Genomic DNA, 227,948 nt, shown 5'->3' on the forward strand with positions numbered 1-227,948 from the left:
CAGCCGTATCACCCGCCCCAGGCGTACCCGGTACAGCCGGCGCCCTCCGGCGCCGTCCGCAGGCCGCGCACCGGGGCGCGTACGACGCCGCGCACGCGCAAGGCGCGCCTGCGGGTGGCCAAGGCCGACCCCTGGTCGGTGATGAAGGTCAGCTTCCTGCTCTCCATCGCGCTCGGCATCTGCACGATCGTCGCGGCCGCGGTGCTGTGGATGGTCATGGACGCCATGGGCGTCTTCTCCACGGTGGGCGGCACGATCTCCGAGGCCACCGGCTCGAACGAGTCCAACGGCTTCGACCTGCAGTCCTTCCTGTCGCTGCCGCGTGTGCTCATCTTCACGTCGATCATCGCGGTCATCGACGTCGTCCTCGCCACCGCGCTCGCCACCCTCGGCGCGTTCATCTACAACCTCTCCGCGGGCTTCGTCGGCGGTATCGAGTTGACGCTCGCGGAGGATGAGTAAAACGTTGTCGTAACCGCTTCACGGTGAGAGCTCGTCCCTGTCGGGGATGAGCTCTCACGCTGTCGGAGCGGGCGGGAGCGGGGCCCGGATACCGATTTTGGGACTGACCCCGTCGTGCGCTAATCTTCAGAGGTCAGCGCGCGGGACATACACCGCAGAGCGCGGCGGGGCTATAGCTCAGTTGGTTAGAGCGCATCCCTGATAAGGATGAGGCCACAGGTTCAAATCCTGTTAGCCCCACATCTAGAAGCAGTGTCGAGAAGGCGTTTCCCCTGGTGGGAGGCGCCTTCTTTGTGTTTGGAGACTGGGGCGGGGTGCTTGGGGTGCGCTGGTCCGGGAGGGGCTGGATCGGGGCTGCGGAGGACGATCGTCTTTCGGGATTCACTCAACTCCTCCCAGCCTTGCGGGGCTTATGACCTACGGGTGCTCCGGCTGAGAGCGGACCGTCCCAACCCCGTTTCCTCCGAGCGGTGTCCTATGGCGTTGGAACGGCCGTGAGCAGGTCTGGGCGGGTGTTTCGGGAGAGCGCCGCGAGAGCGCGAGGAGAGCGCCGGGATAGGTGGGCTCGGAGCCCTCAGCTGTCCTCCTGTGTCTTCCTGCACCTCGCGGGCCGGCGGAAGCAGGAGATCCTGCCCCGGGGTGCTTCTCGCCGGTGACGCTCCCTCGGATTCCGAGGTCCTCGCGGGCGGCTTCGTGGAAGGCGTCGCGGATGCGTCGACGCCAGTCGTCCAGGGCGCCTGTGATCTTCCCCGTCGCCTGTCAGCCGATCTCGGAGGAGGACGTTCAGTTCGTGGCCGGCCTCGGCCGAGATCCGGCGCAACGCGGCCTGTGGGGTGCGTGCGGTGACGTTCAGCGAGATCCCGACGTCTGGGGCTGGCGTCGATCCACATCGGTTACTGGGACCCGATTCCTTGCCTGGGACCCGTTCTTCGCCGTCTGCCAGGAGACTGGGACTCCGGTGAACCTGCGCATCGGGTCGAGCAGCCAGATGCCGGCGGCGTCTCCGGACGCGCCGCCCACCGTCCAGTCAGCGCTCAGCTTCATCCACGCCGTGGCGTGGATGAAGGACTTCCTGTTCACCGGGGTCCTGGTGAAGTTTCCTCGGCTCGAACTCGCCTATAGCGAGGGGTAGATGGGGTGGATTCCGTACGCCCTGGAGCGAGCCGACGACGTGTGGGAGGGGCGCCGGGCTTCGGGCGGGGGTGCGGGATCTGATCCCGGATCCGCCGTCGTCGTGCTGATACCGGCAGATCTTCTGCTGCTTCTACCGCGGCAAACACGGCATCGAGGCGATCGAGACCGTGGGCGTGAACAACACGACCCTCGAGACGGACTACCCGCACGTCGACTCGACGTGGCCGGAGGCAAAGAAGGGGGCGGCGGAGCGTGTGAGTGGGCTGCCGGATGACGTGGCGTACAAGCTGTTGCGAGGGAATGCGATTCGGATGTTGGAGCTGTCTTTTGATGATGGTGAAGCCTGAGTCGGTAGTTCGGCCGTGCTCCTCTTCGCGATGGTCACGCGCCGTTGTGTGGCGGAGCGGGAAGCGACTGGGTGCGCGCAGCCGTGGCGCAGCGAACGATATGAGACCGGACGTGATCGGCGACGCGCTGCACGAGCTGTGGAGTTACGACCCGACGCGGTTCACGTACATCAAGGCGCACTGGCGCGACTACGTGTTCCACGTGAATGAGAAGGCGCAGGGGTGACAGGGGGCGGAGAGGTGATTGGAGTGCCGTTATCGGCGGGGAGGCGAGGAGACGCGCCTCCGCGTCGTCCTGGAGATGACCGACCTCGGCTGCACCAGAGGTCGGTCCGGGCGGGCTTTCACCCCAGGTCGCAGATTCAAATCCCATTGGCCTCACGCAACAAGACCCCCCAACCAGTCCTGGTTGGGGGTCTTCGCAGTGTGCCCGGTGTGTACGCAAGTTCGCCCCGGACGTGAGGTGCGTGAGAGGTGATCAAGAGAGGTGATCAAGAGACGTAATCGAGGTCTACGTAGAGGCCGAGTTACGCGGAAGAGGGTCTACGTAGGGGCCTGTTTGTCGGCGCTCGGTCTACGTCCGGTCCGTGCAGTGGGCGGCGGAGTCCGTCGCGGGCTCCTCCTCGTCGGAGGTCTCGCCCGTGTCCGTCGGCGCGCGGTGGCGGCAGCTCGGTGAGGAGCCGTGGGCCTCGGCGCGGATGCGTTGCTTCATAGTGGGGGGCAGGGAGCGGGCGAAGGCCCACGCCCAGGCGGCCGTCGGCGGGAGCGTCACGGCCGCGGTGCTGTTGCGCGGGCTCTCCGGCTGCTGTACCGGTGTGGCCGCGCGGGCCGTGGCGACGAGTCCGAGCGTCGTGCACAGTGCGATGAACGCGGTGATGACCGCGGTCCACAGCTTCATGACCCTGTTCTTGGCCATGGCCCCTCACTTTCGGGTTGGGCGATTTGCGTACTTTCCTCATGATGTGTATGGAGGTCGCGAAGTGGTGGATCCGCGCCCGTGGCGCGTCGATCTTCAGATCAACACCACCCAGATGGACCCAAGAAGACCGAAAAGCAGGGAAAAGTAGAGAAAGTCACAGTGTGTGGTGACTGTTCACGCTCCGCAGGGAGCGCTGCCGTCCGGTTCTACTGCTGTGTGCCGGGCGGGAGTTGGCGACCGGCGCAGGTCACCGATCGGTATCGGCCGGTGTGTATAGTCGGGCGGCAGAAGTCCCCTACGTCAAGGAAAGACGAGGTCGCGCGGTGAAGAAGCTTCTCCTGGTCGCACTGGCCGCCATCGGCGGGCTCCTCGTGTACCGCCAGATCCAGGCGGATCGCGCCGAGCAGGATCTGTGGACGGAGGCGACCGACTCCGTGCCCACGGGTTCGTGAGTATCGACGACAGTCTCAGTACAGACCCCGGCCGCCTCGCGGTCGGGGTTTTGTGTTGCCAGGGTGCCAGGGGGCGTAGGTCACGACAGAGCGTCGTGGACGTCACAGGAAGCGCTTGAGTAGCTGAAGAAGGGATGACGCGGCGGCCGGAGGGGCAGGATGGTCGAGGCTTCGCGGCGTCCGGGACGGCTTCGGGACAGTGATGGTGCCGGTCCGCGGATGCCCGGTGAGTGACGATCCGGTGCTACGGCGAGGGGTGGCGCGTGATGGGGCGGCGCACGGGACGGTGGCGCGGCCGTACGGTCCTGGCCGGGGCGGCGGCGCTGTTCTCGGTCGTGGCGTCGGTGGGGCAGGCGACGGCGGCCGGTACTCCCCCTCCGTACCGCTTCGCCGCCGACGCCGAACGGGTCGAGGGCACGACGACGGCCACGGACGCCGTACGGCTGACCCCCGGCACGACCTACCGGAGCTCCATCCGAAACAAGGGGAAGCTCTATTACGGGCTGCGGCTCGACGCCGTGTCCACCGCGTACGTGTCGGCCACCGCCGTCCCCAAGGCGGGAACGAAGGTCGTGTACGCGGACGGCATCAAGGTGTCCATCCAGGACCCCAACGGCCACAAGTGCTTCTCCGGAGACGCCGCCGAAGCACGCTTCGGCCCCACCGAGACCCCGCGACCGCTCACCGCCTGGGCCTCGCGCAGGACCGGCCCCGGCACGTATTCGTGCAAGGGCGCGGGGACGTACTCCGTGCTCGTCGAGCGCATCAGCGGGGCCGAGTCCTCGCCGGACGACTGGGAGCTGGAGCTTCGGTACGTGTCGGAGCCCGCGCTGAAGAAGGCCGCTTCGACGACCGCCCCCGAGGTCTGGAACTCCGCTTCCCCGCAAGTGATCGACGGCCCCGCCAGGCCCCGTAAGGGCGGTACGAGCTTCAACGAGGCGCGTGCCCTGGAACAGGGCGTCTGGAAAGACCTGGTGCAGGCCGGGCAGACGCTCTTCTACCGCGTTCCCGTCGACTGGGGGCAACAGTTCTACGCCACCGCCGAACTGGGTCCCGCGAGCGGCGACGGATTCCTGGGCAACGCCCTCGGCCTGTCGCTCTACAACCCGGTGCGCGCCCTGGTGGACGACGCCGGCGCCGGATACGACGGCACGCAGAAGTCGGCCACGCTGGAGCCGCTGCCCCCCGTCGCCTACGAGAACCGGTACGACATCGACGATCAGGTGAGCGGCATGCGGTTCGCGGGCTGGTACTACCTGGCCGTGCACCTCGGCGAGGAGATGGCCGACAAGTTCGGCGACGGGCCGTTGGATCTGACGCTGCGCGTGCGGGTGAGCGGTGTGGCCGGGGCGCCGGTTGCGTACGACGGAGCCGTCGTGCCGCGTGACGTGTTCGACGTCACCGCGGGGGACAAGGACGCGGCGTCGATCGGCGCCGTGGCGCCTGGCGGGGACGGGGACGGGGACGCGGGACCGGACGGGAACACCGCGATGAAGGCGGTGGCCGCGGGCGGGATCGGCGCGGGGACCGTACTGGTCCTGGGGCTCGGTGTGTGGACCGTGGTCGCGAGACGGCGGGCGGCGGCGGCGGCCGGAGCGGCGGCACCCGCAGCGGGGAGTCCCGGAGCAGGGAGTCCCGGAGCGGGGGCGGTGGCCGTGCCGTTCGCCGACCGGCCGGACGCGCGGTCGCGGGAGTACGGGCCTCCGCGAACCTGGTAGTCCACGGGCCAGGGCTGCCACAGTCCCCGGGCCCCGGGAGCCTGTCCTGAAGTCCATGGGCTCCCCGTGGACTACAGGCTGCAGGCTCAGATCTGTGTCAGCGCCCAGAATCCGACCGCGAAACAGGCCAGCGCGAGCAGGAGCACCGGAACCGCCACGTTCGCGGGCGGCCCGGGCCGCCGCGGCGCCCGCCTGGCGCGATGCCGCGCAACTGGCTGCGGCTGAGGCGGAACCCGAACGTCTTGAGCGGTGTATGAAGCAGTAGAGGCGAATTCGCGCGGCTGCGGCGGCGACACGGGGGTCGGAGCCGAGACGTGCGGAGCCTGGGGGGAGGGCGTGTGAGTGGGTTCGTACGGCAGCGACGGGGAGTACGCGGGGTTCGGGATCGTCGGCGACGTGGGGGGAGTGGGAGGCTGCTCGGGCTGTGGTTGCGCCTGTGGGTGGGGCTGCGGCTGGTGCCGCTGTATGTGAGAGGTGCTGGTCCGGGGTGGGGGCGGCTGAGGGAAGCTGCCGCTGTCCGACACGGCGGGGGACTGCGGGGGGACGGGTGCGGTCGTCGGCGGTGGCGGTACGTCTCCGGGGGTGAGGGGAGACGGTACGGCGCCGGCGTGGGGATGCTGAGGAGCAATGTCCGCGGGAGGCGTCGGTGGGACAGCACCCGTGCGGGTCCGGGGCCAGGCCGTGTCGGTGTGGGCGTCGGGGGACACGGCACCGTGACGTGCCTCAGGAGACGTGGTCGCCTGGGGGGATACGGCTCCCGCGTGGGCCTCGGGCCAAGCGGTGCTCCGCGCTCGCGCCTCACGCCCCTCCGTGTCCGTCCGAGCGCTCGGAGACGCGGGACCCGACTGCTGCGACGGGGTCGAGGTGCTCGGGCCGTGGTGTTGAGGCGCCGTGTCGTGAGGCTGGGCACCACCGGACGCGGCGGTGGTCGTGAGGGGGCCCTGCGGGCCGAACTCCGCCGGAAGCGGGCCTAGTTGGTCGAAGATCTCGATCAGCTCGTCGTCAGGACCGGGCTCCGGGAGGAGCTCCCTGGCCGCGGCGAGCGCCTTGCGCGCCCCTGTGGCGGTGCGGAACCGCGCCTGCGGGTCCGGCTGGAGCAGAGAGGCCACGATCTGCCACAGCGGCTCGGGAACCCCCTTCGGGGCGCCCGGGGTGCCGTGGGCCGTGAAGTGGTCGACCAATGCCTTGGCATCGGGCTTGGCGCCCTCCAGGAGATAGAGGGCGACCAGGCCCACGGCGAAGAGGTCGGCGGGGAAGTCCGGCTCCGCTCCGATCAGCTGCTCGGGCGCGAAGTAACCGGGCGTCCCCACCACGTAGTTGGTCTCCGTCAGCCGGGGCTCACCCAGCCGCATCGAGATGCCGAAGTCGGACAGCCGCAGCCGCGGACGGCCCGTTCCGGTCGCCTCCAGGAGGATGTTGGCGGGCTTGATGTCACGGTGCACGACCCCCTCCGCGTGCACCGCGGCAAGCCCCGCCAGCAGCTGGTCGAGGAGAGTGCAGACGAACACCGGCGGCAGGGGGCCGTAGTCCCCGATCAAGTGGACCAGCGAACCGCCTCCGACGAGGTCCATGGTGAACAGGACCTTGTCGTCGTCGGCGGCCCAGCTGGCGGGTGCGAGCACATGGGGGTGGTCGATCCGTAGTGCCTGCTCCCGCACGAAGCGCAGCAGCGAGTGCGCGTCGCTCTGCTGGAGCACCTTGGCGGCCACATACCGGCGCCGCCTGTGGTCCCAGGCGCGCCAGACGGCACCGACTCCCCCGCGTCCGATCGGGTCGACCAGTTCGTACCGGCCGGCGAAGACCTCACCCATGGTCGTGCGTCGCTCCCCCTTCGGCGGTCGGTACAGCGGCCCTTCCGAGGTGCCCGGCTGCCTGGCTTCCAGTGTCCGGCAGGCCCAACAGGCCTTCGGCTACCGGGTGTTCGGCGGCCGGGCGGTGTGCTCAGCTCTGGTGGGACTGGTAATGGGCCACCGCGTCCGAGGTGCGGCCGGCTCCGTACACCCGGAGGAACTCTGCCAGTTCCGGGTGGGTCGGGGCGAGGGTGTCCGCCGCCTCGATGATGTCCCCCGCGGCAGCGACCGAACGCAGCAGTGACTGGATCTCGCGCACCACACGCTTCACCGTGGGCGCACCCCCCGAACTGGTCGTCGACTGCGTGGTGTTGCTGAGCACCGAGCCCCCTTGCGACTTCTTGATCTCGTCCATCCGCTCGGTGGCCTCGGCAGCGCTCACACTGCCGTCCGCCACCTGCCCCGCAAGATCCTGCAGTAGCTGTACGCGCTGGACCACCGCAGGGTTCCCGATTTTGGCGCGTTGGCCGCTCATCAGCTGCGACAGCATGGGCGCTGACAGGCCGAGCACTCCCGCGAGGCGCGCCTGATTGAGCCCCAGATCGTCTATGAGCCTACGGAAGAGCGCCCCCAACGGCTCTCCGTACCAGTTCCGCTGCAGCTCCCGGGCTCTTGCGGTTGCTTCCTGCTGTGCGGCGTCCATTCGCGTCTCCCCATCGCTTCCCCAAGTACCGCGGTTCGCTGTCGCGAACCACGTCGAGCATCTTACGGAGAGTGGTCGTGCGCGGGGAGCCCCAATCTTTTTGCGGGATACCGGGGGTGACCCGGTACTCTGGTCTGCGGCGCTGTTCAAGAAGGACATCCTTCTGGCAGATGCCTCCCTTCCGGGGCCTTAGCTCAGTTGGTAGAGCGCTGTCTTTGCATGGCAGATGTCAGGGGTTCGACTCCCCTAGGCTCCACGGAACGAACCCCCTCTGATCGGCTTAGCCGCAGGTCAGAGGGGGTTTTCTTATGTAGTGAGCAGTGCAGGCGGGAGGTGTGGAGCCCGCCTTTTGGGGGACTCCTGAGGTGTCCTGGCCGCACTGTGGCGGCGTCCATGAGCGGCTGCCCGCCCTGCCCGTCGAAGCTTTTGATCTCGTGTGCCTCAGGGATGGTTCCACGCCGTGATGGGCTGATCAACGGGCCTGAGATGGCCGGGAATTGACCGTCCGTTCTGGCGTGACGTGGCCTCGTCAATCTTCATGGTCCCGCTCCCCTCGGGCGCCGGGGCCCCGCGGGGCGGGTGCGAGCGGTGAGGTGCATCACAGAATCGGGGCAATGTAATTTGCAATTGTTTGCGCAAAGTGACGCCTGGTGACAGGTCCGCGGGGTCCTCGCGCAGGTGACTGAGGTGGCGTGGCCGTAGTGGGTGGGAGTAGTGAAGGGTTGCGTGAGCTGCTGTGAACGGAGATGTGTAACCAGAACACTGCGCTCCGTTAAGAAAGTGTGTGCGGGTGTTGCACGCCTGGCCCGTTGCAAACGTCATCGTGAACGGAGGGCGTAAAGCAGGCGCTCTCCCGAGGCCGCCAGAAGCGCACACGAGGCCTCGCCTTCCGCGAGGAGAGGCAAAACCGCACGTGAATCTGGACGTTGCATGCGATGTGATCCTGGCGGTGCTCGCACTGCGGGTGTTCGGCCGTGACGCGCTCGGTCTGCTGCGCCGCGTGGCCGCGGCCGGAGTCCGGGCGGGCATCACCGAGATGCGGCGCGAGGGCGGTACGGAGGGGCGGACATGAGCCAGGACCTTCCCCGATACGCGACTGGTGCCCGGCCGATGAGGACACTGCCGCTGGATTTCGAGGCCTTCCACCGGATGTACCGGCCGATCTATGTCCACTGGGCGGAGATCCGGCTGGGCAGCAGGGCCGATGCCGAAGAGGCCGTAGACGCGGCCTTCGAGAAGTTACTGAGGGCCTGGCCCACCGTCCTGACCAAGGAGAACCCGACCGCGTACGCCTGGCGCGTGCTCAGGCACACCACGATCGACTTCGCCAGGGCCCGAGACCGTCGTCCCGCACTCATGGGCGAGGCCGCCTTCGAGACGGTGGCGCTCCGTCAGACGGTCGACCCCATCGGCCAGTTCGAGGAAAGCCTCAGCCTCTACGAGGCGATCGGGCAGCTGCCGCCACGTCAGATGGACGTCATGCTCCTGCAGTTCGGCCAGGGCTTCACGGTGGAGGAGGTGGCGGCCGCACTCGGGATCACCCCGGCGGGCGTACGCTCCACGGTCCGCCATGCCAGGCGACGGCTGGAGCACGCTTACGGGGTCAAGCGGCGGCTGGAGGCCACGCGGAACGAGAGCGACCCACAGGGCGAGAGCGCCCTGCGCAGCGAGGGTGCCGCGCGGAGCGAGAGCGAGGAAGGGCATGCCGATGACATCGCACATTGACGAACTGCTCGCCCGCGCCAGGCTGCGACGCGAGCCCTACTCCGCGGCCGCCATCGACGCTGGCGCGGCCCGCCTGGCGGCCCGAGCGGCGGTGCGGTGGGACGAAACCGAAGTGCGACCCTGTCCTACGCTCCACGCCCGCAAGGCCGCCGAGCCGACCGGCGAGGACTGGGTCAGGGAGAGTGCCCTCGGCAAGAACCCGGGCAGGAACGCGGGCGAGAGCGGCTCGTGCGACGAGACCCAGACCGAGGAACGCTCCACAGACAGAAGCCCGACCGGCGAGGGATCAGTGGAGGAGAGTTCCGCCGCCGACGATCTCCAGACCCTCTGCGAGACCGTGATCACCTACACCGGAGCCCTCGCCGACCTCCGGGACTTTCTCGCCCGGGCCCTGCCCGAACCGTCCGGGGCGCGCGTCCTGGGGTGCATGCTGCAGCTCTCCGAGCGCGAGGAGTCCGCCCGCTTCTGGTGGCAGTACGCCGCAGGGGCCGGCGACCCCACCGCCAGCTACTGCCTCTATCTGCACCACCGGGCCCTGGGCGAGCACGGAGCAGCCGATTGGTGGCACACCCAGCACACTCAGCACGCACAACAGGCCCAGCACATCCAGCACACCCAGACCGACGCCGTGGCCGCCGGGAAGACCGGATCCGAGGTCGCGATCACCACCACGCTGCGCATCCTCCGCGCGCTGAAGCCGGACGACTCGCCCGTGCCCGAACCGGTCAACGCCGTCCTGCACTACGTGCCCGCGGCCGTCGCCTACGTGGACGACGACCTGGATCTTCCCCTGCCGGACCCCGACTTCACCGACCGCATAAGGGCCCTCACCGCCACACCTTCCGCTTCTTCGACTCCGACCGCACCGGTCGGCGGCGCGGCGGAAGCCCCCTGCCGCTCCTGTAAGCGCAAGCCCCTGCCGGAGCGCAGGCGTTCACGCCGCACCGCGACCGGTTTCACGTAGAGCCGGTTTCACGTGAAACCGCAACGCGGTTGGTTCCGCGTGAGGGGCTGGTTCCACGTGAAACATCGTGGGGGGCAGGAGGCCCCAGGCCTCCTGCCCCCCACGATGGTGATGTCCTACGGCCGCGTCAGTCGCGGTCCTCGCGCTCCGCCGCCTCGGCCTCGGCCTGCTTGGCCTGGACCTCGGGGTCGAGCTCGTCCTGACCGCTGTCGTCGACCGAGGTCAGGTGGCCGCCCTCCGGGACCTCCGTGGCGGCCGGCGGTTCGACCAGCCAGTCGGGGTTGGCCTGCTTGTCCCACCACTTCCAGGCGGCGAAGGCGCCACCGGCCAGGATGCCCAGAACGGCCAGGCCCTTGGCGAGGCGGCCGGCCCTGGCCCGCCGCTCGTGCTTACGGGCCAGCTTCTCGATCTCCTTGGCCGAGACCTGACCGCGCAGCGCCGCCATCGCCGCCGCACTGCGGGACGCGGCCTCGTCACGGACGGGACCGGCCGCGGCCCTGGCCTGCTCGATCCTCGGCCGGGAGTAGTCCGCCGCCTGCTGGGCAGCCTTGCGCGTGCGGACAGCTGCCTCGTGGGCGGCCAGGTCGACTTTCGGCGGTACATGGGTGCGCGCCTGCTCAAGACGCGGGGCGAGATGGGCGTCGTACTGCGTGCGTGCCTGTTCAGCGGCCAGGAGAGCGGCGGCCGACACCTTCGGCGCGAGCTTGACGCGTGCTTCCTGCGCGTAGTGCGTGGCTCGGTCCCTGGTCGTGTCGGCGTAGGGCGCCACCACTTCCGCGGCGTGCCGCACGCTGTCCCTCGCCGACTCGGCCGCTGCGCGCACGCTGTCCTTGCGGGTCACGGGATCCTCCTCCTCGGTGGCGTACATGGGGGCTTGGGGCCATCCCCCAGGAAGTCACAGTTCACCTTTCCACCCTTATCCGGATCATGCCTGCCGGAGCGCTCCGGGGCATGCGAGGGCGGGCATCCGGGTCATGAGAGACGACTCCGGGTCTACTCGGGGCAATAACCGATCAATGCGGTGCAACAGGAGCTTGCGACGACAATGTCACGGATCCCCGAACTGTGCGTCGCTTTGGTACGAAGCGGTTGAAGCGGTCCTGAACGGTGGTGACGGAAGACTGGCGGCGCGGTCCGTGCGAGGATCGGGGAGTCACAAAGGACAACGGAAGGCAGATCGTGGCTGAGCAGCTTTACGCCACCCTGAAGACCAATCACGGCGACATCGAAGTGCGGCTCCTGCCGAACCACGCGCCCAAGACGGTCCGGAACTTCGTCGAGCTCGCCAAGGGCGAGCGTGAGTGGACCAACCCGGCCACGGGTGCGAAGTCCACGGACAAGCTCTACGACGGCACGGTCTTCCACCGGGTGATCAGCGGATTCATGATCCAGGGCGGTGACCCGCTGGGCAACGGCACCGGCGGTCCCGGTTACGAGTTCGAGGACGAGTTCCACCCGGACCTCGCCTTCGACAAGCCGTACCTGCTGGCCATGGCGAACGCCGGCCCGGGCACCAACGGCTCCCAGTTCTTCATCACCGTCTCCCCGACGGCGTGGCTGACCCGCAAGCACACCATCTTCGGTGAGGTCAGCGACGGGGCGAGCCAGAAGATCGTGGACGCCATCGCCTCCGCGCAGACGAACCCGCGCACCGACCGCCCGGTCAACGACGTGGTCATCGAGTCGGTCGTCATCGAGACCCGCTGAACCGAGGCCTCCCGGGGGGAACCGAGAGAGGTCGCCCGCAGGGAACCAAACGCCCCGCCCATCCGTAAGGATGAGCGGGGCGGTGCGTTGCGTACCAAATGCGTACAGAGGATGAGGGGATCCCCATGGACCAGGCGCCAGGCAGCCCGCAGGAACCACAGGGTGCCGCGAGCCTGCCCACCTGTTACCGGCACCCGGACCGGGAGACCGGCGTCCACTGCACCCGCTGCGAGCGCCCCATCTGCCCCGAGTGCATGATCAGCGCCTCGGTCGGCTTCCAGTGCCCGGAATGCGTGCGGAACGGTTCCGGTACGGGCCACGCCCCCGACGCCGCCCAGCCGCGCACCCTCGCGGGCGGCACGGTCACCGCGGATCCCCGGCTGATCACCAAGATCCTCGTCGGGCTCAACCTCGCGATCTTCCTGGTCCAGCTCTCCGTGGGCGACCGCTTCACCGACAGCTTTTACCTCATCGGCCGGGTGTTCTTGCCGATCCTCGGAAACGACCTCCAGGGCGTCGCGGAGGGGCAGTGGTACCGGCTGGTCACGTCGATGTTCCTGCACGCCAGCTATATCCACATCGCCTTCAACATGTTCAGCCTGTGGTGGATCGGCGGCCCCCTGGAGGCGGCCCTCGGCCGTGCCCGCTACCTCGCCTTGTATGCGGTGTCCGGTCTCGCCGGCAGTGCGCTCACGTATCTGCTCGCCGAGCCGAACCAGCCGTCGCTGGGCGCCTCCGGCGCGATCTTCGGTCTGTTCGGCGCGACGGCTGTCCTCATGCGGCGGCTCAACTACGACATGCGTCCGGTGATCATCCTGCTGGTGATCAACCTGCTCTTCACCTTCAACCCAGGGTTCAACATCGCCTGGCAAGCCCATATCGGCGGCCTCGTCGGCGGTGTCCTGACCGGCTACGCCATGGTGCACGCGCCCCGTGAACGCCGGGCCCTGATCCAGTACGGCGCGTGCGCGCTCGTGTTGATCGCGGTTGTGGTCATGACAGTGGTGAGGACCGGCCAGCTCACCTGAGCCGAACAGCCCGCCCGCCTGAGCCGCGCTGCCCCGGCCATCCGGGCCGAGTTGCCCGGAGCCGCCCGAAAGTCAAGCTCGACCCGCCTGAGAGGCCGGCCCAACCCACCCGGGAGTCCCGCGGGAGCCCACGTTGTCCACAGACCGTGGCGGATCTTGTGCATGCTGTGTGGGAACAAGCGTGCCCCCTGTCCCTGACCTGGATTTCCCCAGGCGGGGCAGGGGGCGAACGCACTTCCGGATACCGGTAGGTCAGTCACACCGGCGTCAACGCCCGGTGGGTTATCCACAGATCTTCAGACCTATCCACACTGTGGAAACCCTTGTGGATAACTCAGTGGACAACTTGGGCCACGGCTTGCGGTCACAGGTGGGGAGAAGCCCTGGTGCAGGCTCCGGACACCTTACGGCCGCGTCACTTCCACTGCGTGGAAACGCCGAATCCCGCCGCGATGAAGCCGAAGCCCACCACGATGTTCCAGTTGCCCAGTGCGTCGATCGGCAGGGAACCGTCCGTCACGTAGAACACGACGATCCAGGCGAGGCCGATGAGGAACATGGCCAGCATGACCGGGGCGACCCAGGCACGGCTGTTCAGCTTGATGTTGGTCGCCTGCTTCGCCGGGGGCGGCGTGTAGTCGGCCTTCTTGCGGATACGTGACTTCGGCACGAGGGTCTCTCCTGTCGATGCGCTGCGTGGCCGCGCAGGGAACGTGGGCGGGCTCCGGGGCAGCGTACAAGGGGACTCTTAGCACTCCCCCGGGCGTCCGTTAGCGTAGTGCTTCCGCGGCGCCGAAGGAGATAAGGGTACGTTGAGCAATTCTGCCGACTCCTCCCAGTCGGGTTCCAGCACGGTCACAGTCCGGCGTTTCCGGCCGGTGCGGGTGCTGACCGTGGCCGTGTTCGCTCTGGCCGGGCTGATCTTCTTCACCAGCTTCAACACGGCCAAGGGCACCAATATCCGTACGGACGCCTCGCTGCTGAAGCTCTCCGACCTGATCCAGGAGCGCAGCCACAAGAACGGGCAGCTCGACGAGAGCAACGGCTCGTTGCGCGAAGACGTCGAGTCGCTCGCGGAGCGGGACAACGGCAGTACGAAGGCGGAGGCGGCCAGGCTCGCCGCCCTGGAGGAGAACGCGGGCACCCAGAAGCTCAAGGGCGAGGCCCTCACGGTCACCCTCGACGACGCGCCTCCGAACGCCACCGCGAAGCTCCCCGGCTACCCCGAGCCGCAGCCCGACTACCTGGTCATCCACCAGCAGGACCTCCAGGCCGTGGTGAACGCCCTGTGGCAGGGAGGCGCCAAGGGCATCAAGGTCATGGACCAGCGGCTGATCTCCACCTCCGCCGTCCGTTGTGTGGGCAACACCCTGATCCTCCAGGGCCGCGTCTACTCACCCCCGTACAAGGTCCAGGCGGTCGGCGACCCGGAGAAGCTCCAGAAGGCCCTCTCGGCCTCCAAGGCGATCCAGAACTACATGGTGTACGTCAACGTCTACGGGCTCGGCTGGAAAGTCGACGAGGACGGGACGGTGACTCTTCCCGGCTACTCGGGCACGGTGGATCTCCACTACGCGAAGCCTGTGGAGTAGCAGCCCATGAGGTGAGAGCCCATGGGGTATGAACCCGTGGGGTATGAGCGCATGGAGTAGTGGAGCCGCTGCCGCTGGGGGACCTTGTGTCGGTGCGAGTGGTCGTCAGGACGTTCAGCGAGCTGTGCGTCACCGTCGGCACCGTGATCGTGCTCTTCGTGGTCTACGTGCTGTTCTGGACGGGTGTGAAGGCCGACACCGCGATGGACGACCAGATCGCCCTGCTCCAGGAGCAGTGGGCGAAGGGCTCCGTGACCGCCGGGCCCGAGGAACCGAGGCCCACGCCCACGGCGACGGAGGGCCCCGGTGCGAGTCCCCGGGCGCCGGCCCCGTACAAGCCGGTCCCGTACAAGGACGGCAGGCCCTTCGCTGTGATGTACATCCCGCGGCTTGGTTTCACGTGGAACAAGCCCGTGCTCGAAGGCACGAAGACGGGCACCCTCAAGAAGGGCCTCGGCCACTACGCGAGCACCGCCCGGCTCGGGCAGCGGGGGAACTTCTCCGTCGCCGGCCATCGGCGTACGTACGGTGACCCGTTCAAGGATTTCCCCAGGTTGCGGCCGGGTGACGCGGTGGTGCTGACCGACGGCACGGCCTGGTTCACGTACCGCATCGATACGAAGCCCTACAAAACGCTTCCCAGTGACATGGCGGTCATTGACCCCGTACCGAAGAAGTCGGGGTACACGCGTGCGGGCCGCTATCTGACGCTGACGACCTGTGAGCCGGAATGGGGCCACAGCCACCGGCTGATTATCTGGGCACATCTTGACTCGACCCAGCCTGTAGAGGCTGGGAAACCGGAGGCCCTACGCCGTTAGTCTGGTCTGGTACGGCGTGAGTCTGGTGCCGTGGCGCGACGGAAGGGACGGCATGTACGGCTTTATCTGGCGGCATCTGCCGGGGAACACGTGGATCAAGGCACTGATCTCCATGGTGCTGATCCTCGCGGCGGTCTACGTGCTCTTCCAATACGTCTTCCCGTGGGCCGAACCGCTGCTGCCCTTCAACGATGTGACGGTGGACAACCAGTGAGCGCGCGGATTCTCGTCGTTGACAACTACGACAGCTTCGTCTTCAACCTGGTCCAGTACCTCTACCAGCTGGGCGCCGAGTGCGAGGTGCTGCGCAACGACGAGGTGTCGGCGCTGCACGCGCAGGACGGTTTCGACGGCGTGCTGCTGTCGCCCGGTCCCGGCACCCCCGAAGAGGCCGGTGTCTGCGTCGACATGGTGCGGCACTGCGCCGAGACCGGCATCCCCGTCTTCGGGGTCTGCCTCGGAATGCAGTCGATGCAGGTGGCGTACGGCGGGGTCGTGGACCGTGCGCCCGAGCTGCTGCACGGCAAGACGTCGCTCGTCGAGCACGAGGGCACGGGGGTGTTCGCGGGGCTGCCGTCGCCCTTCACCGCCACCCGCTACCACTCGTTGGCCGCCGAGCCGAAGACCGTGCCCGTCGAACTGGAGGTCACGGCCCGTACGCACGACGGGATCATCATGGGGCTCAGGCACCGTGAACTCCTGGTCGAGGGCGTGCAGTTCCACCCCGAGTCCGTCCTGACCGAGCACGGTCACCGCATGCTGGCCAACTGGCTGACCGAATGCGGCGACCAGGGTGCCGTGGCCAGATCGGTGGGGCTCGCTCCGGTGGTGGGCAGGGCCACGGCGTGACCGCGCTGCGCCCTGAGCGCGACAGTGCCGCCCCGTACGGCGAGGACGCCGGGTACGGGGGCGCTGAGGCGTTTGCGGCGCCGGGCGCTTTCGACGGGGCAACGGCCTTCGAGCCGTCCCGTGATGGTCTGACGTCCCTTGATTTCGCGGCGCCGAATGATGGTCTCGGGGCACTGAACGGTGCTGCCCGGCCGAACGGTGCGATGCGGGCCGCCGTCGACGGGCTCGCCGACCCGCTCAGCGACCCGCTGCCGGGCCAGCAGCAGCCCGCGGCCCCCACGCCCCCGGCAGCTCCCGCGGCTCCCGAGCAGGAGTGGTACGACCCTCAGGCGTACGCGCAGGACTGGAGCGCCGGGCAGACGGCCTCGTCGTACGCGGAGCCGGTGCGTCGGGCACACGCGGAGCCCGCGCACGGGTACGCCGAGCCGCAGCCGCAGCCGCAGCCGCAGCCGCAGCCGTCGTACGCCGAGCCGCAGCAACCGCTGCCGTATGCCGAGCCGCAACGCTCGTACGAGGAGCAGCAACCGTCCTATGGAGCGGCGCCTGGAGTGACTCCCGGCGTGGCTCCTGGCGCGGCGCCGCAGACGCCGTACGAGCCGCCTCCCGCCGACGACGAGACGGTAGGGCTGCGCATAGCCGACGTCGAGTCCATAACGGGAACCACGAGGACCGCCGCCGCGACCCCTGGGTCCGCCGCAACGCCCGCAGGGGGCGTCGGAGGCGCGGGAGCCCCGGGCGGTGGCCGTGCGGCCCGTCGCAAGGCCGCCAGGCGTCACGGCCACGGTCACGGGCGGCACAGCGGGGCCGGTGGGTCCGGCGGGGCACACGAGGGGCAGGAGGGGCAGGAGAGCCGGGACGAGTCCGGAGCGCCCCTCTCCCGTATGGAGGCGAGACGCGCGGCGCGGGCACGGAAGCCGGGCGCGGCCGTGCTGGCCAGCCGCGCGATCGGCGAGGTGTTCATCACCACCGGCGTACTGATGCTGCTGTTCGTGACGTACCAGCTGTGGTGGACGAACGTCCGGGCGCACGCGCAGGCGGGCAACGCGGCGAGCAGCCTCCAGGACGACTGGGCCAGCGGCAAGGGGAACCCGGGGACGTTCGAGCCGGGGCAGGGTTTCGCCCTTCTGCACATCCCGAAGCTGGACGTGATCGTGCCGATAGCCGAGGGCACCGACAAGAAGCGGGTGCTGGACCGCGGCATGGTCGGCCACTATGCCGAGGACGGCGTGAAGACGGCGATGCCGGACGCCAAGACGGGCAACTTCGGTCTTGCCGGTCACCGCAACACCCATGGCGAACCGTTCCGCTACATCAACCGTCTCAAGCCGGGCGACCCGATCGTGGTGGAGACGCAGGACAAGTACTTCGTCTACAAGATGGCGTCGATCCTGCCGGTGACACCGCCGAGCAACACGTCCGTGCTGGACGCGATCCCCAAGGCGGGGGGCTTCACCAAGGCGGGCCGCTACATCACTCTCACCACCTGCACCCCAGAATTCACCAGCAAGTACCGGATGATCGTCTGGGGCACGATGGTCGAGGAACGGCCGCGCGACCAGGGCAAACCGGACGAGCTCGTCAGCTGAGAGTATCCCTGGCGACCAGACGTTCCTAGCGCCATGGAAGTTCAGACGTCATGGCATCCCATGCTTCACGACATCCCAAGATTCCTGAGAGACCAGACGGGGCAACGCAGTGGCAGCGACGACCGACCACGAAGAGCACACGGACGCCCGGGCGTCCTCGCCCGCGCCGCGGCGCCGCGGCGGCCGGATCGCGGCGGCGGTCAGCGTCTTCGGTGAACTCCTCATCACGGCGGGGCTGATCCTCGGCCTGTTCGTCGCCTACTCGCTGTGGTGGACGAACGTCGTCGCGGACCGGGCGGCCGACAAGCAGGGCGACAAGGTGCGCGACCACTGGGCGGAGGACCGCGGCCCGGTCGGTCTGGACACCAAGGACGGCATCGGCTTCCTGCACGTCCCGGCGATGAACAGCGGCGAGGTGCTGGTCAAGAAGGGCACCTCCACCAAGTCCCTCAACAACGGCATCGCCGGCTACTACACCGACCCCGTCAAGTCCGCCCTCCCGCAGGACAAGAAGGGCAACTTCTCGCTGGCCGCCCACCGCGACGGCCACGGCGCCAAGTTCCACAACATCGACAAGCTCAAGAAGGGCGACGCGATCGTCTTCGAGACCAAGGACGACTGGTACGTCTACAAGGTCTACGCGACCCTCCCCGAGACGTCGAAGTTCAACGTCAAGGTCCTCGCGCCCGTCCCCAAGGAATCGGGCAAGAAGAAGGCGGGCCGCTACATCACGCTCACGACCTGCACGCCCGTCTACACGTCCCGCTACCGGTACGTCGTGTGGGGCGAGCTGGATCGTGTGGAGAAGGTCAACGACGAGCGCACGCCGCCGCCGGAGCTGCGCTAGCGGGACAGCGGGAGCGGGAGCGGGAGCGGGCGGGGAGCAGCGGGGAGCAGCGGGGAGCAGCGGGGAGCAGCAAGTGGGGGCGTGTGCGGCTCTGTCGAGCTGCACACGCCCCCATCCTTGTGTGGCGGGTCTTGATCCCGGGTCAGTCGTCTTCGCTGCGGACTACCCCGCTGGTGCCTCCGAACAGGCCGCCGTTGCCGTTGCCGCCGTTGTTCTGTTGACCGGCATCGACCGTGCCGAGGGTGACCTTGTCGCCGGCCTTCACCTGCTGGCCCTCCTGCGGGTTGCTGGCGAGGACGATGGAGTTGTCGTCCTGCGACCCCTGGATGTTGCCAAGCTGGAGCTGGTTCTGCGCGAGAACCTGCTTGGCCTGGGCGAGGGTCAGCTGGGTCACCTTCGGCATGGCGAACTTCTGCTCCTCCGCCGCCTTGCCGATCTGGATCGTCACCGTGTCGCCGGGGTCGGCCTGCGAGTTGGCTGCGGGCACCGTCGCGATGACCTTGCCGACCAGGTTCTGGTCGTCGGTCTCCACATCGTTGCAGGTGCCCTTGAGGTCGTTCTGCTCCATCCGCGCCTTGGCGTCGTCACAGCTCAGGCCGCTGACGTCCGGAACGGTGACCTGCTCCTTCTCCTTGGCGATGGTGAGGGTGACCACGGTCCCCTTCTCCACCTCCTTACCCGCCGTCGGGTCCTGTTCGAGGACCGTGCCGGGCTCCTCGCTGGACTCCTTGGTCTCCGTCTCGACCTTGAAGCCGTACTTGTCGTCCTCAAGCTTCTCGGTGGCCTCGTCGACCGGGTCGTCGATGACGTTCGGGACGGCGACCTTCGGCGCCCCCGTCGACACCGTCAGCGTGATCGTGTCGTTCTTCTTGACCTGGGTCTCCGCCTTCGGGTTCTGGGCGCAGATACTGTTCTTCGGGGTGTTCTCGCAGGGCTTGGACTCGGTCGTCAGGTTCAGCTCACGGTTGACGGCCATCTTCTTGGCCTCGTCCAGAGTCCGGCCGACGAAGTTCGGCGCCGGGAACGCCTCGTCGTCCGACCCGCCGTCCCCAGTGAACGCCCACTTGCCGATGAGGATCGCGCCGACCAGGACGAGCGCGCCCGCGACGACCAGCAGGATCGTCGAGGTGTTGCTCTTCTTCGGCTGGCGTCGGCGCCCGGCGCGGTCGTCGTAGCCGAAGCCGCCGTCGTCCGGGCTCATCGGGGGCAGCATGGACGTGGCCTGCGCGTCCGTGGAGCGCAGCGCGGTGGTGGGCCGGTCGTCGGGGTAGCCGCCGTAGCCCACGGAGCCCATGGCCGCCGTCGCCGCGACGGGCTGGCCGTCGAGGCAGGCCTCGATGTCGATGCGCATCTCGTCGGCGGACTGGTACCGGTAGTCCGGGTCCTTGGTGAGCGCCTTCAGGACGATGGCATCCATCTCGGGCGTGATCTCGGGGTCGAAGACGCTCGGCGGCTGCGGCTCCTCGCGCACGTGCTGGTACGCCACGGCGACCGGGGAGTCCCCGATGAACGGCGGGCGGACCGTCAGGAGCTCGTACAGCAGACATCCCGCCGAGTACAGGTCGGAGCGGGCGTCGACCTGCTCGCCCTTGGCCTGCTCCGGCGAGAGGTACTGCGCCGTCCCTATGACCGCCGAGGTCTGCGTCATCGTCATGCCGGAGTCGCCCATGGCGCGGGCGATGCCGAAGTCCATGACCTTGACCTGGCCGTTGCGCGTCAGCATGACGTTCGCCGGCTTGATGTCGCGGTGGACGATGCCCGCGCGGTGCGAGTACTCGAGTGCCTGGAGGATGCCGATGGTCATCTCCATGGCCCGCTCGGGCAGCAGTTTGCGCCCGGAGTGCAGCAGCTCTCTCAGCGTGGACCCGTCGACGTACTCCATCACGATGTACGGGATGGAGATGCCCTCGATGTAGTCCTCACCCGTGTCGTACACGGCGACGATCGCGGGATGGTTGAGCGAGGCGGCCGACTGGGCCTCCCGGCGGAACCGGGCCTGGAACGACGGGTCACGTGCGAGGTCGGCTCGCAGCGTCTTCACCGCCACCGTGCGGCCGAGCCGGGTGTCATGGGCGAGGTGTACCTCCGCCATGCCACCACGGCCGAGCACGTGGCCCAGCTCGTACCGGCCGCCGAGGCGACGCGGCTCTTCCATAGCTACCTACCAGCCCTCTCCGACGGTCCCGATCACACCACGTGTGGTCGGGCGGTGTGCTGTCCGGGCATACCGTACCCGGCTCGCCTTGACTGACCTGGCTATAACCGTCACCCGATACAGGACCGGTATCGCAACGTGCACCGATGTGAAGGGGACGTGAGCGGGGTCACTTCTTGCTGTCGATGACTGCCTTCATCACGTCCCTCGCAATCGGTGCCGCGAGACCGCCGCCGGTGATGTTCTGACGGTTGCCGGCGTCCTCGTCCTCGACGACCACGGCGACGGCGACCGGTGAGCTGCCGTCTTCGAGCTTTGCGTACGAGATGAACCAGGCGTACGGGTTCCCGCTGTTGTCGATGCCGCGCTGGGCGGTACCGGTCTTGCCGCCGACGGTGACGCCGTCCTCGTTGATCGCACCCTTCTTGCCGGTGCCGTCCGTGACGACCGTCTCCATCATCGACTGAAGGATCTGGGCGTTCTTCTCGGACAGCGGCTCACTCATCTGCTCCGGGTCGGTCTGCTCGATGACGTCGAGGTTCGGCGCCTGGAGCTTGTCGACCATGTACGGCTTCATCAGCTTGCCGTCGTTGGCGATGGCCGCGGTCACCATGGCCATCTGCAGCGGCGTCGTGGCGGTCTCGAACTGGCCGATCGAGCTGAGCGCGGTCTGCGGCCTGTCCATCTTCTCGGGGAAGTTGGAGGCGCTGGAGCGGACCGGGATGAACTGCTCGGCGTTGAAGCCGAACTTCTTGGCCTCCTCCAGCATGTCCTCCCTGCCGACGTCGACGCCCAGCTTGCCGAAGACGGTGTTGCAGGACACGCGCAGCGCCTCGCGCAGGGTCGCGTTCTTGCAGGGGATGGTCCCCTCGTTCTTCAGCTCGGTGGTGGTGTCCGGCAGGGTGTACGGCAGGGGCGAGTCGGTCTTCTCGTCCGCGGACGAGTAGAGGCCCTTCTCCAGGGCCGCGGCCGTGGTGACCACCTTGAAGGTGGAGCCGGGCGGGTAGATCTCGCGCAGCGCCCGGTTGAGCATCGGGTTGTCCGGGTCGTTCTTCTTCTGGAGCTTCTCCCAGGCCGCGCCGTCGCCCTTGGTGGTGTTCCCGGCGAACGACGACGGGTCGTAGGAGGGCGTGGAGGCCAGCGCCAGGATCGCGCCGGTCTCGGGGTCGATCGCGGCGACGGCGCCCTTGCCCTGCTTGACCAGACCGTTGTACGCGGCCTTCTGCGCGGCGGCGTTGAGCGTGGTGACGACGTTGCCGCCCTCCTGCTTCTTGCCGGTGATCATGTCGAGGGTGCGGCGGAAGAAGAGCCGGTCGTCGTTGCCGGTGAGGATGCCGTCATCGATGCTCTCCAGCTGGGTGGCGCCGAAGGCCTGCGAGGCGTAGCCCGTGACGGGGGCCCACATCGGGCCGTCCTTGTAGGTGCGCTTGTACTCGAAGTCGTTGTAGCCGTCGCCGCTCGTCTTGGTCGATCCGGTGATGGGATTGCCGTCGACGATGATGTCCCCGCGTGGGGAGGCGTAGCGGGCGATGGAGACGCGGCGGTTCTTGGGATCGTTCTTGAGGTCTTCGGCCATGACGTACTGGAGCCAGTTGTCACGGACGAGCAGGGCGAGGACGAGTAGCCCGCAGAAGAGTGCGATCCGGCGCAGGGGCTTGTTCATGACGGGCGGACCACCTGGGTCATCTCGGCGTCGGGGTTCGGGGCAGGAGCGGGGGCCGGGCGGCGCGCGGTGTCGCTGATGCGGATCAGGATGCCGATGAGGGCCCAGTTGGCGAGGACGGAGGAACCGCCTGACGCCAGGAACGGCATAGTCATACCGGTCAGCGGGATGAGGCCCATCACGCCGCCGGAGACGACGAACACCTGGAGTGCGAAAGCGCCGGACAGTCCGATGGCGAGGAGCTTTCCGAAGGGGTCACGGGCGGCGAGGGCGGTGCGCACGCCGCGCTCCACGATCAGTCCGTAGATGAGCAGGATCGCCATGACGCCGGCCAGGCCGAGCTCCTCGCCGAACGTGGCGAGGATGAAGTCGGAGTTGGTGGCGAACCGGATGAGGTCGGAGTGACCCTGGCCGAGTCCGGTGCCGAGGGTGCCGCCGGAGCCGAAGGCCCACAGGGCCTGCATGGACTGCTCGGAGTGGACGCCGGGGGCACCGGACTGGCTCAGTGTGTACTCGCGCATGGGGTCGAGCCAGGCCTGGACACGCTGCTGGACGTGCGGTTCGAAGGAAGCCACACCGACCGCGCCGGCGCCGGACATCAGCAGACCGAACACGATCCAGCTGGTGCGCTCGGTGGCGACGTACAGCATGATGATGAACATTCCGAAGAACAGCAGCGACGTACCGAGGTCGGTCTCGAATACCAGGATGAGGATCGAGATGAACCACACGACGAGGATCGGCCCGAGGTCGCGTCCGCGTGGCAGGTACAGGCCCATGAAGCGGCGGCTGGCGAGCGCGAGCGCGTCCCTCTTCACCATGAGGTAGCCGGCGAAGAAGACCGCGAGGACGATCTTCGCGAACTCGCCGGGCTGGACGGTTCCCAGACCCGGGATCTTGATCCAGATCTTGGCGCCGAAGACGCTGGCTCCGAGGCCCGGCACCAGTGGCAGCACGAGCAGTACGAGGGCCACCGCCATGGAGATGTACGTGTAGCGCTGCAGGACGCGGTGGTCCTTGAGGAAGATCAGCACGACGACGAACAGGCTGATGCCGAGCGCGGTGTACAACAACTGACGGGGTGCGGCACTGCCCGCCTGGTTGATCGACTGGAGCAGCTTGGACTGGTCGAGCCGCCAGATGGCGACCAGACCGAGCCCGTTGAGCAGCGTCGCCAGCGGCAGCAGCAGCGGGTCCGCGTAGGGCGCGAACTTTCGTACGACGAGATGGCCGACGCCCGCGAGCAGGCCGAGACCGAGGCCGTAGCTCAGCAGGCCGGGCGGCACCGAGTCGTTGATGGCCAGGCCGACGTTGGCGTAGGCGAACACCGGGATGAGCACGGCGAACACCAGCAGCGCGAGCTCGGTGTTACGTCGGCTCGGTGTTCCGATCGAGCCGATCGTGGACGTGTGGTGCGTCGACGGGTTGGAAGTGCTGCTCATCGTGTGACAGGGCCCCTCACGGCTGCTTACTGCTTACCGCACAGCGAGACCAGCTTCTGCTCTTCGTCGGAGAGGCTGGGGCCGGGTGTGGGAGTGGGTGCGGTCGTGGACTTGGGAGGGTTGGGCGATGTGGTACCGGATCCCGACGGGGTCGGCGTCGGTGTCGCCTTGGACGCGGCCGAGGTCCGTGTGGTTCCCGTGACGCCGCCCGCCTCCCCCTCACCGGTCTTCGAGTTCTGCTTGCTCTCGGCCTCGCGGCGATCGGCGTCCTTCTTGCACGCCGACGCCTGGGTGGCCAGCTCCTCGATCTTCGAGCGGGCGTCGGTCAGACCGCCTTCGGCGATCGTGGCCTTGACCTGCTTCTGCTGGTAGGGCGGCAGGTACTTGAGTTCGATCTCGGGGTGGTCCTTCTCCACCTTCGAGAGCGAGACCCAGGCCAGGTCCTGGCTGATGCCCTGGTACAGCGCGACGTGCTCGTCGTTGCTGCCGACGTAGTACTGCGTCTGCGTCCAGCGGTAGCCGCCGTACAGCCCGCCGCCGATGACACCGAGCGCGAGTGCGGTGTAGAGAGATCTCTTCAGCCACTTCCGCCTGGAGCGCGGTTTGACGAAGTCGTCGTCCGAGTAGCCGCCGAAGCCGCCGGTGGGTACGTAGCCGGTGGTGTCGCCGCTGCCGGGCGGGCCGAACTCGCCGCCGCCGCCCTGTCCGGGCACCTGCCGGCCGAGGCTGGAAGCGCGGCCCGCGGGCGTCTGCATGGCGCCGTCGTCGTGCATCTGGTGCTGCTGCTGGTTCTCGGCGACCGCGCCCACGACGACCGGGGTGTCGGAGAGCTGCCCCGCGAGGGTGTCCCCGCCGTCGATGTCGAGGACGTCGGCCACGATGACCGTGATGTTGTCGGGGCCGCCGCCGCGCAGCGCGAGCTCGATGAGCTGCTGCACCGTCTCCTGCGGGCCCTGGTAGCTGGCGAGGGTGTCCTCCATCGTCTGATGGGAGACGACCCCGGACAGCCCGTCGGAGCAGATCAGGTACCGGTCGCCGGCGCGGACCTCGCGGATGGAGAGGTCGGGTTCGACGTGGTCGCCACTGCCCAGCGCGCGCATCAGCAGGGAGCGCTGCGGGTGGGTGGTGGCCTCCTCCTCCGTGATGCGGCCCTCGTCGACGAGGCGCTGCACCCACGTGTGGTCCTGCGTGATCTGCGTCAGCACGCCGTCCCGCAGCAGGTACGCGCGGGAGTCGCCGACGTGTACGAGGCCGAGCCGCTGCCCGGTCCACAGGAGCGCGGTGAGGGTGGTCCCCATGCCTTCGAGCTGGGGGTCCTCCTCGACCATCATCCTGAGCTGGTCGTTGGCGCGCTGCACCGCCGTACCGAGCGAGGTGAGGATGTCGGATCCGGGTACGTCGTCGTCGAGCGCGACGATGGTGGAGATCACCTCGGAGGAGGCGACCTCGCCGGCGGCCTGGCCGCCCATTCCGTCGGCGATCGCGAGCAGGCGCGGACCGGCGTAGCCGGAGTCCTCATTGCCCTCGCGGATCATGCCTTTGTGCGATCCGGCGGCGAAGCGCAGTGACAGACTCATGCGCACCTCGCCCGTCGGCTCCGGGTACATCCGCACGGTGCCCACCCTCCGGTCGGGAGCGTGCCGGGGCCCGTCGTGGGGGCCGCCGCTGCTCGCTCGCTCCGCTCGCTCATTGTCGTACTACTTCCGCAGCTCGATGACGGTCTTGCCGATGCGGATCGGCGCGCCCAGCGGAATCGGCGTGGGAGTCGTCAGTCGGGTCCGGTCGAGATACGTGCCGTTGGTGGACCCGAGATCCTCGACGATCCACTGGCCGTCTCGGTCGGGGTAGATCCTGGCATGCCTGCTGGACGCGTAGTCGTCATCCAGCACGATGGTGCTGTCGTGCGCGCGGCCCAGCGAGATGGTCTGGCCCTGCAGCGCGACCGTCGTGCCCGTGAGGATTCCCTCGGAGACGACCAGTTTGGTGGGGGCGCCGCGGCGCTGACGGCCACCGCTGCTCGGTGCCGCCTGCTGGCGCTGCGGCGGCGGCGCGGCCTGGCGCGCGGCCGGCTGCGGCCGGTTGGCGTCCCGGCGCGAGCCGCGCTGTGTGACACGCGTTCCGAACAGGTCGCTGCGGATGACCTGCACGGCCACGATCACGAACAGCCACAGTACGGCCAGGAAACCCAGCCGCATGACCGTGAGGGTCAGCTCTGACATTGCCCCCGCTTCACCCTTCGGCTTGCCGGTAAATGATGGTGGTGCTGCCCACGACGATCCGCGAGCCGTCGCGGAGCGTAGCGCGGGTGGTGTGCTGCCCGTCCACCACGATGCCGTTGGTGGACCCGAGATCCTGGATCGTCGAGGGCGTTCCGGTCCGGATCTCACAGTGCCGGCGGGATACGCCGGGGTCGTCGATCCGCACGTCGGCTTCGGTGCTGCGGCCCAGCACCAGCGTCGGGCGGGAGATCTGATGGCGGGTGCCGTTGATCTCGATCCAGTGCCGCGTACGTCCACCCGGCTGCGGGGCCGCGGCGGGCCGTTGGCCCGCGGGTGCGGCGCCCGGACGGCCGCCGGGCGGCGGCGCGGCAGGCATGGGAGGAGCGGCCGCGGGCGGGTAGCCGTAGCCGCCCGGCTGGCCGCCGCGGGCTGCCGCGGGTGGCGGTCCCGCGGGTGCGCGCTCTGGAGTGGCCTGCTGGTTGGCGGAGGAGGCGAGCGTACGGCTGCGGACCCGGTACAGACCGGTGTCGAGGTCGTCCGCCTTCTCCAGGTGGACCTTGATGGGGCCCATGAACGTGTAGCGCTGCTGCTTGGCGTAGTCGCGCACCATGCCGGCCAGCTCGTCGCCGAGCTGGCCCGAGTACGGGCTGAGCCGCTCGAAGTCCGGCGTGCTCAGCTCCACGATGAAGTCGTTCGGGACGACGGTCCGCTCGCGGTTCCAGATCGTGGCGTTGTTGTCGCACTCGCGCTGGAGTGCTCCCGCGATCTCCACGGGCTGGACCTCGGACTTGAACACCTTGGCGAAGGTGCCGTTGACCAGACCTTCGAGACGTTGCTCGAACTTCTTCAGGACTCCCATGGGGCACCTCCTCCTTCGTCGTTGCCCTGGTACTGCTTACTGATCGTATCCACGCGTCGGGAAATCGGCTGGTTCCCCCTGTCGGCATGGTCGACAGGTGTCGACGTCCGCTGAAGTCCCCTCCCGAGGTTCCCTCCGAAGCCCCACTTCGAACTCTCCCCGGGCACTCCGTATGAGAAGGATCGTAGAGGTGGCTTCACCACAGTGTCCCGCACCTGACTGTGGACCTTGGCCGCCTCCTGTGGAGATGGCCTGGACCGGTACGAGGTTGATACGTGAACCGGTTCTTGTTGAAACGTGGGGGGTGGGGACGGAGGGATCCGGGACGCCGCCCGAGGCGGTCCCGCAGGTGACGAGGGGGTGGTGCGGGGGTGGTGCTGGGGTGACGCGTGCCTGATGAGTGGCTGATGGGGGCCTGATCGGGGGCTGGTGGAGGGCCGGCGCGGAGGTCGGCTGCCCCGTCGCGGCCCTCGGAAACGGATGTGAATCCACCGCATCCACCGTGCTAATCTTCTGCATGTCGGCAGGCGCTCACCCACTCGGTGGGAGACGGACGACACACCCAATGCGCGGGTGGCGGAATAGGCAGACGCGCTGGATTCAGGTTCCAGTGCCCGCAAGGGCGTGGGGGTTCAACTCCCCCCTCGCGCACCAGGAGAAACCGACGAAACGGGTCTCCACCAGTGACGAAAGTCCTGGTGGGGCCCGTTTCTCGTTGTCGTTGGGTGGGCTGGTGCCCGGTCGGTGTCGTGGACAGGGGCCCGGCGGTGAGGTTTCTCACGGTCCCGGGCATGATCCGGATGCCGGTCAAGCGGGATGGTGGGGGCGGCTGGTGCTTGGCGGGTCAGTCGCCCAGCACCCTGCGGAGGTACGTGTTGGTGAAGCGTCGGTCGGGGTCGAGGCGGTTGCGCAGTGCCGTGAACTCGTCGAAGCGGGGGTAGGCGTCCGCGAAGCAGGCGGCGTTCCGGGTGTGGAGCTTGCCCCAGTGCGGGCGTCCCTCGTGCGCGACGAAGATGCGCTCCGCTTCCGCGAAGTACTGCTTGTACGGCATGCCCCGGTAGACGTGGACGGCGATGTAGGCGCTGTCGCGTCCGCTTGCCGTGGAGAGGGTGATGTCGTCGGCGGGTGTGGTGCGGACCTCGACCGGGAAGCTGATGCGCAGATCCGAGCGCTCGATCATGGCCTTGAGTTCGCGGAGGACGTCGAGGACGGCCTCGCGCGGGACGGCGTACTCCATCTCGATCATCCGGACGCGGCGCGGGCTGGTGAAGACCTTGAAAGGGATGTCCGTGTACGTCCTGGCCGAGAGGCCGCGGCTGGTGATCCGCGCGATCGCCGGGACGGTGGCGGGGATGGTTCGGCATACGGAATTGAGTGCCTGGAAGACGTTGTTGGAGAGGAATTCGTCCTCGAACCATGTCTTGAGTCGGCCCAGTGGGGCGTGGGGGCCGACGGTCCGGTTGTTGCGCAGGGTGTTGCAGTTGTCCGTGTGCGGGAACCAGTAGAACTCGAAGTGGTCGTTGTGCGCGTGGAGTTCGTCGAAGGCCGCGGTGACCGTGTCGAACGTCATCGGTTCCTCGTGGGAGGCGAGGAGGAAGAGTGGTTCGACGGCGAAGGTGAGGGCGCTGACGACGCCCAGGGCGCCGAGTCCGACGCGCGCCGCGGCGAAGACCTCCGGGTTCTCCGTCGTAGAGCACTTCAGCAGCGATCCGTCCGCCGTCACCAGCTCCAGGCCACGGATCTGCGCCGCGATCCCACCCGATGCGCGCCCTGTGCCGTGGGTGCCCGTGCTGGTGGCGCCGGCCGCTGTCTGTTCCATGATGTCGCCCATGTTCGTGAGCGACAGGCCCTGTTGGGCCAGAGCCGTGTTCATCGTCTTGAGCCGCGTACCCGCCTCGACGGTGACGGTGCCGGCCTTCGGGTCGATCGTACGAATGCCGCTGAGTCGGTCGGGGCGAATCAGTACGCCGTCGGTCGCGGCGGCCGTGCTGAAGGAGTGGCCGCTGCCCACCGCTTTCACGGGCAGGCCGTCCTCGGCCGCCCGGCGAACGACGGCGCGCAGCTCCTCCACCGAGGCGGGGGAGACGACTCGGGCCGGGCGAGCGGTGACGTTCCCGGCCCAGTTCCGCCAGGTGTCCGGCTTCGGGGTCGGGTTCGGCGTCGGGTTCGGATTCGCTCTGCGCCGGGGCGCGTTGGAGGAGAGTGTGTCCACGGCTTTCCTTTCTTCTCGGGGCGGAGGGCGGGTGAGGGGTGGCTCAGCGTCTCTATCTGACGGACCGAACGCGGTACACGAGCAGCACCCCCACGGTCGCGGCCACGCCCACGCACGAGAACAGGAGCGGATAGCCGCGGTCGGAGGTGATGAGGAAGCTGGCGATCAGAGGGGCCAGCGAGGGCGGGACGACCGCGGCGATGTTCATGACGCCGAGGTCCTGGGCCCGGCTCTCGGCATCGGGCAGGACCTGGGTGATCAGCGCCTGGTCGACGGCCATGTACGCACCGAAACCCGCGCCCATGACGGCTGACGCCACCAGCGTGATGCCGAGGTTGGGAAAGCTCGCCAGGAGGAAACCCGAGGCCGCCTGGAGCAGCGCTGCCAGCGCGACGAAGATCCGTCGTCTGCCGAGGCGGTCGGACAGCACGCCGGCGACGGAGCTCGCCAGGACCCCGGCCACGAGGTAGAGGGCCGTGCAGGCGAGAAGGCTGCCGGCCGGATCGGGGACCAACAGGTCGTCGGTCAGGAAGTAGAGCGTGTAGCAGACGCCCAGGGAGTTCGCCAGGTTGACCAGGAGCCGCCCGCCGAACGCCCAGGCGAAGTCGCGGTTCCTGAGCGAGCGGCCCATGGCGGTGAGCAGCGTACGCAGACTCAGCGCGGGCTCGGCGTCGTACTCGTACGAGGTGTCACGGAAGCGCGTGAGGAACGGTACGGCACAGACGATCAGCAGGGCCGCGATGACGAGGTAGCCGCTCGCAGGGGACAGCGCGAGTACGGAGACGAGGGCGATGCCGGTCACCACGCCGAGCGCCTGGGGGCCGTAGATCGCGCTGGACACCAGACCGCGCTGGCCGACGGGGACGCGGTCGGCGATCATGGCGGTCAGCCCGGCAGTTGCGGCGCTGAGACCGAGCATGCTCGCCGACCACGCGAGGGTCATGCCCGTCACGGTCGTCTGCTCCCCGGTGATCGCCAGCCCCGCCGCGAACCACAGCGCGCCGCCCGCGAGCCAGAGCCTTCTGCGTCCGAAACGGCTTCGGGAGCGGTCGCACAGCGCCCCGCAGACCGGGAGGGCGAGCAGCGAGACCAGTCCGGCGAGGGCGTTGACGACGGCGAAACTGTGGACCTTGGACGCCGGATCGATGATCTCCAACTGCTGGGGCAGCAGCAGCTGAAGGGGGACGAGACTCGCCATCTAGAACCCGAACCAGACCAGGCCGAACAAGGTGATCCAGCCACGGGAGACGGGTTCGGTCGGCGCGTGGCCGGCGTCTGGCGCTTTCGCGTCTGTCGCGGCGGCGTCTGCTGCGGCGGCGGCTGCCGGCAACGGGGCCGGAGCGTGGAATTCGGTGGACATACGGCCTCCGGGGACGGAAACGGGCCTGTTCGGGAGCGGGCCTGTTCGGGACGTTGCCCGTTCGGGAACTGGCCTGTTCGGGGGCTGGCCTGTTCAGGAACGGGCTACAGGAAGGCGTGTCCCTCGCCCCGGTAGGTCGCGACCTCGTCGACGATCTCCGTGCCGGACACCAGGTGGAGTGTGTTGACGCGTTCGCACAGTTCGCCGGCCTTGGCGTGCCGGAACCACACGTGGTCGCCGAGCCGCAGTCCGTGCGCGGCGGTGCCCAGGACCGGTGTCTGGACTTCGCCGGCCCCCTCGCGTGGGTTCGTACGCAGGCCGTGCGGCCAGGTCAGGGTGGGCTGGCGGTCGAGGCCGGTCGCGCCGGAGGCGATCCAGCCGCCGCCGAGCACGGTGGCGATCCTGGGGCTCGGGCGGCGTACGACGGACATGACGAAGAAGGCCGCGGGCCGAGGGCGGAAGCGCCGGTAGAAGTCGAAGAGTCCGGGCCCGTAGAGCCCCGATCCGGCACCGATCTCGGTGATGACGTGTTCGGCGGAGGTCTGCTCGATGGAGCCCGTACCGCCGCCGTTGACGAATTCCAGCGGGGCCACGGCTTCGACGGCGGCTATGACCGCCGCGCGCCGGTCGGCCAGTTCGGCGGCGGAGAGGCGCTGCATGGCGCGGATCGCGGCCCGCCTGAGCAGCGAGCCGGGTTGGTTGTCGCCCAGACCGGCGATCTGGCCTTCGTAGGACATGAGCCCGGCCAGCCGGAATCCGGGTCGGTCCTGGATGGCGCGGGCGAGCGCGGCGGCCTGGCGGGGGGAGTGCACGGGCGAGCGGTACGGGCCCAGGTGGATGCGGCCTCCGGCCAGTTCCAGCGAGGCGTCCAGATCGATGCAGACGCGGATGTCGGGGCGGGAGGCGCCCACCACCTCGTCGACGAAGTCCAACTGGCCGATCGAGTCGATCATGAGGGTGATGCGCGAGGCCGCGCGCTCGTCCGAGGCGAGCCGCTTCAGCGCGGTGCGGTCCGTCGTCGGATAGCCGATCACCACGTCCTCGTGGTCCTCGGCCAGCCACAGGGCCTCGGGCAGGGTGAAGGCGAGGATTCCCCGATATCCCTCACGGCGGGCGGCACGCCCGATCAGCTCGCGGCTGCGGACCGACTTGCTGGCCAGGCGGATGGTCGCCCGGCCCGCCGCCCGGTGGGCCAGCTCCGCGGCGTTGGCGTCGAAGGCGTCCAGGTCCACCACGGCGAACGGCGGGTCCAGGTGCTCGGTCGCCCTGTTCAGCTGGATCATCCGGGCTTCGTTCGGCCCGGCGGCAGCGGATACGGCCCTTTTCACGTCCGGGTTTCTCCCGTCCGGGTTTCTCATGTCCGGTCGGGACGTCGCGTGCGTACTCATATCCGCACCCTTTCTGGGAGGTTCGTCGTCGTCGGCCGGGCACTTGGTGCCGGGCATGGCTTTGGGTTGTCGAGAGCGGGCTGGGAAATGTCCCTCAGTTCCCGGATGCCGGGATCTCCTGAGCGGAGCGCAGCTTCTCGCGTCGGCGTCGGCCTTGGGCCTCGACGATGGGGATGACGCGGCGCATCAGCCGGGGGAAGACTCCGACGACCCGCTGCAAGCGGCCGGCGAGCGGCGGGAACACCACTTCGACCGGCTTGGCGGTCATGGCGTCCACGACGACCTTGGCGATCTGCTCCGGGGCGTAGGACTTCTCCGCGAAGGCGATGGCGGCGGAGGGGTCGGCCATCTCCTGGTCGAGCATGCCGGTCCGGGTGGACGGCGGATGGACGATCGTGAAGTCCAGCGGTCCGTCGCGCTCTTCGATCGCGACGCTGTGGTGAAAGGCCCGGAGGCCGTGCTTCGTGGCGCCGTAGGTGGCGTATCCGGGCAGCGGCAGGAACGACGTCATGCTGCAGACGTTGATGAGGTGACCGTGGCCCTGCGCGGTCATGCGCTCCAGCGCCGTGCAGACCCCGGTGATGGTGCCGAGCAGGTTGATCTCGACGATGTCGCGGTGCTGCTGGGGGCGGAGATCGCGGGCGAGTCCGGTGTGGGTGATGCCGGCGTTGTTGACCAGCACGTCGACGACCCCGAAGCGTGCCTGAGCCGCGTCGAACGCCGTGCTCCAGTCCGCGGGACTGCGAATGTCCAGGGCGTGGGCGGCGGCTCGCTCGCCCAGGGCGTGGGCTCGGGCCAGGACTGCGTCCTCGTCCACGTCGGTCAGCAGGACGCGGTGGCCGCGCGTGATCGCCAGTTCCGCGATGGCGGCTCCGATGCCACCGGCGGCGCCGGTCACGAGGATGACCTTGCTCGTTTCGAATGTTTCGAATGTTTCGAATGTTTGGGATTTTTGGGATGCTTGGGGTTTTTGTGGCTCTTGTGGTGGTTCGGATGGTTGGGGCATGGCCACAGATTCTCCTGGTCAACTGTCCAAGTCAATTGTTCAAGAAAAATTCCCCTGGATTGTTACCCGGGGACTCGCAGCCGCGCCATGGGGCTTACAGCCGCACCATCTCGATGCGGCCACCGTTGAGCTCGGCGGCGCGGACGGGGTCGTCCGTCGGGACAGTGGCGGCGAAGAGGGTGCGGCCGTCGTGTCCGGCCATCAGGCAGCTCAGGGTGTTCTGGCTCGTGGCGACCCGGTCGAGGAGGCGGCCGCCGCGGGCCACGCGCACGCATTCGCCTCGGAGGGCGTTCGCGACCCAGATGGACGTGCCGTCGGCGTCCCATGCGATGCCGTCCGGTGCGATCGGGGACGAGGAGCGCTTCGACACGGCCGGGTGGTCCAGGAGCGCCGAGATCCTGCGGGTGATGCGGCCGGCCGTCCCCGGGTGGTTCACGAGGCGCCACAGGAGCGGTGAGATCAGGGGCGCCCACGGTTCCGGGCGCGTGAGGGAGCCGTCGGGGTTCCTGGAGAAGGCGGTGAGCCGCATGGCCAGGGTCTCGGCCACGATCAGGCTCCTGCCGTCCGCGCTGAGCAGGGTCCCGTTCGGGAAGAGCAGCGGTTCCGTCAGCCCGAGCAGGCTTCCGTCCGGCGCCAGGCAGGCGATCGGAGCTCTCGGGGGGCCGGGGGGCGCGTAGAGCATGGAGTTCGGGTGCTCGCGGGAGTGGGCGTGGTAGTCGAACCCGAAGTTGCCGACGTAGGCGCGCCCCTCGGGGTCGACGAGCATGTCGTTGACCGGGCCGCCGACGATGTGGCGCAGATCGGCGTGTTCGACCAGTTCACCCCCGGCCTCCAGGCGGTGGACGCGGCCCCCGTCCATGGACACGACGAGCAGGCGGCCGTCGGGAAGCCAGCCGAGCCCGCCGGCCCGGCCGGGGACCTCGATCACCGTCTCCGGCTCCTCGGTGCCGTCCCATCGGTGCACCGTGCCGTGCGCGAGATCAGAGAACCACAAGGCGCCTAGGTGCCAGCGCAGGGACTCGGGAACGCCCAGACCGCTCAGTGCGACCGACGCCGTCCTTTTCGTCCGACCGTTCATCCGACCGCTCCTCCGCGTCTACTTGGACGCTTGTACAAGACGCTTGACTTGTACGGCTGACCGTCTCATTCTGAGTGAAGAGAAGTCAACGTTCCGGTGGGGAGTTTCCGTGGCTCAGAATCAAGCCCTCATGACAGGCGGCCCCCCGACGGCCGCACGTATCGCGGTGGACAACCCCGCCACCGGAGCGGTGGTCGGCGAGGTGTCCGACACGTCCGCGGAAGAGGTGGCGCAGGCGGTGGAGCGCGCCCGGCGGGCGCAGAAGGACTGGGCCGAGTTGGACACCCGTGCCCGCGCCGAGTTCTTCGCGCGTGGCCGCCGCTGGCTCCTGGCCCACCGGCAGGAGATCGCCGACCTCATCGTCGAGGAGAACGGCAAGGCGGAAGAGGACGCGATCGTCGAGATCGTCTACTGCGCCAGTGCCTTCGCCTACTGGGCGAAGCAGGCCCGCGGCCTTCTCGCCACCACGAAAATCCGCTCCCTCTCGCCGTTCGTCCTCGGCCGCGGCATGTACACGCGCCGGGTGCCGCGAGGTGTCGTCGGGGTCATCGGCCCGTGGAACAACCCGTTGCTCAACTCCTTCGGCGACGCCATCCCCGCTCTCGCCGCGGGCAACGCGGTCGTCCTGAAGCCTTCCGAACAGACGCCGTTGACCGCGCTGCTCATGGCGCGGATGGCCCATGAGTGCGGCTGGCCCGAGGACGTCTTCCAGGTCGTCACCGGCGCGGGGGCCACCGGCAGCGCGGTCGTGGACACCGTGGACTTCGTGATGTTCACCGGATCGACCAGGACCGGCCGCCTGGTCGCGGCCCGCGCGGGCGAGCGTCTCATCCCCTGCTCACTGGAGCTCGGCGGCAAGGACGCCCTGGTCGTCCTCGCCGACGCCTCCCTGGAGCGGGCCGTCAGCGTCACGATCCAGGGGGCCCTGTCCAACGGAGGTCAGATGTGCACCTCGGTGGAGCGGGTCTACGTCGAGGAGCCGGTGTACGACGCGTACATCAGCCTGCTGCGTGAACGGTTCCAGCAGGTCACCTCGGGCAGGCCGGCCGGACTCGGCAGTGTCGACGTGGGTGCCGTCACCTTCCCTCCCCAGCTGGCGGTCATCGAGGACCACGTCGGCGACGCCGTGCGCAAGGGCGCCCGCGTACTTGTCGGAGGGCAGGCGGCCGAAGGACCCGGCCGGTTCTTCGCACCCACGCTGCTCGTCGACGTCGACCACAGCATGAAGTGCATGCGCGAGGAGACCTTCGGCCCCACGCTGCCCGTGATGAAGGTCGCCGATGCCGAGGAAGCGCTCCGGCTGGTCAATGACAGTGAGTACGGGCTTCAGGCCTCGATCATCGGGTCGGACCTGAAGCGCGCCCGCCGCCTCGCCGAACGGTTCGAGGCCGGCTGCGTCACCATCAACGACGCCCAGACCAACTACATGGCCCTCGGTCTGCCGATGGGCGGCTGGAAGGAATCGGGCCTCGGAGTCCGCCACGGAGCCGAGGGATTCCTCAAGTACACGAGGCTCCAGGCCATCAGCGCCAACCGGTTCCCGATGCGCCGCGACATGCACATGATCCCGTACGAGCCCTCGGCCTACCGGTTCATCCTCCGCCTGGTGGACGTCATGTACGGGGCCGGCCTGCGCGGGCCGCGTGGCCGGGCCAAGTAGCGGTTCGCGCCGCGCTGTTCACGTCCCGTAGTTCGCGCCGCGCTGCTCACGTCCTGTAGCTCACGCATCCGCCGTCCACGAAACCGTGGATCACGTATCCGCAGTTCACGAACCCGCCGTTCACGAACCCGCCGTTCACGAACCCGCAGATTTCGAGAGGCCAGACCATGACCACGACCCCCGAGATGTCAACGACCTCCGAGGTGCCCGCGCATGCTTCCGTCGCCACCCTGCCCGAAGGCGTCTACCTGCCGCTTCCCCAGCAGAACCTGAGCTTCGAGCAGGAGCGCGAGGTCCGGAAGCAGGAACTCGCCGCCGCCTTCCGGCTGTTCGCCCGCTTCGGCTTCTCCGAAGGAGTGGCCGGACACATCACGGCCCGTGACTCCGAGAACCCGTCGGCCTTCTGGGTCAACCCGTTCGGCATGTCGTTCAGCCAGATCAGCGTCTCCGACCTGATCCTCGTCGACCACGACGGCACGCTCCTGGAAGGCAGGCGCCCGGTGAACAACGCCGCGTTCTGCATCCACTCCGAGGTGCACCGGGCCAGGCCCGACGCGGTCGCGGCGGCGCACACCCACTCCGTGCACGGCAAGGCCTTCTCCAGCCTCGGCGTCCCGCTGCAGCCGATCACCCAGGACGCCTGCGCCTTCTACGAGGACCACGGCATCTACGCGGACTACCGGGGCGTGGTGAACGACACCGAGGAGGGCCGGCGCATCGGCGCGGCCCTGGGTGACGGCAAGGCCGTCGTCCTGCGGAACCACGGACTGCTCACGGTCGGGTCGTCCGTCGCCGAGGCCGCCTGGTACTTCATCACGATGGAGCGTTCCTGCCAGGCGCAGCTGCTGGCCATGGCCGCCGGAGAGCCGCACCTCATCGACCCCGAGACGGCACGGATGGTCCGTGACCAGATCTCCGGTGCGCTGCCGGGCTGGTTCCAGTTCCGTCCGCTCTGGGATCAGATCACGGCGGAAGAGCCCGATCTGTTCCAGTAGGCGACGTAAGCGGCGCGGCGTCGGCCGCTTTTCCCGACCAGCGGCGACTACGACGGCGACTACGACAGCGACTACGACGCCGGGCTCGGCTCCGCTGTCGCAGGGTTCGGCTCTGCCGTCGGCCGGGTCCGCTCGCGGGCCAGCGTCAAGAGGTGGTCGCCCGTCAGCCGCAGGACCTCGCGACTGTGCTCGCTGTCGCGGTCGACCAGCCAGTTCAGGGTGACGCCGTCGAGCACCGCGTTGAGATAGCGGGCCAGCACCGGAACGGGCACGGCCCACTCGATGTCCGCGGCCTTGGCGGCCTCCTCCAGGAGCTCTTGGTGGACTTCCCGGTAGTGCTGGTACTGACGTCGGGCCAGATCCTCGAACCCGGCCTGGCGCAGGGCGTAGTGCGTCAGTTCATAGCTGACCTGGTGCTCTCCCGGACTGAGCTCGACAGTGCCCCAGAAGGCGCTCAGGCTCTTGGTGATACGCGATCCGAGGTCGCCCTCCCCCTCGAACGTCTTCCGCGCGGCGGCCACCGTGTTGTCGGTAAAGCGGGTGAGGACTTCCTGAAGCAGCTCTTCACGCGACTTGAAGCAGTAGTGGAAGACGCCCAGCGGCATTTTGGCCTCGTTGACGATCGCGCGCGTGGTCGCCTTCGTGACTCCGTCGCGGATCATCACCCGAAACCCCGCCGCGATCAGCTCTTCGCGCCGGTCCTTCGCTGCCATACGAGACATCTGGCTCGCTTTCTGCTTCGAGTACGGAGTGCGTGTCCCACTCAGCGTATCGCAGCGTCTTGGACGGTCGACCAACATCTTCGTCGGGGCAGATCGTCCTGGGGTGCCGGTCCGATGATGTGGTGAGGTGGGTCTTTATGAAGGTGATTCTTTTCGGGGCGACCGGAATGGTCGGGCAAGGGGTTCTGCGGGAGTGCCTGCGGGACGCGGCGGTCGAGAGCGTGCTGGTGGTCGGGCGGACACCCGTCGGGGTCTCGCATCCGAAGCTGAGTGAGGTCGTACGGGCGGACCTCATGGAACTCGGCGAGGTCGAGGGCGAACTCTCCGGATACGACGCCTGCTTCTTCTGCCTCGGGGTTTCGTCGGTGGGTATGAAGGAGGACGCTTACCGGAGGATCACGTACGACCTCACGCTTGAGGTGGCACGTTCCCTGGGCCGCTGGAATCCGGGGCTGACCTTCTGTTACGTGTCCGGGCAGGGGACCGACGCCTCCGGGCGGGGGCGTGTGATGTGGGCGCGGGTCAAGGGGGAGACGGAGAACGCGCTGCTCGCGTTGGACGGTGTGGACGCGTACATGTTCCGGCCGGGGCTCATCCAGCCGCTGCACGGAGTCCGGTCGAAGACCCGGTTGTACCAGGCGATCTACTCGGTGACCGGGTTCCTGCTGCCCGTCCTGCGGAAGCTGGCGCCCCGGCGGATCACCACGACCGAACAGGTGGGCCTGGCGATGATCGTGGTGGCCCGGGACGGAGCGGCGGAGCGGGTGCTGGAGACGGACGGGATCAACCAGACAGCGGCGGCCGGGTAGGGCGCTTCCTAGGGATGCCCATCGGCGAAAGTGCCCTCTCCGGAGAGGGCGAAAAACGGTCGTGCGGCGCTGCTTTGGCCATCCAGGCCATCCAGGCCATCCAGGCCATCCAGGGTGTCCAGGGTGTCCAGGCCATTCAGGGTGTCCTGGGTGTCCTGGGCCCTTTGCGCGCCGCACGACCGTGATGCGGGCCCGCGTGGTGAAACGTCAGGCCGCGGCCTTGGACGTGAGCTGTTCGGCGAGGGCCCTGGCCTTGTCGGCCGCGTCCTGCAGGGCTTTGGAGCGGGAGGCCTCGAAGAGCGGGACCAGCTCGGACATCGCCGGGTTGTGCGGAGCCATCGTGAGCTCCGGGACGATGAAGTCGAGGTCCAGGGCGAGGGCGTCCTTGAGGACGGCCTCCAGGTAGTTCTGTACGTACTCGTAGCCCTCGCGTGGTGTTCCCGGTGCGTAGGAGCCGCCGCGGCTGGCGACGACGGTGACCGGGGTGCCCTTGGCTGACGGGGTCTCGCCCGCGGTACGGCCGAAGAGGATCACGTTGTCCAGCCATGCCTTGAGGGTCGACGGGATCGCGTAGTTGTACATGGGCGCGCCGATCAGCACGGCGTCCGCCTGCTCCAGTCCTCGATGAGCTGCACGCGCGCGGTGAAGGCGGCGGCCTGCTCGGGGGTGTGCTCGGACGGGGCTGCGAAGCCGGCGCTGTGGGCGTCGGCGGTGATGTGCGGCACGGGGCTGGCGGCGAGGTCGCGGTAGATCACCGTGCCGTGCGGGTGCTGTGCCTCCCAGGTCTTGCGGAAGGTGTCCGTCACGGCGCGGGACGCCGAGGCGGGACCTGGGAAGACGGATGAGTCCAGGTGCAACAGGGTGGCCATGGGTTTCTCCAGGGGGTCGGCTCGGCCGAGCGCCGCTCGAGCGAACGCATGCTCTCCGACCCGCTCACGGAGCTGGCGACGGTCGGGCTGCTGGTGCGCGAGGTCGACGACGGGCCGCCACTGCGGGTCTCCTACCGGCTGACGGAGGCGGGGGCGGCGCTGGAGCCCCCGCTTCACGCGCTGGGCGCGTGGGCGAAGACGTATCTGTCGGAGGACGGCCGTTGCCCCGAGAAGTTCCGGCGCTGAGCTCCGGAGCGGTTCCGGCACTGAGCTGGGGTGTTGTCCACAGGTGCGGAGTTGTCCACAGGGGCTCACACGGATCGACGCCCGACGGTACGGTCGTCACGAATTGATGTTCGTGCTTGATGTTCGTGCGCGGGGGAAGGCGGTTCAGGTGAGCGAGACCGATGGTGCGGTGGCCGAGGCGGCAAGGGTTCGGGCAGTGCGCGGGTTCGCGCGGTGGCCCGGTGAGGGCTCGCCCAAGGAGGACGGGAAGGCACTGCGAGGGCGCGTCCCGCGCGGCGCGCACGCCTCCTTCGACACGAACGGCGACCGACCGGACGCGGTGACCGCGGTCGATGCGTCCAACCACGGCCGCATCCCCGGGCTCACGCCGATACGGGTCGGCCGGATGGCGGCCACCCCCTTCGCCTTCCTGCGCGGTTCGGCCGGACTCATGGCGTACGACCTGGCGCGCACCCCCCTGACCGGCATCGGCGCCCAGATCTGCGGCGACGCGCACGCGGCGAACTTCGGTCTGTACGGGGACGCGCGCGGCGGCCTCGTCATCGACTTGAACGACTTCGACGAAACGGTGCACGGGCCGTGGGAGTGGGACCTCAAGCGCCTCACGACCTCGCTGGTGCTCGCCGCCCGGGAGGCGGGTGCGGACGAGGACACCTGCCGCAAGGCGGCGTACTTCGCGACCGGTTCGTACCGGCGCACCATGCGGCTGCTCGCCAAGCTCCCGGTCCTGGACGCGTGGAACGCGATCGCGGACGAGGAGTTGGTCTCGCACACCGACGCCCACGACCTGCTCGGCACGCTGGAGCGGGTCTCGGAGAAGGCGCGGGGCAACACCAGCGGGCGATTCGCGGCCAAGTCGACGGAGGTCGTGGAGGGCGGCGGGCGCCGGTTCGTCGATGCCCCGCCGGTGCTGCGGCGCGTTCCGGACGAGGAGGCCGTCGCGGTCGCGCTGTCGCTGGAGGACTATCTGGCCACGCTCTCCGAGGACCGCCTCCCACTCCTCGCGCGGTACGCGGTGCACGACGTGGCGTTCCGCGTGGTCGGCACGGGCAGTGTGGGCACGCGCTCGTATGTGGTGCTGCTTCTCGACCACCGCGGTGAGGCCCTCGTCCTCCAGGTGAAGGAGGCCCGTGCGTCCGTCCTGGTGCCGCATCTGGAGACGGCCGGCCTCGCGGTGCCGGAGGTCGCGCACGAGGGCCGCCGGGTCGTCCTCGGCCAGAAGCGCATGCAGGTCGTCAGCGACATCCTCCTCGGCTGGACGACGGTCGAGGGGCGCCCCTTCCAGGTGCGGCAGTTCCGCAACCGCAAGGGCAGCGTCGATCCCGCGGCGCTGGCCGCGGACCAGATCGACGACTACGCCCGGATGACGGGGGCCCTGCTGGCACGGGCGCACGCGCACAGCGCCGATCCACGGCTCATCGCGGGGTACTGCGGCAAGAGCGAGGAACTGGACGAGGCGGTCGCCGCCTTCTCGGTGGCGTACGCGGACCGGACCGAGGCGGACCACACGGCGCTGGTGGCGGCCGTGCGAGCGGGACGGATCGTGGCGGAGCTGGGGGTTTGACGGGTTGGCGAAAGCCCGGGGACGCGTCCGGGAAAGGTGTCGGAAGACGTCGGAAGGCGTCTGGGAACGCGTCCGGGGAAGGCCCCTGTTCAGGCGGTTCGAATGGGTGGTTGGGCCGTGGCCTAGGCTGGGCGGGTGACGACCCCGGAAGCTGAGCAGCCCCCGTCCGAGCCCGCCGTGGAACCGGGCTCCGATGAGCGGCGTGACGAGAACGTGCCGTCTGCCGAGTCGGGCCCCGAGCCGTCCCATGAGGCATCCGCCGGGTCGGGGGCCGGTTCGGGTTCCCGGTCCGGTGCCGACGCGCCGCTGTCGGACGCGGCCGGAGGTGAGGCGTCCGCGGACGGTTCGGCGGCGAGCGTCGGGACGGCGGACGGCCCAGAGGTGGGTGACGAGGCGGCGGTCGACGGGACGGTGGGCGGACCGGCCGCAGGTGACCAGACGGCGGACGGCCCCGCGACGGACGGCCCCGCGGTGGGTGACACGTCCGTGGGTGACACGTCCGCGGGTGACGCGTCCGCGGGTGGTGCCGGCGGTGAAGGGCAGGAGCAGGAGCAGGCGCGGCCCGAGGAGCGGCTGGAGCGGGCCGTGCGGGCGGCCGAGCAGGCGTTGATCGAGTTCGAGATCGCGGTGGAGACCTTCCGGGTCGAGGTGGAGAACTTCTCCCGGCTGCACCACCAGAAACTCGGGCCGATGTACTCGCGGCTCGACGAGTTGGAGGCGCAGATCGCCGAGGCGCGGGCCGCGAGCACCGGCGACCCGGAGGACGTGCTCAAGGCACAGGAGGCGCGTGCCCGTGTCATGCCGATGCCGGGGATCGAGGAGTTGTTCCACGACTGGCTCGACTCGGACGGGCTGTCCCCGGAGGCGGCGGCCATGCTGACCGAGCAGCCGGTACGGCCGCCGCAGCGGGTCCGGCCGAGCGACGAGGCCCGCAAGCTCTACCGGGAGCTGGTCCGCAAGGCGCACCCCGACCTGGCGCAGGACGACACGGAGCGCGCGCGGCGCGACGAGTTCATCTCCCGGGTCAACGCGGCGTACGGCCGTGGGGACGAGGCCCTGCTCCGGGAGCTGTCCGAGGAGTGGGCCGCCGGTCCCGTGTCCGAGGAGTGGCGCCCGAGCCGCAGCGAGGAGCTCTACGCACGCCTCGAATGGCTCGCCCAGCGCAAGGAATTGCTTGCCCTCGTGGCCCGCGACCTGGAGGAGAGCGCGATCGGCGCGATGCTCAAGATCGCGCCGGACGATCCCGACCGGCTGCTGGAGGAGATCGCCGAGCAGCTGCTGACGCAGGTGAGCGAGCGGGAGGCCGAGCTGGCGGGCCTGCTCGGCAGCGGCGCCTGAGAGCAGGCTTCCGGTGGCGTCCGCCCTGGACCGGTGGCGTCCGTCCGCGTACACCGGGCCGAGTTGCGGAGCGGCCCGGTCGGGTAGCGTCGGGGTATGAGTTTCGGAGCTGGTGTGCCCACGGTCGAGGTCGTGGATCTCGCGGACGGTGACTTCCTGCTGGACGTCCGGGAGGACGACGAGTGGCAGGCGGGTCACGCCGAAGGGGCACTGCACATCCCCATCAGTGATTTCGTCGCACGCTACGGCGAGCTGACCGAGGCGGCGCCGCAGGACGGCAGGGTCCATGTGATCTGCCGCTCCGGTGGCCGTTCGGCACAGGTCGCGATGTACCTGGTCCAGCAGGGCGTCGACGCGGTGAACGTCGACGGCGGCATGCAGGTCTGGGCGGCCGCGGGCCGTCCTGTGGTGAACGCGGAGGGGCAGTCGGGGTTCGTGCTTTAGCCGACCCGGGGCGGCCGGGTTTCCTGGCCGCCCGCCTGTCTCAAGGCCCCCTCGCTCATCCCGGTGCTTTGGTTCGTCTCAAGGCCCCTCGCTCATCCCGGTGCTTTGGTTCGTCACGATGCCGCGCGCTCATCCCGGAGCCTTGGTTCGTCACAATGCCGCGCGCTCATCCCGGAGCCTCGGGTTCGTCCCAGAGCCGTGCTCATCCCAAGGGATGCGCCGCCAGCAGGTCGCCCAGCGCCTCCTCATGTGCCGCGGCCGGGCCGAGCGAGAGTTCCAGGTGTTTGGCCCAGGCGTGGTACCGGTGCAGGGGATAGTCGGTGTCCGCGCCGAAGCCGCCGTGCAGGTGCTGCGCGGTCTGCACGACACGGCGTACGCCCTCGGAGGCCCAGATCTTGGCGACGGCGATGTCACCGGACGCGGGCAGCGCCCCGCACGCCCCCGCGCTGATCCGCCAGGCCGCTTGCCAGAGGGTCGCCTCCATCGCGCGCAAGTCGATGTAACGGTCGGCGGCCTGCACGGCCACGGCCTGGAACGTGGCGACCGGGAACCCGAACTGCTCCCGCTTGCTGGTGTATTCACTCGTCATCCCGAGTACTCCCTCACCCAGTCCGAGCGCCAGCGCGCAGGTTCCGGTGGCAAGCAGGCCACGCAGCCACTCCCAGGCTCCGTCGGCGTCGATGACGTCACGGGCGGGAACGCGTACGGAATCCAGCCGGAGTTCGCCGAGCCGCTCGCCCGTCGTCGAGAACTGCTCGGCGAGCAGCGTGCCTTCGTGGACGCGGGGGACAAGAGCGAGCACGGAGCGGCCCGAGTCGGTGCTCAGCGCGGGTACGAGGACGAAGTCGGCGTTCTGAGCCCAGGGGACGGCCGTCTGTACCCCGTCCAGCACCCACACGTCGCCCTCCGGCCGTGCGGTCACGGCGAGTTCGGCGCCGTCGTGGCCGGTGCGGCCGTTCGCGGCGACCGTCAGGACCAGCTCACCGCGGCCGGCTCGGTCGAGCAGATCCGCCTTCAGCTCCTCGCCGCCGTACGTCTGTACGGCCACCGCGGCCGCGGTGCTCTCCAGCAAGGGCACCCGCGCGAGCACCTTCGCGGACTCGCGCAGCACCAGGCAGAGCGCGATGGCGTCCAGGCCCGCGCCGCCGTGGCGGGTGTCGAGCAGCAGGCTCAGCAGGTCCGCGTCGGCGAGCCTCGCCCACAGTGCACGGTCGAAGTCGTCTGCGACGGCGCCGGTGGTGAGCGCGGGACTCGGCACACCGTCCGGCGCGACCCCGGCGAACACCGCCCTCGCCGCCTCCACGGCCGCCTGCTGCTCCTCGGTGAAGGTGAAGTCCACGGCCTTGTCCTTCCGGCGGGTCCGCTGATCTGACGGAGCGTCAAGATAGAACAGGTTCTACAAGAAGGGAACGGTGCGGGCCGCCGGTCCCGGAGGAGTGAGGTGGGCAGGCCGGTCCACCTCACTCCTCCGGGATCGTTGACGCCGGTCGGGATGTTCGATTCGAGGGTGGGCGAGGGTCGTAAGGTGGCAATCGCTGCGGATAACCTCGTGGCCGCTGTGACCCATGGGGCTGTGCTGGGCGGGTGGGCCTGAGTACCGTTCCGGAACGACCGCCGCGGGGCGGGCGACGGGAATCGGACAGACTTCGGGAACGGGGCGGAATGGACGCGTACGACAAGGGCTCGAACGCCCGGCCCGCGCCGGGCGAGCCCGCAGCCTCCACACCCGCCGCAGCCCCCACACCCACCGCACCTGCCTCTGACAACCCTCCGCCGGACGGTCACGAGGCCTCAGGCGGTCATGAGGCCTCAGGCGGTCATGAGGCTTCAGGCGGTCACGACACCTCAGAGGGGCACGAGACCTCAGGCGGTCACGGAACCCAGGGCGGTTTTGTGGTCCCCGAGCAGTACGCGGGCCCCGCGCAGTACTACGACGACACAGCTCCCGCCGGGCCCACTCCTCCCACCGGCATCGCCGCTCTCTCCGTCCCCTACCAGGTCGCCGCGGCGCTCGCGCTCGCGGTCGTCGCGGTCGCCGCCTGTGTGCACGTCGGCATGGTGTTCCTGCACGTCGCGCCCTCGAACACGGCCTCCAAGCAGCACGGGCAGGTGATCGACGAGTGGGTCTACCCCGAGTTCGAGCAGAACTGGAAGCTCTTCGCCCCCAACCCGCTGCAGCAGAACATCGCGGTCCAGGTGCGCGCCGAGGTGCGGGATTCGGAGGGCGAGATCAGGACGACCCGCTGGTACGACCTCTCCGCGCGGGACGGTGCCGCCATCGACGGCAATCTGCTGCCCAGCCACACCCAGCAGAACGAGCTGCGCCGGGCCTGGGACTTCTTCGTGGCCACGCACGACAACGCCAACAGTCCGAACGGCCTGCGCGGTGCCCTCTCCGAGCGCTATCTGCGCCGCATCGTGGTCCTGCGCCTCGACCGTGAGCAGGCGGGCGGCCGGGGCGCGGTCGTGCAACAGGTCCAGGTCCGCTCCCGTACGACCAATGTGCCGCCGCCGAAGTGGAGCCAGGAGCAGGTGTCCGACAAACCCATCGTCCGCCAGTTGCCCTGGTGGCCGGTCACGGAGACCGACCGAGCGGCCGGGACACGGCCCGCGCGGTCCACGGGGACGGAGGCGAGCGCCCGATGAGCGGCCTCGACCACAACCCGACGGACAACCACGACCCCCAGCCCAATCCGAACCCCCGGTCCAACCCCAACCCGAGCCCCACTCCTAGCCCCAGGCCCAACCCGCCGGGCAGTCCCGGTGGTGGGCGACCGCCGGGCGGTCCCGGCGGTGAGCGGCTCGCCGGACGGATAAGCCGGTTCGACCGGAAGTACCGCGTCGACCGGACCCTCACGCACGCCATCACGCGCGTCACCGGCGAGGCCCTCGGCCCCTACCAGAGCGCCGTGATCCGCATCGGCTTCGCCGGGACCTGGCTGCTGTTCCTGCTGCGGGAGTTCCCGCACCGCGAGGAGATGTACGGGCCCGACGGCCCCTGGAGCTGGGACCTCGCCCAGCAGCTCATCGGGAGCAACCACGCCTTCACGGCCCTGATGTGGGCCGACGGCCAGGTCTGGTTCGGGATCGTCTACGCGCTCGCCCTGCTGTCCAGTGCCCTGCTGATGCTCGGCTGGCGCACCCGCACCATGTCCGTGCTGTTCATGATCGGCGTGCTCTCCCTGCAGAACCGCAGCGTCTTCATGGGGGACGGCGGCGACAACGTCATCCACCTCATGGCGATCTACCTCGTGCTCACGCGCTGCGGCCAGGTCTGGTCGCTGGACGAGCGGCGGGAGCGGCGGCAGCGCCGGGAACGCCGAGCCAGGGACGCACGCGCGCGTGGAGCACGATTGGGCTCGGACACGGTCGGCGTAGTGGCCCCGGGCACGGTCGGTGCAATGGCCCCGGACAGGGTCGGTGCGACGGGCCCGGACAGGGTTGGTGCGGCGGGCCCGGACAGGGTTGGTGCGGCGGGCCCGGACAGGGTTGGTGCGATAGGCCCGGACAGGGTCGGTCCCGCCCTCTGGACGGTGCTCGGCCTCGCCCTGGCCGCCGCCACGCTCGCGGGGAAGATCGACGGCGGCTTCCTCGGCGGCTGGCGGGCGGTCTACTGGGGGCTCTGGGCCATACAGGGCCTGTGGTGGCTGGCCGGCCGGTACGCCCGGAGTGTCCAGCCCCGCATCTTCCTCGACGTCGTCGCCAATCTCGTCCACAACGCGGCCCTCTTCGTGATCATGGCCGAGGCGTGTCTGATCTACGCGACCGCGGGCTGGTACAAGATCCAGGGCTCGCGCTGGCAGGACGGCACCGCCGTCTACTACCCGCTCCACCTGGACTACTTCTCCCCCTGGCCCGCCCTGTCCGACCTGCTGTCCGCGAGCGGCACGATGGTGATGCTGGTGACGTACGGGACGGTGATCGTGCAGGTCGCCTTCCCCTTCACGCTGTTCAACCGGCGGGCGAAGAACGTCCTGCTGGCCGCGATGATGACCGAGCACGCCGTGATCGCCGTCGTCCTGGGCCTGCCGTTCTTCTCGCTCGCGATGATCGCCGCCGACGCCGTGTTCCTCCCGACGTCCTTCCTGCGCCGCGTGGGCGGACGGGCGGCACGCGCGCGTGAGGGCCTGTTTTCGCGCATAGGCCCTACGCGTACGATCCCGCGGCCCCGCAAGGAGCCCCCGCGCACCCCGGAGACGGCCGACCACCCGCCCGTAGGCTTCACCGCATGACGGACGGCTCCCGCGACCTCGACCCCGTCGACCCCCGCGACCTCGATCCTGTCGGCTCCCGCGACCCGGACCCCGTGAGCGCCTGGCGTCGGCTCGCCGGCACCGCCGTGCTGCTCGACGGCTTCCACGCCCTCAAGCACGCCGTGCGCTTCGGGGCCGAGATCCCGGTGGCGGTCACCGCCGACCGGCGGGCCGCGCTCGCCCTCGCCGACGACCTGGCCCCGGACGTACGGGACACGCTGGACGCCCTCCTGACCGAGGTCCCGCAGGCCGCGTACGAAGCCCTCGTGCCGCGCCCGCACCCCACCACCGTGGCCGCCCTGGCGGTACGTCCCGGGCGCGACGCGAACCTGCGGGCGCTGGCCCGCACACCCCGCACCGCGCCCGTGGTCGTCCTCGACCAGCCGCGCAACCTCGGCAACGCGGGCGCCGTGATCCGGCTCGCGGCCGGCTTCGGCGCCACGGGGGTCGTCACGACCGGCACACTCGATCCGTGGCATCCCACGGTGGTACGCGCCGGGGCGGGCCTGCACTTCGCCACGGCCGTCGAGCGACTGACCGTGGACGAGTTGCCCGCCGACCCGGTGTTCGCCCTCGACCCGGAGGGCGAGGACATCCGGTCGCTGAAGCTCCCGGACGACGCGGTTCTCGCCTTCGGCTCCGAGCGCAGCGGGTTGTCCGGCGAACTGCGCGCCCGCACGGACCACTTGGTCTCGCTGCCGATGCGACCCCAGGTGTCCAGCTACAACCTCGCCACCAGCGTGGCGATGGCGCTGTTCCACTGGAGTGCCTCGTAGTCGTATCACTGCGGGTCGGCTGTGGCTGGTCGCGCAGTTCCCCGCGCCCCTTTGGGGGCTGCCTACGCCTCCCGGCGTACCTCCACCACCCGGAACCGGTTGGCCACGAACGCCCCGTCGCACAGCGCGGCGTTCGCCGCCGGGTTGCCGCCCGAGCCGTGGAAGTCCGAGAAGGCGGCGGTCTGGTTGACGTAGACCCCGCCGGTCAGGTTGAGCGAGAGCTGGGCGCACTCCTCCAGGCAGGCCTCCTGGACGGCCTCTTCGACCTCCTCCGAGGTCGTGTACGCGCCCACCGTCATCGCGCCCTTGCCGGCGATGGTCCGCCGCAGCAGTGCCACGGCGTCGGCCGCCGAGTCGACCGCGACGGCGAAGGAGACGGGGCCGAAACACTCGTTCATGAACGCGGCCTGGTCGTCCGGCTTGGCGCCGTCGAGCTTCACGATCACCGGGGTGCGCACGACCGCGTCCGGGAACTCGGGGTTGGCGATCTCCCGTGAGGCCAGGGCGACCTCGCCGAGCCCGGCGGCCGCCTCCAGACGGGCCTTCACGTCGGGGTTCACGATCGCGCCCAGCAGGCCGTTCGCCCGGGCGTCGTCCCCGAGGAGTCCGCCGACCGACCTGGCGAGGTCGGCGACCACCTCGTCGTACGACCGGGGGCCCTCCTCCGTACGGATGCCGTCGCGGGGGATGAGGAGGTTCTGCGGCGTCGTGCACATCTGGCCGCTGTAGAGGGACAAGGAGAAGGCGAGGTTCGACAGCATCCCCTTGTAGTTGTCGGTCGAGTCCACGATCACCGTGTTGACGCCGGCCTTCTCCGTGTAGACCTGCGCCTGGCGGGCGTTGGCCTCCAGCCAGTCGCCGAACGCCGTCGATCCCGTGTAGTCGATGATCCGGATCTCCGGGCGTGTCGCCAGGGTCTTGGCGATGCCCTCGCCGGGACGCTCGGCGGCCAGCGCCACCAGGTTCGGGTCGAAGCCGGCCTCGGAGAGCACCTCGCGGGCCACCTGGACGGTGAGCGCGAGCGGCAGCACCGCGCGCGGGTGGGGCTTCACGAGGACCGCGTTGCCGGTGGCGAGGGACGCGAACAGGCCCGGATAGCCGTTCCACGTCGGGAAGGTGTTGCAGCCGATCAGCAGCGCGATGCCACGCGGCACCGGCGTGAACCGCTTGGTCAGCGCGAGCGGGTCGCGCTTGCCCTGGGGCTTCGTCCACTCCGCGTTGTCGGGGGTGCGGACCTGCTCCACGTACGCGTACGCCACCGCTTCCAGGCCGCGGTCCTGCGCGTGCGGTCCGCCCGCCTGGAACGCCATCATGAAGGCCTGGCCGCTGGTGTGCATGACCGCGTGCGCGAACTCGTGCGTGCGGTCGCTGATCCGCTTGAGGATCTCCAGGCACACCACCGCGCGCATCTCCGCGCCGGCGTCGCGCCACGCGCGCTGCCCCGCGCGCATGGCGGGCAGCAGGGTGTCGACGTCCGCGTGCGGGTAGGTCACCCCCAACTCGATTCCGTACGGAGAGACCTCGCCGCCCACCCAGTCGTCGGTGCCGGGCTGCCCGAGGTCGAGGCGGCCGCCCAGGAGGGCGTCGAAGGCGGCCTTGCCCGCTGGCGCTCCCAGGCTGCCGTTCTCCCCGTACGCCTTGGGGTGCTCGGGGTGGGGCGACCAGTACGCGCGCGTGCGGATCGCTTCCAGCGCCTGGTCGAGGGTGGGCCGGTGCTGGGCGATCAGCTGGTGCGCGGTGAGTTCGGCGGCCATGAGGGACCAACTCCTCGTCTCATGAGCTCTGCGTCGAGCTCGCGACCTGGGCAGGATGGAATCAAGAGGTGTGGCGCGAAGCGCCTCGGTCAGGGTGGTGGTGGGCGACGGGTGGGCGGACAGAGTTAGAGTAACCGAACGATCGGTCGGGACAAGGGGGTCCGCTGAACCTGTGGACAACCCCGTGCGGGAGGATCGCGAGCATGACAGCACTCGACCTCGCCGGCCCTGTGGCCGTCGTCGGTACCGGCACCATGGGCCAGGGCATCGCTCAGGTCGCGCTCGTCGCGGGCCACCTCGTGCGGCTGTACGACGCCGTGCCGGGCCGTGCCCCGGCCGCGGCCGAAGCGATCGCCGCCCGCCTCGACCGGCTCGTCGAGAAGGACCGGCTGACCGGCGCCGAGCGGGACGCCGCACGCGCCCGTCTGCGCCCCGCTGAGAGCCTCTCCGACCTCGCCGACTCGGGCCTGGTCGTCGAGGCCGTCCTGGAGCGCCTGGACGTCAAACAGCAGCTGCTGCGCGAGCTGGAGGACATCGTCGACGACGACTGCCTGCTCGCCACCAACACCTCCTCCCTGTCGGTGACCGCGATCGGTGGCGCCCTGCGCAACCCCGGCCGCTTCGTGGGGCTGCACTTCTTCAACCCTGCGCCGCTGCTGCCCCTGGTGGAGGTCGTCTCCGGGTTCGCGACCGACGTCACGTCGGCCACGCGCGCGTACGAGATGGCCCGCGCCTGGGGGAAGACCCCGGTCGCCTGCGCCGACACCCCGGGCTTCATCGTCAACCGCATCGCGCGGCCCTTCTACGCCGAGGCCTTCGCGGTCTACGAGGCCCAGGCCGCCGATCCCGCCACGATCGACGCGGTCCTGCGCGAGTCGGGCGGCTTCAAGATGGGCGCCTTCGAACTGACCGACCTCATCGGCCAGGACGTCAACGAGTCCGTCACGCGCTCCGTGTGGGAGGCCTTCTTTCAGGACGTGCGGTTCACCCCCTCGCTGGCCCAGCGCAGACTCGTCGAGTCGGGCCGGCACGGCCGCAAGTCGGGGCACGGCTGGTTCGACTACGGGGACGAGGGCGAGCGGCCCGAGCCGCACACCGCGGAGAAGGTCCAGCCGCCCGCGTACGTCGTCGCCGAGGGCGATCTGGGCCCCGCGTCCGAGCTGCTCGCGCTGATCCGCGAGGCGGGCATCCAGGTCCGTGAGGACGAGGAGGACCACGGCACCCGGCTGGTGCTGCCGAGCGGCGGCCAGCTGGCCCTCGCGGACGGCCAGACCGCCGTCGAGTTCCGTGACGTCGTCTACTTCGACCTGGCGCTCGACTACCGCCGGGCGACCCGGATCGCCCTGTCCCACTCGCAGGACACGCAGACCCAGACCCTCGCCGAGGCCACCGGGCTCTTCCAGGCGCTCGGCAAGGACGTCAGCGTCATCGGGGACGTGCCCGGTCTGATCGTCGCCCGCACGGTGGCCCGCATCGTCGACCTGGCGCACGACGCCGTCGCCAAGGGCGTGGCCACCGAGGAGGACATCGACACGGCGATGCGCCTGGGCGTCAACTACCCCCTGGGCCCCTTCGAGTGGAGCCGTCGGCTGGGCAGGAGCTGGGCCTACGACGTCCTGGACGACCTGCACATGCGCGACCCCTCGGGGCGTTACGCGCCGTCCCTCGCGCTCTACCGCCACGCGTACGCCTCCGAGAAGCGGGAGGGCACCCCATGACCACCGCCAAGCGCGACACCTACACCCCCGAGACGCTGCTCTCCGTGGCCGTGCGGGTCTTCAACGAGCGCGGCTACGACGGCACCTCCATGGAGCACCTCTCCAAGGCGGCCGGCATCTCCAAGTCGTCGATATACCACCACGTCACCGGCAAGGAGGAGCTGCTGCGCCGGGCCGTCAGCCGGGCGCTCGACGGCCTCTTCGGGATCCTCGACGAGGAGCACGCGCGCGTGGGGCGTGCCGTGGAGCGCCTGGAGTACGTCACCCGGCGCATGGTCGAGGTCCTCACCTCCGAGCTGCCGTACGTGACGCTGCTGCTGCGTGTGCGCGGCAACACCGACGCCGAGCGGTGGGCCCTGGAGCGGCGCCGGGACTTCGACCACCGGGTGGCCGAGCTCCTGAGGGCGGCCGCCGCCGACGGGGACGTACGCGGCGACGTGGAGTTCCGGCTCGCGACGCGGCTGGTCTTCGGGATGATCAACTCGATCGTCGAGTGGTACCGCCCCGACGGGCGGGGCATGGGCGAGCGCGAGGTCGCCGACGCGGTGGTGCGGCTGGTCTTCGGGGGACTCCGGCAGGAGGACTGAGGCGCGGGAAGAGCCCGAAGCCGCCAAAGGCGCAGGTCACGCCTGCGGCTCCAGGTCCTCCTCCTCGAACACCAGCAGGGTGCGCGTGCTGAGCACCTCGGGGATGGCCTGGAGCCGGGTGAGCACCAGTTCGCGCAGTGCCCTGTTGTCGGGCGAGTGCACCAGGAGCAGGACGTCGAAGTCCCCGCCCACCAGCGCGATGTGGGAGGCCCCCGGAAGCGCCGTCAGCTGCTCGCGCACGGTGCGCCAGGAGTTCTGCACGATCTTGAGAGTGATGTACGCCGATGTGCCGTGCCCCGCGCGCTCGTGGTTGACGCGGGCCCCGAAGCCGCGGATCACGCCGTCCTCGATGAGGCGGTTGATGCGCGCGTAGGCGTTCGCGCGCGAGACATGGACGCGCTCGGCCACGGACCGTATCGAGGCGCGGCCGTCCGCCTGGAGCATCTTGAGGATGTCCTGATCGATGGCGTCGAGCGGGCGCGGGGGCGGCAGCGAGGATCCGGCATCCGGCCCTTCGGCCATTTGTTCAGGTGCCATGTCCCCCCGCCTCCCTACCATGGACGTACTGCGTCCATCTCAGGCTGTGGAGAACCGTTTGTCCACAGCCTGGAGGTGCCTGTAGCCAAAATGTGCCGACGACCGAACAATCGGTAGGTGAGGCGCGTCACTCTCGGCACGCCTCTCGAAGCCGCCCCGACGAGGAGGTGCCGACATGACGGTCATGGAGCAGCGAGGCGCATACCGGCCGACCCCGCCGCCCGCCTGGCAGCCCCGCACCGACCCCGCGCCGCTGCTGCCCGACGCGCTGCCCCACCGCGTCCTCGGCACCGACGCGGCCGAGCGGGTCGACCCGGAGCTCCTGCGCCGGCTGTACGCGGAGCTGGTGCGCGGCCGCCGTTACAACGCGCAGGCCACGGCCCTCACCAAGCAGGGCCGCCTCGCCGTCTACCCCTCCTCCACCGGCCAGGAGGCCTGCCAGGTCGCCGCCGCGCTCGTCCTGCGAGAGCGCGACTGGCTCTTCCCCAGCTACCGCGACACGCTCGCCGCCGTCGCCCGCGGCCTCGACCCCGTCCAGGCCCTGACCCTCCTGCGCGGCGACTGGCACACCGGCTACGACCCCCACGAGCACCGGATCGCGCCCCTGTGCACGCCGCTCGCGACCCAGCTCCCGCACGCCGTGGGCCTCGCGCACGCCGCCCGCCTCAAGGGCGACGACGTGGTCGCGCTCGCCCTGGTCGGCGACGGCGGCACCAGCGAGGGCGACTTCCACGAAGCGCTGAACTTCGCCGCCGTCTGGCAGGCCCCGGTCGTCTTCCTCGTACAGAACAACGGCTTCGCGATCTCCGTCCCGCTCGCCAAGCAGACCGCCGCCCCGTCACTGGCCCACAAGGCCGTCGGCTACGGGATGCCCGGCCGCCTGGTCGACGGCAACGACGCCGCCGCCGTGTACGAGGTCCTCGGCGACGCCATCGCCCACGCGCGCGCGGGTGGCGGTCCGACGCTCGTGGAGGCGGTCACGTACCGCATGGAGGCGCACACGAACGCCGACGACGACAAGCGCTACCGCGGCGACTCCGAGGTCGAGGCCTGGCGCGCGCACGACCCGATCGCCCTCCTGGAGCACGAGCTGACCGAGCGCGGACTGCTCGACGAGGCCGGGACGCGCGCCGCGCGCGAGGACGCCGAGGCGATGGCCGCGGACCTGCGCGAGCGCATGAACCAGGACCCGGCGCTCGACCCCATGGACCTCTTCGCGCACGTCTACACCCAGCCCACGACACAACTCCTGGAACAGGAGGCGCAGTTGCGGGCCGAGCTGGACGCCGAGGCACGCCACCACGAGAGCGGGACCGAGGACGAGTCGGAAGGGGCGGCGCGATGACCACCGTCGCGGTGAAGCCGGCCACCATGGCGCAGGCCCTCGGGCGCGCCCTGCGGGACGCGATGGCCGACGACCCGACCGTGCACGTCATGGGCGAGGACGTCGGTGCCCTCGGCGGCGTCTTCCGCGTCACCGACGGGCTCGCCAAGGAGTTCGGCGAGGGCCGTGTCACGGACACGCCGCTCGCCGAGGCGGGCATCCTCGGCACGGCCGTCGGCATGGCCATGTACGGGCTCAGGCCGGTCGTGGAGATGCAGTTCGACGCCTTCGCCTACCCGGCCTTCGAGCAGTTGATCTCGCACGTGGCACGCATGCGCAACCGCACGCGTGGGGCGATGCCGCTGCCCATCACCGTGCGTGTGCCCTACGGGGGCGGCATCGGCGGCGTCGAGCACCACAGCGACTCCTCCGAGGCCTACTACATGGCGACTCCGGGGCTCCACGTCGTCACTCCCGCGACGGTCGCCGACGCGTACGGGCTGCTGCGCGCGGCCATCGCCTCCGACGACCCGGTGGTCTTCCTCGAACCCAAGCGCCTGTACTGGTCGAAGGACACCTGGAACCCCGACGAGCCGCAGGCCGTGGACCCGATCGGCCGCGCGGTCGTGCGGCGCCACGGCCACAGCGCCACGCTCATCACGTACGGGCCGTCGGTGCCCGTCTGCCTGGAGGCCGCCGAGGCGGCACGGGACGAGGGCTGGGACCTCGAAGTCGTCGACCTGCGCTCCCTGGTGCCGTTCGACGACGAGACGGTCTCCGCGTCCGTACGACGCACCGGCCGGGCCGTCGTCGTACACGAGTCGGGCAGTTTCGGCGGGCCCGGCGGGGAGATCGCCGCGCGGGTCACCGAGCGGTGCTTCCACTATCTGGAGGCGCCGGTGCTGCGCGTGGCCGGGTTCGACATCCCGTATCCGCCGCCGATGCTGGAGCGCCACCATCTGCCCGGCGTCGACCGGATCCTGGACGCGGTGGCGCGGCTGCAGTGGGAGGCACAGAGCTGATGGCCCAGGTCCTGGAATTCAAGCTGCCCGACCTCGGTGAGGGGCTCACCGAGGCCGAGATCGTCCGCTGGCTCGTCCAGGTCGGCGATGTCGTCGCCGTCGACCAACCGGTCGTCGAGGTCGAGACGGCCAAGGCGATGGTCGAGGTCCCCTGCCCGTACGGCGGCGTGGTCACGGCCCGCTACGGCGAAGAGGGCACCGAACTGCCCGTCGGCTCCCCGCTGCTGACGGTCGCGGTGGGAACACCCGCCTCCGGAGCACTGGCTTCCGGCGCACCGGCCTCCGGAGCGCATGCTTCCGGTACGCCGGCTTCCGGCGGCGAGGACGAGGGCTCCGGGAACGTGCTCGTGGGCTACGGCACGCAGGCGCCTCCGGCACGGCGCGGGAGGCTGCGTCCGCCCGCGGCCGGGGCCGCTCCGGGACGTCGGTCACCGCGTGGGTCCGACGGCGGGCGGCCGGGCTCGGGACGGCTCGGCGGCGCGGATGCTGCCGGAGGCGGCTCCGGCTCCGGTTCCGGCTCTGGAGCGAGGGCAGGTGCCGGATCGGCTGGAGACCGTCGAGCCGGGCTCCCGGACGCCGACCTGGCCGTCACGGCAGTGCCCGCCGGGTCCGGCACGGTCACCCCTCACCCCGTACGGGACGAGGGGCGGGTCGAGGCCACGGTCGGTACTGACGCTGCGCGCCGGACCGACGGCCCTGTGCCGGTGATCTCCCCGCTCGTGCGTCGGCTGGCCCGGGAGCACGGGCTCGACCTGCGGGAGCTGGCGGGCTCGGGTCCCGACGGGCTGATCACGCGCGCGGACGTCGAGCACGCCGTGCGGGCCGCCGCGTCCGCCTCGACCGTCGCGCGGCCACCACAGGCCGCGGCGGCCGCGGCCGAACCCGTCCCGACGTCTGCGCCCACGCGCGCGCGTGGCACCCGCATCCCCCTCAAGGGCGTCCGCGGTGCCGTCGCCGACAAGCTCTCCCGGAGTCGGCGCGAGATCCCCGACGCGACCTGCTGGGTGGACGCCGACGCCACGGAACTGCTGCACGCGCGCGTGCGGATGAACGAGGCCGGTGGGCCGAAGATCTCCCTCCTCGCCCTCCTCGCCCGCATCTGCACCGCCGCGCTGGCCCGCTTCCCCGAGCTCAACTCCACCGTCGACATGGACGCCCGGGAGGTCGTACGGCTCGACGCGGTGCACCTCGGGTTCGCGGCGCAGACCGAGCGGGGGCTCGTCGTGCCGGTGGTGAAGGACGCGCACACGCGGGACGCGGAGTCGCTGAGCGCGGAGTTCGCCCGGCTCACCGAGGCGGCCCGGACCGGGACGCTCACCCCGGCGGAACTCACCGGCGGGACCTTCACGTTGAACAACTACGGAGTGTTCGGCGTCGACGGCTCCACGCCGATCATCAACCACCCCGAGGCGGCCATGCTCGGCGTCGGCCGGATCGTCCCCAAGCCCTGGGTGCACGAGGGCGAGCTGGCGGTGCGGCAGGTCGTGCAGCTCTCGTTCACCTTCGACCACCGGGTGTGCGACGGCGGCACGGCGGGTGGTTTCCTCAGGTATGTGGCGGACTGCGTGGAGCATCCTGCGGTGCTGCTGCGGACCCTGTAGCCCCCATGGTCTGTACGGCCTCGTCACCACCCCCGTCCACATGCTGTGCGCGGGGGTGGAAATGATCCATCGGGCGCTCATACTCGGGGGGTGACCGCGTACGAGCCTCCCAGCGCACTCGGGTCCCCCTGCGCACCCGGTACGGGCGGTCGCGACACGGACGGCCATGACGCCGTCGTGCTCGCCGGTGGCGCCGCCCGTCGCCTCGGCGGAGCGGACAAGCCCGGCGTACGCGTGGGCGGCCGCGCGCTGCTCGACCGTGTCCTGGCCGCCTGTTCCGGCGCGGCCACCACCGTCGTCGTCGCGGAGCCCCGGCCCACCGCGCGCCCGGTGGAGTGGGCGCGTGAGGACCCGCCCGGCGGGGGCCCGCTGGCCGCGCTGGACGCCGGGCTCCGGCGCACCACCGCCGCGTATGTCGTGGTGCTCTCCGCCGACCTGCCGTTCCTGGACGAGGGAACGGTTCAGCGGCTGCCGGCCGCTCTGCGGGAGGCGGGCACCGAGGGCGTGTTGCTCACCGACTCCGACGGCCGGGACCAGCCGCTCGTGGCCGCGTACCGGAGTTCGGCGCTGCGCCGCGAGCTGGCGGCCCTCAGCGCCGAGCACGGCGGACTCACCGGGCTGCCGCTGCGCCGGCTCACCGGTGCGCTGGATCTCACCCGCATCACCGACCCCGTCGCGTCCTTCGACTGCGACACCTGGGACGACATCGCCGCCGCTCGGGCACGCATCAGGGAGCATGAGCACGTGTTGGATGAATGGATTACCGCAGTCAAGGACGAGTTGGGCATCGACCTGGATGTCGACATCGGCATCCTGCTCGACCTCGCCCGCGACGCCGCGCACGGCGTGGCCCGCCCGGCGGCGCCGCTGACCACGTTCCTCGTGGGGTACGCGGCGGCGCGGGCCGAGGGCGGCCCGGAGGCGGTCGCGGAGGCCGCCCGCAAGGCGACGGCCCTGGCGCTGCGCTGGGCGGCGGAGGCAGAGGCAGAGGCAGAGGCGGACGGCGGCACCCCGGCACCCCCGACGGCGGCACCCGGCGACGCCACCGGGACCGGCACTGGCACCAGCAGCGGCACCGGGACTGGGACAGGGACCGGCAGCGGAACCGCCGCTCCCGAAGCCCCTCGCCCGGACGCCGGATGACCGCCCCGAGGCAGTACGGGGAGGTCGACCTCGACGACCTCCACGTAGAGGAGGCCCTCGCCCTGGCCAAGCAAGGCGGTGCCAGGGAAGGCCGTGCCAACGAAGGCGGGATGCGGGAAGGCGGTGCTCAGGTGCCCGACGGCTCCGGAGCCACGGGAGGTCCTCCCGCCGTGCCCCAGCCGACACCGCGGGGTGGGAGCAGCGCGCCAGGGGAACACACGGCCGACGGAACCTCCCGGGCCCACGGGGAACACCCCACCCACGGAACCTCCCAGGCCCACGCGGACAAGCGCGGCCACCACAGAGCGACCCCCTGGCCCGAGGCGCGTACCCTCGCCGGGCGAGCCCCCCGTCGGCCGGACATCCCCGTCTCCGTCCCCCTCGACGCCGCACTGGGCCTCGTCCTCGCCGCTCCCCTTACCGCCCTCACGGACCTCCCGTCGTTCGACACGTCCGCGATGGACGGCTGGGCGGTCGCCGGACCGGGACCCTGGGACGTCCGGGCCGAGGGAGTCCTCGCGGGCCACGCCGAGCCCGAGCCGCTCACTGACGGCGAGGCCGTCCGCATCGCGACCGGCGCGCGGATCCCGCAGGACGCCACCGCGGTGATCCGCAGTGAACACGGCCGCACCGACGAGAAAGAACGGCTGCACGCGACCCGGGAGGTTGTCCCCGGGCAGGACATCCGTCCCCGGGGCCAGGAGTGCCGCTCCGGCGATCCCCTGCTCCAGCGCGGCACAGTGGTCACCCCGGCCGTACTCGGGCTGGCCGCGGCCGCCGGATACGACACCGTCGCGGCCCTCCCCCGGCCCCGGGCCGAAGTCGTCGTCCTGGGCGACGAGTTGCTCACCGAGGGCCTGCCCCACGACGGGCTGATCCGGGACGCGCTCGGCCCGATGCTGCCCTCCTGGCTGCGCGCGCTCGGCGCGGACGTCATCGCGGTGCGCAGGCTCGGTGACGACGCCGAAGCACTCCACCAGGTCCTGAAGAACTCCGACGCCGACCTCGTCGTGACGACCGGCGGCACCGCCGCGGGCCCCGTCGACCATGTGCACCCCACCCTGCGCCGCATCGGCGCCGAACTCCTGGTGGACGGCGTCAAGGTGCGCCCCGGTCACCCCATGCTCCTGGCCCGCACCAAGGAGAACCAGCACCTCGTCGGCCTCCCGGGCAACCCCCTCGCCGCCGTCTCCGGCCTGCTCACGCTCGCCGAACCCCTGCTGCGGACCCTCGCGGGACGTGCGGCCCCGGAGACGTACACGCTGCCCCTGAAGGAGACCGTGCACGGGCACCCGTACGACACCCGGCTGATCCCTGTCGTCCTGCGCGAGGACCGGGCTGTGCCGCTGCACTACAACGGACCGGCCATGCTGCGGGGTATCGCCGTGGCCGACGCGCTCGCGGTCGTGCCACCCGGCGGGGCGCGCCCCGGCCAGGAGCTGGAGATTCTCGACCTGCCCTGGGCCACGGCCGGAATCGGGGTGTGTTTCACGTGAAACTTCCGGGCCAGGACGCGATCGCCCGACAGGCGGGCGAACGCCTCGTCACCCGTCGAGTGTCCCTGCCTCGCCGACGGGTGGAGCATCCGTTGCGGCAGGTCGCCAAACGGGTCGCCATCGCGTTGCTCGTGCTGATCGGGACCGCCCTCATCGTCTACGCCGACCACGACGGCTACAACGACAACTCCGACGGCTCGGTCGATCTGCTCGACGCCTTCTACTACGCGACCGTCACGCTCTCCACCACCGGATACGGCGACATCACGCCCGTCAGCGACGCCGCCCGGTTCACCAATATCTTCGTGATCACGCCACTGCGCGTGCTCTTTCTGATCATCCTGGTCGGCACCACTCTCGAGGTCCTCACGGAACGCACCCGGGAGGAGTGGCGACTGAACCGCTGGAGGACCACTTTGAGGGAGCACACCGTTGTCATCGGGTTCGGCACGAAAGGCCGCTCGGCGATTCAGACCGTGTGTGCGACGGGGCTGAAGACGGAGCAGGTCGTAGTCGTCGACCCCAGCTCGAAGGTGATCGAGACGGCGACGGCGGACGGGTACGCGGGCGTGATCGGCGACGCCACCCGCAGTGACGTACTGATTCGCGCCGAGGTCCAGCGGGCCCGGCAGATCATCATCGCGACCCAGCGCGACGACACGGCCGTGCTCGTCACGCTGACGGCCCGGCAGCTCAACCGCGGGGCGAAGATCGTGGCCGCCGTGCGCGAGGAGGAGAACGCGCCACTGCTGAAGCAGTCCGGCGCCGACGCCGTCATCACCAGCGCCAGCGCGGCCGGCCGCCTCCTCGGTCTCTCCGTGCTCAGCCCCAGCGCGGGCATGGTCATGGAGGACCTCATCCAGCAGGGCAGCGGCCTCGACATCGTCGAACGGCCCGTCATAAAAGCCGAGGTGGGCCTGGGCGTCCGGGAGACCGAGGACCTCGTGGTGAGCGTCGTACGAGGGCACCGGGTGCTCGGATACGACGATCCCGCGGTAGGAAAGCTCCAGTTGACGGACCGTCTGATCACCATCGTCCGCGTCACCCCGCACACCCAGGTCGCCCCGGACATCAGGCCACTGAGGCAGGACTAGGGGGCTTCTGATGGATCTCCGCGGCGTCGCGACGCCCGGCACGTCCTCTCGCCGCACCGGGCACAGACCCAAGTACGTCCAGTACGCGGGTCTGTGCCCGGCACGCCGAGAGAACGCACCGAACGCCGCTCCTTCCCCACGGAGATCCATCAGAAGCCCCCTAGTGCGTTGGCCACGAACGTTCGCCGGGTTTGATCAGGCGGCTTTGGGTCGTGGTCGGCCCCAGCGTTGCTGGCGTTCGCTGCGGACCTTGGCGCGTTCGCGGCGCTGGGCGGCCAGGACGTCGGGGTGACGGGCGTTGGCGTTGCGCCAGCGCAGGTAGTCCTGAAGCTTCCAGGACAGGACGGTGTGGTTGGGGTGGTTGGAGTTGCCCATGACGAAGTTGCGCAGGGGCCCGAACTGAGCCTCGATCGGGTTGGCCCACGACGCGCTCGTCGGCGTCAGGCACAACTCGACCTTGTTCTTCCTGGCCCAGGTCCGGATGGCCGGGGTCTTGTTCGCCGACAAATTGTCCATGATCACGTAGACGGGGGCGCCGTCGGGGCGGGCGGCCCGGATCGACTTCAGCGCCGAGAGGCTGTGGTCACCGCCTTTGCGGCGGCGGGTCACGCCCCACAACTGGTCATCGCCGAGGGAATAGCAGCCGTGGAAGTACCGGATACCGTGAGTGCGGTGATAGGTGGCCGGCAGCCGGTCCGGTTTCTTCTCCCCGGCCCAGCCGGAGCCGTGGCAGGGCCGGATCGACAGCGGACCGAACTGGTCGAACGCGAAGCACCGGTCCAGGAAACGGCTGGTCACGTGCTCGATGCGGTCGAGTTTGGCGTCCTTGTCGGGATCCCTGGACTCCTTCCAGGTGCGGGTCCGCTGAAACGAGATCCCGTGCTCGCGCAGGATCTGCCGCAGTCGTTCCCGGCCGACCTTCACCGTCCGGACCCGGTTGCGGGCCAGGTACTCGGTGAGCTTGCGAAGGCTCCAGTGCGTGAACGGGCGTCCCAGCGTGACTGGGCGGGTCCTGGCCGTCGCGATGATGAACTCGCGTTCGTCATCGCTGATCAGGCGGGGACGGCCTCCCGCCCACCGAGGGTCCAGCGCGGCCAGGCCCTTCTCGTTGAACGCATGGATCACGTCCCGGACGGTGTCCTCGTGCGCGGCGGCCAGCCGTGCGATCGCCGCCACGGGAGTGCCCGACGCCGACGCCATGATGATCAGTGCCCGACGGACCCGTACGGACTCATGGCGGCCCCGCCGGACGATCTGCTGCAGTCTCTGGCCCTCTTGATCAGTCAACCGCCGTGCTCTGACCGGCTCTGCCATGCATGACCTCACTCCCCACGACAACCACGTCGCTATCGAGAGTGAGACTGACAGACCCAGGCACCCCGGACATCGACCGGCGTATCACCAGACCCGGCGAACGTTCGTGGCCAACGCACTAGCGGCAGAATCGAGGCAGGGCCATCGGTAGGACCGAGGTGGGCCGGTGGCAGGACCGGACCTCCGGAGTAGCCTCGCCCGCATGCGAGCGATCACGATTCCTGAACCTGGTGGGCCCGAGGCGCTGGTGTGGGACGAGGTCCCGGATCCGGTGGCCGGAGAGGGCGAAGTGCTGGTCGAGGTGGCGGCCGGCGCGGTGAACCGTGCCGATCTGCTTCAGCGGCAGGGCTTCTACGACCCGCCGCCCGGCGCGTCCCCGTACCCCGGCCTGGAGTGCTCCGGGCGGATCGCGGCGGTCGGTCCCGGTGTCTCGGGCTGGGACGTCGGGGACGAGGTGTGCGCGCTGCTTTCCGGCGGCGGGTACGCCGAGAAGGTGGCGGTGCCGGCCGGGCAACTGCTGCCCGTGCCCGAGGGGGTCGGACTCGACACGGCGGCCGCGCTGCCCGAGGTGACCTGCACGGTCTGGTCCAACGTCTTCATGATCGCCCACCTCCGCCCCGGCGAGACGCTGCTGGTGCACGGCGGAGCGAGCGGCATCGGCACCATGGCGATCCAGCTGGCCAAGGCCGTCGGCGCGAAGGTCGCCGTCACCGCGGGCAGCAAGGAGAAGCTGGAGTACTGCGCCGGGCTCGGCGCGGACGTGCTGATCAACTACCGCGAGCAGGACTTCGTCGAGGAGATCAAGGCCGCCACCGACGGGGCGGGCGCCGACGTCATCCTCGACAACATGGGTGCCAAGTATCTGGACCGCAACGTCCAGGCCCTCGCGGTCAACGGACGGCTCGCGATCATCGGCATGCAGGGCGGCATCAAGGGCGAGCTGAACATCGCGATGCTTCTGGGCAAGCGCGGCGCCGTCACCGCGACCTCGCTGCGCGCCCGCCCCGCCGAGGAGAAGGCGGCGATCGTCGCGGCCGTACGGGAGCACGTCTGGCCGTTGATCTCCGCCGGTCACGTACGTCCGGTGGTCGACCGCGAGCTGCCGATGAGCGACGCGGCCGCGGCGCACCGGGTACTGGAGGAGAGCGGGAACATCGGGAAGGTGCTGCTCACGGTCCCGTAGGGCTCAGCCCCGTCGTACGCGCAGTGCGAGGAACGCGAGGCCGAGGCCCAGGCCGATGAGGACCAGCCCGCTGCCGAGGGGCAGGACCCGGAGGACGGGTTCCGAGGCGCGTACGGGGCGGTTCGTGGCCTGTCCGGCGTCGGCGGGCGGGTGGGACCGCGGTGCGGTGTCCCCGGGCGTCTCGGGGGCGACGGCGTCCTCCGAGCGCTCCCGGCCCGCTGAGCTGTCCGGGTGACCCACCCCCTCCCCGAAGTCTTCTTGCGGCGCTTCCTCTGCCTGCGTCTCCTCCGCTTCCTCTGCCTCGTCCGTCTCCGTCGGCGCGGGCGGTCGGCCCGGCCGCTCCCGTCCCTCCCCGGCCCGGCTGCCCGCCCGTGACTCGCCGGGCGCGGGTTCGTACGAGGAGACGCGCGGGACGGCGTACGACGCCGGGGCGGGGCCCGCCAGCAGGAGCAGCAGCAGGCCGGCCGCGCGCAGGGAGCGGAGCCATGGAGCCACGTCGGTGACCCCTTCCTGGTGCGAAGGAACCAAGATCGACGGCACCAGCGTCACATGGTGCGCGCGCACCGGCATCTCGATGGCTGGGTTGACGACGGTTCGGTCGCCCGGTCGCCAGCCGCTCTGATCTCGTCACCCTCGGTCATGCCCTTGGTTCACACACATGCACGGGGTAGATACCGGTTATGTCGATACGACACGGTCTGCTGGCGCTCCTGGAGCGCGGCCCCCGCTACGGTTCGCGGCTGCGCAGCGAGTTCGAGGCGCGCACCGGCTCCGTCTGGCCGTTGAACATCGGCCAGGTCTACACGACGCTCGGCCGGCTGGAGCGGGACGGCCTGGTCGTACAGCAGGGCCCGGACGAGGCCGGACACGTGCTGTACGCGCTGACGGACGCGGGCCGGGCCGAGCTGCGGGCCTGGTTCACGCGTCCCGTGGAGCGCACGGACCTGCCGCGCGACGAGCTGGCGATCAAGCTGGCCATGGCGGTCGGGGTGCCAGGGGCCGACGTACGGGCGGTCGTGGAGACACAGCGGCGGTATCTGTCGGAGGCGATGCACACGTACACCCGGCGGCGGGCCCAGGTGCTCGCGGAGGGTCCCGGGCACCGCGACGGTGTGGCCCGGCTGCTCGTCCTGGAGCACCTCGTCTTCCGCGCGGAGGCCGAAACGCGGTGGCTCGACCACTGCGAGGTCCGGCTGCTGCGGCTCGCGAACGCCGTGGCCACGGACCCGCCGCAGCCGCCGACGCCGTCAGCCTGACGTGAAGCGCCGGTGCGGACATGGTGGATCACGCACGGGAGGGGGCACCAGGGTGATGAAGTGTGCGGGTGCGAGAGAATGGCGGCATGGAGATGCCGAGGAGCGAAAGGTCGCCGGAGAACCCCCAGATCCTGGTCGTTGGCCAGGACGGGATGGCTCTTGGCGGCGGAGGAGACGAGGACTCCCGTGAGGTCCCGGTGACGGAGATGGTGGAGCAGCCCGCCAAGGTCATGCGCATCGGGAGCATGATCAAGCAACTGCTGGAGGAGGTGCGTGCGGCGCCTCTGGACGAGGCGAGCCGGGTCCGGCTCAAGGAGATCCACGCGAGCTCGGTCAAGGAGCTGGAGGACGGTCTCGCTCCCGATCTCGTCGATGAGCTGGAGCGGCTCTCCCTGCCGTTCACGGACGACGGAATCCCTTCCGACGCCGAGCTGCGGATCGCGCAGGCCCAGTTGGTCGGCTGGCTGGAGGGGCTCTTCCACGGGATCCAGACCACCCTGTTCGCCCAGCAGATGGCGGCTCGCGCCCAGTTGGAGTCGATGCGCCGGGCGCTCCCGCCGGGTGTGGGCGGCGGCGAGGACGACGACGACCCGCGTGCGGGCGGCCGAGCGGGCGGTCCCTACCTGTAACTCCGACCCGTACGCCGACTCCGGCCCGTACGCCTACCTGTAACTCCGAACAGAGCGCAGCGGAAAGGGGCCCGGCAGGAATGCCGGGCCCCTTCGTGTGTCCGAAAGCCCGCGTCCGAAGCCCGCTTCTGTATGCGTGCGTCCCAAGGACCGGGCGTCAGGCGGGGTTGCCCGTCGACACGTAGAGCTGGATCTTGGGCATGTCCTTGGGGTCGACGTCCGAGTCGGCCTCGGGGATCTGGGTCATGACCGTGTCCTCGCCGTAGGCGTTCTCGTCGACCGGCTTGCTCTCGTACTGCCAGCCCGCGGCCTGCAGGCACGCCTTCACCGAGTCCATGTTCTTGAACTTGAAGTCCGGGACCTTGATCTTGTCGGCGTCGTTGTACGACTCGTCGGGCTCCGTGCAGACCGTCGTCTCGATCTTCTTCGTCGTGTCCGGCCCCTTGTGCCCGGCGACCGCGGACGCCGAGGCGCTGGGGCTGCTGTCGCCTCCCGCGTCGTCGCCCTTGTCCCCGCCGTTCAGTGACAACGCGGCGATCAGCCCGCCGATGGCGGCGAGCGCGACGACGATCGAGCCCACGATCACCGGCATGTTGCTCTTGCGGCCGCCACCGGGCGCGGGGGCCGAGGGCTGCGGAGTGATCGTGTACGGCGGCGGGGTCGAGTAGCCCTGTTGTGGCTGCTGGTGCTGCGGCTGCTGAGGGGAGTACGCGGCGGTCTGGGGCGGCGTCTGGTAGCCGCCCTGCTGCGGATAGCCGTACGACGGGGCGGGCGTGGACGCGGGCGTCGGGGTCGGCGGGCCGTAGGCACCCGGCTGGTACGGCGTCTGCACGTTGCCCTGCGGAGCCTGGGCCGACTGGTCGACCGGCGGGAACACGGCGGAGCCGACGCCCGCGCCGCTCGACGTCTGGGCACCCGGCACGATGCTCGGCGGCGTGGCCTGGAACGACTGGGCGACGCGCAGGCACTCGTCGCGCATCGACTCGGCGTTCACGAAACGCTCGTTCGGGTTCTTCTTCAGTGCGCGGGTGACCAGCGCGTCCACGGCCGGAGGCAGCGAGCGGTTGATCGAGGAGGGCACGACGGGCTCCTCCTGGACGTGCGCGTACGCGATCGCCAGCGGCGAGTCCGCCTCGAACGGCAGCCGCCCGGTGACCAGTTGGAACAGCATGATGCCGACCGAGTACAGGTCCGAGCGGGCGTCCACGCCGCGGCCGAGGGCCTGCTCCGGGGAGAGGTACTGCGGGGTGCCGACGACCATGCCGGTCTGCGTCATCGACGTGACACCGGACTGCATGGCGCGGGCGATGCCGAAGTCCATCACCTTGACGACGCCGCGCTTCGTCATCATCACGTTGCCCGGCTTGATGTCGCGGTGGACCAGGCCCATCTCGTGGCTGATCTCCAGGGCCGCCAGCACGTCCGCGGTGATCTTCAGGGCCTTGTCGGCGGGCATGGCGCCGTACTGCGCGATGTCCTGGTCGAGGACCGAACCGAGCGGGCGGCCCTCGACGTACTCCATGACGATGTACGGGGTCGGCGCTCCGGCGCCCGCGGTGGAGCCGCCGTCGAGCAGCGTGTCCTCGCCGGTGTCGAAGACCGAGACGATGTTCGTGTGCGTGAGCTTGGCCACCGCCTGGGCCTCGCGCCGGAAGCGCTCGCGGAAGGCCTGCTCACGGCCGAGCTCGGTGTGCAGTGTCTTGATCGCGACCTGTCGGTCGAGCACCGAGTCGTACGCAAGATGGACCGAGGCCATGCCGCCTTCGCCGAGCAGGTCACGCAGTTGGTAGCGGCCGCCGGCGACCGAACGCCCCGCATACCGGTCATGTGCGCCGTCCTGGCTCATGTCTCTGCGTCCCCCATCGGCGTGCGCCGTCACGCGGGCCGAACTGCTGCTGTGGCTCCCGCGGCGGTGATCCTTAGTGTGATTCCCGGCCAAGTCTGCCGGAGGCCACTGACACGTCAAGCTCGGTGCCCGATCCGTGACCGTACGCGAAAGAAGAGTCGCGGAAGCGTTACAGGTGCCGTCCGGCAGGTACACAGAATTTGCACCCGCGGACCGGCTGCGGGTTTCATGGCCGGTCCATCTCGGGTCGGCCTCGCGCACGGAGGCTGTAGCGTGGCCCGACGGAGACCGTAACAACCACCGCGCGTACTTCGACCGGTGCGGACAGAAACGACGGCGAGGACTGATGGCACAGCAGCAGCGCGCTCAGGGCCCGTCCGACCCCGAGGCGACTGGCGGCGGTATGTCAGATGCGCCGGAGTTGTGGGGTAACGGCGGGCTGGTCGGGGACGGCCGATATCGGCTGACCCACAGACTGGGCCGGGGTGGTATGGCCGAGGTCTTCGGGGCCGAGGACGTCCGTCTGGGGCGGACGGTCGCGGTCAAGCTGCTCCGCTCCGACCTGGCCGAGGACCCCGTCTCCAAGGCTCGCTTCACGCGTGAGGCACAGTCGGTGGCCGGCCTCAACCACCACGCGGTGGTGGCGGTCTACGACTCCGGCGAGGACGTGGTCGGACACCAGACCGTCCCGTACATCGTGATGGAGCTCGTCGAGGGCCACACGATCCGTGACCTGCTGCTCAACGCCGAGGCGCCCGGGCCCGAGCAGGCGCTCATCATCGTCTCCGGGGTGCTGGAAGCGCTTGCGTATTCGCACCAGCACGGCATCGTGCACCGCGACATCAAGCCCGCGAACGTGATCATCACCAACACCGGTGCGGTCAAGGTGATGGACTTCGGCATCGCGCGCGCCCTGCACGGCGCCCAGTCCACGATGACTCAAACCGGCATGGTCATGGGCACGCCCCAGTACCTCTCGCCGGAGCAGGCGCTCGGCAAGGCGGTCGACCACCGCAGCGACCTGTACGCGACGGGCTGCCTCCTCTATGAACTCCTCGCGCTGCGGCCGCCGTTCACCGGTGAGACGCCGCTGTCGGTGGTCTACCAGCATGTCCAGGACATTCCGGTGCCCCCTTCCGAGGTCTCGGACGCGGCGCCGCCGGAGCTGGACGGCCTGGTCATGCGCTCGCTCGCGAAGGAGCCGGACGACCGGTTCCAGACCGCGGAGGAGATGCGCGGGCTCACCCAGTACGGGCTGCAGATGCTGTACGACCAGGGTGGCCACACCGGGACCTGGAACACCGGTCCCGTGGAGATGTACGAGTCCGTGAACACCCCGGCGATGGGCTTCGCGGGCACCGCCGGGATGCCGCACCCCAGCGACTCGGGCACCACCCAGATCCCGTCACCGATACTGCCGCCCGGCCGTGGTGGCGGAGGCGACGACGGGGGCTTCGAGGGACACGGCAACCGGGGCAGCGGCCGCGGCAAGCTGTGGATCCTGGCGGTCTTCGCGGTGGTCGCGATCGCGGCGGGGGTCGCGCTGGCGCTGCAGAACGGCGCCGGGAACGGCGGCGGGAACGGCACGACGCAGTCGCCGACCGCCTCGCAGACCGAGAAGGAAGCGACTCCGAGCGAGGACCCGTCCGAGGAGCCGTCGGACGAGAACACCGAGAAGGACACCAGCACGGGCGGCAACTCGGACTTCACGCCGTCGTTCACACCATCGCCGAGCAAGTCCCCCACGCCCTCGGAGACCGAGCCGTCGGACCCGGAGGTGACGCCTTCGGACGAACCGACCGAGCCGACGGACCCGGAGGTGACGCCTTCGGAAGAACCGTCCGAGCCGGTGGAGACGGGCAACGACGGTGGCCAGACCGGCGCGGATGCCGGCGGCGTGGGCTGACCCGGCTTCCTTCTTCACGACCATCACGCGCGCGCGTGGGACCCGGAATCGGGCTCCACGCGCGCGTGGCTTTTCCCGTTCACGAGTTCCTGGGCCGAGCCGACGGACACGGGTGAGCGTCACCCGACGAACGCCTCGCACACCGCGTCGTACTCGCGCGTCCACCACACCGCCAGCGCGGAGACCGCGGGGAACTGCGGGTCGGCGCGGGTGTCCCCGCGCTCGTAGTGCCAGCGCAGTATCCAGAAGTCGTTGAGCCGCTCCCACCACACGCGGTGCACGGCGGCCGAGAGCTCGGACGGGGTGGCCCGCGCGGATCGCCGGTACGCGCGCGCGTACGCCCGTACCTTCGTCAGGTCGAGCGTGCCGGCGGGACGTACGAAGAAGATCACCGCGGCGCGTACCGCCTCCTCGGCCTGCGGCTGGACGCCGAGCCGGTCCCAGTCGACGATCGCGGCGGGGGTGTCTCCCCGGTAGAGCACGTTGAAGGGGTGGAAGTCCCCGTGCACCCAGCCCACGGAGCCGCCCTGCGGGGGCCGTCGGTCCGCGTGCCGCTCCAGGAGGGCGCGCCGCTCCAGGAGGCGGTGGCGGGCCAGTTCGTCGAAGGCGTCCGCCGGGTGGTGGCGGCGTACCCGGGCGAGCAGGTCGTCGATGAGCGCGAAGGTGTCGGCGGGGTCCGCGCTCTCCGCGCGCTCCTCGGACTGCCGCGGCGGCATCACCCGCTCCAGGGACGCGTGTACGACGCCCAGGAGGGCCCCCAGGCGCCGGCACTGCACCTCGGTGAGCTGGGCGCCGCTGCGGTGGCGTCCGTCGATCCAGGGGTGCAGCGCGTACGCGTGGCCGCCGATGACGGCGACCGTGCGGCCGTCGGTGCCGGTCAGCGGCGGGGCCACCGGGACGCCGAGGTCGGCCAGGCGCTGGGTCGCGCAGTGCTGGCGGGCGATCGCGGCGGGGTCGGCGGTCTCGGGGTCGAAATGGTGCTTGAGGAAGTACCGGCCCTGAGTGGTGGCGAGCCGGTAGCCGCGGTTCAGCAGCCCTTGGTCGACGGGTTCGCAGGCCAGCGGGACCCCGGCGGCGTACCGCCGCAGCAGGGCGCCCAGCGGGGGTGCGGGGGAGAGGGTGGGCGAAACAGATGAGCGCGGCACGCGCCAGATGTTAGGGCACCCGAGAGGCCCTTGACCTCGGGCTTGTCACGGACGGTACGTGTGTGGCAGCAGCGGGCCATGGCCGGTGGAGTGCACGGTGGTGTGCGGCACCACGGAGGGGTCGGCCTCTACGGAGTGCGCGGACAAGAGCGGCCTCTACGGAGTGCGCGGAAAACGCGGAAGGCTCAGCGCTGCTTCTCCGCCTGCATCCGGGCCACGTACGCGGCCGCCTGCGCACGCCACTCCCTACCGAGTTTGGAAAGCAGACTAACCCGAGGTGCCCGCCATGATCGCGTCGAACAGCGCCTCGTCGTCGGCGTAGGACGTCAGCGTGAGGCATTTGATGCTTTCGTCCCGCGAGCGGATCTCGCGGCACACCTCGACTCCGCTGCCGTCCGGCAGCCGTACGTCGAGGACGGCGACGTCCGGGTGCGTGGCCGGAATTCGCGCCAGAGCGTCGGCCGCCGTACCGGCCTCGCCGACCACCACGATGTCGTCCTCCACCGAGAACAGTTCGTGAACACCGCGGCGGACCACCTCGTGGTCATCGAGAAGAAATACAGTGATTTTTCCCTCTTCGTGCACGGAGTCAGTGCCACACACGATCTTTCCGACCGCCCCGGTCGAGCTCTTCCCGTCCCCGGGGTGACCGGGATAACGTGCCGGTGTTCCGGCCCCCTGCAAGGCTGTAACCAGTGCTGTGACCAGCGGCTGTTCCCGACCCGCGCGAAGTGATCGGATTTTCGAGTCGAAGGTACTCGGAAATCCGATCAAATCGCAGGTCAGGATGGGTCTCGCAAAATGTGGAGCACTGGGTAACGTGGTGGTTGCAGGGCGCTCGCCGGGGCACCTGTTACGCCTGTTCCCGGCCGAGGGCACCCACCCCGTGCGCGGGTACGGAGATCAGGCGAGCCGCACTGGCCACCCGGCAACCCCGGGGGCCGGACCGACGGAGGAGCACACGTGACCGTGGAGAGTACTGCCGCGCGCAAGCCGCGACGCGGCGCGGGTACCAAGCGCACCGCTGCGAAGAAGCCGCCGGGCGCCCAGCCCGACCTCGTACAGCTGCTGACCCCCGAGGGCAAGCGCGTCAAGAATGGCGAATATGACGCGTACGTAGCCGACATCACCCCCGAAGAGCTCCGCGGCCTCTACCGCGACATGGTGCTCACCCGCCGCTTCGACGCGGAGGCCACCTCTCTCCAGCGCCAGGGCGAGCTGGGCCTGTGGGCCTCGCTGCTCGGCCAGGAGGCCGCCCAGATCGGCTCCGGACGGGCCACCCGCGAGGACGACTACGTCTTCCCGACCTACCGCGAGCACGGCGTGGCCTGGTGCCGCGGGGTCGACCCGACCAACCTCCTCGGCATGTTCCGCGGTGTGAACAACGGCGGCTGGGACCCGAACAGCAACAACTTCCACCTCTACACGATCGTCATCGGCTCGCAGACGCTGCACGCCACCGGCTACGCCATGGGCGTCGCCAAGGACGGCGCCGACTCGGCCGTGATCGCGTACTTCGGAGACGGCGCCTCCAGCCAGGGCGACGTCGCTGAATCGTTCACCTTCTCCGCGGTCTACAACGCTCCCGTCGTGTTCTTCTGCCAGAACAACCAGTGGGCCATCTCCGAGCCCACCGAGCGCCAGACCCGCGTCCCGCTCTACCAGCGCGCGCAGGGCTACGGCTTCCCGGGCGTCCGCGTCGACGGCAACGACGTCCTCGCCTGCCTGGCCGTCACCAAGTGGGCCCTGGAGCGGGCCCGCCGGGGCGAGGGGCCCACGCTCGTCGAGGCGTACACGTACCGCATGGGCGCCCACACCACCTCGGACGACCCGACCAAGTACCGGGCTGACGAGGAGCGCGAGGCGTGGGCGGCGAAGGACCCGATCCAGCGCCTGCGCACGTACCTGGAGGCTTCAAACCACGCGGACGAGGGATTCTTCGCGGAACTCGAAGCCGAGAGCGAGGCGTTGGGAAGGCGAGTGCGCGAAGTGGTCCGTGCCATGCCGGACCCGGACCACTTCGCCATCTTCGAGAACGTGTACGCGGACGGACACGCGCTCGTCGACGAGGAACGGGCCCAGTTCGCGGCCTACCAGGCGTCGTTCGCCGATGAAGGGGAGGGCAAGTAGCGATGACCGCGGAAAAGATGGCGCTGGCCAAGGCGCTCAACGAATCGCTGCGCACGGCCCTCGACGCCGACCCCAAGGTCCTGATCATGGGTGAGGACGTCGGCAAGCTCGGCGGTGTGTTCCGGGTGACCGACGGCCTGCAGAAGGACTTCGGCGAGGAGCGGGTCATCGACACCCCGCTCGCCGAGTCGGGCATCATCGGCACGGCGATCGGCCTCGCGCTGCGCGGCTACCGCCCGGTGGCGGAGATCCAGTTCGACGGCTTCGTCTTCCCGGCGTACGACCAGATCGTCACGCAGCTCGCGAAGATGCACGCACGGGCGCTGGGCAAGATCAAGCTCCCCGTCGTGATCCGCATTCCGTACGGGGGCGGCATCGGCGCGGTCGAGCACCACTCCGAGTCCCCGGAAGCGCTCTTCGCGCACGTCGCGGGCCTCAAGGTGGTCTCCCCGTCGAACGCCTCCGACGCGTACTGGATGATGCAGCAGGCCATCCAGAGCGACGACCCGGTGATCTTCTTCGAGCCCAAGCGGCGCTACTGGGACAAGTCCGAGGTGAACCGCGAGGCGATCCCCGGCCCGCTCCACAAGGCACGCGTGGTGCGCGAGGGCAGCGACCTGACACTGGCCGCGTACGGGCCGATGGTGAAGGTCTGCCAGGAGGCCGCGGCCGCCGCCCAGGAGGAGGGCAAGTCCCTCGAAGTGCTGGACCTGCGGTCCATGTCCCCGATCGACTTCGACTCCCTCCAGACCTCGGTCGAGAAGACCCGCCGCCTGGTCGTGGTCCACGAGGCACCGGTGTTCCTGGGGACGGGCGCGGAGATCGCGGCCCGGATCACGGAGCGGTGCTTCTACCACCTGGAGGCGCCCGTGCTGCGGGTGGGCGGCTATCACGCGCCCTACCCGCCGGCACGGCTGGAGGATGAGTACCTGCCGGGTCTGGACCGGGTGCTCGACGCCGTCGACCGCTCGCTGGCGTACTGAGGAGAGGGTCGTGACGACGATGACTGAGACTGCCTCGGGACTTCGCGAGTTCAAGATGCCCGACGTGGGCGAGGGTCTGACCGAGGCGGAGATCCTCAAGTGGTACGTCCAGCCCGGTGACACGGTCACCGACGGCCAGGTGGTGTGCGAGGTCGAAACCGCCAAGGCCGCGGTCGAGCTGCCGATTCCCTTCGACGGGGTGGTGCACGAGCTGCGCTTCCCCGAGGGGACGACGGTGGACGTCGGCCAGGTGATCATCGCGGTGGATGTGGCGGGTGGCGGGGCCGCTCCGGTCGCGACACCGGTCGCGGCCCCGACCGAGGCGGGGGCTCCGGCCGGCTCGGCTCCGGCGACTCCCTCCGCTCCATCCACCCCATCGACCCCGTCCTCTCCCACTGCTCCGCTCGCTCCGGTGGCTCCGGTGGCTCCGGTGGCTCCGGTGGCTCCGGTGGCTCCGGTGGAGCAGACCGGGGCTCTTCCTGAGAAGCCCTCGGCTTCTGAAGCCTCGGATGCCTCCGAGGCTTCAGAGCGGAAGCCCAAGTCCGAGGGACGTAAGCCGGTTCTCGTCGGGTACGGCGTCGCGGAGTCCTCCACGAAGCGCCGCCCCCGCAGGGTGGTTCCGGCCCGGCAGCCCGAGGCGGCAGCGGCGGTCGCGGCCGTCCAGAGCGAGCTGAACGGGCATGCGGCTCCGGCGGCCCGCCCGCTCGCCAAGCCTCCGGTGCGCAAGCTGGCCAAGGATCTCGGCGTCGACCTGGCGACGGTCACGCCGTCCGGTCCCGACGGGGTCATCACGCGCGAGGACGTGCACGCGGCGGTGGCCCCGGCCGCTCCCGCCCAGGCGCCCCCGGTCACGGCGGCGCCCCCGCAGGCGCCCGCTCCCGTCCGGGCTCCGGCTCCCGCTCCGGCATCGGCGTCGGCCCCGGTCGTCACGTACGACGGTGTCCGGGAGACCCGTATCCCGGTCAAGGGCGTCCGTAAGGTCACGGCTCAGGCCGTGGTCAGTTCGGCGTTCACCGCGCCGCATGTCACCGAGTTCGTCACGGTGGACGTGACGCGCACGATGAAGCTGGTCGAGGAGCTCAAGCAGGACAAGGAGATGCAGGGGCTGCGGGTCAACCCGCTGCTGCTGATCGCCAAGGCGCTGCTGGTCGCGGTCAAGCGCCACCCGGACATCAACGCCTCGTGGGACGAGGCCAACCAGGAGATCGTCCAGAAGCACTACGTGAACCTGGGTATCGCCGCCGCCACCCCCCGCGGCCTGATCGTCCCGAACATCAAGGACGCCCACACCAAGACCCTGCCCCAGCTCGCCGAGGCCCTCGGGAAGCTGGTCGCCACCGCGCGCGAGGGGAAGACGTCGCCGGCGGCCATGCAGGGCGGCACGGTGACGATCACGAATGTGGGTGTGTTCGGCGTCGACACCGGTACGCCGATTCTCAACCCCGGTGAGTCCGCGATCCTCGCGGTCGGATCGATCAAGCTCCAGCCGTGGGTCCACAAGGGCAAGGTCAAGCCTCGTCAGGTGACCACGTTGGCGTTGTCCTTCGATCACCGGCTGGTGGACGGGGAGCTGGGCTCCAAGGTGCTTGCCGATGTGGCGGCGATCCTGGAGCAGCCCAAGCGGTTGATTACTTGGGGGTAGCGGCTCGGCTGCGGGGTGGTGGGGGCTGGTCGCGCCCATGCGGCGGAGCCGCAGAATGTGACAGCCCCCCCGCCCCCGCCCCCCCCAAAAAAGCTGCGCAGTTCCCCGCGCCCCCATTTTTTGGGGGCGCGGGGAACTGCGCGACCAGCCACACACGGCCCGCGGGCGAACACCCTCGCGGAGCGACTCGCCTACCGCCTGAAGGCGTAGTCCATCAGCTTCTTCGCGTCCGACTCGCGGGCCGCGATGGAGGACGAGGTAAGCACGGTGCCGATCACCGTCTTCCCGTTGCGGGTGGCGGCGAAGACCAGGCAGTACTTGGCCTGGGCGCCGGAGCCGGTCTTCACGCCGATGGCGCCGCTGTAGCTGCTGAGCAGGCCGTTGGTGTTGTTCCAGGCAGCCATGGTGCGGATGCTGCCGGTCCTCGTCACGGTCCTCGCCGTGTACTTCTTCGTCTTCACGATCGCGCGGAAGCTGGCGCTCTTCATCGCGCTGCTGGCGATCTTCGTCAGGTCGCGCGGCGTCGAGTAGTTCGAGCCGCTGCTGATGCCGTCGAACGAGTCGAACTTCGTGTTCGTCAGGCCGAGGTCCCTGGCCTGCCTGTTCATCTTGCCGATGAACGACTTCACGCGGGCGGCACGCGTCGAGCCGGCGCCGAACTTGTCGGCGAGCGCGTACGCGGCGTCGCTGCCCGACGGCAGCATCAGCCCGTACAGCAGCTGGCGGACGGTGACCTTGTCGCCGACGATCAGCCGGGCCGACGAGGCGGTGTTGGCGACGATGTAGTCGCTGTACGCCTTCTGGATGGTGACCTTGGCGTCCAGGTTGAGGTTCGTCTGCGACAGCACGACCTTCGCGGTCATGATCTTCGTCGTGGAGCCGGTGGAGCGGCGGGTGTCCGCGGCCTTGGTGTAGAGCGTCCTGGCCGTGCCGTTGTTCATCACGTAGCCGCCCTTGGCGGCGATCGTGGGCGCGGCGACGGCCTGCGCGGGTGCGGCTGTGAGGGCACCGCTCGCGAGCACGGCTCCGGTGGTGACGACCACTGCGGCAGCTCTGCGAACTCGTGCGCCCTTTATTCCGGTTTTCAAGTCGTTTACCCCGATTAGGTTGAAGGCACCGAGAGGTGCCAAATGCCCCAAGATGGCGGCCACTTGAGAGCACCGCCTTCTCGTGTGACACGTAAGTAGCACAAAAGGATGTGCGTTTGCTGAACAGAAGCTCCTCTTTTTTTGCCCGGCCTCTTGCTGAGTCTGCTGCGTCCGCATCCTGGACGGCCCACGACGATGCGTACGTGTTGTATCTATGCTGTCGCCATGTCCTTGGCAGTGAAGCAACCCCCCGCCGCCGAACGCGTCTACGCGCACGTCAAGCAGGGCGTGCTGGAGCGCCGTTACGAGGGCGGGACCCTGCTCACCGAGGGCGAGTTGGCCGAGGCGGTCGGGGTTTCCCGGACGCCCGTGCGCGAGGCGCTGCTCAAACTGGAGGTCGAGGGCCTGATCCGGCTCTACCCGAAGAAGGGCGCCCTCGTCCTGCCCGTCTCCGCGCAGGAGATCGCGGACGTGGTGGAGACCCGGCAGCTCGTAGAGGAGCACGCGATCCGCAAGGCGGTCCCGGCCTCCCCCGCGTTGATCGAGCGCCTCACCGAACTCCTCGCGAAGCAGAAGGAGCAGGCCGCCGCCGGAGACCTGGCCGGAGCCGCCGTCACCGACCGCTGCTTCCACGCCGAGATCGTCCGCAGCGGCGGCAACCAGATCCTCTCCCGCCTCTACGACCAGCTGCGCGACCGCCAGTTGAGGATGGGCGTCGCCGTGATGCACGCCCACCCGGACCGGATCACCAAGACGCTCGTCGAACACCAGGAGATCCTCGACGCGCTCCGCTCCGGCGACGCCGAGGCGGCCGTCGCCCTGGTCCACCGCCACGTCAGCTGGTTCTCCAACCTGGCGCGTGGGGACGTCCGATGAGCTCGTCCTCCTCCTCGGCGCTCACCCTCCCCGGCGATCCGCCCGGCGGCCGACGCGCGATCACTGTCTGGTCGGTCGGCGTCTCCGTCTACTTCGTCGCGGTCATCTTCCGTACGTCGCTGGGGGTGGCCGGCCTCGACGCCGCCGACCGTTTCCAAGTCAACGCCTCCGCGCTCTCGACCTTCTCGATCCTGCAGCTCCTCGTCTACGCGGGCATGCAGATACCCGTCGGCCTGCTGGTCGACCGGGTCGGCACCAAGAAGATGCTGACCCTCGGCGCCGTCCTGTTCACGATCGGGCAGCTGGGCTTCGCGTTCTCACCCTCGTACGGGATGGCGCTGGCCTCGCGCGCGCTGCTCGGGTGCGGTGACGCCATGACGTTCATCAGCGTGCTGCGCCTCGGCACGCGCTGGTTCCCGGCCCGGCGCGGGCCGCTGGTCGCGCAGCTCGCCGGCCTGGTCGGCATGGCGGGCAACCTCGTCTCGACGCTCGTCATCGCCCGGTTGCTGCACGGCGTCGGCTGGACGACCGCCTTCGCGGGCAGCGCGGTCGCCGGCGTGGTCGTCCTCGTCCTGATGCTGCTGTTCCTGAAGGACCACCCCGAGGGACACGCACCGGAGCCCTTCCCGCACCACGGAGCGGCGTACGTGCGCCGCCAGGTCGCGGCGTCCTGGCGGGAACCCGGCACCCGGCTCGGGCTGTGGGTGCACTTCACGACCCAGTTCCCGGCGATGGTGTTCCTGCTGCTGTGGGGCCTGCCGTTCCTCGTCGAGGCCCAGGGCCTGTCGCGAGCGGCCGCCGGCGAACTCCTCACCCTGATCGTGCTCTCCAACATGCTCGTCGGCCTGGTGTACGGGCAGATCGTCGCCCGGCACCACGCGGCGCGGCTGCCGCTGACGCTCGGTACGGTGCTGTCGACGGCCGCCGTATGGGGCGCCACGCTCGCCTATCCCGCCGACCATGCGCCGATGTGGCTGCTGATCGTGCTGTGCGTCGTCCTCGGCGCCTGTGGACCCGCGTCGATGCTCGGCTTCGACTTCGCGCGGCCCGCGAACCCGCCCGAGCGTCAGGGCACCGCCTCCGGCATCACCAACATGGGCGGTTTCGTCGCCTCCATGACGACGCTGTTCGCGATCGGGGTGCTTCTGGACGCCACCGGGGGCGACTACGCGGCCGCGTTCTCCGTGGTGTACGTGCTCCAGGCGGTCGGCCTCAGCCAGATACTGCGGCTGAGGAAGCAGGCGGCTCGGCGGGAGCGGGAGCGGCTGGTTGCCAGCCGGGTGGAGACGGTGCACGTCCCCGCGTGAGCCTGGGGGCTGCCGCCCCCAGACCCCCGCTTGTCGGCCTGAACGGCCTCGTCCTCAAACTCCCCCACTCTCGGCTTCGCTCGAGCGGGGGGACCCCCACGACGGGCTGAAGTCAGCGCCGGACGAGCCAATAAGTCAGGGTGTGACCGCGAAGTTCCGCAGGATCGCCGCTGTCAGTTCCGGGTCGCCCTCGGTCTTCAGGCGGTCCGCCACAGCTTCCGGGGTGACGCGGCCGCAGGCCAGGCGGAAGTACGTTTCCCAGTCGAGGGTGAGGGTGGCGGCCGGGCCGAGGGACGGGGCACCGTCTATCGAACCGACGCCCTCGGCGTCGACCCGTACCGTGCGCAGGAACTCGACGGGCCCGTGGACGTCGAAGACGACCGCCGAGTTCGCCGGTGCGCCCGCGTCCTTGGCGACGACCTTGGGGAGCCTGCTGAGCAGTACGTCCCGGGCGATGTGCGCGCCCGGCGAGTCGAGGTTGCCCGGCCGGCCGAGGGCGGTGCGCAGGTCCTGCTCGTGCACCCAGAGGTCGAACGCCCGGTTGCGCATGGACTCTTCGAGGGTGACCTCGGTGCTGAGCGGGGCGCGCACGAGTGCGTCGGGCTGCCGCGACTCGTTCCGCAGCTGACGGTTGCGGCGGATGATCGTGTACTCCAGCTCGGAGGTCATCTCCGGAGCGGTGTGGTGACGGCGTACGTCGACCTGCATCTCCATGTACCGCTGGTGTTCGTTCGTCACGTGGTACAGGTCGCGGGGGAGTGTGTGGATCGGCCGGGGGTCGCCCAGCATCTCGCAGTCGAGGCCGATGACATGCGAGACCAGGTCGCGCACCGACCAGCCTGGGCAGGGAGTCCGCCGGTTCCACTCCCCTTCCACCAACGGCGACACCAACTCGGATATCGCGTCGATGGAGTGGGTCCAGGCGTCGGCGTAGGACTGAAGGCTGGGATGCAGACTCACGGAACGGGACCCCTCGGGCGGTTGGACGCGGGCAGTGCTCAGTCAGCGGGTGTCTTGGGACGCTAAGTTACGCTGCTGAGAGGCACCCCGGCAGTGCTTTCGTGTGACGATCGTAGGCCCGTATCAAAGGCTCGAATGCCAGGACGGTGGTACTGTGCGCGCCTCTCTGCTCCAGATCGCGGTGGACGAGGGCGAATCGGTCGACGCCCGCAGACGGCGTGCCGCCTCGCTCGTACGGGAACAAGCCGGTGCTGATCTGGTCGTTCTGCCCGAACTGTGGACGACGGGGGCCTTCTCGTTCGAGTCGTTCGGCGCCGAGGCCGAGCCGCTCGAAGGGCCCACGTACGAGGTGATGGCCAAGGCGGCGAGCGACGCGGGCGTGTGGCTGCACGCGGGTTCGATTCCCGAGCGGGATCCTGACGGGCCGCTCTACAACACCTCCCTCGTCTTCTCCCCCGACGGTGAACTGGCCGCCGCGTATCGGAAGATCCACCGGTTCGGCTTCGACAAGGGCGAGGCCGTGCTGATGGGGGCCGGGTCGGAGCTGGTCACCGTTCGGCTGCCGGAGATCACGATCGGCCTCGCCACGTGCTACGACCTTCGTTTTCCCGAGCTGTTCCGTGGGCTTGTGGACGCCGGGGCCGAGGCGGTTGTCCTGCCGGCCGGGTGGCCCGAGCGGCGGCGGTCGCACTGGACGCTGCTCGCTCGGGCGCGGGCGGTTGAGGACCAGATGTTCGTGCTCGCGTGTGGGACCGCTGGGACGCATGCGGGGGTGGCGCAGGCCGGGTACTCGGTCGTGGTCGATCCTTGGGGTGAGGTTCTCGCGGAGGCGGGGGGCGGTGAGGAGGTCCTCACCGTGGAGTTCGACCCCGCGAAGGTCGGCACGACGCGGGGGCAGTTCCCGGTGCTGAAGGACCGGGTGCTGGGGGTTGAGCGACCTCGTCGGTGACGTGGGTCGTTCGTCCGATCACCCAAGTTCCGTCAGCTCAGTCCCGCCCGTGTTCCTCCTCCGCCAGATGGATGACACACACCGCCACGGCGATCAGCAGTCCCGGATCGGCGTCGTCGCGTACGACCTCGACGCCGTACGTCTCCCGCACGCGGAGCCAGCGGCGCGAGATGTGGGCGAGGAGTTCGCCGTCGTACTCGACGACGAACTCCCGGTCGAGGATCTTGCCGCTGACGTCGAGCTCGGTACCGTCGGCGAGGGCCACGCGGTAGTGGTTGCGGAGGAGCGAGAGCCGTTTGCGGCGGATGGTTGCCAGGGGCTCGCCGCCCCGCTCGATGACCATCGTGTCCCGCAGGGAGAGCATCTTCTTGTGGATGTCGATCAGCACCCGCCCCTGCGGATCCTTCAGCTCGAAGGTGTCCCGCAGCCGCATCGCCTTGCCGTCGACGAGAAAGGCCCTCCGGCCGTGCTCGTCCTCGATCCAGTAGTCGTCACCGAAGCCCATAAGCCGGTCGCGTACGAGGAATTTCATGCTCATAGCGCTTCCCCGGCAGCCGGTCCGAAACGCCGTCGGTAGGCCGACGGGCTGAGTCCGGTCTCGCGGCGCAGCCGCGCCCGCAGGTTGGCGGCGGTGCCGAGGCCGCTGCGCTCGGCCACCACGTCGAGCCGTTCCTCGCCGCGTTCGATGAGCCGGCAGGCCAGCGCCACCCGCTCACCCGTCAGCCACGCCAGCGGAGTCGTGCCCAGCTGGGCACGGAAGCGGCGGTGGAGCGTGGCGGGTGACACTGCCGCACGCGTCGCGAGGCCCGCGACCGTCAGCGGTTCGCCGATCCGGGCCTGCGCCCAGGCCAGCAGCGGCGCCAGCGACTCGTCCGGTACGTCGGGCACGGGGCGCTCGACGAACTGCCGCTGTCCGCCGTCGCGATGTGCGGCGAAGACGAGCCGCCGGGACACGGCGTTCGCGATCTCGGCGCCGTGGTCGCGGCGCACGATGTGCAGCCCCAGGTCGAGCGCGGCGGCGCTGCCGGCCGCGGTCAGCACGTCTCCCTCGTCGACGAAGAGGACGTCCGGCTCCAGGAGGACCTTCGGGTGGAGCTCCCGGAAGAGGTCGGCCCAGCGCCAGTGGGTGGTGGCCCGGCGCCCGTCCAGGATTCCGGTCTCGGCGAGCGCAAAGCTCCCGGTGCACAGGCTCACGACGCGGGCACCGCGGGCGTGGGTCCGCCGGACGGCGTCGAGTACGGCCTCGCCGCGAGGCACGGCGTTGTCGGGGCGGCCGGGGACGACGAGGGTGTCCGCGCCGTCCACCGCGTCGAGCCCGGGCACCCCGCTCAGCGTGAAGAAGCCGTGGTTCATCCGCACCCCGGGCGTGGGTGTGCACAAAGTCAGCTCGTACAGCGGCTCCGGCAGGCCGAGTTCCGGCCGGGGCAGCCCGAACAGCTCCGTCGCGACGCCGACTTCGAAGGGGTTGGTGCCCTCGTCGACGATCACCACGACGCGGTGGGGCCTCTTTCCGGAGGACGAGCCGGGAGGCGAAGGGTGCTGCGAGGATCCTTGCGGCATGTGCGATTCCTAGCACTCGTCCGGCCGTGCGCCATCGCCGACGATGACCGGTATGAGCGCACCCACGGAACCTGTCTCCCTGTCCGCCGCCCTGGCCTCGTTCTCCCAGCGGTGGAGCCCCCGCATCGTCACCGCCGTCAACGACTACGACGTCCGCGTGGCCAAGGTCGAGGGTGAACACCTCTGGCACGTCCACGACCACACCGACGAGTTCTTCCTGGTCCTGGACGGCGAACTGCACATCGCGCTGCGCGAGGCGGCCGGCGAGCGTACGGTCGTCCTGCCCACGGGCAGCGTCTTCACGGTCCCGCGCGGCACCGAGCACAAGCCGTACGCCCCGGTTCCCACCGAGATCCTCCTTCTGGAACCGACCGGCACGTCCACGGTCGGTGACCGCCACGAGGAGGTACCGGACCACGTGGACGCGACGACGGGGCAAGCGTTGCGGTGAGCCGTCACCGACGGGATGTCGCCGTGGGCCCCGGGTTCCCTCAGGATGCTGCTGGCGAATCCCGTCAGTTCCCGGTAAGTGGGCGCTGAGTCCCAGCGACACGCCGTACACCCGGCGTGTCGCTGGGACTCTCGCGACACTTGCGTTGCCTGACGGATTCGCCAACGCATCCCCTCACGAGGAGGGGCCGGGCGCCGCCGTGTTTTTCATGGCCGTGAGCAGGGCGTTCAGGGCGGTGGGGGCGGGCGAGAGGATGGTGGCCGGGGTGTCGCTCTCGCGGAGGTGGAGAGTGGTGGGGGTGGCGGCTATCTCCAGGCAGTCCTCATCGCCGCCGCCCCCGGAGAACGACGACTTCTGCCAGTGGAGAATGGGGGACATGAGAGGCCTTTCACAGTTCCTGGGCGATACGGCGGATTAGGTCAAGGGAAGCGTCCTGTGTGGCGGCGGCACTGTCAACGCGTTCCCAGCGGGCTCGGTAGCGGTGCAGCTGGGCGGGGGCGTCGATGAAAACGGCTCCGTGTGTGGAGTCGAGTTGCGCGGTGTCCAGTTGAGGGACAGATCCGCCGACGTACTGCATGGCATGCCCCGCGCCTGCGAAACCGTCGACCGTGAACGGGATGACGCGGATCGAGACGTTGTCCCTTCTGGCCACCTGGAGGATGTGCTCAAGCTGAGTTCGGGCGACGTTTTCACCACCGACACGCATACGTAGCGCCGCTTCGTGGATGATCACGTCATATGGGGTCCCGGTGCTGAGCACCTGCTGGCGCTGCATCCGGAACGTGACGCGAGCCTCTCGATCATCCTCTGGAAGGTCGGGTTCCACGAAGATCGAAGCAGCGCGCACGTGTTCCTCGGTCTGCAGGACGCCAGGGATGTGCACAACCTGGAACGTGCGCACGTACGACGCGTGATGTTCCAGCTCGGCAAGGTCGAGGGCCGCAGGAGGCAGGGTGCCACGGTGCTCCTCCCACCAGCCTTGTCCCTGTGTGTTCGCCATCTGAGCCAGCGCGTTGACAAGTTGGGCATCGACACAGGCGTAGATACGAGTGAGCCTGCGCAGCCGCGCTTCGCTAATGCCGTTCTTCCCGGCCTCGATGTTGCTGATCTGCGCCTGGCTCGTGCCGAGAAACCCGGCCGCGTCGCGGGACACGACGCCTGCGGCCTCGCGCAATCTGCGCAGCTCAGCACCAATACGCAGCTGCCGCGCGGTGGGAGTGGTTCTCGGTGGCATGGCGTCTTCCCTATCACGGGGTTGAGTGCAGTTCGTCCGACGAGGTTGCGTGGGTGTAATTATCACCGCTACTGTCGTCATCGTACTCACGGAGAGTGTCCTCACGGTCACTATTCCGCAACTCCCGCACGCCCTCCTCTCGTTGGAAGCGCCACCCCGGCCGGTCGACCCCGGGGCGAAGGACACCGACGTGGCTGGGCTGGCGCAAACCCCCCTCACCCCACCGGAGTTGATGGTCCATGCCCTCGTACACCCTCATCTGCCCGCCCCTCGACACCTCCCCTCACATCGCCCGCGACTTCGTCGCCACCGTCCTGCGCACACTGGAACTGGACCGTGCCCTCGTCGACGACGCGATCCTCTGTACCTCCGAACTCGTCACCAACGCCTGCGTGCATGCGAAGGGCGGTGACGGGACCGTGCTGTGGCTGGCGGTGGAGGAGGGACGGCTGCGGGTGGTGGTGTACGACGGGGATGACAATCCGCCGGTGATAAGGGAACTCACGGCCCAGGCGTGGGAGGACTGCGGAGGCCGGGGCCTGTACCTCGTGGACGCCATCACTCAGGGGCGGTGGGGGCATGCCCCTGACATCCCGTACGGCGGACAGTCGCACCCGGAGGGCAAGGCCGTCTGGTTCGACCTGCCCGCACGGCGACCGGCGTCGCCTTGGCCGGCGGCGCCTTGAGCGCGCCTTGAGCGGTCGGCCGCGCACCGCCGCACCTCGACCCGGCACCTTGACCCAGCACCTCGACCCGGCACCTCGACCCAGCACCTTGACCCAGCCCGGCCCTACCCCTCCAGGAACGCCACCAGCGAGTTCGCCAGCAGGAACGGGTCGGCCGCGCCGCACAGTTCGCGGGCGCTGTGCATCGACAGGATGGCCACGCCGATGTCGACCGTCTTGATGCCGTGGCGGGCCGCGGTGATGGGGCCGATGGTGGTGCCGCAGGGCATGGAGTTGTTGGAGACGAAGGTCTGGAAGGGCACGTCGGCCTTCTCGCAGGCGGCGGCCCACACGGCACGGCCCGAACCGTCCGTCGCGTAGCGGTTGTTGACGTTCACCTTGAGGATCGGGCCGTCGCCCGCGCGCGGGTGGTGCGTCGGGTCGTGCCGCTCGGCGTAGTTCGGGTGCACGGCGTGACCCGTGTCGGAGGAGAGACAGACCGTACCGGCGAACGCGCGGGCCCTGTCCTCGTACGATCCGCCGCGCGCGAACACCGAACGCTCCAGCACGCCGCCCAGCAGCGGTCCGTCCGCTCCCGTGTCCGACTGCGAACCGTTCTCCTCGTGGTCGAACGCCACAAGGACCGGGATGTGCGAGAGGGCGTCGTCGGTGGTGGTCGCCACGGCCGCCAGCGCCGCCGTACCGGCGTGCACGGACAGCAGGTTGTCCATGCGCGGGCCCGCGAGCAGTTCCTTGTCGCGGCCCAGGTAAGCGGGCGGCTCGATGGAGTGCACCATCAGGTCCCAGCCGGTGGTCTCGCCCTCGGCCAGCCCGGACTCCTCCTCCAGGAACCGGATCAGGTCGCCGTCGCGGACGTCGTCGCCCAGGCCCCAGATGGGCTGCAGATGCCGCTGTTTGTCGAGCTTGAGGCCGTCCGAGGTGACGGAACGGTCCAGGTGGATGGCGAGTTGGGGCACGCGCAGCAACGGCCGGTCGATGTTCACCAGACGCGTCGAACCGTTCCGCAGCGACAGCCGCCCGGCGAGGCCCAGGTCCCGGTCGAGCCAGGAGTTGAGCAGCGGGCCGCCGTAGACCTCGACCGCGACCTGACGCCAGCCGTGCGCACCGCTGTCCGGACGCGGTTTCACCCGCAGGTTGGGGGAGTCGGTGTGCGCCCCGACGATCCGGAAGGGGGTGTGCGGCTCGGCGCCCTCCGGCACGTACCAGGCCACGATCGCGCCCCCGCGCAGTACGTACTTTCCGCCGCTCGTGCCGTCCCACGCGTCGGTCTCCGCGACCTGCCGGAAGCCTGCCTTCTCCAGCCGCTCGGCGGCATTCGCCACCGCGTGGTACGGGGACGGGCTCGCCGCCAGGAAGGACATGAGGTCGTCGGTGTGTCCGCGGTCGAAGCGGGGCGGTGTGCGCATGGGTTCACCTTAACGACGTACGAGGGCCCGTTCCCGGGGATGGGAACGGGCCCTGGTGAGGGGTCTGTACAGACGGCGGGGACGCGTGGGGATGGGACGGGATGGGTCGGGGCGGGTGGGGATGATCCGCCGCGAAGGCGGCGGATGACGCTTCCGCGGAGGGTGCCGGCCGCAGGCTCCCGCGGCTGCCGGCCGCAGGCTCCCGTGGGTGCCGGATGCACGCTCCCACGGGCATCGGCTGCACGCTCCCACGGGCGTCGGCTGCACGCTCCCACGGGCGTCGGCCGGACGCTCGCGCTCGCGGGCGTCGGCCGGACGCTCGCCGGTGACCGGTCGACTGCCTCGAAGGCCGCGGTCCGCTGCGGTCCGCCGCGGCAGTCGAGGCCACCCGGCCACCCGCCTGCGCCTGCGCCTGCGCCTGTGCCTAGAAGGCCGCCTCGTCCAGTTCCATCAGGTCCAGCTCGACGGCCTCGGCGAGCTTGCGCGCGCCGGTGACGCCCGGCAGGACGTTGGCCGCGAAGAACTTCGCCGCGGCGATCTTGCCGGTGTAGAACGACACGTCTTTGGAGGACAGAGCCTTCGTGGAGGCCGTCTCCAGCTTCTCGGCGGCGACGGCGGCGCCCTTGAGGAGCAGGTAGCCGACGACGACGTCACCGGAGGCCATCAGCAGGCGGGTGGTGTTGAGGCCCACCTTGTAGATGTTCTTGACGTCCTGCTCGGTCGCCGCGAGGTCGGTGAGCATCAGGCCCACGATGGCCTCCAGGTCGACGGCCGCCTTGGCGAGGTACTCGCGGGCGCCGGACAGCTCCTCGCCGCCGGTGCCGAGCGCCAGGAACTTCTTGATGTCCTCGGCGAGGGAGTTGAGGGCCGCGCCCTGGTTACGGACGATCTTCCGGAAGAAGAAGTCCTGGCCCTGGATCGCGGTCGTGCCCTCGTACAGGGTGTCGATCTTGGCGTCGCGGATGTACTGCTCGATCGGGTACTCCTGCAGGAAGCCGGAGCCGCCGAACGTCTGCAGGGACTGGGCGAGCTGCTCGTAGCCCTGCTCGGAGCCGTAGCCCTTCACGATCGGCAGGAGCAGGTCGTTCATCGCCTCCAGAGCGGTGGCGTCCTCGCCCTCGGCCTCCTTTATCTGGATCTCGTCCTGGAGCGCGGCGGTGTGCAGCACCAGGGCGCGCATGCCCTCCGCGTACGCCTTCTGCGTCATCAGCGAGCGGCGCACGTCCGGGTGGTGCGTGATGGTGACCTTGGGCGCGGTCTTGTCCATGAACTGCGCGAGGTCGGGGCCCTGGACGCGCTCCTTGGCGTACTCCAGTGCGTTCAGGTAGCCGGTCGACAGCGTCGAGATGGCCTTCGTGCCGACCATCATGCGGGCGAACTCGATGATGCGGAACATCTGGCGGATGCCGTCGTGCTTGTCGCCGATCAGCCAGCCCTTGGCCGGGTGGCGGTCGCCGAACGTCATCTCGCAGGTGTTGGAGGCCTTGAGGCCCATCTTGTGCTCGACGTTCGTCGCGTAGGCGCCGTTGCGCTCGCCCAGCTCGCCGGTCTCGAAGTCGAACTCGTACTTCGGCACGAGGAAGAGGGACAGGCCCTTGGTACCGGGGCCGGCACCCTCGGGGCGGGCGAGGACGTAGTGGAGGATGTTCTCCGACATGTCGTGCTCACCGGACGTGATGAAACGCTTGACGCCCTCGATGTGCCAGGAGCCGTCCGCCTGCTCGACCGCCTTCGTCCGCCCCGCGCCCACGTCCGAGCCTGCGTCCGGCTCGGTGAGCACCATGGTGGAGCCCCACTGCTTGTCCACGGCGATCTTCGCGATGTGCTTCTGGACCTCGTTGCCCTCGTCGAAGAGGATGCCCGCGAAGGCCGGGCCGGAGGAGTACATCCACACGGCGGGGTTGGCGCCGAGCACCAGCTCCGCGTACGCCCAGATCAGGGAGCGGGGGGCGGTGGTGCCGCCGATCTCCTCGGGCAGGCCGAGCCGCCAGTACTCGGAGTCCATGAAGGCCTGGTAGGACTTCTTGAACGATGCCGGTACGGGGGCGGTGTTGGTCTCCGGGTCGAAGACCGGGGGGTTGCGGTCGGCGTCCGCGAAGGACTCCGCCAGCTCGTTCTCCGAGAGGCGGGTCAGCTCTTCGAGGATGCTCTTGGCGGTCTCGGTGTCCATCTCCGCGAACGGGCCGGTGCCGTACAGCTTGTCGCGCCCGAGCACCTCGAAGAGGTTGAACTCGATGTCGCGGAGATTCGACTTGTAGTGCCCCATGGCGACGGCTCCGTAAGTGATCGGGGAGGTGGTGAGTCCTCGGTGACGAGTCCTCGACCTGGTTCGAGTCTGGGCTGGTGCGCATCCGGTTCACGTACCAGCTAGTAGCTACGATGATGCTACCCGCCGGTAATAAGGTGCAACCCCTGACTGCCCAAAGTGTGAGCAGCGTCTACATTTCGGAGTCCACCCTCGGGTGCGGGCGGACGGCTCCGCCACCTGTTCGAAGAAATCCACAGCGGGCGGCCAGGTGGCCCGCCTCGCCAGTACGCTTGCCCCCATGTACGGCTACGACCAGAACGTGGGACCGGGGCAGCAGCAGTACGCGCAGTCCCAGCCGCCGCCGCAGCAGCAGATGCCCGGTGGTGTCGGCGGGGTCGGCGGATACGGCCGGCAGCCACCGCTCTACCCCGAACCGTCGCCGCCGTCGCTCGCGGACGCGGTGCGCGCGTTCACTACGGGGTCGCTGACGCCCGAGGACTTCCAGCAGGCCTTCGCGACCTCCAAGGTCTACTGCCCGCGCGGTGACAACCCCGGCTTCCTGGCGCTGCACAACACCCAGCAGCCCGTGATCCCGATGTTCACCTCGCTCAAGGAGCTGCGCCGGTACGCCGGCAAGGAGTCCAAGTACTTCGTGATCACCGGCGCCGAGGTGATCGACCTGCTCCCCACCGGCTACGGCTTCGTCCTCGACATGGAGGGTGAGCACCGCATCGTCTTCGACGCGAAGGCGGTCGAGCAGATGGTCGATTTCGCGATGCGCCGGATGTACGGCTGACCGCGTCCGCTCCACGGGCGGCCCGCGGGCGCCGCTTCGCGCGGAGGGCAAGCGCGTACCGCTCCGTACGACCGGCCCGTACGACCGGCCCGTGCAGGCAGCCCGTACGACCGTCCCGCACGTCCCGCACGTCCCGCACGTCCCGCACGTCCCGCACGTCCCGCACGTCCCGCACGTCCCGCTCCACGAATGACGCCCGGAGGGAATGCCCTCCGGGCGTTCTGCGTTGTGGGTGGCAGAAAGTTCGAGATTCAACTAAACTTCGAGCACAAGGAGGTACCGACATGCCTGCAGTGACCGTCGAGAACCCGCTGACCCTGCCCCGTGTGGCGGCGTCGGCCGAGGCCGTGTCCCGTCCCGTGCTCGCCGTGACCACCGCGCCGAGCGGTTTCGAGGGTGAGGGTTTCCCGGTCCGCCGCGCGTTCGCCGGGATCAACTACCGCCATCTCGACCCGTTCATCATGATGGACCAGATGGGTGAGGTGGAGTACGCGCCGGGCGAGCCGAAGGGCACCCCGTGGCACCCCCACCGCGGTTTCGAGACCGTGACCTACATCATCGACGGCGTCTTCGACCACCAGGACTCGAACGGTGGCGGCGGCACCATCACCAACGGCGACACCCAGTGGATGACGGCGGGCTCGGGCCTCTTGCACATCGAGGCTCCGCCGGAGTCGCTCGTCCTGTCGGGCGGGCTGTTCCACGGGCTCCAGCTGTGGGTGAACCTGCCTGCCAAGGACAAGATGATGCCCCCGCGCTATCAGGACATCCGCGGTGGCCAGGTGCAGCTCCTGACCACTCCGGACGGCGGCGCGCTCCTGCGCGTCATCGCCGGTGAGCTGGACGGCCACGAGGGTCCCGGCATCACGCACACGCCGATCACCATGATCCACGCGACCGTGGCGCCCGGTGCCGAACTCACGCTCCCGTGGCGCGAGGACTTCAACGCCCTCGCATACGTGTTGGCCGGTCGTGGATCGGTCGGTGCGGATCGTCGTCAGTTGCACATGGGACAGACGGCTGTCTTCGGCGCGGGTTCCTCGCTGACCGTCCGCGCGGACGAGAAGCAGGACTCGAACACCCCGGACCTGGAGGTCGTCATCCTGGGCGGCCAGCCGATCCGGGAGCCGATGGCGCACTACGGGCCGTTCGTCATGAACTCCCGCGAGGAACTCCAGCAGGCGTTCGACGACTTCCAGAAGGGCCGCCTGGGGACCATTCCGGCGGTGCACGGAATGTCCGAGGGTGGGCTGTAGTCGCCTTTGGACGCCGGGTCTTCCGGTACGGTGCGACAAGGCCCGAAGCCGCAACTTGGTTTTGCGGCTTCGGGCCTGTTTCGCTGTGTCCCTGCTACGGCACTACGGGACTACGGCAACACGTAGACCGGGGCTCCGTCGGGCGCGCAGCCCGTCTGCCGCACACACCCCCGCTTGAGCAGCATCCGCACGCAGTCGTGGACGCGCTCCTGCGGCAGACCCGTACGAGTGGCGATCTCCTCCAGCGGGTAGCGGGCCCCGCCGCGCAGGAGCGCCGGGGCCAGATAGGCCGCCACGGCGTGAACGTCTCCGGTGACGACGAGATTCTTCGCCTTCCAGGTGGCAAGGAGTTGCTGGGGCGTCAGCTCGGGCTCCGGTGCCGCGGCGGGTCGAGAACGGCCATGTGAAGGTTTGAGCGCCTCGGCGATCTGCTGCAGTGCCTCGGCCATCACGTTCTGGCTGCGGCTGATCTGCCGCAGCAGGTCGCCGCGCTCCTCCTGGAAGGCGAGCAGCAGCTCGTCCGCCCGGATGTTCCGCTCTTCGAGCCGCACGATGGCATCGGCGACCTGCTGGGGCATGACGTATGCGGTGGCGGCGTCGGGCGTGGGTTGGACGGGGGCCGGTTCCAGGGAGTAGGAACCGGTGCGTTGGATGGTGGCGACGACCTCGGAGACCCACGCCTTGAAAGGGGCGCACTCGGGCTTCGTGCACCCGTTGACGAGTGCGATGAGACCGCGCAGGTTCACCATCTTCATCGACTTCTTGAGCCCGTGACCTGCAATTTTGCTCGAAGCGTCTACTCCATAGACGCTTCGAGCAAGATCCTCAAGGCTCTGCTGGCAATCTGCTGCAACATGCCAGAGAAGCGCTTGCCTCGTGTTTGCATAGCCGAGGTCCGCGGCGACATCCGTCGCCGGAAACCAGCGCTCCTCACTCGGCAGCGTCAGCCTTCGTACCCGCGCCCCCGTGGCCGCGAACACGAAGTCGTTGATGTCGATCGCGTCCTGTCGCGGTGCCGCCGCACTGTTCGGCGGCATGTTGTTCTGCTCGTGCATCGAGCGTCACCTCCGCCCCGGAACGTAGGCATGCGGAGGCGCAACTCATGTCCACAGCAAGGATGTTCACCCGATAGGGGGCAGGGGTATCGATTCTGCCGCGCATGGCCCGGACCAGGCGGCCGGTCCCTGACGTTACGTGCGGGCCCGCACCCGTACCCTCATCGGTCCCGTCGCCTGGAGGGTGATGCCCGCTGCCAGGGGGATTTCCGTGTCCAGGGTCTCCAGTTCGTACGAGCGGAGCAGGGTTGCCAGGGCGAGTACGGACTCCAGCATTGAGAAGTGCTGGCCTATGCAGGCGCGGGGGCCGCCGCCGAAGGGGAACCAGGCGTAGCGGTGGCGGGTCGCCTCGCGTTCGGGGGTGAAACGGTCGGGGTCGAAGCGGTCCGGGTCGTCCCACAGGTCCGGGTGGCGGTGGGTGACCCAGGGCAGGATCAGGACGTCCGCGTCTGCCGGGATCACGTGTCCGTCGATCTCGGCGGCCTCGACGGACCGGCGGCCGACCACCGGAGCCGCCGGGTACAGCCGCATGGTCTCCTTCAGCACCCTTGTCAGGTACGGGAGTTCCTCCAGGTCTGCGGCCGAGGGCGTACGCCCGGGCGGCAGTCGGTCGGCCTCCTCGTGGGCCCGCTTCTGGGCCTCCGGGTGGCGGGAGAGGAGATGGAGCGCGAAGGCCATGGACGTTGCGGTCGTCTCGTGGCCCGCGACGAGGAAGACCAGGACCTGATCGCGCAGCTCGGTCGCGTCGAGGCTGCCGTCCTCCTCGCTGTTCGCCCGGGAGAGGAGGGAGAGCAGGTCGTCGGCCCCGGGGGAGGCGGACGTTGGCGTGGAGGCGGACGTCCCGTCGGCTGCTCTGCGTTCCGCGATTATTCGGTCGCAGACCGCGTACACCGCCTGTGTCGCCTCCTCCGCCCGGCGGTTGGACGGAAGCGGCCAGGAACGCGGCGGGTTGACGGGGGAGAAGCCGCGCCGCGTCACGTACTCGCTGACCACGGGGAAGGTGTTGTGGATGACGTCGACCGCGGCCTCGACGTCCGCGCCGAACAGGATGCGGGAGACCGCGCGTAGCGCGAGTCGGTCCATCTCCCGCCTCACGTCGACCACCCTGTCGGCTGCTCCTTCGGCCGCGTCCCGCCAGCGTTCCACCGTGCCGTCGGCCTCCAGTGTTACCGCCGTGGCATAGGTGTTCACCTGCCGCTTCGTGAACAGCGGCTGGATCAGGCGGCGTTGGCGCAGGTAGTCGGCGTCCTGGGCGGTGAGCAGGCCGTTGCCTGCGGACAGCCGCAGTTCCTCGTAGAACTGGTTGTCCTTGCGGAAGTTGGCCGCCTGCGAGCCCAGCACCTGCTGCACGCCCTCCGCGGAGAAGACGCAGTGCAGCACCGTACGGAGTCCCGGTGGGCCCGCGGAGAAACGCACCACGTCGCCGTGGTCCCGGCGGGCGCGGAGGAAGACGTTCAGCGAGTCGCGCCGCAGATCGAGTGCCGAGCCGAGCAGGGGGAGGCCTTTGGGCCCTGGTATCTCAGTGATGGCGGCCATGGTTCGCATCATTCCGCACGGTCCCCCGACACTTCCCCCTTTCAGCCCTTCCGGAGCGCCGCCCCGTCTGACGCATGATCAGGTGGAGCCGTGCAGACCCTGCTTCCCGATTCCGCCCGGCTCCTGCCCGAGCCCGTACGGCGCGTGGCCGCCTGGTGCGTCGTCGTGCTGCTGGTCACCGGGGTCGTGGCGGTCGGGGTGCGGCTGTGCGTGGAGTTCAAGACGGCGGTGGTGCCGGTGCTGCTCGCCCTCCTCGGGACGGCGCTGCTCGGGCCGTTGTACCGGCGGCTGGTGCGGGCGAAGGTGAGCCGGTCGATCGCGGCCGGCGTGACGTGCGTCGCCGTGCTCGGCGTCGTCGGCGGGGCCACGTACATCGTGGTGGCCGCGTTGATCGACACCGGTGACGAGATCACCGCCTCGCTCAAGCAGGCCGCCAGGTCGCTGTCCGAGCACTTCGGGGCGGCCGGCACCTCGCTCGACGACCTCGCCTCCAACGCCAAGGAGCTGCTGGGCAAGTTCGGCGGGACGGCGGCGTCCGGGGTGATCAGCGGGATCAGCGTCGTGGGCCAGGCCATCGCCATGGCCGTCCTCGCGCTGCTGCTCGTCTTCTTCTTCCTGCGGGACTCCCACCGGGCGGCCGGGACCCTGCGCTCGCTGGTACCCCGGAACTCGGGGGACACGGTCGAGGCGATGGCGCGGCGGGCCTACCAGGCCGTCGAGGGTTTCATGCGCGGGACGACGCTCATCGCGCTCATCGACGCGATCTGCATCACCGTGGGTCTGTTCGTGCTGCGGGTGCCGGGGGCCGTCGGGCTCGGCGCGCTCGTGTTCGTCGGCGCGTACATCCCGTACCTGGGCGCTTTCCTCTCCGGTGCGGTGGCGATTCTGGTGGCCCTCGCGGACCGCGGTTTCGTGATCGCGCTGTGGGCGCTCGGGGTCGTGCTGGCCGTGCAGGTCCTGGAGGGACATGTGCTCCAGCCGATGATCCAGAGCCGGACCGTGCAGATGCATCCAGCTGTCGTCATGCTGGCCATCACCGCGGGCGCGTCGGTGGCGGGCATCCTCGGGATGCTGCTGGCGGTGCCCCTGACGGCGGCGGCGTTCGGTGTGATCGCGGAACTGCGGGGGCGTTACGCGTCCTCGGAGACCTCGGAGACCTCGGAGACCTCGGAGACCTCGGAGACCTCCGGGACCTCGGGGACTCCAGAGGCGTCGGCGGCTCCGGGCAGTCCGGAAGCCCCAGGTTCGTCCTCCCCGTCCGACCCCTCCTCATAGAGCTCGAACCAGATGCTCTTGCCCTCGCCCCGCGGGTCCACCCCCCACGCGTCCGCGAGCAGTTCCATCAGGACCAAGCCCCGCCCGGAGGACGCCAGTTCGCCGGGATGGCGCTTGTGGGGCAGGTCGTCGCTCCCGTCCGACACCTGGATCCGTATCCGACGGGACCCGGCCCCGCCCGTCATCTCGGCGACGAGCAGCGCGTCCGCGTCCGTGTGGACGAGGACGTTCGTGACCATCTCGGAGACCAGCAGGACCGCCGAGTCGACCTGGTCGGCGGAGGCCCAGTCGTGCAGGAACTCCCGCAGCTGCTGCCGGGCCCCGGCGACCCGCTGGTGATCGGCCTGCGCGACGGTCACCATGGTGCGGCGCACGGAGGGCCGCTCGGTCACGGTGTCGCCGCGGCCCTCCCCCGACCTGCTCAGCAGCAGGACCGCTATGTCGTCCTCGCGCCGGTCCGCCAGCGGCCCGGTCGTGTGGTGCGAGGAGGGCCCGTGTACGGCCTGGACCAGCGCGTCGGCGAGCTCCTCCATATCGCCGTCGTGGCTCTCCAGGATCTTGCGGATCCGTCGCCAGCCGGTGTCCAGGTCGTGCCCGCCGGTCTCGATGAGCCCGTCCGTGCAGATCAGCATGGTCTCGCCGGGCTCCAGGACGAGCCGCGTCGTCGGATAGTCGGCGTCCGGATCGATGCCGAGCGGCAGCCCGCCCGCGGTCGTCCGGGTCAGCACGGTCCCGTCGGCCATACGGAAAGCCGGGTCCGGATGCCCGGCCCTGGCTATCTCGAGGACCCCGCTCTCCGGATCGACCTCCACGTACAGGCAGGTCGCGAAGCGCAGGTCCGCGATCTCCTCGTCGTATGTGATCCCGTACAGGAAGCGCGAGGCGCGCGAGAGGACCGCGTCCGGGCGGTGTCCCTCGGAGGCGTACGCCCGCAGGGCTATCCGGAGCTGGCCCATCAGCCCGGCGGCGCGTACGTCATGTCCCTGGACGTCGCCGATGACAAGCGCGAAGCGGCCTGTGCCGGGGCTCGTCCGGGAGGTGCCGCCGGGCAGCGGGATCATGTCGTACCAGTCGCCGCCCACCTGGAGTCCGCCGCCCGTGGGTACGTACCGGGCCGCGACGCTCATCCCCGGGATCTGCGGTCCCAGGGTGGGCAGCATCGAGCGCTGGAGGCCGTCCGTGAGCTCCCGCTCGGACTCGGCGACTCCGGCCCGCGAGAGCGCCTGCGCCAGCATCCGCGCCACCGTCGTCAGCACGGAGCGCTCGTCGGGCGTGAAGGTGACGGGGTACGTGAAGGCCGCCATCCAGGCGCCCATCGTGCGCCCCGCGAACGTGAGCGGCAGGAAGGCCCAGGACTGGCGGTCGAAGTGCCGGGCGAGGGGCCAGGAGGCCGGATATCGGTCGCGGTAGTGGTCGGGTGAGGAGAGATAGACGGCCCGGCCGGTGCGGACGACCTCCGCGGCCGGATAGTCCGTGTCCAGCTGCATCTGGGTGAAGGGTTCCTCGTCCCCCGGCTTGTGCCCGTGATGGCCGATGACCGTCAGACGGTCGCCCTCCGCGCCGAAGACCGCGAGCCCGTCCGGCGAGAAGCCCGGCATCGACAGGCCGGCCGCGACCCGCAGCACTTCCGCCGTGGAGCGCGCCTCGGCCAGCGCCCGCCCCGCGTCCAGCAGGAACGCCTCGCGCGAGCGTCTCCAGTCGCCCGTGACAGGCGTACGCGCGGCGGCACCCGGCTGCGGCTCGGTGACCTCCTGCATGGTGCCGATCAGCTGGTACGACCTGTTGCGCGGGTCGATCGACGGCTTGGAGCGGCTGCGTACGGTACGGATGACGTGGCCCTGGTCGTCCATGACGCGCAGCCGCATCTCGGCGAGCGTGCCCTCGGCGGCGGCGAGCTGGACGACCCCGTTGACCTCGTTCCAGTCGACAGGGTGGAAACGGGCCCGTACGCCCGCCTCCGTCAGGACGGTCGGCTCCGCGGGCAGGCCGAGGAGCCGGGAGGCCTCGGCGTCGAGGGTGACCTTCCCGGCGGCGTCGTCCCACCTCCACACGCCGGTGGCGAGGGTGGCGAGGACGTCCCCAATAGAGGGAAGGGGATCACCGATGCGCATTGACCCACTGTATGAAGAGGTGAACGAAGGGTGCCACCGAGGCAGGCGAGGGGTGGGTGAGCGCTGAGCGACAGCGGGGGCGGAAGTATTGCGAACAGCGATCTTGGGGCGGCCGGTAGGCTTGCCATGTTTCACGTGAAACACGGTCCGTGTTCCACGTGAAACAGCCCGCGAGCTTCATGCCGCGAGTTTCCCGTGAAACAGCCCCCGATCTGCGAAGACTGGATGAACGACGATGCATCGGTACAGGTCCCACACCTGCGGCGAGCTCCGCGCCTCTGACGTCGGCAGCGACGTCCGGCTGAGCGGCTGGCTGCACAATCGCCGAGACCTGGGCGGCATCCTCTTCATCGATCTGCGCGACCACTACGGCATCACGCAGCTCGTCGCCCGCCCCGGCACCCCCGCGTACGAGGCCCTGGACAAGCTCTCCAAGGAGTCCACGGTCCGCATCGACGGCAAGGTCGTCTCACGCGGCACGGAGAACGTGAACGCGGAGCTGCCGACCGGTGAGATCGAGGTCGAGGTGAGCGAGGTCGAGCTGCTCGGTGCGGCCGCCCCCCTCCCCTTCACGATCAACACCGAGGACGGGGTCAACGAGGAGCGGCGCCTGGAGTACCGCTTCCTGGACCTGCGCCGCGAGCGCATGCACCGCAACATCCTGCTGCGTACGTCGGTCATCTCGGCCATCCGTCACAAGATGACGGCGCTGGGCTTCAACGAGATGGCGACGCCGATCCTGAGCGCCACCTCCCCGGAGGGCGCGCGTGACTTCGTCGTCCCGTCCCGCCTGAACCCGGGCAGGTTCTACGCCCTCCCCCAGGCACCGCAGCAGTTCAAGCAGCTGCTGATGATCTCCGGCTTCGACCGGTACTTCCAGATCGCGCCCTGCTTCCGTGACGAGGACGCGCGCGCGGACCGTTCGCCGGGCGAGTTCTACCAGCTCGACGTGGAGATGTCCTTCGTCGAGCAGGAGGACGTGTTCCAGCCCATCGAGAAGCTCATGACCGAGCTGTTCGAGGAGTTCGGCAAGGGCCGTCATGTGACGTCCCCGTTCCCGCGCATCCCGTTCCGCGAGGCGATGCTGAAGTACGGCTCCGACAAGCCGGACCTGCGGGCCCAGCTGGAGCTCGTCGACATCACGGACGTCTTCGAGGGCTCGGAGTTCAAGGCATTCGCGGGCAAGCACGTACGCGCCCTCGCGGTGCCGGACGTGTCCGCGCAGCCGCGGAAGTTCTTCGACCAGCTCGGTGACTACGCGGTCTCGCAGGGTGCGAAGGGCCTGGCCTGGGTGCGGGTGGCCGAGGACGGTTCGCTGACGGGCCCGATCGCCAAGTTCCTGACCGAGGAGAACGTCGCCGAGCTGACCAAGCGCCTGTCGCTGGCCGCCGGTCACGCCGTCTTCTTCGGCGCGGGCGAGTTCGACGAGGTCTCGAAGATCATGGGCGCGGTGCGGGTCGAGACCGCCAAGCGTGCCGGGCACTTCGAGGAGAACGTCTTCCGCTTCTGCTGGATCATCGACTTCCCGATGTACGAGAAGGACGAGGACACCGGGAAGATCGACTTCTCGCACAACCCGTTCTCGATGCCGCAGGGCGGTCTGGAGGCCCTGGAGACCCAGGACCCGCTGGACATCCTCGGCTGGCAGTACGACATCGTCTGCAACGGCGTCGAGCTGTCCTCCGGCGCCATCCGGAACCACGAGCCGGACATCATGCTCAAGGCTTTCGAGATCGCTGGCTACGACCGCGAGACCGTCGAGGAGCAGTTCGCGGGCATGCTCCGCGCTTTCCGCTTCGGCGCCCCGCCGCACGGCGGTATCGCCCCGGGCGTCGACCGCATCGTCATGCTCCTCGCCGACGAGCCGAACATCCGGGAGACCATCGCGTTCCCGCTGAACGGCAACGCGCAGGACCTGATGATGGGCGCGCCGACGGAGCTGGACGAGACGCGGCTGCGTGAGCTGCACCTTTCGGTGCGCAAGCCGCAGCCGAAGTAGGGCCCTGCGGGCCCCGCTCTCAGGTCTGGCTCTCGGGTCCGGTTCTTGGGTCCGGTTCTTGGGTCCGGTATGCGGGTCCGGCTTGTGGGTCCGGCTCTCGGGTCGGGCCCGCCAAGCGCTCCGCTGAAGGGCCGTGCTTCGTCTGCGGGAGCGTTGTGGCTGGGCGCGCCCACGCGGCGGAGCCGCAAATGTCACAGCCCCGCGCCCCTAAAGGGGCGCGGGTCCGACCTTGCCTTCTCAGCTTGGGTCGTCAACGTCCTCGCGGTCCGGCAGGGGTGGGAGTCGCAGGTCGCCCGGTACCGGGCCCTTGTCGTCCTGGCCTCGGGCGTAGCGGTGTATGCGTACCTGGAGGTTCATGCGCCGGGACTCCTTGCTGAGTCGGCGGCGCTCGCGTCGGCCGGCTTCGTCGTCATCGTCCAGTTCGTTGTACTGTCGGCGGGCCTCCCAGAAGGAACGCTCCTGGGCGGCTGCCGCCTCCCCGGGCGTGACGTCCTCCGGGTCGTCCCGGCTCCCGCCGGATTCGTCTGTCATGGGTCACAGAGTGGCACGAACCGGAGAGCACGGAGAGTGAATATCCTGGCGCCGCCATGTGGGTGACGCCGGTTCTTCGTGCGCCGTAGAGATCCGGACAGCGCGTGTGTGCCGTGCCTGTGGCCTGCCCGGGCGTGTCGGGCTGCGTCCCTGGTGGGTGCCGCCGTGCGCGGCTTGCCCTGGCAGAAAACGCGCCCTGTTTCACGCTCCTCAACTCTCCCTTGTGCGACGTCACTTACCGGCCATTTGCCTGTTTGACGACGAAGCGTTCCGCCCCACACGCTCCTTGGGCACGCGGTCTCCCTGTTGCTCAGGGTGACTCCGGATGGGCCCCAGGCTGCCCGGGGCCGGACGAGAGGAAGACCAACGATGGCCCGTAGCGCGGAAAAGCAGCAGAGGCCGGTCCGCAAGTCGCTGACCGAGCGCACCCAGGACGAGCTGGAGATCGCAGGGTTCGACGAGGTCGAGACCCCCGAGGCGGACATCGTCAGCCTCGGCGGCGCCAGCTACACCAAGATGCTCGGCAAGATCTACGCCTGACCGCTCCCCTCGGGGCTCCGGCGTCTGAGGCGCCGGGCCCCGAGATCCGTCGCGCCGGACCTCGGAGAGCCCGTCGATGCTGCGCATCACCTCGGAACTGCCCTACTTGGACCAGGCAGGTCACGTCTACGTGCCGCTCGTCGGACCGGCACGGTCCTGTCTGAAGCTCAACCGTCACGCGTCAGACGTCTGGCGCGAAGCGCTGCGCCGCCCCGTGGACCTCGACACGCTGCCCGAGCCGGACCGGGACTTCCTGCTCGGCTTCACCCGACGCGGCGTCCTGCACACCGAGCCCGCGTCCGAGCCACAGCCTGAGGCCGAGCCCGCGTCAGCCTCAGGGCATGCGTCCGCGTCGGAGGGAGCGGTCGGATGGACACGCTGACACGGCCGGCCATCGCCTTCGTCAACCCCTCGGTCGGCTTCGCCGACCGTCGAAAGTCCAAGCCCATCGGGCTGGCCTACATCATGGCCTACCTGGAGAAATCCGGATTCCCCAGCTTGGGCTTCGACTTCGGGGACTCCGAGGACGACGCCGTCGAACTCGCCGCGCTCTACGGGCTCGACCGCTTCGACGTCGTCGGTTTCTCCGTCTACAACGAGTCGTTCCGCGCGGCGATCGCCATGGCCGAGTGGATCAAGAGCCGTCGACCGGAGTGCCTGATCGTCCTCGGCGGCCCGCACGCCACCGCCGTGCACGAACACATCCTGCGCCGCTACTCCTGCGTCGACGTCGTGGTCCGACGCGAGGGAGAGGAGGCCATGCTCGATCTCGTCCGAGGCCTGACCCTGAGCTCGGGCTCGGGCTCGGGCTCGGACGTGGACGTAGAGGTGGACGTAGAGGTGGACGTGGACGTGGACGTAGAGGTGGACGACCGCGCCAAGCTGACCGGGATCAAGGGCACCACCTGGCGCGCTCCCGACGGCAGCGGCCTCCTGGTCAACGAGGACCGGGACTTCGTGCCCGACCTCGACCAGATCCCGTTCCCCGACGCCGAGTTCATCTCGCACTCCGGCTACCCCGACCTCACGTACTACGACGAGGTGCAGGGCCGGCTGAAGGCCGCGCTGACGATCTGCAGCAGCCGCAGCTGTCCGTACAACTGCTCCTTCTGCGGTGTGCTCACCATCGGCCGCAAGTACCGCTCGCGCGAGGCGGAGCGGGTCGTCGCCGAGCTGCTCCACTTCCGCGAGCGGCACGGCGTCAACTACGAGCACGTGTACTTCAGCGACGCCAACTTCTTCGTCTCGCCGACCCGTGCCCTGGAGGTCGCCGAGGCGCTGTACGAGGCCGATCCGCAGGTCACCTTCAGTTTCGGCACCCGGGTCAACCAGATCCTCAAGGCCGCCGAGGTACTGCCCCGGCTCAAGGAACGCGGGCTGCGGTTCATCGAGCTCGGCATCGAGTCCGCCTCGGAACCGGTCCTCGAACGGCTCGCCAAGCATGTGAAGCCCGAGGTCAACGTCGCGGCCGTACGCCTGCTGAAGCGCCTGGGCATCGAGATCTCCCTCGACTTCATCATGCTGGACCCGGCCACCACTCTGCCCGACATCCGCGCCAACCTGGAGTTCCTGCGCGAGGCAGGGTTCTACGACTACGTGCCGCACGACCACCTCTACACCGCGCTCGTCCTCTACGAGGGCACGCCGATCCGTGACTTCTACGCCCAGCGGTTCGGCGTCGTCTTCGACCCCGACGATCTGCCCAGCCCCTTCACGCTCTTCGAACTGCCCGAGGTGCAGCGGTTCAGCGACACGCTGCGGGCCTTCCGCAAGCGGTGGCAGGACCGGATCGACGGCGCCCTGGCCCAGGGGGAACTCGCGCTCGCCTCCATGGCCGACGGTTCGGACGACTGGGACTTCCCCCGTGAGCCGCACGCCCGGCTGCAACTCGACGTCGTGTCGCTGCGGCACGCGCCCAACCTCTTCATGGAACGGCTGCTGGAGGACGCCGAAGCCGGATTCCCACGGCTGAACGAGGGCGGAGACGAGGGCGGAGACAAGAGAGAAGAGGGCGGACTCGAAGCGCTGCTGCCCCGCCTGGGACACGACCACGTCCATCTGCACGACCTGATCGAACGCACCGAGGCCGTCGCGCGGGAGGCAGGCTTCGTGCAGGCCCCGGGCGCCGCCGCTCCGCACGGGAGGGACTAGCGCATGGCAGGCACTGGCCATATGACCACAGCAGTCAGTACAGGGTCCCCGATCCCCGAACCGGGTCCGCCCGGTGTCCACGGGATCTGCTTCAGCTGTGACTCGATCAAGGACATGGACATCGCCGAGGAGACGGCGACCAGGCTCGGTTCCACCGCCACCTGGTACAGCGTCGGTGTCCTCGCCACGGACCAGGAACTCGCCCTGCGCTGTGCGGAGTTCTGCCGTCGGCACGGGCTGCACGCGCTGTTCCACCCGCTGGACCTGGACGTGTGCGGCACCGACCCGCTCGACGACCGGCTGCTGCGCCTGCTCGGCGAGCGCGCCGACGAACTCAACTCGCCCTGGCTCAACATCGACCTCGCGATGTGGGTCCGCGAGGGGGAGACCCTGCTGGAGTCGCTGGTGCCCATGCCGCTCGTCGACGAGGCCGTCGACTGGGCGGTGGACCGGATCAAGCACGCCCAGGACGTCATCGGCCGCCCCCTGACCATCGAGAACGCGCCCTATCCGTTCGTCGTCGGCGACCGGGACATCCTCACCCTGATGACGCGGATCGCGGAACGGGCCGACTGCCTGATGACCATCGACGTCGGCCACCTCTACGGACTGCGGGTCCAGCGCGGGCTGCCCCCGGTGCTGCCGAGCGACGACGACATCGCCTGGGACCGGGTCGTCGAGGCGCATATGAGCGGCACGTTCGTCCGGCGCTTCGAGGGCGGCGTACGCCTTGTCGACGACAAGCACGACTGGCCGGTCAGCGACGAGGTGTGGGAACTGGCCGACGCGCTGCTCCCCCGCGCTCCCCACCTGCGGTCGGTGATGGCCGAGGCGGAGGGCATGACCGCCGACGAACTGACCGACAGCGTACGGCGATTCGCCCGCCGGGCCGGCCACTGGTGGAGCGCCTCATGACCCGCGAAGCGACCCTCGATACCTCCGATACCTCCGATACCCCCGATACCTTCGATGTCGGTTCAGTAGCCGCTCTCGACTACGTCCGGGTGACCGACACGACCTGGCGCATCCTCAACGCCACCCCCGGACGGCGGGCCGAACTCCTCGACGCGCTGCCCCCGGCCGAGCGGGCGGTCGTCGCCGAGGGCACCAGCGGGCCGGGCTTCGACATGGAGCAGGCCCGGCGCCGCAAGACCGTCGCCAACGTGCTGAACGTCAGCTTCCCGGTCACCTTCTTCGCGTACTACGGCCGGACCGGCGCGGACGGCCTGCACACCTTCCTGGACAGTGAGTTCTGGCAGCGGCGGCCTGCCCAGCCGGGGTCCGTGTTCCCGCCCGCGGCCACCGCGTCGGCCGCCTTCGCCGGTTTCCTGCGCGCCACCGACTGGATCGCCCGGCAGGAGGACTGGGTCGGCGAGGCTTTCGCCTTCGAGGACGCCTACCTCTTCGGCGGCATCACGGCCGACGCCCGCCCGTCCCGCGCGGGCTCCCCCGACCGCCCCCGTCTGGTGCCCGGCGCCTGGACCGCCGAGGCCGCGTTCGACGTCCCCGCGTACGGCAGGCTGCTGCGGGAGCGGGGCACGGTGGATCCGTGGACCGAGGCGCTGCTGCTGGTCAAACGCCGTCCCGCGCCGCTCGCCGTCATCTCGGTCCCGGTCTCGGCACCGGCCGGGGAACGCGTCCGCCGGGTCCGGCTCACGGGTGACACCGTCGCCGCGCTGCGCTGGCTGTGGGACACCGACGTACCGCTCCCCGAGGACGTCGCCACGACGCCCACCTACGCCAAGGCGCTCGGCGCCGGACTGGTGGACGGGGCGGGACTGGTGGACGGGGCGGCCGGAGTGGTGGACGGGGCCGAGCGCCAGTGACCTCTGGGACCTCTCGCGGCCCGGAACACGAGAGCACGAGCCCCGGTCCGCCGCGCCCCGCCGACCAGGACCCAACCGACCGCGCCGACCGCGCCGACCGCGTCAACCGCGTCCGCCGCGGCTATCTGCTGGTCTCCGGTCTCGACTACTTCGCCGACATGCTCCTCACCGTCACGTCGGTCCTGCTGCTGCAGTCGCTGGGTATGGGTTCGGGCGCGGTGTTCGCCCTCATCGCCGCGGTGTGGATCGTCGAAGGGGTCTCCGAGATCCCCACCGGCGTCCTGGCCGACCTGCTGGGCCGACGCACCTCGGTCGCGATCAGCTTCGTCCTGCGGGCGGTCGGCTACAGCGCCCTGTTCTTCAGCGGCAGCGTGTACGTCGCTGCCGCCGGAGTCCTGCTCTCCGCGCTGGGCGGCACCTTCGCGTCCGGCGCCCTGGAGGCCTGGGCCGTGGACGAGACCGGGGCCAAGGACCCGCGCGGCCTGGACCGGCTCTTCGCCCAGGGAAAGATCGCCGAGAACGCGGGCCTGGTCCTGGGCACGCTGACCGGCGCCGCACTGGGCACGCTGGACCTGGCGCTGCCCCAGATCGTCGCGGGCCTGAGCTGCGCAGTGGCGGCCGTACTGTCCCTGCGGCTCATGCCCGGGCGCCCGGACCCGGACCGCCCCCCGGCCCCGGGGGATGCTGGTGGCGAATCCGCCGGGCGAAGTAATTGTCGCGTGAGTCCCAGCGACACGCCGGGTTTACGGCGTGTCGCTGGGACTCAGGGCCCACTTGCTGGAGGTCTGACGGGATTCGCCAACAGCATCCGGGGGCACCGGGAAGCCTTCGCGCCACGGCTGCGCGAATCGTTCGGCGAGGTCATGACCGGGACCCGGCTCACTCTGCGGGGCGACAAGGTGCTGATCGCCCTGATCGTCGCCGCCGCACTCCTGTGGCTGTTCCGGGGCATCCCCGGCGTCCAGTGGACGGTGGTGTACGAGGGACTCGTCGGCGGCAATCTCCTGGTGCTCGGCGCGATGCGCAGCGTCGGCTCCCTGCTGGAGATCCCGTTGCTCGGCTGGACCCTGAGCCTGCAGAAGCGCCGGGCGTCCGCGCGCCGTACGGTCATCGTCACCGCTTCGACGGTCGGCGCCCTCGCACTCGTCTGCGCCGCCGTGGTGAAGGAACCGGCCGTCTCGGTCGTCTGCTACGTGTGCTTCTCCACGGCGTTCGGCCTGTGCATGCCCGGGGTGCGGGCGGCCATGAACGAACGGATCGAGAGCCGGCACCGCGCCACCGTTCTGTCCGTGGCCTCACTGTTCAACAGCGTGTTCACCGGTGGCGGCCTGATCCTGACCGGGCTGGCCGTCGGCGACCTCGGCAGCGCCGCCCTCGCCTGGCCGCTCGCCGCCGCCGGTTTCGGCGCCGCGGGACTGTGGGTGGCCGCCCTGGCCGTACGCCCCGGGACCGCACCGCCCACCGCCCCGCCCGCCGGACCGACCCGGCCCACGACGTCGACGACCGGGCCCCAGGAGGTGCCCACGCCATGACCGCCGCCGCGCCCGCGCCCGCGCCCGTACCTGTGCCTGTGCCTGTGCCCTGGTCCGTACCCGTGCCAGTGTCCGAACCCGTACGTGTGCCCGTACCCGTACCCGCACCCGTCGTATACGTCGAGGACCTGCTCGCGGATCTCCAGTTGGCGCGTGCCGGGCTCCCCGGCCGCGACCCGGTGCCGGCGGCACGGCGTGCCCGGGAGGCTGCCGGTGAGTTGGCCGAGATGGGCCTTACCCGGTTCGTCGCCGAGCTGCTGGGCGAGACGGAGCCCGTGCCCGCCCCCGTAGCCGTACTCGACCTGGAGGCAGACGAGGACGGCCGACGCGCCTCGTACGGGATCTGGTGCGCCGAGGCCCGCGAGCTGACCGATGAGGTCTGGCGGTGGCTGATCGAGCGGCGCCGCGCCGCCGCCGAACTCCCTTGGTGGTGCGGCGAGTCGGCGCTCCCGCTGCCCCACGACTCCGTACGGCGGCTCGCCGAGGTGACGGCCCCGGTGCGGGACCTCTCGGAGCTCGCCGCCGCCTGGGCCCGGCCGACCGGGCTGCGCGGCAGCGCCACCGCGGAGTACAACTGGCGCTGGCTGCTGCTCGGCAAGGGGCTGCTCGGGCCGTCCGACGAAGCGCCCGGCGAAGCGTCCGGCGAAGCGTCCGACGGGGTCTCAGGTGAGGCGCTGCCTCCGTTGCCCCCGCTGAACGAGCTCATCACCCTGCTCGTCGGGGCGGCGCGGCGGTGCGGGCTGCTGCCGCTCGCCCACCAGGTGAAGGTGTTGCGGCGCCCGAACACCCCGTCCATGGTCATGCCCGTACGGCTGCCCGGGGTCTCGTTGCTGTCCCTGCCGACCGCGGTCACTCCGGTGACGGTCCAGTACGTGCAGCACGAGCTGGCCCATCTCGCCGAGCACGCGCTGCGTCCGGCCGACGCCCCGCTCGTCGAACGGTGGACGTTCGATCCGCTGCGGTCGGAGGGCTGGGCCCTGCTGCTGGAGCACCTGGCGGGATCGACCGCGTTTCTCGCCCGGCTGGGAATCGACGAGGAGACCGCGGCAGCCCTCGCCCGCTTCTACGCCGAGGAGGAGCGCTTCAGCCGCGGGCTGATGGCGGCCGACCTGGCACTCGACGCGGACCTCGCGGGCTGTCGTACGTCGGCCGAGGCGCTGGACGCGGCGTCGGCCGTGGCCGTCGGCACCGGACTGCGCTGGGCTCCGGAACTCCTCCTGCTGCGGCAGACCCGCGTCCTGCACTGGCGCTCCTACCTCGCGGGTTACGCCTGGCGAGATGCCGTCCGCGCCGAACTCGACGCCCGTTTCGGCGACGGCGATGACAACAACTGTGCTGAGGGCGACGGCAACAGCTGTGGTGAGGGCGACGGCAACAGCTGTGGTGAGGGCGATGGCTGGGCGGACCGGGAGGAGGCCTGGGCGCTGTTGCGGAGCGCGCTGGCCCGAACCGGGGCGGCAGGGTCCGCCGCGGGATTCCTGGACGCACTACGGGTTCCCGAGCCGACGACGCCGTACGCACCCGATCCCACGAGGAGGCCTGATGACGACGGCTGAGACCAAGACTGAGACCAAGACTGAGACCAAGACTGAGACCAAGACTGAGACCAAGACTGAGACCAAGACTGAGAGGGTGCCCGAGAAGGCGACCGAGCCCGTGGGCACGGAGACCGCCGGGCAGCGGAACGGGCAGCAGAACGGGCAGCGGAACGGCCAGCGGAACGGCCAGCAGGACGGCCAGCAGGACGGGCGGCAAGACGGCCAGCAGGACGGACTGCGACTGCTCTGCCGCGAGCCCCGTATCGCCGACGACCTGCCCTGGGGCGAGGCGCACGCCGTCTTCGACGCCGCGCCGGATGTCGCCGGGATCGTGTCCCGGCAGGACCTGGAGGACTGGCTGGACTGCAGCCTGCTCCACTACCCGGTGCTGAACGCGATGCGCGGCGGCACTCCGGTGCCGCCCGAGGCGCTGACCCGGGTCATGTACGTGTCCGGCGACCCCCGAGGCGGCTACGTGGACGGGGCGAAGGTCCGCTTCCAGTTGGCCGCCGGGGCCACCGTGGTCGTACAGAACCTGCACGAGTGGCACCGCCCCGCGCAACACCTGTGCCGTCGCCTGGCACGGCTGTTCTCGGCCAAAGCGGGGGCCGTGGCGTTCTGGACACGGGCGGGGGAGGACGGTCTGCGTGTCCACCGCGACGACGGCCACCTGTTCGTCGTGCAGATCTCCGGGACCAAGCGCTGGTATCTGTACGACACGCCGCGCGAGCCGGACGGCTGGAGCCCCGGTTACGTCGAGGACCTGGAGAGCGCCGAGACCGTGGACCTGCGGCCCGGCCAGGTGCTGTATCTGCCTGAGGGCATCGCCCACCACACACGCACCCTCGACACGGAGTCCGTGCACGTCACCGTCGCGATCCGGGAACCCCGGCTGCGGGACACGGCCGAGCTGGCCGTACGCGCCTGCCTCGCGCGCATCGCGGACCACGCGACCCTGTCCGGGACCGGCGCCGAGCGGGAGCAGACCGCCGACGAGCTGCTCACCCGGCTCGCCGACGCGCTCGGGCGCGTGGACCGCGCCGCCCTGGTCCGCGATCTGTCGCGCCGCGCCGCTCAGACGCGCGGCAGCCGTTGAGATCCGGGGCCTGCGAACGATTCGCGCCACGTTCCCCATGTGCACAGCAACCCACAGTCCCTGCCCACGCCCCTGACAGTCTCCTTCCCTAGCTTCCCTGTCCATGACGGGAAACCAGGAAAACCAAGAAGGCCAGGGAAACCAAACGACCCAAGGGCCGAAACACAAGCGGAACGTGACGCGCCGCAAGGTCGTCATGGCGGGTGGCGCGGCGGTTGCCGCGGTGGGCGTGGGCGCCACGGTCGCCGCGACCGCGAACGCGGGCCAGACGAGCACGACCAAGGGCAAGTCGCCGACCGCCTCCCCCACCTCCACCTCCTCGGAGACGTGCTACAAGCTCACGTCGGAGACCACCGAGGGCCCGTATTACATCGACGCGGACAAGATCCGCCAGGACATCACCGAGGACAGAGAGGGCATCCCGCTGACCCTCCGCCTCAAGGTGATCGACAACGAGACCTGCAAGCCCATCAGAAACGCGGCCGTCGACATCTGGCACTGTGACGCGCTGGGCCTCTACTCCGGCTACGAGGACTCCTCCACCGGCGGCGGTGGCGGCACTCCGCCCACCGGAACGCCCACGGATGTTCCGACCGGTACGCCGACCGGCTCCCCGCCGGAGGGTGGCGGCGGCGGTGCGGGCCACCAGGAGCCCACCGACGACAAGCGCTACCTGCGCGGCACGTGGCGGACGGACAAGCAGGGCTTCGTCACGTTCAAGACGGTCTTCCCCGGCTGGTACCGGGGCCGTTGCGTCCACATCCACACCAAGGTGCACGTCAGCGGCACCTGGACGGACGCCGGCTACGAGGGTGGCAACACCTGCCACACAGGCCAGTTCTTCTTCGACGAGGAGTCGGTGCTCGCGTCCGCGGAGGTCGAGCCGTACTCCACGTCGACGACCGAGCGCACGACGCTCACCGAGGACACCATCTACGACCAGTCCGGCACGGCCGGCGGTCTCCTCAAGCTCAAGTACAAGAAGAACGGCATCGCGAAGGGTGTCACCGGCACCATCACGATGGGCGTCGACCCGGAGGCGACCCACGACGGCACGGACGACGCGGTACAGCCGGGCGCTTCGGCGTCGGCTTCCGCGTCGGCTTCGGCCGGCTGATGACGGGGCGGGCCCGGTTCGGTGGGATCCGGGTCCGCCCACCTCTGTGCGGGTGGCGTTTGTGCAGGTGGCGGCGGTCGAGGCGCGTCGCCGCCTGCCGCGCTCGGACTCGCAGCCGGCGCACAGGCTTCTCGTCGGTAGCGCACAGTGGCGGGGCGTGTGATGGGAACTGTGGCGGGGTGTGATGGCCCCGCCCGGTACCGAAAGCGCCGGAGGAAGCCATGGGGTTCACGCTGCTCGCACTGTTCCTGATCGCCGGGGCGGTGGTCGCGGCCATCGTGCGGCGGCGGTCGAAGGGCGCGGCCACCATGTCCGACCTGGACGCGGAGGCCGAGGCAAACCGCTGGGTGGTACGGCTCGGCGGCAGCCTGTCCGCCTCCGATGTGAGGGCGCGGGCAGGGGCAGACAGGACCGCGGCCCGGGAGCTGTCGGCCGCCGCCGAGCGCCACCGCACCGCCCGGCACCAACTCGCCACGGCCCGCACCCCCGCCGAGTACGCGGTGGTGACGCGCACGGCCCTGGAGGGCATGCACCACATCCACGCGGCCCGCACGGCCTTCGACCTCGACGTTCGCTCCGCCGCCTTGCCGGACCTGCACACGAGCGCGAGCACAGCCGGGGGCGGCCGCCCGCACGAGGTCTCGCCCCGGTAGGGCGTCGCGATGGGGAGTCTATGTAGATTGAATCTACGTAGATTCAATCTACATAGTGCCCGCCACGGGCGTCCGGGCCGAGGTTCACGCCGCCGGAGCCAGTTCGCATCAGACGCTCTTTCGTAAGGTGGAGTCGGTATCCCTCGGCACCGTGAAGTCCCGGGATTTCATCCACCGTTTGGCGAAGGACCTGTGAGGCATCCCATGGCGCAGTCCCTCCACTGGCAGAAGTCCTCGTTCTCCGGCGGCGCCGACGGCAACGAATGCGTGGAACTTGCCGCTGCCCTCCACACCTTGCTGATCCGTGAGAGCGACCAGCCCACCCACGTGATAGCCGTCGACCAGCTCGGCCTCGTCGCCCTCCTCCATCACGTCCGCGCTCGGGGCGCGGACACAACCGGCTGAGTTCACCCGTCGTTTGGGTTTTCTACTTCTCAAGTTCCCTTAAGGGGTGGCAAAGGCGGCTCACAGGGAGACCCTCGATCGTCGTCGGCATGAGCCCATTCATCGCAGTCGACGGTAGATCCGAGGGAGACGCCTGACATGGACCGGTTGCTTCTCGTGGTCGCCGATCTGGTCGCCATCTCCGTCCTGACCTTCGTGGTCTACTTCCCCCGCCACCACCGCAGAGACCTGGTCGCCGCGTTCCTCGGCGTCAACGTCGGCGTGCTCGCCGTGGCGATGGTGCTCGGCTCGACATCGGTCGGGATCGGCATGGGGATGGGGCTCTTCGGGGTCCTGTCGATCATCAGGCTCCGGTCGTACGAGATCGCGCAGCACGAGATCGCGTACTACTTCTCCGCGCTGGCCCTCGGCCTGCTGACCGGGCTGTCCGAGTCCCTCGACCTCCTCCACACCGGGCTGATGCTGCTCGTCGTGGCCACGCTCTACGCCGGCGACCACCCCCGCCTCTACCCCCGCCACCGGCAGCGGGAACTGCGCCTGGACTCCGCGTACACCGACGAGCAGGCCCTGCGCGCCCACCTCGAAGTGCTGCTGGGCGGACGGGTGCTGAACCTGTCGGTCAAGGGCATCGACCTCGTCAACGACACGACACTCGTCGAGGTCCGGTACGTAACATCCGCGTCCGCGCCCAAATCGACGTCCGCATCCGTGTCCGGGGTGGCCGCCAAGCCCGAACACGCAGGGTCCCGTACCGACGACGACCCCCGTACGGACGACTCCCGCAGCGGGCGCGGAGTGCGGGCATGACAGCCCCCGACCCCGTCGCACGCGTGCTCGGCGTGCTGCCGACCATCGGGCTCGACGAACTCGTCGCGCAGGCCGGGCTGTTGACCCGGCTGGACCGCAAGTACATGTTGCCGGTCGCCGAGTTGCCCCACGTCCTGGGCGGCCTCGACGAGGACACGCGAGTCCTGGACGTGGACGGCACACGGGAGTTCGCATACCGGTCCGTCTACTTCGACACCCCGGAGATGGACGGGTACCTGGGCGCCGCCCGCCACCGCCGACGGCGGTTCAAGCTGCGGATCCGTACGTATCTCGACTCCGGGCGGCACTACTTCGAGGTCAAGACGCGGGGCCCGCGCGGCACCACCGTCAAACAGCGCATCCCGTACGAGGGAGACGTCCGGCGGCTCGGACCCGACGCCCGCGCGTACGCGGACACCGTGCTCGCCGAGGCCGGGATCAACTCCGGGCGCCTCCGTTTCGTACCCGCGCTGACCACGTACTACCGGCGTACGACGCTCTTCCTCCCGGCCACCGGGAGCCGGTTGACCGTCGACACGGATCTGGTGTGGACGCTGCCCGACGGGACCGCGCTGCGGACGCCGGACCGCGCCATCGTCGAGACGAAGGCGGGCCGGGCGGGCTCGGGTGCCGACCGGCTGCTCTGGTCGCTGAAGCACCGGCCCTGTCCCGTGTCGAAGTACGGCACGGGGCTCGCCGCCCTCCGTCCCGACCTGCCCTCCAACCGCTGGCTGCCCGTACTGCGGCGCCACTTTCCGACCGCGCTCGACGGGAGTCCCGCATGAACACCTACCTGAGCAAGTCCTCGCGGACGGCACGACGGTTTCGTACGAAGGCGGCCGGTGCCCTCGCCTCGCTGGTGCTCGCCACGGCGGCGCTGGCCGGGTGTTCGTCGGGGAGCGACGCGGATTCCGACTCCGGCTCCTCGTCGGGCTCTTCCGGTACGAGTGGGGCTGCGGCCGCCGTGGACGGGGGTCAGGACGCCGCCGCCGTGCTCGCCGCCAACAAGGAGTCGCACGCGAAGGACTCCGACGCCGAGTGGGACGAGTCGGACGCCGTCGCGATCGAGCTCGACGGCGACTCGGCTTCGGCCGACGGTGACGGGGTGACGGTGAAGGGGGCCACCGTGACCATCACCGGTGGCGGCACCTATCGGATCAGCGGCACCCTCTCCGACGGGCAGATCGTCGTCAACGCCCCTGACCAGAAAGTGAAGTTGGTGCTCGACGGGGCGAAGATATCCCACTCCTCCGGTGCGGCGATCGACGTCACCGAGGCGGACGAGGCCGTCGTGATCCTCGCCGACGGCAGCGAGAACACCCTCGGCGACGCCGACTCGTACGCCGATGACGCCGAGGCGAACGCCGCGTTGTACAGCGCCGCCGACCTCACCGTCACGGGCGAGGGGAAGCTCACCGTGCGCGGCAACGGAAACGACGGGATCGCCGGCACGGACGGTCTGGTGATCGCCTCCGGCACGGTCGTGGTCGACGCCGTCGACGACGGTATCCGGGGCAAGGACTACCTGATCGTCGAGGGCGGCGCGGTGACCGTCACGGCCGGTGGCGACGGGCTCAAGGCCGACAACTCCGAGGACAAGGACTCCGGTTACGTCGCGGTCGGCGGCGGCACGGTGAAGGTGACCGCCAAGGGCGACGGGGTCGACGCGGCCACCGACCTGGTCGCCACCGGCGGCTCGCTGACCGTCGAGAGCGGCGGCGGAAGCGGTACGCAGCCCTCGGACGACGCGTCCACGAAGGGGCTGAAGGCGGGCGTGATCAACGTCCTGGAGGGCGGTACCGTCTCGGTCGACGCCTCCGACGACGCCGTCCACAGCGACGGCGCGGTGCACGTCAACGGCGCGAAGGTGACGGCCGCGAGCGGTGACGACGGGACGCACGCGGAGGGCGATCTGACCGTCGACAAGGGGACGTTGAAGATCACGTCGGCGGTCGAGGGCGTGGAGGGCGCCGACATCTCCGTGAACGGCGGCACGGTGGAGATCCGTTCCAGCGACGACGGGATCAACGCGGCCGGTGGTACCGGGACTTCGGATGCCGGGGGTGGCGGTGGCGGCGGTGGCTTCGGCGGCGGCCCGGGTGGCGGAGGTGGCGGCGAGGACGTCGGCGACTTCAAGCTGACCGTCAGCGGCGGCACCCTGGTGGTCGACTCCGAGGGAGACGGCCTCGACTCCAACGGCACCGCCGAGATCACCGGCGGCACGGTCGTCGTCAACGGCCCGCAGCAGGGCGGCAACGGCGCCCTCGACGTCAACGGCGACTTCGGCATCAGCGGCGGATTGCTGCTGGCCGCCGGCAGCGCGGGCATGGCCGTCGCCCCGTCCGCCGACTCAGAACAGGGCTGGCTCTCCGCGACCCTCGACGCGGCGGTCCCGGCGGGCACGACCCTCCACGTCGTCGACTCCGACGGCAAGGTCGTCGCCACGTACGTCACCTCGAAGTCGATCCAGAACGTCGTCCATTCCTCCTCCGCGGTGAAGAAGGGCGAGGAGTACGCGATCTACTCGGGCGGCACGAAGTCCGGTACCAGCACCGGGGGTTTGGCGTCCTCGGGCTCCCTGGGCTCGGCCGAACGGATCGCCACGGTAACGGCGGGCGAGGCCCCGGAGGGAGGGTTCGGGGGCGGCGGCCGGCGCCCATAGGGGTCGTACCGGGGGCCCACCGGGGTCCTACAGCCTCGGGATCAGGTCTCGTACAGGCCGTCCCAGGGCGGGCCGAAGCCCAGGCGGTCCGGGTAGAGCTCGGCCCATGGCCCCCCTTCGTCCTCGCCGGTCGACAGGCCGAACAGCACGCCGTCGACGGTGAGCCCGAAGGGGCGGATGGCGATGTCCGTGTAGCGGCGCCGGGGGAGGCTTCTGAGGAGTTTGGCCAGGTGGGCCTGGGCTCGGGCGAGGACCGAGTCCGGGCCGTGCGGGGCGCGCTGCTGTTCGGCCCAGGTACCGGCGCACCAGATGTCCGAGTCGCGGTAGCGGCCGTCGGCGTCGAAGGTGTGGAGCACCGTGTAGAGCCGTTTGTGCTCTTCCCAGCCGTCGTCGGGCCGGTACCCCTCGGGGAAGGCGTACGTGACCGACCCCAGGAACTGCCCCTCCGCGTAGTGACCGATGGCCTCGGTGCGGTGGCGCGGCTCGTAGGCGATCGGGATGACCTCGGGGACTGCCATGGCGAAACCATACGGATGAATAGTGGACATGCCACAGGCGGGGCCACCGTAAGCGCACCGTAAGTGTCCGCGGGCTCCGGACAGCCGCGAGGCATAGTTCGAAGAGGTCCGCCTCGCTTGCCTCGTTCCCGGCGATCGTGCGGAGGCAGATCGACGGCCGCACGGCAACACCACTCCCGGCGGCTCGGCCCGGGAGACCGTACCCACCCGACCGCGTCCGCCTTGGTGTCGCTTGCCGCGTGCCCGTTTTCCATTCGCTTTCGCGCAGGAATCCATTGGGGTATCGGGTGTCGGCCGATGTGTTGATCGTACGGAGGAGGCCTTCAGTCGTTGCGTCCGCGATCCGATGTTTGCTAAGGAAGCTCGAACTCGCTTCCGGAGTATTCGTATATATGTACATCTGTACATTCGGATCAAAAGGAGCACTGTATGAGTCCTGAACCCAGGACCAGGTACCTTCTCGGCCCCCTCCCCGCCCGCGCCGCGTGGCTGGCCGGCGGGGCCGTCGCCTCGCTCGCCCTCGTGCTTGCCGGAATCGCGAATCCGGCGGCGGCCACACAGGGAACCGGTACGTCGGTCACCGGCGCGTCGGCCAGTGACGAGTGCAGGAAGCCGCGGGAGCAGAACGGCTCGCAACAGAACGGCTCGCAGCAGAACGGCTCGCAGCAGAACGGCTCGCAGCAGAACGGCTCGCAGCGTCCGCAGGACTCTCAGCGTCCGCAGGACTCGCAGCGTCCGAACGCGGAGGGGCGGGCCCCGTCGCTCGACGACGCCGCGCGTCACGACTCGTGTGGCGACGGCCGTCAGGGCCGTCAGGGCAATCGGGACGAGTGCTCCGACATCGACTCGGTCCTGCCGGGCGACAACGAGGAGTTCAGTGCCGTGCTGACCGGCGGGACCGCGTTCGCCGGGCGGCGGAGCGTCCCCCCGGTGAGCCCCTACGAGTGGCAGGACCTCACCGACTCCGACAATCCGCACTTCCCCAGGAATGCCTGCGCCATCTCCATCTCGGCCCTGGAGGGCGACGTGGGGAGCGACGTCTGGATCAAGGTGGTGACCACGACCGGCCGGGTCTGGGAGACGCACGGTGACGCGAACGGAACCTCGTTCATCTGGGACGAGGGGTGGACGCGACTGACCACACCGGAGCCGGAGCCGGTTGCCCACAAGACCAGTTGATGCCTGCCCGGTCCGCCGCGCGCCGCGCCACGGCGGCACGCGGTGTACCGGGGTACGGCGGCACGCGGTGTACCGGGGTACGGCGGCACGCGGTGTACCGGGGTGCGGCGGCATGCGGTGTACCGGGCCGGTCGTGTCGCGGGGCGATCGCGCAGCCCGAACGACTGATCGAGCGTTATCTTTTCGTTATCGCGTGGGCGATATCCCACCACATGCCGTACTCACTCTTGCTGGGCATGAACTCAACTGCCCGCCGCGCGAAACCGTCCTCGACCGGGCGGTCCTCACCCGTGCTCGGCGGCCTGGCCGCGCTGGTCGTGTTGGTGATCGCCGCCATGGCCGCGACCTGCGATGAGTCTTCGTCCTCCTCGTCCTCCTCGGGATCCACGGCGGAGTCGGGTCCCGGTACGTTCACCACGGCCGGTGGCGAGAGCGGGACCGTGGGCCAGGGCGACCGGGTCATGAGCTACAAGGTCCTCGTCGAGGACGGCCTCAAGCAGTCGCCCGCCGATGTCGCCCGTCAGGTGGAGGGCATACTCGCCGACCCGCGCGGCTGGACGGCCGACGGCGAGTCGGCGTTCCGGCGCGTCTCCAGCGGTACGGCCGACTTCGTCGTACGGCTCGCCACCCCGGGAACGGTGGACAGGATCTGCGGCGCGTCCGGCCTGGACACCGGCGGCGAGGTCAACTGCAGTGTGGGCAAGGACGTCATGGTCAACCTCAAGCGGTGGACGCTGGCGACGCCGGTCTACGCCGACGACGTGAACGCCTACCGGGCGCTGATCATCAACCACGAGGTCGGCCACTTCCTCGGCCACGGCCATGTGACCTGCCCCGGGAAGGGCCAACCGGCCCCGGCGATGATGCAGCAGATCAAGGGCATGCACGGCTGCAGGCCGAACGTCTGGCCGTACGACACCGAGGGCCGGTTCATCACGGGCCCCGCCGTGCCCTGACGGACGCCCGAAGACTCTCATGGCCACAACTCATGGCCACAACTCATGGCAACCTTTCCGGATCCCGCGACCACAGATGAGTCGGAAGCCCTGTTCACGGGGGCTCCACGCAACGCACGAGCCCCACCAGAACCACGTAAGGACTCATCCGTGGCATCCCCGGCATCCCCCTCCCACCGCAGGTCCCTCCGCAAGCGGCGCACCGCTCTCCTCTCCGCCGCTGCCGTGGCGGCCGCGGGTCTCGGCGCCGTCCCCTTCGTGATGAACGCGAACGCCGGTGCCGTCGACCTGGCTCACCAGGCGCTGCCCGCCAAGGACGGCTGGGCGGCCTCCGGTTCGGGCACGACCGGCGGTTCGACGGCCGACGCCGCGCACACCCTCACCGTCAGCACCCGCGCCGAGCTGGTGAAGGCGCTAGGCGCGGCGACCAACTCCACCCCGAAGATCATCAAGATCAAGGGCACGATCGACGCGAACACGGACAACGCGGGCAAGAAGCTGACCTGCGCCGACTACGCCTCCGGCACGGGGTACTCGCTGTCCGCGTATCTGAAGGCGTTCGACCCGGCCACGTACGGCAAGAAGGCTCCCTCGGGCACGCAGGAGAAGGCCCGCGCGGCCGCCCAGACCAAGCAGAAGAAGAACATCGTCTTCAGGGTGCCTGCCAACACCACCATCGTCGGCGTCCCGGGCACCAAGGCGGGGATCACCGGCGGCAGTCTGCAGGTGCAGGACGTCGACAACGTCATCATCCGCAACCTCGCCCTCACCGCCACCGAGGACTGCTTCCCGCAGTGGGACCCGACGGACGGTTCCCTGGGCGAGTGGAACTCGAACTACGACTCGGTGTCGCTGCGCGGTGCGACGCATGTGTGGGCGGACCACAACACGTTCAGCGACGCGCCGTTCTTCGACAAGTCCGAGCAGACGTACTTCGGCCGCAAGTACCAGATCCACGACGGCGCCCTCGACATCACCAACGGCTCGGACCTGGTGACCGTCGAGCGCAACCAGTTCACCAACCACGACAAGACGATGCTGATCGGCAGCAGCGACACCGACAGCGTCGGCAAGCTGCGCGTCTCCATCCACCACAACGTGTGGAAGGGCATCACCCAGCGCGCCCCGCTGGCCCGCATCGGCCAGATCCACCTCTACAACAACGTGTACGACACGACGACCCTCAACGGGTACGCCCCCAAGTACAGCCTCGACTCCCGCGCCAAGGCCCAGGTGGTCGCGGAGCACAACTCCTGGACGCTCCCGTCCGGCGCGAAGGTCGCGAAGCTCCTGAGCGGCGACGGAACCGGCTCGGTCGCCGGCACGGGCAACCTCGTCAACGGCACGTCGACGGACCTCGTCGCCGCATACAACGCGGCGAACTCGAAGAAGATCAAGACGACCGTGAACTGGACGCCGACCCTGACGGCGGGCCTCCAGACCTCGGCGAAGACCCTGTCGGCGGAGCTGCTGGGCACGACGGGGGCTGGGGTTCTCTCCTGACCCCGCCCCACTGAAGGCGTGCGAGTGGCCCGGGACTTGGCGGATGCTGTTGGCGAATCCCGTCAGACCTCCGGCAAGTGGGCCGTGAGTCCCAGCGACACGCCGTAAACCCGGCGTGTCGCTGGGACTCCCGCGACAATTACTGCGCCCGGCGGATTCGCCAACAGCATCCTTGGCGTCCCGGGCCACTTTCATACGCCGCCGAGGCTGCCGGAGCGTATGCCGTGGAGGAGGTGGGCGAGGGGGGTGGGGGTGGTGACGAGCTGTATGGAGGGGGCGTCGCTCTCGCGGAGGTGGATGGTGTGGGGGGTGGAGGCGAGTTCGACGCAGTTGTTGCCGTCGGCGCCGCCTGAGAAGGACGACTTCTGCCAGTTGCCGGGGGTGGTCACGGCGCGCCTCACAGTTCCTTGGTCAGTCTGCGGATGAAGTCACGAGACCGTTCGGGTTCGAGTGACACTGCCTCCACTTTACGGAAGAGCGTTCGAAAGGCGCCGAGTTGTGCTTCGGAATCAATGAAGGCCGTGCCGTGGGCTGTATCGCGAAGCGCCGTATCCAGTTTGGGTACGGCGCCACCCGCGTACGTCATTGAGCTCCAGGCTCCGCCGAAGTCGTCCAGGTCAAAAGGGATGACGCGCACGGTGATGTGATCCGCTTCGGAGAGTTCCAGGATGCGGGTGAGCTGAGTTCGTGCGGCGGTTCGGTTGCCGACTCTGATGCGGAGAGCGGCCTCGTGGATCACTGCTTCGTAGGGGATGGGCGTGGGGCCAGTGATGATCACCTTGCGATCCATGCGGTGGGTCACGCGCAACCCCAGGTCGTTGTGGGGGAGTTCGGGAACGCGGTACGAGAAGAGGCCGCGAGCGTAATCCTCCGTCTGGAAGAGGCCGGGGACGTGCAGGAACTCGACATCGAACCGGTAGGTGGCGTGGTGCTCCAACTCGGCGATGTCCAGGAATGAAACCGGCAATATGCCCTGGTACTTCTCCCACCAGCCGCGCGTCCGGTCGGTTGCCATCGCTACCAGCGCCTCGATCAACTCCTCGTCGGTGCAGGCGTAGTTGGCGGCAAGCCGACGAACAGTGTTCTCGCTCATGCCCACGACCCCGGACTCGATCTGACTCAACCGTGCCGAGTCCGTTCCCAGAGCCGCGGCGGCCTCGCGTCCCTTGAGCCCTGCGGCCTCACGCAGCCTCTGCAATTCGGCGCCGAGACGCATCTGGCGCGCGGTGGGTTGCCGCCTCCGAGCCATGGGTTTCTCCTCGTCTCAACGGCCTTGGAAGGGTGCCTCGTTCGGGGGCAGATTACGACAGCAGGTTGCGTGAGACCAATTTTGGTCTCTACTGTCGGTGATGCGACGCACACGTTGCGGAACTTCGGGACCTCCGGAAGCGCACCACTCCGTCCTGCCATGACGGCCGTGACACAGCCACCGCCCGCCACCCGCAGCAGACCTCCAACTCCCCACACCTGAACCGGAGTTCACGCATGCCGCAAAACGCCACCGAACCCTGGGAATACACGCTCGACATCCCCCACGACCCCCGCGCGGTGACGGTCTGCCGCCGAACCCTCCGCCTCATCCTCACGATCCACGGCCTGATCCGCCTCACGGACGTCGCCGAACTCCTCGCAACAGAGCTGATCTCCAACGCCGTACGCCACACAAAGGGCCCCGCCGCCCTACGCCTCCGCTGGCGCGACGGAGTCCTCCGTATCGGAGCGTGGGACGCGAACCCCGAACCCCCCGACCCCGCACCGGCGTTGGACCAGACCTCCCTGGACTCGGAAACGGGCCGAGGCCTGACCCTCGTCCAGGCCTGCGCCGACGTCTGGGGCTGGCACCCGCTGGCCAGAGGCACTGACAGGGGCAAGTACGTGTGGTGTGACCTTGGCGCCGCGTAGCGCGTTGATCACGCCGACAAAGAAAGGAGACCCGATGGTCAGCTCGTCGCACGAGGCCCTGCACCGGATCTTCCAGAAGGATCCCGCGCTGCTCACCCGCACACTTCAACGCGTACTGCACATCCCGTTCCCCGAACCCAGGGATATCGCGATCCTGAACGCGGACCTCACGGAGATCGAGCCCGTCGAACGGCGGGTGGACACCCTGTTACGGGTGGAGACGGACGTGGGGACATACCTCCTGGTCGTCGAGGCACAGGGGAAGGTGGACGAGGGAAAGCGAGGCAGCTGGGCCTACTACCTCTCGTACCTGTACGCGAAGTACCGCTGCGAGCCGATCCTGATCGTGCTGACCCAGACCAGTGCCACAGCTCGCTGGGCGGCTCGGCCCATCCGGTTCGGGCTGCCCGTCTGGAACTCGCTCACCCTGCGGCCGTTGGTTCTGGGCCCGGACAATGTGCCGCTGATCACGGACGAACGCGAGGCCGCACAGGACGTGCCGCTCGCCGCGTTCTCGGCGATGACACATGGCAGGGGCCCGCAGTCCGCAGCCATACTGGAGAGCCTGGCAGCCGCTCTGCGGACCATCGACCCCGACACCGCGGCGGTCCTCGCGCAGTTCACCGAGTCATGCCTGGTCGACCCCCAGGCGCAGCAGATCTGGAGGGACCTGATGACGGCGATCAACTACTTCTTCCGGCACGAGGTTGCCGAGAAGGTGCGGGAGGAAGGACGTGAGGAAGGGCGCGAAGAGGGACGCATCGAGGACCGCGCCGAGATGACCTTGAACATCCTTCAGTGGCGAGGCATCGAGGTCCCGGACTCGGTACGCGTGCGCGTTCGCACGTGCACGGACCTCGACGAACTCGAACTCTGGGCGCAGCGAGCGGTGCACGCGACCGAGGCGGCGCAGCTCTTCACTGAGAGCTGACGGCAACGTCGGCCTGTGTGGGTCCGTAGCGGACCCGGTCGCCCGGTCCGTTCGGCGGGCGGGCGGGCGGGCGAGGGCGTTCTGGCGTCGGCTCGGGAACACCCGGTCCGTTCTGGTCGTTCTTGTGTACGAGTCGGCCCCGGCCTCCATGCGTGGTGGCCGGTCCCGAGACACGGCTGTCGATCCTGGGTGCCATGTCCCGTTCCCGAGTAGTTTCCGGCGCGCTCGCAGGCGCTGTCGTCGTGCTGCTCCTGGTGCTGCCGGGCTGTTCCAGCGAGACCGTGTCCACGGACACCTCTGTCAAGCCTCCGCGGGACTCCTCCGGGACGGCCCAGGTACCGACGGCTCCCGTCACTCCGGCCCCGGACACGTCCTCCGCCAGCCCGGCTCCATCGGAGAGCGACAGCCGGACCAGGACCGCCCTGCTCGCCATTCCGGCGATCGGGCTCAAGGAGCTGCGCGTCGTGCCGTACGAGGGGACGACCGACGACTGGCCGGGCACGCGGATACAGAACCGTGGCGTCGGGGCCAGCCCGTACGGGAGTCGTGGTGGGGTCGGGCCCGGTGAGGTCGGGAACTATCTCGTCACGGCCCACCGTCTGTCCGCCGACGGCCCGCTGCGCGACCTTCCGGCCCTCGACGAGGGCGACTCGGTCGTCGTCACGTCCGGCGGCACGGTGTACGAGTACGAGATCACCGGCACCAGGGAGACCTCCTTCCGCTCCGAGCGCTCACTCGCCGAGCAGCGGGCGGCGGTTCCGGGCTTCCCGGGCAGGACCCCCACCCAGGCCATGATCACCATCTCCACGTGCGCGACCCCCGAGGACAACGCGGCCGGAAACTTCTGGCGCGACGACCGGGGCAACCCCGAACACCGCATCGACAAGATCGGCGTACTGACGTCGACGACGTAGGAGGCGGTTACTCCGGGGCGCTGCCGAAGCGCTCCTTGTACGACTCCACGTCCTCGTCCGTGATCTTGGCGAAGAGGACCGGGGGGACCGTGAAGGGGGTGCCCGCGGGGAGGAAGGTCAGGGACTTGGCCCCGTCCGCCGTCACCCAGGTCGCCGTGTCGTTCGGCAGGGTGAAGGCTGCGCGCATCGCCTTGGACGAGGCCGGGATGAAGGGCTCCGAGACCACCGCGTAGAGGTGGATGAGGTTCATCGCCGTGCGGAGGGTGAGGGCCGCGCCGTCCGGGTTGGTCTTGATCTCCAGCCAGGGGGCCTTCTCCTCCAGGTAGGAGTTGCCGGCCGACCACAGGGCGCGCAGGGCGGTCGCCGCCTTGCGGAACTGGAGGGCCTCCATCTGGGTCTCGTACTCCGAGAGAAGGGCGGCGATCTCCTCGCCCAGCTTCGTCTCGGGGCCGCCCGCCTCCGCGCCCGCCGGGACCTCCTCGCCGAAGCGCTTCTTCGAGAAGGAGAGGACTCGGTTGACGAAGTTCCCGAGGGTGTCCGCCAGGTCCTTGTTCACCGTGGCCGTGAAGTGCTCCCAGGTGAAGGACGAGTCGTCGGACTCCGGGGCGTTGGCGATCAGGAAGTAGCGCCAGTAGTCGGCGGGGAGGATCTCCAGGGCGTGGTCGGTGAAGACGCCGCGCTTCTGGGACGTGGAGAACTTTCCGCCGTAGTACGTCAGCCAGTTGAAGGCCTTGACGTAGTCGACCTTCTTCCACGGTTCGCGGACGCCCAGCTCCGTGGCGGGGAACATCACCGTGTGGAAGGGGACGTTGTCCTTCGCCATGAACTCCGTGTAGCGGACCGGGTTCTCGCCGGCGTCCGCCTCGTACCACCAGGACTTCCAGTCGCGGTTCTCCGGGTCCTTGTCCGACCACTCCTTCGTCGCGCCGATGTACTCGATCGGGGCGTCGAACCAGACGTAGAAGACCTTGCCCTCGGCCGCCAGCTCCGGCCACGTGTCCGCCGGGACCGGGACGCCCCAGTCGAGGTCACGGGTGATCGCGCGGTCGTGCAGGCCTTCGTTCAGCCACTTGCGGGCGATGGAGGAGGCCAGCTGCGGCCACTCCGGAGCCTGTTCGGAGGTACGCGCCACCCACTCCTCCACCTCGTGCTGGAGCTTCGACTGGAGGAGGAAGAGGTGCTTCGTCTCCCGGACCTCCAGCTCCGTCGAACCGGAGATCGCCGAGCGGGGGTTGATCAGGTCGGTCGGGTCCAGGACGCGGGTGCAGTTCTCGCACTGGTCGCCGCGGGCCTTGTCGTAGCCGCAGTGGGGGCAGGTGCCCTCGACGTAGCGGTCCGGGAGGAAGCGGCCGTCCACCGGGGAGTACACCTGGCGGATCGCCCGCTCTTCGATGAAGCCGTTCTCGTTCAGACGGCGGGCGAAGTGCTGGGTGATCTCGCGGTTCTGGGGGGACGAGCTGCGGCCGAAGTAGTCGAAGGCCAGCTCGAAGCCGTCGTAGACCGCCTTCTGGGCGTCGTGCGCCTGGGCGCAGAACTCGTCGACCGGGAGGCCCTGCTCCTTCGCCGCCAGTTCGGCCGGGGTGCCGTGCTCGTCCGTCGCGCAGATGTAGAGCACGTCGTGGCCGCGCTGGCGGAGGTACCTGGCGTACACGTCCGCCGGGAGCATGGACCCCACCATGTTGCCCAGGTGCTTGATCCCGTTGATGTACGGAAGGGCGCTGGTGATGAGGTGTCGAGCCATTGCGGGCTGCTCCCGGGTCGTTACATGGGGTGACGGTTTTCGGTGGGTGGTGCTTCGATCGTCGACCGTCTTACGAACCTTGAAATCGTAGCCGACACGGGTGGGCCGCCCGCTCCCCCTTTTATGGGGTGGAAGCGGGCGGCCCGGTGGGTCGTGGCTGAGGGTTGTTCCCGTGGGTTGTTCCTGCGGGTTGTTTCTGTGGGTTGTTTCTGTGGGTTGCTTCTGTGGGGCTACGTGGGTCTACGGGCGCCAGTTCGCCAGTACGCCCTCGTAGATCTCCGTGTCCGTGAGCTCGCGCGGGGTCGGGCCCGCGTGGAAGAAGGCGGTGTTGTCCGTCTTGAGCTTGCGGAGGTAGTCGAAGGCCTTGTTGTCGTGCTCGCCGAACGCGATGAACGAGAAGAAGACGCCGGGGTGGTTCTTCGCCGCGTCGGCGAGGGACTGGGTGGCGGGGGTCTTGGCGTCGGGGGCGCCGTCCGTCTGGAAGATCACGAGGGCTGGGGACGTGGGGGCGTCCGACTTCTCGTGGTGGGTGAGGACTTCCTGTACGGCGGCGTGGTAGCTCGTACGTCCCATGCGGCCGAGGCCGGCGTGGAGTTCGTCGATCTTGTTCTCGTGGTCGGCGAGGGCGAGTTCGCCGGTGCCGTCCAGTTCGGTGGAGAAGAAGACGACGTGGACCGTGGTGTCGGGGTCCAGGTGGGCCGCGAGGGCGAGGGTCTGCTCGCCGAGGGCCTGGGCGGAGCCGTCCTTGTAGTACGGGCGCATGGAGGCGGAGCGGTCCAGGACGAGGTAGACCTTGGCTCGGGTGCCGGTGAGGTTGTGCTTTTCGAGGGTGGAGGTGGCGGCCTTGTAGGCGGTGAGGAGGCCGGGGGCGTGGGCCTTGACCTTGGCGAGGGTGGTGGCGGGGGCCGTTTCCTCGGACTCGGCTCCGCCGATGGGCTCCGCCGGGAGGGGGGCCGGGGTGGGCTCGGCCGCGGGCTCGTCCGCCTCCGCCTGCGCCTGCGCCTGTGCCTGTGCCTGTGCCTGTGCGGTAACGAGCTCGGGCTCGGGCGTGACCTCGGCGACGACCGGCTCGGGCTCCGGTGCGACCTCGGCCACGACGGGCTCAGGCTCGGGCTCGACCACAGGCTCTGGCGTCGGCTCCGGCTCCGGCTCCGGTGTCACGTCAGCGGCAACAGGCTCGGGCTCGGCTTCGGCGACGGGCTCAGGCTCGACCACCGGCTCGGCCTCGACGACCGGCTCGGACTCGGCCTCGGGCGCGGTCTCGGCCTTCGGCTCGGCTTCGACCAGGGGCTCGGCCTTGGCCTTGGCCTCCGGCTCTGCCTCCGCGACGGGCTCGGGCTTCACCTCGGGCTCGGGCTCGACGACCGGCTCGGCTTCGACCACGGGCTCGGCCTTGGCTTCCACGACCGGCTCGGCTTCGACGACCGGCTCAGCCTTGGTCTCGACGACCGGCTCAGCCTTGGTCTCGACCACCGGCTCAGCCTTGGTCTCGACGACCGGCTCAGCCTCGATCACCGGCTCAGCCTTCGCCTCCACCACAGGCTCGGCCTCCACGACCGGCTCAGCCTTGGCCACCGGCTCGGCCACCGGCTCGGCCGTCGCCTCGGCAACCGGCTCGGCCTCGATTTCCCGTTCGGCCGTCGGCGACGACTGCTTGGGGACCGTCACATTGTCGAAGGCCGCCGACACCAGGTCTTCCACCGCTGATGCCTTTGACGCCGTTGACGTTGGTGACGCCTTTGACGTTGTTGATGCCTTGGGCTCGGTGGTGGGGGCCGGTACCGAGACCTCCGGCTGGGTCGGCCGAGTCGGCTGAGCCGGTTCGGTCGACGGGCTCGGCTCAGTTGCCGTAGGCACCGGCTCGGGAGCCGTCTCCTGTCGGGCCGCCGGCACGCTCGGCTCGGCGGCAGGGGTGGCGGCAGCAGCGGCAGCGTCCCCCTTGCGTGACTTTCCGAACGCATTCCGCAGGCGGGTGAGAATGCCCATGTGCGCAACCCTTCGCATGAGTTGGTTCCGTCAATCCCTGGCCAGGACGGACACGTAAGGTTAGCCGCCGGATTTGGAGATCTTGGGCAGGGTCGATTAAGCCCGTCAACTTAGGTTTCCCTTACCTCCCCTTTGCCTCGACTCCCCTGCGGACGTCCCGGGTTCACTCATCGTTCACCTCGCGGCTGCGCCCTCGCACGCGCGTCCGCCTAGCGTCACGCCCGACACAGACATAGGGGAGGGAACGTGCGCAACCTGCTGCCTCTGATCGGCTCGACCGGCTCACACCCGGGCGGTCGTTCCGAGATGACCTGCCGGTACCGCTGTGGTGACGCCTGCTTTCACCCGGCACCCAACACCAGCGCCAACGAATACGTCGGCGACGTCATCGCCGGAGCGCTCAGCCGCCGTTCCATGATGCGCGCCGCGGCCGCGGTGACCGTGACCGCGGCGGCCGGAGGCGCGGTCGTCGGCGCCGGCGCGACCCCCGCCGCCGCCCAGCCCGCTGCCCAGCCCGCCGAAGGCGCTGCCGCCGCGTTCTCGAAGGGCAAGGCCGCGCGCGGCCTCCGCTTCACCCCCGTCGCGCCGAACACCGCCGACGTCGTGACCGTCCCCGAGGGCTACGGCCAGAACGTGGTCGTCCGCTGGGGCGAGCCCATCCTCCGTGGTGCCCCGGCCTTCGACCCGGACAAGCAGACCGCCAAGGCGCAGGAGGGTCAGTTCGGGTACAACTGCGACTTCCTCGCGCTGCTCCCGCTGCCGGGCGAGCGCGGTCGCCAGGTGCTCGTGGCGAACCACGAGTACACGGACGAAGTCCTGATGTTCAAGGGATACGACCCCGCCAACCCCACCCGCGAGCAGGCCGAGATCGCCTGGGCCGCCCACGGTCTGGGCGTCGTCGTGGTCGAGGAGGACCGCGGGAGCGGCAAGCTCACCGTCGTCCCCCGCCACCACCTCAACCGCCGCGTCACCGCGACCACCGAGTTCAAGGTAACCGGTCCGGCGGCCGGCTCCAGCCTCCTCAAGACCTCCGTCGACCCGACCGGCAAGAAGGTCCTCGGCACGCTCAACAACTGCGCCGGCGGCGAGACCCCCTGGGGCACCACGCTGCACGGCGAGGAGAACTTCAACCAGTACTTCGCCAACGCCGGCCGTCCCACGGACGCGCGCTACGGCATCGGCACCGGCGCCTCCGAGCGCAAGTGGGAGCGTTTCGACAAGCGCTTCGACGTCGCCCAGGAGCCGAACGAGGTGCACCGCTTCGGCTACATCGTCGAGCTGGACCCCTACGACCCCACCTCGACGCCCCGCAAGCGCACCGCGCTCGGCCGGTTCAAGCACGAGGGCGCGACCATCCGACTCACGGAGGACGGCCGCCCGGTCGCCTACACGGGTGACGACGAGCGCTTCGACTACATGTACAAGTTCGTCGGCAGCAAGCGGATGCGCCACGGCAACAGCCGCGCCGCCCGCGAGCACAACCTGACCCTCCTCGACGAGGGCACGCTGTACGTCGCCAAGCTCACCGGCGACTCCCCGGCGATCGAGATCGACGGCACCGGCAAGCTCCCCGCGGACGGCGAGTTCGACGGCAGCGGTACGTGGATCCCGCTGGCCACCGCCACCGCCAAGGGCGCCGTGTCGCACGTCGAGGGCATGACCGCCGAGGAGGTGTACGTCTTCACGCGCCTCGCCGGTGACAAGGTCGGCGCCACGAAGATGGACCGCCCCGAGGACATCCAGCCCTCCCCGTACACCGGCAAGGTGTACGTCGCCCTGACGAACAACACCAACCGCGGTGTCGGCTCCAACGCCAAGGTGGACGAGGCCAACCCGCGCAACGCCAACAAGCACGGGCACATCCTGGAGCTCACCGAGCGCCGCAACCGCGCCGACTCCACGACCTTCGCCTGGTCGCTGTTCCTCGTCGCGGGCGACCCGAAGGACCCTGCCACGTACTTCGCGGGCTACCCGAAGGACAAGGTCAGCCAGATCTCCTGCCCGGACAACGTGGCCTTCGACCCGCACGGCAACCTGTGGATCTCCACCGACGGTGCCCAGCTCGGGTCCCACGACGGCCTGTTCGGCGTGGCGACCAAGGGCGAACGGCGCGGTGAGCTGAAGCAGTTCCTCACCGTGCCGAAGGGCGCCGAGACCTGCGGCCCGCTCGTCCAGGACCGCCGCGTCCTCGTGTCGGTCCAGCACCCGGGCGAGATCACCGGCGCGACCGTCGAAAACCCGGCAAGCACCTGGCCCGACGGCCCCGGCAAGATCGTCCGCCCGTCGGTGGTGGCGGTCTGGCGCAAGGACGGCTGCGACATCGGCGTGTGATGTGAGTTGAGTGAGGACGGGGGCGCCTTCTTCGGAAGGGGGCGCCCCTTCGTCCTTTGTCTTTGGTCTTTCAGGGGCGGTCCTATCTGAGACGGGGCACCCCCAGGCTTTTAGGGGCGCGGGGCTGTGACATTGTGCGGCTCCGCCGCGTGGGCGCGCCCAGCCCCATGTCTTTAGGGGCGCGGGGAACTGCGCGACCAGCCCCCACGGCGCCGCACCCGACACACAACCCGGCGGCAGCCAACCCGCACATCACCCACAAGCCGGCGGCAGCCATCACGCCCCCACCCGATCCAGCCACTCCCGATACCCCGGCGCCTCCAGCGCAACCTCCGCGTACGCCTCCCACAGCTCGGGAAACACCGGCTCCAACTCCTCCTCCGTACGCGCCGCGAGCAACAGCCGTACGCCGAGAGGGTCCCCATGGATCCGCCGTACGGCCATCTCCGGCCGGGGCTGACACGTCGGCTGGCACACCGTGACGACCTCACCGGTCGCGACCAGCGACGCAGCCGTGTGGTAATCCCCGTGCAGCACACGGGGGTTGAGCCCCGCCGCCCGCAGCATGCGATGCACGGCGTCCCACTCGCCGTCGACCGTCGGATCGATCATCCACCGGTCTTCGGCCAGATCGGAGAGCTGGACCTCCGAGTGCGCGGCCGCCGGATGGTCGGCGGGCAGGGAGACGAACTGCGGCTCGCGTTCGACCAGGACGCGCACCGCCAGCCCGTCCGGCACGCGCAGCGGACAGCCTTCCACCTCGTGTACGAAGGCGACGTCGAGCCGGCCGTCCGCGAGCGTGCGGAGCAGGGCGTTCGCGGATACGTCCATCTGGAGCACCGGCTCCAGGCGGTGCCGCGAACGCAGCCGGCGCAGCCAGCCCGCGAGGGCGCGGCTCGCGGTGGAGCCGATCCGCAGCTGGGGACCGTCGTCGTCCGTCGCGGCGGCCCGTGCCTCCGCGACCAGCGAACGCATTTCGGCCACCAGCGGGCGGGCGCGGCCGAGGACGATACGGCCGAGCGGAGTCGGCCGGCAGCCGGTGCGTTCACGGCGGAAGAGGGGGCCGCCGAGTTCCTGCTCGATGCGCTTGAGCTGAGTGCTCAACGAGGGCTGGGCGACGCCGAGTTGACGGGCCGCCCGGTGCAGGCTGCCGGTGTCGGCGATGGCGCACAGCGCGCGGAGGTGCCTCACCTCGAGCTCCATGCGGTGAGCCTAGGACGGTCACACGGGCCGCACCAGACGCACAAACCGCAACCGATGGGGGCGAGTTGCGTGGGAAACTGAGCGCTAGTGGGCTTTTGATGATCGTTCTTGACCGGGTGATAGCTGCGTCCTATCTCCGATTGCCATCATCACAGCTGCCCCACAGGCGCCGAGACTCACCGATGACGACTTCACCCCCCACTCAAGGAGTCATCGATGCGACTGTCCATCGGTCTGTCCTCTCCCGCTCTCTCGGCCGCGATCGGCCTCGGTCTCACGGCCGCCCTGTTCGGGGCGGTCCCGGCCTCCGCGGCGCCCGCCCCGCTGTCCGACGCCCCCGTCGCCGGCTACAGCAGCTACAGCGGTTCCGGCGAAGAGGCCAAGGCCAACCAGGCGTTCTTCGACGCCGTCCTGACGTCCGTGGCCGAGAAGCGGGCCGCGAACCCGAGAGCTGCCGCCGTCACGGTCATCTACAACGCCTCGGCCGCGCCCTCGTTCAGCGCCGAGATAGCCCGCAGCACGCAGATCTGGAACAGCTCGGTCACGAACGTGAAGCTCCAGGCCGGCTCCAACGCCGACTTCACGTACCGCGAGGGGAACGACCCCCGCGGTTCGTACGCCTCCTCGAACGGGCACGGCCGGGGGTACATCTTCCTCGACTACGCGCAGAACGAGATCTACGACTCCGTGCGCGTGACCGCCCACGAGACCGGGCACGTGCTCGGGCTGCCCGACCACTACCAGGGGCCGTGCTCCGAGCTGATGTCGGGCGGCGGACCCGGCGCTTCCTGCACGAACCCGAACCCGGACGCGAACGAGCGGGCCCGGGTGAACGCACTGTGGGCCAACGGTCTCGCGAAGGCCCTGGCCAAGGTGAACCAGGACCGCTAGGTCCTCCCAGCTGTAACACCCCACCCCCCACTGGCGTGGGCCGTCCCTCCTGCACAGGGGCGGCTCACGTCGTTTTGTGCTCCAGGGCATGATCCGCCGGACAGGCCTAGGCGCTCTTGAACAGGGTCAGGTCCACTACCAGCGTCCGGTGGTCCGTGTTGTCGAGGTCCAGGAAGCGGGTTCTGTTCGCCGAGAAGTCCCGGGACACGAGAACGTGGTCGATCTGGGCGCCGAGCGGCGGGGCCGTTCTGGCCGGCCAGCTCGGGGTGCGGGCGTCGCCGGTGAGGCGGGCGGCGTCCTGGAAACCGGCGTCCAGGATGCGGCGGAAGGCCGCGTGGTCCTGGGAGGCGTTGAAGTCGCCCGCGAGGATGGCGGGGCGGGCGCGGTTCGCCGCCGCGTAGTCGCGGAGGTCGGACAACTCCTCGCGCCAGGTGGACAGGTGGGCCGGGAGCGGCGGCATGGGATGGGCCAGCTGGAGACGGATCTCGTGTCCTTTCACGTCCGCGGTGGCACCGGGCATACCCATGGTGGCGGGAAGGCCGGCGGCCGGCTTGAGCGGATGCCGACTGAGGATGACGGAACCGTCGGAACCCAAGCCTGCGACGCTCTGCTGGTAGGGGTAGGAGCCCTTGCCGCCGCCGACACCGACCTCCCTCTCTCCTGCCCCTTCTCCTTCTCCTGCTCCTTCCTCTCCTTCCTTGCCGAAGGTCTGCGCCAGCTTCGCCACGCACGTGTACTCGCATTCCTGGACGAAGACGAGGTCCGGGCGCTGGTCCCGGATCGCGTCGATCAGCTCGTCCGTGGCCTGGCCGAACTCGACGTTCGAGGTGAGGACGCGGAGTTCGACGACCGGCGTGCCCTTCGGCGCCGTCGTCCTGCCGTACGGCTCGATGTACCAGGCCAGCGCGCCGAGCGCGGCCACGCCCCAGACGAGGCCGAGGCGCCAGCGGGTGAGGGCGGCGAGGAGGAGGGCGAGGGCGGTGGCGGCGAGGAGCCAGGGCAGGAACGCGAGCAGCTGGGGTACGGGGGTGATGGCGTCGGTGTCCGCGATGCGGCACCCGACGACCGCGCTCACGCCGAGGAGCAGCAGCCCGGCGAACCAGGCGCCGGCCCGTGTGCCCCCGCGCCGTGACACCGGGACGTCGTCCGTCCACTCGTCCACCTCAGCAGTTGCGCCGCGCAAGTTTGCCCCCGTTCCGTTTGCTGGATCCTCCCTCATAGACGGGGGACGCAGGGGGACGGTTGAGGGCTGCTGCCGGGTGCGGGCGCGTCGTGGCTGGTCGCGCAGCCCCGCTTTCAGGGGCGCGGGGAACTGCGCGACCAGCCCCCACCGGGCCCGCACTCAGAGGCGACGCAGAAGCGCGGCCACGGCCGCATTGAACGCCTCCGGCTGTTCAAGGTTCGGCATGTGGGCCGCTCGCGGGATGACGTGCAGGGCGGAGCCGGGGATCGCCGCGTGCATCGCCCGCGCGTCCGCGACCGGCGTGTACTCGTCGTCCTCGCCCACCACCACGAGCGTCGGAACCGTGACGCGGGTCAGCAGTTCGCGATAGTCGGGGCGTTCCGCCCGCCCCCGCAGGGCCGCCGCCGCTCCTTCCGGGGACGTGCCCGTCATCATGCGGTGCACATGGGCCGCCACGTCCGGGTCGGCGTACGGGGCGACCATCTTGTGCAGGACCTCGTCGGCGTACGGGCGCATTCCCTCCCGTAGCAGACGGTCGGCCATGTCGTTGCGGGACTTCCTGCCGACCGCGCTCTCGGCCGCCGGGAACGTGTCCGCCAGCACCAGCGCCCGGACGCGCTCGGGAAACCGCCGGTAGCACTCCATGACGATCTGGCCACCCATGGACAGCCCCGCCAGCGCGAACTCCCGTACGCCCAGGTCGTCGAGGAGTTCCGCGATGTCCTCCGCGAAGGTGGCGAGCGGCGTGACCCCGGGTACCACCGGGGACCTGCCATAGCCGCGCAGGTCAGGGGCGATCACCCGGCGGTCCGGGGAGAAGGCGGCCACCTGCGGGGCCCACATCGTGTGGTCGAACGGGTGGCCGTGGATCAGGACAAGGGGCGGGGAAGTTGAGGCATGCGTGCCTTTGTCCTCGTACAGGAGGAAGGGAACCATGTGCTGGACCTTAGATTCCGGGAACTCCTCGGTGCAATAAGATCTTTGCCCTCGGTGCAATCCTGGGAGGGGTGGGTGTGGAGGACTATCGGCAGATCGCCGACCGGCTGGCCGAGGAGATCCTCTCGGGGCGGCTCAAGGCCGGTGAACAACTGCCGCCGCAGCGCGTGTTCGCCCGGCGGCGGCGCATCGCGGGGTCCACCGCGGGGCGCGTGTACGGGGAGTTGGTACGGCGGGGCCTGGTCGTCGGGGAGGTCGGGCGCGGCACCTTCGTACGGGCGGCGCCGGTCCCGTCGGGGCGGGCCCTCACCGAGGGCGAGTCGGAAGCGGAGACGGAGATCGAGACGGGGATCGGGACCGGGACCGCGACGAGGGGGACGTCCACGGCGACGGCGAGGGTCAATCTGGAGCTCAACTACCCGTCCGTGGAGGGGCAGTCGGAGCTGTTGGCCGGCGCACTCGTGCCGTTGCTGCGGGCCGATGTGCTGGCGGGGGCGACCCGTACCGTTCCCGCCACCGGGACCGCCGCCGCCCGCGAGGCCGTCGCCGGGCTGCTGGCCGGGGCCGGGTGGCGGCCCCACCCGGAGCAGCTCCTCTTCGCCGGGAACGCGCGGCAGGCCATCGCGGGCGCGCTCGCCTCGCTGGTACGGCCCGGCGGGCGCGTCGGCGTCGAGGAGCTGACGTATCCGCTGGTCAAGGAGATCGCGGCGCGGATCGGGTGCGTGCTCGTGCCGCTGGAGACGGACGGTGAAGGGCTGCTGCCCGGCGCCGTCACGGCCGCCCATCGCGCGGCGCCGCTCTCCGCCCTGTACGTCCAGCCGACCCTGCACAATCCCACCTCGGTGACGATGGGGGACACACGCAAGCGTGAACTCGCCGATGTGGTGCGGGAGTTGGGGCTGCCCGTCGTGGAGGACCGGATCTGGTCCTTCCTCCACGAGGAGGGCGTGCCGTTCGCCGCGTACGCCCCCGAGCGCGTCCATGTCGTCGACGGGCTGTCCAAGCGCGTCGCGCCAGGGCTGACCGTCGGCTTTCTCGTCGTGCCCGAGGGGCGCGTCGCGGTGGTGGCGGGGGCGCTGCGGTCGGGCGGGTGGACAGCGGGACGGTTCGCGCTGGAGGCGGGGACGCGGTGGATCCAGGGCGGGGTCGTGGACCGGCTCGTCGCCGACCGGCGTGCGGACGCCGCCCGGCGGCAGCGGGTCGTCGCCGAACTGCTGGCCGGGTTCGCCGTATGCGCCGACCCGTCCGCGTACTACGCCTGGTGGGAGCTGCCATCCCCCTGGCGTGCGGACACCTTCACGGCCGCCGCGGCGGCGCGCGGGATCGCGGTCACGCCGGGGCCCGCCTTCGCGGTGGGGGCGCGGGCGGCGCCGGACGCCGTCAGGCTCGGGCTCGCGTCGGTTCCGGTGCCTGTGCTGGGGAAGGCGCTGCGGACGCTGCGCGACGTCGCGCGCGGTGGTCCATGAGCCAGGTCGCGGCGGCGACGGTGAGGCCGAGGGCCAGGATGAACCAGGTGGCCGTGCGAAGCGTCGAGGTCAGGGCGTCGTAGATCGCGCCCGCCGCCGCGCGCGAGACGTGCGACGGGAGATCGGCGAGCGTCAGGACCCGGCCGATGACCGTGGCGAGGGCGAGGAGGGCGGCGCCCAGGGCCATGCCGAGCGCGGTGGCCGTGACGGCACGGCGGCGGCGTACGGCGAGGAGAATACCGCCGACGGCCAGGCCGACCGCCGCGAGAGGGAGCCAGAAACCGGCGATCTCCAGCATGTGGAACCCCTTTCGGAGCGTGCTCAGCTCCTGGGCCTGAAGCACCGTGACCCTGGTGTGCTCGACGGGGATGCGGTTCGCCAACGGCACCCGGTCATAGGCGAGTTGGGACTTCAGCTGCCGGGTGACGGGCGCCAGGTCGAGCGTGACGGCGCCCTCGCGGTCGCTGCGCAGGGCCCGCAGGACGGCGTCGTGCGCGGCCCGGTTCGCCGTGTTCCAGGCCACGCGGAAGGCCTCCGTACCGGTGAAGGACCGCACCGCCCGGCGTACGTACGCGCGGACCTCTCCCTCCAGCGGCCCGACCTCGATCTCGCTCATGACCCCGTCGGTGACCGAGTCCGCGATCGCGCTCTGTACGTCGGGTCCGGCGGCGAGCGGTGCCATGGCGGCGACGTACCGTCCGGTGTCGCCGATCTCGTACTTCGCCCACGCCGACAGCCCGCCCAGCGGCACGAGGACGCAGCCGAGGACGATCAGCACCGCCGAGAGGACATTCCGCACCTCTCCAGCAAGAACCCCGGCCGCGCCCTCCGCCATCGGGGCACTGCCGGGGTGACTGCATCCGGGCGCGGATTGCGTTCTTCCGGGGGACTGGGGGACTGGGGGACAGGGGGACCGAGGGGACCGAGGGGACTGGGGGGACTGGGGGATCGGAGGGTCCCCCTCAGTTCCCCGGTTACTTGCGGTTGTAGAGCCGCATCGTCACCGGGCCGAAGATCGCCACGAACAGCCCGGCCCACCCCAGCGACCACGCGATCTCCGCGGTCGGCCAGGAGCCGTCCATCAGGCCGCGGACCGCCGAGGCCAGATGCGTGATCGGGTTGTTGTTGACGAAGGCCTGGAGCCAGCCGGGCATCGTCTCGGGGCGGACGAAGATGTCGCTGAGGAAGGTCAGCGGGAAAAGGATCATCATGCTGACACCCATCACCGACTTCTCCGTGCGCAGCAGCAGGCCGAACATCGTCCACACCCAGGAGAAGGCGAAGGAGAAGATGATCAGCAGGACCACCCCGCCGAGCACTCCCTGGAATCCGCCGTCCGGGCGGAAGCCCATGATCAGGCCCACTGTCAGCATCACGGCCGACGCCATCGTGTAGCGCAGGGCGTCCCCGAGCAGATAGCCGACCAGCGTCGACGGGCGCCAGATCGGCAGCGAGCGGAAGCGGTCGAAGACGCCCTTCTCGATGTCGATGTTGACCGCCAGGCCCGTGTACATCGTGATCATGGTGACGGACATGACGAGGATGCCGGGCAGCAGATACTGGATGTACTCCCTCGGCGAGCCCGCCAGGGCCCCGCCGAACAGGTACGTGTACATCAGCACCAGCATGATCGGGAACGCCGTCACGTCGAAGAGCTGCTCGGGCACGTGCTTGATCTTCAGGAGCGCCCGCCAGCCGAAGGTGAGGGACGTCTGGATCGCGTTCGGTCGCGGCGGGCGCTCGGTGGCGACGAGCAGCGCGGCCAGGCTCTCGGTGCTGACCGGTGCGAGGTCGGCGGTTTCAGCGCTGTTGGTGGGCTGGGTCGCGGTGCTCATGCCGTGGCCTCTTTCGTCTGCGCCTGCTGCTGTGTCTGCGACGGTGACTGTGCTGACGTCTGTACGTGGTCGGACTTGCCGGTGAGGGCGAGGAAGACCTCGTCCAGGCTCGGCTGGCCCAGGGAGAAGTTGTCGACGGTGATGCCCGCGTGGGCGAGTTCGGCGAGGGCCCGGGACGCCTTCTCGGCGGCCCCGGCGCCGTTCGAGGAGCCGTTGCCGACCCGGGCGGTCAGTGCCACCGGGTCCGGCTCCAGCTGGATGTCCGCGTCGAGGGCCTGCCGGAGCACCCGCTCGGCGTCCGGCCGCTGGTGCGCGTCCCGCAGCCGTACGTGCACGGCTCCCGCGCCGACCGACGCCTTCAGCTCGCCCTTCGTGCCCTCGGCGATGACCTTGCCCTTGTCGATGACGGCGATCCGGGACGCCAACTGGTCGGCCTCGTCCAGGTACTGGGTGGTGAGCAGGACCGTGGTCCCCTGGGCGACGACCGCCCGGACGATCTCCCACACCTGGTTGCGGCTGCGCGGGTCCAGGCCCGTCGTCGGCTCGTCCAGGAACAGCAGGTCGGGGGTGTTGAGGATGGACGCGGCGATGTCGATACGGCGCCGCATGCCGCCCGAGTAGTTCTTCACCTGGCGGGCCGCCGCCTCCGACAGGCCGAAGGCGTCGAGGAGCTGGGCCGCGCGGTCGTACGAGGCCTTCTTGCTGTGGCCCGTCAGCCGGGCCAGCAGTACGAGGTTCTCCGTGCCGGTCAGGTCCTCGTCCACCGAGGCGTACTGCCCGGTGAGGCTCACCCTGGTCCGTACGGCGTCCGCCTCCCGTACGACGTCGTGGCCGAAGACGTGGGCCTCGCCGCCGTCGGGGCGCAGGAGGGTCGCCAGCATTCTTACGGTCGTGGTCTTGCCCGCTCCGTTCGGACCGAGCAGGCCGTACACCGTGCCGGCCTCGATGCGCAGGTCGACGCCGTCGACGGCGCGGTTGTCGCCGAAGGTTTTCACCAGACCCGCGGTCTCGATGGCCGGCCCGGCCCAGTGGTCGGTGCGGTTCTTGCTCGTCATGTCGGTCCGCCCATCCGCGTCGTTCTCTCGGTTTGCTCGTGGTGTTCGACTTGCGGTCCTGGAGTGCTGTCGCCGTTGCTTCTTCTGTAGACCCTCAGACCCTCAGGCCCTCAGGCCCTCAGGCCCTCAGGCCCTCAGGCCCTCAGGCCCTCAGGCCCTCAGGCCCTCAGGCCCTCAGGCCCTCAGGCCCTCAGGCCCTCAGGCCCTCAGGCCCTCAGGCCCTCAGGCCCTCAGACCCTCAGGCCCTCAGACCCTCAGGCCCTCAAGAGTGCGGCTGTCCGCATTGAATGGCATCGGTCCTGCGACGCAGTCCTCGATCGGTCTCACGATGCAGACCTCGCGGCGCGCGAAAACTCATCGGTGGGGCGGCAGGAGATTTCTCAGTCCGCGCGGCCGGTCTCCGGTGGAGGGTTCACTCGAACGGGTGTTTCCTGGTGCTGGGGACGGAGACCTCGGACTCCGGCTGGGAGTGGGTGCCCAGCGGGCGGTGAGTCCGGGTTTCCGTCCTTCGTCGTGTATGCGGTTCAGTCCTCGGTCGTGTAGTAGCGGTAGAACACCATCGCGAACACGCTTCCGGCGATCACGAGGGCCAGGCCGGACGACTTGAGGACGCTGGCGTCCGTGAGGCTGTAGAGGTAGCCGAACGAGATGCCCGCGAACGCCGCCCACGTGGCCGCTCGGACCTCCCGGGGGAGGCGCGGGGCGACGACGGTGTGGATGCCGAGGGCGACCGCGGCGAACACGATCGCCGAGACGAAACCCAGGAGTACGTTCCAGCCGGTGATCGGGCCTTCGTCCCGGTGTATGCCTGATACCCAGAAGCCGTAGACGATGCCGCCGAGTGCGGGGATCGCGAGTTTCGCGAGCATTGCGGAGGCCGCCGGTTTTGTGGCGGTGGGTGTAGGCGTGGGAGCTGGTGCGGGCGTGCGTGGTGCGGGTGCCGCGTGAGTCATCGGGCACTCCTCTCTTTCGCCCCTGCCTTCCAGGGCACACCTGGGGGAGGGCCCTGGCAAGTCGTGTGGGGCTTGGCTGCCGCCGGCTCGTTTTTGGGTGCGGGTGCGTGGAGGCTGAGCGCGCAGTTCCCCGCGCCCCTGAAAGCGGGGCTGCGCCCCGGCTTTTGTCTTCAGGGGCGCGGGGAACTGCGCGACCAGCCCCCACCGGGCCCGCACCCAAAAACGAGCCGGCGGCAGCCAAGCCCAGTAGGAAAGTCGGCGTGCGCCCGGCACTCGACCGTGCTTCGCTGGGCGAGTGAGCGGCGCGGATCCGGGCAGCCCCGCCCGACGGCAGCAGCTTCTCCGGGTACGCGGCCGGAATGTGACCTGGGTACCACCCCTGCTCCTGCTCGTGGCCATCGCGGTGGTCGACTGGAACACGTCGGGCGAGTTCAGGGTCATCTCCTGGATCGTCCTCGTACCCGGCATCGCGGCGGCGATCTGCGGAGTCAGGGCGACGGCCACCTTCGCCGTGCTCGCCCTCCTCGCGTACATCGAGGTGGACGCCTCCTGGCCGCACCAGAACCAGACCGGCCTGCCGGACTTCATCCTCGTCGCCGTGGGCGGAGCCCTGGCGACGCTGGCCTGTGCCGTACGGGTCCGGGAGGAACGGCGGATGCTGCACATGCGGGACGTGGCCGACACGACCCGCCGTACCGTGCTGCGCCCGCTGCCCACCCCGTGGGGAGGGCTGGACCACGCAGCCGTGTACCTGGCCGCCGACAGCGAGGCCCGCGTGGGTGGGGACTTCTACGACATCCAGCCCGGCCCGCACGGCACCCGGGTCCTCCTCGGCGACGTCCAGGGCAAGGGCCTGCCCGCGGTCGCGGCGGCCGCAGCCCTGCTCGGCACCTTCCGCGAGTCCGCGTACCACGAGGCATCCCTGGCCGTCGTCGCCGAACGGCTGGAGGTACGGATGGGCCGCCACCGGCATTACGTCACGGACCTCGGCGAGGACCTGGACGGCGACCCGGAGCGCGGCCTGGAGCGCTTCGCGACCGCCGTCCTCGTCGCGTTCCCTCCCCCGGGCTCCCCCGGCGGCCACATCGAGGTCGTCAACTTCGGCCACGAACCCCCGCTGGTGGCGGGCCCGCGCGGCGTACGCGCCCTGCCGCCCGGAGACGGCCTGCCGCTCGGCCTGGCCGGACTCGTGGGATCCGGTTCAGGGATCCCGCCGGTCCGCACCGTCCCCCTCGCCGCCGACGAGACCCTCCTCCTCGTCACGGACGGCGTGACCGAGGCCCGCGACGCCGACGGCGTCTTCTTCCCCCTCCGCGAACGCGTGACCCAAGCCGTCACCACCGACCCCACGACCGCCCACCCCGCCTACCTGGTGGAACTGGTCCGCGAAGGCACCCTCCACCACAGCACGGACCACGTGGCAGACGACACAACGATCTTCGCGATCCGTCAGGTCACGTGATGAAGATGGCTCAGGAGCAACTGCCTGCTTTTAAGGGGCGCGGGGCTGTGACATCGTGCGGCTCTGCCGCGTGGGCGCGACCAGCCCCCACCGGGCCCGCAGAGGCCGAACAAACCTCCACCACCCACCCCCTATCGCCCCCACCCCAACACCCTTTGCACCCGCACCGGTTACGGTGCTGCCGTGGTGATCGAGTGGGAGGAGACACCGGCGATGCCAGGAACCGTATTGCTGCTCGCAGCGTCGCCGACAGGCAAGAGCTGCCTCGTGGACGCCGCGTCGGTACTCCCCATACTCGCCGCCGTCGCCCCCGACGTGCTTTCCGGAACGGACACCGCGAACGTCGTCGAACTGGCCGACCCCCTGGAACCGCAGGCCGTCCTCACCCGCCTGCGCGCCGCCGCGACGGCCCCCGGACCGCTCACCGTCTTCCTCACCGGCCAGCTCCAACTCGACCGCCGCCAACGGCTTCCGCACCTCGCGCTGGCCCGGACGACCCCCGCGACCGTCCGTTACACCGGCTTCCCGTGGCACTGGATCCGCGAGGAACTCCGGCTGCGTACGCCGGGCAGTACGACGGTCCTCGTCGACCTGCACGCGGACCCCGAGACCTGGCAGCACCTGGCCACCCAGCCGCTCGCCGTGGGACCGGGCACCCGGCTGTACGGCCGCGTCGCCCCGCCTCCCCCGCGACGCGCGGTGGCGTCACCCACGTACATGAAGTCCCTGGCCACGATCCTCCGCAGCGGCCACCGTCCGCCGCTCCCGCACCTCCACCAGCAGGCGCTGACCCGGTCGTGGGGCGAGGACCCGGAGGCCGCCCACCGCGACATCGTGCTGGCGCTCGACCCCACGCAGCCCGCGCAGCACATCCCGCAGTACATGCAGCCCCCGCAGGACATCCCGCAGTACATGCAGCCCGCGCAGACCATGCAGCCCATGCAACCGGCACCCGGGCCCTACCCCGAACCGTTCCACCCCGCGCCCCCTCCCGTACCGGTATCCGTGCCCGCCCCCGCCTCCCCGACGGCACCCCCGTCACCGTGCCCGTCCCCGCCCTCCGACCCCCACGCCGAGATCACCGCCGCCGTCGAGAGCGGCAGGCACGCCGAGGCCGCGGAGCTGGCCGGGCGGCGGGAGCGGGAAGCGCTGAGCGCGCACGGGCCCGGGGCCGACGAGGTCGTGCACTGGATGGAGGTGCGCGCGGACCTGGCCATGTTCGCGGGGGACGCGGAGCTCAGCTGCCGGATCTGGCTGGCGGTGGCCGACGTACGGCTGGCCGCGCGGCAGGACCCGGGCGCGCCCGGAGTCGAGGCGGCCGTGGACCGGGCGCATCACCAGTGGGGCCGTATCGACGACGCGGCGCGGGCCCGTGAGCTCGGGCCCGCGCTGGCCGACCTGCGCCTGCGCGTTCCGGGGCGTCGGCAGGGGGCGCTGGACGATGTCCAGCGGCACCTCAGCCGGCTTCAGGCACAGGTCTGACGAGGCTGAGCTTTTCCTCGTCGCCGGAAGGGCGCCGGGGGAGCGCGCTTCCGAAAGGCAAGTGAAGCAAGTCAAGATCACGGATAGGTCTGGGCGGGATCAGAGTTCTCTCAGAAATCCCTATGCGGGTAGACCCTCCCTCCCAGGTCACACGGCCGTACCCTCGCCATCCAGTCCATCCAGTCCATTCAGTCCATTCAGTCCGTGGCCAGCAGATAGCCCGTCCCGCGCACGGTCCGTATGAGCGCCTGTCCCGGGTCGCCCAGCTTGCGGCGCAGATAGTAGACGTACGTGTCGACGCTGCCCGAGCCCTCGGTGCGGTGGTGCCAGACGCGCTCCTGGATCTGGACGCGGGTCAGCACCCGGCCCGGGTTCTCCATCAGATAGCGCAGCAGGGCGAATTCGGTGGTCGTCAGTCTCACCGGCCGCTCGGCGGACCAGACTTCGTACGTGTCGGCGTCGAGCCGTATGCCGCCGGCCCGCAGGCGGTGGCGTTCGGCCGGCGGGACCGAGGTGCGGCGCAGGAGCGCCCGGACCCGTGCCGCGAGTTCCTTGAGCTCGAAGGGCTTGGTGACGAAGTCGTCGCCGCCCAGGTCCAGTCCGCGGACCCGCTCGTCGACCTCGTCGCGGCCTGTGAGGAACATCACCGGCATCGTGTGCCCGCGCGTCCGCATCGTCCGGCAGACCTCGAAGCCGTCGATGCCGGGGAGGTTGACGTCGAGCAGTACGAGGTCGGGGCGGTGGCGGGAGAGGACCTCCAGTGCCTGGCGGCCCGTGGCGGCGCCGGTCACCCGGAAGCCGAGGAACTCCATCGACGAGGTGAGCGTGGCGCGCACGCCGTCCTCGTCCACGACCAGGAGATGGGCGGGGGCAGTGGAGACAGGGGCGGACATGTCCTGTTCCTTTGCTGTCCTGTGCTGTGCCTGCCCGTGAAGGCAGGCTATTGAGGTCTCAACCTCAGTGGGCGCACATCGTCACACGTACCGCCGAGTAGTGGGTAACAGGCGCGAGTAGATGGGTAACACGCGTTATCGGGCAAACATCTCCAGCGCTCCCGACACCAGAGTCCGTACGCCCGGGCCGACCGTCGACAGGTCGGGTGCGAACTGCGGGCTGTGGTTGCTGGGCACGGCCGCGAGCTGTTCCATCAGGTCGCCCCCGGCGCCGGCGGCCGCCGCGTCCCACACCTCGGCGGGCGTGCTCGTCACGAACCAGTAGGCGTACGGGAGTCCGCCCGGGGCGAGCATCGGGAAGTCCTCGCTGCCCATGACGGGCCCGAAGTCGAGGACCGTGCCCGCGCCGAACACCTCGCCGTGCACGGCGGCGACCCGGCGGTCGGTGTCGGCGTCGTTCACGGTCACCGGGAAGCTGCCGCCGACCGTCACCGTGGGCTCGCGCCGACAGCCCGCCGCCGCGCACTCGCCCGCCACGATCCGCCGGATCGAGGCCAGCATCCGGTCCCTCACCTCGGCGGACTGCGTACGGAGGTTGAGGGAGATGTGCGCCTCGGCCGGGATGATGTTGTGCCGGGTGCCCGCCTCGATCCGGCCGACGGTCAGCACGGCGGGCTCACGGGCGGCGATCTCGCGCGAGACGACGGTCTGCAGACGCGTCACGATGTACGCGGCCGTCACCACCGGGTCGACGGTGGCCTCGGGCCGGGAGCCGTGCCCGCCCACGCCGTGCACGACTATGTCGACGTCCGTCGAGGCCGACATGATCAGTCCGGGCGAGTGCGCGTACAGCCCGGCGGGGCCGGGGGCCGCGTGCTGGGCGAGCAGCACGTCGGGACGCGGAAAGCGTTCGTACAGGCCGTCGTTGACCATCGCGGCGGCGCCCTCGCCGGTCTCCTCGGCGGGCTGGCCGACCACGAGGAGCGTGCCGTTCCAGGTGTCGCGGCCTGCGGCGAGCGCGTCGGCGGCGCCGGTCAGCCATGTGACGTGCAGGTCGTGACCGCAGGCGTGCATGACCCCGGGGGTCTCGGAGGCGTACGGCAGGCCGGTCTCCTCGGCGACCGGCAGCGCGTCCATGTCGCCGCGCAGCAGGACGGTCGGCCCGTCGCCGTTGCGCAGCAGCCCGACCACGCCGGTGCCGCCGATGCCCTCGGTGGTCTCGTACCCGGCCTTGGCGAGGCGCTCGGAGAGTCTCGCGGCCGTCCGGTGTTCGTGCCGGGACAGCTCGGGATGGCGGTGCAGGTCCCGGTAGAGGTCCTCCAGGGCGGGGACCGGGAGGTCGGCGGTGAGGTCCAGCGCGGTGCGTGCGGCGGGTGAGATCACGGGATCAGCGTATGTCCGTACGCCGTTGTCCGTACGCCGTTGTCTGTACGCCGTTGTCCGTACGCCGTTGTCTGTACGCGCTCGGTGGGAGGCGCGCTCGGTGTGACGGTGTGACGCGTTTTTTCAAGACCGTCGTGCGCGGGTGCTCCTAGACTCCAGGCATGGATGAGATTGAGCTGCTTTCTGGTGTTCTGTCCAAGACCGGCGACCTCATCGAAGGCGTCGAGGCCGGGCGGCTCGGTGCTCCGACGCCGTGCGAGGAGTACGACGTCGAGACACTGGTCGACCATCTCGTCGGCTGGCTGCTGCTGTTCGAGGCCCGCTGTCACGGCAGGGAGTACGAGGCCGACCCGGCGCGGCACCGGTCGGGGGCGGACCCCGCCGGTGAGTTCCGGGCCGCGGCGGCCGGGCTGGTCGCGGGGTGGGAGAAGTACGGCTTCGACCGCGAGGTGGGGGTGACCGGCGACAGCGGACTGCCCGCCGCCATGGTGCTCAACATGACGCTCATGGAGTTCGCGGTACACGGCTGGGACCTGGCGGTGGCCACGGGCCAACCCGTCCCCTTCACGGAGCGGGAGGCGACCGAGATCCTGGCCCGCGCGGAGGTGACGCTGCCGCCGCAGTACCGGGGCGAGGGCATGGCCTTCGGCGAGATCGTCCCGGTGGCCGAGACAGCTTCGGCCACGGACCGCTTGGCGGGCTTCTTGGGCCGCGACCCGGCTCGATGGGAGCACCGCGCCCTCTAGGGGCGCGGGGCTGTATCGATATGCGGCTCCGCCGCGTGGGCGCGACCAGCCACAACGAGCCCGCAGATACATGACCGCCTCCTCGCGGAGCGTCAGAGCGGCGGGTGCGCCGGTGCCGGGCCCAGTGTCGTGGTGCCCGGTGCCGTCCGGTGCCCAAGCCCCGTCCGGTACGCGTCCAACGCCGCCTCGATCCGCCCGGTACGCCGGAGCAGATCACCCAGCAGACGGCACAGGTCGGCCAAGTCACCGGCCGCGCCCGCCCGTTCGAGGAGGCTGAGCGCGCGTACGTAGTGCTCCTCGGCCGTCTCCGTGTCCCGGGCGTCCTCCGCGATGATGCCGAGCAGCCGGTGCGCTGCCGCGGAGTGGACGGCCCCGCGCTCCGAACTCAGGTCCCCGAGCACGCCGTGGAGCAGCGTCGCAGCCTCGTCCGACTTCCCGCGCCGGTGCAGCACGTCCGCGAGTTCGACGGCCACCTGGCTGGTGTAGAGCGCGGCACGCTGGGCGGAGTGCATGGCCAGCGCCTCGCGCAACTCGCCCTCCGCGCGCTCCATGTCGCCGTTCTGCGCGTGCAAGTACCCGCGCATCCAGTGGCAGTTGGCGAGTTCCGTACGGATCTGGAGCTGCCGGTACAGCTCCGCCGCCTTGCCCAGGGAGGCGTCCGCCTCGGCGATCCGGCCCTCGGCGATCATCGTGCGGGCGACAGACCGGTGCATTCTGGCCAGCAGCGCGGGGTCGGCGACCTGGGGGGCCAGCGCGAGCGCGTACTCCGCCGCCGTCGCGGCCCGTGCGTGGGCGCCCATGTCCATGTAGGGCGCGATGACCGCCGCGTAGAGCAGGAGCAGGGCGTCCGGATCGTGCAGCCCGCCGCGGTTCAGCTCGTCGAGTGCGGACTCCAACAGGTAGCAGGAGTACCGGAGTTCGCCCGCGAGGTAGTGCGAGACGGCCCGGCCGCGCAGGGCCGGGACGCGGACGGGCAGCGGCTCGTCCGCGAGGCGCTTCTCGGACTCCTCGAATCGCAGCCGGGCCGTCACCAAGTCGCCTGTGTCCAGGGCGCATTCGCCCAGACCGAGCAGCGCGGCGGCGCACTCGGCGTTCAGTCCGTGGGACTCCGCCTCCGCGAGCAGGGCGGCGTACTGCTCGGCGGCGACCTCCGCCTCGCCGGTCGCCAGCGTCCGCTGCGCGTCGGTGAGCCGCAGCCTCAGGTCCGTGGCCAGGCGGGCGGGCCGCCCGGTGGCGAGCTCCTCGTAGGCGATCCCGAGCCGTTCCGCGATGTGCCGCAGCGCCTCTTCGGAGGGGCGTACGCGGCCTGCCTCCAGCGTGGAGACGTACGCGGGTGTGTAGGCGGGTTCCGCCAACTGCTTCTGTGTCAGCCCGCGTTCCGTACGCAGCTGCTGTACTCTGCGCCCGATGATTCCCGGGTCGTCGCGCTCGGCCATGGCGTAAGCATGCCAGTAAGTCGACTTACGCCCGCCCGCTATTCAACTTCCGCTCGTAACGGGGGAGTTAAACCGCGGCGGGCGGGCCGCCGATCGGCTCAATGCGACCCTTGCCGCGGGCGCGAACACGCCCTAGGTTAAGCGGCACGTTAAGCGCACGATGACGCAGACTTAATACGCTGGCCTACGTTGACGATGCGAGGTTGTCGCCGTGTTCCGACGGATTGCCACGCGCTACTTCCCGGCCCGGTTCCTCACCGCTCTGGGCGCGGCCGTGATCGCGTTCGCCGCGCTGATCAGTGCGGCGGAGGCGGGGCCGCATTAAGGTCCCGCCGGTTTGGTGCTGTTCGGTGGGTGTTGATTGTTGTGTGCGGGGCGGTGGGGGCTGGTCGCGCCCACGATGGGGGTCCCCCGCTCGAGCGAAGCCGAGAGTGGGGGAGGAGCCGCGCAATGGCACAGCCCCGCGCCCCTGAAGAGGCGGGGCCGCGCCCGCCAAAGACGCGGCTGCGCCCGCGATGAAGGAATCCCTCGCTTCCTAGCTGATGAGGGTTTGCTTCGGGCGGATCACGCAGAACTCGTTTCCCTCCGGGTCGGCCAGTACCGTCCACGACTCGTTGCCGGTCTGGCCGACGTTCACCCGGCGGGCGCCGAGGGTGAGGAGGCGCTCGATTTCGGCCTCCCGGTCGTCCGCGGCGGAGGTGAGATCGAGGTGCAGGCGGTTCTTGACGACCTTCCGGTCCGTCACCGGCATGAAGCAGATCCCCACCGGGGCGGTCTCGTCCGGCCCGATCACGACCTCCCGCTCCCGCTCGGACAGGATCCGCCAGCGCAGTGCCTCGGCCCAGAACCGAGCCAGGCCGGGCAGGTCGTGGGCGTCGATGACGATGTGATGCAGCGAGACAGGCATGTCGGTCAGTGTGCCGGGTGACCGCCCCGACAGGACCTAGTTCTCCAGGCGGACCGGCATCAGCATCGAGAACGCGTCCTCGGTGTCGGGCCGGCGGATCACCAGGGGTGCGGTGGGAGCACCGAACTCCAGGACCAGTCGATCGCGGCCCCCGGCGGCGAGCGCGTGCAGCAGGAACTCGCGGTTGACGGCGACGCGATCCCGACCGCCCTCGCTCTCCTTGCCGGGCTGGTCGTCCTCGTCGCCCTCATCGTCCGCGCAGACGATCACCGTGCCGTCGGGCGTCGGCTTGAGCAAGCTGAGGTCGCAGGGCACGCCGTCCGGGCCGAGTGTCTCGCTCACGCTGACGGGCCCGGTCTCCAGCGCCTCCCGGAAAGCCCGTACGTCGACGACCGCGCGGTGCCCCGCGGGCAGGCGGACGAGGCGACGGTAGTCGGGAAAGGCGTGGTCGAGACACTGACCGCCGACTTGCCGGTCCCCGACTTCCAACGTCAGACGGCCACCGCCCACGGGACCACCGTCCACGGGACCACCGTCCACGGGGCTGCCGTCCACGGGGCTGCCGTCCACGGGGCTGCCGTCCACGGGGCTGCCGTCCACGGGGCTGCCGTCCACGGGGCTGCCGTCCACGGGGCTGCCGTCCACCGGGTCACCGTCCACGGGGCTGCCATCCGCGGGGCTGCCACCCACGAGGCCACCGTCCACGCGGCTGTCGGCCACGGAGAGTTGGACGGATCCCTCACCGCTCAGCAGCGCCCGCATCGCGTCGGCGAGCGGGACCGGCACGATGACCTGCGCACGGGGCCCGTCGTGCCCGGCGGCACCGGTCCGCGCGACAGCCATCCGGTACCGGTCGGTCGCCACGACATGAAGTGCCTCGCCCTCGATGTCGAACAGGACACCGCCGAGCATCGGCAGCTCCGGGTCGGTACTGACGGCGAACCGGACGGCGTCCAGCGCGGCGGCCAGCTCGGCCGCGGAGACGGCCAGCCGGACGGCGGCGGTGGGGGTGGTGGTGCGGAGGGATGTCATGGGGTTCTCCCTGCGTTCGAGTAGCGCTCGGACCGCGGAGAACTCGTTGCGGGCATCGGACAGCCCCCGTTCCAGACGGCGCAGATGCGCCTGAAGCAGCTTCCGTACGAGGTCGGTGTCCGCGCCGGACCAGCCGGCCAGCACCAGCCGGATGTCCGGCAACGGCATCCCCGCCCGGCGCAGCCGGGTCAGCAACCGGGCCTCCTCACACTGCTCGGGGCCGTACCAGCGGTACCCGCTCACCGGATCCACCCAGGCGGGCACCAGCACCCCGGCACGGTCGTAGAACCGCAGGGCACTCACCCTCAGTCCGCTGTCCCGGGCCATCTCCCCGATACTGCGCATCTCGCTCTCCACACCCGGAACTCTGAGCCCTGCACAAGGTCGAGGGTCAACCCGGACGTCCGGCCCGACGGTGACGTCCGGCCGACAGCCCACTCCTGGCGAAAACGCAGACCCCGCACAGAACCACCGGTTAGCCTGCGCGAACGTACGACGGGTGAGGCGGGGGCGGGAAGCAAGGCACGTGGAGACAAGAGGCGTGGAGAGTCGGCGGAGTGTGGCCGACGGGGCGCGGGTCGTCGTCCGGGTGCTGGTGTACGCGGTGGTCGGCGGGGTCGCGTTGGTCGCCATCGCCACCTTCGGGTCCGTGCTCGGGCCGATGGTCGCGCTCGACCTCGCGACGCCGGCCATGGCTGCCTGGTGGACCGTGTTCACGGCCGTCGTCGTCCAGGGCATCCCCTTCCTTCTGCTGGGCACGGTGGTGTCGGCGGCGATCGGGGCGTTCGTGCCGGAGCGGGTCTTCAGACGCGTACTGCCGAAGAACCCGGCCCTCGCCGTGCCCGTCGCGGGGGCGGCCGGGGCCGTGCTGCCCGGATGTGAGTGCGCGTCCGTCCCCGTGGCCGACAGCCTGATGCGGCGCGGGGTCGCACCGGCGGCGGCGCTCGCCTTCCTCCTCTCCGCCCCGGCCATCAACCCCGTCGTACTCGTCGCCACCTCCATCGCCTTCCCGGGAAACCCGGCCATGGTCGGCGCCCGCCTCGTCGCCTCGCTCGCCACCGCCGTGGTCATGGGGTGGCTGTGGGTGCGCTTCGGCAAGGAGGAATGGCTGCCGAAGGTGGCCGCACGGCGCAAGGCCAGAACGGGAACGGGAACGGGAACGGGAACCACCGGGATGGGTACGGAGCCGGGGACGGAGCCGGGGGCCGAGGGCGCTGCGGGACCGGGCGGGTGGCGCGGGTTCCGGGACGGGCTTCAGCACGACTTCCTGCACGCCGGGGGCTTTCTCGTGCTGGGCGCGGCCGCCGCGGCGACGTTCAACATCCTGGTGCCACGGTCCTTGCTGGACGTGTTCACAGGATCGCCCTGGCTCTCCGTCCTGCTGCTCGCCGTCCTCGCCGTCGTCCTGTGCGTGTGTTCCGAGGCGGACGCCTTCGTGGCGGCCTCCCTGACCGGGTTCTCGCCCACCGCCCGGCTCGCCTTCATGGTCGTCGGCCCGATGGTCGACCTGAAGCTCATCGCTCTCCAGGCGGGCACCTTCGGGCGCGCGTTCGCGATGCGGTTCTCCGCCGTGACGTGGGTGGTGGCTGTGGTGAGCAGTGGGGTGGTGGGCTGGTGGCTGCTGTGACGACACGACCGCGCGTACGTCTGCGCCTGCATCTGCGTCTGCGTCCGCAGGGGGTGCTGCTCATTCTGTGCGGCGCCGCACTGCTCCGGATCGCCCTCTTCAGCGAGCTGTATCTGCGTTACGTGAAGGAGGGCCTGCGGCCGTACCTCGTGGTCTCGGGGGTGGCACTGATCGCGCTCGGCCTGGTGGGCATGTTCCGACGCGACCACGACCACGATCACGATCACAACGAGGCCGAGGCCGAGTACGAGTACGAGTACGAGTACGACGCCCACGCCGGGCACGACCACACCCGCAACCCGCGTATCGCCTGGCTCCTCACCGCGCCCGCCCTCGCCCTCCTCCTCTTTCCGCCGCCCGCCCTCGGCTCGTACAGCGCGGCACGTGAGGAGGCCAGGGCCGCGGCTCAGGGCACCGGCACCTTCCCCGAACTGCCGGCCGGGGATCCCGTACCCCTGACGCTCGGTGCGTTCGCGTCCCGTGCGGAGTGGGACACGGGGGCGTCGATGAAGGGCCGGACGGTTCGGCTCACCGGCTTCGTGACCCGGGACGGCGACGGTACGTGGTCCGTCGCGCGGCTCCTCGTCACCTGCTGCGCCGCCGACGCGCAGGCCCTGAAGGTCGAGATCCGCGGCGCGGACGCGCCCGCGGCCGACGCGTGGGTGACGGTCACGGGGACCTGGCACCCGACCGGCAAGCCCGGCTCCGACGCGGCTCGCCCGGTCCTGGACGCCGCGTCCGTGAAGCGGGTCGCGGCACCTTCGGATCCGTACGAGAAGCGCTAGACAGCACTTACTTAAGCCGGGCGCAGGAGTGAACGGATGGTGTGGTGGACGAGCAGGTGCCCCCACAGCTCCTGCTCGACACCGTCCGGCCAGCGTGACCGCAGGACCAGCGGGGTGTCCCACCGCAGTGTGCCGACGGCTTCAAGGGAAGCCCTGATTCCCCACCGCTGGCGGTGCAGGGCGCTCAGGACGGGCGCGGGGTGTGCCTCGTGGTCCACGAGGGTCGTGATCAGCCGGTACGGAGGGTCTTCGAGCACCCTGACCTCCGTACGGACCCCTGCGGGGCCGCCGCAGCGCAGATCACAGAGGTAGGAGCCGTCCGGCAGTGCGGTGCGCACCGCCGGTACCTGCCAGGGCCCGGCCCGCCACAACACGTCCGCGCCCGCGGCACGGACCATGGGGAGCAGTTCCAGGTCGGCCGACCCGCAGTCGGCGAGCAGCAGATCTTCGCGGGTGAGGGCGGCGAACAGGTCGCAGGGGAGGGACTGTCCCGTCCTGACAGGCAGCCGGCCAAGCGTGGCCCGGGTGATGGCATGGCTGCCGCATTCTGCCAGTGCCGCCACATGCGCCTGTGGCAGGGCGCCGCCAGGTTCCGTATCGACGATCGACGGGAAACCGTAACGGGTCCGGTTGTCCGGGGTGTCCGGGACGCCTACCGCCGTCGCGTCGACCGCCATCACTCGCCACCGCCGGTAGCGGGTGCACCTCTCCCGCCTGGCCCGGCCTGCCCGCGTTTCCCCCGCGGCCTGGGCGAACAGCGCCGCCAGCGGCTCGGGGCCCAGGCGAACCCGCGCCCGGGAGATGGCGGCGGAGGTCGGCACGGAAGGAGGACAGCCGTCCTGCCGGGCTGCCCAGGCCATCGCTTCCGCCAGCATCCTGGCCACCTGTTCGTAACTGTGCTGGGCGAACAGACATATGGCGAGGACGAAGTACACCACGGTGCGCGCGGGCAGCAGCCGACTGCGTCGCTCGGTCCTGCCGCATTCCGCGACCACGCGGTCAACTGTTTGCGACGGAAATGTACGCATCAGCAATGCGAGGGCAATGCGGTCGGACAATCTGTCGTCGGCCGCCGCCTTCAATTGTCCCGACCGTGGCATTGGAGCACCTTCCCGGTCGTTGGTGAATAGATCGCTTAAGTCAGCAGTACCGATCGGCATCGACTTGCCCGCGTTCCGACGGTGACAAACCATGGGAGCAAGCCGATACGGCCAAACCTTCCTTCTGCTGGCGGACGCACGTTGCTCTGCTTCGGTTCCCACCGCGCATTGGAAAATCGATTCTGTGCAGCAGGTACGGCATGCAGAAGAAATAGAGAAAGGGATGGGCGATGACAGATCGCGCGTTGCTCATCGGCATCGATGAGTATCCGGATCCGCTGAACAACCTCAACAGTTGCGTCGCCGACACCGTGGCCTTCACCCACCTGCTCCGGCGGCTCGACTTCGACGAGTCCGGGATCCGTGTGCTGCACAACTCGGACGCCACCCTGGCGGCGACCCGGGACGGCCTGGACTGGCTGATGGACGGTGCTCAGGAGGGCGACCGCTTGGTCTTCTTCCAGTCCTCCCACGGCTATCGCTACCTCAAGGGTGACGTCATGACCGAAGTGCTCTGCGCGTACGACGAGTTCCTGGAGGACACGGAACTCGCCGACCGCACCGCGCTTCTCCCGTCAGGCGTCCTCACCGTGGTGCTCGACTCCTGCCACTCCGGTGGTATGGAGAAGGCGCTCTTCCGCATGGGCCTGCCACAGAGCGTGCGGGCCAAGGTGTTCATCCCGCCCCGGGAGAAACTCATGGAGCGGGCCAAGTCCGTGGGCCTCGCGCACGCACTCAAGCCCTTCGGCCGTACCGCTCTGCGCAACGAGGCGTCTCTGGCACGGAACATGGCGCACGTCCCCAACAAGGCGCCGATGACCAAGGGCGCCATCACCGGCGCGAACGAGCTGAACGGGGTGCTCCTCACGGCCTGTCAGGCGGACCAGACCGCGGCGGCGGGCAGCGAGGCCACCGACTGGCTCTCGGCGTTCACGTACGCCCTGACCGCGGAGATGGACCCGTCGATTTCCATCTCCACCCTGCGTGACCGGTCCGTGGCGCGTATCGCGGACCTCAATATGAGCCAGACCCCCTGTGTCTTCGCTCCCTCGGATCATCCGTACCTCCTCACCGAAACGTTCATCTCCAGGCAGCAGACGAAAAGCAAGGAGATGATCCACCAGGTCGAGGAGATGCTCAAAGAGGTGGCCTACGCAGGCGGCGCCCAAAAAGCTTTCGCCCACGGAACGGGCGAAGGAGTCTCGACGGAAAGTCACACCTGGGAGGTAAAGGGAATGAGCACGGTAGAACTCGAAAAGTCGGTCGACGCAGCCACCGAAAAGATTTTTGCCGGAGTCAAGGCGGCAGGTAAGGGAAAGTCGGCCTTCGGCTTCACGACGGATGTGTCCTACGGGCTGGACACACAGACGGTCGCCGCCGTCCTCGCCCCCGCCATGGCGGCCGCGATTCCCACGGACAGCAAGAGCTATGCGGTGCGGCAGCCCGTGTCCGACACCGACAATCTCCTCGACAAGGGCTTCTGGGACTCCGCGGCCCGCCTGGCGCGGGTGGTCGTGCCGGCCGTTCTCGACGAACTCACCAAGAGTGGCAGCCCCAGGAAGGGCTACTCGAAGGCCGCCGATCCGGCCGATGTGCACCGTGAGATCTCGAAGGCGGTCCCGTCGGCCCGCATGGGAGACCCGAAGTTCTTCGGTCTCGTGGAAACGCTGATCGGCATCGCGGCGCCGATCATCATCGACGCGGTCACCAAGGACTTCAAGCACAACGGGCGCCCCGCCGTCGGCAAGATCGACGTGGAACTGCCGGCCGGCCTGAGCGAAAGCGAGAAGAAGAACTTCTGGGACGACGCGCTCGACGTGGTCGGTACAGCGCTGCCCTACGTCATCCGCGCCATCGCCTGAACGACATGTGCTCTGGACGGCGGCTGTCACAGACAGCCGCCGTCCAGACGGCATTCCACTGGGGAAGGACTTCCACCGATGATCACCTCCGACGACGAGGCGGTCTACCTCAAGGCAGCCAGGGATCTGGCTCGGATGACACCGCCCGACCTGTCCGGCTTCTCCGCACGCGAGATCGAGATCGCCATGCTGAGGGTTTTCGAGAGGAACGGCCCCCAAGAAGGCTGGTTGAACGAATTCCGGGGCCGGATCAAGCAGGCGAGCGAGAACGCGGTACGGATGGAGCCCGCTGAGCGGGCCGACTTTCCGCACCCGCATGAGAAGAGCCCCGCGGCCTCGCACCAGCGGCTGGTCGACAGCGTTGCCCCAGCCACCCAGCTGCTGGTGATGGGGCCGTTCGACCCGCCGTTCCGTTTCGTCCCCGACAGCGGTCCGGAGGAGAACCAGGAGAACCCGGAGAACCCGGAGAACCAGTAGGGGCCCGGAGTGGTTGTCGTGTGCCCGGTCGACCGGGCCGGACGCGCCCACGCGGCGGCGCGGTCGGCTCCGCGATTGTCGCAGCCCGGCCCCTGACCCCCGGCCCTGACCCGCGACCGTTCACCCCTGGCCCCTGACCCGCGACCGTTCACCCCCGACCGTTCACCCCTGACCGTTCCAACCGGGTCGTTCACCCCGGGTCGTTCACCCCGGACCGTTCACCCACGCCCGTGGTAGCCCGCCCATCCGGCCCCGTCCCCTTAACCTCCGGGCCTCGTCGTGCGGGCCAGCAGGATGGCCACGTCGTCCTCCGAGGCGGCCGGGTCCAGGTGGGTGATGACCGTGTCGAGGAGGGTGGGGAGAGGTGCGGTCGGGGTGATCGGGAGGGTGGCGAGGGTATGGAGGCCCGTTTCGATGTCGCGGTCGCGGCGTTCGACCAGGCCGTCGGTGCACAGGAGGAGGACGGAGCCCGGGGGGAGCGGGACCGTGGTGGCCGCGAAGGAGCCGAGGCCCACGCCCAGGGGTGGGGCGACGGGGAGGTCGAGGAGGGTGCGGGTGCCGTCGGGGGTGACGAGGAGCGGCGGGATGTGGCCCGCGTTGGAGAAGGTGGCGCGTTCCCGGTGCGGGTCCAGGAGGGCGAGGAGGCAGGTTGCCACTCTGTCCAACTCCAGGGTCAGCGCCGTGCGTTCGGCCTGGAGGAGGATGAGGTCCGGGGTGCTGCCCTGGATGGCCAGGGTGCGCAGTACGGAGCGGTACTCGCTCATCGCCGCGGCCGCGCGGACTCCGTGGCCCATGACGTCGCCCACCACCAGCAGCGTCCGGCCGTGGGGGAGCGCGAGCGTGTCGTACCAGTCGCCGCCCACCTCCGCGCCCGAGCCCGCCGGGAGGTAACGGCCCAGGGTCTCCACGCCGGGGCCCGTGACCGTGGGCGCGTTCAGGTAGGCGCGCTGCATCTCCAGGGCCGTCTCGTGTTCGTGCGTGTAGCGGACCGCGTGGGCGATGCCGGTGGCGGCCCGGTCGGTGAGGTCGCCCAGCAACTCGCCGTCCGCGTCGGTGAGTTGGGGGGAGTTTCCGGCCCGGAACACCATCACCGCGCCCACCAGGTCCTCGCGGACGGCGAGCGGGAGGTAGATCCCCGAGTGCGCGCCCATCCGGAGCAGGTGCTCCTTGCGCTCGGGCGACGGCGAGAACTGGCGCATCGACTCGTCGTCGGGGTGGCTGAGGATCAGCGGGCGCCGGTCGGCCAGCACCCGGGCCATCGGGGACCCGGCCCGGTAGATCACGAACTCGCCGAGGCGGCCCAGCGGGGAGGACGCCTCCGCCAGGTCCGGGGTGGTGGACAGCGCGATACGGCGCAGCCGCAGCGGGTAGTGCTCCGACGGCACCCGGGGTGTGCCCTCCGGGTCGACCACGTCCACCGCCGCGTAGTCCGCGAAGCGCGGGACCAGCAGGTCGGCGAGTGCCTGGCAGGCCTGCCGGAGGTCGAGTGTGGCGCCGGTGGCGCGGTTCGCCTCGTCGAGCAGGGCCATCCGGTTGCCCGCCCGTACGAGGTGCTCGCGGCCGCGCAGTGCGTCGGTGATCTCCAGGAGGACCCCCGCCACTCCGATGATCTCGCCGGACGACGTCGACAGCCGGTGGTACGCGCCCAGCCACCACCGGCTGTCGCCCGTCCGGTCGCCCGTCCCGTCGGCCGTCCCGTCGCCCGTCCCGTCGTCTGTCCCGTTGCCCGTCCCGTCGGCCGGGGTCTGCCCGCCCACCGTGACGACCTGCGGCACTCCCGTGCGCAGCACCTGTTCGAGGAGCTGTTCCGACGACTCCAGGTCCGGCAGGACGTCCCGCAGCCGGCGGCCGATGTGGTCGGCGGCCGGGACGCCGTTGAGCAGGGCCAGCGCTTCGTTCACGTAGAGGTAGCGCAGCTCGCGGTCCATGACGGCGATGCCGGCCGGGCAGCCGTCGAGGATCTGCCGGGCCAGCGTCAGTTCCGCCAGCAGCCGCTCCGCGTGTTCCCCGATCCCCTCGGCACGGTCCACCGCGTTCGCGATCGCCGTCAGCTCCGCCTGGGTGAGCAGGATGCGCGGGGTGGGCTGGACCTGGTCACCGGGCACCCTCTCACGGCACCACGCCGTCCTCCTTCTCACCAACGGACGGGACCTTCCGGGTGACGCCGGCGCCGTCCTCGACCCCGTCGTCCCCGACCCCGTCGTCGGTCCCCTCCTTGTCCTCGACCCCGGCTCCGGCTCCGGGCTTGCTTCTGTCCTCGGCTCCGGCGTTGTCGTTGACCCCGGTTTCCTTGTCGGCCGCGGCCTTGTCCTCGGCCGACACCTTGTCCCCGGCCCTGGCCTCGTCCCCGGCCTTGCTTCCGCCCCCGCCCCCGTCCCCGGACACATCCCCGGCCCCGGCCCCGGCCCAGGCTCCCTTCCAGCCCCCCGCCTCCGGCGCCCCCGCCCCGGGCGACCCCGCCAGTTGCCACAGCTCGCCCGCCTCCAGCGCGGCGTGCTCGGCGGGCGGGAACGCGCCGGTCAGTCCCGCGACCCGGGCGGGCTTGCCCCCGCGCTCGGCGAACAGGGCGACGGTGAGGGCGAGCCGGGACGAGTAGACGTTCTGCCAGACCGTCCGGGCCCCCGGCCCGCTGCCCGCGCCCGCGGAATGGCTGGTCGCCGGCAGGGACGCGGCGTCGACCTTGCCCGCGACCGGTTCGAGCGCGGAACCCGAAGCGGACGACGCGTGCAGCAGCGCGGTGATCAGCGTCGCCTGCTTCTCGTCCATCGACGCCCGCGTCTTCGGATCCGTCGTGTGGACCGTACGGCCCGCGCGGGTGATCTTCGTGACCGTGTACGGGGCCGCGTACGTGCCCCCGGCCGCGACGGCGGCGTACGCCGAGTTCAGGCGCACGGGCGTCGGGGCCGCCTCCTTCAGCACGTCGGTCAGCGGCTCGCCCGGCCAGAGGCCCTTGAACGCGAACGGTTCGGTCGCCGTGCCCGCCTCCACCGCCCCGTCGACGGCGTCGTTGAACGGCTGGTGCGCGTAGTCCGAGCCGCCGTACAGCACGCGGATCGCGCCGTCGCCGGGGACGGTCGCGACGACCGCGGTGTGCAGCCGTGTCCCCTTCGTGGCCGCGGGCGTACGGTCGCGGACCAGTTCCGCCGTCGCGTCCTGGAGGCCGAGGTCGAAGGTGGTGTGCACCTTGTAGCCGCCGCGCGCCAGCTGGTCCTCCGTGATGCCGAGCCGGTCGGCGGCCTCGGCGGACGCCGCGTCGATCAGGTACTGGCGCCCGCCGTCCGTGTCGCCCGGCGGATAGAAGCGGAACGCCGGGAAGCGGGCATCCGTCCGCTCGCGCTCGCTGATCGCGCCCGAGGCCGCCATGGCGTCGAGCACCCAGACCCAGCGGCGCTCCAGCGTCCGGGTCACCTTCGCGTCGGCGCCCGCCCGCTCGTAGTACGAGGGGATGTTGACGATCGACGCGAGGGCCGCGCCCTGGGAGACCGTCAGGTCCTTCGCGCCCACGCCGAAGTAGTTCCGCGCCGCCGACTCGACACCGGCGGCCCCGCGGCCGAAGTACACCGTGTTGAAGTAGCCCTCCAGGATCTCGTCCTTGGACCGCGTGCGGTCCAGCTTCACGGCGATCAGCGCCTCGCGCGCCTTGCGGCTCAGCGACTGCTCCGGGGTCAGCAGGGCGTTCTTGACGTACTGCTGCGTGATGGTGGAGCCGCCCTGCCGTTCGCCGCCCGTCACGGTCGCGAGCGCGGCCCGCAGGATCGCGGCCGGGGCGACCCCCGAGTCCGTACGGAAGGAGCGGTTCTCCGCGGCGATCACCGCGTCCTGCACATGCCGGGGCACCTGCTTGAGCGGGATGTCCTGGCGGTCGACGGGCCCGCGTCGGCCCAGGTACTCGCCCTCGGCGTCGACGAAGACCGTGCTCTGGCTGACCGTCTCCGGGTGCGGGTCGGGGATCTCGGTCATCCGGTACGCGACGACGAGCGCGGCGCACGCCGTGAGGAACAGGACGAGGAGTGCGGCCAGGGCGCGCCGCAGGCGTCGGGGGCGGGTGCGGCGGAGGCGGTTCCGCAGCGTGCGGAGATGGCTGCGCAAGGTACGGAGGTGACTGCGCAGGGTGCGGAGACGGCTGCGCGAGGTATGGCGGGGGGAGCTCATGTGGTGGGGGTGTCCATCTGCGCGAGGAGGGTGCCGGCGGAGTCGTAGGCCTTCACGGTGACCTCGCTCGACGGCAGCTCCTCGTAGGTGAGTTGGGTGTCCGCGTACCAGACGGACCAGCCGGGGCTGCCCGCCAGGGTGAGGACCCGGGCCGTGAACGTGCCGTCGGGAGTGGTGAGTTCGACGCGGGACGGCTCGCGGGAGCCCTGGCCCTGGAGGACGCCGGAGAGGAACAGGCGTTTCCCGGAGACGGGGTCCGACTCCAGGGTGATGGTGGGGGCCGAACTCTTCTGGGCCTGCTGGACTTTGGTCTCCCTCGGGGTCGACCAGTGCTTGCCGTCCTTGGTGAGCCAGAGCTCGACACCGGGCGCGGCGGCGACCCGTTCGCCGGGGGTGACGACCCGAACCGCCGTTCTGGCGACGGGAGTTGACCGCTGACCTGCGGCGGAGTCCGTGCCGCGCACGGCACCCAGGACCAGCGGTACGAGGAGCAGCGCACCGAGCGTCGTGAGCGCGGCCGTGGTGCGGCAGCGGATTCTCCGGCGGGTGCGGCCCGCCTCCTTGATGGCGGGGAGGACGGCGAAGGGTATGGCGGTGTGCGATGCGGAGGTGCTCCCGGGGCGGCCCGGTACGGACGAGCCCCCGAAGCGCGGGGACCCGCTGTACGCGGGGTGGGCGCGGAGGGCCTTGCGGGCCCGGCGGCTGTCCGCCTTGACCGCGCCCGGCGAGGAGGTGAGGAGTGCGGCGATCTCGCGGTGCGGCAGGCCGTCCCAGTCGTGCAGGACGGCGACGGCCCGGCGGCGGGGCCGCAGACCCGCCAACACCTCGGTGAGCGGGTCGAGTTGATCGGGCGCGTACGACTCCGGGGTGCGCCCGGAGCGGAGGAACGGCCGTGTCCGGCCGCGCAGAAAGCCCCGTACCAGGGCACGCCGGACATAGAACTCCGCGTCGTCGGGCGGGGTCCGCCGCCGCGCGTACACCTCGGTGAGCGCCGCTCTCGCGAGTCTCTCCGCCTCGGCGGAGTCCCCCGTGAGCAAACGGGCCGTACGCGTCAGCCGGGGCCAGTACTCCCCGGCGAGGGCGGTGAAGTCGTCGTCCATGGTCAGTCGAGCGCGCTCACGCGCGCCACTCCCTCCGGCTCAGCCCTGCGTGGTGCCTTGTGCTTCGATGTACGCCGACGTCCGTAACCTCAGTGCCGTCTGTGACGTCTTTGACGTACGGGACCTGTACGCACGGCGGAGGCAGCCGGGTTGCACAGGACATCCGAAGACAACGGCGGGGGGCTGGGCGGGAGGTATGACCGAGGAAGAGTTCGACGGGTTCTACGCCGCGGCGTTCCCCCGGCTGACCGGGCAGCTCTACGCCCTCACCGGTGACCACGGCGAGGCGCAGGACGTCGTCCAGGAGGCGTTCGTCCGCGCCTGGGACCGGCGCAGGGAGTTCCTCGCCGACGGAGCCCCCGAGGCGTGGGTCCGTACGGTCGCGATGCGGCTCGCGGTGAGTCGGTGGCGGCGGGCACGGCGCTGGCTGGAATTGATGCGTCGCCATCCGCTGCCCGAGCACACACCTGGTCCGGGTCCCGAACGGACCGCGCTCATCGGGGCGTTGCGGGACCTCCCGGAGGCGCAGCGCAGGGCTGTCGTTCTGCACCATCTGTGCGACTTGAGTGTCGAACAGGTAGCCTCCGAAACCGGTGCGCCCGTGGGGACGGTCAAGGCCAGGCTGTCCCGTGGCCGGGCGGCGCTGGCGCGACAGCTCGGCGAGACCGACGAACTGGGTGAGAGGGAGGGCGGCCGTGTCCGATGAGCTCAAGCCCGGCGCGGCGCACGGGGCCGACGGCCCCGACGGCTGGTCCGTTGGCTCCGAACTGGCCATCTCGCTGCGTGAACTGGCCCACGACCATGAGATGCCCGTGCCCGTTCCGGGTGCGGAGATCCGGCGTCGTGCGGTACGTCGCCGGCGTCGGCGGCAGGCCTCGTTCGCCGCGGTCGGCGCCTCGGCCGCGACGGCCCTCGCGCTGGTCCTGACCGTGGCCCTCACGGGTGGGCGGGAGCCCAGGACGACCTCGCCCGCCGCGAGCTATGCCGGGCCCACCGCGTCCGCGTCCGCGCCGCCGTCGGCCGCCAAGGCCGGTCCGGCGGAGGTCGCCGCCACGGTCGATCTCGGGCGGCGCGAAATGACCGTCGAGGGACGGACGCTGGCCATCTCCTCCGGTTCGCCCAAGTCACCGACACCGACGGGGCTGATGACCGTCACCGAAAAGTACGAGGCGGCGATGGTGCCCGCCGCGGAGGCGGGCTGGAACGGGTACGACGTCAAGGCGCCCTGGGTGATGACACTGCGCACCCCCGACAACCGTACGAACTACCTCCTCGCCCTCACCTGGGACGAGAAGGCGCCCGGCAACTACGACATCACCGGCGGCGCGATCGGCCTGCGGTACGACGAGGCGATGTGGCTGTACAAGGTCCTGAAGCCGGGATCGCGGGTGGACGTGGTGGGGGCGGCACCGACCGCGAGCGACGACGCTACGCGCTGAGGTGGATGGGCCCGCGGGTTTTCCCGGTTGCCGGTCGGATGCGGGGCAAGACGCGGTCCGGCCTTTACTGCGCATTAGTTGCAGGTGCGGGGGCCTTGATGACAGCGTTGTCCGGCGGCCGTGCCGATCAGCGAATGTGCCGGTCAGTGACCGTGCGGCAGGAGGCGGTCCACCATGCGCCGGGCCGCTCCCGGGCGTGGGCCGGGGACCACCGGTGGCCGCTCCCAGTCGCACGGTGGGGAGGGGCGGCGGGGCGTGACCGCGCCGTGCTCCTTCAGGGCGACGCTCACGAGGCCCAGCAGAAGCTGGACGTCGGCGTCGCAGTCGAGGAGCACGGTGATCCAGGAGGCGCCGGGGCGGACCCTGATCGCGCTGGCGTGCCCGAGTTGGGGCAGCAGGCGTTCGACGGCCGTGCGGGTGAGGTAGAGGTCGGCGGAGTCGTCGGAGTGGAAGTGGACGAGCTCGTGTCCTGCCGAAGCGAAGGCATGCCCAACGGCGCACCGGGGCGGGCCACTTACCAGGTTCGGCCAGGTCTCCAGAAGAGCCATGGCGCGATGGGCCGCGGTCATAACCCCATCCTCGCGCACGCTTCACCTGAAGGACCACCCCCAGCCACTTCCCACTACTCAACCCGCACGTTCGGTTACCCGATGACCAGGACCTGGTCCACGTACGACCGTTCGGCCGACGCGTCCTTGACAACGACGGCCCCCGCCACTGGCGAGGGCCGGTTACTCCGGGGTCTGCTCTGCTGCGAGGGCTCAGGTGGGCAACTTCCCACCCTTGACGGCATCGACGAACGACGACCAGGCGACCGTCTCGACGATGAGCGCGGGGCCGTGCGGCGCCTTGGAATCACGGACGGGAACGCCATTGCCGTAGCCGTCCGAGACCTCGACACAACCGCCTGCCCCGTTGTCGCTGTAACTGGACTTGCGCCAGGAGGGGAGAGCCGATGCGTCAGGAATCGTCTTCAACTTCGTACTCTTTCAGGTATACGCGGATCAGATCGAGCGATTCATCGTCCGTGAGGGCCAGGGAGCGCGCCATGTCGAACCTCTGCGTCTGCTCAAGAACCCTTTCCGGGGACTCTACTAGTTCACCGGAGTCGAAGCTCTCGATAGCCGCGATCGTCTCGCCGTCGGACATGGTCCGCAAGGTCAGGCTTCCGCCCAGCATGGGGTAAGCCCCCCTGTCGAAAGGCAGGACCTGCACGGTCACGCGTGGTCGGGCCGTCAGGTCCAACAGGCGATACATCTGTTCCTTCATGCACTTTGCGCTGCCAATTTTTCGCTTAAGTGCGGACTCATCCATAATTACCCAGTAAAAGGGCGGTTCTTCACGTTCCAGGATTCTTTGCCGGTTCATGCGAATGGAGACCCGCTCGTCGACGTGCTCGTCGGTCTCGCCCGGCAGTGACCTCCGGATGAGCGCCCGCGCGTAGTGAGGAGTCTGGGCGAGTCCGGGGACGAGGCTGCTGGTGAAAACCTGAATACGTACGGCCTCCTGTTCCTTGGCGAAGGGTTTCCGGAAGTAGTCCGGAATCAGGGTGTCCTGCGCCAACTCCAGCAACTCGACCAACACCCCGTCCGCATCGAAGTACTCGTCGAGCGTGTTCACCAACGCCCCCGACGGCAGCTGCTCCCCCAACTCCACCCGCCCCAAGTAGCTGTGCGAGTAGCCGCCCACCCGTTCGGAGAGCTGGCGCAGTGACAGCCCCTTGCGCTCGCGGAGCCGACGGAGACGCCTGCCGAGCCTCACCCGTGGCGTGAGCTTGCCGTCCTCGCTGGTCAACTCCACTGTGCCGCACCTCTCGTCTCATCGAACCGCTGTCACCCAAGGCGTTCGGTGACAGTCCACCGGTGTGTCCGGCCTGTCCGATCGGTCATGTTGGTAGTGACTGGAACGCAGTGCGTAACTACCCACTTACTCGGGGTGCGCACACGGACGTGCATGGAGCGACGATGACGCAGCAGGCGGAGGAGCAGCCCCTGAACCCTGGGGCGTTGGTCTACGACCCGGTGGCCGGCAAGGTCGGGGAGTACCGGGACAAGGCGGGGCCGTACGCGATGCTGCGCCCGGTGGGTGGTGGCCGGGAGTGGCAGGCCGACCCTGCGCGGATCCGTCCGGCCACCATGGCGGAGCGGCTGAGCGCCGAGGTGAAGGCGGTCAACGACCGTGCCGGTCGGGGCGCGGTGCGTGGGCCGGGCTACGACCTGACCTGCCCGCCCGTTCCTGTCCCCGGCTGTGCGGCGTGCGCCGAGCTCGATGGGCAACGCAAGGCAGCGCGCGCCGAGTTCGACGGCAGCAAGGTGACCGACGCCAACGTGTTGATGCGTCAGCACCAGCGACGGGAGCACGGCGGATGACTCGCCGGACCTTCCGCTACGTGCCCTTCACGATCGTCCAGGACACGACGGCGGAACCGGAGTACGGGGCACGGTGCGTTGCCGGGGACGAGTCCGAGTGCGGCAAGTGGGCCGTGAGTCCCAGCGACACGCCGTAAACCCGGCGTGTCGCTGGGACTCACGCGACAATTGCTTCGCCCCGCGGATTCGCCAACAGCATCGTGTCTCACCACCGGGCGGGGCCGTTCAGTGTGTGGGTGCCGCGTAGGGTGCCCGGATGATCGACGTACCGGAAGTGTTCGCCCGGAGCACCGTCGAGCGGGAGGGCGAGCCCGGCGCGGCCTGGCTCGCCGAGCTGCCCGGCATCGTGGACGAGTTGCTGGGGCAGTGGGAGTGCGTGCGGGACGGCGAGGTCATGCACGGCGGTGTCGGGGTCGTCGTCCCGGTGCGACGGCGGGCCACGGAAAGCGCCGAATTGGCGGAAAGCGCCGTACTGAAGGTGTCGTTCCCGCACCACGGCAACGTTCACGAGCCGGACGCGTTCGAGGTGTGGGGCGGACGAGGAGCCGTCCAGCTGCACGAGCGCGACGACCAGCGGTTCGCGATGCTGCTGGAGCGGGCCCAGGCGTCGGCGCTGGCGGACGTCGAGGACGGCGACGAGGTGGTGACGGTCGCGGGGCGGCTCAGTCGCCGGCTGGCCGTCCCGGCTCCGCCGGGCCTCCCCCGGCTACGGGAGCAGGCGGCGGGCTGGGAGGAGCAACTGCTCAAGGACGCCCAGGAGTTGGCGCACACCCTGCCGCGTGACGTGGTGGACACGGCGGTGGCGACCGCCCGCGAACTCGGCCGCGTCCAGCCGGACGTCGTCGTCCACGGGGACCTCCACGCCCGGAACATCCTGCGCGGCGACCGCGAACCGTGGCTGGCCGTCGACCCCAAGGGCTACGCGGGCGACCCCGCCTACGACGGCGGCACGCTGCTCAAGTCCCGCGCGCTGACGCTCATCGGGGTGGACGACCTGCGCGGGGCCGCCCACCGCGTCCTGGACGTCTTCGCCGAGACCGGGGAACTCGATCGCGAACGCGTGCGGCGCTGGGCCCAGTTCCATGCCGTCCAGGCGGCGTTCTGGGGCCGTCGGCACGGATTCCGGGTGGCCCGCGGCGGATTCCGGCTGGACCGGCTCGTCGAATTCGTGGACCACTTGGCGGAGTCGCTCACGGAACGCCGGTGGACGGCGCGCGGTCACCGGCCGGGCGAGCGCTGAGGCCGGGGGCTCGTGAGCAACTGGCCCATCCCCGCCAGCACGCTCGGCTCCACGCGGTAGTAGACCCAGGTGCCGCGGCGCTCGGAGGTCAGCAGGCCCGCCTCCTTGAGCTTCTTCAGGTGGTGGGACACGGTCGGCTGGGAGACGCCGACATCGGAGATGTCGCAGACGCACGCCTCGCCGCCCTCGTGCGAGGCGACCAGCGAGAAGAGCCGCAGCCGGACCGGGTCGCCGAGCGCCTTGAACATGGTGGCGGTCCGCTCGGCCTCCTCGACGGTGAGCGGGCGCTCGGTCAGGGGAGGGCAGCAGGGGGCCACCGCCGTCGCCGCAAGGGCTGCCTGGGTGGCCCGGGTGGCCTGGGAGGCCCGGGTGGCAGGGGTGGCCCGGGTGGCCCGGGTGGCAGGGGTGGCCGGGGTGGCAGGGGTGGCCGGGGTCGCTCGATCGTCCAGCTCCACGATCTGCACCTGCTCCATCTGCTCCACCTGCTCCACCGCACCTGAATTCGACATCTGTCTATGTTGACAGCTGTCGATGCAGTGAGGCAAGCTCCGTGTATCGGCTATATCGATAGACGTCGAATCAGCTGGGCAATCAGGTGTCGAATCAGGAGTGAGTGTGTCGATGAGCAGCGAAAACACCACCACCGGTCTTCCCGTCGTTGTCATCGGTGCCGGGCCCGTCGGGCTCGCCGCCGCTGCCCACCTCGTCGGGCGCGGCCTCGAACCGCTGGTCCTGGAGGCCGGTCCGGTCGCCGGTGCCGCCGTCCGGGAGTGGGCTCACGTACGGCTGTTCTCCACCTGGGCCGAGGTCGTCGACCCCGCGGCCGAGAAGCTCCTCGCGCCCACCGGATGGACACGGCCCGACGCGGCGACGTACCCGACCGGCGCCGACTGGGCCGAGCGCTACCTCCAGCCGCTCGCCGACGTCCTCGGTGACCGGGTCCGGTGCGGTACGACCGTCATCGGCGTCGCCCGCGCCGGACGCGACCGCGTGGTCGACTCCGGCCGGGAGGAGCAGCCCTTCACCGTGCACGTCCGGCGGGCCGACGGCGGGGAGGAACGGATCGCCGCCCGAGCCGTCATCGACGCCTCCGGCACCTGGTCCCTGCCCGGACCGGCCGGAGCGGACGGACTGCCCGCGCTCGGCGAGCGGGCCGCGGCCGACCGCGTCTCCTACCGCGTTCCCGACCTCAACGACCCCGCCGTACGCGCCCGTTACGCGGGCCGGCGTACGGCGGTCGTCGGTTCCGGCGCCTCCGCCTTCACGGCCCTCGCCGCCCTGGCCGACCTCGCGAAGGAGGCGCCCGGGACGCACGCGGTGTGGATCCTGCGCCGCGGCCTCGGCGCGGACACGTACGGCGGTGGCGAGGCCGACGCGCTTCCCGCCCGCGGTGCCCTGGGGCTGCGCGCCAAGGCGGCCGTGGCGGACGGGTACGCCTCCGCCGCCACCGGCTTCCGCGTCGCGGCGCTGGAGAGGGTCGCGGCGCTGGAAGGCGCCGAGGCGCTGGAGAGGGAGGGCGGGCGGCTGGTGCTCGTCGCCGAGGACGGCCGTCGTCTCGAACCGGTCGACGAGGTCATCGTCCTGACCGGCTTCCGGCCCGACCTCTCCTTCCTCTCGGAGGTACGCCTCGGCCTGGACGAACGTCTCCAGGCACCCGTGCGCCTGGCCCCGCTCATCGACCCGAACGTCCACTCCTGCGGCACGGTCTACCCGCACGGCGTCCGCGAACTCTCCCACCCCGAGCGGGACATCCACCTGGCCGGCATGAAGTCGTACGGCCGCGCCCCCACGTTCCTCGCGATGACCGGCTACGAGCAGGTCCGCTCCCTCGCCGCGGCCCTGGCCGGGGACCACGAGGCCGCCGAGCGCGTGGAGCTGACGCTCCCGGAAACGGGCGTCTGCGGCGGCGCGGGTCTGTTCGACGAGCCGGAGGAGGCGCAGACCGGGGAGGGCGGCGGCGGTTGCTGCTCCGCCCCTGCGGCGTCCACCGCCTCCGTCACGCTTGAGATCGGCGGCCGGGCTGTGGGGTCCGGCGGCTGCTGACCTCCCTGCCCCGCCCCGCGCCGCCGCGCGACCGGGGACTGGCCCCGGTCGCGCGCTATTTCGCCGACCAGGGCTGACCAGGGACGCCCCGGGCCGGTCAGCCGTCCTCGTTCTCGTTCTCGTCCTCGTTCGCCGGGCGGGCCGCCGGTTTCTTTCCGGCGAGTACGTCCTGGAGGCGCTGCGTGCCGAGTTGGGCGGCCTGCCGGGTGGACTCGGCGATCACCCCGTCCAGGCCGCCGTTGGTGACGGACAGGGCGCTGTCGCCGACGCGGACCGCGGCGAAGTCCAGGCTGAGCTTGGAGTTCGCGCCGCCCGACTCCCCGTACACCGTCACCCGCAGGCTCTCGCGGGCCTCGCCCACGCCGGGCAGGGGCGAGGCGACGACCTGGACCGACAGCTCCCCGCCCCTGACGTCCGTGGCCGTGAACTCGCCGCACTTCCCCGGCACGGCCTTCAGCCAGGCCAGCGACGCGTCCAGCGCCGCCCGGTCGTACGCCCCGACCTGGTACCGCACCTGCGTCCCGTCGTCGGTGTCGTCCAGGCCCGTGACCGCGCGGGCCCCGGTCGGCTCGCCCAGCAGGTCCTCCGCGTACAGGCCGTCCAGCAGCCGCTGGCAGTCGGCGACGTCCGCCTTGCCCTTGAGCAGGGCGTCCCGCCAGGTCGCCGCGCCCTGCGTCGGTGTCCAGTCCCCGCCCAGGTCCTTGTCGGTGATCAGCGCCGACTTCACCTGCGCCTCGGTGAGCGTGCGGGCGACCGTGACCGAGGGGGACGACGACGGGGCTTTCCCGGCCACGGGCGAGGCGGAGACCGCCGTGTCGCCCGCCGCCGCCCGGGAGCCGCCGCCATCGCCGGCCGAGCACCCGGCGGTCGTGAGCAGCGCGGCCACCGCCGCCAGGACCGGGACGGCCGCGGGGACGGTACGACGACGGGAGAGGCGGAACTGGCCGAGCGGGCCGGGCGGGCCGGGCGGACGGGTCATCGCGGAATGCCTCCTACGGCTTCAACGGCTTCTACGGCTTCTCCCGCTGACTACGCGGCTTCTCCCGCTCATGCGGCTGCTGCGGGCGCGGGATCTCCACCTCACCGCACCACCTGCCGGAACCGCCCACCAGCGCACCGGTCCGACCGGGTGAGGCATTCCGCCCGTTCGGGACGCCCCCGGTTCGGGACGCCCGGTTCGAGATGTCCCTTCCAGATGCCCCCGTCCCCCACCACATCGACACTGGCAGCATGCCGGGACGGATCGAGGACTACGCCCTCGTCGGAGACCTGCTCACAGCCGCCCTCGTGGGGCGCGACGGCAGCCTCGACTGGCTGTGCCTGCCGCGCTTCGACTCGCCCGCCTGCTTCGCCGCGCTGCTGGGCGACGAGAACAACGGCCGCTGGCGGATCGCCCCGGCGGACGCGTACACGGGCGAGGGCGAGGGTGTGACGGTCCGCCGTCGTTACCGCGGTGACTCCCTCATCCTGGAGACCGAGTGGGAGACCGCCACCGGCCGGGCCACCGTCGTCGACTTCATGCCGCGCCGCGACGGCGCCCCCTGCGTCGTACGCATCGTCGAGGGCAACGCCGGCACGGTCGCCCTGCGCATGGACCTGCGACTGCGCTTCGAGTACGGCAGCGTCGTGCCCTGGATGCACCGGGTGGACGGGCAGCTGACGGGGATCGCGGGCCCGGAGTCGGTGTGGCTGTCCACGCCCGTCGCGCTGACCGGACACGGCGAGGCCCACACCGCCGACTTCACCGTCACCGCGGGCGAACGGATCCCCTCCGTCCTGACCTGGCACCCCTCCCACCTGCCCACCCCCGACACCGTGGACCCCTTCGACGCGCTGCGCCGCACCGAGCAGTACTGGAGCCAGTGGCTGCGCCCGTTCTCGTACGACGGCACCTACCGTGACGCGGTCGTCCGTTCCCTCATCACCCTCAAGGCCCTCACCTACGAGCCGACCGGCGGCATCGTCGCCGCCCCCACCACCTCCCTCCCCGAACAGCCCGGCGGCGTCCGCAACTGGGACTACCGCTACTGCTGGCTCCGCGACGCCGGAATGACCCTGGAGGCCCTGCTGCGCAGCGGCTTCACCGCCGAGGCGGACGCCTGGCGCGGCTGGCTGGAACGGGCGGTGGCGGGCCGGCCGAAGGACATCCAGATCATGTACGGCATCGGCGGCGAGCGCCGGCTGACGGAGTGGACGGCCGACTGGCTCGCCGGGTACGAGAAGTCCCGCCCGGTACGCATCGGCAACGGCGCCGCCGCTCAGCAACAGCTCGACGTACCCGGTGAGTTGATGGACACCCTCTACCTGACCCTCCGCTCCGGACTGCGCCCCCAACGGCATCTCCTCTCCCTCCAGCAGGCCGTGCTCGACCATCTGGAGGAGGTGTGGACGCACCCCGACCAGGGTCTGTGGGAGACCCGCGGCGAACCCCGCCACCACGTCCACTCCAAGGTCATGTGCTGGGTGGCCTTCGACCGGGCGGTCCGCATGGCCGAGGAGCACGGGCGCCCGGGGCCCGTCGCGCGCTGGCGCGAGATCCGCGACCGTATCCACCGGGAGGTCTGCGAGCGGGGCTTCGACCCGGTCCGCGCCACCTTCACGCAGTCCTACGGTTCCCGCGCGCTCGACGCCGCGCTGCTGCTCATCCCGGGGACCGGCTTCCTGCCGCCGGACGACCCGCGCGTCGTCGGCACGGTCGCCGCCGTCGAGCGCGAACTCGCGACCGACGACGGCCTGGTCAGCCGCTACTCGACGGTCCCCGGTGGAACCGCGGGCCCCGACGGTCTCACCGGTGGCGAGGGAACCTTCCTCGCCTGTTCCTTCTGGCTCGCGGACGCCCTGCGTCTGACCGGCCGGGAGGACGACGCCCGCCGCCTTTTCGAGCGCCTGCTGCTCCTGCGCAACGACGTCGGTCTCCTCGCCGAGGAGTACGACGTCCTCACCCACCGCCAGCTGGGCAATTTCCCCCAGGCGTTCACGCACGTCCCGCTCATCCGCGTGGCGTACGAACTCGACCACCACGCGATCCATCACGCGCGAAAACTTCCGTAAAGTGTCAGTGAATCCGAGGCGACTTCTGCGAGGCTGGCAGGATGCAGACGCTTTACAGAAGACTGCTCACGTTCCTTCCCCGTATCGGTGTGAAGGTCCTCGATCTCGGCCCCGGTGCCTCCGTCGTGTTCCGGCGAGGTGAACGGACCGGCGTTCCGGTGGGACAGAGTGCCCATCTGGTGACCCAGGGGAAGGGGCGGTACGCCGTCACGTCCGTGGGCTCCGATACGTGGCTGGTGGCGCGCGCGGCCAAGGGGCGCAAGGCGACGAGCGTCGCCTTCGGCGGCACCGGAGCACGGCTCCTCCTCGACAAGGCCGTGTCGGCCGAGTCGGAGCGGGAGTTCCAGCTCGGGGCCGCCCACTATCTGTGCGCCCAGCACGTGGCCGCGCTGCTGGAGCTGTACCGCGTGAACTGCGTGTTCGACGTGGGTGCCAACATCGGGCAGTACGGGAAGGAGCTGCGGAAGTTCGGCTACAAGGGACGCATCGTCTCCTTCGAGCCGGTCTCCGACACCTTCGCGAAGCTGCGGGAGTCGGCAGAGAGCGACCCCGACTGGCAGGTCTACAACTTCGCGCTCGGGCGTGAGGAGGCCGTGCAGTCCATCCACATCGACTGGAAGTCCATGAACTCGCTGCTGCCGCCGAGCGAGTACGGCAAGGAGCGGTACAAGCGGTTCGCCAAGGGGCGTACCGAGGAGATCGAGATCCGGCGGCTCGACGACGTGATGCAGAAGGCCCTGGAGGGGATCGAAGATCCCCGGCCGTATCTGAAGATGGACACGCAGGGGTTCGACATGGAGGTGTTCGCCGGGGCGGGTGAGCGGATCTCCGAGTTCGTGGGGATGCAGTCCGAGGTGGCGGCGTTGCGGTTGTACGAGGGGAGTCCTTCGATGGGGGAGGCCGTCGCCGCGTACGAGGCCGCGGGGTTCGGGGTGACCGGGATGTATCCCGTTACCCGGGAGCCGGCCACCGGGCGGGTTGTCGAGTTCGACTGTGTGATGGTGCGGCCTGAGGCAAGTGGGATTGCCGCGGGTTGAGTTGGGCTGGCCGCCGCCCCGCGGCGGAGCCGCCGGTGTCACAGCCCCGCGCCCCTTGCGGGGCGCTGGTGGGGGGCCGGAGTCGGTAGGCTGATCACTGCTGCGGATCCCCCTACCTGCGCGCTTCTTCATCGCATGAAGTGCCGTTCGCGGTCGTCGTGTTGGCCTTCTGCTGTGTTGAGGATGATTCGCTGGTGCTCGTCGCGGAGCGGTATCGGTTGAACGGGTCGATTGGCCGCGGCGGTATGGGGGAGGTGTGGCAGGCCACCGACGAGGTGCTCGGGCGGGAGGTGGCCGTCAAGCTGCTGCTCGGGGACGAGGCCGACAGCGCGGCGGCCGCCCGGTTCCGGCTGGAGGCGCAGACGGCGGCCCGGCTGAGCCACCCGTACGTCGTCGCCGTGTTCGACTTCGGCGCCTGGGACGACCGCTTCTACCTGGTCATGGAGCTCGTCGAAGGGCAGAGCCTCGCGCAGGAGCTGACCGCGGCGGGCACCCTCGGGACCGAGCGGGTCGCCACGGTCGCCGCCCAGGCCGCGGCCGGGCTCGCCGCCGCGCACCGGGAGGGGATCGTGCACCGGGACATCAAGCCCGGCAACCTCCTCGCGGACGCCCAAGGCACCGTGAAGATCGGTGACTTCGGCATCGCCCGCTTCGTCGACGACCCGTCCTCCGCGCTCACCACGGCCGGGCAGATCGTCGGCACCAGCCTCTACCTCGCCCCCGAACGCGCCCTCGGGAGACCGGCGTCGGCCGCCTCCGACGTCTACTCCCTGGGCTGCGTGCTGTACCAACTCCTCACCGGGCGACCGCCGTTCCGGGCCGAGAGCGCCACGGTCACCCTGCACCAGCACATCGACATGGCCCCGGTGCCGCCCCGCGAGCGCGGTGTCCAACTGCCGCCCGCCTTCGAGAGCTACCTCCTCGGCCTCCTCGCCAAGAAGCCCGAGGACCGGCCCACGGCCCAGGAGGTCGCGGACTGGTTCGGCACCGGGGCGTGGCGGGGGCCGGCCGAGCCGCTGCCCGTGGCGTCGGGGACGACACCGACACCGAGGCCGTCGGCGCTCTCCGCCTCGCCGTCGTACGACTCCCGGCCGTCGCGGTCGGCTTCCGCCGAGAGCGGCCCTTCGACGATGTACCGGCTGCCGCCGACCGCCGCACAGCCGGCCCGGCCCGCGCAGGCCGCCGCCCATGCCACCCACTCCGCACACGCTGCCCACTCCGCCAACGCTGCTCACGCCGCCCGCTCCATGCCCTCCGCGCCGTCGCGCCGCGCACGGTCCGGAGGTGCACGGCCCGGAGGCGGGCGGTCGGGAAGCGCGAGATCGGGAGGTGGCGTCGGTGCGATGGCCCGTCGGCGGCCCTTGGGCCTCGCGGTCCTCGCGGGCGCGGTGCTCTTCGTGCTGGCCGTGCTCGCCGGCATGAAGATATTCGCGCCGGACAACACCGCGGCCGAGACCGGGACCGGGCGGAAGGACGGGTCGTCCACCGGCCCCGAGAACACCGAGGCGCCCGCCGCCGGGACAGTGGCCCGGACCGGGACGCCCGACTCCGCACCCGCACCCGGCGACGACGTCAACGCGGAGCCCCCCGCGTCCCCCTCGTTATCGGAAAGTCCGGTAGCCACGCCGACCCCGGCCGAGGATGAGGCCGAGGCCGAGGAGAAGCAACCGAAGGACCAGAAGGACCCGAAGCAGGAAGAGCTGCCGCAGCCCCCGCCGCAGTACGGCGACGACGGGGACGATGGGGACGACGACGGGTACGAAGAGGACTAGCCGGACCGGGCGAGAGCTGGGGCGAGGACTAGAAGTCCTTCTCCGGCCAGTCGAGCAGCCGTGCTCCGATGACCGCCGTCTGGAGCGTGTACCGGTGCAGCGGATCGGCCGGATTCGCGTCGGTGAGTTTGTGGATGCGGTCCAGCCGGTACGTGAGCGCGCGGACGCTGAGCGACAGCCGTCGGGCGGCCTCCGCGGCGACGCAGCCGGAGTCGAAGTAAGCGGTGAGGGTGTCGAGGAGCGGTTCCGCCCCGCCGCGGGCCTGACGCAGCGGGCCGAGCGCGCTGAGGACCAGATCGGCCATGGCCTGCCGGTCCCGGGTGAGCACGGGGTAGACGAGGAGGTCGGCGGCGCGCAGCACGGGGCTGTCGAACTCCAGGCGGTCGGCCAGGTCGAGGGCGTTCAGGGCCTCCTCGTACGAGTGGACTACCCCGCCGGGCCCCGGCTGGGAGCGGCCGATGGCGACGCGTCCGCCGTCGGTGGCCGCGTACGCCTGCTTGGCGAAGAAGTCGAGCACGTCGTCCTGGTCGCCGGGCGCGATGCACACCAGACGTCCGTCCTTGGTGGTCACGAGGATGCTGCGGTCGCCGAACCGGCTGATCAGGGAGCGCTCCACATCGCGGGGCACGGCGTCCCCCTCGTCGTACGCCGTCTCGCCCTGTGCCACCGCGACGGCGTGGGCGTGCGACAGGCGCAGTCCGAAGCGTTCGGCGCGCTCGGCCAGCAGGCCGAGGTCGCTGCGGCCGTGCAGGAGGTCGTCGATGAACTCCCGGCGTGCGGCCTCCTCCTGGCGTACGGCGAGGAGTTGCGCGCGCTCGTAGCCCTCGGCGAAGGCGTCGACGGCCTGCTCGACGGCGGCGAGCGTGCTCTCGCCGGCCGTGGCCGGCCAGTGGACGCGGGCGGCGGCCAGGTGCGCGCCGACCAGGGCGCGCAGTCCGTACCCCGCCTCGGCGGCCCGCTCGCCCAGGGCCCGGCGGGAGGCGAGTTCTTCGCGGGTCAGCCGGCGGCCGGTCGCGGCGGCGTCCGCGAGGATGCGCCCGTACCCGTCCAGGTACTCCTCGGGTATCTCCCGCCCCGCCGCCATGCGCGCCCCCGGTTTCCTGATGAGCCGTTGACGTCTTTCTAGCGCATACGGGCGGAGCGTGGTCCGGTGAGGGTGGGGTTCACTGCCGGAGTGCGGCAGGTCCATACGTGACCTCGGCTCCCCTCGGGGCTGGGCCCCGATACCGGTCGTCCCCCGACGATGTTCCGGTACCGGGGCCCTGTCCGTCCCCCGTGCTCCCCGTTTCTGCCCCACCATCGTGACCCGGGACGGGAGCCCGGCGCATTGCCGGATTCCGGCAGTCTTTACGCGTCCTTGATGCCGGGCAGCGCTCACAGGTTCGATTCCGGACGCCGCTCACGCATCGGCGCGGCATCAAGAACGCGTAAAGACTGCCGGGTTACGGCAATGCGCACACACGTACGAGCCTGGCACGATGTGCATCGGTCGAGGTGACCGGCACAGGTGGGGAGGTGGACCGGATGGCGCTGTTTCTTGGTCTCGGCATCGCGGGAATCGTTCTGCTGGTCCTGACGTTCGTCTTCGACGGCGTACTCGAAGGGCTCTTCGGCGGGGCGGGTTTCCTGGACGGGCTCTTCGACGGACTGCTCTCGCTGCCGGTCATCGCCGGATTCGTCTCGATGCTCGGCTTCGGCGGGGCGCTCGTCCTCGGCACGACCGGGCTCGGCGCCGGTCCCGCCACCGCGGTGGGCATCGGCGCGGGCGCGGGGGCGGGCTGGCTGACCTGGCGGTTCAGCCGGGCCCTGATGCGGGACGAGCCGTCCGCGACGCCGCGCGGCACCGACCTCGTGGGCAGTTCGGGCTCGGTCGTCACACCGATCCCGGCCGACGGCTACGGCGAGGTGCTCGTGTATCTCGCGGGCCAGCCGGTGAAGCTGGCGGCGAAGAGTCCCGAGCCGGTGGCCCGGGGTGCCGAGATCTGGGTCGAAGAGTCGCTGTCACCGACGTCGGTGGCGGTCCGCCCGGTCCAGCGCTGAAGCCCTGTCTGTCCCGTAACCCGTACCGCTCGTACTGATCTGCCGCCTGGGGGCGGCAGGGGGGAATCCACCATGAGTCCAGTTCTCGTCGCGGTCGTGGGAGTCGTCGTACTCCTCGTACTGCTCGCGCTCGTCGTCGTCACCCGTTACAAGGTGGCCGGGCCCAGCCAGGCGTTCATCGTCACGGGCAGGCGCGGCAAGAAGTCCACCGACCCGGACACCGGCCGGGTGTTCACCGACAACAGCGGCCAGAAGGTCGTGGTCGGCGGCGGTGTCTTCGTCGTGCCGTTCGTGCAGCAGAAGTTCACCCTGGACCTGTCCTCGCGGCACATTCCGATCTCGGTGCGTGGCGCGGTCACGCTGCGCGGCGTCAAGGCGAACCTCGAAGGCGTCGCCATCGTCAAGGTCGGCGGCACCGAGGACTCCATCCGCGCCGCGGCCCAGCGGTTCCTGATGCAGCAGGACGGCATCGTCGGCTTCACCCAGGAGGTGCTGTCCGGCGCGCTGCGTTCCATCGTGGGCCGGATGTCGGTCGAGGACATCATCCGGGACCGTGCCGCGTTCGCCGGGCAGGTCGCGGAGGAGGCGGAGGCGAGCCTGTCCGGGCAGGGCCTGGTGCTCGACGCCTTCCAGATCCAGGACATCACCACCGAGGGCTCCTACCTGGAGGACCTCGGCCGCCCCGAGGCCGCCCGCGCCAGGCAGGAGGCCGACATCGCCGAGGCGGTGGCCCGGCGCGCCGCCGAACAGGCCCGGCTGAAGGCCGAGGAGGAGATCGCGATCGCTCAGCGGACCTTCGCCCTCAAGACGGCGGAGATCAAGGCCGAGACGGACGAGGCCGCGGCCCGTGCCGCGGCGGCCGGCCCGCTGGCCGAGGCGGCCCGCTCGCAGGAGGTGCTCGCCGAGCAGGAGAAGGTCGCCCAGCGGCAGGCCGCGCTGACCGACCGCGAGCTGGACACCAAGGTCCGCAAGCCCGCCGACGCCGCCCGCTACCAGGCCGAGCAGGAGGCCGAGGCCCGGCGTATCGCGCAGGTCAAGGAGGCCGAGGCGGACGCCCAGCGGTCCAGGCTGACCGGTGAGGGCGAGAAGGCGCACCGCGCGGCGCTCGCCGACGCCGTACGCATCGAGGGTGAGGCGGAGGCCGCCGCGATCGGGGCGAAGGGGGCGGCCGAGGCCGAGGCGATGCGGAAGAAGGCCGACGCGTTCGCGCAGTACGGCGATGCGGCCGTGCTGCAGATGCTTGTCGAGGTGTTGCCGCAGGTTGTCGCCAAGGCGTCCGAGCCGCTCAGCGCCATCGACAAGATGACGGTGATCTCTACGGATGGGGCGAGCCAGTTGTCGCGTACGGTCGCGGACAACGTCGCCCAGGGGGTCGAACTCCTCAGCTCCACGACGGGCGTTGACCTTGCGGAGCTTCTCAAGGGGATCACTGCGCCGAAGCCGGCGGGCGCTGTCGCGGTCGAGGCCAACGGGAAGATCGAAGTGAGTGACTGACGGTACGGGTTGAGATGTGGCTGCGGGCGCGTGGGGGCTGGTCGCGCAGTTCCCCGCGCCCCTGAAAGCGCGGCTGCGCCGCGACCAGCCACCCCACCGGGCCGCAGCCAAATCCATTCCGCAGGCCGCCGTAGGGTGAACGCACACCTAGATCGACGCCGGACACGGGACACCAGACAGGGGAGCAGTCATGGGTACTCCACGCCTGAGCAGTACGCCGTTGCCGGGGATCGGTGTGCGGTACGACCTGACGACGCGCGAGCAGCGCCGGCTGTCGGTGGTCGCGCACCGGGACGGCGGCCGGACACTGAGCGCGTACCGGACGGACGACCCGGACGCCTGCGCCCTCTCCGTACGGCTCACCTCAGGTGAGTCCACGGCGCTCATCGACGCGCTGATGCCCGCGCACCACAGCCCGAACCTGCTCTCCACCACCGAACTGGGCCTGGTGGCCGAGCGGATCGAGCTGTCGTCGACCTCGCACTGGAACGGCCGGCTGCTGGGCGACACCCGGCTGCGGACCGAGACCGGCGTCTCGATCGTCGCGGTCCTGCGCCGGGCCGAGGCCATCCCGTCCCCCGTGCCGGACTTCCGGCTGGCCGGTGGCGACATCCTCATCGTGATCGGCACCCGCGAGGGCGTCGAGGCCGCGGCGGCGATACTCGGAAGGGAGTGAGCGCGGTGCACTCGTCCGCGACGTTCCTGATCGAGTTCGGCGCGATCATCCTGGCCCTCGGACTGCTCGGCCGGTTCGCCGGACGCTTCCAGTTCTCGCCCATACCCCTCTATCTGCTGGCCGGTCTCGCCTTCGGCGAGGGCGGGCTGCTCCCGCTGGGCACCAGTGAGGAGTTCGTCGCGATCGGCGCCGAGATCGGCGTCGTCCTGCTGCTGCTCATGCTCGGCCTGGAGTACACGGCGACCGACCTGGTCTCCAACCTCAAGACCCAGTACCCGGCGGGCCTGGTGGACGCCGCCCTGAACGCCCTGCCGGGCGCGGCGATGGCGCTGCTGCTCGGCTGGGGCCCGGTCGCCGCCGTCGTGCTGGCCGGCGTCACCTGGATCTCCTCCTCCGGTGTCATCGCCAAGGTCCTGGGCGACCTGGGACGGCTCGGCAACCGCGAGACCCCGGTGATCCTCAGCATCCTGGTCCTCGAAGACCTCTCCATGGCCGTCTATCTGCCGATCATCACCGCGCTGCTGGCCGGCGCCGGTCTGGCGGCGGGCAGCGCCACGCTCGCGATCGCGCTCGGCGCCGCCGGACTCGTTCTCGTGATCGCGGTGCGCTACGGCCGCCACATCTCCCGTTTCGTCTCCAGCGACGACCCCGAGAAGCTGCTGCTGGTCGTCCTGGGCCTGACCCTGCTGGTCGCGGGTGTCGCGCAGCAGCTCCAGGTCTCCGCGGCCGTGGGTGCGTTCCTGGTCGGCATCGCGCTGTCCGGCGAGGTCGCCGAGGGCGCGCACGGACTGCTCTCGCCGCTGCGCGACCTGTTCGCCGCCGTGTTCTTCGTCTTCTTCGGCCTGCACACCGACCCGGCGAGCATTCCGCCGGTTCTGCTGCCCGCGCTGGCGCTGGCGGTCGTCACCGCCGGCACGAAGATCGCCACCGGCTACTGGGCCGCCAAGCGGGCCGGGATCTCCGCGAAGGGCCGTTGGCGGGCGGGCGGCACGCTGGTGGCCCGGGGCGAGTTCTCCATCGTCATCGCCGGGCTGGCCGTCACGTCCGGCATCGAACCCTCACTCGGTCCGCTGGCCACGGCGTACGTCCTGATCCTGGTGATCGTCGGTCCGCTCACCGCGCGGTACACCGAGCCGCTGGCCACGCGGCTGACCGGGCGGTCGCGTCGTACGGCCGCCGCCGCGGGGGGTGAGGCGCCGCAGGACCGGGACCTTGTCCCGAGCCCTGACGCGCCTGCCGAGAAATAGCCGCCGGGCGGGTGGGCGCCTGCGGGTGCGTGGGGGCTGGTCGCGCCCACTCGAGGGTTCCCGTCCTCGGCCAGTCACCGGATTTTCGCGACTGCCAACGCGCCCCGGCGTGCGCGGACGTCCCGTACCGTCGTTCCAGGCGGTTGTGTTTTCGCAGGTCAGAGGTGGTGAAAGCGTTCCAGCGTCCCGTGCTGGCCGAGGTTCCTTGCCCGGTCGCCGATGGCTCCCGTTTCCTGGAGGCAGTTCGGAACGATCACGCCTCACGGCCTCCACCAAGCGAGGTCTCACGGCCTCCACCAAGGGATAGTCATGCGCTTCACGAACGTCCGCCGCCAGACCCTGCTCGCCGCGCTCGGCCTCGCTGCCGCCGTCACGCTCACCGCGTGCAACCCCGGAGGCGACAACGCGTCGGGCAACTCGTCGTCGAGCGCACCGGCCGCCTCGGCCGACACCGGCAAGGACACCGGCGGCAAGGAGACGGGCGGCTCGGGCAGCAGCGGTACCTCCGGCTCGGGCGGCAGTGGCTCCTCCAGCGGATCGAACGCCGGTGACGACGCCAAGGGCACAGTCGCCGGTACGGGTTCGGGCTCGGGTGCCAACGCGACCAAGTGCCGCACCGACGAGCTTGAGGTCAACGCCGAAGACAACACCACCGACAAGAAGGAGGGTGTCGTCACCGTTTCGTTCAAGAACGCCGGCGGCCGCGACTGCACAATGGTGGGTTACGCGGGCGTCGACCTGAAGACCGCCGACGGCGACACCCTCTCCGTCGCGCGCGACGGCCAACAGTCAGCCGACCTGGCGGTCCTCAAGAACGGCGAGTCCGCCGCCTTCAACATCACGTTCCCCGCCAACGACTCCGGCGGCTCCGGTGTCCGTCTGAAGGACATCCTCGTCACGCCCCCGAACGAGACCAAGTACGTCCGTGTCGCCTGGCCCGCGGGTTCCCTCCCGGTCTCGGACGGCTCCTCGGGCCCCAAGCTGGAGATGAACCCCCCGGGCAAGGTCGGCTGAGGCCCGGTACGTACGACAGTCGGCTGAAGCCTCGTACGTAGGAGACTGGTACGGCCCGTGCGACAGCCGGGCCGGCCATGGTCACGCCACTCCGTGAGACTCGGCGCGGACCTGGTCCTCGGCGCTCTCGGCCGGTACTTTGCGATTCCTTTACACTGGGTGCGACGTGTCCATCAGGGCACGTCACATGACCTTGAGCGCGAGTGAAGGAGCGACGGTTCCGCGATGGGTGAACCTCCCAGTACCAGCCGTGCCAAGCCCGGCCCGAGACGCACGCGTGACGGAGCGGGGGCGGCACGGTGACCGAGATCCTGCTGCTTCTGCTCGCCCTGCTGCTCACGCTCGCCTGTGCCGTGTTCGTGGCGGCCGAGTTCTCGCTGACCACCGTCGAGCGCGGTGACCTGGAGCGGGCCGCCGAGGCGGGCGAGCGGGGCGCCGACGGCGCGCTGAAGGCGGTGCGGCGGCTGACGCTCCAACTGTCCGGGGCGCAGCTGGGCATCACCGTCACCTCGCTGGTGATCGGCATGCTCGCCGAGCCGTCGCTCGCCGTGCTGCTGAAGGGGCCGCTGGAGTCGGCCGGTCTGGGCGGCGCCGCCTCGACCGTGGCGACCGTGCTCGGCGTGGTCGTCTCCACCGTCGTCCTGATGGTGGTCGGCGAGCTGGTGCCGAAGAACTGGGCGATCTCGCGCCCGCTGGCCGTCGCCAAGGTGGTCGCGGGCCCGCAGCGCGGATTCACGGCCGCGTTCGGCCCGTTCATCCATCACCTCAACAACACCGCGAACCGTTTCGTACGCCGCGCCGGCCTGGAGCCCGCCGAGGAGCTGGCCTCCGCCCGCGGCCCCGAGGAACTCGTCGCGCTGGCCCAGCACTCGGCCGCCCAGGGCGCCCTGGAGCCGGACTCGGCGGAGCTCTTCGTCCGCACACTGCACCTGAGCGAGCTGACCGCGGAGAACGTGATGACCCCGCGCGTCGACGTACGGGCGCTGGAGTCGCGCGCCACGGCCGCCGACGCCGCCAACCTCACCCACGCGACCGGGCTGTCCCGCTTCCCGGTCTACCGCGACAGCCTGGACGAGGTCGTCGGCTCGGTCCACATTCGTGACGTACTCGCCCTGGAGCCGGACAAGCGGGCCGTCACACCCGTCACCGAGCTGGCCACGGCCCCGCTGCTGGTGCCCGACACCCTGCCGGCCGACCGCCTCCTGGAGCGGATGCGGACGGCCCGCACCATGGCCGTCGTCATCGACGAGTACGGCGGTACGGCGGGCGTGGCGACGGTCGAGGACATCGTCGAGGAGGTCGTCGGCGAGGTGCGCGACGAGCACGACCCCGTCGAGGTGCCCGACCTGCTGCCCGCCCCCGCGTCCGCGGACGGCCGCGCGGTCTGGGAGGCGGACGGGGGCGTACGGATCGACGAACTCGCCGCGATAGGCCTGCGGGCGCCGGAGGGTCCGTACGAGACCGTCGCCGGCCTGGTCGCCACGCGGCTCGCCCGGATCCCGGCCGCGGGCGACGCGCTCGACCTCGACGGCTGGCGCCTCGACGTCCTCGACGTGGAGCACCACCGGGCGGACCGGGTCCGCATCACGGAACCGGCCACGCGCAAGTCTGTTCACGACTCGGCTCCCGGGTCCGCTCACGAGCCGGCCACCGCGTCTGCTCATGGGTCGGCCACCGCGTCTGCTCATGGGGCGGCCGGCCAGAGCGTGGAGGAGTCCCGATGAGCACGATCACGACCCTCCAACTGGCCATCGGCGCCCTGACCCTGCTGACCAACGCGTTCTTCGTCGGCGCGGAGTTCGCCCTGATCTCCGTACGCCGGAGCCAGATCGAACCGCGTGCCCAGAAGGGCGACAAGCGGGCCCGGATGACCCTGTGGGGCCTCAGGCACATCTCCGCGATGATGGCGACCGCCCAACTCGGCATCACCGTCTCGTCGTTGGTGCTGGGCGCGGTCGCCGAACCGGCCATCGCGCATCTGCTGGAGCCCGCCTTCGAGGCGGCCAGCGTCCCGGACGCCCTCGTCCACCCGATCGCCTTCGTGATCGCGCTCACCGTGGCGACGTATCTGCACATGCTGATCGGCGAGATGATCCCGAAGAACCTCGCGCTCGCCGCGCCGGTGCCCGCCGCGCTGCTGCTCGGCCCGCCCCTGGTGGCCCTCACCCGGGCGCTGAAGCCGGTCGTCTTCGGTATCAACGCCTTCGCCAACGCCCTGCTGAAGCTGCTGCGGGTCGAGGCCAAGGGCGAGGTGGAGTCGGTCTTCACCGACGACCAGCTCGCCCGCATGGTCGTGGACTCCAGCCAGGCCGGGCTGCTGCTGGCCGCGGACGGCGAACGGCTGCGCGACGCCCTGGAGTTGGGCACCCGCCCGGTCGGCGAGATCCTCGTCCCGGCCCAGCGGATGCGTACGGTCGAACACACCATCACCCCGGCACGGCTGGAGCGCGCGGCCGCCGAAGCCGGTTTCTCCCGCTTCCCCGTGACCGACGAGGACGGCACGCTGCTCGGCTACCTCCACATCAAGGACACCCTCGGCGTCGCCGACCGTGACCGCCCGTTCCCGCGTTCCGCCCTGCACGCGGTCACCCGTGTCCGTATCGACACCCCGCTCGACGACACCCTCACCGCGCTGCGCGCCAATGACAGCCACCTCGCGGCGGTCACCGGTGAGTCGGGGAAAGTCCTCGGCTTCGTCACGATGGAGGACGTGTTGTCGGAACTGGTCGGGCCGTCTCCGGCGGGGGTGTGACCGGCGGCGTGGTCTACACCACAGTGCTCCGCAACCCACTGCCACTATCGTCGCGAGTAGTCGCACGTCGTAACAGATCAGGTCGGAAGGGCGCGCTGTGTCGGACGAGGGGCGGTTGATCGCCGGGCGGTACCGGCTGATCGAGCGGATCGGCCGCGGTGGCATGGGCACTGTGTGGCGCACCGAGGACGAGGTCCTCAGCCGTGAGATCGCCCTCAAGCGGCTGCACGTCCAGCAGCACCTCACCGAGGACGAGCTCGCCACCGTCTACGAACGCACCCGCCGGGAGGCACGCAGCGCCGCCCGCATCACCCACCCGAACGTGGTCGTCGTCCATGACGTCGTGGACGACGAGGGGCTGCCCTGCATCGTCATGGAGTACGTGCACGGCACCACCCTCGCCGACCTGCTGAAGGGCGGCGGGGCCCTACCGCCCGGTGAGGCCGCCCGGATCGGCGTCCGCATGATCGCCGCGCTGCGGGCCGCCCACGCCGCCGGAGTACTGCACCGCGACGTGAAGCCCGGCAACGTCCTGCTGGGCGGGAACGGCCGTGTCGTCCTCACCGACTTCGGCATCGCGATGGCGACCGGCAGCTCGACGCTGACGAAGACCGGCGAACTCATCGGCTCGATCGACTACATGGCGCCGGAGCGGATGAGGGGCCACAAGCCCGGCCCCACCTCGGACCTCTGGGCGCTCGGCGCCACCCTCTACCAGTGCGTCGAGGGGCGGCCCCCGTTCCGCAGGAATACGGCGATGGAGACCGCGTACGCCGTCGCCGTCGACCCGCTCGCCCCCATGAAGCAGGCCGGTTCGCTGCAACCTCTCATCGAGATGCTGCTCGCCAAGGACCCGGAGAGCCGTCCGTCCGCGGAGGAGGCGGAACGCGCTCTGCGGGTCGTGGCATCGCGGAGCCCGGGCCCTGGCGCGGGCGAGACGGTGACGACCGAGACCACGTGGTCTCCGGCGACGGCGACGGCGACGGCGACGATGCCGGCGACTGGGGTGGCGGGGTCGACGGGTGTGACCGGGGCGGCGAATCCGGTCGGCGCCACGATCACCGATTCGGCAATGGGGCCGGGGACGAGGCACGACTCGGGGTCGGCTTCCCCCCTCACGTCCATGCCGCCCCCTCCCGCCGCCGACAGCAGTGGCAGCAGTGGCAGTGGTGATGCCCGCGGCGGTGGCAACGGTCGTGGCCGGGGCCGGGGGCGTCGTGCCCTCCTCTGGAGCGCGACCGCCGTGACGCTGGCCGCCGCGGCGGTCGCGGGCGGGCTCTACGTGATGGCCCCGGGCTACGGCTTGGGCGACAGCGCGCGGGACTCCGCGACGGAGCCCTCCCCCTCCTCCCCCTCACCCTCCGCGTCCGGGCCGCTGCCTCCCCCCGTCCCCCAGGGGTTCCACCTGATCAAGGACAAGACGCTGGGGGTCGCTTTCCCCGTCCCGGACGGCTGGAAGCGCAGCGGCAAGGCGAACACCGAACAGATCACCTACACCGACGAGTCGCGACTGGTCGAACTCACCCTCGGCACCGTGAGCCCCGCGGGCGAGAACCCGATCTCCCACTTCGAGAACATCGAGGCGAACACCAAGCTCAACTACCCCACGTACCGGAAGCTGCGCATGCAGAGCACCACGTTCCGGGGAAAGCCCGCGGCGGTGTGGGAGTTCACCTTTCACGGCCAGGTCCGGTCCTTCCGTGCCATCGACTTCGGTTTCGGCGAGGTGGGCGGCACGGAGTACGACATCTACCTCTCGGCGCCGGAAGCGCAGTGGGGCAAGTACCGCCCTGTCTTCGACACGGCCAAGGCGGGCCTGCGCGTCGGTTGACGGGTCGGTCGACGGGTCGCTCGATGAGTCGGTCGACGATGGGTCATCCGGCGCGGTTCTCCGGCGACGCGGGTGCGGGTGCGGGTGCCGATGGCTCCGGCGCCGAGGTCGGCGCCGGAGCCGGGATGGACGCGGTGTCGAAGTCACCCGCGATGATCCGCGCGGCGAGGTCCGCGAGGCGCAGGTGCTGGGATCGCGCGTACGAGCGGAACGCGGCGAAGGCGTCGTCCACCGAGGTGTTCCAGCGTTCCGCCAGGACTCCCTTGACCTGTTCGATCAGGATGCGGCTGGTGAGCGCGGTGGCCAGCTGGCTGTTCTCGACGTGCGACTGTTCCAGCGTGCGCTGCTGGAGGATCGCGATGGTGGCCACGTCGGCGAGAGCCTGGGCGAGCGCGATGTCGGCGTCGCCGAGACGGTGCGGTGCGGTCTGGAAGAGGTTGAGCGCGCCGACGACCCGGCTGCGCAGGCGCAGCGGGAACGCGTGCGTGGTCACGTAACCCGTCTCGCGGGCCCGACCGGCGAAGCGCGGCCAGGCCGTCGTCGTCTCCGGCCGCGTCAGGTCGATGTTCGTCCGGGCCGTGCCGGTGCGGTAGCACTCCACGCACGGGCCCTGGTCGTGCTGGAGCGCGAACAGCTCCAGCAGGCGCGCGTGCTCGTCCGACGCGGCGATGATCTGCAGCTCGCCGTGCGCGTCCACGAGCAGGATGCCCGCCGCCGACACGTCCAGCAGCTCCACGCAGCGCGTGGCCAGCCGTTGCAGCAGGTCGATGACGTCGAAGTCCTCGACGAGGGAGTCCGCGACCTCCACGAAGACCTCGGCCAGACGTTGTTCGCGGGCCATGCCGATCATCCCTTTCCGTCGCCGGGCGAGTACGGCCCGTTCATGTCGTCGTTGAAGCGGAGCCTGCGGGCGACCACGTCGTCCGCGACCTCCCCGAGGGGGCGCTCGCTGCTGTAGGCGTGGGCCCGCAGGCGCAGGAGGGCCTCCTCCATCGGCACGTCGAGCTGGACACTGATCATGCCCGTGGCCTGGTGCACCGCCGCGCGGTGCAGTCCCGTCGGCCGGTCCAGGAACAGGCCGAGTACCGGACCGACGTTCCCGATCTCGTCCCGGTCTCCGCTCCCGTCCCGCTCTCCGCTCCCGTCCCGCTCTCCGTTCTCGTCCCGCTCTCCGTTCTCGTTCCCGCCCCGGTCTACGTTCCCGCTCCCGTGCCCGCCCTCGTGACCGCCCGGCTTCCCTCGCCGGTCCCCGTTCAGAAGCGCGCCGGTCAGCACGGTGGCGAGGGCTGTCGCGTCCGCACTCTGCTGGACGGTCATCGTCCGGTCGCCATCGCAGAGCACGGTCAGTACGCCGACCCGGATGGCGCCGATGCCCAGCGGGAAGCAGCACACCCCGTGGACGCCCATGTCCCGCGCGGGACGCAGCAGCGCGGGCCACCGGTCGGGGCGTACGCGGTCCAGATCCGGCTCCATGACGGGAAACCCGGTGCGCACCGCGTCCGGGCCCGGGCCCTCGCCCAGCGTGAACTGGAGTTCCTCGAAACGCGCGCTCACCTCGGGATGGCACCAGAGCGGCTCGGCCGTCCGGCCCTTGCCGACGAGCACCGAGAGCGCGATGCCTTCGGCGCCCAACGCCAGCGCGCACGCCCGGGCCGGATCACCGCGCCCGCCGAGGCGCAGCGACCGGAGCACGTCGGCCATGCCGTCGCTGATCACCGGTTTCCGTTCCGCCGCGGCCGACAGCCTCGGGGCGAGGCTCCCGGCCGACTTGCGTCGTCACCCTACGCGGATCGGTCCGCCGTCGCGTTCCACTGTTCCCCGCCATCGGCGGGCACGCCCCGCCAGGCGTCCTGGGCACTCGCGTACCGGGGGAAGCGCTCCACGACCGCGCCGGCCCAGAACAGCAGCCCTATGCAGGAGCGGGCGTACACGACTCGGGTCCAACCGTGCCGGGACCGGCAGTCGTCCCACGCCGCGCACAGCGGGTCCAGGGCGCTGCCGTCCATGAACGTCACGCCGCTCAGGTCGACGATGAGGAAGAGGCGTCCGGTGTCGCGGCGCGCGCCCTCCAGGTCACGGGCGAAGCCCGGGGAGGTCGTCAGGTCCAGCTCGCCGTGTGCCCGGACCACACGGCATTCGTCGAACAGGCTGGGATGCAGGCTCATGTGCCCCATCTCCTCTTGCTGTGGAGCGACTTGGTGGAGTCGCTCCGCGGAGCATCCGTTGTGGAACGGCTCTCCAGAGTGGCTTTCGCCTGCGCAGAGCCTCTGTTGCGCGGAACGGACTTCACGGAGAGGGCCGGGGGCACGGGCTGCCGTATGGCGAGCGTACTGCCGGGGAGGAGCCGCCCGTCGCGCCGCTTCGGGTATACGTCGGGTGGTCGCTCGAAGAGGCCGTACTTGGCCGGTACCCGACCGGTTCCTGGCGGATCGAGGCCGAAGCCGCGAGGTCTGTGCGGAAGTTGACGCGGCCCGAGACCTCGCAAACCGTACGGTCTCGGACCGCCTCCTTTGCCGACGGCCAAGGTACGGTGGGGGAACCGAGGGCATGTCGTACACCGGTGTTCGAGTCGGTCTCGTCCTCGGCGCACGACGACGCCGGGCCGATCAGTGCCCGGGGCAGGGTCCGCCCCCATGGCCGGTTGACGTCGTTCACGTCCCCCGGTCGCGCGTCCGCGTGCCGTGCGCGTGTCGTGGTGTCACGAGTCCTGACCGTGGGCTTCGCAGGCGAAGAGAGCCTGTTGCGTCCCGCGGTCCGTCGTGTCCGTCGTGTCCGTCGTCTTCGTCGTGACCGTTGCGTCCGTCGTGACCGTTGCGAACGGACCACCGGCACGCCGTAGTTGTGCCCCAGACAGGAGCGCTCCATGACCACCGTCCCCGTCCTCGAACCCCTGCCGTCCCAGCCCCTCGCCCGCCTCCGCCTGGCCCCGCGCAGCGACCTGCCGCGCCGTATCGACGGGGCGTGGTGGCCCCACTCACGCGATCTGCTGGCCGAACTTCCGCTGCTGATCGGCGCGTTGCCCCCTACGTGGGGACAGATCACCGGCGTCACCGTGAACACGGCGATGTGGGCGGCGTCGCCCGGCCGGATGCTCGTCGCCAACCACGTCGTGCGGCTGAGCAGGTCGTCCGGGGCGCACGGCCGACACACCGTCTGCCTGGTCAGTCCGGGCCGGGGCCGCTGGGACCTGCTGGTCGTGCCGCCGGAGGTCGACGCGGCGGACGCGGAGCCGCTGATGGCGGCCGCGGCGGCGGGCGTGCGCCCCTCTCACTGACGGGTCGCGGTGGATCACCGCAGTGTGGATCACCCCGCAGTGTGGATCACCACCGCGGTATGGATCACCGCGGTGGCCTGCGGATCCATACCTCACGAGCGTTCGTTCCGCTGTGCGGGCCGAGGACGCCGAGTCTCGACCATCCCCAGGCGTGCAGGGTCGCCCGGGCGGCGTTCTCCGGACGACCGCCGTCTCCGCTGCCCTCCATCTCGTCCATCTCCTCAGGCAATTCCTCATCCACGGTGGCGACGACCAGGTCGGCGTCGAGCCGGGCCAGCAGCCGTTCGCCCATGAGGGTCGCGACGCCGAGCCTGCGGTGGGCCGGCAGCACCATCAGTTCGGCGAGCAGGAAGGTACGGCCCGAGGCGGTGAGTTCCTCGATGTCGGTGGGCAGTTGCCCCCGGAAGTCAGACCACCACTCGCCGGTACGCGCCACCCGGAACCCGTACGCGCAGCCGACCAGCCCGGCCGCCTCGGCGACCACCATGTCGAAGCCGGTGCCCTGCACATGCCGTTCGAACCGGTCCAGAAAGCCCTGGCGGTCACGGTATTCGGCCCCCGGCGCGCCCCGGTACGCCGAGACGTACAGGTCAGCGACGGCGGCCCGCTGCTGCTCACCCTGCCACCGGGACAGCCTGCGCAAGTACACCTCTGCCATACGGACCTCCCCCAGCCGCGGGGACGGGCATCCCCCCGACTCGGCATCATCACAGCAGGAGCCGCCGGGGTAAACGGGGCGTCGGGATCAGCGGGGTGACGCCCCGCCACGCAGGTGGGCGGCGTGGTCTGTCCGGTCTGCACGGCCCGTACGGACGAGGAGGGGATGAGGTGTGGGAGGGGGCGGGAGGCGAGGGGAGGGGAGGGGAGGGGAGGCGAGGGGAGGGAGAGCCGACGACCGCTGGCCGCAGGCGCCAAGACCGCCGGCCGCGACCGATGGCCTCCGACCGCGACCGATGGCCCGCGGGGCTATCCACACCAGGCCGCCTGGCCTAGGCTCGGGGACAAGTGACGAGTGAGGCTCCGGTGTGAGCCGGTCACGGTGTCGAAGCCGCGTTCGTCGGCTTCCCGCGCGCCCCCTGTCCCCGGGCGCATCCGCCCCTTGACCCCCGGGCGCCAGCACGAGGCGGCGGCCTCCACCGCCGAGACAACCTCCGTAGCCCCGCCGCCCGTTCGCGGCCGGGCCCTCGACCATGTGTCCCTTTCGGAGCCCGCCACCGTGCACTCCCGCGTGCCGCTGCGGCCCATGAGGGATCCCCTGCCCTGTAACCCGCCGACCGGGGGGATGGCGCGACAGGGCGGTGCGGTCGCCGTCGGCACTACACCGGCGGCGACCGCCGCACCGACTCCGCGTCTCCGGCCCGATTCGCCGGACAGGACACGACCTAACCGGTCGGCGGGTGCAGCTCGGCGAACTCGTCGGCGAGCAGGCCCAGCAGGACGAGATCGTGGTGCCCGCCGGCGAGGAACACGTGATCGCGCAGGCGCCCCTCCTCGACGAACCCGAGCCGACGATGGAGCGCCAACGACCCCTCGTTGTGGGCGAAGACCCGCGCTTCGCACTTGTGATAGCGCCGCTCGGCGAACATGAACCGCAGCAGCATCACCACGGCCTCCGCCGCGTAGCCCTTGCGCCGGTGATCCGCGCCGATCGTGACGCCGTACTCGAACCGCCCCGCCTGCGGCTCCGCGTGGTTCGAGGAGACGGCGCCGACCGCCTCCCCGGTGTCGAGGGCCTCGATCGCCAGCCGGAAGCAGTCACCGTCGGGCTCGGCCGCGGCCTGCGCCTCCGCCCAGGCGCGATGGCCGGCGGCGGAACGGGGCGGACGCACCGCGTCCCCCAACCGCTCCTCGTCCACGGCGAAGCGCAGGAACGCGGTCCAGTCATCGGGCTCGATACCGCGCAGCCGTATCCGTTCGCCTGTCCAGAACGAGGTCATGGTCTCAGGGTGCTCCGAGTCGTCGTGCCTCGCCACGACGTGGTGAGGCGTGGGAGGGGGGCCTCGGAACCCTACCCTCGAACAGGTCAGGTCAGGTCAGGTCAGGTCAGTCGGCCGGTCGGACGGTCCCCCGTGCCACCCGACCGGCCATCGGTGGTGCACGCGGGACGCTATTGCCCGGCGGCAGGCCGGGTCTTGGACGAATTTGCACTCGCCGCACTCGCCGCACTTGCCGCACTTGCCGTACTCGCCGCACCCGCCGCACCCGCTGTCCTCGCCGAGAGAGCCAGTGCCCCCTCCACCCGGCGCGAGGCCACCATCTGCCCGGGTGTGGTGTCGGCGATGGCCCGGAACTCGCGGTTGAGGTGTGCCTGGTCGTAGAAGCCGCAGGCCGTCGAGATCTCGGCCAGGCTCACGGCCCCGCGGTTGAGCAGCGCCACGGCGTGGCGGAAGCGCAGCACGCGGGCGGAGGCCTTCGGCGTCAGCCCGATCTGCTGGGTGAACCGCCGGATCAAGTACCCCTGGCTCCACCCCACTTCGGCGGCGATACGGGAGATCGGGATCGCCCCCGCGCTGCCGGAGAGCAGCCGCCAGGCCTGGCCGACCTCGGGCGCGGGCTCCGGGCCGCGGCCGAGCCGGGCGAGCAACGCCGCGTCCAGCAGGTCGAACCTGGCCGCCCAGTCCCCGGTGGACGCCAGCCGCTCCACCAGCGTCCCGGCCTCGGGCCCCAGCACGTCCCGGATCTCGATGGCCAGGTTCGTCAACTCGCTCATCGGCATGCCGAACAGCCGGTAGGCGCCCAGCGGCGTGAACTCGACCCGGATCGCCTCCTGCCCGCCGGGATGCACACAGATCGCGGGCCGGTCCTCCAGCCCCACCACCAGCGAGCCGATGTTCCCGCTGTCGCCGCCCGGTAAGCCCAACCGCCGCACCTGGGAAAACGGCTCCGCGAGGCTGATCACCAGCGTCGCCCGCCCCGACGGCACCAACCGCGCCTCGTACGGGGAGGCCACCGCTTGCCAGTAGCCGACATAGCTGCGCAGGAACGGCCGTAAGCCGGGATGCCAGGGCCGGGTGACCCGCAACAGCCCACCGAGCCGCGCGATCTCGACCGCACCGGCAACCGCTGCGCCGGGGTGTACAGGATGACCCACGAAAAGGCTCCCAGCCGCTCATTCCGAGTGCTCGACAGTACTCATGGTGCCGCACTTGACTCACGGGCCGGGAAGTGAAGTTGACAGGCGCCACACTCTCGTGCGCGCACTGTGGCGGCCGTGGCCGGACGGCCTCCTCATGCGTGTGGTCCGAATGAGTCCTAGGGTTGAAGGGAATCACCGAGCTCGCGGAAATCCGTGCCTTCCGCCTGGCTCCCCCATTCGGGCTCGGAAACACGTCAGGAGGGCATACGACATGTCCACTGCATCTGAAACCCCTGTCCTGGACACTCTCGCCGCCATGACGGTCGACTCGATCGAGCGATGCGGGCTGGCCCCGGACATGCTCATCCTCACGCGTATCGCGGCCCTCGCCGCCTCGGACGCCCCGCCGATCTCCTACGTCGCCCATATCGACCCCGCCCTCCAGGCCGGCCTGACCGCCGAGCAGCTGCAGGACGTCCTGGTCGCCATCGCGCCCATCGTGGGCACCGCCCGCGTCATGACGGCAGCGGGCAACATCGCCGAAGCGCTCGGCATCGCCATCGCCGTCGCAGATGCCGAGATCGAGCCCCAGGGCTGAGAGCAGACACCACTCCGCATCGGTGATCCGCGCGGCCGACGTCGGGCAGGAGGCCACAGAGCCCTTCTGCCCGACGTGCCCGGTGCCAGGCGTCCCCCACGGCCGCAGGACCAGGCAGGAGGGCCTTCGGTGACTCAGAACGCGACCACGGCCATGCGCGCGGCACCCCACACCACACGCAAGGAGCGTGCGGCCCTCGGCAAGGAGGCACGGCGCCGCTCACCGCGCTCGGGCCACGCCGAGTACAAGCCCTCTCCCGACCGCCCGGACCCGCTGGCGATCCTGGAGGCGCAGTCCGCGACACGCGTGCCCGAACTCGTCCCGATCCGCTACGGCCGGATGATGGAGGCCCCGTTCCGCTTCTACCGGGGCGCCGCCGCGATCATGGCGTCCGACCTGGCCGACAGCCCCACCTCGGGACTCACGGCCCAACTGTGCGGGGACGCCCACCTGCTGAACTTCCGTCTGCTCGCCTCACCAGAGCGACAGTTGATGTTCGACATCAACGACTTCGACGAGACACTGCCGGGACCCTGGGAGTGGGACGTCAAGCGACTGTCGGCGAGTCTCGTCATCGCGGCCCGGGCGAACGGGTTCGACGACGCCGAGCGCGCCCGCATCGTGACCTCCGCGGTCCGTTCGTACCGCGAGGCGATGATCCGCTTCGCGGGCATGGGCAACCTCGACGTCTGGTACGCGAAGATCGACCAGGCCCTCCTTGAGTCCCTGGCCCAGGGCCGGCTCCACAAGCGCGGTCAGAAGAGGCTGGCCCACGCCATGGCGAAGGCCCGTACCCGCGACAGCCTGAAGGCTTTCGACAAGCTGACCACCATGGTCGACGGGCGGCCCAGGATCGCGCCGGACCCTCCGCTGCTCATGCCGGCCGGCGACCTGATGCCGGACGTCGAACGCAGCGCGCTGGAGCGCCAGTTCCGCAGCCTGGTCGAGCGGTACGGCCGCACTCTGGCTTCCGACCGGCGCACGCTCCTGGAGGACTACCGGCTCGCGGACGTCGCCCGCAAGGTGGTCGGCGTCGGCAGTGTCGGCACCCGGTGCTGGATCTTCCTGCTCCTCGGCCGGGACGACCAGGACCCCCTCTTCCTCCAGGCCAAGGAGGCCGACACCTCCGTACTCGCGGAACACGTCGGCGCCAGCCAGTACCTCAACCAGGGCGAACGGGTGGTCTCGGGCCAGCGGTTGATGCAGGCCACGAGCGACATCTTCCTCGGCTGGGAACGGGTGGACGGGATCGACGGCAAGCAACGCGACTTCTACGTCCGCCAGTTGCGGGACTGGAAGGGCATCGCCGTGCCGGAGGAAATGGTGCCGGAGGGCATGGAGGCGTTCGGCCAACTGTGCGGGGTCACGCTGGCTCGTGCGCACGCACGGTCCGGCGACCGGATCGCGATCGCCGCGTACCTGGGCAGCGGCGACCCGTTCGACCGAGCCCTCGCCACCTTCGCGGAGTCCTACGCCGACCAGAACGAGCACGACCACCAGGAGCTGGTCGACGCGGTACGGGCGGGCAGGCTCCCCGCGGAGGAGCTGCCAACGGCTTGACCAGCTGAGAGAGGGGATACGCCCGTACGGCCCACCTGGGCGAGCCACATCGCTGCAAAGCGGCGGAAATGGAGGCAGACCAGTCCCCCAGGAGTCCTGGAGCCCCCATGACCAGCTCGCACGAGCCGTCCGAGCCGTCCGAGCCGTCCGAGCCCGATGCCGCCCCGGACGCGGACGCGGGTGGCGGGGCGGGAAGTGAGCCCAAGCACGGCTCGACTGCCATGCGGATCATGCGGAACATCGCCTCTGCGGTGCTTATCGTGCTCACCTGCATCCTGGTGCCGGTCGCGCTGCTCACGGTGTGGGTGCACGACATCGCGCTGGACACCGACCGGTACGTGGAAACGGTCTCGCCGCTGGCCTCGGATCCGGCGATCGAGGACGCGGCGGTCAAGCGCATCACCCAGGCCGCCGACGTACGGGTGGACGGCAGCCAGGTCACCTCGGACATCGCCGCGTGGCTGCAGTCGCAGGGGCTGCCGCCGAAGGCCGCGCAGGCCGTGAAGGGGCTGGGCCCGCAGCTCGACTCCGCGGTCAACGACACGGTCGAGAAGGTGGCCACCCGTTTCGTGGAGAGCGACCGCTTCGAGAAGATCTGGACGGACGCCAACCGGACCGCCCACACCGCTGTCGTGGACGCGCTCACCGGCGAGGGCCGTGGTGCCGTGGGCGTGGACGGAGGGACGGTCACCCTTGATGTCGGTGAAGCAGTCGACCAGGTCAAAAAGGCGCTCGTGGACGCCGGGGTGTCCCCGGCCTCGAAGATCCCCGAGGTCGACAAGCAGATGGTGCTCTTCCAGTCCGACCAGTTGGACCAGATCCGTGAGGGCGCCCATCTGCTGGATGTGATCGGGAACTGGTTGCCCGTGATCGTCGTGGCGATCGGCGCGTGCGGGGTGCTGCTGGCCCACCGGCGCCGCCGGGCCCTGGCCCGTACGGCTCTCGGCGCGGCCTTCGCCTGCCTGGTCGTGGCCGTCGTCCTGGTCGTCGCCCGCCGCTACTACCTGGATCACCTCCCGTCCCAGGTCCAGTCGGATGCCGCCGCGGCGGCCGTCTTCGACACCCTGCTGCGCTTCCTGAAGGTCAGCCTGCGCACGACGATCGTGCTCGGTGTGGTCATCGCGCTGGGCGCCTACCTGATCGGCCCCGGCAGATTCCCGCGCGCCATCCGGGGCACGTCCGAGCGAGCCGCGGACTCCACAGCGCGGTGGGCGTACGGCCACCAGGTCCATACCGGCCGGGTGGGCACCTGGACCCAGGCCCACCGCCGGTGGATCGCCCTGGCCGCGCTGCTGATCGTGGCCCTGGTCTTCGCACTCTGGAACCACCCCACGGCACTGACCATCCTGCTGCTGGTCATCGTCCTCCTGGCCGTGCTCGCCCTGCTCGCACTCGTCGCCGCCTCCGGCCGCGCCACCATGGACGCCGAACGGCCGGCGCCCCCGCGCCCGGAGGGCGGCGAGTGACACTCCGCCGGGTCCGGAACTGACGTGTTCACAGGCGGATCACCACGAGCGCCGTGTCGTCGTCCGGTCCTCGGCGGGGTGCTGGGACCAGGTCGGAGAGGATCGCGTCGGCCAGGGGTTCCGGGGACAGGGTGTGGTGGCGGGTGAGGCTGTGGATGAGGCGGTGGAGGCCCTGGTCGATGTCCTCGCCGCGGCGTTCGATCAGGCCGTCGGTGTAGAGGACGAGGGTGGCACCGGGGGCGTAGGACGCGGTCGCCTGGTTGCGGGGGACGCTGTCGTCGCAGGCCGCCAGGGGCGGGTCCGTGGCCGTGTCGAGGAGTACGACGGTTCCGTCGGCGTGGGCCAGGAGCGGGGGCGGGTGGCCCGCGCAGCTGTACGTGATCGTGTGGGCGGCGCGGTCGATGACGGCCTGGACGGCGGTCGTGGCGAGCGCGCCCTCGACGGTGTGCGCGTGCTGGGCGAGGGTCCTGAGCGCGTCGGCGGGACGGCCGGTGGCGCGGATCGCGGCGCTCAGGGCGCTGCGCAGCTGGCCCATGACTCCGGCCGCCTCCAGACCGTGTCCGACGACGTCGCCGACCGCCGCGGCCAGCCGGTCCGCGTCGAGGTCGATCAGGTCGTACCAGTCGCCGCAGACGTTGAGGAAACTGACCGCGGGCCGGTAGCGGACGGCGGCGAAGTCGTGCCTCGGCAGCGCGGTGCCGGGAAGCATGGCGCGCTGCAGGGTGACGGCCACCTCGTGCGTACGGGCGTGGGCCTTGCGCAACTCCTCGTTGAGTTCCTGCAGCTCCTGGGAGCGGGTCAGGAGGTCGGCCGTCATGGCGTCCTCCTGGCTGAGCGTGGTGAGGGTGGTGGGGTTGGTGGGGCTCGTGTGCTGGGTGTGCGGGGTGCCGGGCGTCGTTGTGGCGGCGGCCTGGCGGGCGCGGACCAGGGCCGTGACCTCCTCGACGCGTTGGGCGATGAGCGACACCCGTCCCTCCGCGTCGAGCACCGGGATGTTGACCGGGCTCCAGTAGCGCTCCCTGAACACGCCCGGTCGGCCGGGCTCCTCGACGTCGTACTTCTGCAGGGCCATGGTGTCCCGCTCGCCGGTTTCCAGTACCCGTTCGAGCGAGGCGCGCAGCGTCCGGGCGCCGGTGGCCTCCTCGGAGGGGCTGTCGGGAAACACGTCGAAGAGGAACCGGCCGACCAGCTCCTCGGGGCCGCGGCCGCTGACCTGCGCATAGGCCCGGTTCGCGGCGACGATCACCAGGTCGGGCGCGAGCAGCAGGACCGGGCTGGGCAGAGCCTGGAAGACCTCTTCGAAGTCGATGTCGATGTCGATGTCGACCTTGGCTTTGGCGTGGGCGGCGGTATCGAGAGCGGCGTCGCGATCGGCGTCGGAGTTGTTCTTGATGCCCGGGCCTTCTCTCCCACCAGGCGCATCACTGTCGCTCATGCCACTATGTCTACTCCCTCCCCCGGCCCCGTGCGACCCGGTCCGGGGACCGCCCCTGATGAAGCGCGCCGCGCCTCACCCCGCCCTACGTCACCACCCCGTCAGCAGCAGGTGGTTGAGGAGCAGCGCGAGGGCCGCCTGCGCGGTGAGCCACGCGCGCGGCCGGGGCAGGAACGCGCCCGCGGCGAGCAGCCACACCGCGAACGGCAGCCAGATGCGTTCGGTCTCCGCCTTGCTCATCCCGGAGAGGTCGGCGATGAGGAGGGCGAGCAGCGCGGCGAGCAGGAGCAGGGCGAGTCGGGATTCGAGGGAGGGGGAGGGGGAGGGGGCGGGGGCCTGGTTGGAGGCGGTGTCGGTCCGGGAGTCGGTGTCGGCGGGTGGGCGCAGGCAGTCGCGGAACCCCTTGCGTACCGGAGCCGAGCCCGCCCGCCGCAGGCCCGCCACCGTCGCCGGGCCCACCACCAGCACCGTGCACGCGAGGTTCGCCCACACCCAGTAGGAGTACGGCCGGAAGCCGCCCGCCCCTTCGTGATAGCGCTCGACCAGCAGGCGGTACGCCTCCCACCAGTCGAAGCCGAGGAGGGTGAAAACGGCCGGGACGACGATCGCTCCGGCAAGGACGTAGGGGAGGGGCCGCAGTCTTCGGGAGCCGAGCAGCAGCACGCCGCCGGCGATCACGGCGTACAGCGTCAGGCCGTACGAGAGATACACGGTGAGCCCGAGGAGGAGCCCGGAGGCGAGGCCGGTCGCTCGCGGCCGGTGGCCCGTGACGGCGAGCGCGAGGAACGCGACCGCCCAGGCCGCGACCGCCGCGAAGTACCCGTCCGCGGAGGCGCCCGCCCAGACGGCCGCCGGGGCGAGGACGAGGAAGGGCGCCGCCCGGCGGGCGAGGGTCTCACCGGCCAGCGCCCGTACGGTCACCAGGATCGCCGTCGATGCCGCCGCCCCGACGGCGATGCACCACACGCCCGCCCACGCCCCGCCGCCGAGCCCGATCCGGTCGAGGAGCACGAACGTGAGGGTGGCCCCCGGCGGGTGTCCGGCGACGTGCGCGGGCCAGTGGTCCGGGGAGCCGATCAGGATGTGGTGGGTGAAGTCCCGCAGCGTGCCGGGGATGTCGTCGAAACGGTCGATGACCTGGAGATACTCGTAGCTGGTCGTCAGCCGCCGGGCGATGCCCCGATGCCAGCCGTCGATCAGCGCGAGCGAGAACGTCCAGGCCGTGGCCGTGCCCCAGGCGGTGACCAGCAGCGCGCGCCAGGGCAGTCGTGCGGCGAGGAGTGGGCCGTACGCCACCACGGCGACCGCGACGGCGACGGCGGCCGGGGTGCCGGGGCCGATGTGCGGCATCCAGTTGGCGTACAGGGGCGGCCATCCGACATGGAGGACGTCGTGCTCGCGCTTGATGGCGGCGCCGACCAGGGCGGCGGCCGTGACGAGCAGTGCGGCGGCCAGGGTCGCGGCCAGGTCGCGGAGGGTTTCGCGGAGAAGATCGCGGTTCACATGGAGAAGCTAGGGCGGGGGCCGGCCGGAGCGGCCCCCGCCGGGGTGGACGTCAGCGTTTCGTCATGGTTCCAGAACCCTTTCGCGGGGTGCTCCCTGCCTACGGTCGGCACATGGCCCGCTCCCCTTCCCCCTTCAAGCGCTCCTTGCCCTCCTCGCCCGCCTCGCCCGCGTTCTGGCGCAGTCCCGTGCGCGGTCCCTGGTTCACCTCCGTGCTCGGTGTCGTGCTCCTCGTCGGGATCACGGTGCTGTTCGTGACGGGACTGCTGTCGTACGCCGCCTACAACCCCGGCCTGTCGCCGGTGAACGACAAGACCCCGGACAAGGGCGTACTCGGCTTCTATCTCTTCTCCTGGCCGACCGACCCGCACTGGCTGTACCGCCTCAACCAGGGCGTCCACGTGACGCTCGGCATCACGCTGATCCCCGTACTGCTGGCGAAGCTGTGGTCGGTCGTGCCGAAGCTGTTCGCGCTGCCGCCCGCGCGGTCGCTCGCGCACGCGCTGGAGCGGATCTCGCTGCTCCTGCTGGTCGGCGGCGCCCTGTTCGAGTTCACGACGGGCGTCCTCAACGTCCAGCTCGACTACCTCTTCCCCGGCTCCTTCTACCCGCTGCACTTCTACGGTGCGTGGGTGTTCTTCGCCGCGTTCGTGACGCACGCGGTGCTGCGCGTACCGGCGGCGGTACGCAATCTGCGCGGCCTCCGGGAGGAGAGAGAGGAACGAGAGGAGCGGGAGGAGCGAGAGGAGAGGGAGGAACCAGCAGCCGGGAAACCTTCCCGACCGGATCTGCAACAGGACCTGGAAGGAGGCGAGTTGGTCTCGCCCGCTCCCGCCGGGGCGACCGTCTCGCGGCGCGGGGCCCTCGGCTTCGTCGGCGGTGGGTCGCTGCTCCTGTTCGGTACGACGGTGGGGCAGAACTTCGACGGGCCGCCGCGAGCCACCGCCCTGCTCGCCCCGCACGGTGGATCCGAACCGGGCAGCGGTCCCGGCGGGTTCCAGATCAACAAGACGGCCGCGTCGCGCGGGATCACGGCGGCGGAGACGAGCGAGGAGGCGTGGCGGCTGGTCGTGACCGGCCGCACCGGGACCGTCCGGCTGAGCCGTGCCGAACTGCGCCAACTCCCGCTCCACAGCGCCGCGTTGCCCATCGCCTGTGTGGAGGGCTGGTCGACGTCCGACCAGTGGTGGCGGGGCGTACGGCTGCGGGACCTCGCGGCACTCGTCGGGTACGAGGCGGAAGCGGCGCCGGACGTCCTGGTGGAGTCGCTTCAGCGGCACGGGGCGTTCCGCCGGGCCGCCCTGCGCGCCAACCAGGTACGCGACCCGCGCTCCCTGCTCGCCCTGGACGTCAACGGCGAGCCCCTGACCCCCGACCACGGCCACCCGGCGCGGATCATCGTGCCGGCGGCACCCGGCGTGCTGAACACCAAGTGGGTGGCCCGGATGACGTTCGGAGACCTGGGATGAAGCGGCCTGTGCTCAAGTGGCCTGTGCCGAAGTGGCCCGTGCCGAAGTGGTCTGCGCCCAAGAGGTCTGTGGTGAAGAGGTCTGTGGCGAAGTGGCGGCCGGTGGTGGGGAGCCCCTTCCAACTGCTCCTGCTCGCCTGCTCGTTCGCACTCGCGGGATATGCGGGGGTGCGGCTGCTGGCGGACGACTGGCTCGGGGTCGCGCTGTGGTTCGTGGGGGCGGCGGTGCTGCACGACCTGGTACTGCTGCCGCTGTACGCCGCCCTGGACCGGGCGCTCGTACGGGCCTTCGGCGCGGCCGGCCACCGGGAGTGGACGATGTACGTCCGTGTCCCGGCGGCCCTGTCCGCGCTGCTCCTGCTGGTGTGGTTCCCGCTGATCAGCGGGCAGGTGGCGAGCAGCTACGAGTCCGCGACCGGCATGCCGGGTGATGTGTTCCTGGGTCGTTGGCTGTTGCTGACGGCGGCGTTGTTCGGAGGCTCGGCGGCGCTGTTCGTCCTTCGGCGGCCAAGGCTGTCGCGGTTCTCGCGGTTCTCTCGGTTCTCGCGGTTGCGCAGGGCGGCGAAGGAGCGGCCGCCGGTCGTCCACTGACCGTCGGGGCGCCAGCCCGCGCGGGCCGCGTGCCGCAGCAGGGCCGGGGTGCCGAGGCGGGCCCAGGGGAAGTCGGGGCCCGCGGTGCCCTGGCCGCCGTCGGATGCCCGGACTATGCGGACGCTGACCCGTTCGTCGACGTCCACTCCCGGGACGGTTTCGACGATCAACAGTCCGTTGGGGGAGAGGAGTTGGGACATCCGGTCGAGCAGGGCGGCCGGGTCGCCGCCGATGCCGACGTTGCCGTCGATGAGGAGCGCGGTGTGCCAGCGGCCCTCGCCCGGCAGCGGCTCGAAGACCGAGCGCCGCAGCGCGTGCCCGCCGAGCCGCACGGTGTGGTCGACGGCGGCTTCGCTGACGTCGATGCCGAGTGCGGTCCTGCCCTGGGCGGCGAGGTCGGCGACGAGCCGCCCCGGCCCGCATCCCACATCCAGTACGGCCCCTTCGCAGCGCCCCAGCACCTCCCGGTCCACGGCATCGGCGTCCGCACACCACCGCTCGACCTCCAACGGCAACAGCCACCCGTCGGCCCGCCGAAGGAAGAGCGGCCCGCGACCGGCGACCAGGGCGTCGGAGTAGGGATCGGCGGACCAGGAGGCGGGGCCTGGCACATCCAGTCTGTCGGGCACCTTTGAGGCGGGCCCGGGCGTTTCCAGCCCGTCTGGGGGTCCCCCCTCTGGGGGAGTTTGAGGACGAGGCCGTTCAGGCCGATGACGAGGGTCTGGGGGCGGAGCCCCCAGGGGACGGGAACGGGTAGGGGCGGCGGGGGCGACTCCCACCATCAGCGGCTCCGCCGCAGGCCGCCCACCGGCGGCGGCAGCGCGACTGCCGGGCACGACGGTCACAGCCGACTGACCCCCCGCTCGCGGGAGACCCCCCGCACACGAGCCAACTCCAAACCGAACCGCCCACCGGGCACCACCGCGGCGACCGACTCCGCGTCCCCCGCGGTGTCCACATCCCGCAACCGCGGCAGATCCCGCACCCGCAGCCCCGCCGCGACCAGCCGCGCACGCTGCACGGCCCCCGTCGCGGCGGTGGACATCGGTACGCCCCGCAGCAGCCCGGGGCCGGAACCGGGCTCGGCGAGCCCCAGCGCCCAGAAACCCCCGTCCTCGGCAGGCCCGAAGTACGCGTCGCAGTCCGCGAAGTCCACGGTCAGCAGCTCGGGTGTCACCTGGGGCGTGTCCATGCCGATGAGCAGGGCGGGCCCGTCGCAGCCCGCGAAGGCGGCGGCCAGCCGCTCGTCCAGGCCGCCCGCGCACTGCGGTACGACGTCGAAGCCGGGCGGCAGCCAGCGCCCCGGCGCCCCGTCGAGCACCAGCACACGCCGTCGCGCCGGGGTCGCCGCAACGGCACGGAGCGTGTCCGCGAGGGCGGCCTCCGCGAGCGCCGCCGCCTCCTCCGGGGTGAACGGCGGCGTGAGCCGGGTCTTCACCCGCCCCGGCACCGGTTCCTTCGCGATCACGAGCAACGTGGTCACGGGACGGTCGCCCCCTGGTCCGGTCACTGGGCGGCACCCCCCTGGGAAGGGGAAGAGGCAGCAGAAGACGCGGGGGTACGAGAGGGCGCGGCGGGCGGTTCGGCCAGCACCCGGCTCATGTCCCGTACCGCCTGCCACGTGCCGCGCCAGGTGCCCGTCACCTTCGAGGCGCCGGTACGCGGCAGATACGGAACGTCGTGCTCGGTGACGCGCCACCCGGCGTCGGCCGCGCGTACGACCATCTGGAGCGGATAGCCGCTGCGCCGGTCGGTGAGGCCGAGGGCGAGCAGCGGTTCGCGGCGGGCGGCCCGCAGCGGGCCGAGGTCGTGCAGCCGCAGCCCGGTGCGGCGACGCAGCATGCGGGCGAGCGCGAGATTGCCGGCCCGGGCATGCGGCGGCCAGGCGCCCCGGCCCCGCGGCCGGCGTCGGCCGAGTACCAGGTCGGCGTCGCCGTCCCGCACCTCATCGACGAAGGGCAGCAGACAGGCAGGGTCGAGCGAGGCGTCGCAGTCGCAGAAGCAGACGATGTCGGCCGTGGCGGCGGTCAGCCCGGCGTGGCAGGCGGCCCCGAACCCGCGCCGCTCCTCGTGCACGACGGTCGCGCCCAACTCGCGGGCCACGTCCGCCGAGCCGTCGGTGGAGCCGTTGTCCACGACGAGCGCGCGCCAGCCGGGCGGGATGCGGTCGAGTACCCAGGGCAGGGCCTCGGCCTCGTTCAGACAGGGCAGGACCACGTCGACGGGTCCTGGCGGCCGCCGTGCCGGTCGCGGAGGGTGAGAGATCATCACGGCATTCACCCTACGGACGCAAAAAGCGCATAACGGACCACGGCTCCTTACGAAACACGGACGTCGAGACCGACGCACGCCAGGCGAACGGCCCCGGTGGGACGCTGGACCCATGCAGCAGCCGCACGAATCCCCAGGTACCGGACCCGGACCCGGACCCGCAGGCGGACCCGGACCCGGACCCGGACCCGCAGCCGGACCCGGACCCGCAGCCGAAGCCGGACCGGCACCCGCACCCGGACCCGCACCCGGTGCCGGTGCGCGCGTCCTCGTCGTGGACGACGACCCCACCGTCGCCGAGGTCGTCGCCGGCTACCTCGACCGCGCCGGATACACCGTGGACCGTGCCGAGGACGGCCCGTCCGCGCTCGCCCGCGCGGCCGTGCACCGGCCCGACCTGGTCGTACTGGACCTGATGCTGCCCGGCATGGACGGGCTGGAGGTGTGCCACCGGATACGCGGCCACGGGCCCGTCCCGGTCATCATGCTCACCGCGCGCGGCGACGAGGACGACCGGATCCTCGGCCTGGAGGTGGGCGCCGACGACTACGTGACCAAGCCGTTCAGCCCCCGCGAACTGGTTCTGCGCGTGGAGTCGGTCCTGCGCCGGACGCGCCCCGCCGCCACCGAGCGGCCCTTGTACGCGCCCGGCCTCGCCGTCGACCCGGGGGCCCGCCGAGCTACCAAGAACGGCACCGAACTCGCCCTCACGGTAAGGGAGTTCGACCTTCTTGCTTTCTTCCTCCGCCACCCGGGGCACGCGTACAGCCGGGAGGAGCTGATGCGCGAGGTGTGGGGCTGGGACTTCGGCGACCTGTCGACGGTCACGGTCCATGTGCGGCGGCTGCGCGGCAAGGTCGAGGACGACCCGGCCCGACCGCGACAGATCCAGACGGTGTGGGGCGTCGGCTACCGCTTCAACGCCGAGGCGTACGAGACGTTCGAGACGTCCGAGACGCCCCAGAAAACTGAGCCGCCCGAGACATCCGAGCTCTCTACGCCCTCCGAGCTCTCTACGCCCTCCGAGCTCTCTACGCCCTCCGAGCTCTCTACGCCCTCCGAGCCCTCCACGCCCCCGGAGCCCCCCATGTCCTGGCCGCCCTCCACGCCCTCGGAACTCTCGGAGACGTCAGGGGAGGTGGGCTGACCGTGCGCGACATGCTGCTCATCGCTCTCTACGCCTTCCTCGGCGCCGCCGGGGCCGGGCTGCTCGGCGCGGGTGCGCTCTGGCTGATCCGGCGGCGTTCGCTGACCGCGTCGCTCGCCGTGGTCGCCGCCGTGGCCGTGGGCGCGATGCTCGCCGGAACGCTGGTCGTGGCGTGGGCGATGTTCCTGAACACGCACGACCTGACCGTCGTGACCACCGTCGTCGCGATGGCCGCCGTCGTCTCCCTCGCGACCGCGCTGCTGCTGGGCCGCTGGGTAGTCGCCCGCAGCCATGAACTCGCCCTCGCCGCCCGCTCGTTCGGTGACGGCGGTGCCTTCGAGGCGCCCGACGGACCGGCGACCGCCGAACTGGCCGCGCTGAGCCGGGAGTTGGCGGCCACCAGCGCGAAGCTCGCCGAGTCCCGCGACCGCGAGCGCGCCCTGGAGACCTCGCGCCGCGAACTGGTCGCCTGGATCTCGCACGATCTGCGCACCCCGCTCGCCGGGCTGCGCGCCATGTCCGAGGCGCTGGAGGACGGCGTCGCCGCCGACCCCGACCGCTACCTCCGCCAGATCCGCACGGAGGTCGAACGCCTCAACGGCATGGTCGGCGACCTCTTCGAACTCTCCCGCATCCACGCCGGGACGCTGGCCCTCTCACCCTCCCGCATCTCGGTGTACGACCTCGTCGGCGACGCCCTCGCGGGAGCGGATCCGCTCGCCCGCGAGCACGGCGTACGGCTCGTCGGCCACCGGGTCGAAGCTCTGCCGGTCGACGTGGACGGCAAGGAGATGAGCCGCGTCCTCGGCAACCTCCTCATCAACGCGATCCGCCGTACACCCGCCGACGGCACGGTCGCGGTCGCCGCCGAACGCTCCCCGGCCGGCGGCATCGTCCTGTCCGTCACCGACGGCTGCGGCGGCATCCCCGAGGAGGACCTCCCCCGGGTCTTCGACACCGGCTGGCGCGGCACCCACGCCCGTACGCCCCCGGCCGGCGCGGGCCTCGGCCTCGCCATCGTCCGCGGCATCGTGGAGGCCCACCGGGGCCAGGCCGCCGTCCACAACGTCCCCGGCGGCTGCCGCTTCGAGGTAACGCTCCCAGCGGCGGAAGGCGCACTTTAGCGCTGCGCCCGATCGGGCTGCGGCCTTCAGGGCTGCGGCCTTCAGGGGCGCGGGGAACCATGCGCCTACTGGCCGCGTTCCGGTCCGTCTCCGTCTCCGCGTTCGGCCGTGAGCGCGTGTGCGGCCAGGGTGTTGGCCGCGGCGTCCGTCGCCTCGTCGCCGGGGCCGGTCCACACCAGGGTGAAGGCGCGCCGCCCGTCGAGGGTGGTCGCGGCTCGGGTGTGGAAGCCGAAGGTGTCACCGTGGTGACCCCAGTACCCGCCGTCCGGGGAGGGCGTCCACATCAGGCCGAGGCCGTATCGGGAGCCCGGCCACGCCTCCGCGACGTCTCCGGCTGTCGGCACGGTCCGGTGCATCTCCGCCTGTTCGGCCGGGCGCAGCAGGTCGCCGCGCTGCAACGCGGCGAAGAAGCTGTTCACATCGGCGAGTGTGGCGATCAGCGCACCGGCCGCACCGCCGAACGTCTGGTCGCAGTCGGTGACATCGACCAGGCCCGGCTCGTCGGGGAAGGGGCGGTAGCCGCGTGGGTGCGGGCCGTGGATCAGCGGATCGGTACCGGGAGCGGTCGTGCCACGCAGGCCAAGGGGCCGGATGATGCGCCGGGTGACCTGCTGTTCCCAGCTTTCGCCGGTCACCTTCTCGATGATCAGACTGAGCACCTGGTAGCCGGTGTTGGAGTAGTTGAACGCGGTGCCGGGTGGGAATTCCGGCGGATGACGCAGCGCGATGGCGATGAGTTCCGCCGCGGAATACGTCCGGAAGCGGTGCGTACGGAACGCCTCCGCCGTACGCAGCTGAGGCATCCCGGCCGCGTCCTCGGGGTAGTCGTACAGGCCGCTGGTGTGCTGGAGGAGGTGGCGGACGGTGATGGCGCGGCCGTCGTTGCCGTTGCCGGTGATGAGGCCGGGCAGCCGGCGCTCGACGGTGTCGTCCAGCGAGAGCCGTCCCTCGCCCACCAGTTGCAGCACCACTGTCGCGGTGAACGCCTTGGTCGTACTGCCGACCCGCATCCGAGACCGCCAGGGCACCGGCCGGTCAGTGCCCAGCACGGCCGTGCCGGCCCGGGCGGTGCGGGTGCCGTGCGGGGTCGTGACGCGTGCGAGCACCCCCACGGGGCCGGTAGCGGCCACCGCGTCCACATCCGCCTGGAGCCAACCACCCGCCTGGAGCCCACCATCCGCCGGTCGACTGTCCGCCGCGGCGGGGGTGGTGACCGGGAGGGCGCCCGAGACAGCGGTAAGGCCGCCGGAGACAGCGGTGAGGCCGAGGGCGGTGACGACGGTCCGTCTGCTGAGGGTCATGACAGACCTCGGCACAGTGCGTGGTCCACCAGGGGATGCAGTGCGTCGTCCTCCATCGGGATCTTCAAGTGATCACCGTTTCCGCTGGTGGAGACCACGATGCCGCGCTTTCCGTCCGGGGTGATCCCGCCACGGGTGGAGGCGCCGAGGGTGTCTCCCCAGTGCGTCCAGTAGCCACCTCCGCAGCTGAGGTCGAACCACATCAGGCCGAGGCCGTAGCGCATCCCCCACTGAGTGAACTCGGGTACCGGGACGGTCTTCATCATCTCGGCGAGCTGGGCCCGCTTCAGCAGCTTGCCGCCGATCAGCGCTGTGTGGAACCGGCCCAGATCCTTCGTGGTGCTCACGATGGAGCCCTCGGCGTCCGCGTCCTTCATATTGAGCACCGTGGTGTCGAACCACGGCTCGCCCTCGGCGAACTGGTAGTACGTGCGCGGGTGCGGCAGCGGCAGATAGGGGCGGTGACCAGGGACGAACGTACCGGTCAGCTCCAGCGGGACGATGATGCGCGAGGTGACCTCCTGATCCCAGGAGCGCCCCGTCACCGCTTGGACGACCAGTCCGGCCAGGATGTAGTTGGTGTTGGAGTACTCCCACCGGGTGCCGGGGGCGCTGCTGGGCCGGTGCCGCATGGCCAGCTTCACCACGTACCGGGGGTCGTGCGCGTCGTAGCGGTGCTTCTCGAACTCCTTCGCGTTCTCCCAGCCCGGCAGGTCGGAGACCGTGGGGAGTCCGCTGGTGTGCTGGAGGAGGTGGCGGATGGTGATGGCGCGGCCGTCGTTGCCGTTGCCGGTGACCAGGCCGGGCAGCCAGCGCTCGACGGTGTCGTCAAGCGAGACCCGTCCCTCGCCCACCAGTTGCAGGACAACCGTCGCGGTGAACGCCTTGGTCGCGCTGCCGATCCGGATCGAGGAGTGCCACGCCACCGGCCGGTCGGTGCCCAGCTCCGCCACTCCGGCACGGGCCCGGGCGCGCCTGTCCCCGTCCCGTAGATCCGCCAGCACCCCGACCGCCCCCGCCCGGTGCACCGCCTCGGTGTCCCGCCGCAGGTAGGAGGGTGCGTCTGCCCCGGGTGCGGCGGGTGCGGTACCTGTCTCGGTTGCGGCGGAGGCGCCGGATGCGGCGGGCGTCGCGGAGGACTCCGTCGCGGTCGGCCCCGCCACCACAAGTAACGCCACCACGAGCGACGCCGCCGCCATCGAAGCGGCGCGGGCGGCGTGCCGCCTGCGAGGTGTCGTCCTCCGTACCATCACCCGATCTCCGATCAGCCAGGGCGGAGCCATCGCGCGGCTGTCCCGCGCGATGAGGTACTGCGCCGAGAGAAGCCTTCCCGTCGGCCTCCGCCCGAGAATCTGCCCGTATGGGTGGTTTCGCCAGGTGAACAAGCTCGCCGATACGCGTCGTGAACGGCGCCGTCTCAGTCCGATCCCGCGAACTCCCTCATCCCCTCCGCGAACGCGACCGCCGGCTTCCAGCCGAGCTCGCTCCGCAGCCGCGAAGAGTCCGCCGTGATGTGCCGTACATCGCCCAGCCGGTACTCCCCGGTCACCACCGGCTCGGGCCCGCCGCCCGCCGCCGCCAGTGCCCGGGCCATCTCCCCGACCGTGTGCGGCTCCCCGCTCCCGGTGTTGTAGGCGGTCAGCGCCCCCGCCCGCGGCTCGGACTCCAGCGCCGTCACATTGGCCGCGGCCACATCCCGTACGTGCACGAAGTCCCGTCGCTGGGCCCCGTCCTCGTACACACGCGGGGCCTCGCCCCGGGCGAGCGCCGAGCGGAAGAAGGAGGCGACGCCCGCGTACGGGGTGTCGCGGGGCATCCCGGGTCCGTACACGTTGTGGTAGCGCAACGACACGGCCGAGCCGCCCGTCGAACGGGCCCAGGCCGCCGCCAGGTGCTCCTGGGTCAGCTTGGTGGTCGCGTACACGTTCCGGGGATCGACCGGGGCGTCCTCGCCCACGAGCCCGGGTGTCAGCTCCTCACCGCACGTGGGGCATCGGGGCTCGAACAGCCGCGCGTCCAGGTCGGTGACGGTCCGGGGTCCCGGCCGCACCACCCCGTGCCACTCGCACGCGTACCGCCCCTCCCCGTACACGACCATCGACCCGGCGAGCACGAGCCGCCGCACCCCGGCGTCGGCCATGGCGCTCAGCAGCACCGCCGTGCCGAGGTCGTTGCGCGACACGTATTCGACGGCGTCCCCGAAGCCGTTCCCCAGTCCGACCATCGCCGCCTGATGGCATACCGCGTCGATGCCGGCCAGGGCGGAGGCGACCGCCCCCGCATCCCGTACGTCCAGCCCGTCCCGCAGATCGAACACGACCGCCTCGTGCCCGTGCGCCCGCAGCGCCTCGACGACCTGGGACCCGATGAACCCGGCACCGCCGGTGACCAGTACTCGCATACGCGTCACGCTAGGACCGCGAGGTCTCCCGGCGGCACTACCACGCCCATGCCGTCACAGGTCCGTAAGACCTGGTCAGACGTGGCCCGCGCGGTAGACCAGGAGTGCGATCTGTACGCGGTTGTTGAGGCCGAGTCTGGTCAGGATGTGGGAGACGTGGGCCTTCACCGTGGGCAGGCTCATGTGGCGGGCGGCGGCGATCTCCGCGTTGGTCCTGCCCTCGGCGACGGCCAGGGCGACCTCCCGCTCCCGGGCGCCGAGCCGGTCCAGCATCGCTTCGGCCTTCTTCCGTTCCTCGTGGCGGGAGGGGCCGGGGACGCCCGCGGGGTCGGTCACCGTGTCGATCAGCTGCCTGACGGCGGCGGAGGACAGGACGGGCTCTCCCGCCATGACGTTGCGTACGGCCGCCACGATCTGGGCCGGGGGCGTGTGCTTGAGGATGTAGCCCGCGGCTCCGGCGCGCAGGGCCTGGAGGACGTAGCTGTCGGTGGTGAAGGTGGTGAGGATCAGCACTTCCGGAGGCCGTGGCCGCTGCCGTTGCCGGAGCGCCGCGGTGGCCGCGAGACCGTCCGTCTTCGGCATCCGGATGTCCATGAGGACGAGATCCGGACGGTACTCGTCCACGAGTGCCTGCACGTCGGCTCCGTCGGCCGCCTCCGCGACGACGTCGATGTCCTCGGCCGCCGACAGCATGAGGCGCAGTCCGGCGCGTACCAGGGGGTCGTCGTCGACGACGAGCAGACGGATGCGGTGGGCCGGGGCGCTCGTCCCGGAGGTCGCCGGGTCGTCCGCCCGGGGAGTCATGCCGTCCATGGGAGCCAGACGTCGAGGTGGAAGTCGGTGGGTGTGGTGCGGTGGCGCAGGCGCCCGCCCGCGAGGTCGACCCGCTCCCGCATGCCGATGAGCCCTTGACCGGAGCCCGGTACGGAACCTTGCGCCGAACCCTGTACGGGGGCGGCGAGGGCGGCAGTGTCGGCGGGCGGCGCCGGCTCCAGTGGGTTCGTCACCTGAATGGTCAGGCCGGTGCCGGGGCCGCCCTCAAGCGTGAGCGTCACCGGGGCGCCGGGGGCGTGCTTGCGGTGGTTGGTCAGGGCTTCCTGGAGCAGCCGGTAGGCCGTGCGTGCGAGCGCCGGCGACATGGTGGCCGGGTCGTCGAGCCGCTCCCGCAGGTGGAGTTCCGCTCCTGCGGCGCGCGACTCCTCGATCAGCAGGGCCACGTCCATCCGCGTGGGCTGGGGCGGTTCGGTGTGGTCGCCCACGACGGGGGCCCGCAGGACCTTCAGTACGTCCTGGAGGTCCTCCAGCGCCCGGGTGGCGCTCTGCCGGATCACGCCCACGGCCTCGGCGAGCTGTTCCGGCGGCGCGCCCGGAGCGTATTCCAGCGCGCCCGCGTGTATGGACAGCAGCGACAGCCGGTGTGCGAGCACATCGTGCATCTCCCGGGCGATCTCCTCCCTGGCGTGCTGCTGCGCCTGCTCGGTCCGCAACGCCGCCTCCGTCTCCGCGCGGACCGCCCGGTCCCGCAGGCCCACGACGACCAGGCCCCATCCGACGGCGCCCGCGACCAGGGTGACGGCCGACACCGCGGTAGCCAGGGTGAGGGGCTCGGGGGGATACGGGGCGAGCAGGAGGTACGCGGGTACCGGGGCGAGCGCGGCCGCGGTCACCGCCCAGGTGGTACGGGCCGGGCACCTCGTGGCGACGGTGAACAGGGCGATCAGCATGGGCACCGCCAGGGGCCAGCCGGTGCTGAGGACGATCAGGGTCACCGCGACCCCGGCGGGGTGGCGCCGCCGCAGACACAGTGCGGCGCAGGCGAGCAGGGGTACGAGGCTGCCGGGTCCCGTGTGCGTCCAGCCGAACGGTTGTATTCCGCCGATTGACCCGGGCCCCCAGTAATACGGCACCACCCGCTCAAGGAGGCGTTCCGGGGTGCCTTCGCCGACCTGCGGATAGACGGACAGGCCCGAGTCCTGCGCCCTGGCCACGAGCACGGTCACGGCAGCGGCTGCCGTGGCCACGGTCAGGTCCGCGAGCCCGAGATGGCCACGCCAGGCGTTTCGCACGTCGATCACGGAGAAACCGTACCCGCGGATCAGGGAGGGCGGGAGCCCGGTGCGAATTCCTAGACCAAAGTATAGGCGCGCCCTGTTCGTTGGTATGGATGCGTTCTCTTCATTGGATCAGGTGTGCCGCATTCTTTTTGCCGATTTCCTTTTCCTTGTCGATTTCTACGGTCGACGGAATGGAAATCAAGAAGTCCTCGTCAGTCACCTCAGTCACCTCAGTCACATCAGCCGCGTCCGCCTTCCGGGCCGCTGTCGCGCTCGTGGCCGGTGCCTCGCTCTTCCTGGTCGGCGGGTGCAGCACCCTGAACGGCGTGACCGCTCCCCGTGACGTACGGGAGTCCGCCGCCGCGGCGGCACCCGGAGCACAGAAGAGCAAAGGCGGTGGCGGTGGCGGGCCCGACTGCGCGGTCGCCAAGTGTGTCGCGCTCACCTTTGACGGTGGCCCGAGCAGGCCCACCCCGAAACTCCTCGACATCCTGAAGGAGAAGAAGGTGTACGCGACGTTCTTTCTCCAGGGAAAGGGCCACACGGATACGTATCCGGGCACGGTTCTGCGGATGGCCAGGGAAGGGCACGAGATAGCCAACCACACCTGGTCCCACAAAGTGCTCACGGAGTTGAGTGCCGAGGAGATCGAGGCCGAAATGAAGCCCGTGCAGGACGATGTGCGGCGTATCACGGGCCGCGCCCCGGTGCTGATGCGGCCCCCGCAGGGGCGGACCGACGACGACGTCTCGGCCGTGATGCGGAGGATGGGGCTGGCTCAGGTCCTGTGGAGCGTCACGGCCAAGGACTACGCCACGACCGACACCGCCTTGATCACCCGGCGGGTGCTGGATCAGACGCGCCGGGACGGGATCATCCTGCTGCACGACCGCTACAAGGGGACCGTGCCGGCCGTGCCGGGCATCATCGACTCCCTGCGCCGGCGCGGCTACACCATCGTGACGGTCTCCCGGCTCCTGGCGCCCGCGTCACCGGAACCCGGGGCCGTGTACCGGCCCTGACCGATTTTTTCCGATCCGGTTCCTCAACAGGCAACCCACACACCGCATTTACCTCTCTCACAAGTCGCTCACAGCGCTGCTCGCATCATGATCACTGCTGCTTGATCACGGCATCTTGATCACTGATCGGCGCCGGGCACGCCACTGACCAATGGCACTCGCAGACGAGGAATCGATGACCAGCCAGAGAAGCCAGAAAAGCCAGGGAAGTCAGGAAAGCCGCAGTCGTCTACAGCGTGCGACGCTCGCCGCGGGAGCGGCGCTCACCGTTGTCGTCGCGGGGGCCGGGGCCGCTCCTGGTGCGGGGGCCGCGCCGGCGAACGCGGCGGGCAAGCCGAATCTCAAGCTGATCGCCGCGTCGAACTCCGTGACGCTCGACCGCTGGGAGGACGGCGTCTCGCTGGATCTCGGCACGTACCTCGCGGTCGACGACGCGCCGCTGGAGTTCAAGGTGACGCGGAAGTCGTACAAGGACCCCATCGTCGCCCAGCAGATCCTCCGCGACGGAACGAGCACGAAGACCAAAACACTGCCCGCCGGGACAGTGACGGACTTCTCCGGGCTGCCCGGCTTCCTCACCATGTCGATCAAGAACGCGGCCGGTGAGGAGGTGCTGAAGAAGGAGGGGAGCTTCTGCCCGAACAACGCCTCCGGGAGGCTCCGTCCGGATGCTCCGGCGACCTCGCACTATCCGCAGAGCTGTCCCACCAATCCGTTCACGCTGGGCTCGGTGTGGGGTGTCGAGAAGGGCTGGGCGGCCAACTCCAGCGCTGTCGGATACGACGAGCCGGTGGACCTTCCGGCCGGTGAGTACACGGCCACGGTCTCGGTGGCCAAGAAGTACCGTGACCTGTTCGGCATCCCCGACGACCAGCCCACCATCAAGGTGACGGTCCGGGACATGGGTGACGGCGAGGGCGGGGGCGAGGGCGGGGGTGGCGCGGGAATGGCCTCCTCGCGGTCCGCCGCCGCCCACCACGGAGCCGGACACGACACGCAGTCCGCCGCCGACGACACCGCCGCACGCGCCGCGGCTGCCGCCGCCCACCACTACGGTCCCCGCGGCGCCGACGAACCCACCCCGCCCGCCCTCTCCCACGCGCTCGAAGACCGTGGCCTGGCGCACCACCTGGGCGACGGACCCGGCCACACCGACGGCTCGCGCATCGCGCCCGCGCTGAAGCCCGCCGCCAAGCGGCCCAGCGGCCGTGCCGGTGCCCCGGCGAACGTGCCCAAGCCCGACCTGCGTTCGCTGCCGGCCTGGGACATCGCCGTCACCGACGGCGAGGACGGCGACGTACCGGGCAAGGACTACCTCGCCTTCAGCGCGAACGTCTGGAACGCGGGCCCCGCGCCGCTCGTCGTGGACGGATTCCGCAGTCCGGGCAAGGACCTGATGGACTCGTACCAGTACTTCTACGACGCCGCCGGCAAGCAGGTTGGTTACGCCCCCAGCGGCACCATGGAGTGGGACCCGCGGGAGGGTCACGAGCACTGGCACTTCACGGACTTCGCCAGCTACCGGCTGCTGAGCGAGGACCAGACCAAGGAGGTGCGCAGCGGCAAGGAGGCGTTCTGCCTGGCCAACACCGACGCCGTCGACTACACGGTGAAGAACGCCAACTGGCACCCGGACAACACCGACCTGTCGACCGCCTGCGGTCAGCAGAACTCGATCTCCGTCCGTGAGGTCCTCGACGTCGGCTCCGGCGACACGTACACCCAGTACCGTCCCGGCCAGTCCTTCGACATCACCGACCTGCCGAACGGCACGTACTACATCCAGGTGATCGCCAACCCGGAGAACCGCCTCCAGGAGACGAACACCAAGAACAACGTCGCCCTGCGCAAGGTCGTCCTGGCCGGTACGCCGGGCGCCCGCACGGTGACCGTGCCGCCGCACGACCTGGTCAACGCCCCGTAGCCGCCTGACCCGACCGGTCCTCCCCCCAAAAAAAGGACCGGTCCCCCACCGGCCCTTGGACCCCGTTCCCGCGCGGGGTCCAAGGGCCGCGGCCGTCTCCGGCATCGGGGACCGTCCTGGGATCGGTGACCGTCTCCGGCATCGGCCGGGCCACGGGTGGCCGGTCTCAGTGCCCCATCCCCGCGCCCCCGTCGACCGGGATCACGGCGCCGCGTACGAAACCGGCACCGGCGCCGGTCAGGAACGCCACCGCCTCGGCGACCTCCTCCGGGCGGGCGAGCCGGCCGGCCGGGGTCTGCCGCAGCAGGTTCCGGCGCTGTTCCTCGGTGAGTGCGCGGAGCATGTCCGTGTCGGTCAGGCCGGGCGCCACCACGTTGCAGGTGATGTCCCGGGGGCCGAGTTCATGGGTCAGCGCCCGGGCGAAACCGACCAGACCCGCCTTCGACGCCGCGTAGTTGGTCTGCCCGGCGGCACCGTGCAGCGCCGACGTGGAGGAGACCAGCACGATACGGCCGTGGCCCGCGCGGAGCATCCCGCGCATCGCGCGCCGGGCCACCCGGAAGGCCCCCGTGAGGTTGGTGTCGACGACGGAGGTGAAGTCCTCCTCGGTCATCCGCACCAGCAGCCGGTCGTGGGCGGTGCCCGCGTTGGCGACCAGGACGGTGACCGGGCCGTGCGCCGCCTCGGCCTCCTTGAAGGCCTGGTCCACCTGCTGACTGTCCGTCACATCGCAGCGTACGGCGAGGAATCCCGCGGACGCGGGCGCGGGCGCGGACTCGGGCGCGGGCGGCGGCTCCTCACCGCGGTACGTCACCGTGACCCGGTCCCCCGCCGCCGCGAAGCGGCGAGCTGTGGCCAGTCCGATCCCCCTGTTGCCCCCGGTCACGAAGACCGACCGGGCCGTTGCCTGTTCCATCGTCGTCCCCACTTCCCTTCCTGCTTCCGCCACTTCCGCCACTTCCGCTGCTGACGTTCCGTGTCCGCAGGCCCACGACGCCCACGGCGAACCCGACGAGGGCCAGTACGGCGGTCCAGAACGTGGCCGCGTACATGGCGTCGAGGAAGGCGCGGTCGGCGGTGGCCGCCAGTTCCGGCAGGCGCAGCGAACCGGCCAGTGAGCGGGCCGCCTCGGCGGAGGTCCTGGCCTGCTCCTCGGCGCCCGGCGTCAACCCCTGTGCCCCGCCGGGCAGTTCGGCGTCCGCCATCCGCTCCCGGTACACCCCGGAGAGGATCGAACCGGTCATCGCCACCCCGAGCGTCCCGCCCACCTGCCGGGTGACGCTGTTGACGGCCGACCCGGCGCCCGCGAGATGCGGCGGCACCCCGCTCATCATCACGGCCGTGACCGGCGTACCGACCAGGCCCATCCCGAACCCCTGCACCCACAGCAGCGCGACCACGGTCAGGATCGGGGTCCGTCCGTCGAACCACAGATAGCCGACGTACGTGGCCGCCGTGGCCAGGACCCCGGCCGCGACCGTCCACCGGGCCGACAACAGCCGGCTCAGCGCGGGGGACGCCTGACTGCCCAGGACGATGCCGATCGCCGCGGCGATCATCACCGTTCCGGCGTCGGCGGGGGAGAGTCCGCGCGGCCCCTGGAGATAGAAGGCCGCGTAGAAGAGGTGCCCGGCCAGCGCCATGAACGCGATCAGCAGCACCACGCTGCCGGCCGTGAACCCGGGCTGCCGGAAGAGTCGTACGTCCAGGCTGGGGGCGGGCGACCTGCGCTGACCGGCGACGAAGGCGGCGAGCAGCGCGCAGCCGAGGAGGAGGGGGAGGAGTACGTACGGGCCGTACCAGGTCTGCCCGTTGCCGAGTTCGATGATTCCGAAGACCACGCCGCCGAGCCCGAGCACCGACAGGGCGAGCCCCGGCAGGTCGAGCACCCGGCGCCGGGGACCCTTCAACTCCGGTACGACGGCGACCACTCCGGCCAGACACAGGGCCACGATCGGCACGTTGACCAGGAACACCGAACCCCACCAGAAGTGGCTGAGCAGCGCCCCGCCCACGACCGGTCCGACGGCCACCCCGAGACCGCTGGACGAGCTCCAGATCGCGATCGCCCGGGTGCGCTTCTCCTCCGGAGTGCTCTGCACGATGACCGACAGGGTCGCGGGCATCAGCAGCGCGCTGCCCGCGCCCATGACGGCACGCGCCACGATCAGCCAGGCGGGACTCGTGGCGAAGGCGCCCGCGCCGGAGGCGGCGCCGAACAGCGCAAGCCCCGCGAGAAGGGTGTTCCGGGGGCCGAACCGGTCGGCCAGCGCCCCGCCCGCGAAGAGCGTGCCGGCGAAGACCAGGGTGTAGGCGCTCGCCACCCACTCCAGTTCGGCGGGGGTCGCGCCCAGGCCGTCGACCGGATCGGCCAGCGTGGTGACGGCGACGTTCAGGACCGAGGTGTCCAGCCAGATCAGCATCTGGGCGCAGACCACGACCAGGAGGACGGGCCAGGACCGGGACGGGGCGGACTTCTCTGCCGCCCCTTCCGCTCGGCTCGCGGTGGTCATCGGGTGCCTCCGTTGTCTGTGGTGTGCATGCCGTCCCGGCTTAGGTGGATGAGATCCGCGTAGTTGTGGAGCGCTCGGTCGATCAGCGCGTCGGCCGCGCCCGTGTACTGGACCGGGTCGAGGAGTTCGGACAGCCGGGCGGGGGTGAAGTCGGTTGTCAGATCGGGGTGTTGGGACAGCACCGCGGCGAGCGGGCGCCCGGTGTACTCCGCCTCTGCCGACGCGGCGGTCAGCAGCTTCTTCGCCCGTACCTTGCCGAGCGCCGGAGCGAGCACCACCATCAGCCGCTCGGTGACGAGGGCGCCCCCGGTCAGTTCGAGGTTGGCCAGCATCCGTTCCGGGTGGACGATCAGTCCCTCGGCGAGCTCGACGGCGGTGTGCGCGGCCCCGCCCGCCAGCCGCAACGCCTCCCGCAGCGGCTGCCATTCGGCGTGCCACGCCCCGGCGGGCCGCTCGTCCTCGGCGAGCAGACACTGGGCCAGTACGAGGGCATGGGCGGGCACCTGACGGGCGGCGGCCACGATCAGCGTGGCGAGCGCGGGGTTGCGCTTCTGCGGCATCGCCGAGGAGGCCCCGCGCCCGGCGGCCACGGGCTCGGACACCTCACCGATCTCGGTACGGGACAGCGTCTGCACGTCGAGTGCGAACTTGCCGAGCGCGCCGGTGACCAGCTGGAGCACCGCCCCCAACTCCGCGACGGGCGTGCGCACGGTGTGCCACGGCAGCACCGGCTCGGCCAGCCCCAACGCCTCGGCGAACGGCCGGAGCAACTCGACTCCGCCCTCGCCACCGGTTGGGTTGGGGCTCCCGTCCTCGCCCTCGCCGCCGACCGGGTTCGGGCTCCCCTCCCCGGCCTCCCCGCTGTCCCCGCGGTCCAGCAGGGCGTATTCGCGGTACGCGGCGAGTGTTCCGGCCGCTCCGCCCAGCTGGGCCGGGAGCGCGGACGCGACCGCCCGTACCCGGACCAGGGCGTCGGCGACCAACTGGAGCCAGCCCGCCGCCTTGAGACCGAAGGTGGTGGGCACGGCGTGCTGGGCCAGGGTGCGCCCGGCCAGCACGGTGTGGCGGTGGGTGCGGGCCAGCGCGGCCAGGGCGGCGCCGGTGCGTTCCAGGTCGGCGGCGATCAGGCCGAGTACCCGGCGGGCGACCAGCATCGACGCCGAGTCGAGGATGTCCTGGCTGGTCGACCCCCGGTGTACGTACTCGGCGGCGGCCGGGTCCTTGGCGGCGACCACCTCGGTGAACGCCGTCACCAGCGCGACCACCGGGTTGGCGGTCGCCCGGGCCGCGTGTGCCAGGGCGACCAGGTCCAGCCGGTCGGCGCGGGCCACCGAGGCGATCGCCTCCACCGCGGCGACGGGCGTCAGCCCGACCGCGAACTGGGCCCGGGCCAGCGCCACTTCGGCGTCCAGCATGGCTTGCAGCCACGCCTCGTCGGTCACCTCGGCGGCGGCGGGCGTACCCGCCCAGGTGGGGGCGAGCAGGCCCGCGTCGGTTCCTACGGACGTCATCTTCGCGCTCCTCGGCTTCCTTCGCCTGATATCCGACGTCTCGTCAAAGCCGCGTCCGGCAGCGGCACTTCGGGCAACGAGGCGTCGGGCAACGAGGCGTCGGGCACCGGCACTTCGGGCAGCGGGCTTGATGCCGCTTCCTCCGGAAGCATCAAGGCCGCCCGCGCGATCGCGTCCGAGTCCTCCAGCGTCACCGAGCCGACGCCCGGCCGGATGCCGACCGCCGTCACCCAGCGCACTCCCTCCGTCGGCACCCCGAAGGCGAACCGGCGAGGGTGCGCCCGGCCCGCCGCGTCCACCAGCCGGGGCGCGTCCCTCGTCACCGCGAGCCCGCCCGTCTCAGTCCCGCTCGTTTCAGTCCCACCCGTCTCGAGCCCACCCGTCTCGAGCCCGCCCGTCTCAAGCCCGCCCGTCTCCCGACCGCTCAGCCGGTACGGGACACAGTCACCGGCCGCCAGCAGCCCCCGCAGCAGGGGATCGGCGCTGCGCCGCAGATCGACCACGGGCAGCCGCGCCTCGACGAGCGCGCCGACCAGCACGGGGGGCTCGGGCACCAGCTCGGCGTCCACGAGGAAACCGCGCTCGCGCGCCGAGGGCCGTACGCGCATCCCCGGCCCGAGCACATGCACCACCTCGGCCTCGATCAGCGCGATCAGCTGCTCGATCCGGAAGGCGGGCGGGCCGATCGACGTGAACGCGTTCAACGGCGTGTACCAGCCGTCCAGTTCGGACCGGTACGACGTGCCGGACACCCCGCCGTGATCGACGACCAGCCGGATCTCGTTGCGCAGGTCCCGCAGGGCGTCCAGCGCGGCCTTCAACGGCCCGCTCACATTGCCCAGCCGGGCCTCGGCGACATCCTGCCGCAGGTATTCCAGCAGCCAGTGCCGGAAGTCGTCGCGGCCGGTGAAGTCCCGGTCGCCGTAGGGCCGTTCGATCCGCCGCCAGTCCCACGGCTCGGCGGGCGGCACTCCGTACCGTTCGAGCCACGCCTCGTGGTAGACGGTCCGCACCTCACGGTCGATCAGCGGCCAGATCTCGCCGCGGAAGGAGACGGGGTGTCCGTCGTCCGCCCGCCGCCGCAGCCCGGCGATGACCTCGGGGGTCAGGAAGCGGGGGTGGTGGCGGCCGAGCGCGCCCTTCTCGTTCTCGCCGCGTGCGTGGTACGGCACTCCGCGCCGCGAACCGGCGTACAGCACCGGCTCGTTGCCGCTCGGGAGGTACACCAGGCCGGACTGGCTCTCCTTGAACGTGCCGCCGCGGCCCTCGGTGAGCAGCGCCACGCAGTCGAAGAAGTTGAGCCCAAGCCCGCGCAGGGCGACGGGTGTGCCCGGCGCGATCCCGCTCAGGTCGGCGTCGGCGGGGTTGGCGGGCCGCACGTAGAGCGGGCCATGCCGGTCGGCGAAGGAGCCCAGCGAACGTTCCTCCGGGCTCGGGGTCAGGCCGCCGTGGCCGAGCGCCAGCACCACCGCGTCCATCCCGGCGAGCGGCTCGCCGTCCGCCAGGGTGACCGTCTGCCGCCCGTCCGGGGTGTCGGCCAGGGCGACCGCGGTCGCGCGGTGCGTGTGGACCGTCACCCCGGGAGGGGCGGTGCGTAAGAGATGCCGGAACACCCACTCCAGGTAGTGGCCGTGGAAGGCCCGGGTCGGATAGGTGTCAGGGCCGAGCCGCCGCGCCTCCGCCAGGATCCGGTCCGGGTAGGCCTCGTGCCCCAGTGCGCGCGCCCACTCGTACAGGCTCGGCCCCGGCACCGACGGCCCGGCGCAGTCCACGCTGTCGTCGGTGAACAGGGTCACCTGGGAGGCGACCGTGTTCATCAGCAGCTCGGGCGGCTGGTCGGTGCGCCACACCGCGCCCGCGCCGGGCGGGTACGGGTCGACGAGGTGGACCACGACCGGGCGGGCGGCCTGGCCCGCGTTGGCGCAGAGCCGCTCCAGGACCGAGAGCCCCCGCGGACCGGCGCCGATCACGCACAGGGTGATGGCGTCACCGGGCCCGGTCATTCCCGGCCCAGCCCGTCACGCCAGCTCGGCCGCAGCGGCTTCCAGCCCAGTGCCGTACGGGCCCGGTCGTTCGCCGCGCCCCGCGCCGCGGTCAGCTGATGGGTCATGAACCAGCCGAGCAGCCGGGGCGCGAGCGCCGCCGGGACCGTACGCGGCGGCGGGCCGCCCAGCGTGCGGGCGAAGTGCGGCAGCCACTGCGCGGCCGGGGCCGGATCGTCGTCGGTCACATGGAAGACGCCGGTGGCCTCCGACTCGACGGCCGCCACGGCCGCCCCCACGGCGTCCACCACATGCAGGAACGAGGTGATCCCGGAACCGTCCCCGGGCACCGGCAGCTTCCCTGCGAGCACCCTCTGCCCGGTCCCGCCGATACGGACGTACGCGGTCCCGGGCCCGTACAGGGTGCCGTACCGCAGCACCACGCCCGCAAGCTCCGGGCCGCTGCCCAGCGCGAGCCGCTCCAGCTCGGCGACGGCCCGTACGGTGGCGGCCCAGCCGGCGTCCGGGGCGTCCACGTACAGCGGCGCGTCCTCGTCGAGGACCGGGTCCCCGGCCGGGGCGGCGGCGAAGGCGACGGACTGTGCGACCAGCCGCCGCGCACCGGACGCACGGGCCGCGGCGACGAGATTGGCCGTGCCCTCGGTCCGCAGCCGAGCGGTCAGGGCGAAGGCCTCCACGGGGTCGTCGGGGAGCAGCCGCAACGCCGTCATCTGATGGACGACCACCTCGGGCCGGACGGCCGACACCGCGGCCAGCAGGCCGGCCGGGTCCAGGGCGTCGGCGACCACGACCTCGTCCGCCTCCGGAGCCCGGGCCCGGGACTCCTCCCGTACCAGCGCGCTCACTTCATGACCCCGCGCCCGCAACGCTCCCACCAGCGGATGTCCGACCGCTCCGGTGGCCCCGGCGACCAGTACGCGCACGGCTCAGCCCTCCGTGGCGGGGGAGGAGGCGGGAGCGGGGGGAGCGAGGGGAGTGGCGACCCGCATCAGCAGGCGGCACGCCTTGTCGCCGTCCCGCAGACAGCTTTCGGCGCGGTTCTCCGTCAGGGTCACGCCGAGCCCCTCGGACCAGCCCGCGTGGATGTCGGTGCACGGGCACCGGTAGCCCTCCAGCGAACCGGCCATCCGGACCATGGTGATGGCGAAGTTCCGCCGCAGTGTGAGCACGATCAGGCCCTCGTCCTCGCCCTCTTCCTCGACCTCGGTGGAGGCGTTGCGCAGCTCCCGCGGGAACATCCGGTCGCCGCACTCGTCGTAACGGCGGCGCAGCTCCTCCAGGCTCTTGCCGTTGTCACCGTTGTCACCGTTGTCACCGCTGTCGGGCAGCGGTCCGGAGCGGCGGCCGACGCGCTGCCCGACGTGCAGGGCGACCTTGCGCAGTGCCTCGGCGTTGAGCTCGTTCGCGGCCTGCTGGCCGAACCGGCTCGCCACCCCCTGGTACCAGTGGGCGTCGTGCTGCCACCACAGCCGGTACGCCTCCACGGTCTGCGCGCGCTGGTTGACCTCGTCGGCACTCACACTTGCCCCCTGGCGGCGAACCGGTCGCGCATCACACGTTTCAGGACCTTGCCGGTCGCGCCCTTGGCGACGTCGTCGGGCTTCATCCGCAGGGCCCGGGTCACCGGCGGGAACCCGGCGCGTACGAGAACGGCGTTGACCCGCGCGGTCCACACCTCCTCGTCGCTTCCCTTGTCGCCCTGCTCGTCGGTGAGTTGGAGCAGCGCGTACGCCTCGGCCTCGCCGTCGCCGTCCCAGTCCGCCCGTACGCCCTCGGGGGCCACCCCGACGACCGTGCAGTCGGCCAGCTCGGGCAGCTCCCGCAGGAGGAGTTCCTCGGTGCGGGTGCTGAACAGGATCCCGTCGCGGGTGCGGACGGCGTCCGGTGCCCGGTCGAGGTGGTAGAAGTTGCCCTCCTCGTCCTGCTGGGCGAGGTCCCCGGTGAGCCAGTAGCCGCCCAGCCGCATCCGGTTCCAGGTCAGCGAGTCGTTCCAGTAACCGGGCGTGAGAGTGGGCGACTTGAGGCCGAGGCGGCCGATCCGGCCGGGCGGCAGCGGGGTGCCGTCCTCGGCGAGTACGGCGGCCTCGGCGAAGCTGATCGGCTTGCCGACACAGCGCGAGTAGGCCGAGGTGTCCTTGGTATGCCGGTTGTGGAAGACGGAGTACCCGGCCTCCGAGGAGCCGAGCCCGTCCACGAACACCGAACCCTCGACGCGTACGCGCCGCAGGTCCTTGCCCATCGTCTGGTGACTGCCGTGCTGGACGAGGGCCCGGATGTGCGCCTCGTGCGCGGCGTCCCCGGTGTTGAACCACACCTGCACGCTCGACAGGTCACGGTCCGCCAGCGCCTCGGCGGCCATCTCGCCGAAGGTCCCGGCGAAGGCCAGCACGGTGGTCGGCCGGAACTCCTCGATGGCGTCCAGTACTTGGCTGCCCCGCTGGCTGGAGAGCAGCTTGATGTCCGTGCGCAGCAGCAGGCAGTACAGCAGCGTCGCCACCATGGCGTTGTGCGCGCCCGGCAGCCCCACCAGCGTGCGTGCCATGTCGGTGCCGGTGGAGTAGCGGAGCCGGTGCAGCTGCGCGTACATCAGCGTCCGGTGGGTGTGCGGAACTCCCTTGGGCATCCCGGTGGTTCCGGAGGAGTGCGAGATGAGCACCGGGTCGGTGGGGTCGTGCCGGTACGGATACGAGGGCGGCAGCGAGGCGCGGTGCTCCGGACGGATGTCCCCGGCGGTGACACAGAAGCGGAGCCCTTCCGCCGCCGCGGCCCCTTTCGCCACCTCCGTTGGCGACAGCACGTCATGGTGCTCGCGGTCCGTGAAGGCGCCGACCGCGCCCTGCCGTCGTACGTACTCCCGGGCGGTTTCCGGAGGCAGATTGCCGTTGACGAACGACGGGACGGCGCCGAGGGCCGTCAGCGCCAGGAAGTTCACCGCGAACTCGGCGCTGGAGTAGGAGTGGATGGCGACCGGGTCGCGCGGGCGCACGCCCTGGGCGGTGTACCAGCCCGCGTAGGTCTCGACCGCCTCGTTCAGTTGCCCGAGCGTCAGCGTCTCGGGACGGCTGCCGTCCGGCGCCTGCCAGCCGCCGTCCGTCCACAGCACGGGTTCGTCGAGCGTGCGGCCGTACGCGGTCAGCCGCTCCAGTACGTTGCCGGCGCCGAGTTCGGTGTCGGAGCAGATCCGCGCCCGCTCCTGCCTACTGATGAGCATGGGTCTCCGTCTCGTTCCTCGCGTTGGTCGTTGCGTTGGGTCTTGCGTTGGCCCTTGCTTCGGTGTCGGTGGCGAGGAGGAACGCGGGCGCGCGTGGCTCGGTCACCAGGAGGCGGCTGCCGCCGTCCCGCACCAGCCGCCGGTGGACGGCGACCAGGTCGAACAGTCCCTGGATGTCACCGGGCCGCCCGCTCGCGACGGAACCGCTGTCGATATCGGCGTCGGTTTCGGGATGGGTTTCGGGATGGGCATCGGCGTCGTAGGTCTCGCTCGACCGGACCGACACGGGCGCGTCGGCGCCGGGACGGCCGAGCAGTACGGCCGCGGCCAGCCCGGCGGACGCGGGAAGGGCGGGGACCGGGTCCGGGTCCGGGTCCGGGACCGGGTCCGAACGACCGCCGCCACCGGCCAACTCCTCGTACGCGGCGGCCAGTCGCTCGCTGCCCCCCAGCTCCACGCCCACCACCAGGACCCGGTCGACCTCCGGGTCCTCCAGGAGCAGATCGGCCATGGCGAGCAGTTCGGTCACCGGGTCGTCGAGGGTGGAGAGGCTGAACATCTGCCCGGTGATCCCGAACTCCCGGCTCAGATAGCCCAGTACGGAGTTGGGGGTGGCCTGCATGAACAGCAGCGGGTTGTGGACCCGCCCGGAGACCATGCGCCGGCTGGCCAGGTCCGCGGTGGTGGTGTCACCCGTCGTACTGGCCAGCGCGACGGCGGTACGGGAGCCTCCCCCACTCTCGGCTTCGCTCGACCGGGAGGTGCCCCCATCGGGCCGTTCGGCGAGGCACTGCCGGGCGGCCTCGTACGCCAGCGGGCTGAAGGCCGACTCCACGAAGCCGGGGAGCCTCGGCAGCGGGATGTCGTCGTCGCGCCCGGTGCCGTGGGTGGCGGTGCCGGTGGCGAGGATGCCGAGGGACGAGCGCAGCACGGTCTTGTGGCCGTTCTCGGTCGGGGTCACGGCCGCTCCAGGACGAGTGCGGTGTTGGCGCCCCCGAAGGCGGCGTTGACGGTGAGGGCCCGGCGGGCGTCGGTCCGGCGCGGCTCGTTCGGCACGTAGTCGAGGTCGCACTCCGGGTCGGGCGCGGTGAATCCGGCGGTCGGCGGCAGGACACCGTCCGTCAGGGCCAGCATCGTGATGACGAACTCCACGACGCCCGCCGCCTCCAGGAGGTGGCCGGTGGTGCTCTTGGTGGAGCTGACCGGTATCGACTCGGCCCGCTCCGGGAATGCGGCCCGCAGTCCGCGGGTCTCGGCACCGTCGTTGTACTTGGTGCCGGTGCCATGGGCGTTGACGTAGCCGAGGGCCGCGCCGTCCGGGTCGCCCGCGAGCCGCATCGCCTGCCGGGCCGCGCGGGCCAGCCCGACGCCCTCCGGGTGCGGCTGGGCGATGTGGTGGGCGTCCGAGGCCGCGCCCCACCCCACCACGCTCGCCAGCGGCGGGGCACCGCGGCGCCGGGCGTGCTCGGCGGACTCCAGCACGACGACCGCCACACCGTCGCCGAGCAGCAGTCCACTGCGGTCGGCACTGAACGGGCGCACCATGCCGTCGCGGGACAGCGCCCGCCCGGAGTCGAACTTCCCGAAGGTCTCCTCCTCGACCAGGTATCCGCCCGCACAGACGGCCACATCGGTCCGACCGGAGGAGATCAGCCGGCACCCATGGATGATCGCGGCGGCGGAGGCAACACAGGCATTGGTGAAGGTAAGCCGAGGCCCAACCAACCCAAGCCTTCCGGCGAGCAGTTCGGCGAGGCGGGCGGGAACGGCGTCGGCAACGCGCTTGGTGTCGGTGGAGGTGCTGGGCATGGGCGTACCTAAAGGGGCGCGGGGCTGTGACATTTGCGGCTCCTCCCCCACTCTCGGCTTCGCTCGAGCGGGGGGACCCCCATCGTGGGCGCGACCAGCCACGACGGATCCGCAGCCGACATCCGACCCGACACCCCGCCAATACCGCGTCACACTCGTGTGATCCCCGGCCACACCAAGCAGCACGGCCGCCTCAGCGCCGCGGCGCAGCCCCGCCATGTCAAGGGCCTCCTCCCCGCACCGCGCAAGCGCATACCGCAGGGCCCACCCCTCGACCGCGTCGGGCCCATCAGCCGCGGCCCCCGCCATCGCCGTACGGTACGGCCCGGTATCGAACCGAGTCGTGGCCGCGAACGACGGAACCCCCGCAAAGACCCCGCGCCGCAAGGCATCACCCCCCGTACCGAACGCGGTACGCACACCGAACCCGGTGACGGTCACCTCACCGCTCACCGGAACCACCTTCCTCCCCGCGGTCCGTCTGGGCGGCGCGCAGATAGTCGGTGAGCCGCCGCAGCGAGGTGAACCCGGAGATGTCCTCGTAGGTGGGCTCGACGATCAGACCGAACCGCTCCTCCACCACGTGCAGCAGCCACACCAACCCGAGGGAGTCCAGGATGAGTTCGGTGTCCTCACCGAGATCGTCCGGCACCCCTGGAAAGATCTTGCGGTCCGCCAGCAGCTCGCGGACGGCGTCGGCGGTGAGGGGGAACTCCGCGGGGTCCCCCTCGCGCGCGTCGCGCGCATCGCTCGCGGTGGCCCCCGTACTCATGCCTTCGCACCGCGTCGGACGACCTCGGCGACGAGGGAGCCGAGGGACAGGGAGGCCAGGGGCTCGATGTCGGTGTCCGGTATCTCCACACCGAACCGCGCCTCCAGCCGCAACGTGAGCTCGATCAGACTCAACGAGTCCAGGTCCAGCCCACCGATGGTCACCGGACTCTCGTCCGTGATGCCGTCGCGGCTCATGATGATGTTCATCTCGTCGATGACCGTGCCCAGCACGAACTCACGGATCTCGTCTTCCAACGTTGACGTACTCATGGTCAGCAAACTCCAGTAGAGGAAATCAGGGGCGCGCCCCTTCAGGGGCGCGGGACTGTGACATCTGCGGCTCCGCCGCGATGGGGGTCCCCCCGCTCGAGCGAAGCCGAGAGTGGGGGAGCGACCAGCCACAACGGGTCCGCAGTCAACAAACGACCGGCCGACCCCGCCTCACCCGGCGGCGCGCTCCCGAAGCGCATCGGCCTGGCGCAAAAGCTTCCCGTTGGACGTACGAGGCAACGCATCCAACAGCCGCACCACCCGCGGCAACTTGTAGTCGGCGAGCCGCTCCCGACACCACCGCAGCAACTCCTCGGCGGAAGGATCCCCGCCCTCGGCGGAAGACCCGGCGGCCGTCACGACATACGCCTCGGTCACGTCCTCGTGAACCACAACCGCCTGCTCAACCGCAGGATGCCCCCGCAGCACGTTCTCGACCTCGACGAGGTCCACCTTGAGGCCGCCGATCACGACAAGGGAGTCGGCCCGGCCGTGCACCCGCACCGCCCCGGTGCCGTCCACCGAGGCCCGGTCCCGGGTGTGCAGCCAGCCGTCCGCGTACTGCGTACCGCCGGAGTCGAAGAGATACGGGGACTCGTCGAGGGCGACGTCCAGTTCGCCCTGCCGCTCCCGGACCACCATGCCCGGTACGGCCCGGCCGACCGACGGCCGCAGCGTGCCGCCGACGTCCATGGCGACGACACCGCTCTCGGTGGTCCCGTAGGACTCGCCGACCGGCACCCCGTACCGCTCGGTGAACCGTGCCGCGACGTCCGGGGGCATCAGTTCGCCGCCCGACACCGCGATGCGCAGGTCGGGCAGTTCGGGGGGATCGATGGCGGCGGCGAGGAGTTCGTAGTGCATCGGGACCCCGAACAGGGTGGTGATCCGGTGGTTCACCGCGGTCCGCAGGATGTCGCGGGCCGAGATCCGGGGCGCGAAGACGACGGAGACCCCGGCCGCCAGGGAGTACAGCAGCCCGGCGACCAGGCCGAAACTGTGCGCCGTCGAACTGAGCAGCAGCACGCGGTCGCCCTCACCCGGCATCCCGGGGATCCCGGCGAACCGGTCCACCTCGGCGGCGAGCGACCGCGCGGTCCGGCCGATCACTTTCGGCCGCCCGGTGGAGCCCGAGCTGAACTGGACCAGCCGGTGCCCGGTGGTGGCGGGCAGGCCGGTGCCACGGCACTCGGTGACGACCTCGTACTCGGGCCGGAAGCCGAACGTGGCCTGGACGTTGGAGCCCGCCCGGACCATGAACTGCGGCCGGCAGGACGCGCAGAGCGCCGCAACCTCGGCCGGTTTGAGCCGGAAGTCGAACAGTGCCACCTGGGCGCCCAGCCGCCACAGCGCGAGCAGCACCTCGACCTGGGTGAAGCTGGGCGGTGTCCGCAGGCCCACGGTGCTGCCGGGGCCGATGCCGTAACCGGCGAAGACGGCGGCCTGCTTGGCCACCCGCTCCCGTAACTCGCCCCGGCTGACGGTCTCGTGTTGGTGTGTCAGATAGGGAAGCCTGTCGTCCCGCGCGTCGAACAGCCGCCGTACGAGGAAACCCATCCCGTCGTCGTCCACGGGACCACCGGACAGACCGTCTCCCGATGTGTCTCCCGATGTGCCTTCCGGTGTGTCTTCCGGTGTGTCCCTCGAGGTGTCTCTCAGAGGGTCTCTCAGCCCGCCGCCCATCAGACTTCCTTGCAGAACTCGCCGATGGGCAGGCCCACATGGCGCTTGTCCGCGGCCAGATAGCCGAGCAACTCGTCACCCGTCTGCAACTCGGTGACGTTGAGGACCTTCCCGCCCGGGCCGAGCACCCGTACGTGCCAGTCGTCCTGCACGGTGAGGCTGACCAGCCGGCCGTCCTCGGCGTGGGTACGGATCTCCAGCAGCGGCCTGGACTCCAGTTTGGCGCGCCCGACCACGACCCGCCGGGTGCGCCCGTCGGCGCCGACCGCGAGCAGGGCGCTGCCGGAACCGACCTCGCTCAGATAGCTGGTGCGGTTGTCGGGCCCGAGCGTGTACGAGTGCAGGGCACCGGCGTTGACCCGGAACGGCCTGGTCGGCATGTACGGCAGGGGGTGGGTCTCGCTGCAGCAGAGCACGAACCCGGAGGAGTACGAGCCGACGAGGATGCCCTCGTCCTCCTCGAAGTGCGAGCAGGTGTCGACGCAGACCCGGTCGCCGAGCCCGACGTGCCGGATGCTCTCCACGGTCAGTGTGGACAGCTCCAGTTGGGGCGTCGTGGCCTCCAACAGCCGTGCCAGCGCGAACACTTCGTCGGCGCTGCGGGGCGTGAACAGGATGCCGTCCGAGCCGCGTTCGAGGACGTCGAAGACGATGGCCGCCTCCTCCAGGCCGTCGACGACGGTCACCAGTTTGCCCTCGGCGGACTCGGCCGCGGCGAGCACGATCTCCAGCGGGATCTTGGTCGGGTCGGCGAAGTGGATGACGGTGTACGGCAGCACCATGGCGCCCGCGCAGGACAGCGTCAGCGTGCGGTCGTCCCGTACGTCGATGAATCCGGAGACGGGCGTGCCGCCGGTACCGCCGGCGCTGCCGGTGCCGACGGCGGCTCGATGATCGGCGGCCAGGGCGTCCAGCTCATCCTGGGTGCCGAACTTCCGCAGGAGGACGTCGATTCCGGTGCCGACCGGGGAACTGCCCTTGCCGGAGGCCGGGTTGGTGTCCTTCGAGCCGCCGGTACCCTTCCCCTCCTTGTCGCCGGGCTTGTCACCAGGCCTGTCACCGGGCTTGTCGGCGGGCCTCTTCGCGGCGGCGGCCGCAACCGAACCCCCCTCGGAGACGAGCACCCGCGTGACCGTCGGGGGCAGGGTCCCGAGTAACTCGGCGTCGGCGGCCACCACCCCGGCCATCCGGGCGTGAATGGCCGCGTCCACCACCGCCTGGAGCTGCGGACGGGGGACTTCACGCAGATCGATCCATGCGAACCTCATGCGACTCCTGCCACGATCGTCGAGTAATCAGCCATGTTCATGTCATTGGTGATGCTGTTGTCGTCGGGCGCGCCGGGACGGCCGTGCACGACCGCCGCGAGCCGGGACACCAGCGCGGCCGGGGAAGGGGACGAGAAGATCCGGCGGCCGATGGCCAGCCCCCGGCAGCCGGTGGCCATCACGGCGGCGCCGTACTCGACGAGGTCGGAGCCGTCCGGCGGACCGCCGGCCGCGAGGACGGGGATGGGGCTGCCCGCCACCACCTCGGCCATCCGGTCGAGCGGCAGGGCGACGGAGGTCTTCACCATGTCCGCGCCCAGGTCGGCGGCGACGTTGGCCAGATGGGCGAGGAGGTCGGGGTCGCGCGGGTCCTCGATACGGGGGCCGCGGGGGTAGACCATCGCGATCAGCGGCATGCCCCACGCGTCGCAGGAACGGGCCACCGCCCCCAGGTCGGCGAGCTGCTGTGCCTCGGTGTCCGAGCCGATGTTCACATGGACGCTGACCGCGTCCGCGCCGAGCCGCAGCGCCTCCTCGACATCGGCGACCAGCACCTTGGCGTGGACGTCGGCGGAGCGGGCGGTGCTGGCGCTCAGGTGCACCACCAGGGCGCAGCTCTTCAGGATGTCCGGCGGGAGGGCGCTCGCCCGCCCCTTGTGGACGATGATCCCGTCGGCTCCGCCGGCCACCAGTGCGCGCAGCAGGTCGTCCCACTTGTCGGCGGGGACGATCGGGCCGTCCGAAACGCTGTGGTCGAGCGGTACGAGCAGGTGCCGGTCGTCACCCGCCAGCGAAAGTCTTCTTAAGCGTAATAGCTTGCCAGTTTTCAGCATGGGTAATGCGCCTTCCCAGCCCGGAGGCCGCATTTAAGAAAGCCGAACCGCGACATCCTGTTGCGGTCTCCATGTCCGAAAAACGATGGTTGTAGAACTTTCAAGTTCAGTCGGCCATCAGCATTCCCGCGTAATCGCCTGTTGGCAAGGCGTGATCACTGGTAATTTTTATGCGGAAGCCAGAATGAATATTGACAGCGATTTGACAGGTATGACGGGGTTGACGCCGTGGAGAGGTACTGTTCGTGGGCTGTTGGGCGGCAAATGGCGAGGTGGTGGATGTAGTGCGCTCTATGCGCATTGAGGAGGTCTGCCCCCGCGCATGACCGCATGGGGCGCTTTATCACTGGTGGCACGTGTACGCGGACGGCAATTCCCGAGCCGCCCCTTCGGCGGTTCGGGAATTCGGACGGGTGGATTTCCTGTCGAACCTCCTTGCCGAACTTCCCTGCCGAACTTCCTTGTCGAAATTGAATTTGCGGGTTTAGGGTGACAGGCGCGCTCTGGTTCGTGTTTCATGCGAGGCCGTCCCCCCCATCTGGACCCGGGCCGTTACGGACCGGGCGTACCGGAAGTGACCCCCCATGCCCGAATTACCGTCCAAGACCGCTCCCGAGACCGTCGACCCCAGACCGGCCACGGAGCCACCACCACCGCTGCCGTCGGCGTCTGCGTCACCGCCGGCGAAGACCGAGGCCTCGCGGGTCGCCGTCGCGAGCCTGGTCGGCACCACGATCGAGTACTACGACTTCGCGGTGTACGGCACCGCGAGCGCGCTCGTCCTCGGCCCCGCCTTCTTCCCCTCGGGCAACGCCACCGTCTCCTCCCTGGCCGCGTTCCTCACGTTCGCCGCGGCCTTCCTCTCCCGCCCCCTGGGCGTCGTCCTGTTCGGCACGATCGGTGACCGGCTGGGCCGCCGACGGGCCCTGGTCGCCTCGCTCCTGCTGATGGGCGTGGCCACGATCGGCGTCGGCCTGCTGCCCACGTACGAGACCGCCGGACTCCTCGCCCCCGTACTGCTGGTGACGCTCCGTCTGCTCCAGGGCATCAGCATGGGCGGCGAGTGGGGCGGAGCGGTGCTGCTCGCCGCGGAGCACGCGCCGCCGGGGCGCCGCGCGTTGTACGCGTCCATCCCGCAGGCCGGACCCTCGCTCGGCTTCCTGCTGTCCACCGCGGTCATCCTGCCCACCCTGAACATCGTGGGCCGGGACGGCTTCGTCGACTGGGCCTGGCGGATCCCGTTCCTGCTCAGCACCGTGCTCGTCGTGGTCGGCCTGTGGGTGCGTACGACGGTCTCGGAGTCACCGGTGTTCAGCGCCGCGGCGGACCCCACGACGCAGCCGCGGTCAAGGGCATCGGCTCCGGCATCGGAGCCGAGGCCGGAACCGACGCCGGAGCCGGGTTCCCGCTTTCCGCTGGTCACGCTCCTCAAGCGGTATCCCGGCCGGGTCCTGCTCGGCACGGGCGCGGCGATCGGCGGCTCGGCCGTCTACTACCTGACGATCGTCTACAGCCTCTCGTACGGCCCGAAGGAACTCGGCATCCCCCAGAACACGATGCTGACCGCCGCGAGCATCGGCGCGGCGGCCGGAATCGCCATCACCCTCCCGGTCGCCAGGCTGTCCGACCGGATCGGCCGCCGCCCGGTGATGCTGGCCGGAGCCATCGGCTGCGTGGTCTGGGCGGTGCCCATGTACGCCTCGCTGAGTTCACGCAACGGGCTGGTGATCACCGGCGCCTACACGGTCGGCCTGATGCTCCTCGCGCTGATGTTCTCCCCGGTGGCGGCCTTCCTCCCGGAGCTGTTCCCCGCCCGCCTGCGCTACACCGGAGCCTCCGCGGCGTTCATCCTCGCCAACACCCTCGGCGGCGGCTTCGCCCCCCTGGTCGCCACCTGGCTGAACAGCAACTGGGAATCCCCACTCGTCCTCGGCTTCTACACGGGCACCCTCTGCCTCCTGAGCCTCCTGTGCCTGCTGGCACTCCCGGAGACCCGGGACGAGGAGTTCGACATCTGACGACGGGGGTCACCGGTCCGCCCGGTGACCGATCGCCGTACGCCGCACATGCGGAAGCCCGCTCACCGGCCTCGGACTGGTGACCGCTTCCGGCGACAGCGCTCATGCGGAGTCGCCGGGCGCCTTGTCCTCGGTACGGCGGCGGTACTCGGCGTTGATGCGCTGTGCTTCCTCTAGCTGGTCCTCAAGGATGACGATGCGGCAGGCCGCTTCGACAGGGGTTCCCTGGTCGACGAGTTCGCGGGCGCGCGCGGCGATCCGTAGTTGGTAGCGGGAGTACCGCCGGTGTCCGCCTTCGGAGCGGAGCGGAGTGATCAGCCGTGCCTCGCCGATGGCCCGGAGGAAACCCGGGGTGGTGCCGAGCATCTCGGCTGCCCGGCCCATCGTGTACGCGGGGTAGTCGTCGTCGTCCAGACGACCGCTGAGCGGAGTATCTGCTGTCATGTCACCTCGTTGACCAACGCGTCGAGGGGCCCTGGTGCCGAACGGCACCAGGGCCCCGAAGGAAATTGAACACCATCTGTCGGCGCTACTGCTGCGCCGACCTTCCGTTTCCGCAGTCCGGCCCGGGAGACGGGCGGGTATGCGGGGATCGCGAATGCGTGACCGTGGACCACCTTCCATTCCGGGGTCTTGCGGTACCCGGCCGGATGATGCCCTGGCCGGGCGATCCTGATGGCGTCTGCTCCTTCCGTTCTTCCTCGGTACCTGTGGTGGAACTGTCGTCTTCTACCCGCCAGTTCGTGTCTGCCGGGTCTCTCTCGACCTTGTCTACGAGAGAAACCTTAGCTACGACGCAGGCCAATGTCTACTCTGGCGAGAGTAGATTTCGGTTCACTTGAGGCGTAGGTATTCTGCGGTTCACGGTGACGCCCGGTAACACCCGGTGACGTCCGGGACCGGACGGGGTTGGGGCGGGGCCGTGCGGGTGAGGTCGGACGAGCCGCTGAATAGACTCGGCTTCCATGACGAACCCCGACCGGCTCCTCGTGGACATCTCCGCCCTCGTGGAGTCCGGGCAGAGCAATCAGATGTCGCTGACCGTGGTGGTCGGCGGTGCCGTCATCACCGGCCGGCTCGCTCCCGAAGCCGTATGGAGGGAGCGGGTGTCGGAGGTCCTGAACGATTCGGACCGCCTGGGCCCGTTCTCCGCGGTCTTCGGCGCCGAGCCGGCAGCGGGCGGCGGCCCCGAGGGCGGCGACCGTGACGGGGCCGGCGAGCCACCCGCGTACCTGCACTTCCACCTCGCCCGGATCCTGCAGGGCAACGTCGGGATTCCCGAGACGGGCGGGATGTACCGCGTCGCGATCGAGGACGTCAGCGCCTGGACCGTGGGCGACGTCAGCTACTCCGACCACTGAACCGCCGTACCGACGCGCTCCGCAAAGGCGATGAGGGCCCTGCCGACGCGCGTCGGCAGGGCCCTCATCGCTGTTCCCGGTGTCAGCCGGGGAGTGGTACGTCCTGGTGTCGGCTCCCGCCGGTCGTCACAGTCCCAGGGGGGCCGGGGCCGGAGCCGGGCTGCCGAGCAGCGCCGACGCGGTCTGGAGCGGTGTGGCGGCGGGCGGGGTGGGCTCGGGCGCGGGGCCGGCCTGGCAGGTGAAGCCGAGCCGGGTCATGGCCCGTACGACCTCTCCGCTGGTGAAGTCACGGCGGTCCTGCCGGGTGATGACCTCGCCCACCTGCTTGACGGGGTAGTGACGGCGGCCGATGATCACGGACTCGCCCGTGATGGCCTCGGGCTTGACACCCTTCATCGAGTCCAGGACCCCGCTCTTGTCGAGGTCGAACGGGAACCGGGCGATGACGCAGCGCATGATGCCTCACAGGGAAAGGAGGGGTGGGGAGGGAGGAGAAGAAAGACGAGGGGACCCGGGCCGGCCGGGGGCGGATCGGCGGGAGGGCGCGAGAACGCCGGGCAACGCCCGGCACGCTCCCCCACTGCCCGCCGGGAGCGCGTACCGGACACAGCCCGGACCGCTCTTCCGGCGAGCGACGGGAAGGTGACGACAGGACCTAGGCCGCCGCACCGGTGGCGGACGGGCGCTGGGGCGTGCGGCGGGCGTCGCCGGTGGAGCGGCCCTTGCCGCCCGTACGGCCCCGACGGCCCCGGGACGAGGAGGAGGCGCCGCGCCGCGGACGGTCCACGACCGGAGCGGTGATGACGACCGGCACGCCCGAGGGGGCCTGGGCACCCGTGATGCGGCTCAACTCCGCCTCGCCCGAACGTACTTGGGTGGTCTGC

At 70.5% G+C, this 227,948-nt stretch carries 202 protein-coding genes, 3 tRNA genes and 7 pseudogenes (2 of these 212 running past the window's edge); 112 read left to right on the top strand and 100 right to left on the bottom strand.

Translation table 11 applies throughout. The features are described 5' to 3' along the window. The 4 genes and pseudogenes from OHA11_RS23140 to OHA11_RS23155 form a co-directional block, all read left to right on the top strand. A protein-coding gene (locus tag OHA11_RS23140) for a DUF3566 domain-containing protein (RefSeq protein WP_266499248.1) crosses the window boundary here: on the top strand, positions 1–462 show its 3' portion. Its footprint begins 363 nt before the window's first position; 462 of the gene's 825 nt are visible here — the last part of the coding sequence; the start codon falls outside the window, past its left edge; its stop codon occupies positions 460–462. A 166-nt stretch (positions 463–628) separates the two neighbouring features. After that, positions 629–702: transfer RNA gene (locus OHA11_RS23145), tRNA-Ile, on the top strand. A gap of 557 nt (positions 703–1,259) precedes the next feature. Then, a pseudogene (locus OHA11_RS23150) lies at positions 1,260–1,943 on the top strand (amidohydrolase family protein); the annotation flags it as partial. Between the two features lie 100 nt (positions 1,944–2,043). Continuing rightward, positions 2,044–2,169, top strand: a complete 126-nt coding sequence (locus OHA11_RS23155) for a hypothetical protein (protein WP_266499250.1) — start codon at positions 2,044–2,046, stop codon at positions 2,167–2,169. A gap of 348 nt (positions 2,170–2,517) precedes the next feature. Here the strand turns inward: OHA11_RS23155 and OHA11_RS23160 are convergent, their stop codons facing one another. Further along, on the bottom strand, positions 2,518–2,859 hold the full coding sequence (locus OHA11_RS23160) for a DUF6344 domain-containing protein (RefSeq protein WP_266499252.1): 342 nt from the start codon (positions 2,857–2,859) through the stop codon (positions 2,518–2,520). 326 nt (positions 2,860–3,185) lie between these two features. Here OHA11_RS23160 and OHA11_RS23165 point away from each other — a divergent pair, with 326 nt between their 5' ends. Both OHA11_RS23165 and OHA11_RS23170 read left to right on the top strand, forming a co-directional pair. Next, a complete protein-coding gene (locus OHA11_RS23165) occupies positions 3,186–3,314 on the top strand; it encodes a DLW-39 family protein (RefSeq protein ID WP_003999697.1) in 129 nt (42 codons plus the stop codon). A 230-nt stretch (positions 3,315–3,544) separates the two neighbouring features. After that, positions 3,545–5,032: a hypothetical protein gene (locus tag OHA11_RS23170; RefSeq protein WP_266499254.1), complete on the top strand. Its 1,488-nt coding sequence runs from the start codon at positions 3,545–3,547 to the stop codon at positions 5,030–5,032. A gap of 86 nt (positions 5,033–5,118) precedes the next feature. On the opposite strand, the gene OHA11_RS23175 is transcribed toward OHA11_RS23170, so the two are convergent. Both OHA11_RS23175 and OHA11_RS23180 read right to left on the bottom strand, forming a co-directional pair. Continuing rightward, positions 5,119–6,843, bottom strand: a complete 1,725-nt coding sequence (locus OHA11_RS23175; protein WP_266499256.1) for a serine/threonine-protein kinase — start codon at positions 6,841–6,843, stop codon at positions 5,119–5,121. A gap of 130 nt (positions 6,844–6,973) precedes the next feature. Continuing rightward, positions 6,974–7,525, bottom strand: coding sequence for a hypothetical protein (locus OHA11_RS23180; protein WP_055613072.1), 552 nt, complete (start codon positions 7,523–7,525; stop codon positions 6,974–6,976). 183 nt (positions 7,526–7,708) lie between these two features. On the opposite strand from OHA11_RS23180, the gene OHA11_RS23185 reads away from it, so the two are divergent. The 4 genes from OHA11_RS23185 to OHA11_RS23200 all read left to right on the top strand — a co-directional run bounded on the left by OHA11_RS23185 (position 7,709) and on the right by OHA11_RS23200 (position 10,214). Further along, positions 7,709–7,781: transfer RNA gene (locus OHA11_RS23185), tRNA-Ala, on the top strand. A gap of 657 nt (positions 7,782–8,438) precedes the next feature. After that, positions 8,439–8,597 carry a hypothetical protein gene (locus OHA11_RS23190; RefSeq protein ID WP_266499261.1) on the top strand — a complete coding sequence of 53 codons (159 nt, stop codon included), beginning with the start codon at positions 8,439–8,441 and terminating at the stop codon, positions 8,595–8,597. Then, positions 8,594–9,250: a sigma-70 family RNA polymerase sigma factor gene (locus OHA11_RS23195; protein WP_323186617.1), complete on the top strand. Its 657-nt coding sequence runs from the start codon at positions 8,594–8,596 to the stop codon at positions 9,248–9,250. Before OHA11_RS23190 ends, OHA11_RS23195 begins: the two co-directional genes overlap by 4 nt. Then, complete coding sequence (locus OHA11_RS23200; protein WP_266499263.1) at positions 9,234–10,214, top strand: hypothetical protein; 981 nt, start codon at positions 9,234–9,236, stop codon at positions 10,212–10,214. Before OHA11_RS23195 ends, OHA11_RS23200 begins: the two co-directional genes overlap by 17 nt. Before the next feature lie 127 nt (positions 10,215–10,341). Here OHA11_RS23200 and OHA11_RS23205 read toward each other — a convergent pair whose 3' ends face one another. Continuing rightward, complete coding sequence (locus OHA11_RS23205) at positions 10,342–11,055, bottom strand: DUF5324 family protein (protein ID WP_266499264.1); 714 nt, start codon at positions 11,053–11,055, stop codon at positions 10,342–10,344. A 338-nt stretch (positions 11,056–11,393) separates the two neighbouring features. Between OHA11_RS23205 and OHA11_RS23210 the strand changes: the two genes are divergently transcribed. Both OHA11_RS23210 and OHA11_RS23215 read left to right on the top strand, forming a co-directional pair. After that, positions 11,394–11,921, top strand: coding sequence for a peptidylprolyl isomerase (locus OHA11_RS23210; RefSeq protein WP_266499267.1), 528 nt, complete (start codon positions 11,394–11,396; stop codon positions 11,919–11,921). Positions 11,922–12,046: 125 nt separating this feature from the next. Continuing rightward, positions 12,047–12,949, top strand: a complete 903-nt coding sequence (locus OHA11_RS23215; RefSeq protein ID WP_266499269.1) for a rhomboid family intramembrane serine protease — start codon at positions 12,047–12,049, stop codon at positions 12,947–12,949. A gap of 415 nt (positions 12,950–13,364) precedes the next feature. Here OHA11_RS23215 and crgA read toward each other — a convergent pair whose 3' ends face one another. After that, the gene (crgA, locus tag OHA11_RS23220) at positions 13,365–13,619 is read right to left on the bottom strand and encodes a cell division protein CrgA (protein WP_055613069.1); all 255 of its coding nucleotides are present in this window, start codon (positions 13,617–13,619) and stop codon (positions 13,365–13,367) included. Between the two features lie 142 nt (positions 13,620–13,761). Between crgA and OHA11_RS23225 the strand changes: the two genes are divergently transcribed. The 6 genes from OHA11_RS23225 (at position 13,762) to OHA11_RS23250 (ending at position 18,644) form a co-directional block, all read left to right on the top strand. Further along, the gene (locus tag OHA11_RS23225; RefSeq protein WP_266499270.1) at positions 13,762–14,541 is read left to right on the top strand and encodes a DUF881 domain-containing protein; all 780 of its coding nucleotides are present in this window, start codon (positions 13,762–13,764) and stop codon (positions 14,539–14,541) included. Between the two features lie 92 nt (positions 14,542–14,633). After that, positions 14,634–15,362: a class E sortase gene (locus OHA11_RS23230; RefSeq protein ID WP_266499271.1), complete on the top strand. Its 729-nt coding sequence runs from the start codon at positions 14,634–14,636 to the stop codon at positions 15,360–15,362. Positions 15,363–15,378: 16 nt separating this feature from the next. Continuing rightward, on the top strand, positions 15,379–15,576 hold the full coding sequence (locus tag OHA11_RS23235; RefSeq protein WP_266499273.1) for a hypothetical protein: 198 nt from the start codon (positions 15,379–15,381) through the stop codon (positions 15,574–15,576). Beyond that, entirely contained in the window at positions 15,573–16,211 is a 639-nt protein-coding gene (locus tag OHA11_RS23240) for an aminodeoxychorismate/anthranilate synthase component II (protein ID WP_266499275.1), read from the top strand. The genes OHA11_RS23235 and OHA11_RS23240 overlap by 4 nt, the downstream gene beginning before the upstream one ends. 128 nt (positions 16,212–16,339) lie before the next feature. Continuing rightward, a complete protein-coding gene (locus OHA11_RS23245) occupies positions 16,340–17,797 on the top strand; it encodes a class E sortase (protein ID WP_266507390.1) in 1,458 nt (485 codons plus the stop codon). Positions 17,798–17,906: 109 nt separating this feature from the next. Next, positions 17,907–18,644: a class E sortase gene (locus tag OHA11_RS23250; protein WP_266499278.1), complete on the top strand. Its 738-nt coding sequence runs from the start codon at positions 17,907–17,909 to the stop codon at positions 18,642–18,644. Positions 18,645–18,786: 142 nt separating this feature from the next. On the opposite strand, the gene pknB is transcribed toward OHA11_RS23250, so the two are convergent. From pknB to OHA11_RS23280, 6 genes are all read right to left on the bottom strand, one after another. Next, positions 18,787–20,799, bottom strand: coding sequence for a Stk1 family PASTA domain-containing Ser/Thr kinase (gene pknB / locus OHA11_RS23255; RefSeq protein ID WP_266499279.1), 2,013 nt, complete (start codon positions 20,797–20,799; stop codon positions 18,787–18,789). A gap of 169 nt (positions 20,800–20,968) precedes the next feature. Next, positions 20,969–22,462 carry a penicillin-binding protein 2 gene (locus OHA11_RS23260; protein WP_266499281.1) on the bottom strand — a complete coding sequence of 498 codons (1,494 nt, stop codon included), beginning with the start codon at positions 22,460–22,462 and terminating at the stop codon, positions 20,969–20,971. Further along, positions 22,459–23,904, bottom strand: a complete 1,446-nt coding sequence (locus OHA11_RS23265; RefSeq protein ID WP_266499283.1) for an FtsW/RodA/SpoVE family cell cycle protein — start codon at positions 23,902–23,904, stop codon at positions 22,459–22,461. The genes OHA11_RS23260 and OHA11_RS23265 overlap by 4 nt, the downstream gene beginning before the upstream one ends. 26 nt (positions 23,905–23,930) lie before the next feature. After that, positions 23,931–25,511, bottom strand: coding sequence for a Stp1/IreP family PP2C-type Ser/Thr phosphatase (locus OHA11_RS23270; RefSeq protein WP_266507391.1), 1,581 nt, complete (start codon positions 25,509–25,511; stop codon positions 23,931–23,933). A gap of 90 nt (positions 25,512–25,601) precedes the next feature. Beyond that, positions 25,602–26,123 (bottom strand): FHA domain-containing protein, encoded by a 522-nt coding sequence (locus OHA11_RS23275; RefSeq protein WP_266499285.1) that lies wholly within the window; start codon positions 26,121–26,123, stop codon positions 25,602–25,604. Positions 26,124–26,133: 10 nt separating this feature from the next. Beyond that, positions 26,134–26,982 (bottom strand): DUF3662 and FHA domain-containing protein, encoded by an 849-nt coding sequence (locus OHA11_RS23280; protein ID WP_266499288.1) that lies wholly within the window; start codon positions 26,980–26,982, stop codon positions 26,134–26,136. Between the two features lie 567 nt (positions 26,983–27,549). Here OHA11_RS23280 and OHA11_RS23285 point away from each other — a divergent pair. After that, positions 27,550–27,636 (top strand) — tRNA-Leu (locus tag OHA11_RS23285). A 190-nt stretch (positions 27,637–27,826) separates the two neighbouring features. Here the strand turns inward: OHA11_RS23285 and OHA11_RS23290 are convergent. The 6 genes from OHA11_RS23290 to OHA11_RS23315 all read right to left on the bottom strand — a co-directional run bounded on the left by OHA11_RS23290 (position 27,827) and on the right by OHA11_RS23315 (position 34,026). Then, entirely contained in the window at positions 27,827–29,194 is a 1,368-nt protein-coding gene (locus OHA11_RS23290; RefSeq protein WP_266499294.1) for a D-arabinono-1,4-lactone oxidase, read from the bottom strand. A 52-nt stretch (positions 29,195–29,246) separates the two neighbouring features. Further along, a complete protein-coding gene (locus tag OHA11_RS23295) occupies positions 29,247–30,392 on the bottom strand; it encodes an MFS transporter (RefSeq protein ID WP_266499296.1) in 1,146 nt (381 codons plus the stop codon). Beyond that, positions 30,393–30,554 (bottom strand): hypothetical protein, encoded by a 162-nt coding sequence (locus OHA11_RS23300; protein WP_266499298.1) that lies wholly within the window; start codon positions 30,552–30,554, stop codon positions 30,393–30,395. It abuts the gene before it with no gap. A 104-nt stretch (positions 30,555–30,658) separates the two neighbouring features. Further along, positions 30,659–31,837: an amino acid deaminase/aldolase gene (locus tag OHA11_RS23305; RefSeq protein WP_266499300.1), complete on the bottom strand. Its 1,179-nt coding sequence runs from the start codon at positions 31,835–31,837 to the stop codon at positions 30,659–30,661. A gap of 199 nt (positions 31,838–32,036) precedes the next feature. Beyond that, entirely contained in the window at positions 32,037–32,840 is an 804-nt protein-coding gene (locus OHA11_RS23310; protein ID WP_266499303.1) for an SDR family oxidoreductase, read from the bottom strand. A gap of 202 nt (positions 32,841–33,042) precedes the next feature. After that, entirely contained in the window at positions 33,043–34,026 is a 984-nt protein-coding gene (locus OHA11_RS23315) for an SMP-30/gluconolactonase/LRE family protein (protein ID WP_266499304.1), read from the bottom strand. A gap of 130 nt (positions 34,027–34,156) precedes the next feature. Here OHA11_RS23315 and OHA11_RS23320 point away from each other — a divergent pair, with 130 nt between their 5' ends. Both OHA11_RS23320 and OHA11_RS23325 read left to right on the top strand, forming a co-directional pair. Beyond that, a complete protein-coding gene (locus OHA11_RS23320) occupies positions 34,157–35,686 on the top strand; it encodes an aldehyde dehydrogenase family protein (protein WP_266499306.1) in 1,530 nt (509 codons plus the stop codon). 185 nt (positions 35,687–35,871) lie between these two features. Then, entirely contained in the window at positions 35,872–36,681 is an 810-nt protein-coding gene (locus OHA11_RS23325) for a class II aldolase/adducin family protein (RefSeq protein ID WP_266507393.1), read from the top strand. A 71-nt stretch (positions 36,682–36,752) separates the two neighbouring features. Here the strand turns inward: OHA11_RS23325 and OHA11_RS23330 are convergent, their stop codons facing one another. After that, positions 36,753–37,394, bottom strand: a complete 642-nt coding sequence (locus OHA11_RS23330) for a TetR/AcrR family transcriptional regulator (protein WP_266499308.1) — start codon at positions 37,392–37,394, stop codon at positions 36,753–36,755. 146 nt (positions 37,395–37,540) lie between these two features. Between OHA11_RS23330 and OHA11_RS23335 the strand changes: the two genes are divergently transcribed. Next, complete coding sequence (locus OHA11_RS23335; protein WP_266499309.1) at positions 37,541–38,212, top strand: epimerase; 672 nt, start codon at positions 37,541–37,543, stop codon at positions 38,210–38,212. 207 nt (positions 38,213–38,419) lie between these two features. Here OHA11_RS23335 and OHA11_RS23340 read toward each other — a convergent pair. Beyond that, positions 38,420–39,081 (bottom strand): annotated as a pseudogene (locus OHA11_RS23340) (FMN-dependent NADH-azoreductase). Between the two features lie 39 nt (positions 39,082–39,120). On the opposite strand from OHA11_RS23340, the pseudogene OHA11_RS23345 reads away from it, so the two are divergent. The 4 genes and pseudogenes from OHA11_RS23345 to OHA11_RS23360 all read left to right on the top strand — a co-directional run. Then, positions 39,121–39,327: pseudogene (locus OHA11_RS23345) on the top strand (winged helix-turn-helix transcriptional regulator); the annotation flags it as partial. A gap of 106 nt (positions 39,328–39,433) precedes the next feature. Further along, positions 39,434–40,891: a DUF2252 domain-containing protein gene (locus OHA11_RS23350; protein WP_266499312.1), complete on the top strand. Its 1,458-nt coding sequence runs from the start codon at positions 39,434–39,436 to the stop codon at positions 40,889–40,891. 471 nt (positions 40,892–41,362) lie between these two features. Beyond that, positions 41,363–42,229: a J domain-containing protein gene (locus OHA11_RS23355; protein WP_266507394.1), complete on the top strand. Its 867-nt coding sequence runs from the start codon at positions 41,363–41,365 to the stop codon at positions 42,227–42,229. 114 nt (positions 42,230–42,343) lie between these two features. Continuing rightward, positions 42,344–42,673, top strand: coding sequence for a rhodanese-like domain-containing protein (locus tag OHA11_RS23360; protein ID WP_266507396.1), 330 nt, complete (start codon positions 42,344–42,346; stop codon positions 42,671–42,673). Between the two features lie 202 nt (positions 42,674–42,875). Here the strand turns inward: OHA11_RS23360 and OHA11_RS23365 are convergent, their stop codons facing one another. Next, positions 42,876–44,012, bottom strand: a complete 1,137-nt coding sequence (locus tag OHA11_RS23365; protein WP_266499313.1) for an acyl-CoA dehydrogenase family protein — start codon at positions 44,010–44,012, stop codon at positions 42,876–42,878. 323 nt (positions 44,013–44,335) lie between these two features. Here OHA11_RS23365 and OHA11_RS23370 point away from each other — a divergent pair, with 323 nt between their 5' ends. Genes OHA11_RS23370 through OHA11_RS23380 form a run of 3 tightly spaced genes read left to right on the top strand, consistent with a single transcriptional unit; the run spans position 44,336 to position 47,702 of the window. Beyond that, a complete protein-coding gene (locus OHA11_RS23370; protein WP_266499314.1) occupies positions 44,336–45,319 on the top strand; it encodes a DUF5819 family protein in 984 nt (327 codons plus the stop codon). Continuing rightward, entirely contained in the window at positions 45,316–46,905 is a 1,590-nt protein-coding gene (locus tag OHA11_RS23375; RefSeq protein WP_266499315.1) for an HTTM domain-containing protein, read from the top strand. The genes OHA11_RS23370 and OHA11_RS23375 overlap by 4 nt, the downstream gene beginning before the upstream one ends. Next, positions 46,902–47,702, top strand: a complete 801-nt coding sequence (locus OHA11_RS23380) for an RNA methyltransferase (protein WP_266499317.1) — start codon at positions 46,902–46,904, stop codon at positions 47,700–47,702. The genes OHA11_RS23375 and OHA11_RS23380 overlap by 4 nt, the downstream gene beginning before the upstream one ends. A 62-nt stretch (positions 47,703–47,764) precedes the next feature. On the opposite strand, the gene paaN is transcribed toward OHA11_RS23380, so the two are convergent. Next, positions 47,765–49,456 (bottom strand): phenylacetic acid degradation protein PaaN, encoded by a 1,692-nt coding sequence (gene paaN / locus OHA11_RS23385; protein WP_266499318.1) that lies wholly within the window; start codon positions 49,454–49,456, stop codon positions 47,765–47,767. Positions 49,457–49,659: 203 nt separating this feature from the next. Between paaN and OHA11_RS23390 the strand changes: the two genes are divergently transcribed. Further along, positions 49,660–51,174, top strand: a complete 1,515-nt coding sequence (locus tag OHA11_RS23390) for a 3-hydroxyacyl-CoA dehydrogenase (protein WP_266499320.1) — start codon at positions 49,660–49,662, stop codon at positions 51,172–51,174. After that, positions 51,171–51,761 (top strand): TetR/AcrR family transcriptional regulator, encoded by a 591-nt coding sequence (locus OHA11_RS23395; protein ID WP_266499321.1) that lies wholly within the window; start codon positions 51,171–51,173, stop codon positions 51,759–51,761. The genes OHA11_RS23390 and OHA11_RS23395 overlap by 4 nt, the downstream gene beginning before the upstream one ends. Before the next feature lie 36 nt (positions 51,762–51,797). On the opposite strand, the gene OHA11_RS23400 is transcribed toward OHA11_RS23395, so the two are convergent. Beyond that, positions 51,798–52,283 carry an Lrp/AsnC family transcriptional regulator gene (locus tag OHA11_RS23400; RefSeq protein WP_266507398.1) on the bottom strand — a complete coding sequence of 162 codons (486 nt, stop codon included), beginning with the start codon at positions 52,281–52,283 and terminating at the stop codon, positions 51,798–51,800. Positions 52,284–52,473: 190 nt separating this feature from the next. Between OHA11_RS23400 and pdhA (OHA11_RS23405) the strand changes: the two genes are divergently transcribed. The 6 genes from pdhA (OHA11_RS23405) to OHA11_RS23430 all read left to right on the top strand — a co-directional run bounded on the left by pdhA (OHA11_RS23405) (position 52,474) and on the right by OHA11_RS23430 (position 59,978). After that, positions 52,474–53,643 carry a pyruvate dehydrogenase (acetyl-transferring) E1 component subunit alpha gene (gene pdhA / locus OHA11_RS23405; protein WP_266499324.1) on the top strand — a complete coding sequence of 390 codons (1,170 nt, stop codon included), beginning with the start codon at positions 52,474–52,476 and terminating at the stop codon, positions 53,641–53,643. Continuing rightward, positions 53,640–54,644, top strand: coding sequence for an alpha-ketoacid dehydrogenase subunit beta (locus OHA11_RS23410; RefSeq protein WP_266499325.1), 1,005 nt, complete (start codon positions 53,640–53,642; stop codon positions 54,642–54,644). The genes pdhA (OHA11_RS23405) and OHA11_RS23410 overlap by 4 nt, the downstream gene beginning before the upstream one ends. Continuing rightward, positions 54,644–56,245: a dihydrolipoamide acetyltransferase family protein gene (locus OHA11_RS23415; RefSeq protein WP_266507400.1), complete on the top strand. Its 1,602-nt coding sequence runs from the start codon at positions 54,644–54,646 to the stop codon at positions 56,243–56,245. The genes OHA11_RS23410 and OHA11_RS23415 overlap by 1 nt, the downstream gene beginning before the upstream one ends. Positions 56,246–56,422: 177 nt before the next feature. Continuing rightward, positions 56,423–57,388, top strand: coding sequence for an NTP transferase domain-containing protein (locus OHA11_RS23420; RefSeq protein WP_266507402.1), 966 nt, complete (start codon positions 56,423–56,425; stop codon positions 57,386–57,388). Then, on the top strand, positions 57,385–58,884 hold the full coding sequence (locus tag OHA11_RS23425) for a molybdopterin molybdotransferase MoeA (protein WP_266499327.1): 1,500 nt from the start codon (positions 57,385–57,387) through the stop codon (positions 58,882–58,884). Before OHA11_RS23420 ends, OHA11_RS23425 begins: the two co-directional genes overlap by 4 nt. Then, a complete protein-coding gene (locus OHA11_RS23430) occupies positions 58,881–59,978 on the top strand; it encodes a TrkA family potassium uptake protein (RefSeq protein WP_266499329.1) in 1,098 nt (365 codons plus the stop codon). Before OHA11_RS23425 ends, OHA11_RS23430 begins: the two co-directional genes overlap by 4 nt. A 195-nt stretch (positions 59,979–60,173) precedes the next feature. On the opposite strand, the gene OHA11_RS23435 is transcribed toward OHA11_RS23430, so the two are convergent. Beyond that, a complete protein-coding gene (locus OHA11_RS23435; protein ID WP_266493617.1) occupies positions 60,174–61,292 on the bottom strand; it encodes an IS630 family transposase in 1,119 nt (372 codons plus the stop codon). Positions 61,293–61,494: 202 nt separating this feature from the next. On the opposite strand from OHA11_RS23435, the gene OHA11_RS23440 reads away from it, so the two are divergent. Beyond that, positions 61,495–62,475: an NAD(P)H-quinone oxidoreductase gene (locus tag OHA11_RS23440; RefSeq protein WP_266499330.1), complete on the top strand. Its 981-nt coding sequence runs from the start codon at positions 61,495–61,497 to the stop codon at positions 62,473–62,475. A 3-nt stretch (positions 62,476–62,478) separates the two neighbouring features. Here the strand turns inward: OHA11_RS23440 and OHA11_RS23445 are convergent, their stop codons facing one another. Continuing rightward, a complete protein-coding gene (locus OHA11_RS23445) occupies positions 62,479–62,970 on the bottom strand; it encodes a hypothetical protein (protein ID WP_266499332.1) in 492 nt (163 codons plus the stop codon). Between the two features lie 185 nt (positions 62,971–63,155). On the opposite strand from OHA11_RS23445, the gene OHA11_RS23450 reads away from it, so the two are divergent. Next, positions 63,156–63,731 carry a PadR family transcriptional regulator gene (locus OHA11_RS23450; protein ID WP_266499333.1) on the top strand — a complete coding sequence of 192 codons (576 nt, stop codon included), beginning with the start codon at positions 63,156–63,158 and terminating at the stop codon, positions 63,729–63,731. 86 nt (positions 63,732–63,817) lie between these two features. Beyond that, entirely contained in the window at positions 63,818–64,360 is a 543-nt protein-coding gene (locus OHA11_RS23455; protein WP_266499336.1) for a bacterial proteasome activator family protein, read from the top strand. Positions 64,361–64,517: 157 nt separating this feature from the next. Here OHA11_RS23455 and OHA11_RS23460 read toward each other — a convergent pair whose 3' ends face one another. Beyond that, complete coding sequence (locus OHA11_RS23460; RefSeq protein WP_266499337.1) at positions 64,518–66,206, bottom strand: protein kinase; 1,689 nt, start codon at positions 66,204–66,206, stop codon at positions 64,518–64,520. A 346-nt stretch (positions 66,207–66,552) separates the two neighbouring features. Between OHA11_RS23460 and OHA11_RS23465 the strand changes: the two genes are divergently transcribed. Beyond that, a complete protein-coding gene (locus OHA11_RS23465; protein ID WP_266499340.1) occupies positions 66,553–68,112 on the top strand; it encodes a protein kinase in 1,560 nt (519 codons plus the stop codon). A 119-nt stretch (positions 68,113–68,231) separates the two neighbouring features. Here OHA11_RS23465 and OHA11_RS23470 read toward each other — a convergent pair whose 3' ends face one another. Beyond that, positions 68,232–69,257: a phosphotransferase gene (locus OHA11_RS23470; protein WP_266499342.1), complete on the bottom strand. Its 1,026-nt coding sequence runs from the start codon at positions 69,255–69,257 to the stop codon at positions 68,232–68,234. Between the two features lie 185 nt (positions 69,258–69,442). Then, a pseudogene (locus OHA11_RS23475) lies at positions 69,443–69,842 on the bottom strand (response regulator transcription factor). A gap of 378 nt (positions 69,843–70,220) precedes the next feature. Here OHA11_RS23475 and pdhA (OHA11_RS23480) point away from each other — a divergent pair. Genes pdhA (OHA11_RS23480) through OHA11_RS23490 form a run of 3 tightly spaced genes read left to right on the top strand, consistent with a single transcriptional unit; the run spans position 70,221 to position 74,012 of the window. Beyond that, a complete protein-coding gene (gene pdhA / locus OHA11_RS23480; protein WP_266499345.1) occupies positions 70,221–71,387 on the top strand; it encodes a pyruvate dehydrogenase (acetyl-transferring) E1 component subunit alpha in 1,167 nt (388 codons plus the stop codon). 2 nt (positions 71,388–71,389) lie between these two features. After that, entirely contained in the window at positions 71,390–72,370 is a 981-nt protein-coding gene (locus OHA11_RS23485; RefSeq protein WP_266499347.1) for an alpha-ketoacid dehydrogenase subunit beta, read from the top strand. Positions 72,371–72,380: 10 nt separating this feature from the next. Continuing rightward, entirely contained in the window at positions 72,381–74,012 is a 1,632-nt protein-coding gene (locus OHA11_RS23490; protein WP_266499349.1) for a dihydrolipoamide acetyltransferase family protein, read from the top strand. 191 nt (positions 74,013–74,203) lie between these two features. On the opposite strand, the gene OHA11_RS23495 is transcribed toward OHA11_RS23490, so the two are convergent. Continuing rightward, a complete protein-coding gene (locus OHA11_RS23495; protein ID WP_266499351.1) occupies positions 74,204–75,100 on the bottom strand; it encodes a D-alanyl-D-alanine carboxypeptidase family protein in 897 nt (298 codons plus the stop codon). 225 nt (positions 75,101–75,325) lie between these two features. Between OHA11_RS23495 and OHA11_RS23500 the strand changes: the two genes are divergently transcribed. Together OHA11_RS23500 and OHA11_RS23505 are read left to right on the top strand one after the other, a co-directional pair. Next, a complete protein-coding gene (locus OHA11_RS23500) occupies positions 75,326–75,976 on the top strand; it encodes a GntR family transcriptional regulator (protein ID WP_266499352.1) in 651 nt (216 codons plus the stop codon). Further along, positions 75,973–77,283 (top strand): nitrate/nitrite transporter, encoded by a 1,311-nt coding sequence (locus OHA11_RS23505; RefSeq protein ID WP_266499354.1) that lies wholly within the window; start codon positions 75,973–75,975, stop codon positions 77,281–77,283. Before OHA11_RS23500 ends, OHA11_RS23505 begins: the two co-directional genes overlap by 4 nt. Positions 77,284–77,418: 135 nt before the next feature. Here the strand turns inward: OHA11_RS23505 and OHA11_RS23510 are convergent, their stop codons facing one another. Then, positions 77,419–78,243: a maleylpyruvate isomerase family mycothiol-dependent enzyme gene (locus tag OHA11_RS23510; RefSeq protein WP_266499355.1), complete on the bottom strand. Its 825-nt coding sequence runs from the start codon at positions 78,241–78,243 to the stop codon at positions 77,419–77,421. 154 nt (positions 78,244–78,397) lie between these two features. Between OHA11_RS23510 and OHA11_RS23515 the strand changes: the two genes are divergently transcribed. Next, positions 78,398–79,192, top strand: a complete 795-nt coding sequence (locus tag OHA11_RS23515) for a carbon-nitrogen family hydrolase (protein WP_266499356.1) — start codon at positions 78,398–78,400, stop codon at positions 79,190–79,192. Positions 79,193–79,229: 37 nt separating this feature from the next. On the opposite strand, the gene OHA11_RS23520 is transcribed toward OHA11_RS23515, so the two are convergent. Further along, a complete protein-coding gene (locus tag OHA11_RS23520; RefSeq protein ID WP_266507403.1) occupies positions 79,230–79,724 on the bottom strand; it encodes an LURP-one-related/scramblase family protein in 495 nt (164 codons plus the stop codon). Positions 79,725–79,726: 2 nt separating this feature from the next. Next, positions 79,727–80,752 carry a helix-turn-helix domain-containing protein gene (locus OHA11_RS23525; RefSeq protein WP_266499358.1) on the bottom strand — a complete coding sequence of 342 codons (1,026 nt, stop codon included), beginning with the start codon at positions 80,750–80,752 and terminating at the stop codon, positions 79,727–79,729. Positions 80,753–80,804: 52 nt separating this feature from the next. Here OHA11_RS23525 and OHA11_RS23530 point away from each other — a divergent pair, with 52 nt between their 5' ends. Then, positions 80,805–81,203 (top strand): cupin domain-containing protein, encoded by a 399-nt coding sequence (locus tag OHA11_RS23530; protein WP_266499360.1) that lies wholly within the window; start codon positions 80,805–80,807, stop codon positions 81,201–81,203. Positions 81,204–81,377: 174 nt separating this feature from the next. Here the strand turns inward: OHA11_RS23530 and OHA11_RS23535 are convergent, their stop codons facing one another. Further along, positions 81,378–81,581 carry a DUF397 domain-containing protein gene (locus OHA11_RS23535; protein ID WP_266499363.1) on the bottom strand — a complete coding sequence of 68 codons (204 nt, stop codon included), beginning with the start codon at positions 81,579–81,581 and terminating at the stop codon, positions 81,378–81,380. Between the two features lie 10 nt (positions 81,582–81,591). Continuing rightward, positions 81,592–82,437 carry a helix-turn-helix transcriptional regulator gene (locus tag OHA11_RS23540; RefSeq protein WP_266499364.1) on the bottom strand — a complete coding sequence of 282 codons (846 nt, stop codon included), beginning with the start codon at positions 82,435–82,437 and terminating at the stop codon, positions 81,592–81,594. Between the two features lie 239 nt (positions 82,438–82,676). On the opposite strand from OHA11_RS23540, the gene OHA11_RS23545 reads away from it, so the two are divergent. After that, the gene (locus tag OHA11_RS23545; RefSeq protein ID WP_266499365.1) at positions 82,677–83,123 is read left to right on the top strand and encodes an ATP-binding protein; all 447 of its coding nucleotides are present in this window, start codon (positions 82,677–82,679) and stop codon (positions 83,121–83,123) included. 104 nt (positions 83,124–83,227) lie between these two features. On the opposite strand, the gene OHA11_RS23550 is transcribed toward OHA11_RS23545, so the two are convergent. Together OHA11_RS23550 and OHA11_RS23555 are read right to left on the bottom strand one after the other, a co-directional pair. Next, positions 83,228–84,529 (bottom strand): M18 family aminopeptidase, encoded by a 1,302-nt coding sequence (locus OHA11_RS23550; protein WP_266499367.1) that lies wholly within the window; start codon positions 84,527–84,529, stop codon positions 83,228–83,230. A 424-nt stretch (positions 84,530–84,953) separates the two neighbouring features. Beyond that, the gene (locus OHA11_RS23555; protein WP_266499369.1) at positions 84,954–86,795 is read right to left on the bottom strand and encodes an acyl-CoA dehydrogenase; all 1,842 of its coding nucleotides are present in this window, start codon (positions 86,793–86,795) and stop codon (positions 84,954–84,956) included. A 280-nt stretch (positions 86,796–87,075) separates the two neighbouring features. Between OHA11_RS23555 and OHA11_RS23560 the strand changes: the two genes are divergently transcribed. Next, positions 87,076–87,573, top strand: a complete 498-nt coding sequence (locus OHA11_RS23560) for an SseB family protein (protein WP_266499370.1) — start codon at positions 87,076–87,078, stop codon at positions 87,571–87,573. Between the two features lie 284 nt (positions 87,574–87,857). After that, complete coding sequence (locus OHA11_RS23565; RefSeq protein WP_266499372.1) at positions 87,858–88,829, top strand: pirin family protein; 972 nt, start codon at positions 87,858–87,860, stop codon at positions 88,827–88,829. Positions 88,830–88,939: 110 nt separating this feature from the next. Here the strand turns inward: OHA11_RS23565 and OHA11_RS23570 are convergent, their stop codons facing one another. Together OHA11_RS23570 and OHA11_RS23575 are read right to left on the bottom strand one after the other, a co-directional pair. Continuing rightward, complete coding sequence (locus OHA11_RS23570; protein WP_266499373.1) at positions 88,940–89,884, bottom strand: Bro-N domain-containing protein; 945 nt, start codon at positions 89,882–89,884, stop codon at positions 88,940–88,942. A gap of 135 nt (positions 89,885–90,019) precedes the next feature. Then, positions 90,020–91,420, bottom strand: a complete 1,401-nt coding sequence (locus tag OHA11_RS23575; protein WP_266499374.1) for a cytochrome P450 — start codon at positions 91,418–91,420, stop codon at positions 90,020–90,022. Between the two features lie 90 nt (positions 91,421–91,510). On the opposite strand from OHA11_RS23575, the pseudogene OHA11_RS23580 reads away from it, so the two are divergent. After that, positions 91,511–92,554, top strand: a pseudogene (locus OHA11_RS23580) (AI-2E family transporter); the annotation flags it as partial. On the opposite strand, the gene OHA11_RS23585 reads toward OHA11_RS23580, so the two are convergent. Continuing rightward, on the bottom strand, positions 92,551–94,806 hold the full coding sequence (locus tag OHA11_RS23585) for a SpoIIE family protein phosphatase (RefSeq protein WP_323186618.1): 2,256 nt from the start codon (positions 94,804–94,806) through the stop codon (positions 92,551–92,553). The pseudogene OHA11_RS23580 and the gene OHA11_RS23585 overlap by 4 nt on opposite strands. Positions 94,807–95,041: 235 nt before the next feature. Here OHA11_RS23585 and aspS point away from each other — a divergent pair, with 235 nt between their 5' ends. Further along, a complete protein-coding gene (gene aspS / locus OHA11_RS23590; RefSeq protein WP_266499377.1) occupies positions 95,042–96,805 on the top strand; it encodes an aspartate--tRNA ligase in 1,764 nt (587 codons plus the stop codon). Between the two features lie 237 nt (positions 96,806–97,042). Here the strand turns inward: aspS and OHA11_RS23595 are convergent, their stop codons facing one another. Then, a complete protein-coding gene (locus OHA11_RS23595) occupies positions 97,043–97,336 on the bottom strand; it encodes a hypothetical protein (protein WP_266499378.1) in 294 nt (97 codons plus the stop codon). Positions 97,337–97,705: 369 nt separating this feature from the next. Between OHA11_RS23595 and OHA11_RS23600 the strand changes: the two genes are divergently transcribed. The 14 genes from OHA11_RS23600 (at position 97,706) to OHA11_RS23670 (ending at position 111,663) form a co-directional block, all read left to right on the top strand. Then, positions 97,706–97,876, top strand: coding sequence for a hypothetical protein (locus OHA11_RS23600; protein WP_266499380.1), 171 nt, complete (start codon positions 97,706–97,708; stop codon positions 97,874–97,876). Positions 97,877–97,952: 76 nt separating this feature from the next. After that, a complete protein-coding gene (locus OHA11_RS23605; protein WP_266499381.1) occupies positions 97,953–98,258 on the top strand; it encodes a hypothetical protein in 306 nt (101 codons plus the stop codon). Then, a complete protein-coding gene (locus tag OHA11_RS23610; protein WP_266499382.1) occupies positions 98,246–100,027 on the top strand; it encodes a radical SAM protein in 1,782 nt (593 codons plus the stop codon). The genes OHA11_RS23605 and OHA11_RS23610 overlap by 13 nt, the downstream gene beginning before the upstream one ends. A 21-nt stretch (positions 100,028–100,048) precedes the next feature. Then, a complete protein-coding gene (locus tag OHA11_RS23615) occupies positions 100,049–100,942 on the top strand; it encodes a DUF692 family multinuclear iron-containing protein (RefSeq protein ID WP_266499384.1) in 894 nt (297 codons plus the stop codon). Next, entirely contained in the window at positions 100,939–101,853 is a 915-nt protein-coding gene (locus OHA11_RS23620) for a hypothetical protein (RefSeq protein ID WP_266499387.1), read from the top strand. Before OHA11_RS23615 ends, OHA11_RS23620 begins: the two co-directional genes overlap by 4 nt. After that, positions 101,850–103,385 (top strand): MFS transporter, encoded by a 1,536-nt coding sequence (locus tag OHA11_RS23625; RefSeq protein ID WP_266499389.1) that lies wholly within the window; start codon positions 101,850–101,852, stop codon positions 103,383–103,385. The genes OHA11_RS23620 and OHA11_RS23625 overlap by 4 nt, the downstream gene beginning before the upstream one ends. Then, positions 103,382–104,941, top strand: coding sequence for a hypothetical protein (locus tag OHA11_RS23630; RefSeq protein ID WP_266499392.1), 1,560 nt, complete (start codon positions 103,382–103,384; stop codon positions 104,939–104,941). Before OHA11_RS23625 ends, OHA11_RS23630 begins: the two co-directional genes overlap by 4 nt. Positions 104,942–105,017: 76 nt before the next feature. Next, positions 105,018–106,019 (top strand): cupin domain-containing protein, encoded by a 1,002-nt coding sequence (locus OHA11_RS23635; RefSeq protein WP_266499393.1) that lies wholly within the window; start codon positions 105,018–105,020, stop codon positions 106,017–106,019. A 103-nt stretch (positions 106,020–106,122) separates the two neighbouring features. Continuing rightward, the gene (locus OHA11_RS23640) at positions 106,123–107,136 is read left to right on the top strand and encodes an intradiol ring-cleavage dioxygenase (protein ID WP_266499395.1); all 1,014 of its coding nucleotides are present in this window, start codon (positions 106,123–106,125) and stop codon (positions 107,134–107,136) included. Between the two features lie 221 nt (positions 107,137–107,357). Continuing rightward, a complete protein-coding gene (locus tag OHA11_RS23645) occupies positions 107,358–107,789 on the top strand; it encodes a hypothetical protein (RefSeq protein ID WP_266499396.1) in 432 nt (143 codons plus the stop codon). A gap of 204 nt (positions 107,790–107,993) precedes the next feature. Then, positions 107,994–108,194, top strand: coding sequence for a DUF397 domain-containing protein (locus OHA11_RS23655; RefSeq protein ID WP_266499398.1), 201 nt, complete (start codon positions 107,994–107,996; stop codon positions 108,192–108,194). Positions 108,195–108,332: 138 nt separating this feature from the next. Beyond that, positions 108,333–109,001: a DUF4956 domain-containing protein gene (locus OHA11_RS23660; RefSeq protein ID WP_266499400.1), complete on the top strand. Its 669-nt coding sequence runs from the start codon at positions 108,333–108,335 to the stop codon at positions 108,999–109,001. Beyond that, on the top strand, positions 108,998–109,786 hold the full coding sequence (locus OHA11_RS23665; RefSeq protein ID WP_266499401.1) for a polyphosphate polymerase domain-containing protein: 789 nt from the start codon (positions 108,998–109,000) through the stop codon (positions 109,784–109,786). Before OHA11_RS23660 ends, OHA11_RS23665 begins: the two co-directional genes overlap by 4 nt. Beyond that, entirely contained in the window at positions 109,783–111,663 is a 1,881-nt protein-coding gene (locus tag OHA11_RS23670) for a carbohydrate-binding domain-containing protein (RefSeq protein ID WP_266499402.1), read from the top strand. Before OHA11_RS23665 ends, OHA11_RS23670 begins: the two co-directional genes overlap by 4 nt. A 41-nt stretch (positions 111,664–111,704) precedes the next feature. On the opposite strand, the gene OHA11_RS23675 is transcribed toward OHA11_RS23670, so the two are convergent. Continuing rightward, entirely contained in the window at positions 111,705–112,181 is a 477-nt protein-coding gene (locus OHA11_RS23675) for a hypothetical protein (protein WP_266499403.1), read from the bottom strand. Between the two features lie 429 nt (positions 112,182–112,610). Between OHA11_RS23675 and OHA11_RS23680 the strand changes: the two genes are divergently transcribed. From OHA11_RS23680 to OHA11_RS23690, 3 genes are all read left to right on the top strand, one after another. Further along, positions 112,611–113,360 (top strand): hypothetical protein, encoded by a 750-nt coding sequence (locus OHA11_RS23680; RefSeq protein WP_266499404.1) that lies wholly within the window; start codon positions 112,611–112,613, stop codon positions 113,358–113,360. Positions 113,361–113,596: 236 nt separating this feature from the next. Then, positions 113,597–114,316 (top strand): DUF3152 domain-containing protein, encoded by a 720-nt coding sequence (locus tag OHA11_RS23685; RefSeq protein WP_266499407.1) that lies wholly within the window; start codon positions 113,597–113,599, stop codon positions 114,314–114,316. A 150-nt stretch (positions 114,317–114,466) separates the two neighbouring features. Then, positions 114,467–115,819: a polysaccharide lyase family 1 protein gene (locus OHA11_RS23690; RefSeq protein ID WP_266499409.1), complete on the top strand. Its 1,353-nt coding sequence runs from the start codon at positions 114,467–114,469 to the stop codon at positions 115,817–115,819. Between the two features lie 191 nt (positions 115,820–116,010). Here the strand turns inward: OHA11_RS23690 and OHA11_RS23695 are convergent, their stop codons facing one another. Then, positions 116,011–116,208 (bottom strand): DUF397 domain-containing protein, encoded by a 198-nt coding sequence (locus tag OHA11_RS23695; RefSeq protein ID WP_266499411.1) that lies wholly within the window; start codon positions 116,206–116,208, stop codon positions 116,011–116,013. Positions 116,209–116,216: 8 nt separating this feature from the next. Next, positions 116,217–117,068 carry a helix-turn-helix transcriptional regulator gene (locus OHA11_RS23700; protein WP_266499412.1) on the bottom strand — a complete coding sequence of 284 codons (852 nt, stop codon included), beginning with the start codon at positions 117,066–117,068 and terminating at the stop codon, positions 116,217–116,219. A gap of 236 nt (positions 117,069–117,304) precedes the next feature. Here OHA11_RS23700 and OHA11_RS23705 point away from each other — a divergent pair, with 236 nt between their 5' ends. The 3 genes from OHA11_RS23705 to OHA11_RS23715 all read left to right on the top strand — a co-directional run bounded on the left by OHA11_RS23705 (position 117,305) and on the right by OHA11_RS23715 (position 119,566). Beyond that, the gene (locus OHA11_RS23705) at positions 117,305–117,721 is read left to right on the top strand and encodes an ATP-binding protein (protein ID WP_266499413.1); all 417 of its coding nucleotides are present in this window, start codon (positions 117,305–117,307) and stop codon (positions 117,719–117,721) included. A 34-nt stretch (positions 117,722–117,755) separates the two neighbouring features. Beyond that, the gene (locus tag OHA11_RS23710) at positions 117,756–118,652 is read left to right on the top strand and encodes a hypothetical protein (protein WP_266499414.1); all 897 of its coding nucleotides are present in this window, start codon (positions 117,756–117,758) and stop codon (positions 118,650–118,652) included. Positions 118,653–118,846: 194 nt separating this feature from the next. Beyond that, a complete protein-coding gene (locus tag OHA11_RS23715; protein WP_266499416.1) occupies positions 118,847–119,566 on the top strand; it encodes a class E sortase in 720 nt (239 codons plus the stop codon). A 7-nt stretch (positions 119,567–119,573) separates the two neighbouring features. Here OHA11_RS23715 and metG read toward each other — a convergent pair whose 3' ends face one another. Both metG and OHA11_RS23725 read right to left on the bottom strand, forming a co-directional pair. Next, a complete protein-coding gene (gene metG, locus OHA11_RS23720; protein WP_266499417.1) occupies positions 119,574–121,307 on the bottom strand; it encodes a methionine--tRNA ligase in 1,734 nt (577 codons plus the stop codon). Between the two features lie 240 nt (positions 121,308–121,547). Further along, complete coding sequence (locus tag OHA11_RS23725) at positions 121,548–123,293, bottom strand: VWA domain-containing protein (protein ID WP_266499420.1); 1,746 nt, start codon at positions 123,291–123,293, stop codon at positions 121,548–121,550. Between the two features lie 246 nt (positions 123,294–123,539). Between OHA11_RS23725 and OHA11_RS23730 the strand changes: the two genes are divergently transcribed. Beyond that, complete coding sequence (locus tag OHA11_RS23730) at positions 123,540–125,624, top strand: PhoX family phosphatase (protein ID WP_266499423.1); 2,085 nt, start codon at positions 123,540–123,542, stop codon at positions 125,622–125,624. 276 nt (positions 125,625–125,900) lie between these two features. Here the strand turns inward: OHA11_RS23730 and OHA11_RS23735 are convergent, their stop codons facing one another. After that, positions 125,901–126,827 carry a LysR family transcriptional regulator gene (locus OHA11_RS23735; RefSeq protein WP_266499425.1) on the bottom strand — a complete coding sequence of 309 codons (927 nt, stop codon included), beginning with the start codon at positions 126,825–126,827 and terminating at the stop codon, positions 125,901–125,903. A gap of 216 nt (positions 126,828–127,043) precedes the next feature. Here OHA11_RS23735 and snpA point away from each other — a divergent pair, with 216 nt between their 5' ends. Then, positions 127,044–127,718, top strand: a complete 675-nt coding sequence (gene snpA / locus OHA11_RS23740) for a snapalysin (RefSeq protein WP_266499427.1) — start codon at positions 127,044–127,046, stop codon at positions 127,716–127,718. A 106-nt stretch (positions 127,719–127,824) separates the two neighbouring features. Here the strand turns inward: snpA and OHA11_RS23745 are convergent, their stop codons facing one another. Both OHA11_RS23745 and OHA11_RS23750 read right to left on the bottom strand, forming a co-directional pair. Then, the gene (locus OHA11_RS23745) at positions 127,825–128,901 is read right to left on the bottom strand and encodes an endonuclease/exonuclease/phosphatase family protein (protein WP_266499429.1); all 1,077 of its coding nucleotides are present in this window, start codon (positions 128,899–128,901) and stop codon (positions 127,825–127,827) included. Between the two features lie 159 nt (positions 128,902–129,060). Beyond that, entirely contained in the window at positions 129,061–129,837 is a 777-nt protein-coding gene (locus OHA11_RS23750) for an alpha/beta fold hydrolase (RefSeq protein ID WP_266499432.1), read from the bottom strand. Between the two features lie 77 nt (positions 129,838–129,914). Between OHA11_RS23750 and OHA11_RS23755 the strand changes: the two genes are divergently transcribed. Further along, positions 129,915–131,303 (top strand): PLP-dependent aminotransferase family protein, encoded by a 1,389-nt coding sequence (locus OHA11_RS23755; RefSeq protein ID WP_266499433.1) that lies wholly within the window; start codon positions 129,915–129,917, stop codon positions 131,301–131,303. Here the strand turns inward: OHA11_RS23755 and OHA11_RS23760 are convergent. The 4 genes from OHA11_RS23760 to OHA11_RS23775 all read right to left on the bottom strand — a co-directional run bounded on the left by OHA11_RS23760 (position 131,218) and on the right by OHA11_RS23775 (position 135,146). Next, positions 131,218–132,138: a hypothetical protein gene (locus OHA11_RS23760; RefSeq protein ID WP_266499435.1), complete on the bottom strand. Its 921-nt coding sequence runs from the start codon at positions 132,136–132,138 to the stop codon at positions 131,218–131,220. The two genes, OHA11_RS23755 and OHA11_RS23760, sit on opposite strands and share 86 nt — an antisense overlap. Before the next feature lie 139 nt (positions 132,139–132,277). Further along, positions 132,278–133,138: an ABC transporter permease gene (locus tag OHA11_RS23765; protein WP_266499436.1), complete on the bottom strand. Its 861-nt coding sequence runs from the start codon at positions 133,136–133,138 to the stop codon at positions 132,278–132,280. Then, positions 133,135–134,193, bottom strand: a complete 1,059-nt coding sequence (locus tag OHA11_RS23770; protein ID WP_266499439.1) for an ATP-binding cassette domain-containing protein — start codon at positions 134,191–134,193, stop codon at positions 133,135–133,137. Before OHA11_RS23770 ends, OHA11_RS23765 begins: the two co-directional genes overlap by 4 nt. Before the next feature lie 524 nt (positions 134,194–134,717). Then, complete coding sequence (locus OHA11_RS23775; protein WP_266499442.1) at positions 134,718–135,146, bottom strand: hypothetical protein; 429 nt, start codon at positions 135,144–135,146, stop codon at positions 134,718–134,720. Positions 135,147–135,441: 295 nt separating this feature from the next. Here OHA11_RS23775 and OHA11_RS23780 point away from each other — a divergent pair, with 295 nt between their 5' ends. Continuing rightward, positions 135,442–136,608, top strand: a complete 1,167-nt coding sequence (locus OHA11_RS23780) for a PP2C family protein-serine/threonine phosphatase (RefSeq protein ID WP_266499444.1) — start codon at positions 135,442–135,444, stop codon at positions 136,606–136,608. 213 nt (positions 136,609–136,821) lie between these two features. Next, entirely contained in the window at positions 136,822–138,090 is a 1,269-nt protein-coding gene (locus OHA11_RS23785) for a hypothetical protein (RefSeq protein WP_266499446.1), read from the top strand. Positions 138,091–138,287: 197 nt separating this feature from the next. Here the strand turns inward: OHA11_RS23785 and OHA11_RS23790 are convergent, their stop codons facing one another. Further along, positions 138,288–138,983, bottom strand: coding sequence for a response regulator transcription factor (locus OHA11_RS23790; protein ID WP_266499447.1), 696 nt, complete (start codon positions 138,981–138,983; stop codon positions 138,288–138,290). A 135-nt stretch (positions 138,984–139,118) separates the two neighbouring features. Further along, positions 139,119–140,366, bottom strand: coding sequence for an amidohydrolase (locus OHA11_RS23795; protein ID WP_266499449.1), 1,248 nt, complete (start codon positions 140,364–140,366; stop codon positions 139,119–139,121). Positions 140,367–140,527: 161 nt separating this feature from the next. On the opposite strand from OHA11_RS23795, the gene OHA11_RS23800 reads away from it, so the two are divergent. Next, a complete protein-coding gene (locus OHA11_RS23800; RefSeq protein ID WP_266499451.1) occupies positions 140,528–141,112 on the top strand; it encodes a TIGR03086 family metal-binding protein in 585 nt (194 codons plus the stop codon). Between the two features lie 92 nt (positions 141,113–141,204). Here OHA11_RS23800 and OHA11_RS23805 read toward each other — a convergent pair whose 3' ends face one another. The 3 genes from OHA11_RS23805 to OHA11_RS23815 all read right to left on the bottom strand — a co-directional run bounded on the left by OHA11_RS23805 (position 141,205) and on the right by OHA11_RS23815 (position 144,832). Further along, positions 141,205–142,548, bottom strand: coding sequence for a helix-turn-helix domain-containing protein (locus tag OHA11_RS23805; protein WP_266499453.1), 1,344 nt, complete (start codon positions 142,546–142,548; stop codon positions 141,205–141,207). Between the two features lie 535 nt (positions 142,549–143,083). Next, positions 143,084–143,455, bottom strand: a complete 372-nt coding sequence (locus OHA11_RS23810) for a VOC family protein (protein ID WP_266499454.1) — start codon at positions 143,453–143,455, stop codon at positions 143,084–143,086. A gap of 36 nt (positions 143,456–143,491) precedes the next feature. Next, on the bottom strand, positions 143,492–144,832 hold the full coding sequence (locus OHA11_RS23815) for a MerR family transcriptional regulator (protein ID WP_323186620.1): 1,341 nt from the start codon (positions 144,830–144,832) through the stop codon (positions 143,492–143,494). Between the two features lie 196 nt (positions 144,833–145,028). Between OHA11_RS23815 and OHA11_RS23820 the strand changes: the two genes are divergently transcribed. Continuing rightward, complete coding sequence (locus OHA11_RS23820; protein ID WP_266499457.1) at positions 145,029–146,114, top strand: permease; 1,086 nt, start codon at positions 145,029–145,031, stop codon at positions 146,112–146,114. After that, complete coding sequence (locus OHA11_RS23825; RefSeq protein WP_266499459.1) at positions 146,111–146,899, top strand: TIGR03943 family protein; 789 nt, start codon at positions 146,111–146,113, stop codon at positions 146,897–146,899. Before OHA11_RS23820 ends, OHA11_RS23825 begins: the two co-directional genes overlap by 4 nt. 11 nt (positions 146,900–146,910) lie before the next feature. On the opposite strand, the gene OHA11_RS23830 is transcribed toward OHA11_RS23825, so the two are convergent. Next, the gene (locus OHA11_RS23830; protein WP_323186621.1) at positions 146,911–148,092 is read right to left on the bottom strand and encodes an IS4 family transposase; all 1,182 of its coding nucleotides are present in this window, start codon (positions 148,090–148,092) and stop codon (positions 146,911–146,913) included. 137 nt (positions 148,093–148,229) lie between these two features. On the opposite strand from OHA11_RS23830, the gene OHA11_RS23835 reads away from it, so the two are divergent. Together OHA11_RS23835 and OHA11_RS23840 are read left to right on the top strand one after the other, a co-directional pair. After that, positions 148,230–149,861, top strand: coding sequence for a caspase family protein (locus tag OHA11_RS23835; RefSeq protein WP_266499463.1), 1,632 nt, complete (start codon positions 148,230–148,232; stop codon positions 149,859–149,861). Positions 149,862–149,939: 78 nt separating this feature from the next. Then, on the top strand, positions 149,940–150,338 hold the full coding sequence (locus OHA11_RS23840) for a hypothetical protein (RefSeq protein ID WP_266499465.1): 399 nt from the start codon (positions 149,940–149,942) through the stop codon (positions 150,336–150,338). A gap of 260 nt (positions 150,339–150,598) precedes the next feature. Here OHA11_RS23840 and OHA11_RS23845 read toward each other — a convergent pair whose 3' ends face one another. Genes OHA11_RS23845 through OHA11_RS23855 form a run of 3 tightly spaced genes read right to left on the bottom strand, consistent with a single transcriptional unit; the run spans position 150,599 to position 155,590 of the window. Next, a complete protein-coding gene (locus OHA11_RS23845; RefSeq protein ID WP_266499466.1) occupies positions 150,599–152,443 on the bottom strand; it encodes a SpoIIE family protein phosphatase in 1,845 nt (614 codons plus the stop codon). A 4-nt stretch (positions 152,444–152,447) separates the two neighbouring features. Continuing rightward, on the bottom strand, positions 152,448–154,490 hold the full coding sequence (locus tag OHA11_RS23850) for a transglycosylase domain-containing protein (RefSeq protein WP_266499467.1): 2,043 nt from the start codon (positions 154,488–154,490) through the stop codon (positions 152,448–152,450). After that, positions 154,487–155,590, bottom strand: a complete 1,104-nt coding sequence (locus OHA11_RS23855; RefSeq protein ID WP_266499469.1) for a sigma factor-like helix-turn-helix DNA-binding protein — start codon at positions 155,588–155,590, stop codon at positions 154,487–154,489. Before OHA11_RS23855 ends, OHA11_RS23850 begins: the two co-directional genes overlap by 4 nt. Before the next feature lie 196 nt (positions 155,591–155,786). Here OHA11_RS23855 and OHA11_RS23860 point away from each other — a divergent pair, with 196 nt between their 5' ends. Together OHA11_RS23860 and OHA11_RS23865 are read left to right on the top strand one after the other, a co-directional pair. After that, positions 155,787–156,296 carry a SigE family RNA polymerase sigma factor gene (locus OHA11_RS23860; RefSeq protein WP_266499471.1) on the top strand — a complete coding sequence of 170 codons (510 nt, stop codon included), beginning with the start codon at positions 155,787–155,789 and terminating at the stop codon, positions 156,294–156,296. Further along, on the top strand, positions 156,286–157,029 hold the full coding sequence (locus OHA11_RS23865; protein ID WP_266499474.1) for a L,D-transpeptidase: 744 nt from the start codon (positions 156,286–156,288) through the stop codon (positions 157,027–157,029). The genes OHA11_RS23860 and OHA11_RS23865 overlap by 11 nt, the downstream gene beginning before the upstream one ends. 143 nt (positions 157,030–157,172) lie before the next feature. Here the strand turns inward: OHA11_RS23865 and OHA11_RS23870 are convergent, their stop codons facing one another. From OHA11_RS23870 to OHA11_RS23880, 3 genes are all read right to left on the bottom strand, one after another. Beyond that, entirely contained in the window at positions 157,173–157,598 is a 426-nt protein-coding gene (locus OHA11_RS23870; RefSeq protein WP_266499476.1) for a luciferase family protein, read from the bottom strand. A 192-nt stretch (positions 157,599–157,790) separates the two neighbouring features. Beyond that, positions 157,791–158,006 carry a DUF397 domain-containing protein gene (locus tag OHA11_RS23875; RefSeq protein ID WP_266499478.1) on the bottom strand — a complete coding sequence of 72 codons (216 nt, stop codon included), beginning with the start codon at positions 158,004–158,006 and terminating at the stop codon, positions 157,791–157,793. Next, a complete protein-coding gene (locus tag OHA11_RS23880) occupies positions 157,990–158,829 on the bottom strand; it encodes a DUF5753 domain-containing protein (protein ID WP_266499480.1) in 840 nt (279 codons plus the stop codon). The genes OHA11_RS23875 and OHA11_RS23880 overlap by 17 nt, the downstream gene beginning before the upstream one ends. A gap of 164 nt (positions 158,830–158,993) precedes the next feature. Between OHA11_RS23880 and OHA11_RS23885 the strand changes: the two genes are divergently transcribed. The 3 genes from OHA11_RS23885 to OHA11_RS23895 all read left to right on the top strand — a co-directional run bounded on the left by OHA11_RS23885 (position 158,994) and on the right by OHA11_RS23895 (position 160,638). Further along, positions 158,994–159,398 (top strand): hypothetical protein, encoded by a 405-nt coding sequence (locus OHA11_RS23885; RefSeq protein ID WP_266499482.1) that lies wholly within the window; start codon positions 158,994–158,996, stop codon positions 159,396–159,398. Continuing rightward, positions 159,395–159,535, top strand: a complete 141-nt coding sequence (locus OHA11_RS23890; protein ID WP_266499485.1) for a hypothetical protein — start codon at positions 159,395–159,397, stop codon at positions 159,533–159,535. The genes OHA11_RS23885 and OHA11_RS23890 overlap by 4 nt, the downstream gene beginning before the upstream one ends. Before the next feature lie 119 nt (positions 159,536–159,654). Next, positions 159,655–160,638 carry an aminoglycoside phosphotransferase family protein gene (locus OHA11_RS23895; RefSeq protein WP_266499486.1) on the top strand — a complete coding sequence of 328 codons (984 nt, stop codon included), beginning with the start codon at positions 159,655–159,657 and terminating at the stop codon, positions 160,636–160,638. Here the strand turns inward: OHA11_RS23895 and OHA11_RS23900 are convergent. Beyond that, positions 160,617–160,955 carry a helix-turn-helix transcriptional regulator gene (locus OHA11_RS23900; RefSeq protein WP_266507405.1) on the bottom strand — a complete coding sequence of 113 codons (339 nt, stop codon included), beginning with the start codon at positions 160,953–160,955 and terminating at the stop codon, positions 160,617–160,619. The two genes, OHA11_RS23895 and OHA11_RS23900, sit on opposite strands and share 22 nt — an antisense overlap. Positions 160,956–161,259: 304 nt before the next feature. Here OHA11_RS23900 and OHA11_RS23905 point away from each other — a divergent pair, with 304 nt between their 5' ends. Further along, positions 161,260–162,681, top strand: a complete 1,422-nt coding sequence (locus OHA11_RS23905; protein WP_266499488.1) for an NAD(P)-binding domain-containing protein — start codon at positions 161,260–161,262, stop codon at positions 162,679–162,681. A 97-nt stretch (positions 162,682–162,778) separates the two neighbouring features. On the opposite strand, the gene OHA11_RS23910 is transcribed toward OHA11_RS23905, so the two are convergent. After that, complete coding sequence (locus OHA11_RS23910; protein ID WP_266499489.1) at positions 162,779–163,660, bottom strand: hypothetical protein; 882 nt, start codon at positions 163,658–163,660, stop codon at positions 162,779–162,781. A gap of 251 nt (positions 163,661–163,911) precedes the next feature. Here OHA11_RS23910 and OHA11_RS23915 point away from each other — a divergent pair, with 251 nt between their 5' ends. The 3 genes from OHA11_RS23915 (at position 163,912) to OHA11_RS23925 (ending at position 168,541) form a co-directional block, all read left to right on the top strand. After that, positions 163,912–165,732: a glycoside hydrolase family 15 protein gene (locus tag OHA11_RS23915; protein WP_266499491.1), complete on the top strand. Its 1,821-nt coding sequence runs from the start codon at positions 163,912–163,914 to the stop codon at positions 165,730–165,732. A gap of 41 nt (positions 165,733–165,773) precedes the next feature. Continuing rightward, positions 165,774–166,769: an FkbM family methyltransferase gene (locus OHA11_RS23920; protein ID WP_266499494.1), complete on the top strand. Its 996-nt coding sequence runs from the start codon at positions 165,774–165,776 to the stop codon at positions 166,767–166,769. Between the two features lie 218 nt (positions 166,770–166,987). Beyond that, on the top strand, positions 166,988–168,541 hold the full coding sequence (locus tag OHA11_RS23925) for a serine/threonine-protein kinase (RefSeq protein ID WP_266499496.1): 1,554 nt from the start codon (positions 166,988–166,990) through the stop codon (positions 168,539–168,541). A gap of 28 nt (positions 168,542–168,569) precedes the next feature. Here OHA11_RS23925 and OHA11_RS23930 read toward each other — a convergent pair whose 3' ends face one another. Continuing rightward, complete coding sequence (locus OHA11_RS23930; protein WP_266499499.1) at positions 168,570–169,625, bottom strand: CdaR family transcriptional regulator; 1,056 nt, start codon at positions 169,623–169,625, stop codon at positions 168,570–168,572. Between the two features lie 440 nt (positions 169,626–170,065). On the opposite strand from OHA11_RS23930, the gene OHA11_RS23935 reads away from it, so the two are divergent. From OHA11_RS23935 to OHA11_RS23970, 8 genes are all read left to right on the top strand, one after another. Next, positions 170,066–170,581, top strand: coding sequence for a hypothetical protein (locus OHA11_RS23935; RefSeq protein WP_266499501.1), 516 nt, complete (start codon positions 170,066–170,068; stop codon positions 170,579–170,581). Between the two features lie 72 nt (positions 170,582–170,653). Then, positions 170,654–172,075, top strand: a complete 1,422-nt coding sequence (locus OHA11_RS23940) for a flotillin family protein (RefSeq protein WP_266499503.1) — start codon at positions 170,654–170,656, stop codon at positions 172,073–172,075. 190 nt (positions 172,076–172,265) lie between these two features. After that, positions 172,266–172,751 (top strand): cation:proton antiporter regulatory subunit, encoded by a 486-nt coding sequence (locus OHA11_RS23945; protein ID WP_266499506.1) that lies wholly within the window; start codon positions 172,266–172,268, stop codon positions 172,749–172,751. 5 nt (positions 172,752–172,756) lie between these two features. Next, entirely contained in the window at positions 172,757–173,998 is a 1,242-nt protein-coding gene (locus OHA11_RS23950; protein ID WP_266499508.1) for a cation:proton antiporter, read from the top strand. 309 nt (positions 173,999–174,307) lie between these two features. Then, complete coding sequence (locus tag OHA11_RS23955; protein WP_266499510.1) at positions 174,308–175,012, top strand: DUF4232 domain-containing protein; 705 nt, start codon at positions 174,308–174,310, stop codon at positions 175,010–175,012. A 299-nt stretch (positions 175,013–175,311) separates the two neighbouring features. Beyond that, positions 175,312–176,736 carry a hemolysin family protein gene (locus OHA11_RS23960; protein WP_266499512.1) on the top strand — a complete coding sequence of 475 codons (1,425 nt, stop codon included), beginning with the start codon at positions 175,312–175,314 and terminating at the stop codon, positions 176,734–176,736. Positions 176,737–176,741: 5 nt separating this feature from the next. Continuing rightward, a complete protein-coding gene (locus OHA11_RS23965; protein WP_266507407.1) occupies positions 176,742–177,764 on the top strand; it encodes a hemolysin family protein in 1,023 nt (340 codons plus the stop codon). Between the two features lie 97 nt (positions 177,765–177,861). Beyond that, complete coding sequence (locus OHA11_RS23970) at positions 177,862–179,595, top strand: serine/threonine-protein kinase (protein ID WP_266499513.1); 1,734 nt, start codon at positions 177,862–177,864, stop codon at positions 179,593–179,595. Between the two features lie 43 nt (positions 179,596–179,638). Here the strand turns inward: OHA11_RS23970 and OHA11_RS23975 are convergent, their stop codons facing one another. The 3 genes from OHA11_RS23975 to OHA11_RS23985 all read right to left on the bottom strand — a co-directional run bounded on the left by OHA11_RS23975 (position 179,639) and on the right by OHA11_RS23985 (position 181,760). Continuing rightward, positions 179,639–180,445 carry a GAF and ANTAR domain-containing protein gene (locus tag OHA11_RS23975; RefSeq protein ID WP_266499515.1) on the bottom strand — a complete coding sequence of 269 codons (807 nt, stop codon included), beginning with the start codon at positions 180,443–180,445 and terminating at the stop codon, positions 179,639–179,641. Further along, entirely contained in the window at positions 180,442–181,296 is an 855-nt protein-coding gene (locus OHA11_RS23980; RefSeq protein WP_266499521.1) for a GAF and ANTAR domain-containing protein, read from the bottom strand. Before OHA11_RS23980 ends, OHA11_RS23975 begins: the two co-directional genes overlap by 4 nt. An 80-nt stretch (positions 181,297–181,376) precedes the next feature. Next, the gene (locus tag OHA11_RS23985) at positions 181,377–181,760 is read right to left on the bottom strand and encodes an STAS domain-containing protein (protein ID WP_266499523.1); all 384 of its coding nucleotides are present in this window, start codon (positions 181,758–181,760) and stop codon (positions 181,377–181,379) included. A gap of 698 nt (positions 181,761–182,458) precedes the next feature. Between OHA11_RS23985 and OHA11_RS23990 the strand changes: the two genes are divergently transcribed. Further along, the gene (locus tag OHA11_RS23990) at positions 182,459–182,869 is read left to right on the top strand and encodes a DUF5994 family protein (protein WP_266499525.1); all 411 of its coding nucleotides are present in this window, start codon (positions 182,459–182,461) and stop codon (positions 182,867–182,869) included. Between the two features lie 64 nt (positions 182,870–182,933). Here OHA11_RS23990 and OHA11_RS23995 read toward each other — a convergent pair whose 3' ends face one another. The 3 genes from OHA11_RS23995 to OHA11_RS24005 all read right to left on the bottom strand — a co-directional run bounded on the left by OHA11_RS23995 (position 182,934) and on the right by OHA11_RS24005 (position 185,960). After that, positions 182,934–183,527: a hypothetical protein gene (locus OHA11_RS23995; protein WP_266499528.1), complete on the bottom strand. Its 594-nt coding sequence runs from the start codon at positions 183,525–183,527 to the stop codon at positions 182,934–182,936. A 724-nt stretch (positions 183,528–184,251) separates the two neighbouring features. Continuing rightward, the gene (locus tag OHA11_RS24000; protein ID WP_266499530.1) at positions 184,252–184,806 is read right to left on the bottom strand and encodes a GNAT family N-acetyltransferase; all 555 of its coding nucleotides are present in this window, start codon (positions 184,804–184,806) and stop codon (positions 184,252–184,254) included. A 170-nt stretch (positions 184,807–184,976) separates the two neighbouring features. Then, positions 184,977–185,960: an AraC family transcriptional regulator gene (locus tag OHA11_RS24005; protein ID WP_266499533.1), complete on the bottom strand. Its 984-nt coding sequence runs from the start codon at positions 185,958–185,960 to the stop codon at positions 184,977–184,979. A gap of 256 nt (positions 185,961–186,216) precedes the next feature. On the opposite strand from OHA11_RS24005, the gene OHA11_RS24010 reads away from it, so the two are divergent. The 3 genes from OHA11_RS24010 (at position 186,217) to OHA11_RS24020 (ending at position 189,569) form a co-directional block, all read left to right on the top strand. Continuing rightward, the gene (locus OHA11_RS24010) at positions 186,217–186,543 is read left to right on the top strand and encodes a carboxymuconolactone decarboxylase family protein (protein ID WP_266499535.1); all 327 of its coding nucleotides are present in this window, start codon (positions 186,217–186,219) and stop codon (positions 186,541–186,543) included. 129 nt (positions 186,544–186,672) lie between these two features. Continuing rightward, positions 186,673–188,103, top strand: a complete 1,431-nt coding sequence (locus tag OHA11_RS24015) for a DUF2252 domain-containing protein (RefSeq protein ID WP_266499537.1) — start codon at positions 186,673–186,675, stop codon at positions 188,101–188,103. 107 nt (positions 188,104–188,210) lie between these two features. After that, positions 188,211–189,569, top strand: a complete 1,359-nt coding sequence (locus OHA11_RS24020) for a hypothetical protein (RefSeq protein ID WP_266499539.1) — start codon at positions 188,211–188,213, stop codon at positions 189,567–189,569. Between the two features lie 28 nt (positions 189,570–189,597). On the opposite strand, the gene OHA11_RS24025 is transcribed toward OHA11_RS24020, so the two are convergent. Further along, positions 189,598–191,004: a PP2C family protein-serine/threonine phosphatase gene (locus tag OHA11_RS24025; protein ID WP_266499541.1), complete on the bottom strand. Its 1,407-nt coding sequence runs from the start codon at positions 191,002–191,004 to the stop codon at positions 189,598–189,600. 90 nt (positions 191,005–191,094) lie between these two features. Continuing rightward, the gene (locus tag OHA11_RS24030) at positions 191,095–192,507 is read right to left on the bottom strand and encodes a hypothetical protein (protein ID WP_266499543.1); all 1,413 of its coding nucleotides are present in this window, start codon (positions 192,505–192,507) and stop codon (positions 191,095–191,097) included. Between the two features lie 113 nt (positions 192,508–192,620). Between OHA11_RS24030 and OHA11_RS24035 the strand changes: the two genes are divergently transcribed. Both OHA11_RS24035 and OHA11_RS24040 read left to right on the top strand, forming a co-directional pair. After that, entirely contained in the window at positions 192,621–193,976 is a 1,356-nt protein-coding gene (locus OHA11_RS24035; protein WP_266499546.1) for a molybdopterin-dependent oxidoreductase, read from the top strand. A gap of 71 nt (positions 193,977–194,047) precedes the next feature. Beyond that, positions 194,048–194,479, top strand: a pseudogene (locus OHA11_RS24040) (hypothetical protein); the annotation flags it as partial. On the opposite strand, the gene OHA11_RS24045 reads toward OHA11_RS24040, so the two are convergent. The 3 genes from OHA11_RS24045 to OHA11_RS24055 all read right to left on the bottom strand — a co-directional run bounded on the left by OHA11_RS24045 (position 194,377) and on the right by OHA11_RS24055 (position 196,834). Further along, on the bottom strand, positions 194,377–195,177 hold the full coding sequence (locus tag OHA11_RS24045) for a methyltransferase domain-containing protein (protein WP_323186623.1): 801 nt from the start codon (positions 195,175–195,177) through the stop codon (positions 194,377–194,379). The pseudogene OHA11_RS24040 and the gene OHA11_RS24045 overlap by 103 nt on opposite strands. Positions 195,178–195,407: 230 nt before the next feature. Beyond that, a complete protein-coding gene (locus tag OHA11_RS24050; protein ID WP_266499552.1) occupies positions 195,408–196,049 on the bottom strand; it encodes a DUF2064 domain-containing protein in 642 nt (213 codons plus the stop codon). A gap of 23 nt (positions 196,050–196,072) precedes the next feature. After that, positions 196,073–196,834 carry a glycosyltransferase family 2 protein gene (locus OHA11_RS24055; RefSeq protein WP_266507409.1) on the bottom strand — a complete coding sequence of 254 codons (762 nt, stop codon included), beginning with the start codon at positions 196,832–196,834 and terminating at the stop codon, positions 196,073–196,075. A 277-nt stretch (positions 196,835–197,111) separates the two neighbouring features. Between OHA11_RS24055 and OHA11_RS24060 the strand changes: the two are divergent. Both OHA11_RS24060 and OHA11_RS24065 read left to right on the top strand, forming a co-directional pair. Next, positions 197,112–197,759 (top strand): annotated as a pseudogene (locus OHA11_RS24060) (response regulator transcription factor); the annotation flags it as partial. A gap of 227 nt (positions 197,760–197,986) precedes the next feature. Continuing rightward, entirely contained in the window at positions 197,987–199,108 is a 1,122-nt protein-coding gene (locus OHA11_RS24065; protein ID WP_266499554.1) for a sensor histidine kinase KdpD, read from the top strand. 65 nt (positions 199,109–199,173) lie between these two features. On the opposite strand, the gene OHA11_RS24070 is transcribed toward OHA11_RS24065, so the two are convergent. The 6 genes from OHA11_RS24070 to OHA11_RS24095 all read right to left on the bottom strand — a co-directional run bounded on the left by OHA11_RS24070 (position 199,174) and on the right by OHA11_RS24095 (position 205,180). Continuing rightward, on the bottom strand, positions 199,174–200,409 hold the full coding sequence (locus OHA11_RS24070) for a serine hydrolase (RefSeq protein ID WP_266499555.1): 1,236 nt from the start codon (positions 200,407–200,409) through the stop codon (positions 199,174–199,176). After that, positions 200,406–201,659, bottom strand: coding sequence for a serine hydrolase (locus OHA11_RS24075; protein WP_266499558.1), 1,254 nt, complete (start codon positions 201,657–201,659; stop codon positions 200,406–200,408). Before OHA11_RS24075 ends, OHA11_RS24070 begins: the two co-directional genes overlap by 4 nt. 167 nt (positions 201,660–201,826) lie before the next feature. Continuing rightward, positions 201,827–202,810, bottom strand: a complete 984-nt coding sequence (locus OHA11_RS24080; protein WP_266499562.1) for an NAD(P)-dependent oxidoreductase — start codon at positions 202,808–202,810, stop codon at positions 201,827–201,829. Between the two features lie 75 nt (positions 202,811–202,885). Then, entirely contained in the window at positions 202,886–203,614 is a 729-nt protein-coding gene (locus OHA11_RS24085; RefSeq protein ID WP_266499565.1) for a response regulator transcription factor, read from the bottom strand. After that, a complete protein-coding gene (locus OHA11_RS24090; RefSeq protein ID WP_266499568.1) occupies positions 203,611–204,885 on the bottom strand; it encodes a sensor histidine kinase in 1,275 nt (424 codons plus the stop codon). The genes OHA11_RS24085 and OHA11_RS24090 overlap by 4 nt, the downstream gene beginning before the upstream one ends. 100 nt (positions 204,886–204,985) lie before the next feature. Beyond that, entirely contained in the window at positions 204,986–205,180 is a 195-nt protein-coding gene (locus OHA11_RS24095; RefSeq protein ID WP_266499571.1) for a hypothetical protein, read from the bottom strand. 10 nt (positions 205,181–205,190) lie between these two features. On the opposite strand from OHA11_RS24095, the gene OHA11_RS24100 reads away from it, so the two are divergent. Together OHA11_RS24100 and OHA11_RS24105 are read left to right on the top strand one after the other, a co-directional pair. Beyond that, positions 205,191–205,886 carry a polysaccharide deacetylase family protein gene (locus tag OHA11_RS24100; protein ID WP_266499573.1) on the top strand — a complete coding sequence of 232 codons (696 nt, stop codon included), beginning with the start codon at positions 205,191–205,193 and terminating at the stop codon, positions 205,884–205,886. Between the two features lie 175 nt (positions 205,887–206,061). After that, positions 206,062–207,810, top strand: coding sequence for a lysyl oxidase family protein (locus tag OHA11_RS24105; protein WP_266499576.1), 1,749 nt, complete (start codon positions 206,062–206,064; stop codon positions 207,808–207,810). 166 nt (positions 207,811–207,976) lie between these two features. On the opposite strand, the gene fabG is transcribed toward OHA11_RS24105, so the two are convergent. From fabG to OHA11_RS24175, 14 genes are all read right to left on the bottom strand, one after another. Beyond that, the gene (gene fabG / locus OHA11_RS24110; RefSeq protein ID WP_266499578.1) at positions 207,977–208,726 is read right to left on the bottom strand and encodes a 3-oxoacyl-ACP reductase FabG; all 750 of its coding nucleotides are present in this window, start codon (positions 208,724–208,726) and stop codon (positions 207,977–207,979) included. Continuing rightward, a complete protein-coding gene (locus tag OHA11_RS24115; protein ID WP_266499580.1) occupies positions 208,608–210,323 on the bottom strand; it encodes an MFS transporter in 1,716 nt (571 codons plus the stop codon). Before OHA11_RS24115 ends, fabG begins: the two co-directional genes overlap by 119 nt. Then, positions 210,320–211,834 carry an adenylosuccinate lyase family protein gene (locus OHA11_RS24120; RefSeq protein WP_266499583.1) on the bottom strand — a complete coding sequence of 505 codons (1,515 nt, stop codon included), beginning with the start codon at positions 211,832–211,834 and terminating at the stop codon, positions 210,320–210,322. Before OHA11_RS24120 ends, OHA11_RS24115 begins: the two co-directional genes overlap by 4 nt. Further along, complete coding sequence (locus tag OHA11_RS24125; protein ID WP_266499585.1) at positions 211,831–213,837, bottom strand: FAD/NAD(P)-binding domain-containing protein; 2,007 nt, start codon at positions 213,835–213,837, stop codon at positions 211,831–211,833. Before OHA11_RS24125 ends, OHA11_RS24120 begins: the two co-directional genes overlap by 4 nt. Further along, positions 213,834–214,760 (bottom strand): NAD(P)-dependent oxidoreductase, encoded by a 927-nt coding sequence (locus tag OHA11_RS24130; RefSeq protein WP_266499587.1) that lies wholly within the window; start codon positions 214,758–214,760, stop codon positions 213,834–213,836. The genes OHA11_RS24125 and OHA11_RS24130 overlap by 4 nt, the downstream gene beginning before the upstream one ends. 3 nt (positions 214,761–214,763) lie before the next feature. After that, complete coding sequence (locus OHA11_RS24135) at positions 214,764–215,357, bottom strand: hypothetical protein (protein ID WP_266499590.1); 594 nt, start codon at positions 215,355–215,357, stop codon at positions 214,764–214,766. Next, a complete protein-coding gene (locus OHA11_RS24140) occupies positions 215,354–217,048 on the bottom strand; it encodes a class I adenylate-forming enzyme family protein (RefSeq protein ID WP_266499592.1) in 1,695 nt (564 codons plus the stop codon). Before OHA11_RS24140 ends, OHA11_RS24135 begins: the two co-directional genes overlap by 4 nt. Beyond that, positions 217,035–218,009 carry a hypothetical protein gene (locus OHA11_RS24145; RefSeq protein ID WP_266499595.1) on the bottom strand — a complete coding sequence of 325 codons (975 nt, stop codon included), beginning with the start codon at positions 218,007–218,009 and terminating at the stop codon, positions 217,035–217,037. The genes OHA11_RS24140 and OHA11_RS24145 overlap by 14 nt, the downstream gene beginning before the upstream one ends. Further along, on the bottom strand, positions 218,006–219,310 hold the full coding sequence (locus OHA11_RS24150; protein WP_266499597.1) for a beta-ketoacyl synthase: 1,305 nt from the start codon (positions 219,308–219,310) through the stop codon (positions 218,006–218,008). Before OHA11_RS24150 ends, OHA11_RS24145 begins: the two co-directional genes overlap by 4 nt. After that, complete coding sequence (locus OHA11_RS24155; RefSeq protein WP_266499599.1) at positions 219,300–219,629, bottom strand: acyl carrier protein; 330 nt, start codon at positions 219,627–219,629, stop codon at positions 219,300–219,302. The genes OHA11_RS24150 and OHA11_RS24155 overlap by 11 nt, the downstream gene beginning before the upstream one ends. After that, positions 219,626–219,901, bottom strand: a complete 276-nt coding sequence (locus OHA11_RS24160) for an acyl carrier protein (RefSeq protein ID WP_266499600.1) — start codon at positions 219,899–219,901, stop codon at positions 219,626–219,628. Before OHA11_RS24160 ends, OHA11_RS24155 begins: the two co-directional genes overlap by 4 nt. A 171-nt stretch (positions 219,902–220,072) precedes the next feature. Continuing rightward, positions 220,073–221,458, bottom strand: a complete 1,386-nt coding sequence (locus OHA11_RS24165; RefSeq protein ID WP_323186776.1) for a fatty acid--CoA ligase family protein — start codon at positions 221,456–221,458, stop codon at positions 220,073–220,075. 125 nt (positions 221,459–221,583) lie between these two features. Beyond that, complete coding sequence (locus OHA11_RS24170) at positions 221,584–222,852, bottom strand: 3-dehydroquinate synthase II family protein (protein ID WP_266499604.1); 1,269 nt, start codon at positions 222,850–222,852, stop codon at positions 221,584–221,586. Continuing rightward, positions 222,849–223,685 carry a 2-amino-3,7-dideoxy-D-threo-hept-6-ulosonate synthase gene (locus OHA11_RS24175; RefSeq protein WP_266499605.1) on the bottom strand — a complete coding sequence of 279 codons (837 nt, stop codon included), beginning with the start codon at positions 223,683–223,685 and terminating at the stop codon, positions 222,849–222,851. Before OHA11_RS24175 ends, OHA11_RS24170 begins: the two co-directional genes overlap by 4 nt. A gap of 584 nt (positions 223,686–224,269) precedes the next feature. Between OHA11_RS24175 and OHA11_RS24180 the strand changes: the two genes are divergently transcribed. Further along, positions 224,270–225,703: an MFS transporter gene (locus OHA11_RS24180; RefSeq protein WP_266499607.1), complete on the top strand. Its 1,434-nt coding sequence runs from the start codon at positions 224,270–224,272 to the stop codon at positions 225,701–225,703. 102 nt (positions 225,704–225,805) lie between these two features. Here OHA11_RS24180 and OHA11_RS24185 read toward each other — a convergent pair whose 3' ends face one another. Further along, positions 225,806–226,147 (bottom strand): MerR family transcriptional regulator, encoded by a 342-nt coding sequence (locus OHA11_RS24185; protein WP_266499609.1) that lies wholly within the window; start codon positions 226,145–226,147, stop codon positions 225,806–225,808. Positions 226,148–226,668: 521 nt separating this feature from the next. On the opposite strand from OHA11_RS24185, the gene OHA11_RS24190 reads away from it, so the two are divergent. Next, positions 226,669–227,064, top strand: coding sequence for a hypothetical protein (locus tag OHA11_RS24190; protein WP_266499611.1), 396 nt, complete (start codon positions 226,669–226,671; stop codon positions 227,062–227,064). 126 nt (positions 227,065–227,190) lie between these two features. Here OHA11_RS24190 and OHA11_RS24195 read toward each other — a convergent pair whose 3' ends face one another. After that, positions 227,191–227,520 carry an SCO5918 family protein gene (locus tag OHA11_RS24195; RefSeq protein WP_266499613.1) on the bottom strand — a complete coding sequence of 110 codons (330 nt, stop codon included), beginning with the start codon at positions 227,518–227,520 and terminating at the stop codon, positions 227,191–227,193. Between the two features lie 199 nt (positions 227,521–227,719). Beyond that, positions 227,720–227,948 carry the end of a DEAD/DEAH box helicase gene (locus tag OHA11_RS24200; RefSeq protein WP_266499615.1) on the bottom strand. It continues 1,286 nt past the right edge of the window, so only the last 229 of its 1,515 coding nucleotides appear in the window; the start codon falls outside the window, past its right edge; it ends in the stop codon at positions 227,720–227,722.

This window comes from Streptomyces sp. NBC_00878, from assembly GCF_026341515.1.
GTDB lineage: Bacteria > Actinomycetota > Actinomycetes > Streptomycetales > Streptomycetaceae > Streptomyces.

Bases quoted from the DNA above. Each gene is read 5' to 3' on its own strand.
- OHA11_RS23155 (WP_266499250.1), top strand. From the start codon at position 2,044: ATGAGACCGGACGTGATCGGCGACGCGCTGCACGAGCTGTGGAGTTAC.
- OHA11_RS23160 (WP_266499252.1), bottom strand. From the start codon at position 2,859: ATGGCCAAGAACAGGGTCATGAAGCTGTGGACCGCGGTCATCACCGCG.
- OHA11_RS23175 (WP_266499256.1), bottom strand. From the start codon at position 6,843: ATGGGTGAGGTCTTCGCCGGCCGGTACGAACTGGTCGACCCGATCGGA.
- OHA11_RS23180 (WP_055613072.1), bottom strand. From the start codon at position 7,525: ATGGACGCCGCACAGCAGGAAGCAACCGCAAGAGCCCGGGAGCTGCAG.
- OHA11_RS23195 (WP_323186617.1), top strand. From the start codon at position 8,594: ATGAGCCAGGACCTTCCCCGATACGCGACTGGTGCCCGGCCGATGAGG.
- OHA11_RS23200 (WP_266499263.1), top strand. From the start codon at position 9,234: ATGACATCGCACATTGACGAACTGCTCGCCCGCGCCAGGCTGCGACGC.
- OHA11_RS23215 (WP_266499269.1), top strand. From the start codon at position 12,047: ATGGACCAGGCGCCAGGCAGCCCGCAGGAACCACAGGGTGCCGCGAGC.
- pknB (WP_266499279.1), bottom strand. From the start codon at position 20,799: ATGGAAGAGCCGCGTCGCCTCGGCGGCCGGTACGAGCTGGGCCACGTG.
- OHA11_RS23260 (WP_266499281.1), bottom strand. From the start codon at position 22,462: ATGAACAAGCCCCTGCGCCGGATCGCACTCTTCTGCGGGCTACTCGTC.
- OHA11_RS23265 (WP_266499283.1), bottom strand. From the start codon at position 23,904: ATGAGCAGCACTTCCAACCCGTCGACGCACCACACGTCCACGATCGGC.
- OHA11_RS23270 (WP_266507391.1), bottom strand. From the start codon at position 25,511: ATGTACCCGGAGCCGACGGGCGAGGTGCGCATGAGTCTGTCACTGCGC.
- OHA11_RS23275 (WP_266499285.1), bottom strand. From the start codon at position 26,123: ATGTCAGAGCTGACCCTCACGGTCATGCGGCTGGGTTTCCTGGCCGTA.
- OHA11_RS23280 (WP_266499288.1), bottom strand. From the start codon at position 26,982: ATGGGAGTCCTGAAGAAGTTCGAGCAACGTCTCGAAGGTCTGGTCAAC.
- OHA11_RS23295 (WP_266499296.1), bottom strand. From the start codon at position 30,392: ATGGCGAGTCTCGTCCCCCTTCAGCTGCTGCTGCCCCAGCAGTTGGAG.
- OHA11_RS23300 (WP_266499298.1), bottom strand. From the start codon at position 30,554: ATGTCCACCGAATTCCACGCTCCGGCCCCGTTGCCGGCAGCCGCCGCC.
- OHA11_RS23305 (WP_266499300.1), bottom strand. From the start codon at position 31,837: ATGATCCAGCTGAACAGGGCGACCGAGCACCTGGACCCGCCGTTCGCC.
- OHA11_RS23315 (WP_266499304.1), bottom strand. From the start codon at position 34,026: ATGAACGGTCGGACGAAAAGGACGGCGTCGGTCGCACTGAGCGGTCTG.
- OHA11_RS23320 (WP_266499306.1), top strand. From the start codon at position 34,157: ATGACAGGCGGCCCCCCGACGGCCGCACGTATCGCGGTGGACAACCCC.
- OHA11_RS23325 (WP_266507393.1), top strand. From the start codon at position 35,872: ATGTCAACGACCTCCGAGGTGCCCGCGCATGCTTCCGTCGCCACCCTG.
- OHA11_RS23330 (WP_266499308.1), bottom strand. From the start codon at position 37,394: ATGGCAGCGAAGGACCGGCGCGAAGAGCTGATCGCGGCGGGGTTTCGG.
- OHA11_RS23335 (WP_266499309.1), top strand. From the start codon at position 37,541: ATGAAGGTGATTCTTTTCGGGGCGACCGGAATGGTCGGGCAAGGGGTT.
- OHA11_RS23350 (WP_266499312.1), top strand. From the start codon at position 39,434: ATGTTCGTGCTTGATGTTCGTGCGCGGGGGAAGGCGGTTCAGGTGAGC.
- OHA11_RS23370 (WP_266499314.1), top strand. From the start codon at position 44,336: ATGGACGCGTACGACAAGGGCTCGAACGCCCGGCCCGCGCCGGGCGAG.
- OHA11_RS23375 (WP_266499315.1), top strand. From the start codon at position 45,316: ATGAGCGGCCTCGACCACAACCCGACGGACAACCACGACCCCCAGCCC.
- OHA11_RS23380 (WP_266499317.1), top strand. From the start codon at position 46,902: ATGACGGACGGCTCCCGCGACCTCGACCCCGTCGACCCCCGCGACCTC.
- paaN (WP_266499318.1), bottom strand. From the start codon at position 49,456: ATGGCCGCCGAACTCACCGCGCACCAGCTGATCGCCCAGCACCGGCCC.
- OHA11_RS23390 (WP_266499320.1), top strand. From the start codon at position 49,660: ATGACAGCACTCGACCTCGCCGGCCCTGTGGCCGTCGTCGGTACCGGC.
- OHA11_RS23395 (WP_266499321.1), top strand. From the start codon at position 51,171: ATGACCACCGCCAAGCGCGACACCTACACCCCCGAGACGCTGCTCTCC.
- OHA11_RS23400 (WP_266507398.1), bottom strand. From the start codon at position 52,283: ATGGCCGAAGGGCCGGATGCCGGATCCTCGCTGCCGCCCCCGCGCCCG.
- pdhA (WP_266499324.1), top strand. From the start codon at position 52,474: ATGACGGTCATGGAGCAGCGAGGCGCATACCGGCCGACCCCGCCGCCC.
- OHA11_RS23410 (WP_266499325.1), top strand. From the start codon at position 53,640: ATGACCACCGTCGCGGTGAAGCCGGCCACCATGGCGCAGGCCCTCGGG.
- OHA11_RS23415 (WP_266507400.1), top strand. From the start codon at position 54,644: ATGGCCCAGGTCCTGGAATTCAAGCTGCCCGACCTCGGTGAGGGGCTC.
- OHA11_RS23425 (WP_266499327.1), top strand. From the start codon at position 57,385: ATGACCGCCCCGAGGCAGTACGGGGAGGTCGACCTCGACGACCTCCAC.
- OHA11_RS23435 (WP_266493617.1), bottom strand. From the start codon at position 61,292: ATGGCAGAGCCGGTCAGAGCACGGCGGTTGACTGATCAAGAGGGCCAG.
- OHA11_RS23440 (WP_266499330.1), top strand. From the start codon at position 61,495: ATGCGAGCGATCACGATTCCTGAACCTGGTGGGCCCGAGGCGCTGGTG.
- OHA11_RS23450 (WP_266499333.1), top strand. From the start codon at position 63,156: ATGTCGATACGACACGGTCTGCTGGCGCTCCTGGAGCGCGGCCCCCGC.
- OHA11_RS23455 (WP_266499336.1), top strand. From the start codon at position 63,818: ATGGAGATGCCGAGGAGCGAAAGGTCGCCGGAGAACCCCCAGATCCTG.
- OHA11_RS23460 (WP_266499337.1), bottom strand. From the start codon at position 66,206: ATGAGCCAGGACGGCGCACATGACCGGTATGCGGGGCGTTCGGTCGCC.
- OHA11_RS23465 (WP_266499340.1), top strand. From the start codon at position 66,553: ATGGCACAGCAGCAGCGCGCTCAGGGCCCGTCCGACCCCGAGGCGACT.
- OHA11_RS23485 (WP_266499347.1), top strand. From the start codon at position 71,390: ATGACCGCGGAAAAGATGGCGCTGGCCAAGGCGCTCAACGAATCGCTG.
- OHA11_RS23500 (WP_266499352.1), top strand. From the start codon at position 75,326: ATGTCCTTGGCAGTGAAGCAACCCCCCGCCGCCGAACGCGTCTACGCG.
- OHA11_RS23505 (WP_266499354.1), top strand. From the start codon at position 75,973: ATGAGCTCGTCCTCCTCCTCGGCGCTCACCCTCCCCGGCGATCCGCCC.
- OHA11_RS23520 (WP_266507403.1), bottom strand. From the start codon at position 79,724: ATGAAATTCCTCGTACGCGACCGGCTTATGGGCTTCGGTGACGACTAC.
- OHA11_RS23525 (WP_266499358.1), bottom strand. From the start codon at position 80,752: ATGCCGCAAGGATCCTCGCAGCACCCTTCGCCTCCCGGCTCGTCCTCC.
- OHA11_RS23530 (WP_266499360.1), top strand. From the start codon at position 80,805: ATGAGCGCACCCACGGAACCTGTCTCCCTGTCCGCCGCCCTGGCCTCG.
- OHA11_RS23535 (WP_266499363.1), bottom strand. From the start codon at position 81,581: ATGTCCCCCATTCTCCACTGGCAGAAGTCGTCGTTCTCCGGGGGCGGC.
- OHA11_RS23540 (WP_266499364.1), bottom strand. From the start codon at position 82,437: ATGCCACCGAGAACCACTCCCACCGCGCGGCAGCTGCGTATTGGTGCT.
- OHA11_RS23545 (WP_266499365.1), top strand. From the start codon at position 82,677: ATGCCCTCGTACACCCTCATCTGCCCGCCCCTCGACACCTCCCCTCAC.
- OHA11_RS23550 (WP_266499367.1), bottom strand. From the start codon at position 84,529: ATGCGCACACCGCCCCGCTTCGACCGCGGACACACCGACGACCTCATG.
- OHA11_RS23555 (WP_266499369.1), bottom strand. From the start codon at position 86,795: ATGGGGCACTACAAGTCGAATCTCCGCGACATCGAGTTCAACCTCTTC.
- OHA11_RS23560 (WP_266499370.1), top strand. From the start codon at position 87,076: ATGTACGGCTACGACCAGAACGTGGGACCGGGGCAGCAGCAGTACGCG.
- OHA11_RS23565 (WP_266499372.1), top strand. From the start codon at position 87,858: ATGCCTGCAGTGACCGTCGAGAACCCGCTGACCCTGCCCCGTGTGGCG.
- OHA11_RS23570 (WP_266499373.1), bottom strand. From the start codon at position 89,884: ATGCACGAGCAGAACAACATGCCGCCGAACAGTGCGGCGGCACCGCGA.
- OHA11_RS23575 (WP_266499374.1), bottom strand. From the start codon at position 91,420: ATGGCCGCCATCACTGAGATACCAGGGCCCAAAGGCCTCCCCCTGCTC.
- OHA11_RS23585 (WP_323186618.1), bottom strand. From the start codon at position 94,806: ATGCGCATCGGTGATCCCCTTCCCTCTATTGGGGACGTCCTCGCCACC.
- aspS (WP_266499377.1), top strand. From the start codon at position 95,042: ATGCATCGGTACAGGTCCCACACCTGCGGCGAGCTCCGCGCCTCTGAC.
- OHA11_RS23595 (WP_266499378.1), bottom strand. From the start codon at position 97,336: ATGACAGACGAATCCGGCGGGAGCCGGGACGACCCGGAGGACGTCACG.
- OHA11_RS23600 (WP_266499380.1), top strand. From the start codon at position 97,706: ATGGCCCGTAGCGCGGAAAAGCAGCAGAGGCCGGTCCGCAAGTCGCTG.
- OHA11_RS23605 (WP_266499381.1), top strand. From the start codon at position 97,953: ATGCTGCGCATCACCTCGGAACTGCCCTACTTGGACCAGGCAGGTCAC.
- OHA11_RS23610 (WP_266499382.1), top strand. From the start codon at position 98,246: ATGGACACGCTGACACGGCCGGCCATCGCCTTCGTCAACCCCTCGGTC.
- OHA11_RS23615 (WP_266499384.1), top strand. From the start codon at position 100,049: ATGACCACAGCAGTCAGTACAGGGTCCCCGATCCCCGAACCGGGTCCG.
- OHA11_RS23620 (WP_266499387.1), top strand. From the start codon at position 100,939: ATGACCCGCGAAGCGACCCTCGATACCTCCGATACCTCCGATACCCCC.
- OHA11_RS23630 (WP_266499392.1), top strand. From the start codon at position 103,382: ATGACCGCCGCCGCGCCCGCGCCCGCGCCCGTACCTGTGCCTGTGCCT.
- OHA11_RS23640 (WP_266499395.1), top strand. From the start codon at position 106,123: ATGACGGGAAACCAGGAAAACCAAGAAGGCCAGGGAAACCAAACGACC.
- OHA11_RS23645 (WP_266499396.1), top strand. From the start codon at position 107,358: ATGGGGTTCACGCTGCTCGCACTGTTCCTGATCGCCGGGGCGGTGGTC.
- OHA11_RS23655 (WP_266499398.1), top strand. From the start codon at position 107,994: ATGGCGCAGTCCCTCCACTGGCAGAAGTCCTCGTTCTCCGGCGGCGCC.
- OHA11_RS23660 (WP_266499400.1), top strand. From the start codon at position 108,333: ATGGACCGGTTGCTTCTCGTGGTCGCCGATCTGGTCGCCATCTCCGTC.
- OHA11_RS23665 (WP_266499401.1), top strand. From the start codon at position 108,998: ATGACAGCCCCCGACCCCGTCGCACGCGTGCTCGGCGTGCTGCCGACC.
- OHA11_RS23670 (WP_266499402.1), top strand. From the start codon at position 109,783: ATGAACACCTACCTGAGCAAGTCCTCGCGGACGGCACGACGGTTTCGT.
- OHA11_RS23675 (WP_266499403.1), bottom strand. From the start codon at position 112,181: ATGGCAGTCCCCGAGGTCATCCCGATCGCCTACGAGCCGCGCCACCGC.
- OHA11_RS23680 (WP_266499404.1), top strand. From the start codon at position 112,611: ATGAGTCCTGAACCCAGGACCAGGTACCTTCTCGGCCCCCTCCCCGCC.
- OHA11_RS23685 (WP_266499407.1), top strand. From the start codon at position 113,597: ATGAACTCAACTGCCCGCCGCGCGAAACCGTCCTCGACCGGGCGGTCC.
- OHA11_RS23700 (WP_266499412.1), bottom strand. From the start codon at position 117,068: ATGGCTCGGAGGCGGCAACCCACCGCGCGCCAGATGCGTCTCGGCGCC.
- OHA11_RS23705 (WP_266499413.1), top strand. From the start codon at position 117,305: ATGCCGCAAAACGCCACCGAACCCTGGGAATACACGCTCGACATCCCC.
- OHA11_RS23710 (WP_266499414.1), top strand. From the start codon at position 117,756: ATGGTCAGCTCGTCGCACGAGGCCCTGCACCGGATCTTCCAGAAGGAT.
- OHA11_RS23715 (WP_266499416.1), top strand. From the start codon at position 118,847: ATGTCCCGTTCCCGAGTAGTTTCCGGCGCGCTCGCAGGCGCTGTCGTC.
- metG (WP_266499417.1), bottom strand. From the start codon at position 121,307: ATGGCTCGACACCTCATCACCAGCGCCCTTCCGTACATCAACGGGATC.
- OHA11_RS23725 (WP_266499420.1), bottom strand. From the start codon at position 123,293: ATGGGCATTCTCACCCGCCTGCGGAATGCGTTCGGAAAGTCACGCAAG.
- OHA11_RS23735 (WP_266499425.1), bottom strand. From the start codon at position 126,827: ATGGAGCTCGAGGTGAGGCACCTCCGCGCGCTGTGCGCCATCGCCGAC.
- snpA (WP_266499427.1), top strand. From the start codon at position 127,044: ATGCGACTGTCCATCGGTCTGTCCTCTCCCGCTCTCTCGGCCGCGATC.
- OHA11_RS23750 (WP_266499432.1), bottom strand. From the start codon at position 129,837: ATGGTTCCCTTCCTCCTGTACGAGGACAAAGGCACGCATGCCTCAACT.
- OHA11_RS23760 (WP_266499435.1), bottom strand. From the start codon at position 132,138: ATGGCGGAGGGCGCGGCCGGGGTTCTTGCTGGAGAGGTGCGGAATGTC.
- OHA11_RS23765 (WP_266499436.1), bottom strand. From the start codon at position 133,138: ATGAGCACCGCGACCCAGCCCACCAACAGCGCTGAAACCGCCGACCTC.
- OHA11_RS23770 (WP_266499439.1), bottom strand. From the start codon at position 134,193: ATGACGAGCAAGAACCGCACCGACCACTGGGCCGGGCCGGCCATCGAG.
- OHA11_RS23775 (WP_266499442.1), bottom strand. From the start codon at position 135,146: ATGACTCACGCGGCACCCGCACCACGCACGCCCGCACCAGCTCCCACG.
- OHA11_RS23785 (WP_266499446.1), top strand. From the start codon at position 136,822: ATGCCAGGAACCGTATTGCTGCTCGCAGCGTCGCCGACAGGCAAGAGC.
- OHA11_RS23790 (WP_266499447.1), bottom strand. From the start codon at position 138,983: ATGTCCGCCCCTGTCTCCACTGCCCCCGCCCATCTCCTGGTCGTGGAC.
- OHA11_RS23800 (WP_266499451.1), top strand. From the start codon at position 140,528: ATGGATGAGATTGAGCTGCTTTCTGGTGTTCTGTCCAAGACCGGCGAC.
- OHA11_RS23805 (WP_266499453.1), bottom strand. From the start codon at position 142,548: ATGGCCGAGCGCGACGACCCGGGAATCATCGGGCGCAGAGTACAGCAG.
- OHA11_RS23810 (WP_266499454.1), bottom strand. From the start codon at position 143,455: ATGCCTGTCTCGCTGCATCACATCGTCATCGACGCCCACGACCTGCCC.
- OHA11_RS23815 (WP_323186620.1), bottom strand. From the start codon at position 144,832: ATGCGCAGTATCGGGGAGATGGCCCGGGACAGCGGACTGAGGGTGAGT.
- OHA11_RS23830 (WP_323186621.1), bottom strand. From the start codon at position 148,092: ATGGTTTGTCACCGTCGGAACGCGGGCAAGTCGATGCCGATCGGTACT.
- OHA11_RS23835 (WP_266499463.1), top strand. From the start codon at position 148,230: ATGACAGATCGCGCGTTGCTCATCGGCATCGATGAGTATCCGGATCCG.
- OHA11_RS23840 (WP_266499465.1), top strand. From the start codon at position 149,940: ATGATCACCTCCGACGACGAGGCGGTCTACCTCAAGGCAGCCAGGGAT.
- OHA11_RS23850 (WP_266499467.1), bottom strand. From the start codon at position 154,490: ATGAGCTCCCCCCGCCATACCTCGCGCAGCCGTCTCCGCACCCTGCGC.
- OHA11_RS23855 (WP_266499469.1), bottom strand. From the start codon at position 155,590: ATGGACGACGACTTCACCGCCCTCGCCGGGGAGTACTGGCCCCGGCTG.
- OHA11_RS23860 (WP_266499471.1), top strand. From the start codon at position 155,787: ATGACCGAGGAAGAGTTCGACGGGTTCTACGCCGCGGCGTTCCCCCGG.
- OHA11_RS23870 (WP_266499476.1), bottom strand. From the start codon at position 157,598: ATGACCGCGGCCCATCGCGCCATGGCTCTTCTGGAGACCTGGCCGAAC.
- OHA11_RS23885 (WP_266499482.1), top strand. From the start codon at position 158,994: ATGACGCAGCAGGCGGAGGAGCAGCCCCTGAACCCTGGGGCGTTGGTC.
- OHA11_RS23890 (WP_266499485.1), top strand. From the start codon at position 159,395: ATGACTCGCCGGACCTTCCGCTACGTGCCCTTCACGATCGTCCAGGAC.
- OHA11_RS23895 (WP_266499486.1), top strand. From the start codon at position 159,655: ATGATCGACGTACCGGAAGTGTTCGCCCGGAGCACCGTCGAGCGGGAG.
- OHA11_RS23905 (WP_266499488.1), top strand. From the start codon at position 161,260: ATGAGCAGCGAAAACACCACCACCGGTCTTCCCGTCGTTGTCATCGGT.
- OHA11_RS23910 (WP_266499489.1), bottom strand. From the start codon at position 163,660: ATGACCCGTCCGCCCGGCCCGCCCGGCCCGCTCGGCCAGTTCCGCCTC.
- OHA11_RS23915 (WP_266499491.1), top strand. From the start codon at position 163,912: ATGCCGGGACGGATCGAGGACTACGCCCTCGTCGGAGACCTGCTCACA.
- OHA11_RS23920 (WP_266499494.1), top strand. From the start codon at position 165,774: ATGCAGACGCTTTACAGAAGACTGCTCACGTTCCTTCCCCGTATCGGT.
- OHA11_RS23930 (WP_266499499.1), bottom strand. From the start codon at position 169,625: ATGGCGGCGGGGCGGGAGATACCCGAGGAGTACCTGGACGGGTACGGG.
- OHA11_RS23935 (WP_266499501.1), top strand. From the start codon at position 170,066: ATGGCGCTGTTTCTTGGTCTCGGCATCGCGGGAATCGTTCTGCTGGTC.
- OHA11_RS23940 (WP_266499503.1), top strand. From the start codon at position 170,654: ATGAGTCCAGTTCTCGTCGCGGTCGTGGGAGTCGTCGTACTCCTCGTA.
- OHA11_RS23945 (WP_266499506.1), top strand. From the start codon at position 172,266: ATGGGTACTCCACGCCTGAGCAGTACGCCGTTGCCGGGGATCGGTGTG.
- OHA11_RS23955 (WP_266499510.1), top strand. From the start codon at position 174,308: ATGCGCTTCACGAACGTCCGCCGCCAGACCCTGCTCGCCGCGCTCGGC.
- OHA11_RS23975 (WP_266499515.1), bottom strand. From the start codon at position 180,445: ATGATCGGCATGGCCCGCGAACAACGTCTGGCCGAGGTCTTCGTGGAG.
- OHA11_RS23980 (WP_266499521.1), bottom strand. From the start codon at position 181,296: ATGGCCGACGTGCTCCGGTCGCTGCGCCTCGGCGGGCGCGGTGATCCG.
- OHA11_RS23985 (WP_266499523.1), bottom strand. From the start codon at position 181,760: ATGAGCCTGCATCCCAGCCTGTTCGACGAATGCCGTGTGGTCCGGGCA.
- OHA11_RS23990 (WP_266499525.1), top strand. From the start codon at position 182,459: ATGACCACCGTCCCCGTCCTCGAACCCCTGCCGTCCCAGCCCCTCGCC.
- OHA11_RS23995 (WP_266499528.1), bottom strand. From the start codon at position 183,527: ATGGCAGAGGTGTACTTGCGCAGGCTGTCCCGGTGGCAGGGTGAGCAG.
- OHA11_RS24000 (WP_266499530.1), bottom strand. From the start codon at position 184,806: ATGACCTCGTTCTGGACAGGCGAACGGATACGGCTGCGCGGTATCGAG.
- OHA11_RS24010 (WP_266499535.1), top strand. From the start codon at position 186,217: ATGTCCACTGCATCTGAAACCCCTGTCCTGGACACTCTCGCCGCCATG.
- OHA11_RS24020 (WP_266499539.1), top strand. From the start codon at position 188,211: ATGACCAGCTCGCACGAGCCGTCCGAGCCGTCCGAGCCGTCCGAGCCC.
- OHA11_RS24025 (WP_266499541.1), bottom strand. From the start codon at position 191,004: ATGAGCGACAGTGATGCGCCTGGTGGGAGAGAAGGCCCGGGCATCAAG.
- OHA11_RS24035 (WP_266499546.1), top strand. From the start codon at position 192,621: ATGGCCCGCTCCCCTTCCCCCTTCAAGCGCTCCTTGCCCTCCTCGCCC.
- OHA11_RS24055 (WP_266507409.1), bottom strand. From the start codon at position 196,834: ATGATCTCTCACCCTCCGCGACCGGCACGGCGGCCGCCAGGACCCGTC.
- OHA11_RS24070 (WP_266499555.1), bottom strand. From the start codon at position 200,409: ATGACCCTCAGCAGACGGACCGTCGTCACCGCCCTCGGCCTCACCGCT.
- OHA11_RS24075 (WP_266499558.1), bottom strand. From the start codon at position 201,659: ATGGTACGGAGGACGACACCTCGCAGGCGGCACGCCGCCCGCGCCGCT.
- OHA11_RS24080 (WP_266499562.1), bottom strand. From the start codon at position 202,810: ATGCGAGTACTGGTCACCGGCGGTGCCGGGTTCATCGGGTCCCAGGTC.
- OHA11_RS24085 (WP_266499565.1), bottom strand. From the start codon at position 203,614: ATGACTCCCCGGGCGGACGACCCGGCGACCTCCGGGACGAGCGCCCCG.
- OHA11_RS24105 (WP_266499576.1), top strand. From the start codon at position 206,062: ATGACCAGCCAGAGAAGCCAGAAAAGCCAGGGAAGTCAGGAAAGCCGC.
- fabG (WP_266499578.1), bottom strand. From the start codon at position 208,726: ATGGAACAGGCAACGGCCCGGTCGGTCTTCGTGACCGGGGGCAACAGG.
- OHA11_RS24115 (WP_266499580.1), bottom strand. From the start codon at position 210,323: ATGACCACCGCGAGCCGAGCGGAAGGGGCGGCAGAGAAGTCCGCCCCG.
- OHA11_RS24120 (WP_266499583.1), bottom strand. From the start codon at position 211,834: ATGACGTCCGTAGGAACCGACGCGGGCCTGCTCGCCCCCACCTGGGCG.
- OHA11_RS24125 (WP_266499585.1), bottom strand. From the start codon at position 213,837: ATGACCGGGCCCGGTGACGCCATCACCCTGTGCGTGATCGGCGCCGGT.
- OHA11_RS24140 (WP_266499592.1), bottom strand. From the start codon at position 217,048: ATGCTCATCAGTAGGCAGGAGCGGGCGCGGATCTGCTCCGACACCGAA.
- OHA11_RS24155 (WP_266499599.1), bottom strand. From the start codon at position 219,629: ATGAGTACGGGGGCCACCGCGAGCGATGCGCGCGACGCGCGCGAGGGG.
- OHA11_RS24160 (WP_266499600.1), bottom strand. From the start codon at position 219,901: ATGAGTACGTCAACGTTGGAAGACGAGATCCGTGAGTTCGTGCTGGGC.
- OHA11_RS24165 (WP_323186776.1), bottom strand. From the start codon at position 221,458: ATGGGTTTCCTCGTACGGCGGCTGTTCGACGCGCGGGACGACAGGCTT.
- OHA11_RS24170 (WP_266499604.1), bottom strand. From the start codon at position 222,852: ATGAGGTTCGCATGGATCGATCTGCGTGAAGTCCCCCGTCCGCAGCTC.
- OHA11_RS24175 (WP_266499605.1), bottom strand. From the start codon at position 223,685: ATGCTGAAAACTGGCAAGCTATTACGCTTAAGAAGACTTTCGCTGGCG.
- OHA11_RS24180 (WP_266499607.1), top strand. From the start codon at position 224,270: ATGCCCGAATTACCGTCCAAGACCGCTCCCGAGACCGTCGACCCCAGA.
- OHA11_RS24185 (WP_266499609.1), bottom strand. From the start codon at position 226,147: ATGACAGCAGATACTCCGCTCAGCGGTCGTCTGGACGACGACGACTAC.
- OHA11_RS24190 (WP_266499611.1), top strand. From the start codon at position 226,669: ATGACGAACCCCGACCGGCTCCTCGTGGACATCTCCGCCCTCGTGGAG.
- OHA11_RS24195 (WP_266499613.1), bottom strand. From the start codon at position 227,520: ATGCGCTGCGTCATCGCCCGGTTCCCGTTCGACCTCGACAAGAGCGGG.